Raw genomic sequence first — 165,225 nt, 5'->3', positions numbered from 1 at the left:
AAGTGTCTAGATTATCTGTGGCGATTCAGTATCGAGACAGGAGGTCAGTTTCAGACCACGCTTCGTTCCCTGGTTGACCGGGGGGCTGACCGCCAAAGGCACTTCTTACAGGTCGCAGTTCGTCTTAGAACAGGAAGCTTTTAGGGGTAATGCTATGAGTTGGGGATAGGGTAGATCTGGGGAAGGGGGGAAAGCTGTGGGAAACTGTTTTTGGGAATTGAAGAATTCTAAATTGCAACAAAGTTAATCTTTACAATAGCAGCAAAAATTGTAATGCCAATAATAAATTTAAATTAATATTACTGGCATCAGCTTTTTAAAATCCATTATAACTGCTTTGCTTGTACTTCAACACTTACGCGAGAAACGTCATATTGTGATGTTGAAATTGGGGTTGCTAATGTTGGATCGAATAAAGCTAAGTTTATTCCTTCACTTACAGAGCTCCTGTAAATTACACCATGAAAACCAATTTTCTTAATGAATTCGCATAAATATTGACTGGGGATATAATCAATGGCAGCACTTCGAGGTAACACAGGACGAGTTAATTCCTCTCCTAATTTTTCTAGAAAAGGTATGTCTGCCCGCATTTTTCCTATTTCTTGTGCATCAGATAGAACAAAAGGAGAAACATGTTTTCTCGGCTCTCTTAAATCAACAATAATTAGTTCTTCTGGTATTTCAAACTCAGCTACTGTTGCTATTTCACCTGTATGTGGTCTAATCTCAGAGATCGCTGTATCTGGCATTGATCCTAAATATAAATATGGAATGCCTGTTGGGTTCGCTCGTCCATGACTAGCATACCGACTTGGAGGTGCTCCCATATCTTCAATTTTATATGGAGTATCAGTTTGATTTATCCTTGCTCTAAACCATATTCGCGGGATATTAAATGCTTTTAAATGGTTGAGTAATTCCTGTAATCTTTGAGTGTCAATTTTTTCATCAAGGAAGTATCTGTTTTTGTGAAGAATTTCATCTCGTAATGTATCCCATTGCGCAAGGCCTGTGCTTTTATAATTTTCGGAGGGAGAGAAGTTCTTTCGTACTATATCTCCGTCATCGAGAATTTCTCCCAATAACTCTTTAGCATGAGCATTGTCCATTGTTGGATGGGAAAATAAGCACCAATCTTCTTTTAGCCATTCAACAAGATTTTTCCCTTCAGGATTTATTTCATAGATATTTATCAGCAGTTCAAAATAATCCAACAAGAGTTTAGGATCAATAATATCAACATCTTGACTATTACAAAAAGAACAGTTTCCTTTTTGTGGCATCAATGTAGGGATTATATTATTTCGCAATCCGATATCATTGAAACATTCAGCACAACACATTCTAATCATTTCTAGCCCCTAAAATAATTAGCTAATGTTTCAACATGGTGCCTCATTGAGAGTTTTTTGACGGTTCCCAATCCAGGGAAATGGCCTTTTGCATGCAACGCTCGAAATTCTAAAATAGCTGAGGTCTCCAATACAGGAGAATTATTCTCATTTATTGTTGTAATGAGTTTTTCAAGTGCCTGACCGAATTTCCCCGCAGGGTCTGTTGGTGTATCTCTTGTTGTTGAAACAAAGTGATAAATATACATAACATTTTCTTTTTTAGATTCTAAGAACGTGAGATGTATTGCTACCGCATATGCCGGACCACCACCTTCAGTATAGTCATCCCCAACGATTAAAAAATCGCCAAATCCATCCATTCCTTCTTCCCCGAAGGTTATATGAAGGTCTGAAAACTCTTCAATAGGAGGATAATCAGCATTTTTTCTCTTTTTAAAACCATCGCGAATTAATATTCTTTCGCAGCCGTTAAAATGTTTCCTATAGAGTTTACCGCAGTAAAGTTCTAAGAAGATATGTTTGGATACTCGACCATTTGTTTTTTCTGATAAAGAGCGTGGCTCAGAAAATCCAGAGTGGATGAAACAAGGTTGATGTTCGGCATGTTCATCAAGCAACTCTATTATATCTTCTTCATCCATCCCTTCATTTAATAGTATCCCTGCAAAAATGTTTTCATGTCCATGAAAACTATCTTTCAATAATTGCGAGATATTATGCCCATTTGTTGAATGGTCACCATATGAAGGATTTACTATTACAATAGCTTTACCTTTAGCTTCACAGATAGCTTTTAGTGTTTTTTCTAATCCATTCAGGGTTTCTTTAACTGGTTCAATAATTGGAATGAAACCAGCCTGAGCCATCGTCTCTGCTGTCTCACGAATTGCTATTAACTCAAACTGCTTACCTCTAAAATATGGATAGTACATAAGTTTTTAAACCCATTTAAATGCTTCATTAAGAGGTTTATTCAACGTCTCAACTAAGCGATCTCGATCCTTACTACGTAACTGAACCATTAGGGCTATACTTTGCAATGCACTTGGTAAGTTTGCAATTAAAGTACTTAATGGAGCAAGATTACGCGTCCTTTTTAAAGTTTTTATCATGCAGCTCTGTACATCAATTGGATTTAGTTTGGTAAAAATACCTCTTATTGCATTACGCATCAATGTGTTGGGTAGATCGGGAATGTCAATATTTAACTCATTTAGGATATCAATAGCTTCGCTAAGTCTTAGTGAATCAAAAATAGTTGCAGTGCAAATATAATCAGTATTCTCTTTTGCTTCTCGTACAATACTAATTCTATTCCATCGAACCAAACTCATCACCCCTACGTCTTCTGATGTTTTTTCCAAGATATCTTGGATATGTGCAGTTCCTGCAATGACGTAGATCTTACTGAATGCTTTTCTATAATTCTCAATTTGGCTCTCAAGTCTGGCAAGCGAATCTCTATCTGATTTTATTTCGTATACAGTTCCACAACCGTTAAGAATAACCATGTCTGCTTTGCTAGAGCCAATTCTAAATTCAGTAAGCATACTGGCGGTACGCAAAGAATGACGGCCTAATAATACATTTCGAATTAACGCAGAACGATAGACATACTCGTTTCTCAAACCTGAGCGTCTGAGCAAAGAAAATGCTGTATCAAAGGCATCACCAATAGTTACATTATCTGCGTCATCAAATTCGAAAACAGATGCCTCAGACAGTAACCTTGAAAAAAGAGGTGACTGACCTTTTTTTGCTATCTCGGAAATCACTGACGAAGAAAACATCCTTGATAGCGCTGAGAGTTGCGTAGGATTTAGCACATCTATCCTCACAATGTTTATACTTAATGGTAACTATCTCTCATATTATTAGTTACTTTCAGTGAGTTATATAACAATTATGATGATAACTTATTAGCTAACTTTTGTCACATTATTGTTCCTTTTTATTTGTAACTAACTTATTGTAATTGATTGAATTATATAGTTTATTCAAGTTTTTATGGCTTTATGCAGCTTGTTGAAGTAGCAAATGTAGGGTACTTAACTATTTAAATCAATTTGTAATAATGCCCCATTTTTCTTATTTGACCTCATAAGCCTTCCCAAACTTACCAATAACAACCTTTCGCCCCTCCTCAATCTGCGCATCAACAAAGTCCGCCCAGGACTGAAGCATCTCCCGGCGCTGATTCAGGTACTCCGCACGGTTGTAAACGCCGCGAACGCCGCCAATCTTATGCGCCAGGCATTTCTCTACCCAGTCGGAGTTGTAGCCTTGCTCATGTAGCAATGTGCTGGCAGTACGCCGGAAGTCATGAATAACAAAATCCCTGACGTTCAGATCCAGCGTGCGCACCGCGCAGTTAAGCGTTGTTTTGGAGATCGGGCGTCGGTGGTCGTTTCGGCTGGGGAAGACGTAAGGGGAATCTCCGGCTAGAAATTTTAGCTCTTCGAACATCGCCAGCGCCTGCTTTGACAGCGGAACAATATGCGGGTTATCCATCTTCATTCTTTCGCCGGGGATACGCCATTCCAGCGCGTTGAAGTTAACTTCACTCCATGTCGCTTCAATCATCTCCGATTTACGCACCATGCAGATGATCAGTAGGTGCAGAGCCAGCTTGTGGCGTCGGTTCATGTTAGAGGTGTAGATCCCCCGTAGCAGGATGCCGATCTCTTCTGCGGTTAGCGCCACGTCACGGCTTGTTGCTTGTGCGATATAACGGGCCTCAATAGCGGCTGCCGGGTTGTTGAAGATGATTCCCCTGGAAATCGCATAGGCCAGCATGCGTTTAAGCACGTTTCGCGTCAGCAGCGCGACGTGATCCGAACCTCGTTGTTTGATGCGGTCGAGCACGACCTGAATGTGAGCGGTTGTGAGTTCTTCCAGTTCCAGCTTCCCGATGATGGGAATGATGTCCTTCTCTATAACGCGAGTGATGTTGCGCGGATCGCGGTTACTTTTTTCAACGATATCGGTCAACCAGCGTTTGGCGAACGCTTTTACTGTTGTCGGGTCTTTCTGTTTAAGCTTTTCTTCCTGTTTTTTCTGCGCGGGATTGATGCCATGGGCCACCATTGAGCGACACTTTTCACGCCAAAGCCGCGCTTCTGCAAGTGAGAAAGCCGGGTATTCGCCCAGCGTGATCTTTTGCGATTTGTTGTCAAAGCGGTAGCGGAAACGCCAGATTTTCCGTCCGGTGGGAAGAACTTCAATCACCAGTCCGTCATGATCGGCAAGTTGCCAGGGGCGGTTTCTGGGGGCAAGTGTGCGTAGTTTGGTATCTGAAAGTGCCATATCTCACCTCTACAGTGTGTCCATGAGCATCCTTTCTAATAGATTGTTTAATATTGGATTATTAACACCTTCTTTTTCACTGTGTCCATGAGAAGGCAGGTTTGAGTGTTTTTTATACCGTTTTTTGTGTCCATTTGATGTGATTTTTAGCGCAAAAAATGAACAATGGCACAGCGGTTTTTTGGCTATGGGCACAATTCAGGACACAAAAATCGCGGATGAACCCGCACGACTATGGACGAGTATGGAAAGTAAAAACCCGCATTAACAGGTAGTTAATGCGGGTTAGTGAACGTTCACGGACGAGGATGGACTAAAACTTACTTACCGATACAGAAGCTGGAGAAAATCCGTCCCAGCAGATCGTCGGAGGTAAATTCACCGGTGATCTCACTGAGGTTCTGCTGAGCCAGGCGTAGCTCCTCTGCCAACAATTCTCCGGCCCATGCTCCGAGCAGTTGGGCTTTGCCTTGCTCAAGATGTTCCGCCGCTTCTGCCAGCGCCTGCAGGTGACGACGACGCGCCAGAAAGCCGCCTTCCATACTGGTTTCAAAGCCCATGCTCTGCTTGAGATGATTACGCAGCACGTCAACGCCTTCCCCGGTACGCGCGGAGAGGCGAACCAGTGAGTGGCCATTTACTTCGCTAAGGCCCAGCGTCTCACCAGTAATATCCGCTTTGTTACGCACCACGGTAATCGGCAGTTTAGCTGGCAGACGGGCAATAAAGTCTGGCCAGATGTCAGCCGGGTCTACGGCGTCGGTGGTGGTGCCATCAACCATAAACAGTACGCGGTCGGCCTGTTCGATTTCCTGCCAGGCACGTTCGATACCAATGCGTTCAACTTCATCGTTAGCGTCGCGCAGACCGGCGGTGTCGATGATGTGCAGCGGCATGCCGTCGATATGGATATGCTCACGCAGTACGTCGCGGGTGGTGCCGGCGATGTCGGTGACAATGGCAGCTTCGCGGCCAGCCAGGGCGTTTAGCAGGCTTGATTTCCCGGCGTTCGGGCGACCAGCAATCACCACCTTCATCCCTTCGCGCAGCAGGCTGCCCTGACGCGCTTCGGCACGTACAGCATCAAGATCGCTGATAACGCTGTTGAGCTGCGCTTCAATCTTGCCGTCAGACAGGAAGTCGATTTCTTCATCCGGGAAATCAATCGCCGCTTCTACATAGATGCGCAGGTGAGTGAGTGCTTCCACAAGATGATTTACCCGTGCGGAAAAGGCACCCTGCAACGAGTTCAACGCCGAGCGAGCGGCTTGCTCTGAGCTGGCATCGATCAGGTCGGCAATCGCCTCGGCCTGGGCTAAATCGAGCTTATCATTGAGAAACGCGCGCTCGGAGAATTCACCGGGTCTGGCAATGCGCAGCCCGGGAATGGTCAGAATACGTTTTAACAGCAGATCAAGAATCACCGGACCGCCGTGACCCTGCAGCTCTAAAACGTCTTCACCGGTAAAGGAGTTTTGGCCGGGAAACCACAGGGCAATGCCTTGATCCAGCGTGCTGCCATCCGCGTCTTTAAACGGCAGATAGTCGGCATAACGCGGTTTTGGCAGTTTGCCCAGCACGGTTTCTGCGACCTCGTGCGCTTTCAGGCCGGAGATACGCAGGATACCCACGCCACCACGTCCCGGAGGGGTGGCCTGAGCGACGATGGTGTCGTTATGGCTCATGATATGTCTCTTTGTGATGCAATAAAAAAGGCGGTCTAATGACCGCCCTTTACGTTATGTTCCGTTTGCCGGATGGCGGCTTCGCCTAATCCGGCCTACACCGAATCAGGAGTTTTTCTTCTCGCGGCTATGCAGCCCACGTTTCTCCAGACCACGGTAAATCAGCTGCTGCTGAATAATGGTTACCAGGTTGCTGACGATATAGTACAGCACCAGACCTGACGGGAACCACAGGAAGAACACGGTGAAGATGACCGGCATAAAGGTCATGATCTTCTGCTGCATCGGGTCAGTCACGGTGGTCGGAGACATCTTCTGAATGAAGAACATCGTCACGCCCATCAGGATCGGCAGAATGTAGTACGGGTCCTGTGCAGACAGGTCATGGATCCACAGCGCGAACGGCGCATGGCGCAGTTCAATGGAGCCCATCAGCATGTAGTACAACGCCAGGAAGATTGGCATCTGGATGATCAGCGGGAAGCAGCCGCCCAGCGGGTTAACCTTCTCAGCTTTGTACAGGGCCATCATTTCCTGGCTCTGGCGCTGTTTGTCATCGCCCAGACGCTCACGCATAGCCTGAATCTTCGGCTGCAGCATACGCATCTTCGCCATGGAGGTGTACTGCGCTTTGGTCAGCGGGTACATGATGCCACGAACGATAAAGGTGATAACGATGATGGAGAAGCCCCAGTTACCCAGGAAGCTATGGATCCATTTCAGCAGTTTAAACAGCGGCTGAGAGATGAACCACAACCAGCCGTAATCCACGGTCAGATCCAGGTGCGGTGCAACGGCCGCCATTTTATCCTGAATTTCCGGGCCGACCCACAGGGTGCTGGTCATCGCACCAGTCTGGCCTGGCTGTACCAGTACCGGCTGTGATTTATAGCCGATAGCGGCAATGCCGTTACCCAGGTTAGCGGTATAGAAGTTGTTGGTACCGTCGTTACGCGGAACCCATGCCGTTGCGAAATACTGTTGCAGCATTGCGACCCAACCGTCTTTAGCGTTGACGTTCAGGTTTTCGTTTTCAGCAATGGTGTCGAATTTGTATTTCTCATACTTCTCATCCGGCGTGGAGTAGGCCGCGCCACGGAAGGTGTGCAGCGCAAAGTTGCTGCTACCGGTGTCGCGATGAGATGGCAGATTGATGGATTGCTTCAGCTGACCAAAGGTGGAGATTTCCAGCGGTTTCTCGCCGGCGTTCTGCACGCTGTAGTTAACGTTGACAGCATATTCACCACGCTTGAGGACAAACGTTTTAGTGAACGTGTTACCCGCTGCGTCAGTATAGGTCATCGGGATCTGCAGTTCGTTCTGACCGTCTGCCAGTACAAATGCGTCTTTTTCGACGTTGTACAGCGGACGTGGGCCGTTAGCCGGGTTATCCGGGCCGTCACGACCGGTCAGGCCACTCTGTGCCTGGTAGATGAACTGTGGCGTGGTTTCCAGTAACTGGAACGGTTCGGTAGAACCAAGTTCTTTCGGGTAAGCTGGCAGCGAAGCCTGTTCCACATCACCACCACGGGTGTTGATGGTCAGATCAAGCACGTCAGTCTTAACCGTAATCAGTTTCCCCTGGCCACTGGCCGGTACGCCCTGGTCTGCGGCGCTACCCGCTGCGGTGGTCGTTGTCTGCGTGGTCTGTTGGGCCTGAGGTTGCGGGTTTTTATCCTGCTCCCAGGCTTGCCAGATCATGAAAGACACGAACAGCAAAGCGATGACTAAAAGATTGCGTTGCGAATCCATCGTTAGTGTTCTCTGGTATCAAATGGTCCGGGCGGGACGGGATCGTCACCACCAGGGTGTAAAGGGTGGCATTTTAATACGCGTTTCACCGTCAACCAACTGCCTTTTATCACTCCAAACCTGCGCAATGCCTCAATTCCGTAGCTCGAACAGGTTGGAGTGAAACGGCAATGCGGCCCAAGCAGCGGACTGATCAGGCGTTGATAGACCCGAATGAGGGCTATCAGGACCCGCGAGCCAGGCGACAATGGCGACGCCATAATTTTTCCAACGCTTCCGAGAGAGCACGGTTATCGAGGTCAGCAACCCCTTTTTTCGCCACCACCACGAAATCCATTGCGGGAAGTTCGTGCTGACGTAAACGGAAGCTTTCACGCGTCAGACGTTTAATCCGATTGCGTTCATGCGCACGTTTAACATTTTTCTTGGCGACGGTAAGACCGATACGGGGATGCCCCAGCGAATTCAGGCGGCCGAGGATGGTGATTTGCGGCGTGCCAGCCCGTTGTGGCTGCTGGAAGACGAATGTGAAATGAGTGGGAGTTAACAAACGTAACTCCCTGGGAAATGCGAGCTTAACCACTCAGGGGCTAGCTTTTATTACTTAGAAACGGTCAGACGAGAACGGCCTTTAGCACGACGACGTGCCAGAACCTGACGACCATTTTTATTAGCCATACGAGCACGGAAGCCGTGAGAACGGTTGCGCTTCAGTACAGACGGTTGAAAAGTGCGTTTCATGGCGATTTCTACCTAAACTTGAATAAATTCACTGACTTTTGCGTATACCCGAACGAGTTTCGAACGACTTACGCCACAGTGTGGGTGATTAAAGAGGCCGGATTGTAATAATTGTACACTCCGGAGTCAATTCTCTTTCCTTATTTCCCGCTTTTTTCCACAAGGTTTTGTGTGAAAAACAGGCAGCGTTGACGCCGTAAGGCGACCGTTACTCGCTGGGGGTAAGAATTATACGGGCTGGTGGATAAAGCGCAAGGATCGCACGGGATCTTTATTAGATCGTTTAAGCAGTAAAGCATCTTTACTCATTAATTTTTTCAATATGCGCGCTAAAACCTGCAGCACTTCTCCAGGATCGTTTACACTTAGCCGATTCTGGATCATCCTGTGGATAAATCGGGAAGAATCTGTGAGAAACAGAAGATCTCTTTCTCAGTTTACGCTATGATCCGCGGTCCCGATCGTTTCAATGGATCCTGATCGGGGAAAAATTGCAGATAGCAATTCGCACGTCACCCTTTGCATAGGGTCTTGTCGGTGTGCGTCAACAATCATGAATGTTTCAGCCTTTGTCATTTATCGACTTTTGTTCGAGTGGAGTCCGCCGTGTCACTTTCGCTTTGGCAGCAGTGTCTTGCCCGATTGCAGGATGAGTTACCAGCCACAGAATTCAGTATGTGGATACGCCCGTTGCAGGCGGAACTGAGCGATAACACGCTGGCTTTGTATGCGCCAAACCGTTTTGTGCTCGATTGGGTAAGGGACAAATACCTTAATAATATTAATGGATTACTAAATAACTTCTGTGGAGCGGATGCCCCACAGCTGCGCTTTGAGGTCGGAACTAAACCCGTCACGCAAACGCTGAAGACGCCGGTAAATAACGTTGTCGCGCCTGCCCATGTGGCGCAACAGGTACAACCGCAACGTGCTGCTCCTGCGGCGCGCCTTGGTTGGGACAACGTCCCGGCTCCGGCAGAACCTACCTATCGCTCTAACGTCAACGTTAAACATACGTTTGATAACTTCGTTGAAGGTAAATCTAACCAACTGGCGCGCGCGGCGGCACGTCAGGTGGCGGATAACCCTGGCGGCGCCTACAATCCGTTATTCCTTTATGGTGGTACGGGTCTGGGTAAAACCCACCTGTTGCATGCTGTCGGTAACGGCATTATGGCGCGTAAACCGAACGCGAAAGTGGTGTATATGCACTCCGAGCGTTTTGTGCAGGACATGGTTAAAGCTCTGCAAAACAATGCGATCGAAGAGTTTAAACGCTACTACCGCTCCGTCGACGCGCTGCTGATCGATGACATCCAGTTCTTTGCCAACAAAGAGCGCTCGCAGGAAGAATTCTTCCACACCTTCAACGCCCTGCTGGAAGGTAATCAGCAGATCATCCTGACGTCGGATCGTTATCCGAAGGAGATCAATGGTGTTGAAGATCGACTGAAATCCCGCTTCGGCTGGGGGCTGACTGTTGCGATCGAACCGCCAGAGCTGGAAACACGCGTGGCGATCCTGATGAAAAAAGCCGACGAAAACGACATTCGTCTGCCGGGGGAAGTGGCGTTCTTTATTGCCAAGCGTCTACGCTCTAACGTGCGTGAACTGGAAGGCGCACTGAACCGCGTGATCGCCAACGCCAATTTTACCGGCCGGGCGATTACCATCGATTTCGTGCGCGAAGCGCTGCGCGATCTGTTGGCTTTGCAGGAAAAGCTGGTCACCATCGACAATATTCAGAAGACGGTGGCGGAGTATTACAAAATCAAAATTGCGGATCTGCTGTCAAAGCGTCGATCTCGCTCGGTAGCTCGTCCGCGCCAGATGGCGATGGCGCTGGCAAAAGAGCTCACCAACCACAGTCTGCCGGAAATTGGCGACGCGTTTGGTGGGCGTGACCATACTACCGTGCTTCATGCCTGCCGCAAGATTGAGCAGTTGCGTGAAGAAAGCCATGATATTAAAGAAGATTTCTCCAATTTAATCAGAACATTATCTTCGTGACGCTATGAAATTTACCGTTGAACGTGAACATTTATTAAAACCGCTTCAGCAGGTCAGCGGCCCGCTGGGGGGACGTCCTACACTGCCGATCCTCGGAAACCTGCTGCTGCAGGTCGCTGACGGTGCGCTTTCTCTGACCGGTACCGATCTCGAAATGGAGATGGTGGCGCGCGTGGCGTTGATCCAGCCCCATGAACCTGGTGCGACCACCGTTCCGGCACGTAAATTCTTCGACATTTGCCGCGGGTTGCCGGAAGGCGCGGAAATAGCCGTTCAACTGGAAGGCGACCGCATGCTGGTACGCTCTGGTCGCAGCCGTTTCTCGCTGTCCACGCTTCCTGCCGCCGACTTCCCTAATCTGGATGACTGGCAGAGCGAAGTCGAATTCACCCTGCCGCAGGCCACGATGAAGCGCCTGATTGAAGCCACGCAGTTTTCGATGGCGCATCAGGATGTGCGTTACTACTTAAACGGCATGCTGTTTGAAACCGAAGGTGAAGAGCTGCGTACTGTGGCGACCGACGGTCACCGTCTGGCGGTTTGTTCAATGCCTGTCGGTCAGCCGTTGCCCAGCCATTCGGTGATCGTACCGCGTAAAGGTGTGATTGAACTGATGCGTATGCTTGACGGCGGTGACAACCCGCTGCGCGTGCAGATTGGCAGCAACAATATTCGTGCGCACGTGGGGGATTTCATCTTTACCTCCAAGCTGGTAGACGGTCGTTTCCCGGATTATCGCCGCGTATTGCCGAAAAATCCGGACAAACATCTGGAAGCCGGTTGCGATATCCTCAAGCAGGCGTTTGCCCGTGCGGCGATCCTCTCGAACGAGAAATTCCGCGGCGTGCGTCTGTATGTCAGCGAAAATCAGCTTAAAATCACCGCCAACAACCCGGAGCAGGAAGAAGCAGAAGAAATTCTGGATGTCTCCTATCCTGGTACGGAACTGGAAATCGGTTTTAACGTTAGCTACGTGCTGGACGTTCTGAACGCGCTGAAGTGCGAGAACGTGCGTATTCTGCTGACTGATTCCGTATCGAGCGTACAGATTGAAGATGCCGCATCACAGTCGGCTGCCTATGTTGTTATGCCAATGAGACTGTAATGTCGCTCACCCGCCTGTTGATCCGCGATTTTCGCAATATCGAAAGCGCGGATCTCGCTTTATCCCCTGGCTTTAACTTCCTGGTTGGCGCGAACGGCAGCGGCAAAACCAGTGTGCTGGAAGCCATCTATACGCTCGGCCATGGCCGGGCGTTTCGCAGTTTGCAGATTGGCCGCGTGATTCGCCACGAGCAGGAGTCGTTTGTTTTACACGGACGTTTGCAGGGAGAAGAGCGTGAGACGTCGATTGGTCTGACGAAAGACAAACTGGGCGACAGCAAAGTGCGCATTGATGGCACTGACGGGCACAAGGTCGCTGAACTGGCGCACCTGATGCCGATGCAGTTGATCACGCCAGAGGGGTTTACTTTACTCAACGGCGGCCCCAAATACAGAAGAGCATTTCTTGACTGGGGATGCTTTCACAATGAAGCCGGATTTTTCACCGCCTGGAGCAACCTGAAGCGACTGCTCAAGCAGCGCAATGCGGCACTGCGTCAGGTGAGTCGTTATGAGCAACTGCGCCCGTGGGATAGAGAACTTATCCCGCTGGCGGAACAAATCAGCACCTGGCGCGCGGAGTACAGCGCGGGTATCGCGCAGGATATGGCGGATACCTGCCAGCAGTTTCTTCCCGAGTTTTCTCTCTCGTTCTCTTTCCAGCGTGGTTGGGAGAAGGAGACAGATTATGCCGAGGTGCTGGAACGCAGTTTTGAACGCGATCGCATGTTGACCTACACCGCACACGGCCCGCATAAGGCGGATTTCCGCATTCGTGCCGACGGTGCGCCGGTAGAAGACACGTTGTCGCGTGGGCAGCTAAAACTGCTAATGTGCGCCTTACGTCTGGCGCAAGGGGAGTTCCTGACCCGTGAAAGCGGACGGCGCTGCCTGTACCTGATAGATGATTTTGCCTCTGAACTGGATGATGCGCGTCGCGGGCTGCTGGCCAGCCGCTTAAAAGCCACGCAATCACAGGTCTTTGTCAGCGCAATCAGCGCTGAACACGTTATAGACATGTCCGATGAAAATTCGAAGATGTTTACCGTGGAAAAGGGTAAAATAACGGATTAACCCAAGATAAAATGAGCGAGAAACGTTGATGTCGAATTCTTATGACTCCTCCAGTATCAAAGTCCTGAAAGGGCTGGATGCGGTGCGTAAGCGCCCGGGTATGTATATCGGCGACACGGATGACGGCACCGGTCTGCACCACATGGTATTCGAGGTGGTAGATAACGCTATCGACGAAGCGCTCGCGGGTCACTGTAAAGATATCGTGGTAACGATTCACGCTGATAACTCCGTGTCTGTTACTGACGATGGCCGTGGTATCCCAACCGGTATTCACCCGGAAGAGGGCGTTTCGGCGGCGGAAGTTATCATGACCGTTCTGCACGCAGGCGGTAAATTCGATGATAACTCCTATAAAGTTTCCGGTGGTTTGCACGGCGTAGGTGTCTCCGTGGTTAACGCCCTGTCGCAGAAACTGGAGCTGGTGATTCGTCGTGAAGGCAAAGTGCATCAGCAAACTTATGTGCACGGTGTGCCGCAGGCGCCGCTGGCGGTAACGGGCGAAACAGAAGTTACGGGGACCCAGGTGCGTTTCTGGCCAAGCCATGAAACCTTCACTAACGTGACCGAGTTCGAATACGACATCCTGGCGAAGCGCCTGCGCGAACTGTCGTTCCTGAACTCCGGTGTCTCTATTCGTCTGCGCGACAAGCGTGACGGCAAAGAAGATCATTTCCATTATGAAGGCGGCATCAAGGCGTTTGTTGAATATCTCAACAAAAACAAAACGCCGATCCACCCGAATATCTTCTACTTCTCCACCGAAAAAGACGGTATCGGCGTTGAAGTGGCGCTGCAGTGGAACGACGGTTTCCAGGAAAACATCTACTGCTTCACCAACAACATTCCGCAGCGTGACGGCGGTACTCACCTTGCAGGCTTCCGTGCGGCGATGACCCGTACCCTGAACGCCTACATGGACAAAGAAGGCTACAGCAAAAAAGCGAAAGTCAGCGCCACCGGCGACGATGCCCGTGAAGGCCTGATTGCGGTGGTTTCCGTGAAAGTGCCGGACCCGAAATTCTCCTCCCAGACCAAAGACAAGCTGGTCTCCTCTGAGGTGAAATCAGCGGTTGAACAGCAGATGAACGAACTGCTGAGCGAATATCTGCTGGAAAACCCGTCTGACGCAAAAATCGTCGTCGGCAAAATTATTGACGCTGCCCGTGCCCGTGAAGCTGCCCGTCGTGCGCGTGAAATGACCCGTCGTAAAGGCGCGCTGGACTTAGCCGGTCTGCCGGGCAAGCTGGCGGACTGTCAGGAACGTGACCCGGCGCTGTCTGAACTGTACCTGGTGGAAGGGGACTCCGCGGGCGGCTCTGCGAAGCAGGGGCGTAACCGTAAGAACCAGGCGATTCTGCCGCTGAAGGGTAAAATCCTTAACGTCGAGAAAGCGCGTTTCGACAAAATGCTCTCCTCTCAGGAAGTGGCAACGCTGATCACCGCGCTGGGCTGTGGTATCGGTCGTGACGAGTACAACCCAGACAAACTGCGCTACCACAGCATCATCATCATGACCGATGCTGACGTCGACGGCTCGCACATCCGTACGCTGCTGTTGACCTTCTTCTATCGTCAGATGCCGGAAATTGTTGAACGCGGCCACGTTTACATTGCGCAGCCACCGCTGTACAAAGTGAAGAAAGGCAAGCAGGAACAGTACATTAAAGATGACGAAGCGATGGATCAGTACCAAATTTCTATCGCTCTGGATGGCGCCACGCTGCACACCAATGCCAGTGCGCCTGCCCTTTCAGGTGAGTCGTTAGAAAAACTGGTTTCTGAATACAACGCGACGCAGAAAATGATTGGCCGTATGGAACGTCGTTTCCCGAAAGCGCTGCTGAAAGAGCTGGTTTATCAGCCGACGCTGCCGGAAGCCGATCTGGCTGATGAAGCGAAAGTTACGGCCTGGGTTTCCCAGTTGGTGAACGTGCTTAATGAAAACGAAATGCACGGCAGCACCTGGAACAGCTTCGTGCGTAAAGACGCTGAACTGAACCTGTTCGAACCGGTGATCCGAGTGCGTACCCACGGTGTCGATACCGACTATCCATTGGAGCATGAGTTTGTGACCGGTGGCGAGTACCATCGTATTTGTACGCTCGGTGAGAAGCTGCGCGGGCTGATCGAAGATGATGCGTTTATCGAACGTGGCGAGCGCCGCCAACCGGTGGCCAGCTTTGAGCAGGCGCTGGAATGGCTGCAGAAAGAGTCTCGTCGCGGTCTCGCTATCCAGCGTTATAAAGGTCTGGGCGAGATGAACCCGGAACAGCTGTGGGAAACCACCATGGATCCGGAAAGCCGTCGCATGTTGCGCGTTACTGTGAAGGATGCGATTGCCGCCGACCAGCTGTTCACCACCCTGATGGGCGATGCCGTCGAACCACGCCGCGCGTTTATCGAAGAAAACGCCCTGAAAGCGGCGAACATCGATATTTAACCTACACCAAGGCCTGCTTCTGTAGGCCTTTCCGGCCTACAACCGAACCACAAAAGGGGAATCTTGATTCCCCTTTCTATCCCCCTTTTCGTAGCTGTTTTTTGAGCGGAATCGCGTTAGCATGAGGACGGACTTATTTCATCCGGGGAACTCATGGCTATCAAACTTATTGCTATCGACATGGATGGCACACTTCTGCTGCCCGATCACACCATTTCACCTGCGGTCAAAACGGCAATTGCTGCGGCACGCGCGCGTGGCGTGAACGTAGTGCTGACCACGGGACGCCCGTATGCCGGCGTTCACAGCTATCTGAAAGAACTGCATATGGAACAACCCGGTGACTACTGCATTACCTACAACGGTGCGCTGGTGCAGAAAGCAGGCGATGGCAGTACCGTTGCGCAAACCGCGCTGAGCTATGATGATTATCGCTACCTGGAGCAGCTCTCCCGGGAAGTTGGCTCGCATTTCCACGCGCTCGATCGCAACACGCTGTATACCGCGAACCGTGATATCAGTTATTACACGGTGCATGAATCGTTTGTCGCGACGATTCCGCTGGTGTTCTGTGAAGCCGAAAAAATGGATCCTGCGACCCAGTTCCTGAAAGTGATGATGATTGATGAGCCGGAGATCCTCGACAAGGCCATCTCGCGCATTCCGGCGGAAGTGAAAGAAAAATACACCGTGCTGAAAAGTGCGCCGTACTTCCTCGAAATCCTCGATAAACGCGTCAACAAAGGGACTGGCGTAAAATCGCTGGCCGAGGCGTTGGGAATTAAAGCCGAGGAGGTCATGGCGATTGGCGATCAGGAAAACGACATCGCGATGATTGAATACGCCGGCGTGGGCGTTGCGATGGATAACGCCATTCCAACGGTGAAAGAGATCGCCAACTTCGTGACGAAATCTAATCTGGAAGACGGTGTTGCCTGGGCCATTGAGAAGTACGTCCTCTCCTGATGTGCGTTATGCCTGGCTTCGGCCAGGCATAAAACATTAAGAATGTTATAAAAATCATGTTTGTATTATCAGATGTGAAACAGCACATTAATCCCCCCATTTAGTACACAACTTCTATACTCTCCCACCTTCTTTTATATTCAGGCGGTTCCTGCCTGCAACTATGTTTTCTTATGACTAACACAAGCATTCGCCTGGTGTTGATGACGTCTTCCTGTTTGATTTTTCAAGCCTGGGCTGCGACGGATTCTGGCTCAACGTTAACACCGCTGTATGATTATCAGGACGATGGTCAGGCTACTCCTGTGCCGGTAAAACCGGCGGCTAAACCTGCCGCAAGCCACTCTGTTTTGCCCTTTTTAGGTGACGAGGCGCGTAAACGTGGCTACGACCTGCCTGAGCCGTTTGGTGTGAATATTAACTACATGAATATCAGGCAGAATATTAATGTAGACAGTATTAACTTTAATGGCCTTTCTCTGGGCGGCCATTCGCTGGATAACGCGTTCAAAATCAAGGTCGGCAACACGCGCGAGAGCAGCAAAACCGAAACCCTGAAGCTGGATGCCTGGCTGCTGCCCTTTATGAATATCTACGGGCTGGTGGGCTACACCGACGGTCATTCGATTTCGCAGATTGGCGTCGGGGTTAAGGGCGCGCGTAAATATCATTATCCGGCGAATCTGCAAAACCTGGATTTTAAACTCGATTTCAAAGGCACCACCTACGGTATCGGGACAACGCTGGTCGGCGGTGTCGGGAACTGGTTTACCGCTGTTGATGCCAACTATACCCAGACGCAGTTTGACATTCTTGATGGCAGTATCGATGCCTTCACGGTTTCTCCGCGAGTCGGCTACCGTTTTGCGACGCCGGGCGTGGATACGCTGCATCTGCCCTCCGGGAAACTCAACGTTTGGGTGGGGTCTATGTATCAGGATGTGCAGCAAGAGTTTAAGGGAAGCCTGAACGATCTCTCCATGCCCTCCGCTACGCTGCAGAGAATGGTTGATTTGGCGAATAAGGACGGAAATGGCCGTTTCGACGTTAAACAGCATTTGCAATCCCCATGGAACATCCTGGTCGGCGCGCAGTATGAGCTGACCCGCAACTTTAATATCACCTCTGAAATTGGCTTTGCTGAGCGTAATAGCTTCTTTGTCGCCGGTGAGTATCGCTTTTGAATAGTTTGACTCGTCTGTTTTTGCTCTGTGCATTCAGCCTGTTGGGAACGGCGGCGCAGGCCGCGCTCCCCAGCCGTGAAGAAGTTGACGGCTGGCTGAATACACTGGGCGCCAGCGATAACTTTAACGCCAGCAAAGGTATCGATTGGGGTGTAATGCCGGGGCCTTTCTACACCCCCGAACTGGGACTGGGGATCGGCACGGCGGTGGTGGGGATGTATCGCCCGGACCCAAATGACACGGTGAGTCAGAATTCGACGCTGACCCTCAGCGGTTACTTTAGCTCAACGGGTGCTTTCGGCGTCACAATGCAAAATTACGCCTTTTTTGCCGACGATCGCTGGCGTTTTTTTATCAATGGCGCATTAACCGATACTCCTACTTATTACTGGGGACAGGGTTTTAGCGCAGGAGATAAAGACAGCCAGAAACAGCAATATACGGCTCAGGTGCTGGATGTACGCCCCACCTTGTATCGACGGGTAGCGCCTAATGTCTATCTGGGACTCGGCTGGTCGTTGAACGCACAGCATGCTGCGCAAATGGATGACAATGATCCCCCAAAAATTGAGAATACCGGGCAGGGCGCGTCGGTGTTGAGTTCCGGCAGCAGTGTAGAACTTAGCTGGGATGACCGTGACTTTGTTCCTAACCCGCGCCAGGGACAATATGCCGACGTACGCTATACCCGCTATACGCCCGATGTGGGGAGCGATACCCGATTTGATGAATACCAGTTGCACTACAGCCGCTACTACTCTCTGGACGAGAAGAATGTGCTTGCCTGGGAGGTGGACGGTGCGTTTACTCAGGGTGATGTACCGTGGAGCATGATGCCGTTGCTCGGAAGCAATCAGCGGATGCGTGGCTATTACGAAGGACGCTATCGCGATAAAAACGCCGTCAGCGGGCAGGTAGAGTATCGCCGCAAACTTGACTGGCGGCATGGCGTGGTCGGCTGGCTGGGCGCAGGGACGATGGGGCCATCATTTAGCGCGCTGGATGATGGACGCTGGCTACCCTCGGCGGGGGTGGGGTATCGTTTTGAATTTAAGCCGCGGGTGAATGTGCGTCTGGATTATGGCATTGGCAAAGGGAGCAGCGGTTTTTATTTTCAGGTAGGAGAGGCGTTTTGATCAATAAAGTGCTGCTGATGACGACCTTGTTATTGGCAACGATCGGGGTCCATGCTGCGATACCTGTACCTTTGCAGCTAACGGAAGATGATAAGGCTCAAAGTACCGCCTGGCCGGTAGTTTCGCCGCTCCCCGCGCCTCAAGGGTTACGTCCGTGCTGTGCTTTTGGTTACGACCTGCACGCGCAGGTGCTGGATATGCCGGTACCGTTTTATGAACTTGATAACGTCGTTGCGGCTGACGGTATTGGCGAGCATCGCTATAACGACAGCCTGCTGTTAGGGTTAGTGAATCTGGCCGGTATCGGGCATGAACACAATGGCATTGTGTATACCTCACGCGGCGGTTTTATCGATACCGCGCATGTAAGAGATACCGCAGATATGACGGTCTGGCTTTTTAGCCATCTACTTCCACGGTTAGGCCAGCCATTTACGCTGCGTCTGGAAGATGAGCTCGCGGAGCGGCATATTGTTTTCAATGCCTTTACTCCACCTGAAACGGCAGGCGATCGTTACGCATTAGCTGCCTGGCTGGCAGCGCATCTGGCCTTTCAGCTCGCGGCCTGGCATGAAATTGCACAATGGTACGGTTTTGAGTCAGTTCCTGGATTTTCTGAGGAAGTTTCCGCATTTTCACCGGAAGATCTCTACTCCAACCTGTTGGGGGCAAGAATTGCGGTGTCGCTGATCCTTGATGGGCAACTGGCAACATCAGAAATGTACGATGCAGCAATGAACAAGGCACTGTATCAGGCGTTGACGCAGTTGGGAGCTAAGCCTGAAACAATAACCCGTTTTCAGTTTGATATGTTGGATGGCAAGTGGTGGAACAGCCAGCGTCGGGTGCCGGAGAAATATCTGGTGCTGCACAGAAACTACGATGTGAGTGATTCGCGTTTGCCAACGCCAGTGCCGGGCGAAAAAGCCGTGCCGCTACGCCTGTCGATGCCGCATCTCTGGCGAAATTACTCCCTTGATACGTTGGCACAACTTCAACTCCGACCCGGAAGCCACATGGCGCGGCTACCTTTACCACAATCCTGGTATAGCGAAGCTAATTTCCCTGCGCTGGCTACGCTTGCAGGTGATAGCGATAATCTGTCGAAAGTGGGTGAACATTCATTCCTTTATTAAAAACCTCCACCAGAACTTCATTGGCGGATGTTTTTCTGACCCTGTCAGGGGGATATGCGCAACGCCACTTTGCATTATCCATTTCCGGATACACGCCGCTGTTAATATGCGGCTTTTAAGGATCTTGCCATACAGTTTAAGACGTAGCTTGCGAGTGGCATGCCTGTATGCGAGATTCATATCCTTTCTATCCCGTATTAATACTGATTTGAGGATTTCTGCACTATCAAGCGCGTAACTAATTCCTTCCAGCGAGCTGGCGCTGATAAAACCGGCCGCTTCGCCAATCAAAAACGCATTGTCCTTACCGCAGACGAAGTCTTTCCAGCGTGATGGGAACAGCACCGTACATTTTTCGCTTTTCACCGGTTTGCCGAACTGGAAATGGAACGCTTCCATCTTCTCTTTTAGTTCGTCAAAGCGTGCCTGGCCGTCCTTCATTGGGTAGGCGCCGCCAAAGATAAAATAACCATCCTTGCTGATACTCCATGAATAACAGTCGGTTGCGTCGTTATCAAAAATACAGGAATAGAACGGCACGGGATGTTTTTCCGCAAACCATTGTTGAATTGCCACATATTTACGGATTTGGTGCTGGGGATAGAGATGACGGCGTACCAGTGAATTCGCGCCGTCGGCGCCCACCAGATAACGCGCGGTGATATGCTGCTCCCAACCGTCGGCGCGAAAGATAACATGCCATTTATCGTCTTCGCGCCAGATCTTGCGACACAGACTATCGTGGTACACCTGTACATCCTCCGGAATGAGAGATTTCATCCATAAATCAAAAGCATGGCGATTGATGTTAATGTAGCTGCGCTGGTAGTTACAGGTCAGAGAGGCTGCAACATCAACCGTCTTAACGCTAAAAATCTGTGGGTTGGCGATGATATCAACGGGCAAGGTTATCCCGCCGCGGATAAACGAACGCTGAGCATCCGGGGCCAGCAGCCCGCCGCAGGGTTTCGTGAATCCTTCGTTGCCGCACTGGCGCTTTTTATCCAATGCAATCACGTGCATTTTTCCGCTCAACTGTCGCGCCAGCGCTGCACCTGCCGGGCCTAATCCGATAATCGCTACGTCAAAATGTTCCATCTTTCTGTCCGCAAAAAATGAAGATGGACATACGCTAAAGCCTGAAAGTGAAGTGCTTGTGAAGTATGATTGCTTAAATCGTCTTGTATCAGGGCATCCCATGAAGCAAATCACCTTTACGCCGCGTAATCATCAGCTTACCAATCTCAACACCTGGACCCCGGACAGTAACTGGCTGGTCTTCGACGTGCGTCCTTCCGGTGCCTCTTTTACGGGGGAAACGATTGAACGCGTCAATGTTCATACTGGCGAACTGGAGGTGATTTACCGGGCCACTCAAGGGACACATGTTGGCGTGGTGACCGTTCATCCAAAGTCGGAAAAGTATGTTTTTATTCATGGACCAGAAAATCCTGATGAAACATGGGATTACGACTTTCATCATCGTCGTGGGGTGATTGTTTCGCAGGCAGAGGTAACGAATTTGGATGCGATGGATATCACCGCGCCGTACACGCCTGGTGCGTTACGTGGCGGCAGTCATGTGCATGTCTTTAGCCCGAGCGGTGAGTTTGTCAGTTTCACTTATAACGACCATGTGCTGCATGAACGCTCTCCGGCGCTGAATTTACGTAACGTCGGCGTGGCTGCGCCGTATGGTCCGGTGAACGTATCCGCGCAGCATCCGCGTGAATATAGCGGGAGCCGCTGGTGCGTGCTGGTGAGTCAAACGACGCCTGCGCCAAAACCGGGGAGCGATGAGATAAACCGAGCCTATGAAGAAGGTTGGGTGGGTGATAGCACACTGGCGTTTATCGGCGATACGTTGTCAGTTACCGGTGAGAAAGTGCCGGAGCTGTTTATCGTTGATTTGCCACAGAATGAAAGCGGCTGGAAACAGCCGGGTGACGCACCGCTGGAGGGCACAGAGGCGACAATGCCTGCGCCGCCATCCGGCATTCACCAACGCCGTCTGACGTTTACTCATGAGCGCGCCTTTCCGGGGCTGGTGAATCAGCCGCGCCACTGGGTGCGCAGTAATCCACAGGCGTCTGAAATTGCGTTTTTAATGCGCGACAACCATGGCGTTGTGCAGCTGTGGTTAATTTCACCACAAGGTGGTGAGCCGCGTCAGCTTACCCGCTGCGCCACGGGTATTCAGTCAGCATTCAACTGGCATCCGTCGGGGAAATGGCTGGGGTTTGTGCTGGAAAACAGAATCGCCTGTTGTGATGCTCAGACGGGAGAGATTGATTTTTTAACGGATCGTCACGGCAACCCGCCCTCGGCCGATGCGGTCGTCTTCTCTCCTGATGGGCGACGGGTTGCGTGGATGGAAGACGTCGAAGGTTTCCGCCAATTGTGGATGACTGAAACAGGGCGTTAATTAAGGAGCAGGCATTTTCGCCGGGGGGAGAACGGCGTTCGTGGCCTGGGTTCTCTCCTCGCTCTTTTCTACGCGGGATCTCACCGAGTTATCTTTACGAAAGAGATCCCATGGAAGCAATACGGTATCAAGCACCGCCGTAAAAGGCATATCCAGAATCGCCAGCGACTTCGTTCCCCAATTCGTATCACTTTCGCTTATCATGGTGGCGCTGGCGCGTGTGCCAGGATACGTCCCTTCCTTGCCTCCGGTATGTGACATTATGCTGGAACAGCCGCTCAAAAACGCCATCCCGCTGCACATTGTCAGTGTTACCAACATTTTTTTTATCATCATTTATTCATCTGTTTTCATCGTGTTTGCATGATGAGTTAAAGCGATCCGTTGCGAAAATAACATCACCATTTCGTCGCACTGTGGCGGCTATCGCGATTTATCGATAACAACTGCTCTCCCCAGTGTATGCAATAGACAACAAACTGCAAAAAAAGTCAGATGAATACGCTTGAAAAGTTTGTTTTAAGACCCATTTTTAGGATGTAGACGACAGAAGGGCATGCCTGATGGGTGTCCTGGCTACCTGACCTGTCCATGATGGAAGGTCTCACATTCTCGCTGATTTCAGGAGCTATTGATTATGCGTAACTTTGATTTATCCCCGCTGTACCGTTCTGCTATTGGTTTTGACCGTCTGTTTAACCTGCTGGAAAGCAACCAGAGCCAGAGTAATGGCGGCTACCCTCCGTACAACGTTGAGCTGGTAGACGAAAACCATTACCGCATTGCGATTGCTGTTGCCGGTTTCGCTGAAAGCGAGCTGGAAATTACCGCTCAGGACAATCTGCTGGTGGTAAAAGGCGCTCATGCGGATGAGCAAAAAGAACGTACTTACCTGTATCAGGGTATTGCCGAGCGCAACTTCGAACGTAAGTTCCAGTTAGCGGAGAACATTCATGTTCGCGGCGCAAACCTGGTGAATGGTCTGCTGTATATCGATCTTGAGCGCGTTATTCCCGAAGCGAACAAACCGCGCCGCATCGAAATCAACTAATTCTGTGGGCCGCTTCAGGCGGCCCTGCTAAGCAATCGGCTTGCCGTCAGGGAGCCGAAAGGTACCTACTCGCTTCTTAGAAGGAGATTATTATGCGTAACTACGATTTATCCCCACTGCTGCGTCAATGGATCGGTTTTGACAAACTGGCCAATGCCTTACAAAACGCCGGTGAAAGCCAGAGCTTCCCACCCTATAACATCGAAAAGAGCGATGATAACCACTACCGCATTACCCTTGCGTTAGCCGGTTTCCGCCAGGAAGATCTGGATATTCAACTGGAAGGCACACGCCTGACGGTGAAAGGTACACCGCAGCAGCCGGAAAAAGAGACAAAATGGTTGCACCAGGGGCTGATTACTCAGCCGTTCAGTCTGAGCTTTACGCTGGCTGAAAATATGGAGGTCTCCGGCGCAAGCTTTACTAACGGCTTGCTGCATATCGATTTGACCCGTAATGAACCTGAAACCATTGCTCCACAACGTATCGCCATCAGCGAACGTCCCGCATTAAATAGCTAAATAGCTCCATGCCTTTGCCCTGCCAGAAATGACGGGGCTTTTTTGTGCTTTACCACCCATACATTGCGACTGTACTCTGCGAGAATCCATTTACTTAATGATGTTATTCACAGGGAACAGGATAATGAGTGATATAGCATTGACGGTCAGCGTTCTGGCGTTGGTGGCGGTTGTCGGATTATGGATCGGCAACATAAAAATACGTGGCGTTGGTTTTGGCATTGGAGGGGTGCTGTTCGGCGGTATTATCGTCGGACATTTTGTCGATCAGGCAGGGATGACCCTGAGCGGCGACATGCTGCATTTTATTCAGGAGTTTGGCCTGATTCTTTTCGTCTACACCATCGGTATTCAGGTGGGGCCGGGCTTTTTTGCGTCACTGCGCGTTTCCGGGCTGCGGCTGAATCTGTTTGCCGTACTGATTGTCATCATGGGGGGACTGGTCACCGCGATCCTGCATAAGATTTTTGCCATTCCCCTTCCGGTGGTGCTGGGGATATTCTCCGGCGCGGTCACCAATACGCCGGCGCTGGGGGCGGGGCAGCAAATTCTGCGCGATCTGGGGACGCCAGCAGATATTGTAGACCAGATGGGGATGAGCTATGCCATGGCTTATCCTTTTGGTATCTGCGGTATTTTGCTCACGATGTGGCTGATGCGCCTTATTTTCCGCGTTAACGTCGATGCTGAAGCTCAGCAGCATGAATCCACGTTGACCAATGGACACGCGCTGATTCAGACGATGAACATCCGCGTGGAAAACCCGAACCTCAACAATATGGCGATTCAGGATGTCCCAATTCTGAACAGCGATAAAATCATCTGCTCGCGTCTGAAGCGTGAAGAGACATTGATGGTGCCGTCGCCAGGGACGATTATCCAGATGGGCGACCTGTTACACCTGGTCGGTCAGCCTGGCGATCTGCACAACGCGCAGGTAGTGATTGGGCAGGAGGTGGACACATCGCTGTCGACGCGAGGTACCGATTTACGCGTTGAACGCGTGGTGGTGACTAATGAACAGGTGTTGGGTAAACGTATCCGCGACCTGCATTTTAAAGAACGTTATGACGTGGTTATCTCCCGTCTGAACCGTGCGGGCGTTGAGCTGGTGGCCAGCAGCGATGCCAGCCTGCAATTCGGGGATATCCTCAATCTGGTGGGGCGTCCCGCGTCCATTGATGCCGTCGCCAATGTTGTCGGCAACGCGCAGCAAAAACTGCAACAGGTGCAGATGCTGCCGGTATTTATCGGTATCGGACTGGGGGTCCTATTGGGTTCCATCCCGCTTTTCATCCCGGGTTTCCCGGTAGCGTTAAAACTGGGTCTGGCCGGTGGGCCGCTGATTATGGCCTTGATCCTGGGGCGTATTGGCAGCATTGGTAAGCTGTACTGGTTTATGCCTCCCAGCGCTAACCTGGCGTTGCGAGAATTGGGTATTGTGCTGTTTCTCGCGGTAGTTGGTCTGAAGTCAGGCGGTGATTTTGTCGATACCCTGACGCAGGGCGATGGCCTGAGCTGGGTGGGCTACGGTATTTTTATTACCGCCATTCCGCTGATTACCGTGGGACTGCTGGCGCGTATCTTCGCCAAAATGAACTATCTGACGCTGTGCGGTATGCTGGCGGGTTCGATGACCGATCCCCCCGCGCTGGCGTTTGCTAACAACCTGCATGCCACCAGCGGGGCGGCGGCGCTCTCCTATGCTACCGTTTATCCGCTGGTGATGTTCCTGAGGATTATCACCCCACAGCTGCTGGCGGTGATCTTCTGGGGGCTGGGTTAGACCGTTAAACCCAGCCGAACAAATTGCTCTGCCGGGGCGTCGCTTTCATGCAACAGGCGCACCAGCAGGGCAATCATCCGCGCCTCCACCTCTTTATCATCGATTGGCGTAAGCTGTTGCGGATCGGTATGTAAATCGAACAACAAATTACCCGTGCGATTGATTCCTGGGTATTTCTCACGGGACGGAATACGTAGTGTTTTGACTCCTTTAGTGAAGCTAAAAGGAGGGGCCAGCGTTAACGACTGCAATTCCTTCACATCAAAGCGAGTGTTCATCTTGATGGGCATCAGGGTGTAGTTAGCGATGTCATTCTCACGTCCGGGTAGCGCGGCGCGCATATAGACATAGCGACCATCAGTGACATTGACATGCCCGCTGAATACGCCAAACAGGGCTGCATCACGCACAGGAGTGTCATCCTCAAGAATTTTCGCCAGTGGGTGTCCTTGCACATCGGCAGGGATCGGTTGATTAAAGAACTCCAACAGTGTGGGGGCCCAGTCAATCATCTGTACCAGCGCGTTGCGTTGAACTCCCCGCTGACCACTACGTGGATCCCAGATAAACAACGGATTGTTTGCCACTTCGTTATAGTACGGCATCTGGTTTTTGGCCCACCACCCATGCTCTCCGAGCAGGAAACCATGGTCGGTACCGACAATGAGCATCGTGTCGTGCCACATGTCAAAACGGTCCATCATGTCGAGAATACGTCCCAGGTTGTGGTCGCACATCGACACCAATGCACGGTAGCGGCAGCGAATATGCTCTACAGCCTCCTCGCTCTCTTCTACTTTACCGCGTGGCCAGTCGTAATGTGGGCCCTCCCAGCTATCCTGATACAATGAGAGATAGGCTTCAGTGGTATAAAACGGTTCATGGGGATCGAACGTTTCGACCTGTAGTAACCAATTATCCTGTTGATGGTTTTTTTCGACAAACTCACACCCCGCGGTAAAAACACAAGATTGCGGAAAGTCCGCTTCTTGTTGGATATAGTCACGGTTAACCCAATCTTGCCGCCATAACCCGGACTGACCGCCCCCAGTCTGTTTCTGTGGGACACGTAGTACCTCTGGAATTGTTGGATCCGCAATGCTGGCTTTCCAGTGATCGCCTTCCTGACCACGAATGATTTCCCACGTGTTATAGCGGTTATGATAGTTACCGCCACCGTCCTCCCAATAGTGCAGATGGTCGCTAATAAGATGTGTATAGATCCCCGCCTTTTTCAGCAACTCCGGCATTGAGTCGTCAAATGGCTCCAGTGGTCCCCATTCACGGTGCAAAAAGTTATGTCGGCCGGTGTGCAACTCACGGCGGGCTGGCATACAGGGCATGCTGCCAACATAACTGTTATTGAACGTCGTACAATGTGCGGCCAGACGCTGGAAGTTGGGGGCCTGGGTGATCATATCGCCATACGGTGGCAGATAATGTTTATTCAGGCTGTCGAACAACAGGATAATCGCTTTCATCTGCGCTCCTTAACGGGGAGATAACAGGTGCGGAAAATGCGCCTCAATCACCGCGTAGATCTGCTTACCGATAGTCTCTCCATCCATGATATTTTCGATAGGAATGAGATACTGACCATGACGCGGATCCAGACTGACGACATCAATCAGTTTTTTAGAAATAGCATAGATATCTGCCCATTCAGTAAAACCACCCACTTCGCCAGCGGCGGTATGTTCCATCGCAAATTCAAACTGAAAATCATATTTAGCCAGTGCTTTTTTTACGACCGTTTGCAACATTACGCTACTACCGACACCATAGCCGCAAACAAACAGAAGATTAATTTTGTCTTTCATGACGATATCCTTTTTATGCGAAGTTAGTTAGCCCGCGTAAGGGCCCAGATTGAATACAGAGGCGATCAGTTTCAGTAATTCGCAAATGGCCGGCCATAATGTTGCCCAGTCAAATATGCCGGTCCAGCCAACCCCTTCTGCTGCCAGACCTGTTAAGGGGATTGCCCATACTGTGCCGAAGGTTTGAATAATTCCCAGCAGGAATGTACAAATGATAACGGAGCGATAACCCCCCATCCGGTTGGCTAAAACGCCAATGGGACCACCGGAGAAGAAAAGGGGCACAAAACCAGGTAATACCATAATAGGGCTTTTGGTAATAAGCAGGATCCCCATCGAAAATATGGTGCCGAAGGTACAGAAGATGAATCCAAGAGTGGCTGCATTTGGTGAAAAAGGTAATAGTGCGGCAACATCTACAGCCGGAATTGCATCGGGGATTAAGCGATCTTGCCAGCCTTTAAAGGAGGCATTTATTTCCCCAACCATCATTCTCACGCCCTGCAGGAGAATGACCATATACATGGAGAACTGCAGTCCGAGGTTGATAACATAGATATACCAGGGTTTGCCTTTTGCCATCAATTGAACATTTTCAATGCCGGTCGACAGTAAAAAACCGCCGACGAACAGCGTCATCACAATGGCAATAGCGGTGACGTTATGGTTAAAAATCGCCAGCCAGCCGGGGAGCTTCATGTTTTCGGCATCCTGCTTTTCAGCATCGCCAAACAAGTGGGCGAATTTTGAAAAAAACCAGATCCCGAGCATCTGATTATGAGCGATAGTAAAACCGGCATTATTGGTGATTTTAGCAACGGGTTTAGCAATTAACGTTGTGGCAAAAGCCCAGAAAAAACCCGTTAAAACACCGGCAATGATGATTGACTGTACCCAACCAAAGCCCAACCAGAAGACGATCAACCAGAGTACGGCCTGCGAGTGGGAAACCCCTGTGTTACCGGTTAAGAAAATCCCTTTTACTCGTGTATAGCGACCAAAAAGCACTAATAAAAGGTTGGTAAAAAATGCCAGTACGAAGACGTAACCGACGTAGCCAAAGTTATCTCCGAGGGCAATTTGGGTAGCCGCTTTCATGGCATACGAATCCATCAAATAACCATGAATACCGTAGGACTTACTGACGGCATCTGCGACAGGTTTAAAGGTGGCAGAAAATTGGAATCCGCCGAATAACACCATCATCAACCCGACCATCGCGCTAACCATACCCGTAATAATTTTAATTAGCGGCTTTTTATCAAGGGCATAACCTAAACCCACTAGCAAACCAATTAAGATAGCGGGCTCTGTTAAGAAAGATTGTATTACATCGATAAATTCAGAAAACATGACTCAGTCAACCTCCGTGATATTCGCTTCCAGATCAAAGTTGTTGGTGCTCATTCAATAACGGACGACTATTTATTTCTGCGACAGATTTTTATGAAAACAAAGCCACCTTAATAATCAAAATTGCTCAATAAAAGATTGGTTGTGATTTTTTGTGATTTAATTTGCAAAAAAAACATCTTTTATAATTCCGGTATATCAGTGGAGTTTATACATGGGTGCTGTTGATTTGAGGTTGTTTTTAAATAAACACACTGTAATTTATTTGTTTTGTTTATATTTTAATTTCGCATGTTAAGTTTTTTGGTATTCCTTGAATTTATAGTTCATCGTTTTGATAAAATGGTTTATATCAATATATCGTTTTGTGCGCTCATCCACATAATATGATTAATATGAGGAGTAGTTTACTTTCGAAAACCATTACATTTTTATTTTTAATAAAAAGGAATAAAATATGAGTGAAAATTATACAGTGACAATTAATCCTTATAATCAGAATAAACTTAGCGCATTAATTCAGTTGGGAAATATAGAGGAAGTAAGATTTGATTATACTGTTCATGGTAAAACATCAAATGCCGATTTTTATTACAGTACTGATGAATACACCACGAATACTCAGATTATCGTTGTGGGCCTGTATGCTGATTATCTTAATATGATCACATTGAATATTTATACGGCGGATAATGAAACAACCACTTTCTCGGTAACAATCTCAACACAGGGTCAGGACTATGGCGATGTTCCTCTGGAGCTGACAATCAATATTGAAGACAGCGCGATGGCGGAAAAGACCTTAGGGCTTGGGTGGTTTGTCACCAGCGCATGGAACGGTTATGACATTAATGGCGATCTACGTATTACCGGCCTTTTTCCATGGATGTACGGTAATTTAAAGATCATCGACAATGCGTTGTGGTCAGCGTTGGCCAGTGAAACGTATGATCCCGATAAGCATGCATTTGCACCTGCTTTATATCGTTTTAACCTGGCGGGAGACGTTTCACAAACCTATACCGCACCTGCAGGCTATGGCTTTCATCACGACATCACCACGGATGGGAAAGGTAATCTCTGGCTATTGGGTTCGTTGCTGGATAACTGGAGCGATGAGCAAAAACTGGAGTGCATAATTTATAAATATGACATCGCCAGCGGGACGTTACTCTGGCAACGTGATTACTCTCAGGAGTTTTTGGGTGCCACGGTGCTGGATAATACTGATACCAATGATGTGCATTTTAATAGCCTTGAGTATGTAAAAGAAACTAACCAGTTAATAGTCAACTCACGTTCGAGTTGTACAATTATTGGCCTGAATGTTGACTCCGGCGATGTTGAGTGGATTATTGATAATCCGGATTTCCCGGTGCTGGCTAGCCCAATCAATTTGAGTGTGGTGAATACCGACGATTTTCATTATCCCAATGGGGAACATGCGGTCTTTATTACTCAAAATAGCAAGTACCAGGCCTGGCGGGGTGACAATAAGTTCGTCCTTTCTCTGTTTAACAATAATTCCTGCGCGGATGAGAGTGGGAATGAGTTAGTGCGTATCATTGAATCTGATCCTGTCGCTTATAGTTCAGCTGAGCTTGATTCCCTGCCTACAATTTTGGCTATCGATTTAACCGCATCAACAGTGGAGAGATTGGATCAGTTTAGCTTTCCTGGTCAACGCAGTGAACTTACATCGTCGGTATTTGATGTAGGCAACGACTATTACAATGTTTATTTTGGCGCAGAGCAATCTTTCTTTGTCTTTGATACTGATAATAATATTGGCCTCTCTATTTACAATATTGATATGGGATTAGGCTATCGCGGTCGTATCTTTACTTATGAAGAATTACGTTTACTGATCTAACGTTGTCATCTTTTCCTACATTATTCTGCTACTTTCAGGTGGACGTACCAAAAATAGTTGTCCACCTGGTATCTACAAATGACGCCGGGATTGCCATTTCACTTCTCATGTTTAAGCACTGCCGAGGGCGCATAGCCAAATTTGTGTTTAAACGCTTTGCTGAAATGAAATGAGTCAAAAAAGTTAAGCATATCTGCCACCTGTCCGACCGTATTCCCTTCCTGCTTTAACAGTGACAGCGCCAGTTCCAGCCGGGCATCGAGATAATATTCCTTTGGTGTTTTACCGGTGTAACGTAAAAAAAGACGACGTAGCCAGGCTTCGCTACAGGGGATGGTGGCCGCCATATCCGCCACGCTCCAGCGCCTTTGCAGGCTGGCATGCAGAGTGGCAATTAGTTTTTCAATTTGTATCCGCTGTGGGTCTTTTTTTCCTTCGGCGTAAATAAGACAAATCCATTGATAAATTATTTTTGTGAGAAAAGCGACGGCCAGATTATTTTTCATTGAGTCTTGTGACGTAATTAGTCGCGAGACCTCGGCCAGCTCCTGATTATAAATATCACCATTATAAATAATACTTTGCTGGCGTAACGGAATATCCATTACGCTGGTTGGCGTGAATTCCATCCAGTATTGTTCCCATACTAATCCTTCACAATGATAAGACTGTATATCTGTTGGTTTTAAAAAGATTATACAATTCCCGGTGAGGGTAATGTGTTCGCCGTCTTTTAGCAGGATTTTCCCACAGCCCTGGACGGTATAGACAGCAACCCATGAATTAGCTATCAGTGGCTTTTTCTTATCGCGTGGCCAAATAACCCTGTAATGTTCGTCGGCATAGGTGTGCCACAGCGAGATCAATGAAATTCCGCTTGAGATCACATTTTCGTTAATCAATAGGGGAATATTGTACGTAGTTTCGTTTTTTACATGCGAACTTTGCATCTTTCCATTCATTTTAATTACCCGCCGGAGAATTATGCCCACAACCTGAACTTAACAGAAAAAATCTGTTCAGGGATATGACGTTTTTATTTTAAGAAATCTGACTGCCTGACCCGGTGCACAATACCTCGCATTCTCCCTACAGCTGCCGGGACATAATGAAAAACAAGGGCTATGAGATGAATACGCTACAAATTCTAAGCTTTGTGGGTTTTACGCTGCTGGTGGCGGTAATCACCTGGTGGAAGTTACGGAAAGCGGATACCGGATCGCAACAAGGATATTTTCTGGCGGGGCGATCGCTAAAAGCGCCGGTTATTGCCGCATCGCTGATGCTAACGAATCTCTCGACGGAGCAACTGGTAGGGTTAACCGGCCAGGCTTACCGCAGTGGGATGTCGGTAATGGCATGGGAAGTTATCTCAGCGATCCCGCTCATTTTTCTGGCGCTGATTTTTTTGCCGCGCTATCTGCAGCGCGGCATTGCCACTATTCCGGACTTTATTGAGGAGCGTTATGACAAAACGACCCGCATTATCATCGACTGCTGTTTTTTAATTGCCACGGGGATTTGTTTTCTGCCGATCATTTTGTATTCCGGCGCACTTGCCTTTAACAGTATGTTTCATGTTACTGAAACCTTTGGTATTTCCCAGCATACGGCAATTTGGTTGATGGCGGTGGTATTGGGGATTAGTGGTATTTTGTACGCCGTGGTCGGTGGGATGCGTGCCATTGCTATTGCTGATGTGATCAACGGAATCGGTTTGGTTATTGGCGGTCTGATGGTGCCACTATTTGGCCTGATAGCAATGGGTAAAGGCAGCCTGAGCGAAGGAATTACGCGCTTAACGCAGGATCACAGCCAGATGTTGAATTCGATTGGCGGGAGCAACGACCCGGTACCGATCGGCGCGGCGCTGACCGGGCTTATTCTGGTGAATACCTTCTACTGGTGTACGAACCAGGGAATTGTTCAACGTACGCTGGCGTCCAAAAGTTTATCGGAGGGACAGAAAGGGGCCTTATTGACGGCGGTGTTGAAGATGCTGGATCCGCTGATTCTGGTATTGCCTGGCGTTATCGCCTTTCACCTTTTCCAGGATCTCCCAAAAGCGGATATGGCTTACCCGGCGCTGGTAAACAAAGTCATGCCATTGCCGCTGATTGGCTTTTTCAGCGCCGTATTGTTCGGCGCGATCATCAGCGCGTTTTGCGGTTTTCTCAACAGCGCCTCGACACTATTCAGCCTCGGTATTTATCGTCGTCTGATTAACGAGCAGGCCAGCCCCGATAAACTGGTCAGCGTGGGGCGTCGTTTTGGTTTTATCGTCGCGGTTATTTCTGTGCTGGTTGCGCCGTGGATTGCGTATGCGCCACAGGGGCTATACAGCTGGATGAAACAACTCAATGGCATTTACAACGTACCGTTGGTGACCATCGTTATTATGGGCTTCTTTTTCCCCCGCATCCCGGCATTGGCGGCGAAGGTCGCGATGGGGCTGGGTATCGTCAGCTACATCACCATTAACTATCTGGTTAAGTTTGACTTTCACTTCCTTTACGTTTTGGCCTGTACCTTCTGCATTAACGTGGTGGTCATGTTGGTTATCGGTGTTATCAAGCCGCGTGCCACGCCGTTTAAATTCCATAATGCTTTCGCGGTAGATATGAAGCCGTGGAAAAACGCGAAGATCGCCTCTGTTGGCGTCCTGTTTGCGATGATTGGCGTCTATTCAGGTCTGGCGCAGTTTGGTGGCTACAACTCTCGTTGGCTGACAATCTTCAGCTACGCCATCACGGCAGCAGTAGTGATATACCTGATTTTCAGCAGTTGGCAGTCGCGACGTATCTCTACGGCACACAGAGTCTCTGACACTAAGGATAAAGCATGAACCGCCCTAATTTTCTGTTCATCATGACCGATACTCAGGCCACCAATATGGTCGGCTGCTACAGTGGTAAGCCGCTGAATACCAATAATATCGATAGCCTGGCGGCAGAAGGTATTCGCTTTAATTCCGCTTATACCTGCTCACCGGTGTGCACCCCGGCCCGCGCGGGGCTGTTTACCGGTATTTATGCCAACCAGTCCGGTCCGTGGACCAATAACGTCGCACCGGGGAAAAATATTTCCACCATGGGGCGCTACTTCAAGGATGCGGGCTATCACACCTGCTACATCGGCAAGTGGCATCTCGACGGGCATGATTACTTTGGTACCGGCGAGTGTCCCCCCGAGTGGGATGCCGACTACTGGTATGACGGTGCCAATTACCTTGCAGAACTGACGGAAAAAGAGATTGGTTTGTGGCGTAATGGCCTGAACAGCGTGGAGGATTTGCTGGCCAACAATATCGATGAAACCTTCACCTGGGCGCATCGTATCAGCAACCGGGCGGTTGATTTCCTCCACCAGCCTGCTCGTGATGACGAACCCTTCCTGATGGTGGTTTCCTACGATGAGCCGCATCACCCGTTTACCTGTCCGGTGGATTATCTGCAAAAATATCAGGACTTTTACTACGATCTGGGCGCGAAAGCGCAGGATACTCTGTGCGATAAGCCTGAGCATCATCGCCTGTGGTCGCAGGCGATGCCATCTCCAGTGGGTGAAGACGGACGTTATCACCATCCACTCTATTTTGCCTGTAACGACTTTGTTGATGATCAGATTGGCCGGGTGATTGATGCCTTAACGCCAGAACAGCGGGAGAATACCTGGGTTATTTATACCTCCGATCACGGTGAGATGATGGGGGCGCATAAGCTCATCAGTAAGGGGGCGGCGATGTATGACGACATCACGCGAATTCCGCTGATTATGCGCCCGCCGCAGGGAGAACCTATGCAGGTAGACACGCCGGTCAGTCATATCGATCTGCTGCCGACGATGATGGCGCTGGCGGGCATTGAGAAGCCACAAATCCTGCCGGGTGAAAACGTCCTTAACATTGAAAAGCCACGCGGCGTGATGGTGGAGTTCAACCGTTATGAGATTGAACATGACAGTTTTGGCGGATTTATTCCGGTACGCTGCTGGGTGACAGACGACTGGAAGCTGGTGCTGAACCTGTTTACCAGCGATGAGCTTTACGACAGACGAAACGATCCCGATGAGCTACATAACCTGATAGATTCGCCACAATTAGCCGACGTTCGCTCCAAGATGCACGACGCTCTGCTGGACTATATGGATAAAATCCGCGACCCGTTCCGTACCTACCAATGGAGTTTGCGTCCGTGGCGTTCAGATGCCGTACCACGCTGGATGGGCGCTTTCCGCCCACGCCCGCAAGACGGTTATTCGCCGGTGGTTCGCGATTACGACACCGGTTTACCAACCCAGGGCGTAAAAGTGGAGGAGAAAAAGCAGAAGTTCTGACTACAATGCCACCTGATGCAAATACCCACATTTGCACTTACTTGTAGGCCGGATAAGGCGCTAGCCGCCATCCGGCAATGACAGCCAGAGGAGTTTAGATGAAGATTTCCCGCCTTGGAGAAGCCCCGGATTATCGCTTCTCGCTGGCAAATGAGCGTACCTTTCTGGCATGGATCCGCACCGCGTTGGGATTTTTGGCGGCGGGCGTGGGGCTCGACCAGCTGGCTCCGGATTTTGCCACTCCGGTCATTCGTGAGCTTTTGGCGCTGTTACTGTGTCTGTTTGCCGGTGGCCTGGCGATTTATGGTTACCTGCGCTGGCTGCGTAATGAGAGGGCAATGCGTCTGAAAGAGGATTTGCCGTATACCCATAGTCTGTTAATCATCAGCCTGATTTTGATGATCGTCGCGGTGATTGTCATGGGACTGGTACTGTATGCCGGATAGCCGTAAGTCGCGACGTATCGCCGATCCGGGGTTACAACCGGAGCGAACATCGCTGGCCTGGTTTCGTACGCTGCTGGGCTATGGCGCGCTAATGGCGCTGGCGCTGAAGCATAACTGGCATCAGGCGGGTTTTCTGTTTTGGGTTTCAATTGTGGTGCTGGCGATGGCGGCTATCGTACTTTGGCGCTATACCCGTAGTCGTACCCTGATGGACGTTACGCATAGTGATTTTTCTGAATCTCGCGCGGTGCGTGACAAATTTATGATCTCCCTCGCGGTGTTATCCCTCGCAATACTGTTTGCTGTAACGCATGTTCGCCAACTTATTGCATTTATCGGGAATTTAGCATGACAGGATGTCAGGTCATGGCCAAGCCGGCCAGCTCTCGTTGTAACCTTGATTGTCGTTACTGTTTTTACATTGATAAACCCACTCAACCCGAAATGGATGATGCCACCTTAGAGACGTTTATTCGCCAGCACATTGCCGCGCAGCCAGGGTCTGAAGTGATGTTCGCCTGGCAGGGCGGGGAGCCAACCCTTTGTGGTATCGACTTTTTTCGCCGCGTAGTGACCTTACAAAAACAGTACGGGCAAGGGAAGCAAATCCATAATGCTTTCCAGACCAACGGGATTTTGCTCAGCGACGAATGGTGTCAGTTTTTACGTGAAAACGGCTGGCTGGTTGGGATTTCCCTGGATGGCCCTGCCGAGTTGCACGATGCGTATCGCGTTAACCGCAGTGGAAAGCCGACTCACCATAAGGTGGTGGACGCCATTGCCAGGCTGCGTGAGCATCAGGTGGAGTTCAATCTGCTGGTGGTGGTTAATTCTCTGAACAGTCAGCGGCCCGGGCAGATGTATCGCTACCTTCGCCAGCTTGGCACGCCGTTTTTGCAGTTCATTCCGCTGGTTGAATATGATGAAAAAGGCGAGCTTACCGCCGAATCCGTCCCGCCGCAGGCTTGGGGCACTTTCCTGAATTCCATCTTTGATATCTGGGTCAGAGAAGATATTGGTCGCGTATTCGTCCAGTTATTTGATTCAACTCTGGGCGTATGGTGCGGGCATCCGTCGCAGATGTGTTCGCTTAGCTCAACCTGCGGACATGCGTTTGCCCTGGAGGCGAATGGCGATCTGTATCAATGCGATCACTATGTCTACCCTGATTTTCGTCTGGGAAATATTCATCACACGTCGCTGAGTGAGTTCAACGCCAGCCCGCGGGCAGTGGAGTTTGGTCAGTCCAAGAAGACCACGCTGAGTGCGGAATGCCAGGCGTGTTCGCTGTTACGCTTTTGCCATGGCGATTGTCCAAAGCATCGCGACAGCCGTGGAAAGAGTGCGATTTGCAGCGGGTACAGCGCTTTCTTCAACCATACCGCCCCGCATATGCGCGTGATGCGCGATCTGCTTAAGCAGCATCGCTCACCGATGGAACTGATGGCGATGCTGCGTTAAGCTCAGCGGCGTTAGCGCCCTTTGGCCAGATACTGCGCCATTTCGGCTTCTGGTACCATGCCGCCGCCGGTCGCCCACACCAGATGAGTGGCGTTATTGAGCTGCTCTGCGCTGAAGCCGTGCATCTGTTGATAGTCAACTGAGGCGCAAACGTGTTGTGGACCAGCCATCCCCGCCAGCGCCGAAGGCTCAAGGCGAATTCCTTCCTCCTGCGCCAGCCAGCCCAACATGTCGTACATCGTCTGATCGTCCAGGGTGTACAGACCGTCGAGCAGACGCTCCATCGCCCGGCCAACAAAGCCGGACGCGCGGCCCACCGCCAGCCCATCCGCCGCCGTCAGATTATCGATGCCGATGTCCTGCACGGAAATGGTATCGTGCAGCCCGGTATAAATCCCCAGCAGCATGCAGGGGGAATGGGTTGGCTCGGCGAAGAAGCAGTGTACGTTATCGCCGAAAGCCAGCTTCAGGCCAAACGCCACGCCGCCAGGACCGCCGCCGACGCCGCACGGCAGGTAAACAAACAGCGGATGGTCAGCATCGACTACGCGCCCCTGCTGGGCAAACTGCGCCTTCAGACGCTGGCCGGCGACCGCATAGCCTAAAAACAGCGTGCGGGAGTTTTCATCATCGATAAAGAAGCAGTTCGGATCGGACTCTGCCGCTTTGCGGCCCTGTTCAACCGCCACGCCGTAATCCTCTTCATACTCGACGACCGTCACGCCGTGGCTGCGCAGTTTGGCTTTTTTCCATGCGCGCGCGTCGGCAGACATATGCACCGTCACCTTAAAGCCGATGCGGGCGCTCATGATGCCGATAGACATCCCGAGGTTGCCGGTGGAACCTACCGCGATGCTGTACTGGCTGAAAAACTGTTTAAATTCAGGTGAAAGCAGAATGCTGTAATCATCTTCTGTCGTCAGCATTCCGGCTTCCAGCGCCAGTTTTTCCGCGTGGGTCAGGACTTCATAAATGCCGCCACGCGCTTTAATTGAGCCGGAAATCGGCAGGTGGCTGTCTTTCTTCAGCAACAGTTCGCCGCAGATGTGCTGTCCGAACGCTTTTTCCAGTCGTTTTTGCATCGCCGGGATTGCGGCCAGCTCGGATTCGATAATGCCGCCGGTGGCTGCGGTTTCCGGGAATGCCTGCGCCAGGTACGGCGCGAAGCGCGTCAGCCGGGCATGGGCATCCTGAACATCGTGTTCGGTCAGGCCAACATAGGGTAAACCTTCCGCAAGAGAGGTGGTGCCAGGGTTAAACCAGGCCGTCTCTTTGAGAGCCACCAGATCTTCCACTAAAGGATACTGGGCGATAAGTGTTTGAATGTTTTCCATAGTCAGTCTCTTCGCGCTTAGATAATAAAGGAAAGCAGGAATGTGCAAGCCAGTGCAATAACGGACGCGATAAATGTCGCGGTCGTATAGTATTTAAACGTCTCATTCAGGGTAGCGCCGCAGTATTGCTTGACCAGCCAGAAGAGGGAATCTGTGACGATCGTGCAGCCAATGGCGCCGGAACCAATCGCAATGGCGATGATCTCCGGGCTAACGTCAGGGTAGAGCGGCAACATCGGCGCTACGATTGCCGTGGCGCCCATCATCGCGACCGTGGCGGAACCCACTGCAGCATGCAGAATTAACGCCACCAGCCACGCCAGCAGAATTGGGTGCATATGCATGTTTGAAAGGAGCAGCGCAAGGGTATCCGCCAGCCCGCTGCTCTTGAGGATAGCGTTGAACGCGCCGCCTGCGCCGATAATCAGCAGAATGTTAGCAATGGAGCCAAAACCGTTTTCGGTGTGGGTCAGTAGCGCCCCCATACTGATATGCTGACGCAGACCGAGAATGTAGTAGGCCACGAAGACGGCAATAAACATCGCGGTGATCGGGTTACCAATAAACTCCAGTAGCGTATAGACCGTACTGCCTTTCGCCATGTTCAGCTCCGCGACGGTTTTCACCAGCATCAGGCCAATCGGCAGCAGAACGGTAAACAGCGTCGCGCCCAGCGACGGCAGCGTACTTTCATCGCGCACTTTCAGGTCGGAAAACTCAGCCGGTACCGGCTTAAACGGCAGACGGTTGCCGAGGAATTTCAGGTACAGCGGCCCGCCGATCAGTGAGGCCATTAATCCTACCAGTAAACCGTAGACAATCACGGTGCCAAGATCCGCCCCCAACTTGTTAGCCACGAACAGCGCTGCCGGATGCGGCGGCACGACGCAGTGCACCGCCATCAGCGCCGTACACAGCGGAATCGCCAGCTTCAGCAGTGAAGTATTGGTCTTTTTGGCAATTGAAAAAGCCAGTGGAATCAACAGCACCACGCCGACTTCCACAAACAGCGTGATCCCGCAAATCAGCCCGACCAGCACCATAATGACGTCGGCGGAAAGCCAGCGACAGCGCTGTAGCGTCAGGCCGATGCGTTCGGCCGCGCCGGACACTTCCATCATTTTGCCCAGAATGGTCCCAAGGCCGATAACCGCGGCGAGGAAGCCCAGCGTACCGCCGATGCCGCTCTCAATGGCATTGACCATATCCAGCGGCCCCATACCCATCATCGTACCCACGAAGAAACTGGCCAGCAGCAGCGCCAGAAACGGGTGGAATTTGAACTTCACGATGGTCAAAACGATTAACACGATGCTTATCAGCAGCGTGCTCACAACCCAGATTTGAGAGTGCATAGCTCACCTTGCCCTGTGATTAACCTGGGGTTATTGGACAAAAATAAGGCAGGGTCTGACAAACGATATAAATCCTCTTTCACATGAGCTAAATTGCATCAATTAAGTGATTTACGTCTAATTACGCGTCATTAATGCGATATGGTTCACTCTGATTCACCTTTGTGCTGATTTTTACAGCGGTTTTTTTTACACTTCGACCCATAATTCAGGATGACAGAGATGAATATGGATCCCCTACGCGAAGTCAGAAACCGACTGCTCAACGGCTGGCAGCTGTCAAAGCTGTATACCTTTGAAGTGGCGGCTCGCCATCAGTCATTTGCTTTGGCGGCAGACGAGCTGTCATTAAGCCCCAGCGCCGTCAGCCACCGCATTAATCAGTTGGAAGATGAACTGGGTATTCAGCTGTTTGTCCGTTCTCACCGCAAAGTGGAACTGACCCACGAGGGTAAACGGGTGTTCTGGGCGCTGAAATCGTCGCTGGACACGCTCAACCAGGAAATTCTTGATATCAAGAATCAGGAGCTCTCGGGGACGCTCACCGTCTACTCGCGGCCCTCTATCGCCCAGTGCTGGCTGGTTCCGGCGCTCGGCGACTTTACCCGCCGCTACCCCTCCATTTCACTGACCATCCTGACCGGGAACGACAACGTCAATTTACAGCGTGCCGGGGTCGATCTGGCGCTCTATTTTGATGATGCGCCGTCCGCGCAGCTCACGCATCATTTCCTGATGGACGAAGAGATTTTGCCGGTATGCAGCCCGGAATACGCTCGTCGCCATGACCTGATGGGATCACTGCTGAATTTGCCGCACTGTACGTTGCTGCATGACAGACAGGCATGGAGCAACGATTCCGGGACCGATGAATGGCACAGCTGGGCGCAGCATTTTGCGGTAAATTTGCCGACATCGTCGGGCATTGGTTTCGATCGTTCTGATTTAGCGGTGATTGCGGCAATGAATCACATCGGCGTAGCGATGGGCCGTAAAAGGCTGGTGCAAAAACGCCTCGATAGCGGAGAGCTGGTCGCGCCTTTTGGCGATATGGCGCTGAAATGCCATCAGCATTACTACATCACCACGCTGCCCGGCAGGCAGTGGCCGAAAATCGAGGCATTTATTGGCTGGCTACAGGAGCAGGTTAAATAAGCGGGTCATGCATATTTTTTACGCTTTCTCTCTACACGGAAAGTGAAAAAGCATGCTAAATACGTGATATCACTCCTGATGATTTGCGTAAGGACGAGCGTGTTAAAGTCGATTGTTTCCCTGTTACTCTTCGCCAGCGCCACCGTGTGTGCAGTACCACCAGCGCTGACGGCGGCGTCGTATGCGCAGCAGCTTGGGGTCGGGATGGACGTAGATTGGGCGCGAACCGAGCGCGGCATCCGTGAGTTCGATCCGCTGGTGGTGCGGGATTTCAGGGCGAAAGGCATTTCTCATGTGCGTATCCGCGTGGCGGGAGAACCGACAGAAGCCAGACTAATTCATCTGCGCAAGCTGGTCGAAGCCTGCGAGCAGTATGGCGTAATCCCGATTATTGCTTACCAGGCGGATGAATATAAACAAGACCCCAGCGCCGGTAATGAAAAAGAGGTGGTTAACTGGTGGGTGGCGGTGGCGCATTACTTTGGTCAACGTTCGCCGCTACTGGGTTTTGACCTGATTTATGAACCTGCGGATAAGCTCAACCATAATCAGGCATCGCTCAACCGGGTGTATGACAAAACGATTCGCACCATCCACACTATTGACCCGCAACGGATGATCTTCATCGCGCCGCGACTGCGTGCCGCGCCGGAAGAGCTGCCGAACCTGAAGTTACCGCCGCAAAGCCAGAATACCGTGCTGGCCGAATGGCACATCTTCCCGTGGGGGCCGCTGAAAAATAACGGCAAATACCCATGGACGTCCGGGACTGCGGCTGAAAAGACGGCTATTCGCGCCCGTATCAATACCGCCATTCGCTGGCAGCAGAAAACCGGTCACGTGAGTTGGGTAGGCGGCTGGTCGCCAGGAGAAACCATTAAAAATGGGCCATCTGCTGCGCAAATGGCCTTCGCCCGTTTTATGGCGTGTGAGCTGAAGAAAGCGAAGATTCCCTATGCTATCAATGCGGATACGCAGTTCTATGATGGCGAGGAGGGAGCCTGGCGTCCGGCACTGGAGCCGTTGCTGACGACGATGATTGCGCCTGAATGTGACAAGCCCGGCGATAAACCGGGCCATCATGCGCTTAAACCGCCTGCCCCTGATGCGACACGCGTGACGCCAGCGGAAGCCAGCACACAAAAATCAGCAGCCCCATAAGGGTCATCAACAGGCCCAGACTGGCTTGTCCGGTCTGCGGCAGCATCGCAGAGAACCATGCCAGCACGCCGGAACCAATGTTTTGTAATCCTCCGACCAGCGCGCCGGCAGTGCCCGCCAGGAACGGGAAAGGCTCCATTGCGCCGCTGGTTGCCAGCGGAAACAACATCCCGGCGCCGAAGAAAAACAGCGCGGCGGGAACCAGCAGCGTCCAGACGTTCATCACGTCGAACAGGCCAGGGATCCACATCATCAAACCGGCGACCAGACAGCAGATAACCGACTGCCACATCAGCGTTGAGAAACGCTTGTTCGGGCGACCGGCGAACCAGGCACCGAAAAACGCCGCCGGAATAGGCAGAATAAACAGGATACTGACCACCATGCTGCTTAAACCCAGCCTTGCGCCCAATAATACCCCAGAGCAGGCTTCGAAGACCGCAACGCCCGCCAGACCGCCGATCAGCATTAGCACGTAACAGGTGAAAGAGCTGTTGCCAAACAGTGTCTTGTAACTGGCGATAAGCCGTGGACGCGGCGCGCCTGCCGGGCGCGTTTCCGGCATCCAGCGCGCCATGCTAAACGTGACGCCCGCGCACAGAATCAGCAGAAAAATATAGCAAGCGCGCCAGTTCCACACGGTATCCAGCATACCGCCAATCAGCGGTGCCAGCAGCGGACTGACGAGGATCCCCATATTCAGCAAACTGTTGGCGTGACGAAGCTGTGTACCTTCATACAGGTCTCGTGGCAAGGTTCGCGCCATCACACCACCGACGCCCGTCCCCATCCCCTGAATCGCGCTAGCGATAATCAGTACCGTCAGGCTATGGGTGGTAATGGCAACCAGCGTGGCCAGCATAAAAATAGACATCCCGGCGAGGATCACCGGACGGCGGCCAACACGATCGGAAAGTGGGCCGTAAAACAGTTGTGACAGGCCGTAGGTCAGCAGATAGGCGGCCATCACGCTCTGCACTGCCCCTTCGCGAACGTTCAGTTCACGCGCCATATCAGCAATCGCGGGGATATAAATGGTTTGTGCCATCTGTCCAACCGCCACCAGTAATACCAACATCAACAACAAATTGACGCTTCTATGCCTTTTCATTTCGCTGATAACTTTTAAAAAAGTGAAAAAAGAAGAATAAGGTGCTGCACTTTCCCGTAAATGCGCGTGGAATCTACCACAACAGAAAAAGAAGGCCAGATAGTAGGCTGGAATGTTTAAGCGATGAACGGCAGGAAATGTAAACAAAAAACGGCAACAAATGTTGCCGGATTGCATCAGGTCGACCAACAAATCATGACAAGCGTAGCAAAACCGCGCCTATGGCAATACCTGCGGCCGCGACAAGACGCACTCCGGCAACCTTTTCTTTCAGCAACAGCCAGGCGAGCAGCGCGCCAAACAGGATGGAAGTTTCACGCAGCGCAGCGACCACCGCCAACGGTGCCTGGGTCATGGCCCACAGCGCCAGTCCGTAGGAACCCATTGTGCCAATCCCGCCAAGAATGCCTTTCTTCCACTGCTGTACCAGATAGCGTGACGCTTCCCGGCGTCTGGCGATCATCGCCCAGGTGAGCAGGCAAGAACCGTTCAGAAAGAAGGTCCACAGCGTATAACCCAGCGCGGTTTCAGATAAGCGTACCCCGGTGCCGTCGACCAGCGTGTAACCGGCAATAAAGCAGGCGTTAATGAGTGCCAGTACGATCCCGCGTTGCGAGCTGCTGCGCCCGTTAAATGCCATGCCGAGAATAGCCAGGCAGATGGTGGCAATCCCCACCCAGGCAAGCGTAGAGAGACTATCGCCAAGGAACAGGACGCTGATAATCGCAACCAGCAATGGTGCGGTGCCGCGCATCAAAGGGTAGGTCTGACTCATATCCGAAACCTGATAGGTTTTGGCGACAAGAACCGTGTACACCACTTGTAAGGCCGTAGAGACAGCCAAAAACGGCAGGCTGGCGGCAGAAGGTTGAGGCGCAAAGGGTAAGCAGATTAAAGCCATAATCGCAGCTGAGCCGCTGACGCCGATCGCCGAGTACAGTTTATCGTTTCCAGCCTTAACAATGGCATTCCAGCTGGCATGCAGCAGCGCGGCGAACAGCAAAATGCAGAAAACAGAAAGCGTCATGGCGGAATTCTTCCCTGAGAATGTCATAAAAACGTAACATATTGACGCGTGACAAGCACCTGGGAAAAGGTGAAAGGGGAGCGGAGTGTTACCCGCTCCCCTTAGGTGCGACTTGAATCTGAATTACTTAACGTATTTCAGAACGGCATCAAGTAGTTGCAGTGCTGCAACAATGAGTTTGAGGATAAGAATAGCGATATCCACGAGGCTCATACGCTCTCCTTTTGGTACAAGGAGCACGGTGCTGGCGTACCTCGCCGCTGCCTGTTGCCAGCACCTTTGTTGACATAACACAGTGTGCTCGCACGGGGGTTAAGGCGCTGACGGCACCACCCGTTTCAGCCAGGACTTTGATGCGCCGGTTTACGATGCGGCCCCCGCATAACACATTGCGTACAGAAATATTATAGATAAATACTGTATAAATTAACAGTATTTTGTGGACGTAACGTCAACATTAGGCCATACTCAATATCATCAAAATTCGTGCCGAAATTGCGTGTTCTTCGCGGAGCGCGTATACTTTTCTCGTTGACATAACACAGTGTGCTCGGCGGCTACCAACCGCACAACGCTGAAAAGAACCTCGCTCCGGCGGGGTTTTTTGTTTTTCAACACCGTATAGTGAAATGTGATCGTTGACGCATTTTTGTGCAGATGAAAATTTTTCCATTGTCACGCTGAAAAACCTGTGTTTGTATAAATCCAGTTAATCAACAAACAGACAGGTCCCTAATGAACCCTTCCATGCTGACTGCGACCCTACTAAAAACTGCGCCATCTCGCGCAGCGGTCGTCGTGCGTGTGGTGGTCGTCGTCGGCAATGCGCCGTAGGGTCCGGATCAACACACGATTCCAAAACCCCGCCGGCGCAAACCGGGCGGGGTTTTTCGTTTAAGAGACCTGCCCGGAGCAAAGGCCCAGAATAAAAGGACTGGAGCATGGCAAGTTCGGGCATAACATCCAAGCGTACGCGTTTTACGGGCGCAGAATTCATCGTTCATTTCCTGGAACGTCAGGGAATCCAGGTAGTCACCGGTATCCCTGGCGGATCGATCCTTCCCGTCTATGACGCGTTAAGCCAAAGCACGAAAATCCGTCATATCCTGGCGCGCCACGAGCAGGGTGCGGGGTTTATCGCGCAAGGCATGGCACGAACCGATGGTAAACCCGCCGTGTGTATGGCTTGTAGCGGGCCGGGAGCCACCAACCTGGTTACCGCGATTGCCGATGCTCGTCTGGATTCCATCCCGCTGGTGTGTATCACCGGGCAGGTTCCGGCCTCGATGATCGGTACCGATGCCTTCCAGGAAGTCGATACCTACGGTATTTCTATCCCCATCACCAAACACAACTATCTGGTCCGCCATATCAATGAATTACCTCAGGTCATGAGCGATGCATTCCGCATTGCGCAGTCCGGACGTCCAGGCCCGGTGTGGATAGACATTCCTAAGGATATTCAAACCGCCGTATTTGAAATTGAAGAGATGCCGGAACCCGCGCAGAAAATGGCGGCGCCGGCGTTCAGTCAGGACAGCATTCGCGATGCCGCAGCCATGATTAACGCCGCACAGCGTCCGGTACTGTACCTCGGCGGCGGCGTGATTAACGCGCCCGCACGCGTGCGTGAACTGGCCGAAAAAGCCATGCTGCCTACCACCATGACCTTGATGGCGCTGGGCATGCTGCCAAAGACGCATCCGCTGTCTTTAGGCATGCTGGGTATGCACGGCGCGCGCAGCACCAACTTTATTCTGCAAGAAGCTGATTTACTGATTGTTCTGGGCGCACGTTTTGATGACCGGGCGATTGGTAAAACCGAACAGTTCTGCCCGAACGCTAAAATCATCCACGTGGATATCGACCGTGCGGAGCTGGGTAAAATCAAACAGCCGCATGTAGCGATTCAGGCGGATGTCGATGAGGTACTGGCACAGCTGATCCCATTGGTTGAGGCCCAGCCGCGAGAGGCATGGCATCAGATGGTGGCCGATTTACAACGTGAATTTCCTTGCGCCATTCCGCAGGAAAGCGACCCGCTCAGTCACTATGGGCTGATCAATGCGGTGGCGGCATGCGTGGATGACAGCGCCATTATCACCACCGATGTCGGGCAGCATCAGATGTGGGCGGCGCAGGCCTACCCGCTGAACCGTCCGCGTCAGTGGCTGACCTCTGGCGGTCTTGGTACCATGGGATTTGGTCTGCCGGCGGCCATTGGCGCGGCGCTGGCGAACCCGGATAAAAAAGTGCTGTGCTTCTCCGGCGACGGTAGCCTGATGATGAATATTCAGGAAATGGCGACAGCCAGCGAAAATCAGCTGGATATTAAAATCATCCTGATGAATAACGAAGCGTTGGGTCTGGTATATCAGCAGCAGAGCCTGTTCTATAAGCAGGGTGTTTTTGCTGCGACCTATCCGGGGATGATTAACTTTATGCAGATCGCAGCTGGTTTTGGTCTGGAAACTTGTGATTTGAATAACGAAGCAGACCCACAGGCAGCGTTGCAGGAAATGATTAATCGGCCTGGACCTGCGCTGATCCACGTGCGTATCGACGCCGAAGAAAAAGTGTACCCGATGGTGCCGCCGGGTGCGGCAAACACTGAAATGGTGGGGGAATAAGCCATGCAACAGCAGACTCATGACAACGTAATCCTGGAACTCACCGTGCGCAACCATCCGGGCGTAATGACCCACGTCTGCGGGCTGTTTGCCCGCCGCGCGTTCAACGTGGAAGGCATTCTCTGTCTACCGATTCAGGACAGCGATAAGAGCCGCATCTGGCTACTGGTCAACGACGATCAGCGTCTGGAGCAGATGATAAGCCAGATCGACAAACTGGAAGATGTGGTGAAAGTCGCCCGCAACCAATCCGACCCGTCGATGTTTAACAAAATCACCGTCTTCTTTGAGTGAGTTAGTTGCCGTCTGAATCCGGGGTGATCACTTTGACAGAGCCGTTCCGGCAGTGGGTTGCATAATCTGCCGGTAACGGACGGTCGCTTATCAGTACGTCAAAGGTGGAGAGTGGACCAATGCTGGCGGGGGCGACCTCATCGAACAGGGCGTGGCGCGTCAGCAGAATTTTGCGTAATCCGCGTTCCATCGCTTTGCGTTTTGTGGCCAGATCGTCCGGATTGAACCAGCTAACGCCGAAATGCTCATGGACTCCGCTGGCGGAGATAAAGACTTTTCGTGGGTTGAGTGCATCCAGTGGGGAGGGATTACTGGTGTCGTAAAAGGCGTCACTTTTCGCCCGGTAGGTCCCCCCGCAAAGAATCGCTGTGGCGTTGGGCTTTTCATTTAGCGCTACGAACACCCGGTGCGAGTAGCAAATCCCGGTAAAGGAAATATCGTCCGGGATCATGCTGACCACCAACGGCATTTCCGCACCATTATCAAAAAAGACCAGATCATTTTCACTTACCAGTCCCGCAGCCAGAATGGCAACCGGTAAATCGTCGCGGTGATACTGTTTTTGCACGGGGAGTGGCGCGTTAACGATGGTAGCAGGTTTGTTCACCATCACAATGTAACCACCGAGCAGCGTGAGGGGTAACGGCTCGTCATCCTGACTGAGATCCCGACGAATAGTCATCACAGAAACTTCCAGCATTCGTGCCGCCTCTTTCAGATGGATTCGGTCGGTCTTCTTCAACAATTCCATCAGACGTCGAATACGTTCTTTTTGCTTAGTTTCCATGTGCTTCTCCACGAATCATGTTTCCATGTTCCTTCAGTAACATTTTTGTGTTTCTTAGAACATGGCATTGCCGCATTACTATACGTCTGACTATTCGGAAATAAAAGCGTGTTTTTTCACGTTTTATTGATTATATACAGTTAACTTTCAGTCAATTGTAAGCAACTTCATCATTTGTAGTGTGATGGGGTAGCAACATTTAGCGTAATAAATAAACAACAAAATGATCTTCCAATCGCGATCCTAGTCACAAATGGTACGAAAGTAACATGATAATGTTATTTTAATATCATTGTTGTGTGATTGTTTCTGAGAGGTAGTAAAATGGATATCGCGGTTATTGGCTCCAACATGGTGGATCTCATCACCTACATCAACCAGATGCCCAAAGAAGGGGAAACGCTGGAAGCGCCGGCGTTCAAAATTGGCTGTGGGGGCAAAGGCGCAAATCAGGCCGTTGCGGCCGCTAAGCTCAATTCCAAAGTGCTGATGCTGACAAAAGTCGGTGATGATATTTTTGCGGATAACACTATTCGCAATCTCGAATCCTGGGGAATTAATACCACCTATGTCGAAAAGGTACCCTGCACCAGCAGCGGTGTCGCACCGATCTTTGTTAATGCCAACTCCAGCAACAGCATCCTGATTATTAAAGGAGCGAACAAATTTCTCTCCCCGGAAGATATCGATCGTGCGGCGGAAGATCTGAAAAAATGTCAGCTTATTGTCCTGCAACTGGAAGTGCAGCTGGAAACCGTTTATCACGCGATTGAATTTGGCAAAAAACACGGTATTGAAGTGTTACTAAATCCCGCCCCTGCATTACGGGAATTAGATATGTCTTATGCCTGTAAATGTGATTTTTTCGTGCCGAACGAAACCGAGCTGGAAATATTAACCGGTATGTCAGTAGATACCTATGACCATATTCGCGCAGCGGCTCGTTCTCTGGTTGATAAAGGTCTGAACAATATTATTGTCACCATGGGTGAGAAAGGTGCGCTGTGGATGACGCGTGACCAGGAAGTCCATGTTCCGGCGTTTAAAGTGAACGCTATCGATACCAGTGGCGCAGGCGACGCTTTCATCGGTTGTTTTGCTCACTATTACGTTCAAAGCGGTGATGTGGAAGCCGCCATGAAAAAAGCCGCTCTCTTCGCTGCTTTCAGCGTTACCGGGAAAGGCACTCAATCATCTTATCCAAGCATCGAACAATTTAATGAGTTTCTTACCTTAAACGAATAATACTCCTGCACTGTAAAAGGTAGCACTATGAACGATAAAAACATCATTCAGATGGCTGACGGCTATTTGAATAAGACCCCTCTGTTCCAGTTTATTTTGTTATCCTGTTTATTCCCGTTATGGGGATGCGCAGCCGCATTAAATGATATTCTGATTACGCAATTCAAAAGCGTATTTTCACTCAGCAACTTTGCCTCGGCATTAGTTCAGAGTGCCTTTTATGGCGGTTATTTTTTAATTGCAATTCCGGCATCTCTGGTGATTAAAAAGACCAGTTATAAAGTCGCCATTTTAATGGGGCTGACCCTTTATATCGTTGGGTGTACGCTCTTTTTCCCGGCATCGCACATGGCCACCTACACCATGTTCCTTGCGGCGATTTTCGCGATTGCGATTGGTCTGAGCTTCCTGGAAACAGCGGCCAACACCTACAGCTCAATGATCGGCCCAAAAGCGTATGCCACTTTACGCCTGAACATCAGTCAAACTTTTTATCCTATTGGCGCGGCGGCTGGTATTCTGCTGGGTAAATATCTGGTCTTCTCTGAAGGCGAAAGCCTGGAAAAACAGATGGCCGGGATGAACGCCGAGCAGATCCATAACTTTAAAGTGTTGATGCTGGAAAATACTCTTGAGCCATATAAGTACATGATTATGGTGCTGGTTGTGGTGATGGTGTTATTCCTGCTGACCCGCTTCCCGACCTGTAAAGTTGCGCAAACCACGAGTCGTAAACGCCCGTCCGCGATGGATACACTGCGTTATCTGGCCAGCAATGCCCGTTTCCGTCGTGGAATTGTGGCGCAATTTCTTTATGTGGGGATGCAGGTCGCGGTGTGGTCATTTACCATCCGTCTGGCACTGGAATTAGGTGATATCAACGAGCGCGACGCCTCAACCTTCATGGTCTATAGCTTCGCCTGCTTCTTTATCGGCAAGTTTATCGCCAACATTTTGATGACGCGCTTCAATCCGGAAAAAGTGCTGATTCTCTATTCCATCATTGGTGCCCTGTTCCTCGTCTATGTTGCACTGGCGCCAAGCTTCAGCGCTGTGTATGTCGCAGTGCTGGTGAGTGTCCTGTTTGGACCCTGCTGGGCGACAATCTATGCTGGTACGCTTGATACCGTGGATAACGAACATACCGAAATGGCAGGTGCCGTCATTGTTATGGCGATTGTCGGCGCGGCGGTGGTTCCGGCGATTCAGGGCTATGTGGCTGATATGTTCCATTCATTACAACTTTCGTTCCTGGTTTCCATGCTCTGTTTCGTGTACGTCGGCATCTACTTCTGGCGTGAAAGCAAAGTGCGCAACAACCTGGCTGAAGCGACAGTTTCCTGAGGAGAGCGATCATGACAACACGTATAACGCTGTGGCGAGAACTCTTTGCAGAGCATCCGCGAATCTTACTGAAGAATAGCGATTTCACGGTTACCGCATTTCGTTACGCCAGCGGAGTGGAAGGGCTGAAGGTAGAAAACAGTCGTGGACATCTGGTTATTCTGCCCTGGATGGGGCAGATGATCTGGGATGCTCAGTTTGATGGCCATGACCTGACCATGCGCAACATGTTCAGTCAGCCGAAACCGGCGGCGGAAGTGGTGGCGACCTACGGTTGTTTTGCCTTCCACTCAGGTCTGTTGGCTAATGGCTGCCCATCACCAGAAGATTCACATCCTTTGCATGGTGAAATGGCTTGTGCCGCGATGGATGAAGCCTGGCTGGAGCTGGAGGGTGAGAATTTGCGCGTGGGCGGACGCTATGAGTATGTGATGGGGTTCGGCCATCATTATCAGGCGCATCCTGCGGTGGTAATGCACAAAGCGAGCGCGCTGTTTGATATTCAGATGGCGGTTACCAACCTCGCTTCAGTGGCAATGCCGTTGCAGTACATGTGCCATATGAACTATGCCTACGTACCGGAAGCCTCCTTCAGCCAGAATATTCCGGATGAGGCCATGAAGCTGCGTGAGTCGATACCCGCGCATGTTAAGCCGACTGAGCAATGGCTGGCGTTTAATCAGCGGATTGTGCAGGGCGAGGCTTCTCTGGCGCGGCTCAATGAACCCCATTTTTACGATCCGGAAATTGTCTTCTTTGCTGACCAACTGGACAGGTACACAGATAATCCAGAATTTAGCATGATCGCTCCAGATGGCACCACGTTCGTTACACGCTTCTCCAGCGCGGAGCTGAATTATGTGACGCGATGGATCCTGTATAACGGCGATCAACAGGTTGCGGCATTCGCGTTGCCTGCAACCTGTCGACCCGAAGGATTCCTGGCGGCACAACGCAATGGCACCTTGATTGAAATAGAACCGCAGCACACCCGGATATTTACCGTCACGACAGGCATAGCCTGATCGCTCAAGGCTTGAACACCAAAGCGCTTATCGTTAAGGTAAGCGCTTTTGCCGGATGGCGCTACGCTTATCAGGCATGCCTTAGCGCCAGGACAAACCCATGATCACCATCGCCCTTATCGACGACCACACTATCGTCCGCTCCGGCTTTGCCCAACTGCTGGGACTGGAAGCTGATTTGCAGGTTGTGGCGGAATTTGGCTCCGGGCGCGAGGCGCTGGCCGGTTTACCGGGGCGCGGCGTGCAGGTGTGTATTTGCGATATCTCTATGCCCGATATCTCGGGCCTGGAGTTACTAAGCCAACTGCCAAAAGGGATGGCGATTATCATGCTCTCCGTCCACGACAGCCCGGCACTGGTCGAGCAGGCGCTCAACGCAGGCGCGCGTGGCTTTCTTTCAAAACGCTGTAGCCCGGATGAACTGATTGCGGCGGTGCATACCGTGGCGACCGGCGGTTGCTATTTGACGCCGGACATCGCCGTCAAGCTGGCGGCCGGGCGTCAGGATCCGTTGACAAAACGCGAGCGTCAGGTGGCGGAGAAGCTGGCACAGGGGATGGCGGTGAAAGAGATTGCCGCCGAGCTGGGGTTGTCGCCGAAAACGGTGCACGTTCATCGCGCCAACCTGATGGAAAAGCTGAACGTCAGCAACGATGTTGAGCTGGCGCGCCGGATGTTTGACGGCTGGCAATGAACGCACTTTTCTCCCGGTTGATTACCGTTGTTGCCTGTTTCTTTATCTTTTCCACCGCGTGGTTTTGCCTGTGGAGCATCAGCCTGCACCTGGTTGAGCGCCCGGAACTGGCGGTACTGCTGTTTCCGTTTGGCCTGCGTCTGGGATTAATGCTGCAATGCCCGCGCAGCTACTGGCCGGTGCTGCTGGGCGCGGAGTGGCTGCTGATGTACTGGCTGGCGCAGGAGGTGGCGCTGGCCCATTTGCCACTTTTGATGATCGGAAGCACCCTCACGCTACTCCCGGTGATGCTGATTTCGCGATACCGCAATCAACGCGACTGGCGCACGTTGCTGTTGCAGGGCGCAGCGCTGACGGCGGCGGCGCTGCTGCAATCGCTGCCGTGGCTGGGGCAGGGCGAGGAAGCGTGGAATGCGCTGCTACTGACCCTGACCGGCGGATTAACGCTGGCGCCGATCTGCCTGGTGTTTTGGCACTATCTGACCAGCACCACCTGGCTGCCGCTCGGCCCGGCGCTGGTGTCGCAGCCGGTGAACTGGCGCGGGCGACATCTGGTCTGGTACCTGCTGCTGTTCACCGTCAGCCTGTGGCTACAGCTCGGTTTGCCCGCCGAACTTTCGCGCTTTACCCCATTTTGCCTCGCTTTACCGATTATCGCGCTCGCCTGGCACTACGGCTGGCAGGGGGCGCTGATCGCCACGCTGATGAACGCCATCGCGCTGATTGCCAGCCAGACATGGCACGATCACCCGGTCGATTTACTGCTCTCGCTGCTGGCGCAAAGCCTGACCGGGCTGCTGCTCGGTGCGGGTATTCAGCGGCTGCGTGAGCTTAACCAGTCGCTGCAAAACGAGCTGGCGCGCAATCATCGGCTGGCGGAACGTCTGCTTGAAACCGAAGAGAGCGTGCGCCGCGACGTCGCGCGCGAGCTGCACGACGATATCGGCCAGACCATCACCGCCATTCGCACTCAGGCGGGTATCGTACAGCGCCTGGCTCCAGAGAACCCGGGCGTTAAGCAAAGCGGGGCGCACATTGAACAGCTTTCGCTGGGCGTGTATGACGCCGTACGCCGTCTGCTGGGGCGTTTACGTCCGCGCCAGTTGGACGATCTCACCCTGGAGCAAGCCATTCGTTCGCTGATGCGTGAAATGGAGCTGGAAAGCCGCGGTATCGTCAGCCACCTTGACTGGCGAATTGATGAGTCATTGCTGAGCGAAAGCCAGCGCGTGACGCTGTTTCGCGTCTGTCAGGAAGGGCTGAACAACATTGTGAAGCACGCCAATGCCAGCGCGGTGACACTCCAGGGCTGGCAGCAGGATGAGCGGCTGATGCTGGTCATTGAGGACGACGGCAGCGGCTTGCCGCCAGGGTCGAACCCACAAGGTTTTGGTCTCACCGGGATGCGCGAGCGGGTGACGGCGCTCGGTGGTTCACTCACGATATCCTGCATGCACGGCACGCGCGTCAGCGTGTCGCTGCCCCAGCGCTATGCCTAAGGAACGGCCATGTTTCAGTTTTTAAAAGCTCCGGCCAGCGCGCCGCTTATCACCGACAAGCAGGAAGTGGACGCCCGCTACCGTTACTGGCGGCGGCATATTTTGCTGACTATCTGGCTCGGCTACGCGCTGTTTTATTTCACACGCAAAAGCTTTAACGCCGCGGTGCCGGAAATTATCACCAGCGGTGTGCTGACCCGCAGCGATATTGGCCTGCTGGCGACGCTGTTTTACATCACCTACGGGCTGTCGAAATTTGTCTCCGGTATTGTTAGCGATCGCTCCAACGCCCGCTATTTTATGGGTATCGGGCTTATCGCCACCGGCGTGGTTAACATCCTGTTCGGCTTCTCAACCTCGGTCTGGGCCTTCGCCGTACTGTGGGCGCTGAACGCCTTCTTCCAGGGCTGGGGCGCGCCGGTGTGCGCCCGCCTGCTCACCGCCTGGTATTCGCGCAATGAGCGCGGCGGCTGGTGGGCTATCTGGAACACCGCGCACAACGTCGGCGGCGCGCTGATTCCGATCGTCATGGCGGCGCGGCGCTGCATTACGGCTGGCGCGCCGGGATGATGATTGCCGGTACGCTGGCGATCGTGGTGGGCGTTTTTCTGTGCTGGCGGCTGCGCGACAGGCCGCAGGCGATTGGTCTGCCGCCGATTGGCGACTGGCGGCACGATGAATTGGAAATTGCCCAGCAGCAGGAGGGCGCGGGGTTAACTCGTAAAGAGATCCTCACCAAATATGTGTTGCTTAATCCATATATTTGGCTGTTGTCGCTGTGCTATGTGCTGGTGTACGTGGTGCGCGCGGCGATCAACGACTGGGGCAATCTGTATATGTCGGAGACGCTCGGCGTCGATTTGGTCACTGCCAATACCGCCGTGACCATGTTCGAGCTGGGCGGCTTCATCGGCGCGCTGGTTGCAGGTTGGGGCTCGGACAAGCTATTCAACGGCAATCGTGGGCCGATGAACCTGATTTTCGCCGCCGGAATTTTGCTCTCCGTGGGCTCGCTATGGTTGATGCCATTCGCCAGCTACGTGATGCAGGCGGCGTGCTTTTTCACCACCGGCTTCTTCGTCTTTGGCCCGCAGATGTTGATTGGCATGGCGGCGGCGGAGTGCTCGCACAAGGAGGCGGCGGGCGCAGCGACCGGCTTTGTCGGCCTGTTTGCTTATCTGGGGGCATCGCTCTCCGGCTGGCCGCTGGCGAAGGTGATGGAAGTCTGGCACTGGAGCGGATTCTTTGTGGTGATCGCCATCGCGGCCGGCATCTCAGCACTGCTGTTGCTGCCGTTCTTAAACGCCCAGGCACCGCGCGATCTCAACGAAGCGTGATGCACCTCACCTTTTTGCCCCGAGTGGCGTAAAACTAAGAAATTTTCCCGGTTTCACCTGGACGCTGTCTCAGGCGTGTCCCCTGGCTGATTTTTACAATGCCTGCCATTCGCAGGTAAAAAAATCAGCTCGGGAGTGTCAAATGCTGGCCTTTCTCAACCAGGTGCGTAAGCCGACCCTGGATCTGCCGCTCGATGTGCGGCGCAAAATGTGGTTCAAACCGTTCATGCAGTCCTATCTGGTGGTCTTCATCGGCTACCTGACCATGTACTTGATCCGCAAAAACTTCAACATCGCGCAGAACGACATGATCTCCACCTACGGGCTGAGCATGACGCAGCTGGGGATGATTGGCCTGGGATTCTCCATCACCTACGGTGTGGGTAAAACCGTGGTTTCCTACTACGCGGACGGCAAAAATACCAAGCAGTTCCTGCCGTTTATGCTGATCCTCTCCGCCATCTGTATGCTTGGCTTCAGCGCCAGCATGGGCGCGGGGTCAACCAGCCTGTTCCTGATGATCGCTTTCTACGCGCTGAGCGGCTTCTTCCAGAGCACCGGCGGCTCGTGCAGCTATTCCACCATCACCAAGTGGACGCCGCGCCGTAAGCGCGGTTCCTACCTCGGCATGTGGAATATCTCCCACAACCTCGGCGGCGCGGGGGCGGCGGGCGTAGCGCTGTTCGGCGCGAATTACCTGTTCGACGGCCACGTCATCGGCATGTTTATCTTCCCGTCAATTATTGCCCTGATTGTCGGCTTTATCGGCCTGCGCTACGGCAGCGACTCCCCGGAATCTTATGGCCTCGGTAAAGCCGAAGAGCTGTTCGGCGAGGAGATCAGCGAAGAGGACAAAGAGACCGAAGAAAATGAGATGACCAAATGGCAGATCTTTGTTGAGTACGTGCTGAAAAACAAAGTGATCTGGCTGCTATGTTTCTCGAACATCTTCCTGTACGTGGTGCGTATCGGTATCGACCAGTGGTCCACCGTCTACGCCTTCCAGGAGCTGAAGCTCTCCAAAGAAGTGGCGATTCAGGGTTTTACCCTGTTTGAAGTGGGCGCGCTGGTCGGCACGCTGCTGTGGGGCTGGCTCTCCGATCTCGCTAACGGTCGTCGCGCGCTGGTGGCTTGCGTGGCGCTGGCACTCATCATCGCCACGCTCGGCGTATACCAGCACGCCAGCAACCAGTACGTCTATCTGGCGTCGCTGTTTGCCCTCGGCTTCCTGGTGTTCGGTCCGCAGCTGTTAATCGGCGTGGCCGCCGTCGGATTTGTACCGAAAAAAGCGATCGGCGCGGCCGATGGCATTAAAGGCACCTTCGCCTACCTGATTGGCGACAGCTTTGCCAAGCTGGGTCTCGGGATGATCGCCGACGGCACACCGATTTTCGGCCTCACCGGCTGGGCAGGCACCTTTGCCGCGCTGGATACCGCCGCCATTGGCTGTATCTGCCTGATGGCCATCGTGGCCGTGTTTGAAGAACGTAAAATTCGCCGCGAGAAAAAGATTCAACAATTGAAAGTTGCTTGAGTTAAGTGTGCATTGGTAACTTTTGCCCGCCATAATGGCGGGCTTTTTTATGCCTGAGACTGACAGAAGGTATTATAAGCCTCGATAAATGCCTTCGCATTTGCGGCTGTTTGGTGGATAGATTGTCCGGCACGATACAGATCGCTGCCTAAGCCGGCACCGAAACAACCTGCCTTCAGGTAATGGGACAAATTGTCTGGCCTAATTCCGCCCACGGCATACAAAGGGACTTGAGGAGGCAAAACGGCTTTTAATGCCCGGATGTAATCCGGTCCCAGTTCCCCCGCAGGGAAAATTTTCAATCCGTCCGCGCCATGCCGGAATGCAACAAATGCTTCGCTGACTGTTTGGCAGCCGATGCAGGTCGTCATTTTGGCCGCTCGCGCAGTATCAATTACTTCCGGATCGGTGTTGGGCGTAAGGATAAATGCACATCCCAGCGAAGAGAGTGTGCTGACATCACTGACATTGGTGACCGTTCCGGCACCGATTTTTACCGTATGACCATAATGTTCCACGGCAAGAGCAATACTACGTTGCCAGTCTGGTGAATTCAGCGGTATTTCTATTGTGCTGAATCCGGCTGTAATAAGTGCATCAATATGGGCCAGCACTTCATCGGGCTTCACCCCACGTAAAATAGCGACCAAAGGGTTACGACTATTCATTTAAAAGTCTCCTGATACCATTAACAAATGCGTTTTCACCATTACAGAGCCGACAGCGATAACCGAAATGATGAAACAGGCGTTGATAGCGGCTGAGCAAATCGTCATTGCCCACCAGAATGACTTCTTCTTCAGTGTTAATGGCATAATGCTGTAGCATTTGTGCTATTTCATGGCCAATCAATAACCCTGACAGAGATTCGTAAAGCGAATCAGGTAACAACGCATGGGTGAGTATTCGGGCTCTCAGATCAAATAGGCTGCGGGATAAACATGTTTCCTGCCAGCCGCGTTCGGCTCCTGCTAAAAAAGCCTGTTCGTTCGTGTTTTGTTCCCCGGCGTTTTTTCCAACGATGGAGTAACGTGAAAGTAAGTGGAAAAACTCGCCAGTCATGATGGTTTGAAAATCGCAGACGTTACTCTCTTGTACCTGCACCCATTTGCTGTGTGTTCCAGGGAATACGTACCAGTTCTCATCAGCTAAGGCGCCAAAAAGCTGAGTTTCCTCTCCACGCATGACGTTGTAGTTTTCTGGCCCGGTAATTTGCAGGCCTGGAACGATGAAAGTGGGAAAAGGGCCGGCATCTTCAACCTTTGTTAGATGCTGTGATAATGCACTTAACGGGGTTGGACAATGTAAATAGTGGCTATCTACCCACCCGATATTACTGCCCACCATTCCGCTCATTATGACGGTTGTATCTTTGCTTAATGGCCGGGGACACAAACTGAGCAGTGTTAGCCAGGTGTCTTTGAATACACCTGGTTGATGTTTGAGTACCCCATTCTGACTGGCGTGTTGCCAGACACATTCATTCTGTTGATAGACCCAAATGCGCAGGTTAGTTGAGCCCCAGTCTACGGCAATGAAATTCTCTGAATTGAACATACATCGTTCCTGATGTTGAAAGATGGCCCGTAAACGGGCCAGATTCAGGTGGACTATTCGTCGGTAATGACCATTTTTTTATCAAAGTTGATCAGCAACGAGCAGATGAGATAACCCACCGCAGCCAGCGCAAAGAACATCATCGCTGCGTAATAGTTCCCCGTGGATTGCACCAGGAAACCGATAAAAATAGGCAGGATGGCTGCGAACAAGTTACTGGTGAAGTTCATAGTTCCACAAATGGTGCCTGCAACTGATTGTGCGCCCAGCAGTCCGGGTATTGACCAGTAAACGCTGGCCCATCGCAGGGGAAAAAGGGCAATAGTGAGCAAGGTAATTGCGACGGCTGGCGTCGAGCTTTGTGCGCAAAGGAAAATACCTACACCAGCGGTGGTAGCCGAAATCGCCAACATCGTATGCATAACGCGGCTTGTTTTTGCCCCTTTGCTGCGCCATTTATCCATAATGTAGCCGCCAGTCAGTTGGCCGACAAAACACAGCAGGAAGATCAGCGCCATTGCTCCGCCCATCGATTTGATATCAAAACCGTAGGTGGCCTGGAAATAGAGCGGTAGCCATGTCATCAGGCCATAGAACACGAAGCTATAGCAGACCCAGCCACAGATAAGTGCAATCACATTACGTTGTTTCAGGTAAGGTTTGATATCGGCCAGACGGTATTTCTTGCTACTGGTTTCAGCACCGTTTGCCGCAACAATATGGTCTAGTTCAGCTTTATTGATGCTGGGGTGTTCTGATGGATAAGTGCGGATGTACCACCAGGCCAGTAAACCGACAATCATTGTTCCCACACCAGCCACTACGAATGCCATACGCCATGAGTCGAAAAAGGCAATAAGTCCGGCGATGATCACCGCACCCAGCGCCGTACCCAATGGCGCGCCGCCATCAAGTAGCATCGAACCACGTCCACGTTCGGTTGGCGTTAACCATGTGCCCATTAACTTCGCGCCGGCGGGCATGATTGGAGATTCAGTGACGCCTAACCCCAGACGAGAAAGTGAAAGGGTGAAAATAGAGTGACACAGAGCCGCTATGGCTTGAAATGCTCCCCATAAGATAGTGGCCAGAGCAATGATATTTCTGGCTTTGAATTTATCAGCAATGACCCCACTAGGAATTTGCATTAATGCATAAGCCCAGAAAAAGGCACTATGAATCACACCAACAACGCGAGTATCGGTAATACCAAATTCATCTGTAATATAAGGCATGGCAATAGAAAGAGAGGTGCGGTCAATATAGTTAATAGCACCTAATAAGAGCATAATAATAAATATGCGCCACCTTACTGTTGTTGCCTTTAATTTTTCTTCTTCAGTATTTACGTTAACAATAGACATAAGGGCTCCTTGCCATACTCATAATGAGTATGGCGGTACGAGGTATTATTATATTGTGGAGTGTTACATTATGGAGCCAACAGTCCAGGGGACGAATTCTTGACTGCCATAGCCAAATTCCTCACTCTTCGTTTTTTTACCTGATGCCATCTCAAGGATCATCTGGTAGATACGTTCACCGACTTCTGCAATGGATTCTTCCCCCTCGACAATGGTTCCGCAATTAATATCCATATCCTCCTGTTGGCGTTGCCAAAGCGCATTATTGGTAGCCAGCTTCAGGCTTGGGGTTGGCTTGGAACCAAAGGCAGAACCTCGGCCTGTGGTGAAACACAGAAGATTTGCTCCTCCGGCGATTTGCCCCGTAACGGCAATAGGGTCATATCCAGGGGTATCCATAAAGACAAAACCTTTCGCGGTTACCGGTTCTGCATACTCATACACTTCTGTCAGATTGGTTGTACCCGCTTTAGCAATACCACCAAGTGATTTTTCCAGAATGGTCGTCAGTCCGCCGACTTTGTTACCCGCCGAGGGGTTATTGCTCATTTCACTTCCGGTGCGGCGACAATACTCTTCCCACCAGTGAATGCGGGCAATGAGTTTTTCACCTATCTCGCGAGAAATAGCGCGGCGGGTAAGAAGATGCTCTGCACCATAAATTTCGGAGGTTTCAGATAAAATCGCTGTTCCGCCTTGTTGCACCAGTTTATCTACCGCATAGCCCAGAGCTGGATTGGCTGAGATCCCGGAATAGCTGTCGGAACCGCCACACTCCAGCGCGAGTATGATTTCTGATGCCGGGATAGGTTGGCGTGTTACCTGGTTAGCAACGGGCAACATTTGGTTAACCAGGGAAATTCCTTTCTCAATGGCGTGACGTGTACCGCCCACATCCTGAATGGTATAACTGTGCATCATTGGGCCATCGGCCAGTCCATGGGCGTTCATCATGTCTTTAATTTGACTGGATTCGCATCCCAGTCCAACGATGATTACTCCGGCAAAGTTGGCATGGGTGGCATAACCGGCCATCGTACGTCTCATAACGTCCATTGATTCACTTTTAGAGCCAATAGCACAGCCAAAACTTTGTGGTAATGACACCACGCCATCAACATTCGGGTAATCTGCAAGACCCTGCAGACGGAAGTGATCCTCAATAGCTCTTACGACCGTGGCACTACAGTTTACGGAGCTTAAAATACCGATGTAATTACGTGTAGCTGCACGACCATCGGCGCGTCGGATACCCATAAAGGTATCCTGTTGAGGGGCTGGGGAGGGTGAATGGCAATCTTCGCCCCAGGCATAGTCGCGTTCGAAGTCACCCATTCCCAAATTATGCATGTGGATGTGTTCGCCAGGCTTAATGGGCTGAGTTGCGAAGCCAATAATTTGCCCATAACGTCTGACCGCATCGCCAACCCTCAGTGCATGCAGGGCGATTTTATGCCCTGCGGGAATATCACTGAGTACCGTAATGTGCTCTTCTTCAAGCCGGGTGCCTGCGGGGACAGCCTGCCTTGCGATAACCACATCATCTTTGGGATTCAATTTTAATACAGGGTTGATGTTCATTATCTTTGCTCTCATGCTGGTTTATACCGCAATACGGGATAAAATATTTTTAACCTGTTCTCTTTTTTCTTCATTTAACGGTAATGCTGGCGGGACAACTGCAGTTGATATATCCACGCCACTTAATTTAATGGCGGTCTTGATAACGGCAAAGAACGGTTGTTCTAAGGCATATAAAGGTGATAATCCGGCAAGTTGTTGTTGAAGTGCTTTGGCGGTAGCAAGATCGTTCTGCTGAACAGCCTGATAAATTCCGCGTGTAATATGAGGCGCAAAGTTAAATGTTGCCGGAATGCCGCCATGTCCACCGAGTAATAATGTATCAAGCAAATATTCGTCATAACCGCTAAAAATGATAAAGTCTGGGCGGAAACAGTGAACCTGATTGATAACTTCCCTGGTGTGGCTAATGTTATCAATTGTATCTTTAATGCCAACGATATTTGGTACTTCACGGGCAAGGCGAGTGATAACGTTTAAACCAATATCCTGGCCAGTTAGTTCTGGAAAATTATATAAGAAGACGGGAATGCTTAGCGCTTCAGCGATTCGTTTGTAATGCGTAAAGCGGGCCTCATCGCTGAGTTTTGCATAATAAGGATTGACTACCAGTACTCCTTTTGCGCCCGCGTTTTCAGCATGCTTTCCAAGTTCGATAGTTTCCGCTGTGCTGGCGCAGGCGATACCAATAAGAACAGGAACTCTACCAGCAACATGCTGCAGGCTAAACTCTGCAATTTGCTTTCTTTGTTCGGACGAGAAATGGGAAAATTCGCCACCACTGCCCAGAATGAGCATTCCGTCGGCACCATTGCTAATCACATGGTCAATCATTACTGCCATTCCTGCGCGATCCAATTCACCGCTTTCGTCAACGATAGTCGGCACTGGTGGGAAGATGCCCTTAAAAATGTTCAACATTGCCACTCCTTTAGTTCTGTATATGGAACTTATGTTCTGTATATTGAAGTTAGTACAGCAAATATCCAAATCGTTCGTCAACGTTTTTTGCAGAACAAATGAACAACTGTGAGATGGATCGGGTTTGTGGGTATAAAATTTAGGTAATAGAGCCCAGTTTGCGTATGTGCAAAAAAGCCGCATTCCTGAGAAAAGTGATTGCGGTATACTGTGCAGAGTCTATGAATAAAAAAGATTAATATCGCATGAACCAAGACATTACGACCTCTGTTCCCGCATTGGATAAGACAGTAAAAATCTGTAATTATCTTTTTAACTCCCCAGGAGCGACGTTCAGTCAGATTCAGCAGGATCTGGCATTACCAAAAAGCAGCACGTCTTCCCTGCTAAATGCACTGGTTGCGCATCATCTTTTGCGCCTGGAAAAGGGACGTTTCTTTTTGGGCTTGAAGCTGTACGAATGGGGAAATCGTTCGTTGGAACAATTTGATATTCGTAATGCAGCACTTCCTGTTTTGGAAAAACTGCGTCAGCAAACGGATCTGACCTGTCACTTAGGTATATTGGATGAAGTCGCGCCAATTTATCTTATGAAGTTGGAGAATACCCAGCCGATTGGCATTCGGACCTGGGTTGGTAAAAAATTACCGATGCACAGCTCCGGTGTGGGGAAAGCGCTTTGTGCCTGGTTGCCGCAGGACAAAATCGATGAACTGTTGCCTGAGGAAGTGTTGCCACGGTATACCGAAACCACCATTACCAGCAAAAAAGCATTAATGAAGGAATTTGCCAGAATCCGCGAGCAAGGCTGGGTCTTTGATAACGCCGAAGACTCTCCTGGCATCTATTGCATTGCCGCACCGGTTTTTAACCGTAATAAAGACGTGATTGCGGCAATAAGTATCAGCGGCGTTGAATTACAAATGCCAAAAAATTGTATTCCACAATATTCGCAATGGGTGCGCGAAGCCTGTCAGTCCCTTTCGGAAAAATTAGTTTAAGCGGCGGTATCGTCATTAATGATTTGGATAATGCTGGCCACGTTGGTGGTTGTTTTTGTAGTGGGTTTTCGGGTGCTGACGTCTGGATCACGACGGGCCATTCGCCGTCTGAGCGAGCGACTGAATATTGATGTGGTACCGGTAGAATCGATGATTGATCAGATGGGAAAAATACAGGGTGAGGCGTTTTTACAGTACCTGCACCGCCCTGAGGAATCGCATCTGCAAAATGCCGCCCAGGTATTGTTAATCTGGCAAATCGTCATTGTCGACGGTAGTGAGCAGAACCTGCTGCAGTGGCACCGCCTGCTACAAAAATCTCGCCTGGCCGCCCCGATCACCGACGCGCAGGTGCGCCTGGCGCTCGGGTTTCTACGTGAAATGGAGCCGGATATGCAGGAACTTAACGCGTTCCAGATGCGCTATAACGCCTTTTTCCAACCTGAAGATGGCGTGCACTGGCTGCACTGATAGTGATGCCTGATGGCACTACGCTTATCAGTCCTACAAAGAGGCTCAGCCGTAGGCCGGATAAGGCGACGTCGCCATCCGGCGGTGAGAGTTGTCAAAACGTTAAATACGTCACACTTTTAATGTTACAATGCGTAACTTTTCTACAATAACCCCACGCAGGTAACAAAATGAGTGACGCTGTTGAACAAAAATCCCGCGCTGAGGTAAATACCCGGCCAAACTGGTCGGCGGTATTCGCCGTGGCGTTCTGTGTTGCCTGCCTGATAACCGTTGAGTTTCTGCCCGTTAGCCTGCTGACGCCAATGGCGCAGGATCTGGGCATTTCAGAAGGCGTTGCCGGACAATCAGTGACCGTGACGGCGTTTGTCGCCATGTTCGCCAGCCTGTTTGTGACGCAAATTATCCAGGCGACCGATCGTCGCTATGTGGTGATCCTGTTTTCGGTTCTGCTGACGCTTTCCTGCCTGCTGGTTTCATTTGCTAACTCTTTTACGCTACTGCTGATCGGTCGTGCCTGTCTGGGGCTGGCGCTCGGCGGGTTCTGGGCGATGTCAGCGTCGCTGACTATGCGTCTGGTTCCCGCGCGTACGGTGCCGAAAGCGCTGTCGGTGATCTTTGGCGCGGTGTCCATCGCGCTGGTGATTGCCGCGCCGTTGGGAAGCTTTTTGGGCGGCATCATCGGCTGGCGCAACGTGTTTAACGCGGCGGCGATAATGGGGGTGTTGTGTACCATCTGGGTGGTGAGAGCGCTGCCTTCGCTGCCGGGCGAACCTTCGCATCAGAAGCAAAACATGTTCAGCCTGCTGCAGCGCCCCGGAGTAATGGCCGGGATGATTGCCATCTTCATGTCCTTTGCCGGGCAGTTCGCCTTCTTTACCTATATTCGCCCTGTCTATATGAATCTGGCGGGCTTTGATGTTGATGGCCTGACGCTGGTGCTGTTGAGTTTTGGTATCGCCAGCTTTGTCGGGACGTCGTTCTCTTCGGTGATTCTGAAGCGCTCGGTCAAACTGGCCCTGGCCGGTGCGCCGCTGGTGCTGGCGCTCAGCGCGCTGGTCCTGATTTTGTGGGGTAGCGATAAAGTGGTTGCCGCGGGCATTGCAATAATCTGGGCGCTGGCGTTTGCGTTGGTACCGGTCGGTTGGTCGACGTGGATCACCCGCTCACTTGCCGATCAGGCAGAAAAAGCCGGATCCGTTCAGGTCGCCGTGATCCAGCTTGCCAATACCTGCGGGGCTGCGGTGGGAGGCTACGCGCTTGATAACCTCGGACTGCTGTCGCCCCTGATGCTCTCGGGCAGCCTGATGCTGCTGACAGCGCTTCTGGTTACGATGAAGGTCAGGATTCAGTGAAAACAGTTGCCGGATGGCGCATCGTTTTCAGTCAACACTGTCATCCGGCAACTTAATCAATCAAAACCATTATTTTCGGCGGTATGGGCAAACCATTCGCCGCTCTTTTTCACCGTGCGTTTTTGCGTTTCTAAATCCAGCTGGACAAAACCGTAGCGGTTTTTATAGCCGTTGAGCCATGACCAGTTATCAATAAAGGTCCACATATGGTAGCCAAGGCAATGACAGCCTTCGCTAATGCCTTTATGTAGCCATTTCAGATGCTCAGCAACAAATTCGATACGGTAGCTGTCGTTAACTTGTCCTTCCTGAATAAAGCGCTGTTCGTTTTCTACACCCATACCGTTTTCTGAAATAAAGCAGCGTGGGTTACCGTAATTATCGCGAAGATTGGTAATAATATCGTAAATACCCGGCTCATAAATTTCCCAGCCGCGGTAAGGGTTCATTTTACGCCCCGGCATTTCGTAGTAATCAAACAGCCACTCCGGCATAAACGGCGCATTCGGATTGACTGCCGTATCGCGACATTTCACACGACGCGGCTGATAATAGTTAATCCCCAGCAGGTCGATTTTGCCGTCGGCGATCAACTGCGCATCGCCTGGCTGGCAGGCCGGAAGCTGATCGTACTCTTTCAGCAATGCCACCAGGTCAGCTGGATATTCCCCTTTCAGCACCGGGTCGAGGAAGCTGCGGTTAAACAGCAGGTCCGCATGGTGCGCGGCTTTGACATCTGCCGGATGCTGCGAGCGCGGATACGAAGGCGTCAGGTTTAATACCACGCCAATTTCACCGTCATGGTTTGCATCACGATACGCCCGCACCGCCGTCGCATGCGCCAGCACGGTATGGTACGCCACGGTGGCCGCACGTTTGAAATCCACCACGTTAGGGTAATGGAAGTCATACAAATAACCACCTTCTACCGGAACAATCGGTTCGTTGAAGGTGAACCAGTGCTTAACGCGGTTGCCGAACAATTTGAAACACGTCTGTGCGTAGTGGCCAAACGCCTCGACCACTTCACGGTTTTCCCAGCCGCCTTTTTCCTGCATCCCCATCGGCATGTCGAAGTGGAACAGGGTGATAAATGGCGTTATGCCTTGCGCCAGCAGCTCGTCGATGACGTTATTATAGAAATCGACGGCCTCAGGATTAACCTCACCGGTGCCGTCCGGGATCAGGCGTGACCAGCTCAGAGATGTACGGAAGCTGTTGTGTTTCAGCTGCTTGAGCAGTGCGATGTCCTGTTTCCAGTGCTGATAAAAGCCTGAGGTGTTCGCCGGGCCAACCCCCTGATGGAAACGACCTGGCTGACGGTCGAACCACACATCCCACGTGGTCTGGCTTTTACCGCCGTTCAGGCTATCTCCTTCGGTTTGTAGCGCCGAGCAGGCACTGCCCCACCAGAAGTTTTCAGGAAAACGGTATCGCATATTGTTGCTCCATTGCTATTTATCTGTTCTGGCAACAATACGTGTTTTTACGATACAGAAACCGGTTACAGTGCTCATTTTACAACATAATGGCTATAAATCCGGGCATTCCACTTTGCCAAGTGCTTCCCAGTAGTTGTTCTGATTGTTTCTTTGTATTGCCAGAATGGCTTCGCGAATGTGCTGTTGATTGCGCGTATCAGCCATAATTGTTTTTTCCCATATCTCATCTGACGGCGACCCTTGCGGGGTGCAAATCTTACGTAAGTCATTCAGCACGGTATTTTTTTCGTGTACAGCCTGCAGACCGCCATACGCTGAGTCGGCTTGCGCCAGAGCGGGTAGCGTTAAAAGGACGGCAATAATCGGAAAAATGGCTCGTTTCATGATAATAATCCTTGTTGTCTATGCGCATCATCTCAAGAGTAAGTGTAGACGGCATACGACTCACTCATCAGCCTGTGTTAATGCTTAAAACTAAATCAGCCAGACGTTGTAGTTTTTCAGGAGGATAGGATGCAAATACAGATTACCGATACGATTACCGAAGACGATCAAAACGCGCTGCTGAGCGGATTGCGTGCGTACAATCGCCAGTTTCTCAGAACCACCAATTTTGGCGACCTGGCAGTGTACTGGCGCGATGAGCACAATGAAATTCTGGGCGGGTTGATCGGCAAAATTAAAGGCGAATGGCTGTGCATTGAGTTTTTATGGATGCATGATTCGCTGCGTAAAGGCGGTTACGGCACAAAATTGATGCAGGCGGCGGAACAAACCGCGCGTGAGAGAGGGTGTCTGCATGCGCTGGTGGATACGATGAGTTTCCAGGCGCTGCCGTTTTATCAGAAAAACGGCTATCAGCTGCAAATGACCCTCGATAACTTCCCGGAAACCGGTGCCGCGCGCCATTATTTGTCGAAAACGTTTTGATGACCGGAAGGTCTGGATGCCGCCTCACTTTCTTGCGCAGCAGAATAGTGTATGTTCTGAACAATCATTTATTTCTTAAGCGGTAAAGAGATGAGACGGATTGAGATAATACTGGGAGAGCTGGAACGGCTGACGCGAGGACTGAATCTTGCCCAACTGGCGCAGGAAACGGCGTTCACCGCGGAGGCCATCGGCTTTAATCTTGGGCTGGCGCGAAACTCGGTCAGTAAAGATCTCAATCAACTCTGGAATGACGGTCTGGCGATTAAAAGTCGCGGACGCCCGGTATTCTTTCTGCATCGTCAGGCGATTGAAACGCTGCTGGGACGCAAACTGGATGAGTCCGAGCGCGAAGTGCAAACCGTGGCCGATCTGTTGCCTGTTCAGGAAGCTAAGGCGACAGATGATCCCTTTTTCGGCCTGATTGGTTACGATCGTAGCCTGCGTGATGCGGTGGAAAAAGGTCGCGCGGCGGTGCTTTATCCCCACGGGCTGCACGTTCTGCTGACCGGTCCTTCCGGTGTGGGCAAAACCTTTTTTGCCGAACTGATGCACCGTTTTGCCTGCGAACGCGCAACGGGAACACCGCCACCGCTGGTCTATTTTAACTGCGCGGAATACGCCCATAACCCGGAGCTGCTCTCGTCCCATTTATTTGGCCATCGACAGGGGGCCTTTACCGGCGCAAATGAGAATAAACCGGGTCTGGTCGAGCAGGCTGACGGCGGTTATCTGCTGCTTGATGAAGTGCATCGCCTGCCGTATGAAGGTCAGGAAAAGCTGTTCTCAATTCTCGACAAAGGCGAATACCGACCGCTCGGCTCAAGCGCCGTGGCGCGTTCTATTTCGGTCCGTCTGATTTGTGCAACCACCGAACCGGTCAGCTCGGCGCTGCTGCGCACCTTCCAGCGACGTATTCAGGTGTGTATCGACTTACCCGGCATCCGCCAGCGCTCGGTGGAAGAGCAGGTTGAGCTGATCGTCGGCTTTTTACAGCGTGAGAGCCGCAAAATCGAGCGCACGATAAGCATCGATCGTACCCTGCTGCTCTGGCTGCTGAACAAGCCGCTGGAAGGCAATATTGGTCAGCTCAAGAGCGACATTCAGTTTCTCTGCGCCCAGGCCTGGGCCTCGGGGATGACGGAACACAGCGATACGCTACAGCTGGATAAACGTCTGGCAGAAATGCCGTTTAACGCCACGCCGGAACAACGTCTGCTGGTGGGAGCGCTGTTCGAAGGTAAAGAGCATCTGAGCATCGATGCCCGTACGCTGCCCGCACTGAAAAATTCGCTGGCGACCGGAGCTGAAATAGAAGAGAGCGATCTCTTTTACAGCTTCCTGACCCGGGAATATATCAACCTGCGTAACAGCAACGTACCGCCAGCCGAAACTCTGGCGATCCTAAAAAATAAACTCAGCTCGATTTTTGAATACGGTCTCTACAGCCGCGACAGCGTGGCGCATCCCCCGCGCTATGGCGATCAGATTGAAGAGCGCGTGACGCTGCTGATCGGCTGTGTTGAGCAAGTGCTTGGTTTCACGCTGCCGGAGAATCTGGTTAACCCGTTGCGCAAACACTTTCTGGCGCTGATTGGCTACGTGCAGCGCGGGCTTATTCCCCAGCTTTATTCTTCCAGCCTGATCCTCGATCGCTGTAAAGATGAATACGAAAACGCCACGCTGTTATGCCGAAAAATCAATGAACTGCTGCATATTCAGTGTCCGGCGACGGAGGTGGTCTGGCTGTGCCTGTTCCTCAAAGAGTGTCGGCATTACCGCCAACGAATTGATGCCAGCCCGGATTGTGGCGTGATTTTGATCGCCCATGGCGCGACGACGGCCACCAGCCAGGCGCAGTATGTGAACCGCGTGCTGGAGCGCGAGGTGTTCAGCGCTATTGATATGCCTTTCGAGCAGTCGGTGCATGATACGCTGGAAGCCCTGACGCAGATGATCCAGGTGCGGCAATATCGCCGACTGATTCTGATGGTGGATATTGGCTCGTTGGTCCATTTTGGCAGCACTATCAGCAAATTATTCCAGATAGATGTTCTGCTGATGCCGAACATTACGCTCACCAGCTTGTTGGAAATAGGACTGGATTTAAGTTATGAAACCAGTGACTTACCGCAGCTGGCGGCATTAATGCAGAGCAAAAATATTCCCTGTCAGCTCTGTACGCCGCAGCAGGAAAACAGCGGTAAAGTGCTGGTCATCTCCTGTATTACCGGTATGGGTACGGCGGAAAAAATCAAAAAGGTGCTGGAGGAGAGCTTCGGCGAGCTAATGTCGCAGGACACGCGGATGGTGATCCTCGACTACAACGAAGTCCGCAGCCTGGAGCGCGTTCAGCAGGCGATTAACGCCAGCGAGCGTCTGGCGGGGATCGTTGGCACTTTCCAGCCGGGACTGCCGGATATTCCGTTTATCTCGCTTGAGGAGTTGTTCTCAGAGCAGGGACCTGAACTGGTGCTCAGCCTGCTGACGCCAGATCTCTCCAGCAGTGAACGCCGTCTGGAGATGGAACGCAGCGCGATGCGTTTCATCAGCGCGTTGACCATGGAAAGCATCATTAACCATATTTCGGTGCTCAACCCGCAGCGCATTCTGAAAGAGATGGAAGGGGTGCTGAATCATCTGACCACCGCGCTTTCGCTGAAACCGAGCCGTCAGGTGACACTGCGCTTCCTGATCCACTGCTGCTGTATGGTTGAGCGTATCGTGATTAACCGCAAACCGTTACAGATGGCGTTAGAGAACAAGCCGGATCTGGATATCCGCGCGTTTAGTGTCATTAAATCTGCTTTCCTGCCGATCGAAGAGGCCTATGCCATTCGCTTATCGGACGCGGAATATTTTTATATCTACGAACTGCTGTATAGCTAATCTCTTGTCTGGTGGGGCTTTGCGCCCCGCCTGCATCCACTACTCCCCCGCGTGACACAAATTCTGGCACAGCCTTTGCTCTGTTTACCTATGTCTATGTAATCGAGCCAGGAGGCCATTTTGACTACCACTGAATCCTTGCCCCAGATCCTGCTGCTGACCCATGGCGGCTGGGGGCAACAGCTTTGCAACAGCCTGCGCATGGTGATGGGCGAAATCAAAGGCGTGACCGAAATTGCGCTGATGCCGGTTGATACGCTCGGCGAGTTTTATCAGCGCGTTGAAGCCGTGGTGAAAACCATGCCGGAAGGTTCACTGATCCTGACCGATTTTATTGGCGGCACCACTTCTAACGTAGCGGCGCGGCTGAGCGCTGATTACCCGGTGGCAGTGATTTCCGGGCTGAACGCCTCTTTGTTACTGGAGGCGCTGGACAAACGCGAGCAGGGCCAACTGACCACCTGTGTGGCCGAACTGGTTGAGGCCGGGCGTAGCAGCTGCCTGGACGTTGTAGCTCACGTACGTCAATTACAACAATCACAATAAGGATTAAACATCATGGCAAACATCGTCTTATGTCGTATCGATAGCCGTCTGATTCATGGACAGGTTGTGACTAAGTGGGTTGGACAATCTCAGGCAAACCGGATTGCGGTGGTTAGCGATGAGCTGGACGCCGACCCATTTATGAAAAATATCTACCTGATGGCAGCGCCGCCAAATATCAAAGTGGATTGCTTCGGTAACCAGAGTTTTGCCGCCGCATGGAAAGAAAATCAGCTTGGTGACGGCAAGGTTCTGGTGCTGTTCCCCTCTCTGGCGGCGGTTCAGGAAGCGGTCCAGTTGGGGTTTGATGTCACCACCATTCAGGTCGGTGGACTGGGCGGTGGGCCAAACCGCAAAGCGGTATTCCAGAACATCACGCTGGATGAAAAAGACGTCGGCATTCTGAGCGACCTGAAAAATCGTGGGATTCAGGTGTTCTTCCAGACTATCCCGGAAGATAAGCCGCAGTCGCTGGACGATATCCTGAAAAAATTCTAATCCTTTGATAACAGGGTACTTAACTATGGATACTTTAGTCTTTGCAAGCCTGATGGGGTTGTATTACTGGTTTGCCCGATTACGCCTTGGCTACACCTTTTCCGCCATGCTGCTACAGCCAGTGGTGATTGCCGTATTCGTTGGCCTGCTGTTAGGCAATATGGAAACGGCGATGATCATTGGCGCAGGTATGCAGCTGGTTTACCTCGGCGTGACCTCTACGCCGGGCGGCAACGTCCCGTCGGATCCGGCGCTGGCTGCCTGTATTTCAATTCCTATCGCCGTGAAGGCCGGAATGGACCCGAACCTGGCCATCGCACTGGCGATCCCGTTTGGTGTTATCGGTGTGTTCCTCGACCAGTTGCGCCGCACGTTAAACGCCGCGTGGGTACATATGGCCGACAAGCACGCGGAAACGGCCAATATGGCGGGCATTATGCGCTGTGCGTTCCTCTACCCGGCATTACTCGGGCTGGTGTTGCGTTTCCCGGTCGTCTTCGCCGCTAACTATTTTGGTCAGGACGTGGTGGAAAGCTTCCTGAAGCTGATGCCGCACTGGCTCACCCACTCTTTTGAAATTATGGGCGGCATTCTGCCGGCGCTGGGCTTCGCCATCACCATTATGGTGATCGGTAAAAAGAGCCTGCTGCCGTGGTTTATCGGCGGATTCTTTGCGGTGCTGTACCTGAAGGTGGACATCATGGCGATGGCGATCTTTGGTACCTGCGTGGCCTTCCTGATTAAAGGTCTGGCGAAAAATGAAGGAGCAGCATGATGAGCAGCAACGTAATGCAGCATGAACTGGTCGAACGCGCACGGGAAAGCGGCGCGCTGACCAAAGCAGACATCACTAAAGCCTGGTTTATCTACTGGCTGGGCGCGGAAGTTTCCAGCTCCTATGAGCGTTTGCAAAGCCTGATTTTCTGCGCCTCGATGACGCCGATCATCAAAAAGCTTTACCCGCAAAAAGAGGAGCAAGTGGAAGCGCTAAAACGCCATCTGAACTTCTTCAACTCTGAACAGACGTTCGGGGCGGTGATTCAGGGGATCTCCATTGCGATGGAGGAGCAGAAAACGCGCGGCGAGCCGATTAGCGACGCTTCGATCACTGGGATTAAAACTGGCTTAATGGGGCCACTGGCCGGGATGGGCGACTCCATCATCTGGGCCGCCGTTATGCCGCTATTAATCGCTATTTTCATCCCATTCGCGGCCAATGGCAGCGCGATGGGCGGAATTGTACCGTTAATTCTCTATCCGGCTATTACGCTGGCAATCAGCTACGGCATGGTGCACAAAGGCTATACGCTGGGGCGTGACTCGATTATCGGTCTGCTGCAGGGAGGGCGGATTAAGGAGCTTATCTACGGTGCGAACGTGCTGGGTCTGATCATGATGGGCGCGCTTTCCGCGAGCTACGTTAAGATCACCACCCCGCTAAAACTCAGCGCCCTGAAAGGCTCTGAAGTGGTGGTCCAGCAAATTCTCGACTCTATTGCCCCCGGCCTGTTGCCGCTGGCGGCGGTGTTCGCCATCTATTTTTATCTGGTGAAGAAAGGACCGCGTTACACCACGATTCTGCTGTCGATTGTGGCGCTCAGCGTGGTTTGTTCGCTGTTGGGAGTGCTGTAAGCCATGACACAGAATATTTATCAACAACTGGGGCTAAAACAGGTCATTAACGCCTGCGGCAAGATGACGATTCTGGGTGTTTCCAGCGTAGCGCCGGAGGTGATGCAGGCCACCGCGCGGGCGGCCTCGGCCTTTGTTGAAATTGATCGGCTGGTGGACCGTACCGGTGAGCTGGTTTCCCGCTATACCGGCGCGGAGGACAGCTATATCACCTCTTGTGCGTCGGCGGGCATTGCTATCTCTGTCGCCGCAGCCATTACCCGCGGCGACCCGGCGCGAGTCTCGCTAATGCCCGATAGCACAGGTATGGCGAATGAAGTGGTCATGCTGCGCGGGCATAACGTTGACTACGGGGCGCCAATCACCAGCGCGATTCGCCTGGGTGGTGGTCGCGTGGTGGAAGTCGGCTCAAGTAATCTGGCGGCCCGCTGGCAGCTGGAGAGCGCGATTACCGATAACACTGCCGCGCTGTTGTACGTGAAATCGCACCACTGCGTGCAGAAGGGCATGTTGAGCATTGCAGATTTTGTGCAGGTCGCGCAGGTTCACAACCTGCCGTTGATTGTCGATGCCGCTGCCGAGGAGGATTTACACGCCTGGGTGGCGAGCGGGGCGGATATGGTGGTCTACAGCGGGGCAAAAGCCTTTAACGCGCCAACCTCCGGGTTTATCACCGGGAAGAAACAGTGGATTGCCGCGTGTAAAGCGCAGCACCACGGGATTGCCCGGGCGATGAAAATCGGCAAAGAGAATATGGTTGGGCTGGTGTATGCCCTGGAAAACTATCATCAGGAACAAACCGTGGTTACCGCTGAAGAGCTCCGCCCCGTGGCGCAGGCGATATCAGCGATTCCCGGACTGGACGCCGATATCGAGCAGGACGAAGCCGGACGCGCCATCTGGCGGATTCGGATTCGGGTGAACGCGCAGGCGCTGGGGCTGGATGCTTATGCTGTAGAAGCGCAACTTCGCGGGGGCGATATCGCGATTTACGCTCGTCGTTACAACCTTCATCAGGGCGTTTTTAGTCTTGATCCGCGTACGGTCGCAGAAGGGGAAATGGCGTTGATCGTAGCGCGATTAAAGGAGATTGCAGACCATGCAGCACATTAATTTTTATCGGAATAAAGTGGCCATTAACGTACTGGCGAAGGATATCGCCAATGCGCGGGAAATCTATGATGCTGCCGAAGGCCATGCGGTGATCGGCGTGCTTTCCGCGCAGTTTACGTCAGTTGATGAGGGCGTTCGGGAAGTTAAACGCTGGATGACGGAGGTGCCGTCAATCTCCGTCGGGCTGGGGGCTGGCGACCCGGCACAGTATTACAAAGCGGCGATGATAGCTTCAACGGTTCACCCGGCGCACGTCAACCAGACCTTTACCGGCTGCGGGTTTGCGGCAGGGGCGCTGGCGGCAACAGGCGGCGAACAAACCCATATCAATGCGCTGGTCAGCCCGACGGGTACACCCGGAGAGGTGCTGATCTCGACGGGCGTCAGCAGTAGCCAGGGCACGCCAGCCCGCGTTTCCTGCGATGCAGCGGTACGGATGATGTTGGATTCAGGGGCTCACGCGGCGAAGTTCTTCCCGATGGGGGGAGAGCGGTCGCTGCCTGAGTTGTACGCGCTGGCGACGACCGCTGCGCGCAACGGCATGACGCTGATTGAACCGACGGGCGGGCTCGATCTCAATAACTTCGGCATTATCCTGAAAACCTGTCTGGAGGCGGGAGTGCCCCGCGTGATGCCGCATGTTTACAGCTCGATTATCGATCCACAAACGGGTAATACCCGGCCTGAAGATGTCGCCAGGTTAATGGAGATAGTGAAAGAGATGGTGTGATGTTGCTATCGCCGGATGGCACTTCGCTTATTCGGCCTACAGATAACCTCATGTCACCAGCCCGGTCAGCGTAAGCGCTACCGGGCATTTTTGTCCATATGTCTGCTTTATGCTTTTTTCTTCTTGCTGATGCTTTTTCGTTTTTTAAACCGCAGCGGCCTTCCCGCTATAGTCATTTCATTACTCATCAGGCGGTTATTTCAAAAGGATAAAAACGTGAAACTGAAAATACCTCATTTTGCAGCCGGGACGGTGGTATTACTGGCGGGATTATTGCTGGCAGGGTGCGATCAGCAGAGCAATGACGCGAAACATATCAAAGTGGGCGTCATTAACGGCGCAGAGCAGGACGTGGCGGAGGTCGCGAAGAAAGTAGCCAAAGAGAAATACGGGCTGGACGTTGAGCTGGTGGGCTTCAGTGGCTCATTATTACCCAACGATGCCACTAATCATGGCGAACTGGATGCCAACGTCTTCCAGCATCGTCCGTTCCTCGAACAGGATAATAAAGCGCATAACTACAAGCTGGTGGCGGTGGGCAATACCTTTGTTTTTCCGATGGCCGGTTATTCTAAGAAAATCAAAACTATAGCGGAACTGAAAGACGGCGCAACGATTGCAATACCTAACGATCCGACCAACCTTGGGCGGGCGCTGTTGTTGCTGCAAAAAGAAAAGTTAATCACCCTGAAAGCGGGGACAGGTCTGTTGCCTACGGCGCTGGATATTACTGATAATCCACGGCATCTGAATATCATGGAGCTGGAAGGCGCACAGCTACCACGCGTACTGGACGATCAGAAAGTAGATGTGGCGATTATCAGTACCACTTATATCCAGCAAACCGGACTTTCTCCGGTGCATGACAGCGTATTTATCGAAGATAAGAACTCACCGTATGTGAATATCCTGGTGGCACGGGAAGACAACAAAGATGCCGAAAATGTGAAAGAATTCCTGCAATCTTATCAATCACCGGAAGTAGCAAAAGCGGCGGAAACCATCTTCAACGGCGGCGCGGTTCCGGGCTGGTAATTAACCCGTTGCCGCGCCGGTTGGGATTAAACCGCTCTGGCGCGGCGACGTGAGTCCATTGAGATCAGCACTACCGATGAGAGGATCAGCATCGTGCCCAGCCAGTCAGGCAGGGTGAACGTAATGCCTAACAGCAGCAGAGACAGCAACGCGCTGCTCAGTGGTTCCGCGCAGCTCAAAATGCTCGCTTTCGGGCCGCCAATCATCTGCGCACCTTTCAGGTACAGGCTAAACGTGAGTGACGTACCGATGACCACGAGATAGAAAAACGCCAGAATCAAACTGCCATTGACGACAAAGTTGGTTCCCTGCCCGGCATAAAACGGCAGCAGGATCATCCCGCCAATTAACATACTCCAGCCAACAACCGGCAGCGTACCGTAGCGCGCGATAAGCGTTGAAGGGTAGGTGGTATAAAACGCGGCGGCAAATGCGGAGGCAATTCCCCAGAACAGCGCGGCAGGTGAAATAGACAGCGACGTCGGATTACCGTGGGTGACCAACAGGAACGTGCCAATGAGCGAGGTCAGGATCGCGGTTAGCACCAAAATACCCGGTCGCGCTTTACGTACAACGGAAAACCACGCCACGATAATGGTCGGTGATAAAAATTGCAGTACCGTCGCGGTGGCGGCATTAGATTTTTCGATGGTTAACAGAAAGGTCAACTGTACGGTAAGCGCGCCAACCACGGAGAAAATCAGCAGGCTAATCGCGTCTTTGCGGTTTTTGATAATGGAGAATACTTTGTCGCCGTGAACGAAAGAGAGCATCAGCAGAATAAGTCCGGCGAAAATCAGACGCGTCATGGTCAGGAACTGAGATGACATCTGACTTTGCTCCATGATGTACTGTGCACAAACGCCCGAACTTCCCCACAATACGGCGGCAATCAGGACGTTCATCATCCCTCTTCTGGTGGAACCCATCTTTCCCTCGGCATGTTGTTTTGTTTTATTTGTGTGCAGGCATCATAGCAGAGTTAGCCGCGATTTCTGCCAGCACATCCGCAATCAGCCAGTCATTAAAGACTTTCACCTCCGGACGCATTACCGCGTGTTGCGGCGTGACGATGTAGTATGACCACGTCAGCGGCCAACGGGTGTCGGGGTGAAGTTGCACCAGTTGTCCGTCGGTAAGTAACTGCTGAACCAGCGCCCGGCGAACGATAGCCACGCCCTGACCGCTGATTGCCGCCAGGATCACCGCAGCAGTGGAGTTGATGTGCAGTCCACTGTCGCGGACGGTCGGGGCATGGGTAGCGTTCAAGACATCATCCCAGGCAGGAAAATGAGCACCGGGGTGGGGAGTGTCATCGTGGATCAGCTTTTGCGCGGCCAGCCATTCCCCGCAGGCGATTTTATCTACCGGTACCATTCGTGGGCTGCAGACCAGAACGGCTTCTTCATCCATTAACCAGGTTTTGTTGACGCCGGGCCAGTCACCTTTGCCGCAGCGTACACCCAGATCGGCTTCGCCGTGGGCGACATCCATCAGCTTTTCCGTCACATTCAAACGTAATTCGATGTTTTCATGCGTTTGTGAGAAACGATTGAGACGACTCATCAACCAGTTCATGACCAGGACCTGCGACGCGGTAATAATTACCACTGAGCGTGCCCGACGGCCGCGCAGCTTGTTGAGTCCTGATTCCAGGTTATCCAGTCCCAGAGTGATATCGCGCAATGCGTCCTGTGCTTCGCTGACCAGCGTGAGGCGTTCTTTGCCCGTGCGGGTGCGATGTAACAGTGGATGGCCTACCCAATCTTCCAGCGCACGCACCAGTTGTCCAACGGCTGCAGGCGTCACGCCCAGTTCCTGCGCCGCGCCGGTGAAGCTGCCATGACGGGCGGTGGCTTCAAAAGCGTGTAACCATTTTAGCCGATTGAGTGAACGCATCTGCTTTTTTCCATTCTTGTTAACTGTTTTCAGTATATGCCAGCGAGATAGATTTTCTTTCTTGAGGCGCTATTTCTTCTCAGTCGTCAACCTCTGAAACGAGTGGCATCTTTAGCGCATCAACGGATTCTTTAAACGAGGTTAACGATGAGCGCATTATTTGCCGGAAAGAAATTGTTAGTTGTGGGTGGGACCAGTGGGATGGGATTCGAAACGGCGAAACTGATCCTCCAGGGCGGCGGTAGCGTGGTGCTGGTAGGCAACCGCGCCGACAAAGCAGAGCAAGCGCGTCAAACTCTGGCGACGTTGGGTGATGTCGCGGTGATTGTTGCGGATTTGATGTCGGAAGCCGGAGCGCAGCAGGTGATGGCCAGGTTGAATGCCGGACATAAAGATATCAGCCTGCTGGTCAATGCGGCTGGCGTGTTTTTCCCGAAACCGTTTATTGAACATGAGGTTGAGGATTATGAGCAATATATGAGCCTCAATCGGGCGACGTTTTTCATTACCCGCGACGTGGTGCGTAATATGTTGGCAGACAATATTAACGGCGCCATCGTGAATATTGGTTCAATGTGGGCGCAACAAGCGGTGGGCGCGACACCTTCATCGGCCTATTCGATGGCCAAAGCGGGTCTGCATGCTTTAACCAAAAATCTGGCTATCGAGCTGGGTGCGCATGGGATTCGCGTGAACGCCGTTTCGCCAGCGGTCGTGCATACACCCATCTATGAAGGATTTATCCCGAAAGAAGATGTACAAGGTATGATGAGCAGCTTTGATAGCTTCCATCCGATTGGCCGGGTCGGTACGCCGCGTGATGTGGCAGAAACCGTCGCGTTCCTGTTGTCAGACAAGGCGGGTTGGGTAACTGGTGCTGTCTGGGATGTCGATGGGGGGGTTATGGCCGGACGTAATGGCTGACAGGGACTGATGCTGCGCATGACAAAACGCCTGCTTATATTAAACAGGCGTTTGCGGAAGATCGGAAAAGTTAAGTGCGCTGAGAGTCCAGCAGCTCGTTATTTTTCACAACATCCTGGGCTTTGGTATAGCTTTCAATCAGTAACTGATAAGCCGGGAAGATTTTGGTATAGACTTCGGCCCATTCCGCTGCGTCTTCCCGATTCCAGGTTTTCTGCAGTTCGGACGCAACCGCGGCAGTATCCATCGGCACGACGCCAGCCTGTACGACGCGGGCCATGGTGATCTCCTGCGCCATTTTGCTGTAAGTACCGGAAGCATCGATGACGGCAAAGACTTTATAGCCTTCTGCTACCGCGCTGATGGCCGGGAATGCCATGCATACACTGGTGATGGTACCAGCAATAATCAGCGTCTTACGGCCTGTCGCTTTTACCGCCGCAACAAACTCTTTGTTGTCCCAGGCGTTAATTTCACCTTTGCGTGCGACATAATGTGCGTGAGGTGCGTTCTCATGAATTTCCGGAATAAGCGGACCGTTTGGCCCCTGCGGCACAGAGGCGGTGGTAATCACCGGCATTTTGCATAAGGTGGCGATTTTTGCCAGAGCCGTTGCTCTTGCACGCAGTTCAGTCATTGGCATATCGCCAATGGTCTGGAACAGGCCGCTTTGATGATCGATAAGCAACATAACTGCGTCATTGACATCAATCACTGGGCGTTGGCCATTAAAATTAGCGGGTGTAGACATGATCCATTCCTTGTTGTTGCTTTTTGCAGGTTATCTAACCTGCAGTAAAGTCTATAATCGCCTGGGCGATATCCATTTTTGCTCTACAGCTAATTAACCATTATTGACATCATCATGGTTAATTTCAGGGGGAGGCTAAAGCTATCTTTATCAGAATAGCCTTAGTGAACTAATTTCCTCCGACCCTATGAAAATAACAATGCCTGTTATTATGAAATTATATTTCTGCATTCATATTATTTTATGGTGTGTGTTGGAAGTAAGAGGGGTAGATATCGGTGGGTATTTCTGACTGATTTGTTTTTATACGGTTATTATTATTGTGAAATAAAATGAATATTAACGATATATCTTCAATGTCAATTTTGTGACTAATGCCACGGTTTTCTTGAGAGTAATGATCATGTCTATTTTATTTACTAAGTCATTATTGAATTAAGTAAATTCTCAGATTGATATTTATTGTGCTCCTCCGAACAGCAGAGGAGCACGGTATTAATATTACGGCTCAATCGGCGTCAGATAATCCAGTCGTAGCGGCTCGGCCAGTAGATCGTTCATTTGCAATACAAACGACTGGAAATGCGGCAGGGCGATATGTTCGTCCAGGCCAGCCTGACCGCGCCAGGATTCACGCACATAAAATACATCTGGCGTGTCGCGTAACTGGAACAGCGCATACTCAATATTGCCCTCCTCCCGGCGCGTGGGCAGTAAGAGAGCCTGTAGCGCCTGTTTCAGGGCATCTATTTTCCCTGGTTTGGCTTTCAGTACTGCAATAATTGAAATCGCTTCTGCATCAGACATGTTAAAACCCCTCCAGCACAATCTTGCCGACCGAGCGACCCGTTTCAATTTGCGCGTGAGCTTTTTGCAGATTCGCCGCAGTGATCGCGCCAAAATGTTCACCCAGCGTGGTATGGATAGTGTGGTCGTCGATCAACTGCGCCACGCGGGTCAATAGCTGATGCTGGGCAATGATGTCGTGGGTGGTAAACATCGAACGGGTGAACATAAATTCCCAGTGCAGGGAAATACTTTTGGCCTTCAGCGGGCGGGCATCAAGGGTTTGCGGATCGTCAATCAGCGCCAGCTTTCCTTGCGGAGCGAGTGCGGCAATAATTTGTTGATAGTGCTGCTCGGTATTGTTCAGGCTGGCAACGTGCGTCACTTCCTTGATCCCTATCCGCGCCAGTTCTTCCGTCAACGGTTTGCTGTGGTCAATCACATGATGAGCGCCCGCTTCACGTACCCATTTTTGGCTTTCCGCACGCGATGCGGTACCGATGACGGTCATTTTGGTCAGCTTACTGGCCAGTTGCGTCAGAATAGAACCGACGCCGCCAGCCGCGCCAACAATCAATAACACATCATCTTCATTGCCATTTTCCTCAACGCCCAGACGGTCGAACAGCATTTCCCAGGCGGTGATGGCGGTCAGCGGCAGCGCCGCAGCAGAGGCATTATCCAGGGTTTTTGGCTTCAGTGCGGTAATACGTTCATCAACCAGCTGAAATTCACTGTTACTGCCAGCTCGGCCCAGCGCTCCGGCGTACCAGACTTCATCGCCAGGTGCGAACAGGGTGACGGCTTCACCCACGGACTGCACCACACCAACGGCATCCCAGCCCAGTACGCGCGGCACATCGGCGTTAAAACCTTCGCGGACCTTGGTATCAACGGGGTTGACGGAAATGGCTTTCACTTCAACCAGCAGATCATGTCCGCTGGCGACCGGCATGGGCAGGTCAATCTCTTGTAAAAATTCAATGTTATTGCCGTCGGTCGCGGCGCGGGTAATGGCGATGGCTTTCATATTCTCTCCGGTCACAGGAATCAGTTGAATAATTCGATGGTAAACCGGTAGCAGAACGGGAAAAATAGCCCAACGGCGACAGGACTTATACTCGGGGAGTGAAAATGTTCCGGCTTGAAGATCTCACGTTGTTTGTCCGCGCCGCGGCGCTGAATAGTTTTAGTGATGCGGCACGCGAAGCCGGCGTTCAGCCTGCTCAGGTCAGTTCTGCTATCAAGCGCCTGGAGTCTACGTTGACTATCCGCCTGTTCGCTCGCTCCACGCGCAGCCTGCGCCTGACGCCGGAAGGCGAGATTTGGTTGCCCTATGCCCGCCAGATGCTGGACGTGATGCATGCCGGACTGCAAAAAATTCAGACCCCGGAAGATGAAGTTTCTGGCACGCTGCAAATCGCCGTTCCGTCCGATCTTGGGAGAAATTTGCTGCTGCCGGTCTTTCAATCTTTTCGACGCCGCTATCCTGCGCTGCGTTTGCGGATCTTTTTCTCCGATCAGGTGACGGATGTTTTTAAAGATCCTGTCGATGTCGCATTTCGTTATGGCAATACCGAAGATGCGTCATACATTGCGCTGCCCGTTGCGCCGGGTAATCGACGCGTGCTGGTGGCGTCACCGGATTGGGTTATACAAAATGGTGCGCCGCAGACCCCGGAAGATTTAGCGCAGCTGAACGCCATGACCTTTGTCTTACGTGGACGCCTGCACGACCGCTGGACCTTTATACACGGCGGCGAGGTCAGCAGCGTGCAGGTTAACGGCACGATTATGAGCGATGATGCCGAAGTGATCCGGCGGCTGGCGATTGCTGGTGAGGGGATTGCCTACAAGTCGTGGCTGGATGTTAGCGAGGATGTACGCGAAGGGCGATTGCAGCTGCTGATGACGGATTATCAGGGGGAGAAAGTCCCGCTGAATATGATTTGCCCGCATCGTAAGCAGCTTTCTACGGCAGTACGCTTGCTGCATGACGCCGTGAAGGCGCGATGTGAGATGCTGGCGCAGAGCTAAGATACGCTTTGCGCCAGTACATTACTGTGGTGTGACTTAGTCTTTTTTCGCTGCGTTAGCAAAGAAAATATCAGACTGAATGTCTTTGGTGCGGATGGTAAACAGCTGATTAGTGAGATCTTCCGTTAACTTCTCGGCATCGGCCATGATGCGCAGGTTGAAGTCATTCAGCATTTTATCTGCGGCAGGTTTATTGGTTTTCGCCATATTCAGATATTCTGCTTCGACCTCTTTTTGCTCCTTCGCCACTTTATCTTCCCACGCTTTGTAGGCCTTTTTGACGATTGGCGCGAGCTTCGGATAATCGGTCATCGTCAGCGTCTGCAATTTACGATATTTCCAGTAGATGGATTGATCGTCAGCCTTATCTGTACCCATTGTATAGTTGGCCGGATATGCTTTCAGGCCGCTGTAATACGGAACAAAGGCGGTGAGATCGGCCATACCCAGACCAATGTAGGTGGTTTCACCGATCTCTTTTGGCAACCACGGACGTACCTGCATGACATGCGCCTCATAGGTGCGGAAGACGCTGACCGGACGCCATGGCTCTTTACCGTTCAGGCCATTGGTGTACGGGTCATGACTGGTGCCTTCATAGTGGCTACGCAGCACGGCTTTCACATCGTCCAGCGTCATTTTCTTCTCTGGCTTCATGAAGACCGGGAATTCACGTCCTTTGGCCATATCCTGATTTACGGAAGGATTGAACGTTTTCTGGATGGTCCATACGCGAGGATCGTTATACGTACGGTCACGCTCGTCATCACGGGTATAGGCTTTGGCGAAGTTGAATTTGCCATCTTTCGCCGGTTCGTACAGGCCTTTTTCCGTTGCGAATTGAATCAGATTTTTTGACGCCATCATATCCGGGTTTTTAGGATCGTAATCCTGTAGGCGGCCCTGATTACCGGTGGCGAAATATTGGTTATCAGGCAGGCGCTGCGCCATCCACTGGTGGCCGCTGCCGGTTTCCAGGTACCAAATCTCGTTATCGTCGACCACGGCAACGCCAAATCCTTCTCCAGCACCGACGGTTTCAACAATATGTCCCAGCAGCGCAACGGCCTCACGTGCGGTTTTGCTCTGCGACAGCAGAACATCCGGGATATCGTCTTCAGTGATCCCTTTATCCTCAACGTATGGGTCGGCGGCCAGCGCTTTTGGTGAAGCAAAAATAGACTCTGTCCCACTCACGCCGACGCCCAGTTCGTTAAATCCGGTTGCGCCGTGCAGTTGAGTTTTCCAGTTTGGGACGGTGGTATAACGCAGAGAGTTTTTCGGCAGTGGCCAGGTAAAATCATTCGCGCCATTATGTGCTTTGGTGCTGTATACCCCGGTCTGATTCTGTTTTGCCGGATGAATGACAAAATGCTGTGCTTTCAGGGCATCGCTGTCTGCGCTACGGGCGACCAACATGGAGCCGTCCGCTGATGCTTCATTGCCGACCAGCAGGGTCGTACAAGCAAAACCTGATGAAACAACCGCCAAATTTATTGAAAGTGCAATCAGGCACTTTTTAAAAGTAAACATTACGTATCCCTCATATGTACGCCAAAAATACACCGGAAACATACCGTTTCCTGAAATGCGATAACGCCTGAACGCTCAGACATTACTCGCGAGAGAGATAAACGCCCCTGCCCACGTCTTCTCCAAATATTCATTCGTAGATTGAAGTCTTCTGGACAAAATAACATGTCCATTTCGCTTAATTATTACGCAACGAATATCCTGATATTCAGGATGTTTCCTGATTCGCGGTGAAGAATAGAATGGCTTATTAGTGGATTCAGTGACCTGTGTCGCGTAAGTTAATGATGACAAATGTGAATCCTGTGGCAGCACCGTGCTTTTTGTTTCCGGATATGACGTTACCTTTTGCGGCAATACAGCGAGGGAACATTGGAACTGGCGAAAATCCATGCGCCCTTATACTCCTCCATAACCAGGCTCAGGCTGCGTCCGGTCTGCCGATAAAACCCGGGCAACGTATTGTTGATATCCGCTTCATCGGCCGTGTCGGCGAAGGTTTTGACAACTTGCATGGCCTGTAACACCCGTGCATCACGCTGTTGGGTGTAGCTGAAATAGATGTTCCTGCTGATGTCTGAGATATTACGCCCATACAGCTTACCGGTAATTGTCGATAATCCTTCCTGGTTGTACATCCGAAATGAAACCGTTCCAGCAAAGCGGTTGCTGCCAATATTCCATTCAACGTTTCCAACGCAATTTAGCGGCTTTTCGGCATAACGTGAATACCATAGCCAACTACCTGAACCGAGTAGGGTAACCAGGCCAATAGTGAGCAAGATTATTTGGCGTGTTTTTTTCATTGCCCGCGCATCCAGTAATAATGGGTAGTACAAAATGCGTGGGCATCAATCCGCGCATCTTTATCGCATACAAATGCTACCATCCTCTCTGCTTTGAGGTAGCCGGATAGAAATACGTGTTTGTTGTTTTCACAGAGTAAAGGATGAAGCTGCATCAGATTGAAATAGCCATGCTGGTCGTACTCATTTGGAGAGTAATAAATTTTGCAGTTTTGCCGCGAAGGGGTCTGCATGGAAACAGAGACAAACTTACTAAATGGCATAACCGGGCGAGTCTGATACCACACCAGCCAGATAACCAGAGTGGCGATAACAACACTAACGCTAAATAAAATGTTCCACCAGGAGATCTGCGTCGTTTGTTGTGGTGCGGTAAGAATTACCTTTGCAGGCGCGCGCTCCTCAATAACCGGTGACTGGGAAACGTCACTCTGAGGATCCGGTATCACTTCGACCTGAGCGTTTTCATTCAATCTTAGCCCACGGCGGGAAATAGTTTTCACCGTATCGCGCGGTAGTCCCACTTCCGCCAGCGCATTACGTAACGTCAGAATTGCCTGGTAGAACGTGTTGGTGGTGGTGACATTATTTCTCTCTCCCCAACCCACTATCATCAACGTGTTCTGGGAAACAATGTCACTTGCGTGAGTAATTAAATAGAGAAAACAGAGCGAAGCAGGGAGCTGGAGTTGTATTGCGCGCCCGGTCTGACGATTGACCAGACTTTTGCTATCAGGATTAAATTCGACCAACTGATTGATAAGATACAATTGCCCAGCCCTCAGTAACCAAAACGTATCACAGCGTGTCCTTGCACACCCCTTAAATTTTACATCCAAATCGATAAGACGCCTCTATCTTTGTACATGATCGAAGATAAGAATTTCACTTAGGGGATAAAAACCCTTCAAATACAACAAGTTATTAACCTAATTTCTTAGGTTGGAATTAGCTAATGTTAAATAATGAGAATTCATTACAGTTTTATCTGGGTTATCATTATATTTATCCACAGAGCGACTAGGGTGATTAAGTTATCTGAATTGTGTAATTAACAAGTAACCTTTACATCGGTTATTTTTTAGCAAATAGTGCTTTTTTAAGATTTATCCTAGGATTTTAATTTATGCATAAAATTCCTAATGCCCAGATTGTTATTCTGAGATAAAACATAAAAAAACTTAGCGGTATGGCATTGCTTACCGTATGTACATATTAGCGCATCAAGAGTTTATTACATTTTTTTAGGGTTGCTGTTATTAACTGACAAGGAATGTCATGCGTGTCGGATTGACACATTTATTTACCGATGAAATATTTATGGAAAAATAACAGGAGTCATTTTTTATGAACAGATCCCCATCACAGAGTATTCGTTGCATAAGCTGTGAATTATCCTGTCAATTATTTCCGGATACTGCGGTACGCGCCAGGTACTGTCACCGTGCTGCTTTTGCGATCTGGCCGGAGGGAAATGGCTTTCTGCAAAGAGGCGTTATTGAAAAACTTCTACTTAATAATCAAAATCATTTGTCGCGCGGGTTTATTTTTGTGGATTTCTCCTTCCCGAACCTGCGCCTGTTCGCCGACCCGCAATGGGTTGACCGTCTGGCGTATAGCGGCATGCATATTGTTTTGATAGCGGACCGGAACCTGGCGCCGTTAGCCAACTACTGGCTGTCGAAAAGCAATAAAATACAAGGCATTATATATTCTGATGATGATGATGACGTACAGCATCAGAAAATGAGACGATTATTTACGGGTCATCTCGCTAACAGTAAACGTGGACGCTCACTCAACTATACAGAAATGATATTACTGAAGCGATTTGTCTCAGGAAAAAGTATTCAGCAAATTACCCAAATAGATAATATTGATATTAAGAAAATATATGTCTATAAGCTCCGGCTTGAAGATAAGTTGGGCCATAGTATTCATCAAATACTATCGAATATTTTATAACGCATTTCTGATTTTTATTATTTCACATCCTTGAGATGTGGTGGACGCTCTACGCCTGATAGCAGGAGGCTAATATGCCAAATCCCAAATCTTACTCTCGTATTGCCATCGCGGTTTCAGCCGCATTAACGTCTATGGTATTTTCAGCCCATGCAGCCTGGGTTGATGTTGATAGTCTTCCTTCCAGCGGTCTGGTTAGCAGTCTGCCCCCGGAATTGCAGGCAATAATCCCAGCGCAGGCAAATGCCAATTTTGCTAAAACCAGCGCCATGCCAAATTATGTTTATCAGTGGAGTGCTGGCACCATTCCCGTTTATGGTAATGGATTAACGTTGAATGGACCCGGTGCAGAAGCTTTTGAGCACTCTGTTACTGTTATTCAGAACAGCGCGACGGGTAGCCCGGGCGTTATTTTCGGTGACGATCTGACGATCCGCACCCAGTCGAAAAATGCCGCCAATAATGGAAAAGATGTTGACGGTATTCGCACGCACGGGGCCAATACGCCGGATAACCCGGTCTTTATCATCACCGGAGATCGCACCAGTATTTATGTGGATGGTCAGGATGGTGATGGTATTAACGCCGGTTATAACGCGATAGGCCAGGGCTGGATAGGCTCGGCTAAAATCTACGTCGGTGACGATCTGTACATCAAAACGACGGGTAACCAGGGGCGTGGTATCACCGCCAATGCCATGCGAGATGCGACGCTTGCCAAAAATACGATTGTTGTTGGCGATCGTGCGCACATTGTGACGACCGGCGACGGCTCTGAAGGCATTCGCTCCGGGCAGAGCGGTTCCTCGATCCTGCTTGGCAATGACGCCACCATTGAGACATCGGGTACCTCTTCCACGGGCATTTATGCCGCCTCATCTTCCAAAACGGAACTGGGCAATAACGCCACTATTACGGTTAACGGCGCGAGTGCGCATGCGGTCTATTCCACCAACGCGACCGTGAACCTGGGCGATAACGCGACGATTAGCGTGAACAGTTCTGGAAAAGCGGCTTCATACAGCAAAGCACCACGCGGACTGTTTGCGATCTCACGCGGGGCGATAAATCTGGCCGGTGGTGCCGCCATTACTATGGTGGGCGACCACAGTACTGAAAGCTATGCCATCAGCACCGAAACGGGCGGTACCGTAGACGGATCCAGCGGTGGACGCTTTCTTATCGACGGCGATCTTCATGCTGCCGGAGCGATAGCCGCGACCAGTAGTTTGCCCCAGCAAAACAGTACGATTAAGCTCAACATGACCGATAATTCGTTATGGAACGGGGCGTCTTATATCACCAGCGCGACCGCCGGGACGGGGGTAATCTCTCTGCAAATGAGCGATGCGACCTGGAATATGACCAACAGCTCAACGCTGACCGACCTGACGTTGAACAGCGGGGCAGTGGTTAACTTTGGCCATGTTGACGGCGAACCGTGGCAGACGCTTACGATTAATGAAGATTTTACCGGGAATGGCGGCAAACTGGTTTTCAATACCGTCCTGAATGACGATGCCTCCGAAACCAATAAATTGACAGTGCTCGGTAACACGACGGGTAATGCCTTTGTGGCGGTGAACAACATTGGCGGTACCGGGGCGCAGACTGTTGAAGGTATTGAGATAATTGAGGTTGCTGGCAATTCTGACGGCACATTTGAAAAAGCGAGCCGTATTGTTGCCGGGGCGTACGACTATAACGTTGTGCAGAAGGGCAACAACTGGTATCTGACCAGCTTTATTCCTGCTCCGCCCGATCCGGTGGACCCTGTTGACCCTGATCCCGTAGACCCGGACCCGGTTGATCCCATCGACCCCGACCCCGTAGACCCGGACCCGGTGGATCCGATTATCCCTGATCCGGTTAACCCGGACCCGACCGATCCTGTGGACCCGGTTATTCCTGGACCGGAAGAGCCTCATGTTCCGCCGGTCACAGAGCAACAGTATCGTCCGGAAGCCGGCAGCTATCTGGCGAACAATTATGCCGCTAACACGCTGTTCATGACCCGACTGCATGATCGCCTGGGGGAAACCCAGTACGTTGACATGCTGACCGGTGAGAAAAAAGTTACCAGCCTGTGGATGCGTAACGTTGGCGCGCATACCCGCTTCAAAGACGGTAGTGGGCAGTTGAAAACCCAAAGTAACAGCTACGTCTTACAGTTAGGCGGCGATCTGGCGCAGTGGAGTAGCGACGGCCTCGACCGCTGGCATATTGGCGCGATGGCAGGTTATGCCAACAGCCAGAACCGCACGCAGTCCAGCCTGACCGGCTACCACTCTCGTGGTCAGGTCACCGGTTACAGTGTGGGACTGTACGGCACCTGGTATGCCAATGACGCAGACAAGACCGGTACCTACGTGGATACCTGGGCGCTGTACAACTGGTTTGATAACAAAGTGATGGGCCAGGAGCAGGCAACGGAGAAATACAAATCCAGCGGTATCACCGCCTCGGTCGAAGCCGGTTATAGCTTTAAACTTGGCGAAAGCGAGCGCAACAGCTACTGGCTGCAACCGAAAGCGCAAGTGGTGTGGATGGACGTGCAGGCCGACAGCCATCGCGAAGCGAACGGGACCCGCGTGAAGGATGACACCGATGGCAACCTGATGACTCGTCTGGGCGTGAAAGCCTTTATCAACGGCCACAACGCCATCGACGACGGCAAATCTCGCGAGTTCCAGCCGTTTGTCGAAGCCAACTGGATCCATAACACGCAGTCTGCCAGCGTGAAGATGGACGATGTGAGAAACGACATGCGCGGCACGAAGAATATCGGCGAGCTGAAAGTGGGTGTTGAAGGTCAAATCACTCCGCGCCTCAACGTATGGAGCAACGTGGCCCAACAGGTCGGCGACAAAGGCTACAGCGATACCCGCGGTATGCTCGGCATAAAATATAATTTCTGATGTAAGTGAGTAATGGAAAAGCCGCTGATTCACCGATCGGCGGCTTTATTTTTTGGAATCGTAGTCCGGGATAAGCGTTAGCGCCATCCGACATCAGGTTAACATGTAAGCGCTACTTACATGTTAACTCGCAATTCAATGGAGAGTCGCCAGCGTGCTCTCAATTCTTTTTAACTTCTGATTTGCTTCTTGCAGCTCATCCTGCAGCCGTTGTTCCTGTTCGCCGTAGACCATCAGGACGATACAACCATTCATCACTGGCAAACATAATAAATTCGCCTGTCGGGGATTGTGGTAGGTGTTTATTTGAAATGTCGCCGCCGTTTCAATCTGACTAATCGCGCAGCAGTCAACGTAGTATGCCAGAGATCAACACAGGATAAAGAAAGCTAAAAAGAGATGTGATTTAAGAAGAACTTACTTGAGGAACTTTGGCGGAAGATCACAGGAGTCGAACCTGCCCGGGAACGCTGGCGTCCCCAACTGGATTTGAAGTCCAGCCACCTCACCGGAGATGACGATCTTCCGCGCCTCGATTGCTACATGGAGGCGGGGCGCATTATAGCTACTTCCTCGGGTTTCCACACCCCCTCACTCACTTTTTTAACTTCCGTTTCTCCTTACCATGACCCCTTTCAAATAAATCTCTACAAAATCCATCACTTACAATTAGACATATTTTTAGACGCTACTCCGATCACAGAAAACAAGAATCGTAATTTGATAACGAGATATCGGAATACCCGCGCTCACAGGGATGGTTTACAAGAACTGTAACCGGTACCAGTGCGTGTGAAAGTGCCAACAAGGATGCGTAATGAAAAGTGAGATTCTGTCTGTTAAGGAGAAGATTGGTTACGGCATGGGCGATGCCGCCAGCCACATCATCTTCGATAACGTCATGTTATATATGATGTTCTTTTATACCGATATCTTTGGTATCCCGGCCGGATTTGTCGGCACGATGTTCTTACTGGCCCGCGCGCTGGATGCCATCTCAGACCCCTGCATGGGGCTGCTTGCTGACCGTACCCGTTCACGTTGGGGGAAGTTTCGTCCGTGGGTGCTGTTTGGCGCGCTGCCGTTTGGTCTGGTTTGTGTTCTCGCCTACAGCACGCCCGACTTCAGCCTGCACGGCAAAATGATTTATGCCGTCATCACCTATACGCTGTTAACCCTGCTTTATACCGTGGTGAATATCCCTTATTGCGCTCTGGGCGGCGTGATCACCAATGACCCGACGCAACGTATCTCCCTGCAATCGTGGCGCTTTGTGCTGGCGACGGCGGGCGGCATGATCTCCACCGTCCTGATGATGCCGCTGGTAAAGCTGATTGGCGGCGAAAACAAGGCCCTGGGCTTCCAGGGAGGAATCGCAGTGCTCTCGGTTGTGGCGTTCCTGATGCTCGCATTCTGCTTCTTCACCACCAAAGAACGTGTTGAAGCGCCGCCAACCAACAATTCAATGCGTGAAGACCTGCGCGACATCTGGCAAAACGACCAGTGGCGCATCGTCGGCCTGCTGACCATTCTCAACATTATGGCGGTCTGCGTTCGCGGCGGCGCGATGATGTATTACGTTACCTGGATTTTGGGCACACCGGAAGTATTTGTCGCCTTCCTCACCACCTATTGTGTCGGCAACCTGATTGGCTCTGCGCTGGCAAAACCACTGACCGACTGGAAATGCAAAGTTAGCGTCTTCTGGTGGACGAACGCCCTGCTGGCCGTCATCAGCGTGGCGATGTTCTTCGTACCGATGCACGCCAACATCACCATGTTTGTCTTTATCTTCGTGATTGGCGTCCTGCATCAGCTCGTGACGCCAATCCAGTGGGTCATGATGTCCGACACCGTCGATTACGGGGAGTGGTGTAACGGCAAACGTCTGACGGGGATCAGCTTTGCGGGAACGTTGTTCGTGCTCAAACTGGGTCTGGCGCTTGGCGGGGCGATGATCGGCTGGATGCTGGCAGGCGGTGGCTACGATGCCGCGGCGAAAACGCAAAACAGCGCCACCATCACCATCATCATTGCATTGTTCACCCTTATTCCGGCTATTTGTTACCTGCTGAGTGCTGTGATCGCCAAACGCTTCTACACCCTGAAAACCCCGTATCTGACTGAAATTATGCGTCAACTGGCACAGGGGGCACACCGTAATCAGCAGGATTTTACGACGAAAGAATTACAGAACTAAGGAACCGATTATGAAAATTAGCGACGGAAACTGGCTGATTCAGCCTGGTCTGAATGTGATTAATCCAATCCAGGTGTTCGAGGTTGAACAGCAAGGTAATGAGATGCTGGTCTACGTTGCGCCGCGTGACGTGCGTGAACGGACCTGGCAACTCGATACCCCGTTGTTCACGCTGCGCCTTTTCTCGCCGCAGGAAGGCGTGGTAGGTGTCCGGATGGAGCACTTCCAGGGTGCGCTGGATACCGGTCCGCATTACCCGCTGAACGTGCAGCAGGACGTAAAGGTTGAGATGCAGAACACCGCTGAGTTCGCTGAGCTGAAGAGCGGTAATTTGAGCGTTCGCGTCACCAAAGGCGAGCTCTGGTCGCTGGATTTCCTGCGCAACGGTGAACGTATTACCGGCAGCCAGTTGAAAAACAACGGCTATGTACAGGACGTCAACAGCGGACGCAATTACATGTTCGAGCGCCTGGATCTGGGCGTCGGTGAAACGGTGTACGGGCTGGGCGAGCGCTTTACCGCGCTGGTACGTAATGGGCAGACGGTAGAGACCTGGAACCGCGATGGCGGCACCAGTACCGAGCAGTCTTACAAGAATATCCCGTTCTATATCACCAACCGTGGCTACGGCGTGCTGGTGAACCATCCGCAGTGCGTGTCGTTTGAAATCGGTTCTGAGAAAGTGTCGAAAGTGCAGTTCAGCGTCGAAAGCGAGTATCTGGAATATTTCGTCATCGACGGCCCGACGCCGAAAGCGGTGCTGGATCGCTATACCCGCTTTACCGGTCGTCCGGCGCTGCCGCCAGCCTGGTCATTTGGCCTGTGGCTCACCACCTCGTTCACTACCAACTACGACGAAGCGACGGTAAACAGCTTTATCGACGGCATGGCGGAGCGCAACCTGCCGCTGCACGTTTTCCACTTCGACTGCTTCTGGATGAAGGCTTTCCAGTGGTGCGACTTTGAGTGGGACCCGCAGACCTTCCCGGACCCGGAAGGCATGATCCGCCGCCTGAAAGAAAAAGGCCTGAAGGTCTGCGTATGGATCAACCCGTACATCGGCCAGAAATCACCTGTTTTCAAGGAGCTGAAAGAGAAAGGTTATCTGCTCAAGCGCCCGGACGGTTCCGTCTGGCAGTGGGATAAATGGCAGCCGGGGCTGGCGATTTATGACTTCACCAACCCGGAAGCTTGCGAATGGTATGCCGATAAGCTGAAAGGCCTGGTAGAGATGGGCGTGGACTGCTTCAAAACTGATTTCGGCGAGCGTATTCCGACCGACGTGCGCTGGTTCAACGAGGCTGACCCGCAGAAAATGCACAACCACTACGCCTATATTTACAATGAGCTGGTGTGGAACGTGCTGAAAGAGACCGTCGGTGAAGAAGAGGCGGTGCTGTTCGCCCGTTCAGCCTCCGTGGGCGCACAACAGTTCCCGGTGCACTGGGGTGGCGACTGCTACGCCAACTATGAATCGATGGCCGAAAGCCTGCGCGGCGGCCTGTCCATTGGTCTCTCCGGCTTTGGCTTCTGGAGTCATGACATCGGCGGCTTCGAAAACACCGCCCCTGCGGACGTCTATAAGCGCTGGTGTGCATTCGGGCTGCTCTCCAGCCACAGCCGTCTGCATGGCAGCAAATCCTACCGTGTGCCATGGGCGTACGACGAAGAGTCCTGCGACGTGGTGCGCTACTTCACCGAAATGAAGTGCCGCATGATGCCGTACCTGTATCGCGAAGCAGCGCGCGCCAATGAGCTCGGAACGCCGATGATGCGCGCAATGATGCTGGAGTTCCCGGACGATCCTGCATGCGATTATCTCGACCGCCAGTATATGCTGGGTGACTCGGTAATGGTGGCGCCAGTGTTTTCCGAAGTCGGTGATGTGCAGTTCTACCTGCCGGAAGGGCGTTGGACGCATCTGTGGCACAACGACGAAATTCGGGGCAGCCGTTGGCATAAACAGCAGCACGATTTCCTGAGCCTGCCGGTGTACGTGCGCGACAATACCTTACTGGCGCTGGGCAGTAATAACCAGAAGCCGGACTACGCGTGGCATGAAGAGACCGCATTCCAGTTGTTCCATCTGCAAGAAGGTAGGGAAGCGGTCTGTGAAGTACCATCGATGGACGGCTCGGTTATCTTCACGCTGAAAGCGATACGCACGGGTAACAGCATTACCGTACAAGGTCGCGGTGAAGCGCATAACTGGACGTTGTGCCTGCGTAATATCCCGCAAGTTAGCAGCGTGAAGGGCGGTTCACATGCCAGCAACGAGTGGGGCGTAGTGGTGACCCCTGAAGGTGACGGGCTGACGATTACCCTGTAAATGTAGCCGACGTGGTGCCGGATGCATTTTATCCGGCCCACGATGCGAGCAGCGTTCCAGATCTGAAAATCAAAAATATTCTGACTTAAAAAATTACCTACCCATATTTGCGAGCGCTATCACTCTAATTCCCGTAAAAAATGTGATCTGCGCCGTAAATATCTCACTATTTCCCCGTTTTGTCTTATTTCTGTCCGGAATACAGGACACGATTTAGTATTGTTGGCGCATCGTAGTCCTCTTATATTTATCATCACGGATTACACGTGGAGCATAAACGCTTCTTTAGATATTTAATCTGGTGTGTGATAAGGGTAAATAATGCAAATGATTACCTCGCGACAAAACAGATTATTAAAATTCCTCCTGTCTCGGAAGGAATATGTCACGCTGCTGAAAATTGCCGAATATTTATCGGTTTCAGAGAAAACAGTCCAGCGCGATCTGCGATTGCTGGAACCATGGTTAGCGGAATGGAAAATAGCCATCGATAAACGTACTGGCGCAGGCGTAATATTAAGCGCCGATAATATTACTGATCTGTTGTATCTGGATCAGTTATTAGGGAGCGAGGGTGATGATACTGACGGCATGATGAATAATTCGCGGCGCGTCAAAATAGCATCGCAATTATTAAGCGAAACGCCGCATGAAACGTCGATCAGTAAATTATCTGAGCGTTATTTTATTAGTAGCGCATCGATTGTTAACGATCTGAAAGTGATTGAATCCTGGATAACGCCATTGGGGTTATCGCTTATCCGCAGTCAAAGCGGCACGCACATTGAAGGTAGTGAGAGCAGCGTGCGCCAGGCGATGGCATCGCTGATTAACGGTGTGATTAACCATAATGAACCCGGCAGCATGGTGTATTCGCGTCTTGATCCCGGCAGCTATAAAGCGTTAGTGCATTACTTCGGCGAGGAAGACGTTTTATTTGTCCAGACGCTGCTGCAGGAAATGGAGAACGACCTGTGTTGGTCATTGGGGGAGCCTTATTACGTCAATATCTTCACCCATATTTTGATCATGATGTACCGCATCACGCGCGGAAATGCGCTGCCGAGAAAAGATGAAAACATCACCTCATGCGACGAGAATATTTTTTCTATTGCCAGTCGTATGATTCAGCATATCGAAAAACGCATCGCTCACCCACTGCCGGAAGACGAAGTCTGGTTTATCTATCAATACATTATCTCGTCCGGCGTGGTGATTGAAGAACATAATGATGTGAGCGTAATTGGTCATATGCACTCCAGCGACGAAGCGCGCTTGATTACCCATCGACTGATTGCCATCTTCGCCGAGATGGTCGACAGCGATCTCAGCCAGGATACTGCGCTGTATGACGGATTGCTAATCCATATTAAGCCGCTGATTAACCGCCTGAACTACCAGATCCGCATTCGTAATCCGCTGCTGGAGGATATTAAAGGCGAGTTGCAGGACGTCTGGCGTCTGACCCAATGTGCAGTGAATAGGGTATTTAGCGGTTGGGGAGAGCGGGCCGTTTCGGAAGATGAAGTGGGATACTTAACCGTCCATTTTCAGGCCGCAATGGAGCGCCAGATAGCGCGTAAGCGGGTGTTGTTAGTCTGCTCAACCGGGATTGGCACCTCGCATTTACTTAAAAGCCGCATTCTGCGCGCCTTTCCGGACTGGACGATTGTCGGCGTGGTGTCAGCTGGCAGTTTGCCCTCCGTACTGACGGACGATATTGAGCTGGTGGTATCGACCATTAATTTGCCCGCCATTGCTATGCCGGTCGTGTATGTCACCGCCTTTTTCAATGATGCGGATATTAAGCGGGTAACGGAAACGGTTATTACGGAAAAATTACATCGGGCGACGTCGCTGGTCGTTGAAAATTAATGTCTGAACTCCATGAGGTATGATTGATGGACATCACGAAAATTCTCAATACAAATCGCGTTATTTTGGATATGAAGGCTACGAACAAAACGGAGGCTATTGAGGAACTTACTGATATTCTGCAAAAGGATGGGGCAATTAGCTGCCGGGAAACATTTATCCAGGATGTCTGGCAGCGCGAGTCCGAAGGCTCGACCGGATTCGAAAATCATATTGCGATCCCCCACGGGAAATCCTCGGCGGTAGTTAATACCACCCTGGCAATTGGTCGTACCCGCCAGGATATTCCCTGGGAAACCCTGGACGGCAGCAATGTGCGCTGCATCATTCTGTTTGCCGTACGTCTTGAAGATCAAAACACGACCCATATTCGTCTGCTCTCGCAGGTTGCCGGCGCGCTAGCGGATGATGACATTATTGAACAACTCTTAGTTGAAAGTAGTCCACAAAAAATTATTGAGCTGTTTAGTCAATATGCTGAATCCAATGTCTGCTAAATAAAATGTGGAGCATGTTATGAATATTGTTTGTGTTGCCGCCTGTACGGCGGGTATTGCGCACACCTATATTGCCCGCGAAAAATTAATTAAAGGCGCTAAAGCGCTTGGGCATAATATAAAAGTTGAAACCCAGGGCACCATCGGAACGGAAAACGAACTGCTGGCAGATGATATTTCTGCCGCGGATGTCGTGATTCTTGCCGTCGATGTCAAAATAAAAGGGGAGGAACGATTCTCAAATAAACGTATTGTGCGAGTAAAAACCGAAATCGTCATAAAATCGCCCATTCAGTTTCTTGAAAAGGTCGAAAAATCATTAGTTAATACTAACCAGTAGCGATCCTCATTCTGGAGGGATTTCACATGAGTGAAAATAAAATTCCGCTATCTCAGGAAATAAAAAAACATTTATTAACGGGGATTTCGTGGATGATCCCGTTAATTGTAGCCGCCGGGATCTGTATTGCTCTCGGGCAAATACTTGGTGGCACTAACGTAGGCGAAAAAACAGGAACTATACCCTGGATGCTCAACCAGATTGGCGGCTGGGGGATGGGGTTAATCGTGCCGCTGATTAGCGCGGCGATTGCGTACTCCATTGCCGATCGCCCCGGATTCGCGCCGGGTCTGATTGTCGGCTTTGTCTGCGGCGAAATTCATACCGGTTTTATTGGTGGGATGCTGGGCGGCTTTCTGGTTGGCTATACCGTCCTGCTGCTTAAACGCTATATCCGTTTACCGCAGTCGATGCAGGGTCTGATGCCCATCATGGTGCTGCCCGTATTGAGCACCGTCATCGGCGGGTTGCTGATGATGACGCTGATTGGCAAGCCGATAGCCTGGCTGCAGGACGCGCTAATTCATCTGCTGGAGTCCATGCAAGGCGGGTCACGCTTCCTGATGGGCGCCATTCTCGGCGCAATGGCGACGTTCGACTTCGGGGGGCCGGTGAATAAAACCATGTCGCTGTTCGCTGACGGCATGTTGGTCAGCGGCGTGTATGGCCCCGAAGCGGTGAAGTTTGTCGGTTCGATAATCCCTCCGTTCGGTATTACGCTCTCCTTCCTGCTCACGCGCCACAAGTATACCCGTGCGGAACGTGAGGCGCTGAAAGCGGCATTCCCGATGGGGATCTGCATGATAACCGAAGGCGTTATTCCGATTGCGGCGCGTGATCTGCTGCGCGTAGTGGGCTCCTGTGTGGTGGCCTCGGCGATAGCGGGTGGCCTGATTATGGTATGGGGTGTCGAAAGCCCGGTACCGCACGGCGGCATGTTTGTGGTTCCACTCTTTACGCATCCACTGCTGTTTTGCCTGGCGCTGGGGATCGGGACAGTGATTTGCGGCGTTATGCTCTCGCTGTGGAAGAAACCGGTAACCGAGCGTGACGAAGAGTTTGATGAGCTCAGCGATCAAAAGCTGAAAGACGAAGAGATCACCTTCACCCTGGAATAACCGGAGGTCGTATGTTTGCCGATATGAAAAGCATGGTGACGAAAGCCTGGCGCGGGCAGTATGCGCTGTTGGCTATCAACTGTATGAACCTGGAAAGCGCCCGTGCGGCGGTGCGGGTAGCAGAGAAACACCGTGCGCCCATCATTCTGAATCTGTATCAGGGGCACCTGGACCATTTTCCGGCACCGATAGCGGCGGCGGTGGTTAAAACGCTGGCAGAGGAAGCTTCGGTACCGATCGCGCTGGCGTTAGATCATGGAAAGGATCCTGTACGCATCCGCCAGGCTTTTCGCGCCGGATTCAGTGGGTTAATGATCGACGCCTCCGCCTTTGCCCTGGAAGAAAACATTCGCCAGACCCGGGCGGTGGTCGAGCTCGCAGCCAGCGTTTCTCTGTGCGTGGAAGGCGAGTTGGGCCACCTGGCTGACGCCCCGCGTTATGACCATGCCGCTAACGCTGATTTGATGACTCAGGCCGCTGATGTGGAGCCATTTATCCAACAGACCGGGATTGATTTACTGGCGGTGTCGGTCGGTACGGCGCACGGTATGTACGCGCCGGGCGTAACGCCAGCCATTGATTTCCAACGGCTGGAGGAAATCGCCCGTTTATCAACGGTGCCGCTGGCGCTGCATGGCGGTAGCGGGACGCCGTTTGACCAGCTACAGCGCTGCCCGACGTTCGGCGTTGCCAAGATTAACGTTGGCGCGGCGGTTTTCGAAGCCGGAAAGGCCGCGCTATTGCATACCCTATGCCGCGACACATCCTGCGAACTTGTTGATGCCCTGGCTCTGATGGAGCAGGCCTGCGAGGAAGCCATTATTCCGTATCTACAGGCCAGCGGCGCTATCGACCAGGCCTGATTCATTTTCTGTAACGCCTTTTATGCCTCTGCGATGACGCACTGGCAGGGCTTTCTACACCCTGAAACTGGAGAATTAACATGTTAGTTTCGATGAAAGAATTACTGCAACCGACCCGTCAGCACGGTTTTGCCATCGGCGCATTCAACGTGGCGGATAGCTGCTTTGTACGTGCGGTGGTGGAAGAAGCAGAAGCGACCAACACCCCGGCGATTATCTCCATTCACCCCAGCGAACATGATTTCCTCGGCGATGCGTTCTTTAGCTATGTGCGAGATATCACCCTGCGTAGCCCGGTCCCGTTCACTTTGCATTTGGATCACGGCGCTTCGGTAGAGCATGTTCTGCGGGCGATTCAATGTGGATTTACCTCGGTGATGATTGATGGCTCGCTGCTGCCGTATGAAGAAAACGTGGCGTTAACCCGTGAAGTGGTCAAGCTGGCGCATGCGGTGGGCGTTTCGGTTGAAGGCGAGCTGGGAACGATTGGCCAGACCGGAACGTCCGTGGAAGGCGGTGTGTCGAAGGTTACTTACACCGATCCCGCTCAGGCGCAGGATTTTATCGCCCGTACCGGGGCCGATACGCTGGCAGTGGCGATTGGCACCGCGCACGGCATCTACCCGAAAGGGATGCAGCCAGAGCTGCAAATGAACATCCTGCGCGACATCGCCGGGCGGGTGGACATTCCACTGGTGCTGCATGGCGGTTCAGCGAACCCGGATGCGGAAATCGCTGAATCCGTCACGCTCGGCGTGGGCAAAATCAACATTTCCAGCGATATGAAATACGCCTATTTCCAGAAAGTCCGCGAAATCCTGGCAAAAGAGACCTGGTGGGACCCGAACGTCATCTACCCGGAAGCCATCAGCGCTGCGCGGGACGTGATTCGCCACAAAATGAAACTGTTTGGCTCAACTGGCAAAGCGTCACTTTACTAACGGCATGCAGGCGGGGAGACCCGCCTCTTTCGCAACAAGGAAAAGTGCAATGAAGCGTTCACACATTAATTATGTCATCGATAAAGCGCATGCCATCGCCGAGACTTTTCGGGTCTGTCTGCCAGATTTTGCGTATTTTACGGCCGACGTCTGGCGGCAACAGGATCAAACTCTGTGGCGTGAAGTGCGCGATCTTCAGCTGGGCTGGGACATTACTGACTTTGGGCGCGGAGATTTTGCGCAAACGGGGCTGACGTTACTGACGTTGCGCAATGGTCTGATGGGTTCAGCGGGTTACCCCAAACCGTATGCCGAAAAGATGCTGCAAATTCAGCAGGATCAACAAACACCGTGGCATTTTCATCGCCATAAGATGGAAGATATCGTTAACCGCGGCGGCGGTGATTTGTGTATGCAGCTGGCGTGGTCCACGCCCGATGACGAATATGATACCCGGCGCATTGTTGAGATTAGCGTCGATGGCCAGCGGCGTACCGTTAAATCCGGTGATACGTTGGTGCTAAAACCGGGGCAGGGCGTGTGTCTGCCGCCGCGGTTGTATCATCGTTTCTGGGCTGAGAAAGCTTTTGTGCTGGGCTGGGAAATCTCGATGGTCAATGACGACCAGCATGACAATCACTTCCTTGAACCGGGCGGTCGTTTCCCGACGATAGAAGAAGACGAGCCGGTGAAATGGTTATTATGCAGTGAATATATGCGTTTATGAGCGGTAGGCCCGGTAAGCGAAGCGCCACCGGACAATAATCACTGCGCAACGGGTGGGGCGATAACGTTACTACCTGATACCACACCCGCCTGCATGGTCTGCGTGACCTGCTGTTTCTCTGCATTCACCGCATGTAACTGGCCGTTGACTGTGGGCTTGAGCGACGTATCGGCCTGAATGTTGCCGCTGGCGGTGAGCTGAATGTTACCGTCACCGGAAAGCGGCAGTGCGGGCCAGCCCCACTGTTGCAGGATAGTCATTGGCACGCCGCGCCCGTTCAGGCTGACCTGTGCCTGACGCTGAGGCAGTTGCGAAATGCTGGCGGTGGCCTCCAGCAGCCCTTTTTCTGTATAGGCGCTTAGTTCGCTGATATTGATAGTACTGTTGTTCGCCGTTAGCGCCAGCGAAGGACGGCGCACGTCGGTGCGATTAAAGGTGGCAGCTGCAGCGTTGAGCGTGGCGTTACCGCTCCAGATCCCCCACTGATTATTCTGTACCAGTCCGAGGTTAGCGCCGTAACCGTCCAGTGCGGTGAGTTGCCACGGGAAGGCCGGGTCGATGTCGATCACCAGATTACGGCTGGCGCTGAATTTCTTCAGCGTCAGGCTGTTTAGCCAGACTGGCAGAGGCTTCATCCATAGCTGTTTCCAGTTTTCCGGTAGCGTATATTCCAGACCGGCAATTGCGGCATCGTCGAGAACCAGCGCTTTGTTGTTACGCATCCAGTTTCCGGATGTTCTGAGCATTCCCCCTTCCCAGCGGGTGGTGAACTGGCGCAGCGCAATGCCCTGCGGCGAGAACTCGGCGTTCAGAATCGGATCGAAGAAATGCAGTGAACCGTAGATAAACTCGCTGGCGTTCATCGACAGTTTTCCTTCCTGTGTTTGCCAGTCATCTTTGCTAAACGTCATGTTGCGCAAACTCAGATCAAGGTCCGTGACCGCCCAGTCAGGACCTTGCAGACGGGCATCCGTCACTTCCAGACGACCAATTTGCAAGGATGGAATAGTGGTTAGCGGCGCAAAAAAGTCGGCCAGCGATTTATCACTTTGCAGCCGGATATCGTTCAGGTGCAGATTCTCTACCACCCAGCTACCGTCGGTATTGCGCTGCGCCACGCTGGTTAATGCGCCCCGCGCGACGTCTGCGCCAATATTACTTAGCATCACCCGACCATGGTCAATGCTACCTTCAATCAATACGTTGGTGGTTGGGACATCGTTCAGCGTCAATGAGCTGGCGCTGAGCTGAATTTGTACTTTGCTCCCGAGAATTTTACCTGCCTCAGGGCTCCAGGGGATCACGCCGCCGTTCACGCGCTGGGCGCTCAGGTTCCACTCGCTGCCGGGGCTGTTGAGCGCCATATCCTGTAACTGCAGGCGATCGGCCTGGAACGGCAGCGGTGCGGTTTGCTGGGAAAGATTCAGCGTGCCGTTTTGCAAGAGGATAGTGTCTACGTGCCGCGGGTCGGTGATTTGGCGACTGCTCAGCCCAATATCGACCGTTTTAGCGACCAGGGTTGCGGGCTGACCATCGCGACCAAAGGTGACGTTTTCCAGCAGAATATGGGAAGGGGAAGAAAACCGGTGATCGATAGCATCAAATGCCAGATGATAGCTGCTGTTCTCTGAGACCCAGGCGCTGACGTGCTCTGCGCCCCAACGGGTTTGCAGTAGAAAATAAAGGCCGAGAATCGCCACTGCACAGGCGATCAGCACGTAAAGAAGCAGCTTTCCAATAAATTTCATGGTCTTCCATCCCGCGAAGTGCACATAGTCAAGTTATGCACGATTTAGAGGCAATGCTCAAGGCGGGAATGGTGAAAGAGCGTTACAGCGGCGTTGATTCAGAACCAACGCCGCATTTTGCTTATTGCTTCTCTGGTGGGAACACCAGATTCAGAACGATAGCGGTGATACCGCCTGCGGCAATGCCGGAAGAGAGTAGATTTTTCACCCAATCCGGGGCAAATTGCAGAATCAGCGGCTGCTGGGAGACACCCAGGCCGACGGCCAGCGACAGGGCGATAATCAGAATCGCGCGGCGGTTCAGCGGCTCGCGAGACACAATACGCACACCAGATGCGGCGATAGTACCGAACATTACCAGGGTTGCGCCGCCCAGTACCGGTTCAGGAATATGCTGTACAAAACCGCTGACTGCCGGGAACAGGCCCAGTGCGATCAGCATCAGCGCCACCACAAAACCGACGTAACGACTGGCTACGCCTGTTAACTGAATGACCCCATTGTTCTGTCCAAAACAAGAGTTCGGGAAGGTATTGAACACAGCGGAAACAAACGAGTTCAGACCGTTCGCCAGCACGCCACCTTTCAGGCGTTTCATGTACAGCGGACCAGAAACGGGCTGTTCGGAAACATCGGAGGTGGCCGTAATATCACCAATGGTTTCCAACGACGTAATCATAAAGACCAGCATCAGCGGCAGCAGTAAGCTCCAGTCGATGCCGAGGCCGTAGTACAACGGCGTTGGCACCATGATCAGGTCCTGGCTTACCGGTGCGGTATTTTGCGGCAGCATGTCCATAAACCAGGCCAGCAGGTAGCCTGCCGCCATCGCAATCACCAGGGACGCAACGCGCAGGTACGGGTTGCGTTGGCGGTTAAGCAGGATGATCAGCGCCAGCACGACGCCAGCCAGCAGTAAATTCTTCGGTGCGCCAAAGGTGTTATCACTCATTGCGGCATAACCACCGCCAATCGACGTCAGACCCACCTGAATCAGCGACAGGCCGATAATCATCACCACCACGCCTGAGACCAGCGGGGTAATAATCCGCCGCGCCAGATGCAGTACACGCGAGATTACCATTTCAGTACAGCTCGCCAACATCAGCGTACCGAACAGGGCCGCCATCATGGTTGGGACATCTGCGCCACCGGTTTTTAGCGCCGTGCCACCCATAATCAGCGGCGCAACAAAATTAAAGCTGGTGCCCTGAATAGATAACAGTCCGGAACCAACCGGCCCCCAGGCTTTGATCTGAATGATAGAAGCTACGCCGGAAGCGAACAGCGACATACTGATAATGTGTTGAGTATCCTGAGCCGGTAAACCGAGCGCCTGGCAAATTAACAGCGCCGGGGTGATCACCGCAACGAACATGGCCAGCAGGTGCTGACAGGCGGCAAACAGGGTCTGGGCTAACGGGGGGCGATCTTCAAGACGGTAAATCAGTTCACTGTTGTGAGTCTGCGCAACCGGTTGCGCATTTGTTGACTCTACGGCGTTAACGGACATCAGAGGCAATCCCATGGTGGAAAAGCGGTGATTTTATCTGACCAGGGCGGAAAAGCAAACGTTTGCCAGCAGTTATTCTTAATATTTAAAACGGATAAACAAACTTTTTTATATAACTTTTCATCATTTTCTGCTTAAAATCCACCCCGAAAACTCAATAAGAGCTAAAAATCGGTCTGGAATGCATCGTGCGTGATTGTGCTAAACGCACTAATGGAGCTGTAAATGTTTTATCTCGATACGTTATCTACTCTGGTTGCGGCAACCCTTGTATTGCTGCTGGGACGTAAGCTCGTCCAGTCTGTCTCCTTCCTGAAAAAATACACCATTCCCGAACCTGTAGCCGGTGGATTGCTGGTGGCGATTGCGTTGCTGGTGCTGAAAAAAAGCATGGGCTGGGAAGTAAACTTCGATATGACCCTGCGCGATCCGCTGATGCTGGCGTTCTTCGCTACTATCGGCCTGAACGCCAATATCGCCAGCCTGCGCGCCGGTGGCCGCGTGGTGGGTATTTTTCTGATTGTCGTTGTGGGACTGCTGTTGATGCAGAACGCCATCGGTATCGGTATGGCGAGCCTGCTGGGCCTGGATCCGTTGATGGGCCTGATTGCAGGTTCGATAACGCTTTCTGGCGGACACGGAACCGGGGCTGCGTGGAGTAAGTTGTTTATTGAGCGCTACGGTTTTGCCAATGCGACTGAAGTCGCAATGGCTTGCGCAACGTTTGGTCTGGTGTTGGGGGGACTGATTGGTGGCCCGGTGGCACGCTATCTGGTTAAACACTCCACCACGCCTGACGGTATGCCGGACGATCAGGCTGTGCCGACCGCGTTTGAAAAGCCGGATGTGGGACGCATAATCACTTCGCTGGTGCTGATTGAAACTATCGCGCTGATCGCTATCTGTCTGACGGTGGGTAAAATCGTTGCGCAAATGCTGGTCGGAACGGTGCTCGAACTGCCGACTTTCGTCTGCGTGCTGTTTGTTGGTGTGATCCTCAGTAATGGCCTGGCGCTCATGGGCTTTTATCGAGTGTTTGAACGGGCGGTTTCAGTGCTGGGCAACGTGAGCCTGTCGCTGTTCCTGGCGATGGCGCTGATGAGCCTGAAACTGTGGGAGCTGGCATCTCTGGCGTTGCCGATGCTGGCGATACTGGTCGTGCAGACGATTTTTATGGCGTTGTACGCGGTATTTGTTACCTGGCGCATGATGGGCAAAAACTACGATGCCGCTGTACTGGCAGCCGGCCACTGCGGTTTTGGGCTTGGCGCAACGCCAACGGCGATTGCTAACATGCAGGCAATTACCGAACGCTTTGGGCCATCCCATATGGCGTTCCTGGTGGTGCCGATGGTGGGGGCGTTCTTTATCGATATCGTCAACGCGTTAGTGATTAAACTGTATCTGCTGCTGCCGATTTTTGCGCAATAACGGCTGTGCGGCGGAGTAACATCCGCCGCGATAAGTCGATTATGCGTTGGAGTAACGTTCGGTTTCCGGCATCCAGCGCTCTATCAGCGCGGCAGCCTGTTGCGGATAACGTTCGTGAATATGGCGGGCTATACGCTGAACTTCCGGAATAATAGCCTGATCGCGCAATAAATCCGCTACTTTGAATTCTGCCGTTCCGGTCTGGCGCGTACCTAACAGCTCGCCGGGTCCGCGGATCTCTAAATCTTTTTGTGCAATCACGAACCCGTCATTGCTGTCCCGCAGAACCTGCAGGCGTTTCTGCGCCGTTTTTGACAGCGGCGATTTGTAGAGCAGGACGCAGTGGGAAGCCACGGCGCCGCGGCCTACGCGGCCACGCAACTGGTGCAGCTGCGCCAGGCCTAATCGCTCCGGGTTTTCAATGATCATCAGGCTGGCGTTTGGCACGTCCACACCCACTTCAATCACCGTGGTGGCGACCAGCAGATGTAATTCACCCTGCTTAAAGGCGGCCATCACCGACTGCTTCTCGGCGGGCTTCATGCGCCCATGCACCAGACCAATATTCAACTCTGGTAAGGCAAGCTTAAGTTCTTCCCACGTGGCTTCTGCCGCCTGAGCTTCTAATAAATCAGACTCCTCGATTAACGTACAAACCCAGTACGCCTGACGCCCTTCGTGGGTACAGGCGTTGCGCACACGGTCAATGATGTCGCTACGGCGGGTGTCGGGGATAGCCACCGTGGTGACCGGCGTACGCCCTGGCGGCAGTTCGTCAATGACAGACGTGTCGAGATCGGCATAGGCGGTCATGGCCAGCGTACGCGGGATCGGGGTGGCGGTCATAATGAGCTGGTGTGGGTGGAAACCCTGCAGCTGGCCTTTCTCCCACAGCGCCAGACGCTGATGCACGCCAAAACGGTGCTGTTCGTCGATAATCACCAGCGCCAGCCCGTTGAACTGAACTTGTTCCTGGAAAATTGCGTGCGTGCCGACAATCATCTGTACCTGACCGCTGGCGATGGCTTCCTGCTGTGCCTGGCGTGCTTTACCTTTTTGCTTACCCGCCAGCCAACCCACTTCAACGCCCAAAGGTTCGAACCAGTTGCGGAAATTATTTGCGTGCTGTTCAGCCAGCAATTCAGTGGGGGCCATCAGCGCCACCTGCTTACCATGCGCAATCGCACGCAGGGCGGCAAGTGCTGCCACCAGCGTTTTACCGGAACCGACATCGCCCTGCACCAGGCGCATCATTGGGACATCCAGCGCCATATCGCGTTCAATTTCGGCAGTGACCCGAGCCTGTGCGCCGGTTGGCTTAAAGGGGAGCGCCGCCAGCAGTTGATCTTTCAGCCGATTGTCAGGACTCAGCGGTTGGGCGTGAAAACGTTGCGCTCCGGCGCGAAGCGCCAGCATGCTGAGATTGTGCGCCAGGAGTTCTTCCAGAATCAGGCGCCGCTGTGCCGGATGTTGCCCGGTTTCAAGATCGCTAAGCTGTAACGTCGGCGGCGGGCGGTGCAATGTGCGCAACGCTTCCGGCAGGCTCATCATGCCTTGCAATAACTCAGGAGGTAAAAGCTCGGCAATGGCGCAGGTATCGAGTAGATCCAGCGCCTGATCGGTCAGTTTGCGCAGCGTTGCCTGCTTAACGCCTTCCGTGGTCGGATACACCGGCGTGAGCGTTTCCTGCAGTTCCGGCGTGTTGAGATCGCCCTGTACGCGGTATTCCGGATGGATCATTTCTGCGCCGTACTTGCCACGTTTAGCCTCGCCATAGGCCAGTACCCGACGCCCGGTGGCGAGGCTGTTTTTCATTGCTGCGCTGAAGTTGAAGAAGCGCATAGTGAGAATGCCGGAGCCATCGCTTATCTGGCAGGTCATCATCCGGCGGCCACCGAAAGTGATATTGCAGTTCAGCACTTCGCCTTCAACGGTGGCATAGACGCCCGGCAGCAGTTCACCAATGGGGTACAGATGAGTACGGTCTTCGTAGCGCAGAGGGAGGTGGAGCAGGAGGTCCTGCACGGTGTGCAAGCCAATTTTCGCCAGTTTACTGCTTTGTGCTGCGCCAACGCCCGTCAGAGAGTTGAGCGGGATGGCATCCAGTAAACGGCCTTTCATCGCGTTTATTTCGCAGACTGCATAGTGGCCCACCACGTTGCATCGGCTTCAATTTCGCCCTGCGTGTTTACGTGAGGGTAGGGAAGTCCTTTGCGCTTAGCGACATTCGCCAGCACCGGATAACCGCCTTCAAACAGCAAGCGCTGCTGCTCATCTTCCGGCAACATGCTGTTTTCGCGTCGGTACATGCCAGCATTTTGTCGCTGGCGCTGTGCTTCGTACAGAATCAGCGCAGAGGCAACCGAAACGTTTAGCGATTGCACCATGCCAATCATCGGAATGATGATGTCCTGGTCCGCCAGAGCGAGTGCTTCCTGAGTGATACCGGTTTTTTCCTGGCCCATCAGGATGCAAGTCGGTCGCGTGTAATCAATCTCGCGGAAATCGACGGCTTTATCAGAGAGGTGGGTCGCCAGAACCTGCATGCCCTGGCTTTTTAACTGCGTGACCGCATCGCTAATGGTGGGGTGGGTCTTAACCTGCACCCAACTGTTACTGCCCGCGGCAGAAGAGGCCATGGTACGCATACGACTACCCGGCCAGACGGCGTGGACTTCATGTACGCCGACAGCGTCTGCGGTACGAATGATCGCAGAAACGTTATGAGGTTTATGGACCTGCTCCATGCAGACGGTCAGATCGGGCTGACGCCTGGCAAGCATTTCGCAAATGCGCTCATAGCGTTTTGAGTTCATATCTCTAGTTTCGGTTGCGGGTGACTTTAATCACATCCGGCATAACGCGGATTTTGCGCATAATATTCGCCAGATGCACGCGATCGCGAGCGGTCAGGCGAATAAAGGCGCTATAAACACGACCGTCTTTCTCTTCAGTATTCAGACTTTGAATATTGGAGGTCGTCGTGTTGATTGCCGCCGTCAGGTTCGCCAGAGCACCCTGGTGGTTAAACATATCCACCTTAATTTCGGTGATGAACTCCTGCTCTGTCTCTTTATCCCATTCCACCGCCATAAATTTCTCTGGCTCTTTCTGGTAGCCACGAATGTTACGGCAGGACTCATGGTGAATCACCAGACCTTTACCCGGACTGACGTGGGCAATGATCGGATCGCCAGGAATTGGACGACAGCATTTGGCAAAGGTGATCAGTACGCCGTCTGCGCCTTTGATCGGCAGATGACCATGACCAGATTGCGCAGGAACGTTCGCCGATGCTTCGCCCTGCTGAAGGTTTTTCGCAACCACCACGCTCATGGCGTTGCCCAGACCGATTTCCGCTAACAGATCGTCAAGCGTGGCGAGCTTCATACGCTCAAGCTCACGCTGGATACTTTCCTGCGGGATTTCAGCCAGTTTACGGCTACCACCCAGGGCATGGTTAAGCAGTCGACGCCCCAGACTGACGGAATCATCACGCTTAAGGTTTTTCAGCAGTTGGCGAATTTTTGCTCGCGCTTTCGAGCTGACGACGAAGTTGAGCCATGCCGCATTCGGCCGGGCGCCTGGTGTAGTAATGATTTCAACGGTCTGACCGCTAAACAGCGGTTGGGAAAGTGGATAAGGCTGTCTGTCGACACGTGCGCCAACGCAGGCATGACCGATATCGGTATGTACGGCGTAGGCGAAGTCGACAGGCGTCGCACCGGCAGGCAACTCGACAATGCGCCCTTCCGGTGTGAAAACATAAATCTCATCCGGGAAGAGATCAGATTTAACGCTTTCAATAAATTCAAACGAGCTACCGGCGCTTTGCTGCAGTTCCAGCAGGCTTTGCATCCAGCGTTGGGCGCGGATTTGTGCCGTGGTGCTGGTTTCGCCATGCTCTTTGTACGCCCAGTGTGCCGCGACCCCCATCTCCGCCATCTGGTCCATGTCTTCGGTACGAATTTGTACTTCAACAGGCACGCCGTGCGGGCCGATCATTGAGGTATGCAAAGACTGGTATCCGTTCGCTTTGGGAATGGCGATATAGTCTTTCACGCGGCCTGGACGCGGTTTGTACAGGCTGTGCATCTGACCGAGTACGCGATAGCAGGTATCGGAGTCATGAACGATGACGCGGAAAGCGTAAATGTCCATGATCGAGTGAAAACGCTGCTCTTTGAGTACCATTTTGCAGTAGATCGAGTACAGGTGTTTCTCGCGACCGCTTACGCGACACGGAATGCCTGCTTCCTGCAAACGCCCCTCGATCTCCGAGAGGATTTTTTGAATCATCTCTTTGCGGTTGCCGCGGGCGGCTTTTACCACTTCTTTAATCACGCGATAGCGGTTCGGGTACAGCGCTTCAAAACCCAGTTCTTCCAGCTCGGTTTTAATGTGATGAATACCTAAACGATGTGCCAGCGGACTGTAGATTTCGAGGGTTTCACGGGCGATGCGGCGGCGCTTATCGGGGCGTAATGAGCCCAGCGTGCGCATATTGTGGGTACGGTCGGCAAGTTTGATGAGAATGACGCGGATATCCTGCACCATCGCCATAATCATCTTGCGAAAGTTTTCAGCTTGCGCCTCTTTCTTATCGCGAAACTTAAGCTTATCAAGCTTAGATACCCCTTCTACCAGCTCTGCAACGCTTTTACCAAAAAGCTGTTCCATGTCCTGGTAGGTGGCTGGGGTATCTTCAATCACGTCATGTAGCAGCGCAGCCATCAGCGTTTCGTAGTCGAGTTTCATCTCGGCCAGAATGCAGGCTACCGCTACGGGGTGCGTGATATAAGGTTCACCGCTTGAACGTGTCTGGCCCTCGTGAGCGTCACGTGCAACGAGATACGCCTGCCGAAGACGCTTAATCTGGTCTTCCGGCAGGTAGTTTTGAATCAGCTGATTCAGGCTTTCAAACAGATACAAGGGCGACCCGCTTTGTGATTAACGACGACCTTCAGCAATAGCGGTAACGGCTTGTAATTCAGCGGCTTCCTGCTCTTGCTGTTCCTGGCGCTCACGCACGTCGAGGATCTGGTTGTTGATCAGACCCTCTTCGATTTCGCGCAGCGCGATAACGGTAGTTTTATCGTTTTCTTCCGGTACGAGCGGATCCTTTCCGCCTACCTGCATCTGACGAGCGCGACGCGCGGCGACCAGTACCAGGTCAAAACGGTTACCAATTTTCTCTACAGCGTCCTGAACAGTTACGCGTGCCATACTTAAAATGCTCCACAGGTGAAGAAATGACTGGGCATGATACTGAATGTGGGTTCAGTCTGCCAACAGTTTGCTGATTAAAGCGTCATGACGCTGCTTTTGGCGGCTCATGCGCAGACGTTCGGCGCGAATGATGGTTTTCAAATCGCCCAGGGCGGTATCGAAATCATCGTTCACAATAAGATAATCATATTCGGCGTAATGGCTCATTTCTGCAACAGCTTGCGCCATACGTTTTGCGATCACGTCTTCGCTATCCTGACCTCGACCACGAAGACGGCGGTCCAGCTCAATCTTAGATGGCGGCAAAATAAAAATACTGCGCGCATGCGGCATTTTTTGACGAATTTGCTGCGCACCTTGCCAATCGATATCTAAAAAGACGTCTACGCCGGATGCTAATACTTGCTCAATGGTCTCACGCGAGGTGCCGTAGTAATTACCGAAAACCTCTGCGTGTTCCAGGAACGCGTCTCTGCCAATCATGGCTCTGAATTCGTCATGGTTCACAAAGAAATAGTGTTCACCGTGCACTTCCCCCGGGCGCGGTGCGCGCGTGGTGTGCGAAACAGAAACCTGGGTGTCATACAACGGTTGGGTCTTTAATAAAGCCTGAATCAGGCTGGATTTACCCGCGCCACTGGGGGCAGAAACAATATAAAGCGTGCCTTGAGCCATGAGTATCTTAATGTATGTGATTGTCGAAAGAGAGCCTACATACGGGCTTATTATACACGTAGCCGCTATGTGACGTAGCCTTTGTCACACTTTTTGCGCATGTTTATTGCGTTTTGCGTACCCGTTTCCCGTTTTACCGGCAATTTGCAGCAATACGTCAAAATGTCAGGAAGGCTGCTCGCAGGATGAATTTTTGTCGCTCTGTTTCGGTTGCACTCCGCGCTATACCTGCCGGGAAGCACATTGGTTAACGGAGGCAATATGGGGCGATGGAAATGCCTTGGCATAGTTTTACTGGTCTGGAATTTGCCGGTCTGGGCGGTATGCCCGGTCTGGTCTCCAGCCCGGGCAGGCGAGGAAATTTCACGATTACAGCAGCAGATAACACGGTGGAATGACAGTTACTGGAAACAGGGTGTCAGCGCCGTTGATGACGGCGTTTATGACCAGCTCAGTGCGCAACTCATCCAATGGCAGCGCTGTTTTGGCGATGATGCTCCACCAGATCTGTCTGCGCCTCCAATAAGTGGCACAGTCCCGCATCCAGTGCCTCACACGGGGGTCCGTAAGCTGGCAGATAAGCAAGCGTTACAGCAATGGATGCGTGTGCGCAGCGATCTCTGGGTACAACCAAAGGTCGACGGCGTGGCGCTAACGCTGGTCTATCGCAATGGCAATCTGGTAAGAGCGATTAGCCGAGGTAATGGCCTGAAAGGTGAAGACTGGACGCAAAAGATTCTTCAGATCCCTTCCGTACCACACACAACCAAAGGTCTGCTGGCGAACAGTACGTTGCAGGGCGAGATTTTTTTACAGCAGGAAGGGCATATCCAGCAACAGAGCGGGGGAATGAACGCACGTTCAAAGGTCGCTGGAATGATGATGCGCCAGAGCAACCCGGAATTGTTACGCTCATTGGCTATTTTTATCTGGGCCTGGCCTGATGGTCCGGCGGTCATGTCGGAAAGGCTGGAACAACTCACTTCTGCCGGGTTCAGTTTCACGCAACGCTATACCCAGCCCGTGAAAAATGCGGACGATGTCGAGCATGCCCGTGCCCGATGGTGGACTTCGGCACTCCCTTTTGTGACGGATGGCGTCGTGGTGCGATCGGGGAAAGAACCGCAAGCGCGATACTGGTTACCCGGGCAGGGAGACTGGCTGGCGGCGTGGAAATATCCGCCCGTGGCTCAGGTATCCGAGGTCACAGATATTCAGTTTTCAGTCGGTAAAAGTGGGAAAATTGCCGTAGTCGCGCTGCTGGCACCCGTCATGCTGGATGATAAGCGCGTGCAACGCGTGAATATTGGCTCTGTACGTCGCTGGAATGAATGGGATATCGCGCCTGGAGATCGGATCCTGATAAGCCTTGCCGGACAGGGGATCCCTCGTATCGACGAAGTGGTCTGGCGCAGCACTCAACGCACTAAGCCAGCGCCGCCTGAGGGGCGCTTCAATTCAATGACCTGCTTTTATGCCACGCCGGCGTGTTATGAGCAGTTTATTGCCAGACTGGTTTGGCTGGGCGCGAAAGAAGTGCTGGAATTAGAAGGTATTGGTGAAGCAGGATGGCGTGACCTTCATCAGGCGTATCACTTTGAACATATCTTTTCCTGGCTCGGATTAACTCAGGAGCAGCTCCAGTCCACATTAGGCGTAAGCAAAGGGGAGAAGATGTGGCATCAGTTCAACCTGTCGCGCCATCTTCCATTCACACGTTGGGTTATTGCCATGGGAATACCGTTAACACAGGCAACCCTGAATGCCAGTCGGGATGCTTCGTGGCAACAATTGCAGGACCGTGATGAGCAAAGCTGGCGGCAGCTCCCTTTAATGGGGGAACGCCGGGCACGACAGATCATTCAGTGGCTGGAGACCAGGGAGGTCATAGCGCTGAGCAACTGGCTGGCTGCTCAGCGTATTACGGGCTTTATGCCTAATGGCCTTCATGCCGATAATAAAATACTGGCAGGCCCAACTTCAGGCGCAGCGCCAGTAACCGGGCGGTAAAGCCGAAGAGTAGGGTAGAGATAACCACCACATCGTGGCTGGAGACGTAATGTTGCAGCACGATGTAAAGCACGGCAGCGGCAAAAGAAACTCCAGCATACAGTTCTTTCTGGAACACTAATGGAATGCGTTTGCAGAACATGTCGCGTAACACGCCACCGAAGACGCCGGTAGTGACCGCAGCGACCACGGCGATAATCGGCCCGTGGCCCATATCCAGTGCCACCTGTGCGCCAATAATAGAAAAGACCACCAGGCCCAGCGCATCCAGTACAAGGAATATTTTACGCAGGTAGGGCATGACAGGAGCAATAATGGTGGTGAGTACCGCAGCGGCCGCCACGATAATGACGTATTCAGGATGCTTTACCCAGCCAAGCGGATAGTGGCCGAGAAGAATGTCGCGTACCGAACCACCGCCGATGGCGGTCGCAGTGGCAATAATAATAACGCCAAATGTATCCATACGGCGACGCCCCGCCGCAAGCGCGCCTGTCATGGCTTCGGCAGTAATACCAATTAAATATAAAACGTGTAACAGCATGTATTCCCCCTGATGTGCTGGGGGCTAAGGTTATCGATTTGTGCGCATTGTCACGATTGAGATTTTCTAAGGTGAAACGATTTTAATAACTACAGCTAATGTGAATATGTCAGAAATGCGTTATGGCATGCTGTTTAAAATGTGGTGGATGATAATAAACGATGAGAAAATGTAATTCGAAGTAAAGGAGCGGAAGCGAAACGCCGGGAAAAATACGTAGTCCCGCCGTTTACTGGCGGGCTACGTTGAGTAATGGCTTACTCGATGTTCTGAATCTGCTCGCGCATTTGCTCGATCAAAACTTTCAGTTCAATTGCGGAGTTAGTCACCTCAGCATTGATAGACTTGGATGCCAGGGTGTTCGACTCACGGTTGAATTCCTGCATCATGAAGTCCAGACGACGGCCAACCGCCTCTTTTTTCTTCAGAATGTTGTAGGTTTCTTTGACGTGAGCTTCCAGGCGATCCAGTTCTTCAGCCACATCGATACGCTGTGCCATCAGCACCAGCTCTTGCTCAAGACGGTTATTTTCCAGTTGCACCTGTGCGTCTTCCAGTTTGGCTACCAGACGCTCGCGCTGCCATTGCAGAATTTCCGGCATGTGCGCACGTACCTTCGTCACTTCAGCGCTGACGCCTTCCAGACGCTGCTCGATCAACGCTTTCAGCGCCTGACCTTCGGTTTCACGCGCAACGATAAAGTCATCCAGCGTACCGTCAAGCGCGGCGAGGATTTCGGCGGCGATGGCATCCAGGTCTTGCTCCTGCGCTGCCATTACCCCTGGCCAACGCAGGATATCAACCGGATTAATTTCACCTTCATCACTCTGCATTTTGACCCAGTTAGCAGCACTCACGAGCTGTTTAGCGAGCTTTTCATTCAGGATCAGCTCGCCTTGCGCGCTGGCATCCGGCTCAAAACGCAGTGTACATTCGATTTTACCGCGCGTCAGACGCGAGCGAATGCGTTCGCGAACCACGGGTTCGAGACTACGGAACTGTTCCGGCAGGCGAAAATAAGTTTCCAGATAACGCTGGTTTACCGAGCGCATTTCCCAGGTTGCGCTACCCCATTCACCCTTGATTTCACGCCGGGCGTAGGCGGTCATGCTGCGGATCATAGACGTTCCTGTTTTTAAAGATGAGATGGGAGGATTATAGCCATCCACGTCTTGTCAGGATAGGAATAACCGTCGGAAGTCCGTATAATGCGCAGCCACATTCGTTTCAAGCCGGAGATTTTATCATGCGTCCAGCAGGTCGTAGTGCCAATCAGGTGCGTCCCGTTACCCTGACCCGTAATTATACAAAACACGCTGAAGGCTCCGTGCTGGTCGAATTTGGTGATACCAAAGTGCTGTGTACCGCTTCTATTGATGAAGGCGTCCCACGTTTTTTGAAAGGTCAGGGCCAGGGCTGGATCACCGCAGAATATGGCATGCTGCCACGCGCCACGCACACCCGTAACGCCCGTGAAGCGGCGAAAGGTAAGCAGGGCGGCCGTACCATGGAAATCCAGCGCCTGATCGCTCGTGCGCTGCGCGCCGCCGTTGACCTGAAGACGCTCGGTGAATTCACTATTACGCTGGACTGTGATGTTATTCAGGCAGATGGCGGTACGCGTACTGCATCGATTACTGGCGCATGCGTTGCGTTGGCGGATGCGCTGAACAAGCTGGTGGCGAGTGGTAAGCTGAAAACTAACCCGATGAAAGGGATGGTTGCCGCGGTTTCCGTGGGGATTGTCAATGGTGAAGCGCTCTGTGATCTCGAGTACGTTGAGGATTCAGCGGCAGAAACTGACATGAACGTGGTGATGACTGAAGACGGTCGAATTATTGAAGTGCAGGGCACGGCGGAAGGTGAGCCGTTCAGCCATGAAGAACTTCTCACCCTACTGGCCTTGGCCCGAGGGGGAATCGAATCCATTGTAGCGACGCAGAAGGCGGCGTTAGAAAATTGATTTTAAAGGCGACTGAAGAGTCGCCTTTTTTTTGTCTGTAATAAAGTGAGATAAGGAGCGAATCCATGAAACCGTATCAGCGCCAGTTTATTGAGTTTGCGCTTAGCAAGCAGGTACTAAAGTTTGGCGAATTTACGCTGAAATCCGGGCGCAAAAGCCCCTATTTCTTCAACGCCGGGCTGTTTAATACCGGGCGCGATCTGGCACTGCTAGGCCGTTTTTATGCTGAAGCGCTGGTGGATTCCGGCATCGAGTTCGATCTGCTGTTTGGTCCTGCGTACAAAGGTATTCCGATTGCGACTACTACGGCTGTAGCACTTGCGGAACATCACGATAAAGATATGCCGTACTGCTTTAACCGTAAAGAGGCGAAGACCCATGGCGAAGGCGGTAATCTGGTAGGTAGCGCACTTGAGGGGCGTGTCATGCTGGTAGATGATGTTATCACCGCAGGTACGGCTATTCGTGAGTCGATGGAGATTATTCAGGCTAATGGCGCTACGCTTGCTGGGGTATTGATTTCTCTCGATCGTCAGGAGCGTGGTCGGGGCGAGATTTCGGCGATTCAGGAAGTAGAGCGTGATTATGGTTGCAAGGTGATTTCTATCATTACCCTGAAAGACCTGATTGCGTATCTGGAAGAGAAGCCTGAAATGGCAGAACACCTGGTAGCCGTGCGGGCGTATCGCGAAGCATACGGCGTATAAAAACGGTAGATGCCACTGCGCGTATCCGGCCTACGGGTTACGTAGGCCGGACAAAACGAAGCCGCTACTGCAATTGAGCAGCAACCAGCGGCCAGCGGGTGTCAAAATCATCCGTTGGACGATATTTAAATTCGCTACGTACAAACCGGGACAACATACCTTCGCAGAAAGCCAGTAACTGGCTGGCCAGCAGCGTTTCATCCACGGTGTAACCTTCACCTTCACGCATTCTTTTTTCGCGCAGAACCTGGCGCAGCTGGGCCTCAATACGTTCGAAAAGCTGGTTAATGCGGCCTTGCAGACGATCCTGTTCAAACATGAGCGCATGCCCGGTCAGAATGCGCGTCAGACCGGGGTTACGTTCACCGAAGCCTAAAATCAGCAGAACGATCAGACGCAGACGTGCGCTGGTGTCTTTTTCGTCTTTTAAGATCAGATTGATACGGGTAATCAGACTATCTTCGATAAACTCAATTAGACTATCGAACATGCGGGTCTTGCTGGGAAAATGGCGATACAAGGCCGCTTCGGAAACGCCTACAGAGGCTGCCAGTTTCGCTGTCGTGATGCGTTGGCTTCCATCGCTGGACTCAAGCATCAGTGCCAGAGACTGAAGTATTTCTTCGCGACGATTCCTTTTCGCAGTTTGCTTTTCTACCATGTTACAAAATACCCCTGAAAATAAGCTCTTGCCAGGCAGGCATCCACACAGCGACCGCAAACGGCTGTTTGCGGTGTGTTATTGCGTTATTACGCTGTGGGATACTTTTCTGCGGGTTACTTGCGCCCGGAATGGCCGAAGCCACCTTCGCCACGATCGGTGGCTTCAAACTCTTCCACCAGATTAAATTCAGCCTGCACGACCGGTACAAATACCATCTGTGCGATACGTTCGCCCGGTTCAATCGTGAAGCTGTCCTGACCACGGTTCCAGATAGACACCATCAATTGTCCTTGATAGTCGGAATCAATCAGACCGACCAGGTTGCCCAGTACGATGCCGTGCTTATGACCCAGCCCGGAACGTGGCAACATCACTGCCGCCAGAGAGGGATCGGCAATATGGATGGCTAACCCGGTTGGCACCAGCGTGGTTGCACCCGGCGCCAGCTCTACGGCGTCATCAAGACAAGCACGCAGGTCAAGTCCGGCAGAGCCAGAAGTGGCGTACGTTGGGAGCGGAAATTGTTGCCCTACGCGCGGGTCCAGAATCTTAACGTCGATTTTTTTCATCATAACGGGTCACGATCTCGTCGAGTAATAATTGGCCCAGGAGTTCTTTACGCTCAAGCGGTAAGACTTTATCTCCATCCTGCCAAAAAAGGTGTAATGCGTTGCTGTCGCTGTTAAATCCTTGATTTGATAACGAAACGTCGTTCGCACAGATCACATCAAGGTTTTTGCGGATGCGTTTTTGCCGGGCATATTCTTCCACATTATTTGTTTCGGCGGCAAACCCAACGACAAAAGGACGATTAGCATCCAGTGCGGCAACACCGGCGATAATATCCGGGTTTTTGACCATTTTTACTGTTAATTCATCACCCTGCGTCGCCTGTTTTTTGATTTTTTCGGGGGCGACGGTCTCGGCGCGATAATCAGCGACTGCGGCGCAGCCGATAAAGATATGCTGTTGTTGCACCGCAGATTGCACGGCGGCTTCCATCTCCAGTGCGGTCATCACATCAATGCGCTGCACAAATGGCGGTGTGGGTAACGAAACAGGTCCCGACACCAGCGTGACGTTTGCCCCGCGTTTTGCGGCAGCGGCTGCGATCGCAAACCCCATCTTCCCGGAACTGTGATTGGAAATGTAACGCACGGGATCCAGCGGTTCACGCGTCGGGCCCGCCGTAATCATGATGTTGAGATGTTGCAGATCGTTGACAGGCGAGAAATGTTCTGCGGCCATATCGACAATCGTCAACGGATCCAGCATGCGGCCAGGACCGACATCGCCACATGCCTGGCTACCGCTGTCAGGGCCCCAAATGAGCAAACCTCGCGAGGCAAGAATGCCCAGATTGTGCTGGGTCGCGGCAGCACGGTACATCTGCTGGTTCATGGCTGGCAGCACAGCAACAGGAGCAGGCGTTGCCAGACAGATCGTTGAAACCAAATCGTTAGCCATACCTGCGGCGACGCGGGCTATCAGGTCTGCCGTAGCAGGGGCCAGGATAACCAGGTCGGCCCATTTCCCCAGCTCAATGTGGCCCATCGCGGCTTCGGCCGCGGGGTCAAGCAGGCTGTCGGAAACGGGATAACCCGAAACCGCTTGTAAGCTCAGGGGAGTAATAAACGCTTTTGCCGCTTCGGTCATCGCCACGCGGACGTCAGCGCCGCGTTCCCGCAAACGACGCACCAGTTCAGGGGTTTTGTACGCAGCAATGCCGCCACTGACGCCAAGTACGATTTTTTTACCGGCCAGGCTCATCATGATCTTTCCTGTTGGGTTTCACCAGAAGGCGGATATTTTATCACAATCCGCAATGAGTCGTGCTTTTGCCCGCGCTTCAGTTTGCGAGCCGCTACGAAGAAGTGATAACAGAGCGTCGATTCGCGACAGGCGTTATGCCACTATGCGGACGAGAAAGGAGGGGGAGGCATGGAAAATACAGGACGTATGATGCCCCGGGAAAAGCTATTGGCGCAGGGGCCAGGTTCACTTAGCGATGTTGAGCTACTGGCGCTTTTTTTACGCACCGGGATTCTGGGTAAAGATGTGCTGACGCTGGCAAAAGAGTTGATCCAGCATTTTGGTTCGCTGTATGGCCTGTTATCAGCAGACTATATGGCGTTTAGCCACGTTCACGGTATTGGCCTGGCGAAGTATGCGCAGCTTAAAGGGATTGCCGAACTGGCAAGGCGCTACCATAACGTGCGAGTGATGGAAGAGCGCGCGTTACTTAGCCCGGAAATGGCGCGAGAATTTCTGCAAAGTCAGCTCGCGCAAGAGGAGCGCGAGATCTTTCTGGTGATCTTTATGGATTCTCAACATCGCGTGATTAAACACAGCAAACTTTTTTCCGGTACGCTTAGCCATGTTGAGGTGCATCCGCGAGAAATTGTGCGTGAAGCGATAAAATTGAATGCGTCAGCGGTGATCCTTGCGCATAATCACCCTTCGGGTTGTGCAGAGCCGAGTAAAGCAGATAAACTTATCACCGAGCGTGTTGTGAAATGCTGTCAGTTCATGGATATCCGGGTGCTTGATCATCTGGTCATTGGGCGCGGAGAGTACGTTTCTTTTGCGGAACGCGGTTGGATTTAACGCACTTTACGCGATCCATCGGGATCTTTGTCTGTTCGGGACTTGAGCATAACGCCGGGTCAGCGTATACTACGCCACCTTTGAGAATCTCGGGTTTGGCATTTGGGCCTGGCAATCGAGAGTTCACTTAGAACTATGCGATGACCGGGCTGTAAAGCCTGACGAGGCGCCGATACCCCATACGAAGCTCGAGCTAATTTGATTTTTGGAGAATAGACATGTCCCGAGTCTGCCAAGTTACTGGCAAGCGTCCGGTGACCGGTAACAACCGTTCCCACGCACTGAACGCGACTAAACGCCGTTTCCTGCCTAACCTGCACTCTCACCGTTTCTGGGTTGAGAGCGAAAAGCGTTTTGTCACCCTGCGTGTATCTGCTAAAGGTATGCGTGTTATTGATAAGAAAGGCATCGAAACAGTTCTGTCTGAACTGCGTGCCCGTGGCGAAAAGTACTAAGTACTAAGAGGAAATAAATCATGGCTAAAGGTATTCGTGAGAAAATCAAGCTGGTTTCTTCTGCTGGTACTGGTCACTTCTATACCACTACGAAGAACAAACGTACTAAGCCGGAAAAACTGGAACTGAAAAAATTCGATCCAGTTGTCCGTCAGCACGTTCTCTACAAAGAAGCGAAAATCAAATAATTCTCGCTTTGATGTAATAAAAAACCTCGCTTCGGCGGGGTTTTTTGTTTTCTGGTCGTCCCCATATTAATGTGACCTGATACATCGCCGGAGATACTATGCCTGAATTACCTGAAGTCGAAACCAGCCGCCGCGGTATTGAGCCGCATCTGGTTGGGGCAACGATTATGCACGCGACTGTGCGTAACGGTCGTTTGCGTTGGCCGGTATCAGAGGAAATCTATCGTCTGAGTGATAAACCTGTCCTCAGCGTACAGCGGCGCGCTAAATACCTGCTGCTGGAGCTGCCGGATGGTTGGGTAATCATTCATCTGGGGATGTCGGGGAGTTTGCGTATCCTTCCTGAAGAGCTTCCTGCAGAAAAGCATGACCACGTTGACTTAGTGATGAGTAACGGCAAAGTCCTGCGCTATACCGATCCTCGCCGTTTTGGCGCCTGGTTGTGGACGACAGAATTGGATGGACACAATGTTCTCGCTCATCTTGGCCCTGAGCCACTGAGCGACGATTTCAACGCCAGTTATTTGCAGCAGAAATGCGCGAAGAAGAAAACCGCGATTAAACCCTGGCTGATGGATAACAAGCTGGTGGTGGGGGTCGGTAATATCTATGCCAGCGAGTCGCTGTTTGCCGCTGGCATCCATCCTGACCGCCTGGCGTCATCTTTGTCGCAGGATGAGTGCGAACTGCTGGTGCGCGTCATCAAGGCGGTTTTACTGCGTTCGATTGAACAGGGTGGAACGACGCTGAAGGACTTCCTGCAAAGCGACGGTAAGCCGGGCTATTTTGCCCAGGAGTTGCAGGTCTATGGGAGAGAAGGTGAACCCTGTCGCGTATGCGGCGCGCCAATCATTGCGACAAAACACGCCCAGCGCACAACGTTCTACTGCCGTCGCTGTCAGAAATAACATTCGTTGCTGGCCGGGTACACTTTATGTCTTATCCGGCCAGACGCATTACTTTAGTTTACTCATTAACGCCTGATGGACGTTTTCCGGCAGAAAGTGCGTCACATCACCCTGATGGCGGGCGACTTCTTTCACCAGTGACGATGAAATAAATGACCACTCTTTAGACGGCATCAGAAAGACGCTTTCCAGTTGCGGCATCAGGTGGCGGTTCATGTGCGCCAGCTGCATTTCATACTCAAAATCTGCTACCGCGCGCAGGCCTCGGATCAGAATGTTAGCCTGATTATCGCGGGCAAAGTTTGCCATTAAGTCGCTGAATCCCAGAACTTCCACATTGCCGAGATGCGCCGTTGCCTGTTGCGCCAGCTCGACGCGCTCTTCAAGGGTAAACATCGGTTTTTTACTGGGACTTGCGGCAATCGCCAGGATCACGTGATCGAACATGCTGGTTGCACGGGTCACGATATCAAGATGGCCGTTAGTTATGGGATCAAAGGTTCCTGGATAAATCGCCCGTTTTTGCATGATTTGCCTCAATGCGTTTTGGGTGGCAGATAAGGTTCCAGCAGCTGCAGCAGGCGCTGTAGCGCGCCCTGATTTTGATACAGGACTTCAACTGCATGACGGCCATAAAAATTACGATAATCGGCATCGGTCAGTAAAGAAGAGACCTCTTTCACCAGCGTGGTTGCGTCGGTGACGGTGATCAATCCGCTTGCCTGCTCGAGACGAGCACAAATATCTTTAAAATTAAAGGTATGTGGCCCCATCAGTACCGGAATGGCGTGTGCTGCGGCTTCCAGTGGGTTGTGTCCCCCACGTTCAACCAGTGAACCACCGACAAAAGCAAGGTCGGCAATGCCGTACAGCAACATCAGCTCGCCCATGGTGTCGCCGATAACGACCTGAGTATCTGAGGATGGAACTTCGCCAGAAGAACGTGTGGTATAGCTTAGCCCAGCCTGACGTACGAGGTTAATGGCATCCGGGAAGCGTTCCGGATGTCTGGGAACCAGGATCAATAAAAGATTAGGAAACTGATTTAATAACGCTCGATGGGCAGCAATGATAATGCTTTCTTCACCATCGTGCGTGCTGGTTGCAATCCACACCGGGCGATGAGGTGCCCATTGACGACGCAAGGTAATCGCTTTTGCGGCCAGCTGTGGCGTGACGGAAATATCAAACTTCAGGCTGCCGGTGACGGTGACCTGGTTGCTTCTGGCGCCAAGCGTAATAAAACGAGCGCCATCTTCTTCGTTCTGTGCGGCAATCAACGTAATTCGACGCAGTAGCTTACCAACAAATTTGCCTAATTTTGCGTAGCCAGCAGCTGAACGCGCAGAAAGCCGTGCGTTGGCGATGACCAGAGGAATACCGCGCTTATGGAGTGCCGCGATCAGATTTGGCCACAGCTCGGTTTCCATGATTAACACCAGCTTGGGGTCAACTTTATTCAGGAAACGGTTCAGTGCATCCGGTAAATCGTATGGCAAATAAATGTGCTGAACGTCAGTACCAAAAGCGGATTGTACGCGCTCAGAGCCGGTTGGCGTCATGGTGGTTACCGTGATCGGTAAGTCGGGATAGCGATGTCGCAGAGCGCGGACTAATGGAATAGCTGCCAGCGTTTCGCCCACAGAAACTGAGTGAAGCATGATGCCGCCTGGTTTTAGCGGACGGCGGTAAAAACCGTAGCGTTCACCCCAGCGTTTACGGTAGGCCGGAGCCTTACGTCCGCGCACCCAAAGCCGTATCCAGATCAAAGGCTGAATAAGGTAGAAAAGGGCGGTGTAAAGCAATTCGAGCATAATGGTAGCTAACTTATGAATGTGCTGGGGATTCTATGTATTTAACTATGGCTTTACCATCATTTTTATCCAGGTTGCAGCAAAACGATGGAATCGTCGGGCACCGTTTTAGCCTACGGCTATTTTAAAAATGCTTATGATCGTACTGACGTGGCTTAACGTCTTGTGCGGCGTGTGTTTTAAGGTGAAAGCACTAATTTTATATCTTTTTGTTTTTAAAGGTTTATTTGTTTGTTCTGTTCAAAAAATATTCGTTTCGGAATGCGTGATAATAAATGATATACTACTGCGCAATTTCAGGTAGCTAGCCGGCAGAAACATTTCGAAAACATGGGCGGTAAACTTTGGATGTATCAGACCTGCTATGCCTGGCGACGCGATGCGGATATTAATGCATGAATATTGCTTTTTGTTTGTACAAGTATTTTCCCTATGGTGGGTTACAGCGTGATTTTCTGCGAGTAGCGCTCACGGTTGCTGCACGAGGTCATCATGTCCAGGTGTTTACCCAGTCATGGCAGGGCGAACGTCCGGAAGGACTCGAAATTATACTCGTACCCGTCACAGCCAGAACTAATCATGGGAAAAACGAGCAATATTATCAGTGGGTTCAAAATCATTTAAGCCAGCATCCCGTCGATCGTATCGTTGGTTTTAATAAAATGCCTGGGCTGGATGTGTATTACGCTGCCGACGTTTGTTATGCGGAAAAGGTCGCTCGCGAGAAGGGCTTCTTCTATAAGTTGACGCGTCGGTATCGGCACTACTCTGCATTTGAAAAAGCGACGTTTCAACAAGGTTCTGGTACCACGCTTTTGATGTTAACCGATAAGCAAATCGGTGATTTCAAACAGCATTATCATACCGAGAGCCAGCGTTTTCGTATTCTGCCGCCAGGTATCTACCCAGACAGAAAATACAGCCTGCAACCTGAAAACAGCAGGCAGATTGTCAGAGAAAAGAATGGTATTGCTCTTGATCAGTTCCTGCTTCTGCAGGTCGGCTCCGATTTCAAACGCAAAGGTGTGCCAAGAAGCTTACAGGCGTTGGCTTCTTTACCTGAGACTATACGTCACCGTACTCAGTTGATGGTTGTTGGTCAGGATAAGGCCGATCGTTATCGTGCTCAGGCCCGCCAATTGGGAATTGAAGAGCAAGTGCAATTCTTCTCGGGGCGAGATGATGTCGCTGAATTGATGTCCGCTGCCGATTTATTGCTTCACCCGGCAGTTCAGGAAGCCGCTGGTATCGTTTTGCTAGAAGCCGTAGTTGCCGGGCTGCCAGTATTAACCACTGAGGTATGCGGCTACGCAGGTTATATCACTGCCGCCCAATGCGGTGTGGTGATTCCTGAACCTTTTGCGCAGGAAAATTTGAATACAGCACTTTTCGATGCGCTGCAAAATAATGAGCAGAGAAGTCGTTGGGCTGGAAATGCGCGACATTTTGCTGATACAGAGGATCTCTACAGCCTGGCAGATAAAGCTGCAGATATCATTTTAGGTTTCGAAAATGATTGAATTAAAAGAGCCATTTGCCACGCAATGGCAAGGAAAAGACCCGTTCACAGAAGTCACTAAGCTGGATGGCGAGGTTTTTCGCGCTCTGGAAACACGGCGTACCCTGCGTTTTGAGATGATGGGAAAAGGTTACTTTCTTAAATATCATCATGGGACCACGCTTAAAGAAGTGTTGAAGAACCTTATTTCTCTGCGCATGCCTGTGCTTGGCGCGGACCGGGAGTGGCTGGCGATTCACCGTTTGCAAGCATTGAATGTGGATACAATGACGGGTGTTGCTTTTGGACAGAAAGGGCTGAATCCGTTAGAGCGAACCTCATTTATTATCACTGAGGATCTTTCTCCTGCTATCAGTCTTGAAGATTTTTGCGCCGATTGGGGAGTTGAACGGCCCGATTTTGTATTAAAACGGACCATTATTACCCGCGTGGCGGAAATGGTGGGTAAAATGCATCGAGGTGGGGTAAATCATCGGGATTGTTATATTTGCCATTTCCTGCTCCAACAGCCGATGCCAGCAGATGTTGCGGAGATCAAACTCTCTGTGATTGATCTGCATCGTGCGCAAATACGTCAGCGGGTACCACGCCGCTGGCGGGATAAGGATTTGATCGGGCTCTATTTCTCCTCACTGGAGATTGGGCTAACGTCCAGAGATATCTACCGTTTTTTACGTGCCTATTTTTCGATGCCATTACGTGAAATCTTTCGTCAGGAAGTCAGGTTGTTTGAACAGGCTGTCACAAAAGCGCAAAAAATAAGACAAAGAACAATAAGAAAAGCGCTATAAATTACACATGAAGTTTGAGGCTATTTTATTATGAACATCGATTTCCAGAAGTTGATCATTCAAAAACATATCATCGACAGCTCGACGCATGACAAGAGTAAAAAACTAAGCGTTGCGTATGGTGTCGATCGTAATTTTTTGTTTGGATCCGGCATTTCTATGACCTCAGTATTAGTGAATAATCCTGATATTGATATCCATTTTTATATCGCCACTGACTATATCGATGACGACTATCTGGAAAGCATAAAACGCCTAACGCAAATGTACAGTACAACAGTGACTGTCCTTGTTTTCGATAATGCAGGCTTTCGTGAACTGCCGAGCACGAAAGCCTGGACTTATGCAATGTACTATCGTTACTTTGCATTTGAATATTTAAGCACCGAATTAAGCTCGGTACTGTATCTGGATGCCGATGTCATTTGTAAAGGTTCTCTACGGGAACTTACTGAGATTAATTTCTGTGGGGAATATGCAGCTGTCATTAATGATGTTGATGAAGTGCGAATTAAATCCGGTACCAGACTCGGTATCCCTGAACTGAGTCATGGGTATTTTAATTCGGGTGTTGTATTTGCGAATCTCGAAGTATGGCGTGAGCAGCAGTTGTTAACCAAAGCATTTTCTATATTAGACAAACGCCAAAAGGAATTGCTTTATTTCGACCAGGACGTGCTCAATATTTTGTTTGTCGGCAATGTTATTTTCCTGAGAAGAGACTTTAACTGTATCTATGGGGTTGATCAGGAACTCAAAAATAAAAACGATAAGATTTATCAGGATTTCATTACCGACGATACGGTATTAATTCACTATGTGGGCGTCACTAAACCATGGCATTCATGGGCTAAATACCCGGTGGCTAAGTTTTTTATTGAAGCATATCAGAAATCCGCATGGGCAGAAAAGTCTCTGTTAAATGCAAATACAGCCAAGTTGTATAAACGTAAGTCACGACATGAAAGAGTGCAGCGAAAATATATCCGTTCTGTGCTAAGTCATGTTATGTATATAAAAAATAAACTACATAATGCACGGTCGCACTAGTTTGTTGTGCAGATAATTTTCAGATAGCATAAAAAAGGTGTAGTACATGAATTTTGATTGTCATCAGTCTATCAAGGATACCATCGAGATCTTTGGTGCTCCAACAGATCATACCCCTCAGCTGAATATTGCATGGGGGGTTGATCAGAATTTTATGTTCGGAGCGGCAGTTTCGATGTCATCCGTTTTACTACATAATCAAGATATCAGCATTCATTTCCACCTTTTTACTGATTATATTGATTTAGATTATCGGCAACGGCTTGAAAAACTAGCAAAGCAATTTGCTACTAATATAACTGTCTATGTAATGAATGCTGAAGGACTAAAGGTCTTGCCATGCGGAAATGCCTGGTCTCATGCTACTTATTTTAGATTCATTGCATTTGAATATCTTAGCGAAAAAATCGATAGTTTGCTCTATATTGATGCCGATGTGGTATGTAAGGGGTCGTTGATTGATTTAACAAATATCAAATTTGAGCATCATGTAGCTGCAGTTATCCAGGATGTTGATGATAGTCGTTCATATGCAGCTACTCGTCTTAATGTTCCAGAGTTTAATGAGCAGTATTTTAATGCTGGGGTTATTTTTGCTAATTTAAAGGAATGGAAGGAGCAACAATTTTTCTCTAAAGCATTTTCTACTCTGTTAGATAAAACTAAGAAATTTGCGTTTCTTGACCAGGATGTTTTAAATATCCTGTTTTTGGGAAAAACTATTTTCTTACCACGAATTTATGATGCAATATATGGTATTAAACAAGAACTTAAGAGCAAAGATCTTTCAAAGTATAAAGAGTATATAACGCCTGAAACTATTCTGATCCACTATATAGGCGTGACCAAACCATGGAATTCATGGGCTAACTATCCTTCAGCACAGTTTTTTGTTGAAGCGTGGAAGTCTTCTCCATGGGCTGATGTTCCTTTGTTACCAGCCAGAACACCAAAGCAATATAAAAAGAAATCACGGCATGAAAGGCTACAAGGAAAATATTTAGCTTCAGTAATTAGCTATATCGGCTATTTGCGTGCAAAGTTACAAAGTAATTAAAAAAAACTCCCGAAAGGGAGTTTTTTATTTAGCGCAATTTCGTTTTGAGATATTTTAGATACCATTTGATAGAAGCGCAGTAATTTCCCCTTTTGGCTTCCTGACGTGAGTAAACCCGATAATCAGTAGGCCTCATTCGTGGGGCATAAGAGCGCATTTCTGTGGTCTGCCAGGGTGTGAAATGATGGTAGAAAAGATACAGTTGCTGTGAAAGCCCAGTGTGCTCTTTATACCATGGCTTTCGTCCACCGGTGAAATGGATAATACGTGGCAGGATATCTTTTTGATAGAAGAAGCTATCTTTTTGTTGGTCGTTAAACCAGTTAAACAAAAAATTCCATCGATTATCAATAAATTTAACATTGCCATCCATTGCGATATTCAGAGCATCTTGATCAAAGTAAGGTAGACTTTTTCCCTGTTCAAATAGTACAGTGTTTGCTTTGTTTTCGATGTCGAACTTAATCCAATTTGCGATATTAATATACAAAAAACCGGCATTGAAGTAATGACCTGTACTGAGACCCAGGCGTTTAGCATTTTTTGTATCATGGATATCGAGCGAGTCGTGGCTGACTGCGCAAATGACGTTACTGATATCAATACTATTAATATCATTGAGTTTATCAAAACATAGAGTATCGGCATCTAAATAGATAAAGTACTCAACTTTATCTTTTAGTAAGCGCGGAACGGCAAGGCGCATATAGGTCGAACGGTTCAGATGTTTGATTGCAAAGTCATTGTTATACTTTTCAATCTCCTCTTTATCAATATTGATAACCTGAATTTTATCACTGGTTGAGCGCAGTTTATTGATTTCGTCGTCCGAGACGTCATAGACAAAAACGAAAAATGACAGGTCTTGTCCTGGGTTGTTCATTATGACAGACATAATGGACACTGCTACATATTCCAGATAATTAGCATCTGTGCAGTAAGCAATATTAATAACGTTATTTTTGTTGTCCATTTATGCTTTCTCATTACCTTTATCATTGCCACTATCATGAAGTACCCTATCGATAGCGTCAATCACGGCTTGCTCCGGTATCCATGTTAAATATTTTTTTGACCTGTCGAGTTCATCTCTGGAGGGCATTGGATGGTAATCACCAGCCCAAATCAACACGGCGTTATCTGACCATGGTCTCCATTGCTGATAATTGGTCGCGCCAAACAGACAGACCTGAGGTGTTCCTAATGCTGCCGCCATATGCATAGGCGCAGAATCGACCCCGATGTAAAGAACGGCATGGTCGATTAACGCGGCCAACTGCAGGAAGGTTGTTTTGCCTGCCAGTGCCAGGTCAGGGGCAGATTGACACAGTTCAGCAATGCGCTGGACTTGCTGTTGCTCACTTTGTGCTGGCCCACAGGTGAGGTAAACATGCAGACCACGCTGATGCAGATGGTCAATCACATGGGCGAATTTATCATCATCCCAACATTTAAATTCTTGTCTGGCAGTAGGTTGAATAACGACATATTTTTGTGAAGATAATGCCGGAAGTTGGTAAACCAAATGGTGGTAATCATCCTGGCGATAGTGCAGTGACATCTCTTTTTTCAGATCTGCTTCGCTAAACCCGATACCCTTTAAAATGGATAGATTTTGTTCAACTATGTGCGTGCCAGTCATCGGTGTAACACGTGCAAAAAGATTGTTCCATTGTTTCTTATCACGCTCAAATGCAATTGAGGGGCGACGTAAGGAGGCAACAAGAGCGCCAATCGGCCATTGCTCGGTTAGGTTAACGATCAGGTCATAGTGATTTTTTTTCAGCTGTTGACGCACTGAAAGATAATTTTTTACTGTATCTAAAAGGCCTTTCTTTTTCTCAATGAGATAAAAATCATTGATACTTTCATTTGCTGCCAAAATTGATTTTGTATCTTTATAAAGAAGCAGATCGATTTTAGCATGAGGATAACGAGCCTGAATGCTGGCAATAACAGGTGTTGTTAACAGAACATCACCATAAAATTTGAGCTTGCAAATAAGAACACGGTCGACTTTATCAAACATGTTAAAATCCCTTTCGAAAAAATAAACTTTTGCAAGCGGATAGTATCTTATATCTAATTTCAGAAATTGAACGATCAATATGCGGGTATTTCATCTTAAGGATTATTTTATTCTTAACGATTTTTGTATCGCAGCACGCAAGCGCATTCTGAATGTCATTCAACATACTTTCGTTATAACGATAGTAGCCTTTTTTCTTGCGTAAAAGTTTGCGGCCTTCCAGAAAACAATTGATGATCATTAATGTGGCGACGGTACGTTTCTCGTTATTTTCATTCACATAGTTATACATTTTTCGCATAGCAAAGAAGATGCTGTCCGCATCGCTATCAATAATATTTTCGGTAATGCTTTTTTCATTTACCCGATAGTAATATAATTTATTCTCTATCTTTAATATGTTATGACACTTAAAGTATTGGAAGGGACAAAAAATCATGTCTTCATATCGACGATGTTCTTCGAATCGATCGTTGCCAATAATGTCGCGGTGAAAAATTTTTGTCATGAGATGCCATTGCCCGGCACGAAAAGTTGGCAACAGGGGAGCATAGTTATCATCAGCCAAAATAATTTCGTGTTGAGCCAGGGTATTCTTTGCGCCAGGTTTATTCTGATACAGATTGTTTATATTTCGAGTTAAATTGAATTCCACAATATCATATTTTCCCTCCCTAAGTTTAGGGAGAAGGATAGTGAAATAATCAGCACAGACAATGTCATCGCTGTCGACAAAACCAATATACTTTCCCGTTGCCTGGGTCAATCCGACGTTGCGGGTGATTGCAACACCTTGATTTTTCTGGCTTATATATTTTACATTGTTGCAGTTATGCTCATGATAAAATGCCTTGATGCGCTCTTCCGTTAAATCTGTTGAACCATCATTAACAATTATTATCTCCACCTCGTCAGTGATGCTCTGATGGACCGATGTCAACGTAGCTGTGATGAGTTCAGCATTGTTATAAGTAGGTATAATTATGCTCAGCAAATAACCTGAAGCGTTAATCATGGCATTGTTCTCTCGTTGAATTTCGAGCTCAGCATTGCTGCTACACATAACGCCAGCACACTGCTCAAGGCTTCACCTTTGGCATACAATAATAAATCACTCAAGCCATAGATAGCGATAGCGCCTGAGATGACGAACAACAGAGGACTGCGTTGCCAGTAAGCTGTTAAAAACATGGCAGTATAGAGCAAGAGTAGCACAATCACACCAGGGATGCCCTTCAGCGAAAAGGTATCAACGATTTCGTTATGCAGATGGACGTCAAGGAACTTAATTGCCCCTTGCAGCGAGTTATCTTCTACAGCAAGTCGCTGAATTTCTGCACTACGTTGTTCAAGTGACTGCCCTCCGAGATGTACTTTCCCTGCCTCAATACCTGCTCGTTGCATCGCAAGTCGCGCACCAATAGAGGTATTGCTATTGTTCTGGCTGTAAGAGTGCACATCCAGCATAAAATTCTGGTAGCGATGTTCAAGTACTGGCTTTAAAGGGATGGCCGCCAGACCTACCAGTATCATGAAGCCCAATAATGCTTTAAACAACATGGCACGGTTGTGGCGATGGTGTATGAGAAACAGGCCGATGCTCAGGATCGGGTATACCAAAATCGCCGCCCGAGTTTGCGTGGTAATGATAACCGCCAGCGAGATCAAAAAATGTAACAGATACAGTGAAACGGTATGTTTCATACGCAGGTTGATAATGGCCTGAGACGCCAATAAGCCGATCAGTGTCAGCGCATACGCTGTGCCGGTTTGGTGTTCAAAACCAAGTGCTACGCGGTAGTTTAAAGGTTCGGCTGCTCCGGCAAGTTGATATCCCGCAAAAAGGTACAAACCGATTGCTGTAACAATCACCCAGATACTGGTGATGCGGGCTTTATTGGCACACGGCGCTCGCGATGTTAGCGCGGCCATCACCAGTGCGGCAAATAGCATCACTTTGCCACCGTTCTGGTATGAGCGGTAGGCTCCGGTAAAAGCTGAGCCTGGTTGTTTAAATATTTCTACCCAAATAATCTGCAGCAAACCGAAGAGTAGCAACATAAAAGGCAAAACCAGATTCTTTTTGTTACTGCATACATGCTTTAAGTTTTTACCTATAAGAGGCAGAGACAGAACAGTGGAGAAAATAAATATCTTCAGTGCTTCATCCGGATTGACCAGTACCATCCCTAAAGTAGCAAGTATCCCGACATAAAATAAGAAGTATATAAAATCGAATGGATTGTTTTTTATACTATATATAAAGCGAGAAAGCATGTGTTGGTGAAGCATGGTTCATCTCTTAAAGTTAAAGCAAATTATTATCAACCAGCGATGCGTTGACTAAACTAGCATCCAGATCCTGCAATTTTCCGGAATGGCTCTGTTGTGTATATTGGTTTTTCCCATATCCCCCAATCAATCCCGGATCCGTTGGGCCATACAGCGTTATATTGGGGCGATCCAATGCGGCGGTTAAATGGCTCAGGCCTGTATCAACCGACACGACAAATTTAGCCCCCGCCAGAACGCGGGCGACCTCCTCCAGACTCATCCGTGGCAGGACATCAACATAAGTAAACCCTTCCGCCAGTCGCTTGGCACGCGCTTCTTCATGCGCGGCTCCCCAGGGCAGTTTAATGCGTATGCCTGTATTGTTTAACAGGCCAATCAGCTCCCGCCAGTTGGCTTCCGGCCAGTGCTTATCATCACGGGTCGTGGCATGAAGAAACACCGCATACTGCGCTGTATCAGCATTTACTTCCGTCAAAAAATGCTGAGCGATAGCGTAATCACCCTGCGATTGCGGTTTGGTATATCCCAGACTTTTTGCGAACAATTCACGCGTACGTTCTACGGCGTGCTGTTGTCTGGCAATATGGTGCTTGCGATTATAAAACAGGCTCGCCAGCGGTTCACGGGCGGTGCTCCAGTCCATACCATGCTTGACCCCGTGTGCCAGACGGGTAACCAGTGCTGCGCTTTTTACCAGCCCCTGGGCATCAATTATCGCGTCATACTGCTGTAAACGGACGGCATCACGAAACGCTTTACGCTCGGCTTTAATCGGCGCGGAAAACCACGCTTTACGCCAGCGGCGGATCGCCACCGGTATCACGCGGTCAACGGCCGAATGCCAGGAGGGGATCTGAGCGAACCCTTCTTCCACCACCCAGTCAAAGTGAATATCCGGTATGGCCTGCTGCGCATCGGTTAATGCGGGCAACGTATGCAGCACATCGCCCATAGACGATGTTTTAACGATCAGAACCCGCATCCGTCAGGCTTCCTCTTGTAACAACAGGTCATTCAGTTCTTCCAGTACGCGCTGAGGAGTGATGTCGATCAGGCTCTGGTGATAACCTTCTGCTGCATCGCCCTTACGCACCTTGTGGTAGCCCGTAATCAGGCGGATGACTCGCGCTTTGTGCGACAACGGCGGGGTAAAGTCCGGACTACTTGGACCATACAATGCTACCAGAGGTCGATTCAACGCGGCGGCAACGTGCATTAATCCAGAATCATTGGTAACAACCGCTTTGCAGGCGGCGAGCAGAATGACCGCTTGCTCCAGCTGCGTTTCGCCCGCCAGATTACGGCACCAGGCCTGCTGTTCAACACTCAGCGTAGCGAGGATCTCATTTCCTGCTTCGTGGTCTTTTGCCGAGCCAAACAGCACAATCTGATGACCTTCATCGATCAATTGTTTCGCCAGTTCCGCATAGTGATAATGTGGCCAGCGTTTCGCCGGACCAAATTCCGCACCTGGGCAAAAACCGATGATCGGACGTTCGGCAGAAAGAGAAAACTGACTACAGGTCAGTGATTTTTCACCTTCGCTGACCTGCAACTGCGGCCATAGCAGAGGCTGCGGCAAATCTTTGGCCGTCAGCATCACGCCTTTATCATAGGCCAGAGCCACATAGCGCTCGACCATCAACGGCCATGCTTCTTTATCCAACACGCGCGCATCGTTTAGCAGGCCGTAGCGCATCTCGCCACGCCAGCCGGTACGATGGGGAATGCCAGCAAAAAATGGCACCAGAGCGGATTTAAACGAATTAGGCAGCACCCAGGCGCGATCATAGCGTTTCTCACGCAGGCTATGACCAAGCTTACGGCGCTCGCCGATCTCCAGCGCGCCATGTCCCAGCGGCATGGCGATGGCTTCGTTGACTTCAGGCATACGCGACAGCAGCGGACGGCACCACGCCGGTGCCATCACGTCGATTATCGCCTGGGGATAGCGCGCCTTGAGCGTGCGATAGAGACTTTGCGACATCATCATGTCGCCCACCCATGACGGGCCGATCACCAGTATTTTCATGCTAACTTCTTACGCGTCGCGGTTCAGCCAGGCCATATATTCCGTTACGCCTTCGGCAACGGTCTTAAACGGCTTGTCATAGCCCGCTGCGCGCAGGTTAGTCAGATCTGCCTGGGTAAATGCCTGGTAGCGGCCTTTCAGTTTTTCCGGGAATGGAATGTACTCAATGCTGCCTTTTTTATGGTACGCCAGCGTTGCATCGGCAACGGCCTGGAAAGATTCCGCGCGCCCGGTACCGAGGTTAAAGATGCCGGAAACCCCGTTTTCGAGGAACCACAGATTTACCGCCGCCACATCGCCAACATAAACGAAATCACGTTTGAAGTTTTCACTGCCTTCGAACAGTTTTGGTGTTTCGCCATTGTTAAGCTGGGTGTTGAGGTGGAAAGCGACGCTTGCCATGCTGCCTTTGTGGCCTTCACGCGGTCCGTAGACGTTGAAATAGCGGAAGCCAACAATCTGAGAGTTGGCTTCTGGCAGGATCTGGCGCACGTATTCGTCGAACAGGAATTTTGAGTAGCCATAGACATTCAGTGGTTTCTCATATTCACGGGATTCGATGAAATCAGATGTACGACCGCCGTAAGTCGCGGCGGAAGAGGCGTACAGGAACGGAATTTCACGCTCCAGGCAGTAGTGCAGCAGCTCTTTGGAGTATTGATAATTGTTATCCATCATATACTTGCCATCCCACTCGGTGGTGGAGGAGCATGCGCCTTCGTGGAAAATCGCTTCGATATCGCCGAAATCTTCGCCAGCCATAATCTGGATCAGGAAGTCTTCCTTATCCATGTAGTCAGCAATATTCAGGTCCACCAGGTTAACAAATTTAGTGCCGTCTTTCAGGTTGTCCACCACCAGAATATCGGTGATGCCTTTATCATTCAGGGACTTAACGATGTTGCTGCCGATAAAGCCCGCGCCGCCGGTAACGATGATCATAAATGTAACCTTCGAATTATGGAGTCAGAGACAATCTCAGACACGAATACTTCTATCATATCACTACATGGTCCAGGCTTCAGCCATTCACCGATAAGCTGTGCGGGTACGCGTGATTTATGCTTCATTTTGAAGAAGTGATGATGCGTCATCTCGTATCAATGTATAGCTTTGGGTAATATGTGCTGAAATTTGCCCAGTCTGGAGAATTGAAATGCGTGGGGATTTTTACAAACAGTTAACCAACGATCTCGAAACCGCACGTGCGGAAGGATTGTTTAAAGAAGAGCGCATTATTACATCTGCCCAGCAGGCGGATATCACCGTGGCAGACGGAAGCCACGTCATTAACTTTTGTGCGAACAATTATTTGGGGCTGGCTAACCACCCGGAACTGATTGCAGCGGCAAAAGCGGGTATGGATTCTCACGGGTTTGGTATGGCTTCGGTACGCTTTATTTGCGGGACCCAGGACAGCCATAAGCAACTGGAGCAAAAACTGGCGGATTTCCTCGGTATGGAAGATGCCATCCTTTACTCTTCCTGCTTTGACGCCAACGGCGGCCTGTTTGAAACGCTGTTGGGCGCAGAAGACGCGATCATCTCCGATGCCCTGAACCATGCTTCAATCATTGACGGCGTTCGTCTGTGTAAAGCAAAGCGTTTCCGTTACGCCAACAACGACATGGTCGAGCTGGAAGCGCGTCTGAAAGAAGCGCGTGAAGCGGGGGCCCGTCATGTCCTGATCGCCACCGATGGCGTGTTCTCTATGGATGGCGTGATCGCGAACCTGAAAGGCGTCTGCGATCTGGCGGATAAGTACGATGCGCTGGTGATGGTCGATGATTCCCATGCGGTTGGCTTCGTCGGCGAAAATGGCCGTGGTTCGCATGAATACTGTGATGTGATGGGCCGTGTCGACATCATCACCGGCACGCTGGGCAAAGCGCTTGGCGGCGCATCCGGCGGCTATACCGCAGCCCGTAAGGAAGTGGTGGAGTGGCTGCGCCAGCGTTCACGTCCGTATCTGTTCTCCAACTCACTGGCTCCGGCGATTGTGGCTGCTTCCATTAAAGTGCTGGAAATGGTCGAGGAAGGTAGCGAACTGCGCGATCGCCTGTGGGCGAACGCGCGGCAGTTCCGCGAGCAAATGTCTGCCGCAGGCTTTACGTTAGCCGGTGCGGACCACGCGATTATCCCGGTTATGCTGGGTGATGCGGTGGTGGCGCAAGAGTTTGCCCGTGAACTGCAAAAAGAGGGGATTTACGTTACTGGATTCTTCTATCCAGTGGTTCCAAAAGGCCAGGCGCGTATCCGTACTCAGATGTCTGCAGCGCATACCCCTGAGCAGATTACGCGTGCTGTTGAGGCGTTCACACGCATTGGTAAACAACTGGGCGTTATTGCCTGAGGATGTGAAATGAAAGCGTTATCCAAACTGAAAGCGGAAGAGGGCATTTGGATGACCGACGTTCCTGAACCGGAAGTCGGCCATAACGATTTGCTGATTAAAATCCGTAAAACAGCCATCTGCGGGACTGACGTTCACATTTATAACTGGGATGACTGGTCGCAAAAAACCATCCCGGTGCCGATGGTCGTGGGGCATGAATATGTCGGCGAAGTTGTTGGCATCGGTCAGGAAGTCAAAGGCTTTAAAATCGGCGATCGCGTTTCTGGCGAAGGCCATATCACCTGTGGCCATTGCCGTAACTGCCGTGGTGGGCGTACTCACCTGTGCCGCAATACGACCGGTGTCGGTGTAAACCGTCCTGGTTGTTTTGCACAATACCTGGTGATCCCTGCATTTAACGCGTTTAAAATTCCGGACAATATCTCCGACGATCTGGCGTCTATCTTCGATCCATTCGGTAATGCGGTGCACACGGCGCTGTCGTTCGATCTGGTGGGTGAAGATGTGCTGGTATCCGGCGCGGGTCCAATCGGTATTATGGCGGCGGCGGTCGCGAAGCACGTTGGCGCACGCCACGTGGTGATCACCGACGTGAATGAGTATCGTCTTGAGCTGGCACGCAAAATGGGCATCACCCGCGCGGTCAACGTATCGAAAGAAAATCTGACCGACGTGATGGCTGAGCTGGGCATGACCGAAGGGTTTGATGTAGGCCTGGAGATGTCCGGTGCGCCGCCAGCGTTTCGCACTATGCTGGACACCATGAACCACGGTGGGCGTATTGCTATGCTGGGGATCCCTCCGTCAGATATGTCTATCGACTGGACAAAGGTTATCTTTAAGGGGCTGTTTATTAAAGGTATCTACGGTCGCGAGATGTTTGAAACCTGGTACAAAATGGCTGCACTGATTCAGTCTGGTCTGGATTTGTCGCCAATCATCACCCATCGATTCTCGATCGATGAATTCCAGCAAGGCTTTGACGCGATGCGTTCAGGCCAGTCAGGGAAAGTGATCCTGAGCTGGGATTAACCGTATCCACGTAGTGGATTCTGTATGTAATCCCCGGATGTTGACTATCGTTAACTCTCCGGGGATTTTTTTGTTTGCTGCACTCACTCATCCGGCGCATTTTCCGCTAAAGTTTTGAGAAATTTTCTCTGAAGATTTACCGCTAAATATGTTAGAAATTGCCGTTAATTATACTGTTTGGCAGGATTTGACATGACCTATACCCCCGGCCTATTGAGCGTCATTATGCCGCTCTACAATACGGGTGAACCATTCATTGCGTGTATGGATTCGCTGATTGCGCAAACGTGGAAAAATCTGGAGATCATCATTGTTAATGATGGCTCTACGGATAACTCTGCGCAGCTCGCACAGGCATATGCGGATCGTTATCCGCACGTTCATCTACTGCATCGGCGGAACGGGGGAGTCTCAGCGGCGCGTAATACCGGGATGGAAGTCGCCAGGGGTGAGTACATCGCTTATGTTGACGGCGATGATATTGCTTATCCGGAAATGTATGAAACGTTGATGAATATGGCGCTGCAGGACAATCTGGATGTGGCGCAGTGCAATGCCGATTGGTGTATTGCGGAGACGGGGCATACATGGGCATCCATTCCTACCGATCGTATACGTTCTACTGACGTGATGACCGGACCGGACTGGTTAAGAAAAGCGTTAGCCAGCCGCCGCTGGCGGCATGTTGTCTGGATGGGCGTATATCGTCATCAGACGATCCGCGACGCGGGGCTGACCTTCCTGTCTGGCCTGCACCACCAGGATATCATCTGGACCACGGAATTTATGTTTAACGCCAAACGCGCGCGCTACACGGAAGTTCCATTGTACAAATACTTTCTGCACGGCGCGTCCGTCAGCCGTCTGCCGCGTACCGGGCTGAAGAACCTCGCCTATCAGCGCCACTACATCAAAATTACCCGCCTGCTCGACAAGATGAATCACGAGTACGCCGGGCGCATTCCCATTTACCCGGAATTCAAACAGCAGGTGATTTACGAAGCGCTACGCGTTTGTCATTGCATACGTAAAGAGCCGGACGAAAAAATCCGCCAGCGTATGATTGCTGAAGTATTTGTGTCGGGTATGTTCAAACGGATGGTAAGTAATATCTGCAGCGTTAAGCTGGGTTATCAGGTGCTGCTGTGGGCCATCCGTTTTAGCCAGTGGCGCGATAAATCACTGACGCCGCGCCGCCTGGCCCATTTAACGCTGGAACTTAACGACTGATTATTGCCAGCCCTGCCACTGCAGGCGCATATACTGCACCAGCGTACTTTGGGTGATGCTTTCACCGAGTACGGTGAAGAATCGACTGGCGTAAATGGGTTCTAACGGCTGTTTCGGTTTGCACAATTTCACACCACGGAAAGGATTACGTGGTGCGCTGTTATTCGGCGGCGTGAGGTTGGGTCTGGAGGTATCGACCTGCGGTTCATTGAGCAGACTGCTCGGGCGAACCAGCGTAATATCGGCTGGCAGATTATAAAGCATCTGCTGTAATACTCGCACCGTGGAAGGGTGAGGGTGACCAATGGCGATTGCTGAGCCGTTGCGGCGTGCAAGATCGACGGCGCGAGTAAACTGACGACGAATGTCAGCTTCATTTTGTGTGTCATCCAGGAAGACTTTGCGTTTGATGACCTTCACACCGGTTCCTGACGCTGCGCGCATGGCCTGGCTGTTGCCGATAGTCATGCTGTCCAGAAAGTAGAGATCGTAACGCTCCAGCGCCTGCATCACCTTCTGCATGCCAAACAGGCTGGAAGTCATCGCGCTACCCATATGGTTGTTCAGCCCCACGGCATTCGGCACTTTACTTACCGCGTCGCGAATAATGCGCTCAATCTCTTCGCTGCTCATTTCCGGGCGCAAAGTATCTTTCTCTAACGGTTGTTTGCTCAGCGGCGCCATCGGCAGATGGATTAACACTTCATGCCCGCTGTTATGCGCTTTAATCGCCATTTCACGCGCGTGTGGGGCATTAGGGAGAACGGCAACCGAGATGGTGGAAGGCATCGCCAGTACTTGATTTTCAGTTTGTGGACGATAGCCGAAATCATCAATAACGATGGCGAGTTTGCCAGCAAAAACAGGTGTTACGAAGGCCAGCACGCTGGCAAGAGAGAGTAATTGACGACGAAATTGAGGCAAAACTTATCTTCCCAACCACGGCTGTGGATTGACCGCCTGACCCTGGCGACGAATTTCGAAATAGAGTGCCGGCCTGCCCTGACCGCCGCTGCTACCCACAAGTGCAATAGGCTGCCCGGCGCGAACCTGCGTACCGACGCTGACCAGCGCGCTCTGGTTATAACCGTACAGGCTCATATCGCCTTTACCGTGCTCAACCACCACCACCAGGCCATAGCCCTGCAGCCAGTCCGCCAGAATGACGCGACCATCGGCAATGGCTTTAACTTCGGTGCCTTCGGATGCGCCAATAACCATACCCTTCCAACGTAGCTCACCCTGCAGTTGTTCGCCATAACGATGCAGCGTTGGGCCACGAACGGGCCAGAATGCCTGGCCGCGCGGCGAACCCAGGCCACCGGTACGGGACATCAGTGATTTTTCGCTTTCGGTCGGCTTGTAGGTCGAGCCTTTTCGTGACGCATCCTTCTGCTTATCACGTACGGCCTGCGCCTCGCGCGCTTCACGTTCCGCGCGCGCTTTGGCCGCGGCTTCGGCGCGAGCAATGCTGTTGCGCAGACGGGATTCGTTAGCGCGCATTTCGCCCAGTTGCTGCTGGCCCTGTTGAATTGATGATTCCAGACCCGACAGTGTTTTCTGGCGTTCGTTACGCGCCTGCTCCAGCTTAGCCTGCTGAGCGCGTTGTTCGTACAGCAGGGTCTGCTGTTCGCTCTGCTTATCTTCCAGCTCGGCTTTTTGCGAGTCGACCTCTTCGCGGGTTTGTTTCAGCTGCGCGATAGTTTCTTGCCGCGCCTGGTTCAGGTAGCCGAAATAGGCCTGCAGGCGCTGTCCGCGCTGGCTTTCTTCGCCGCTGAGGATGAGCTGAATACCGGTGTGTTCACCCTGGCGAAACGCGGCGTCTAACTGTGCTGCCAGGCTGCGCTCTTGCGCTGCCCGCTGCTTTTCCAGCTTCGCGAGCGCGGCGTTCATCTCAGCGATTTGTGCATTCAGCTGTGCCAATGAGTTTTGTGTTTCGCGCAGTTGCCTTGCGGCGACGGCAATAGCCTGTTCCTGAGCTTTAAGCTGAGCGAGGAGAGTGGAACGTTGTTGTTGCTGTTGGCGTACCGCGCGTTCTTTTGCCGCGATATCGGCCTGAATAGATTTGAGCTGATCGCGTTCGTCCGCGTGGGCGGAAAAGGCGCACAGCAATACGCCAGCGCTAAGCGCGCTGGCGTAGAACAAGGGCCTGACTGAAAACTTTGGCAGTTTCACGGCCCGAGTGATGGTATTAATCGCCTTTCCCCTCATGGGGAGGGATTATTCCACGATGAACAGCGGCTTACCAGTCATCTCTTGCGGGATTTCCATACCCATCAGTGTCAGCATCGTCGGGGCGATATCCGAAAGTTTACCGCCTTCGACCGCTTTTACGTTTTTACCACCGACATAAATCAGCGGAACCGGCAGGTTGGTATGCGCGGTATGCGCCTGGCCAGTAGACGGATCGCGCATTTGCTCTGCGTTACCGTGGTCTGCGGTGATCAGCAGCTGTCCACCAACGGATTCAACGGCTTTCGCTACCTGCTCAACGCAATGGTCCAGCGCTTCAACCGCTTTAACCGCTGCTTCCATCACCCCGGTGTGGCCAACCATGTCGCCGTTCGGGTAGTTACAAATGATGGTGTCGTATTTACCACTCTCAATCGCTGCAACCAGCTTCTCGGTCAGTTCAGCAGAACTCATTTCCGGCTGCAGATCGTAGGTAGCGACTTTCGGAGAGTTGATTAGAATACGGTCTTCGCCTTTGAACGGCTCTTCTACACCGCCGTTGAAGAAGAAGGTTACGTGCGCATATTTTTCAGTTTCGGAAATACGCAGCTGCGTTTTTTCGTTCTTCGCCATCCACTCGCCAAAGGTGTTGGCCAGAGATGCTGGTGGGTAAGCAACCGCAGTTTTGATGTCTGCCGCGTATTCGGTCAGCATCACAAAGTTGAGGTTAACGACTTTCTTACGGGCGAAGCCGTCGAAATCAGCGTTAACAAATGCGCGAGTGATTTCACGCGCACGGTCAGCACGGAAGTTCATGAAAATCAGCGTATCGCCGTCTTCCATAGCTGCATCTGCCTGACCTTCGGCACGGATCACGGTCGCTTTGACGAATTCGTCGTTTTCGTCGCGGGCATAAGCAGCCTGCAGGCCTTCAACCGCCGTAGCGAACTGGAACTCGCCCTTTGCCAGCGTCATCAGATCGTAAGCCTGTTCTACGCGATCCCAACGGTTGTCGCGGTCCATGGCGTAGTAACGACCGATGATGGACGCTACGCGACCTTTGCCCAGGGCGGCAAATTTCTCTTCGAATTTCTGCAGGGAATGTTCAGCGCTGCGCGGCGGGGTATCACGACCATCAAGGAAAGCGTGCAGATAGATTTTTTCCGCACCGCGTTCAGCGGCCAGTTCTACCATCGCCATGATGTGATCTTCATGGCTGTGAACGCCGCCAGCAGAGAGCAGACCCATGATGTGTACCGCTTTTCCGGCATTTTTTGCCTGGTCGACCGCGTGGGTCAGCACCGGGTTAGCGAAGAAAGTACGTTCTTTGATTTCGACATCCAGACGGGTAAGGTCCTGATACACGATACGGCCCGCGCCCAGGTTGACGTGACCCACTTCGGAGTTGCCCATCTGGCGATCGGGCAGGCCGACTTCCAGACCAGACGCATCAATCAGGGTATGCGGACGTTTTGCCCACAGTGCATCCATTACCGGGGTTTTAGCACTAAAAATGGCGTTATCCTGGCTGTCTTCGCGATAGCCGTAGCCATCCAGAATCACCAGTACCATAGGTTTTTCAGAAACCGACATTGCGACAACCTCACACTCAATAGATAAAAAATAATTGCGTAATTTTACTACAGCTGAATCGATAAAGTAGCCCCCGAAGATCAAATAATGGGGGATCGCGTGCCAGGGGGAACACCGATTTACATTTTTTTTTCCGTAGCGCCCCGCAAAAATGCAATCCAATGCACGCTCTGGCTGTATTTGCGCCAACGCGCAGGTATACTCCTTTCCTGGTTTTTTTAATCACTGAGTCGGGAGTTGTTACCCCCCATGCAAGAAATTATGCAATTTGTTAGTCGCCACCCTGTCTTGAGTATCGCCTGGATTGCGTTACTGGCGGCTGTATTATTTACCACGTTTAAGAGCCTGACCTCAAAAGTGAAGGTGATTACTCGCGGCGAAGCTACACGTCTCATCAACAAAGAAGACGCCGTTGTTGTGGATTTACGCCAGCGCGACGACTTCCGCAAAGGCCATATCGCAGGCTCCACTAACCTGCTGCCGAGCGAAATCAAAGCCAACAATTTTGGCGAACTTGAAAAACACAAAAACAAACCTGTGATTGTGGTTGATGGTTCAGGCATGCAGTGCCAGGATTCAGCAACTGCGCTGATTAAAGCCGGTTTTGAGCAGGTATCCGTACTGAAAGACGGCGTAGCGGGCTGGAGTGGTGAGAATCTGCCACTGGTTCGCGGCAAGTAATTTACCCGTCTTCTTTCATGCCGCTGGGTAAAAAGAACACTGGAGATAAGTCATGGCCAATATTGAGATCTATACCAAAGCAACCTGCCCGTTTTGCCATCGCGCAAAAGCGCTGTTGAACAGCAAGGGTGTGAGTTTCCAGGAACTTCCGATTGACGGCGATGCCGTAAAGCGTGAAGAGATGATCAAACGCAGTGGCCGTACGACGGTTCCGCAGATTTTTATTGATGCACAGCACATTGGCGGTTGTGACGACTTGTATGCGTTGGATGCGCGTGGTGGACTGGATCCCCTGCTGCGATAAGGCGTACTGAAAGTATTTATTTAAAGGACAACACTAAGGGTTTTCTAAACATGTCAGAACAAAATAACACTGAAATGGCTTTCCAGATCCAACGTATCTATACCAAGGATGTATCTTTCGAAGCGCCAAATGCACCGCATGTTTTCCAGAAAGATTGGCAGCCAGAGGTTAAACTTGATCTTGATACCGCATCTACCCAACTGGCAGATGACGTGTATGAAGTAGTGCTGCGTGTCACCGTAACGGCTTCTCTTGGCGAAGAAACGGCGTTCCTGTGTGAAGTTCAGCAGGGCGGTATTTTCTCCATCAGTGGTATCGAAGGGACTCAGATGGCGCATTGCCTCGGCGCATACTGCCCGAACATTCTGTTCCCGTATGCCCGCGAATGCATCACTAGCCTGGTTTCACGCGGTACGTTCCCGCAACTGAACCTTGCGCCGGTCAACTTTGATGCGCTGTTCATGAACTATTTACAGCAGCAGGCTGGCGAAGGTACTGAAGAACATCAGGATGCCTGATGAACCAAAGTAATGCTTCAATGACTGTGATTGGTGCCGGCTCGTACGGCACCGCTCTTGCCATTACCCTGGCAAGAAATGGCCATCAGGTTGTGCTGTGGGGCCATGATCCAAAACATATCGCGACCCTTGAGCACGATCGCTGCAACGTCGCGTTCCTCCCTGATGTGCCTTTTCCCGACACGCTGCGCCTGGAAAGTGATTTAGCCACTGCGCTGGCCGCCAGCCGTAATATTCTGGTGGTGGTGCCGAGCCACGTCTTTGGCGAAGTGCTGCGTAACATCAAACCGCTAATGCGTCCTGATGCGCGTCTGGTCTGGGCGACAAAAGGTCTGGAAGCGGAAACAGGGCGTCTGCTGCAGGATGTGGCGCGTGAAGCGCTGGGGGATTCTATTCCGCTGGCGGTCATCTCCGGCCCGACGTTCGCCAAAGAGCTGGCGGCGGGTATGCCGACGGCGATTTCTCTGGCCTCAACGGACGATACTTTCGCTGACGATCTCCAGCAGTTGCTGCACTGCGGCAAAAGCTTCCGCGTTTATAGCAACCCGGATTTCATTGGCGTGCAGCTTGGCGGCGCGGTGAAAAACGTCATTGCGATTGGTGCGGGGATGTCCGACGGCATCGGTTTTGGCGCAAATGCGCGAACCGCATTGATCACCCGTGGACTGACCGAAATGTCGCGTCTTGGCGCGGCGCTGGGTGCCGATCCTGCCACCTTTATGGGGATGGCGGGTTTAGGCGATCTGGTGCTGACCTGTACCGACAACCAGTCGCGCAACCGTCGATTTGGCATGATGCTCGGCCAGGGGATGGACGTGCAGGGTGCGCAGGACAAGATTGGTCAGGTGGTGGAAGGCTACCGCAATACGAAAGAAGTTCGTGAATTGGCGCACCGTTTTGGTGTTGAGATGCCAATAACCGAGGAAATTTATCAAGTATTGTATTGCGGAAAAAACGCGCGCGAGGCAGCATTAACGTTATTAGGCCGTGCACGCAAGGATGAGCTGAGCCGCCACTAGCTGTAAGGAACTGTTGAATATAACGACCCGACCCGCGAAGAACGGGTCGGTCGTTTTGCTACCTTCTGGAGTACGCAATGCCGTGTGAAGAACTGGATATCGTCTGGAAAAACATTAAAGCGGAAGCCCGGGCACTGGCGGAATGTGAGCCTATGCTGGCCAGTTTTTACCACGCAACGCTGCTCAAGCATGAAAACCTCGGCAGCGCGCTGAGCTATATGCTGGCGAATAAGCTCGCGTCTCCAATCATGCCTGCCATTGCGATTCGCGAAGTCGTGGAAGAGGCCTACGCGGCCGATCCTGAAATGATTGCTTCGGCGGCTTGTGATATCCAGGCGGTACGCACGCGCGACCCGGCCGTCGACAAATATTCCACCCCACTTCTGTATCTGAAGGGCTTTCATGCGCTTCAGGCCTACCGCATCGGCCACTGGCTATGGCATCAGGGGCGTCAGGCGCTGGCAATCTTCCTGCAAAATCAGGTATCTGTTTCTTTCCAGGTAGATATTCATCCGGCGGCAAAAATTGGCCGTGGGATTATGCTCGATCACGCCACCGGTATTGTGGTGGGTGAAACCGCTGTAATTGAAAACGATGTCTCTATTTTGCAATCCGTTACGCTTGGCGGGACCGGTAAAGCGGGCGGCGATCGTCATCCAAAAATTCGTGAAGGGGTGATGATTGGCGCGGGCGCGAAAATTCTCGGCAACATTGAAGTCGGACGCGGCGCAAAGATTGGCGCGGGTTCCGTCGTTTTACAACCCGTACCGCCACACACTACCGCCGCAGGCGTTCCGGCACGCATTGTCGGCAAACCTGACAGCGATAAGCCGTCCATGGATATGGATCAGCATTTCAACGGGATACATCATACGTTCGAGTACGGCGACGGCATCTGATTTCGAGCCATGCACGGTGGCGCTGCGTTTACTGGGCCTACGTGGTATTTGTAGGTCGGATAAGGCGTCAGCCGTCAGCCGCCATCCGACAAATCAACTACGCAATACCGCGCCAGGATATCCCAACTGGCGCCAGGCCTCATACACCACCACCGACACCGCATTTGACAGGTTCATGCTACGACTGTCCGGCATCATCGGAATACGAATTTTTTGTTCGGCCGGCAGAGCGTCGAGGATACTGGCTGGCAGACCGCGTGTTTCCGGGCCAAACATAAGATAATCCCCATCCTGATAACTTACCGCGCTGTGCGCTGGCGTACCTTTGGTGGTCAGGGCAAACAGACGCTGCGGGTTTTCTGCGGCGACGAAGGCGGCGTAATCAGGGTGGCGCAGCACGGCGGTAAATTCATGATAATCCAGCCCCGCACGACGCAGGCGCTTGTCGTCCCAGGTAAAGCCCATCGGCTCAATAATATGCAGACGAAAGCCGGTATTGGCGCAAAGACGGATAATATTGCCGGTATTTGGCGGGATTTCTGGTTCGAATAAAACGATGTTAAGCATACTGCCCCCTTAATAACGGGGGGCAGAATAGCAGAAAGAGCGGGTACTATGCGACGGTCAGCGCGTGCGGTTTATAGCGTTGCAGTTTGTAAATTGTCGCCGCAGCAGCGAGCAGCGCGGGAAGGCTAAGGAACATTAAGATACTATCAGCCTGCCATTGCAGGGAAAGCAGCTGGGCGCTCATCATCGTTCCGGCCACGCCGCCGAATCGGCCCACTCCCTGCATCCACGCAATACCCGTCGCGCGGCAGTGGGTAGGATAGAACGTCGCAGCCAGCGTCTGTAGCCCGGACTGCGCACCGTTCATGGTAATCCCCATCAGGAAGATCAGGGCGCCGAACAGGATGATATGGTTATGCTCAAAACCGAGGGCGAGGGCAAACAGCATCGTCAGGATAAAGCCGAGTGACACCACTTTATGTGCTTCCCAGCGATCCATTAACCAACCGGCCAGCAGGATCCCCGCCGTACCGCCGAAGGTAAACAGTGAGGTTAACCAGGCCGATTCCGCCAGTGGATAGCCCATGCCCAACATCAGGGTTGGCATCCAGCTCAGCAGTACGTAATAGATAACCAGCCCCATAAAGTAGGTCAGCCACAGCATCAGCGTGCCCGGCAGCCAGGGCATACTGAACAATTGCGCCACGCTGCCTTTTTTGACCGTAACCTTGTCTTCATCCAGATAAAACTGGGTGACCTGTTCCAGACTGCCCGACATAAAGCGTTGGGCAATACGTTTCACCTGCGCAACGCTTTTACCACGGTGCACCAAATACTTAACCGACTCCGGTAGGAACAGCACTAACAGCACAGTGAGCGTCAGCGGGGCGATTGCGCCAGCGAGCAGCACGCTGTGCCAGCCGTAGTTGGGGATCAGCCAGGAGGAGATGACGCCACCGCCCGCAGCCCCTAACGGAAAGCCGCAATACATGGTGTTTATTGCCATCGAACGGCAGCGTTTGGGCGCAAATTCTGACACCAGGGTAATGGCATTAGGCATTGCCGCGCCGAGTCCAAGCCCGGTGAGAAAGCGCCAGAAGGTCAACATATTCAGCGTCTGTGCATAGGCGGTGCCGAGACTGGCGAGACCAAAGAACAAACAGGAAAAGACCAGAACGCGCTTACGGCCCATCCGATCGGAAATCGGTCCGGCTAATAATGCGCCAAATGAGAGACCCAATAATGCGGCGCTTAAAACAGGCCCGAGATCCTGCTTCTGGATGCCCCAGTCGGCAGAGAGCGTGGGCGCAATATAACCCATCGCCGCGGTATCGAAGCCGTCAATGGCTAACACCAGAAAGCCCAGGACAATAATCACCCAATGAAAGCGTGAAAAAGGACTATCGTCTATCGCCTGCTGGATATTCACTTTACCGGAATAAGCCATGTCACCCTCGCCAGTTATGATGGTTGTTATCTACCCGTCATACTTCAAGCTGCATGTGCGTTGGCTTTCCTCGCTCACCCCAGTCACGTACTTATGTACGCTCCTGAGATTCGCTGCGTTGCCGCCTTCCTGCAGCTCGAATTATTTGGGTATCTGTATAAAATGCCCTTGCATTAGCTTGTATATACATTTGGCGGTTGGATAAAAAGTTGTCAAATATATTGGTTGTAAATGTTAACTGGTCGTTATTTTTTCGCATAAAAAATGGCCGGACTGAGAACAGGCCGACCATGCAGAAAACGCGATTTTACGGGGGGAGAGTGTTACGCAGCGCTACCTTGGGCCAGAGGCGCTAATGCAGCAGGAAGGTTCTGACCCAGCTCCTGTACCAGCGAATCGCGGCTGATTTCGTTAATCGATTTCGCACCGGTCAGGGTCATCGCCACTTTCATCTCTTTCTCAATTAGGTTCAGCAGGTTCGCCACCCCGGCCTGACCGTGGGTTGCAAGTGCGTACAGATAAGCACGCCCCAGCAGCACGCTATCCGCACCCAGTGCAATCATGCGCACAACGTCCAGACCGTTACGGATACCGCTGTCTGCCAGAATGGTGATATCGCCTTTCACCGCATCGGCAATGGCGGGCAGCGCGCGAGCAGAAGACAGCACGCCATCTAACTGGCGGCCACCGTGGTTAGAAACGACAATACCATCCGCGCCGAAACGGACGGCATCGCGGGCATCTTCCGGATCGAGGATCCCTTTGATCACCATCGGGCCGTCCCAGAATTCACGGATCCACTCGAGGTCTTTCCAGGAAATCGACGGATCGAAGTTATTCGCCAGCCAGCCAATGTAATCCTCAAGGCCGGTAGGTTTGCCAAGATAGGTTGAGATATTACCTAAGTCATGTGGGCGACCGTTCAGGCCCACGTCCCATGCCCACTGCGGATGGGTAACCGCTTGCCAGTAACGGCGCAGCGCGGCGTTGGGACCGCTCATCCCGGAATGGGCGTCACGGTAGCGTGCGCCAGGCGTAGGCATATCGACGGTAAAGACCAACGTAGAGCAGCCAGCCGCTTTGGCGCGTTCCAGGGCGTTACGCATAAAGCCACGATCGCGCAGAACATATAACTGAAACCACATCGGACGCTTGATGGTCGGAGCGACTTCTTCAATTGGACATACGGAAACCGTGGAAAGCGTAAACGGAATGCCTTTGGCGTCAGCGGCAGCGGCGGCTTGCACTTCGCCCCGGCGCGCATACATTCCGCACAGGCCGACAGGCGCGAGGGCCACGGGCATGGAGAGCGTTTCGTTGAACAGCTTTGTCTCGAGGCTCAGATCGGACATATTCTTCAGCACACGCTGGCGCAGCGCCACTTCCGACAGGTCTTCGACGTTGCGGCGCAGAGTGCGCTCTGCATACGCGCCGCCGTCAATGTAGTGGAACAAGAAAGGGGGCAAAATACGTTGGGCTGCGGCGCGATAGTCGCTGGCTGCTGAAATAATCATGTGTTGTTCTCCCTGCTATTCTCACCAGGGTCACCGGGCAGGCGGGTTATACGCGCCTGACGGGCCTGATCTTCGTCAAATTGTTTAATCGTGGTGTGGACAAAGCTGAGGTGCGCCATCATGGCCTTACGCGCGCCATCAGCATCACCGGCGACAATGGCGTCCAGCACGGCCTGATGTTGTTCTGTAAGCTGTGAAAATACGGGCGGCACAAGATACATACGTTGGCGGCTCTGTTTTACCGAAGACTGCAATACGTCGAAGAAACCGCGCATGGTCTGTAACAGCACCACGTTATGCGAGGCTTCCGCAATGGCGAGATGAAAGCGCACGTCCGCCTGTGAGGCGAGATCTGGATCTTCGCTTTGCGTAGCCTCGAAACAGAGTCTGATCTTCTCTTTGTCGGCGCTGGTGGCCCGCATGGCTGCGTGCCAGGCGGTACTGGCTTCAATGGCGTGGCGGGCTTCCAGAATATCGAAGCTGTAATCAGGATCGTCCGCCAGCAGGGTTTTCAGCGGCTGAACGATGTTTTGTTCAGACCAGGCTTCATGCTGCCAGCGAACAAACGTCCCGCCGCCGCGACGGCTGATCAACACGCCTTCACTCACCAGCTTTGCTAACGCCTCGCGCAGCGAGTTGCGCGACACGCCGAGCTGTACGGCCAACTGGCGCTCAGCGGGCAACTTCATGCCCGCCTCCAGCTGTTGTTCTTCAATCAGCGCCCGCACACGAGATGCGACCTCGTCTGACAGGCGTCTGGGCATCACAATCATGGAATCATCCAGGTTAAGACATAAGCCTGCAGGGTGGTAATCACCCCCACCATACAGGTGAAAATCAGGCTATGTTTCACGGTAAAGCGGAACAGATCAGACTCTTTCCCCACTAATCCCACTGCCGCACAGGCGATAGCGATAGACTGTGGAGAGATCATCTTGCCGGTCACGCCGCCGGTGGTATTTGCCGCCACCATCAGCACATCCGAAACGCCGATTTGCTGAGCCGCGGTGGCCTGCAGGGCGGCAAACAGGGCGTTAGATGAGGTGTCGGACCCGGTCAGGAATACCCCCAGCCAACCGAGGAACGGCGAGAAGAAAGTAAACGCGCTGCCAGTGTGCGCCAGGGCCAACGCCAGGGTTGATGAAAGCCCGGAGTAGTTAGAGATAAATGCGAATGCCAGCACCATCCCGATGGAATAGATCGGTAGCGCCAGATCTTTCAGCGTGTTGCCAAAGGTCTGCAGCGCAGCGGACGGCTTCATCTTCAACCAGACGATAGACAGCAGGGCGGCAAACAGAATCGCGGTACCGGTCGCGGAGAACCAGTCAAATTTGTACACCGCCGCGTAGGCTGTGGCTTCGTGTACGACCGGTGGCATACGGGCTACCAGCTTGTCGAGGAACGGAACCGGAATATTGACCACCCAATGGTACATCGCGCCACCCGGCGCAAACAGCGCTTTAAACGGCGGTATGCTCCACAGCGTGACGGTGGCGGTCAGGAACAGGAACGGGGACCAGGCGCGGATGATTTGCCCCGCAGTGTAGCGGGTGCGCGACAGGTCCATATCGACCTGCGAAGCGCCCATATCGCCGAAGCGGAAGATACGTACCGGCTGCCAGCGTTTCAGGAACAGCGTCAGACACACCAGTGAGACCAGCGAAGAGATGATGTCCGGCAGTTCCGGCCCGATAAAGTTCGAGCTGAGGTATTGGGCGATAGCAAACGAGCCGCCAGCGACCATTACCGCAGGCCAGGTTTCTTTCACGCCGCGCCAGCCATCCATAATCGCCATAATCCAGAACAGCACGATAATCGTCAGGAACGGCAGCTGGCGACCGACCATCTGGCCAATCTCGAAGCTGTCCAGTCCGGTAACCTGACCAGCCACCAGAATCGGAATACCCATCGCGCCAAAGGCGACTGGCGCGGTATTCACGATCAAGCACAGCCCGGCCGCGTACAGCGGGTTAAAGCCCAGACCCACCAGCAGCGCGGCGGTAATGGCGACCGGTGCGCCAAAGCCTGCCGCCCCCTCAAGGAATGCTCCAAAGGAGAAACCGACGATCAGCATTTGCAGACGCTGGTCTGGGGTAATGGAGAGTATTGATGAACGGATGATGTCGAACTGCCCGGTTTTTACCGAGATTTTATAAACGAATACTGCTGCGATGATTATCCAGGCAATCGGCCACAAACCATAAAAGAAGCCGTATACCACCGAGGCCAGAGCGTGATCGACCGGCATTTTGTAGAACAGTAGGGCGACAGCCAGAGCGATCACCACCGTCCATGACGCCGCAACATAGCCTTTCAGCTTGAGCTTAATCAGGGCGAAGAAAAAGAACAGGATTGGGAGCGATGCGATCAGACTGGAAAGCCAGATGTTACCGGCTGGATCGTAGTTCTGTTGCCAGAGATTCATTGCAGGTCTCCTGGGGGCCTCAGACATAATGAAATGAGTCTTTGCTCATCTCTTCGTCACATTATGTGTAAAAGTGGCCCTGCCAATATTGTTGTGTAGGGGTAATGACAATGAATGGTTAATCAGATGTTATTTATTGGCAACGGTATTGTACGCGAATTTTAATGAAATGTGAGGTGATGGTAGGATCTGGTTATAATTGGTAGGGCCAATTGGCGGGGCAGGAAAGACCGGGCAAACGGATGTTGCCCGGCAGGAGATCAGAACTCGGTTTTTGCAAAGCCTGTCATCTCTTTCAGGCCCATTTCACGGCCAAGTTCGGTCATCGGGTGGACGACAATCAGGCCACGCACGCTTTTCTTCAGCTTACCCATGTCGGCCTGTTCTTTTTTGCTAATGGCACGGCGGAAGGGAAGTTTCGTTAGCTTTTGCGCTTCTTTGCTCAGCTTCTGGCCGTGGACTTCACGCAGGCGTGCGATCTCGGTTTCCAGGGTTTCTTTCTCTTTTTCCAGCTCGGCATATTTGTCTGCTGCTTCAACCAGCGACAGGTCAGCCTGCTGGTGGCGGATAGCGTCCAGACGATCGCTCAGGCGTTTAATTTCGTTTTTTTCGACTTCTTTCATAGGATAGCTTCTGATAAAAATAGAATGTATATCCTATAGTATGCGCGCAGAGCGGGATTCTTCACAACAAATCGAAGATAAATAATCAAATGCCGCAAGTATTAATCAGCTAATGATAATATTACTCTTTTGATTGATAAGGAATTTTAAGCAATAAGATCGGCCATGGCGCTTTCTGTTGGCGGGTTGATAGCGAAGCACGTTTTCCTCAATATAATCGCCCAACCGATCCTAAACTTAAATGATCAACCGCGCAGGCTAAGCGTGGTTAATACATGGAGGAGGGAAGATTATGGCGAAAATAGGTGAGAATGTTTCGGTTCTTATTGATAAGACTGTTGATTTCATGGCCTCAAGCCAGGCTTTTCGCGAGTATCTGAATAAAACACCGCCGCGCAACGTTGTCCCTTCTGAAATACCGCAGGAGAATGCGCAGCTGTATCTGCAACGTCTGGCGTACTATCGACAGCTGTATCGACCGCAGCAGGAAGAGAAATAAGCCTGCATGGACTTATTTTTGAAAGGCTTTTTTTAAGCTGATTTTAGAAATCAGCTCGGTCAGGGAAAGTACCATCGTGGAGCGTACCATTTGCTGGTAGCGCTGGATCTGCATGGCGTGCAAACCTGAGTCTGAGGTATCAAACTGTGGCGGCGGCGGGAGTGCCGTCACGCAGTGAAGCTCGCCAAACGGCCCGAGAATCTCGTCGTCGGTAAACGCATATTCATTGCCGTCGTGATTCAGCTCTTCCCGCAGCGCCATCAGAAGCTCCGCATCTTCATACTCCGGGCGACTGAGTACGCCCAGACCATAGATTAGCTTCAAACGAACCGAAAGATCGCCTAATGGCCCGTCGCCGTCGAGCAATGGTTCTACGGCATATTTCACCGCATAGTCATCTTTGCGAAATACCTGAAGCACAAGGATATTCACCGCCTCAGTGAGCAGTTCTACGGCGGTGATGAGGAAGCTGCGTACGGTTTTGCCAGCATTCAGACGCTCAAGCACACGATTTTCAAAGGCCTGCGTTTGTTCCATTATTGCCTGCATATCTGACAATCTGTCATTCGGGCGCAGGCTGACCTGCGCCACATTCTCTATCATTTGGTTGCGTTATATGCGTTAACCGCCTCCGCCACCACATCACTGTTGGCATCCAGACCGGATACCTGCGCCAGCGCGGCCTGTGGACCTTTTTCGTCAATCAGCGCGGCCAGTTCCTGTGCCTGCGGATCTTCTTCACTGCGATAGTGCATTGCAGCAGCAATACCGCTAACCAGATTAACGTGCGGCAGACCATACTCCAGCGTGCCCAGCAGCGGTTTAATCAGACGGTCGCCTGCGCTCAGTTTACGCAGCGGCTGACGTCCTACGCGCTCAACATCATCTTTCAGATACGGGTTTTCAAAACGACCGAGGATTTTCTGAATGTATGCTGCATGTTTAGCTGCATCAAAGCCATAGCGTTTGATCAGTACCGCGCCGCTCTCTTCCATCGCACCTTTGACCACTGCGCGGATTTTCTCGTCGAGAATCGCGTCACGGATGGTCTGATGACCGGTCAATTTTCCGAGGTACGCGGTTATAGCATGCCCGGTGTTCAGCGTGAAGAGTTTACGTTCGACAAATGCCATCAGGTTATCAGTTAATTCCATTCCCGGGATGTTTGGCAGCTCGCCTTTGAACTGCGTTTGGTCGACAATCCACTCGCTGAATGTTTCAACGGTAACTTCCAGCGGATCGTTGGTCGCAGAAGCAGATGGCGGCACGATGCGATCCACGGCGGAATCGACAAAGCCAACATGTTCTTCAACCCAGCCTTTGTCTTCATCTGCCAGCGCGTTCATGACGTGGCCTTTCAGCTGTGTGGTTCCGCGCACCATGTTTTCACAGGCAATGATATTCAACGGGGTAGAGATGCCCTGCGCTTTGCGTTTTACCAGCCCTTTAGCGATGGCCGGAGCGATACGCTCAAGCACAACCGGACCCACGGCAGTGGTGATTAAATCAACGTGGGCAATCAGGTCGACGACATCATCGCCGATGCTGCTGACGGCGTTGACGCCGGAAACGGTATCAACCTGCTCGTTTTCACCTACAACATGAACCTGATAGCTATGACGGGCATTCAGGGCATCGAGCACGACCTGGTTTACATCCGCAAACGTCAGCTGTATCCCCGCGTCCGCCAGCAGTTTGCCGATAAAGCCACGACCGATATTACCTGCGCCAAAATGTAATGCTTTCATAGTATTAACCTTCATTAATGTTTTTACCCAAGAGGGCTGGGGTGAGGCTTTTCCCTCAACCTAACCCTCTCCACAAGGGAGAGGATATCGCCTTCATATTTCGAACTGCAGATGCGTTGGCTCTCCTCGCTCACCCCAGTCACGTACTTATGTACGCTCCTGGGGATTCACTGTGTTGCCGCCTTCCTGCAGCTCGAACTATTTTGGGGATACTTAACTGTTAAGCTTTTTTACCTGCCAGCAGTTCCAGAACTTCATCCACGCTGGTGGTATGGGCCAGACGTTCGATCACGGATTCATCATCCAGCGCGTTGGTCAGGCTGGTGATGACCTGGATGTGCTCATTGTTACGTGCGGCGATACCAATGACCAGACGGGCAATATCGTCTTCTTCTTCACCGAAGCGTACGCCTTCCGGGTACTGGCAGAACACCACGCCGGTTTTCAGCACGCGATCTTTGGCTTCTACCGTACCGTGCGGTACTGCGATGGATTCACCGAGGTAAGTCGGCGTCAGTTTTTCGCGGTCCAGCATGGCATCGACGTATTCCGGCTCAACATAGCCGCCTTTCACCAGTTGTTCACCGGCAAAGCGAATCGCTTCTTCTTTGTTAGAGGCTTTCCGGCCAAGGAAGATATTTTCCGCACCCAGTTTGAACAGGTGGGTATCACCCTCATCAAAGCTGTCTTTCAGATGATCGCGGACTTTCTCTTCGTTCACGTTGTGGCGCTGTGCAGCGACCAGACGTTCGGTCAGGCTGGTATACAGACCGCTGTCGAGGAAGTTAGTCAGCGAGATGTGCTGTGCCTGAGGCACCTGACGCATCGCACGTTCGGTCAGGTCACGGTGGGTAATGACCAGATCCACATCCGGCGGCAGATTGTTAATCGCGCTGTTGGTGACGGAAATCTGAGACAGACCCGCATCCTGCACTTTCTTACGCAATACGCCTGCGCCCATGGCGCTGGAACCCATACCGGCATCGCAAGCCACGATGATTTTACGTACATGGCTCAGGTCGTTGGTTACGTCGCCAGCCGCCAGCGGAGATGCGCCTTTAGATTCCGCTTTCATGTCCTGCATACGACGGGTCGCCGCATCAATATCGTCTTCTTCTTTCACTTTGCTGGTTTTCAGCAGAATGGCTGAGACCACAAAGGAGACCGCCATGGCGGCACAGATAGCAGCGATGTTGGCGAAGTAAGCGCCTTTTGGCGTCATCGCCAGTACGGCCAGAATCGAGCCAGGAGAAGCCGGAGAAACCAGACCGCCGTTCAGGATGGTCAGGGTGAATACGCCAGTCATACCGCCAAGGATAACGGCCAGGATCAGACGTGGGTTCATCAGCACGTACGGGAAGTAAATTTCGTGGATACCGCCCAGGAAGTGGATGATAGCCGCGCCGCCCGCAGACTGCTTAGCGCTGCCGCGACCAAAGAACATGTACGCCAGCAGGACGCCCATACCCGGACCTGGGTTAGCTTCAATCAGGAAGAAGATGGATTTGCCCATCTCATGGGACTGCTGAATACCCAGCGGTGAGAAAATACCGTGGTTGATGGCGTTGTTGAGGAACAGGATTTTTGCCGGTTCAACGAAGATAGACGCCAGCGGCAGCATGTCATGGACAACCATGAAGTTAACGCCTGCCGCCAGAATTTTGGACAGACCTTCAACCAATGGGCCAATGCCGAGGAAAGCCAGGATGGCGAGGATCATACCGATGATGCCTGCGGAGAAGTTATTCACCAGCATCTCAAAACCGGATTTGATCTTACCGTCTACCCAGTTATCGAATTTCTTGATGCAGTAGCCGCCCAGCGGGCCTGCGATCATGGAGCCAAGGAACATCGGCATATCCGCACCGACGATAACGCCCATGGTGGTGATAGCACCAACCACGCCGCCACGCTCACCGCCTACCAACTTACCACCGGTATAACCGATCAGCAGCGGCAGCAGATAGGTGATCATCGGACCGACCAGCTTCGCCAGCGTTTCGTTCGGCAACCACCCTGTCGGAATAAATAATGCGGTGATAATACCCCACGCGATAAACGCGCCGATATTTGGCATCACCATATTGCTGAGGAATCGACCAAAGCTTTGCACCTTGATCTTAATATCGGATGACATAAAAACACCCCTTCTTATGTTTGCTATCGCGCAGGCTGAAAGCCCGAGGTTTGTTAATGTAGCGGCAGGAGGTAGCCGGACCCTGTAGATACTGCGAAATCTGGCACTGAATCGTTCAACTGTCCAGTCGATGGACTTTTATGTGATGCTTGTCACGTAAATGTAGGGTGTATGGCGTTATTTAATGTGACATCCATCACAAAGTAACGGTACAAAAAAACATCACAGTGCAAGGAATCGCTAAAATTGGCGGTTAAATGTGAACTTCTTCACGTTTTTGTATTTGCTGTTTGTTGGATTTTTGTGATGTGACTCACAAAGTATTTTTGTCTCGGTTTAACCAAATGTGATCTGCGACGGGTTCTGGAACTCACATTTTTCTTGCCAGATAAAGCAACTTAAAACCAGAAAAAATATTTTTTTTATGGTATGGCGAAAACCGCAAACTGCAGTTATGTTCAAAGCATCAGCCAGGATGCATACGGCTGCCGGCATAAAAAAACTCTAATTAGCGTGAATTCGAGGCAGGTATGTTTCTAAATTATTTCGCGTTAGGCGTGCTGATCTTCGTTTTTCTGGTTCTGTTTTACGGAATCATCGCCATCCATGACATTCCCTATAACATCGCTAAAAAGCGCAACCATCCTCATGCCGACGCTATCCATACGGCAGGGTGGGTAAGTCTTTTTACGTTACATGTTATTTGGCCGTTCCTGTGGATTTGGGCCACGCTCTACCAGCCCGAAAAGGGGTGGGGAATGCAGTCGCACATCACGCCGACCGGAAAGGAACCTGACCCTGAGATAGCCGTGCTGGCAGCGCGCATCGCCCAGTTGGAAAAAAAGCTGGATGGGGATAAAAAAATCGATAACTCCACCTTTCCGGAGATTTAATCATGGATTTGTTAATTGTCCTGACTTATGTGGCATTCGCCTGGGCCATCTTTAAAATATTCCGTATTCCGGTAAACCAGTGGACGCTTGCCACCGCAGCATTAGGTGGGGTGTTTATTGTGGCGGGACTCATCTTATTAATGAACTATAACCATCCATATACCTTTACGGCGCAAAAAGCGGTTATTTCAATTCCCGTTACCCCGCAGGTCACAGGAATTGTTAGTGAGGTGACGGATAAAAATAATCAGCTGATTAAAAAAGGCGAAGTGTTATTTAAACTCGATCCTGTGCGTTATCAGGCGCGAGTTGACCGGCTACAGGCTGACCTGGTCACCGCCACCCACAATATCGACAATTTGAAAGCGCAACTGTTGGAAGCGGTCGCGAATACCACTCGCGTGTCTGCGGAACGTGACCGTCTGTATAAAGATTATCAGCGTTATTTGAAGGGTAGCCAGGCGAAGGTTAACCCGTTTTCCGAAAGTGATATCGACAACGCCCGCCAGAACTATCTGGCTCAGGATGCGCTGGTGAAAGGCTCAGTAGCGGAACAGACGCAGATTCAGAGCCAGTTAGACAGTATGGTCAACGGTGAGCAATCCCAGGTCGCCTCCCTGCGCGCCCAGCTTGCCGAAGCCAAATATAATCTTGAGCAGACCGTTGTGCGTGCGCCCAGCAACGGTTACGTGACGCAGGTGCTTATTCGCCCGGGGACTTACGCCGCCGCGTTGCCTCTGCGACCAGTTATGGTATTTATTCCTGAACAAAAACGGCTAATCGTGGCGCAATTTCGCCAGAACTCACTGCTGCGTCTTGAGCCGGGCGATGAGGCAGAAGTGGTATTCAACGCGCTGCCAGGCCAGGTGTTCAGCGGCAAACTAACCAGTATCCTTCCCGTTGTGCCGGGAGGTTCTTATCAGGCGCAGGGGGCATTACAGTCCTTAACGGTGGTGCCGGGGACCGATGGCGTACTGGCAACCATTGAACTGGATCCGAATGCCGATGTGGAGGCGCTACCGGACGGTATCTATGCCCAGGTAGCGATCTATTCCGACCATTTCGCCCACGTGTCGGTGATGCGTAAAGTGCTGCTGCGCATGACCAGTTGGATGCATTACCTTTATTTGGATCATTGAGTTGATATTGGATTACACGGATAGAAATTTAACCAAGGTTAAGTGAATTGTTCATGTGTTGTAAATAGCAATTCATTTACCTTGGATGTTGAATATGTTTAATTAAGGTTATTCTTTTTTTCCCTCCACCATTCAATCTGACTCATATCCTCGGATATTTATTGACTTACAATAGTCACACTGATCATTTTCGTAAGGCATAGAGGAAGTATCGATTGCTTAATAAATTATCTATCAGAGTCTGTTTAAACAGCATCTTATTTTTTCTTAAACCTTTCTACCCAGTCAGGGAGAGTACAGCCCAGTCTCTTTATCCCGCAGCTACCCTGGCAACCGGATTAACTATTGCAGATTATTTGGACTATCCTCTCGCAGGATAGTCCCTCATTCGTCATACTCCGTACGCCACATGATGGTTCCACCATACTGATACTATCTCTGTTACAGTGGCTCGCTGATACGGACAAGCTGTCTGCCGTCGATATAAGTGTATTACCGGCGGCAGATTATCCGGCTTAAACCGGTTTGCCTGTCCCTGCTCGCTGTATGCCTGTAACGTCTCATGCTGCCATAACAGCGCCCCCTCCGGGTTCAGAATCCGCTGTTGCTCTGCTATCACCTCACCGGCCCGGTTGTATTGATAATGCACGCTGATTTGATGTCCGTGGCTGATGTGCGAAATTCTGTAGAGGATCACTGCAATCCTTCCAGTGACAAAAAGCTCCTGGTATACAATGTAGATCTGTTCATAGATTGGACCTTAAGGAAAAAATCCATTATTTCAATATATAGGTACAGTGAATTAAACATAAATTGCTTAAAAAACGGCCAAAGAAGCTTGAAATAGATCATCTTTTTCCTTTTTTTTCCCGCTGCAACTCTATAAACATACAAGTGTGCGTTTGAGGCATCATATCTACCGTCTTCGGTATTCAGACTGATTACTCTATATTTATTAACTTCCCATTATCAAACTGAAAGTGAAAACTATCAAATTCTATCCCTTTTCCGTCATCATTTTTTTTCAGGATAATTATATCCTCAGGATGTTTCTCAACTTCAATCATCAGTTTTCGATATATATCACCTTCGTATTTCCCATACCATTCACGTTCAATAATGTTTGTAATAATAGTTCTGGCTCTCATCTCTGAATCTAAACTTGCATTGACATATGCAAGCGTAATTGTCCGATCTATCCACAAATATGCAAAAAAAAGCATAAAAAAGAAGTTAATATTAATAGCATTGAAAGTATTATTGTTGACGTCCTCATTATTTACCTTCCTTAAATGCATTTTCGGAAAAGGTTCTGCAATGATTAGACGAAAATGGATTCCAGCTATATTTATCTCTGTCCTTGTTGCTAGCTATTTTGTTAATGTAATCATAGGTAGCTTGCTGATCAGCATTCTTATCACAAGTCAACTCTACACGATTATTATGTCCTACTACAGAAGACAGAGATTCTTTTAATTTATTCCAGGACTCATCTGTAGGATTTCCGTCATTTCCCATGGTTAAATTAGGTATGCTAATTTTTCGAACATTTCCATCATCTGTTGGTAATTTTACACCTGTAACTCCTTTAGTCGATGGCGCATATCTACCATATTCATAATAACCAGTCACTCCTTTATTATCATAATCCAGAATCCCTCCATGTCCACTTAACCATGTGCTGGTCTTTCCTGGTGAATATTCAATAGGGTAGTCGGGGAATAAAACTTTACATACGGCAAGTCCCAGCGGATCAACAAACTGCACCGGATTAAGCGGATAAGTATAAGGATTTAACCCCCCTTTCAGCCCTATCGGGTCCTGCGTGATATATCGTCCCTGCTGCGAGTCATAGTAACGATACCGATTGTAGTACAGGTCGCACTCATCGTCATATTCCTCGCTCCATGTAATGCTGTTGTCAGGATTAATCAGTGTCAGCTGCAGCCCACGGTGTATCATTGTAAATCAACAGCTATTACTTTGCCGCCGGAGTAAGTGAAAAGTACAGTACCAACATAAGTACCCTCGCCAGATTTCTTGATCACCTCTAGGTCTGCTTGCTTTGCCGCAAGTAATACCTGCTCCTGTGAGGTTGACTTCAGTAATAAGGGTAGTAATTTTTTCAGATCGGAGGCCTGCTGATTCCGGTAATGAATTTCATCCATCCCGTAAGTTGTCATCACTCCCAAATCAAATACTCTATAAAGCAAAACAGCATTTATCAAGATCGAGCACAACAGCGCAAGTCTAATTATTTTCTCCATCACATAGTCCCCTACGAAATTATTTTTCACCCGCTGTTGCAGCATCATGTGCAAATGTCTTGCAATTATTCCCTATCAGGCTATAACAGTCATGTTTTTTACTAAAATCTTCGGCGTATTTATTCGCGTTGTTGTAATTTGTATCAGAGTAATAAGTTGGCGTTACGGTCGAATCATGTCCATATTTTTCCGAGGTGAATTTATACAGTGCATCTAGCGACTCTTTGGTTGGTTGCCCATCTTTACCCATGCTTAAGTCTGGAACAGGCCTCCGTCTTACATTCCCGCACTCTTTGTCTGTGTAGCGACCAAATTCATAATACTGAGTTTTTCCTGTTTTAGGATCAACAGTAACAACCGCACCATGACCGAGAGGCAAATTGAACCCCATTCCGGTATTAACTGGGTAATAATCGTAGTTAATTTGTATCGCATCCAACCCCAAGGGATCAATCCCCTGTATCGGATTTAAAGGATACTGGTACAGATTCCACCCACCTTCCAACCCTATCGGATCCTGGGTGATATACCTCCCTAATAACGGATCATAGTAACGATGACGATTATAGTACAGCCCCGTCTCCTCATCATACTGCTGTCCCGGCAGGCGAATGAGCTGTTTCAGATTGTGCGGGTTATTCTCACTGAGCATATTACCCCATGCATCATATTCTGCTGACCAGTCGATTTTTCCGTCGCTGTTTATCAGCGCCAGCGGCAGTCCCCGGTGTTCGCAGTGGTACAGGTGGATTTTACGCAGCGGCGTGTATTCCGGCTCCATCTGGTTTTTCATCTGCTCCGGTGTTAACCCGCACTGCGCCAGCCACTGCTGATTCGCTGTGCTGATTTCGCCACGCCGCAGTTCGGCTTCCAGCCCGTCCAGCATCGCCACCAGTTCCGGCACAAACGTCATTCCCGCATCCTGCTGGAGCTTTTCCGCCAGCGTGCGGTGCGCTGCTTTTGCCAGCTCAGCCATGTCCGTTTCAATACGGATTAACGGCGTAAAGCTGTCCGGCGTGTAAATCGTCTGGATACGGCTGTGGTTCGTCTGCGTGGTTGTCAGCCTGTCGCCGTCCCAGCCGTACCACGTCACCTCCGGGGTGGGGTTCAGCCAGAGAGAGTCCTTCCCGGTGAGGCTTTCCCGTTCAGTCTGGCTTTTCCATATCCGTTTACCGACGCGGCGGCCCAGCGGGTCGTACAGGTAACGGCTTTCCAGCAGTGGCTGTCCCTGCTGCGCACGGACGTAATGCGCCAGCCGGTGCCGGTTATCGTAGTGATAATGGTGGCTGTGGCTGCCGCCGTCGCGGATGCGGCGCTCGTCTTTTTCTGTCAGCCTGCCGTGTTCGTCATGGTGGTAAAACCCGCGCACATCCTCGCTGATACGGTTATCCGGGAATCGGGCAGGCAGCGCCGGGTTCTGTTGCCGGTCTGCAATCCGGTTACCCGCCGGGTCGGTGAAGTACTCTGTGGTTGCCCCGCCGGGGGTAAGCTGTACCTGGCTCAGTCGGCCCGCGTCGTCATACTGATACTGTCGTTGTTGCAGTGGCCCGCTGATACGGACAAGCTGTCCGCCGTCGTTATATGTGTATTCCCGGTTCAGCTCCGTCATATTCAGCGTGTGGCGCTGCAACTGCCCGCCAGCGTTGTATGCGCTGGCACGTTCATATGTCCCGAAGCTGCGCAGCGTCTCCCGGTGCAGGCGGTCGCGGGTGAAGTCGATAAGCGGTGTGTCGCCGAGCTTCATCCCCGCCAGATAACCGCTGCCGTAAGTCAGCCACTCCACCGGGGGAAGGTGGTCGGGCGTGGTTTTATTCGCCAGTCCGTTCGGATAATCGTGCTGTGTGAGGTGCTCCCACAGCAGTTCATTCGTCTGCGGGGCGTGGACGGTCTGCCGCTCGCGGCTCATCCGGCCTTTATCATCATAGCCGTAGTGCACGGCGACGCGGTGACCGTCGCTGAGATGGCTGATTTCCGTCAGCCAGCCGCGCTCGTCGTACTGCCACTGTTCCGCCGGTTCGCCGTTCACCGTGCGGTGCGTCAGGCGGTCGGCTTCATCGTAATGCCAGAGCGTGACCAGGCTTTCGTCTTCGCTGCGGATAAGCTGCCCGCTGAGGCTGTAGCCATAACGCTGCGTTCTGCCGTCAAACCCCGATTCCTGCGTCAGCCTGTCCATCACATCATAAGCAAACGTCGTGGTGGCGCGGTTCTCGTTAATCAGCGAGGTGACGCGTCCGGCAGCATCGTATGTTATCTGCCGCGTCAGGCCGCCTTCGGTTATGCCGACCGGTCTGCCGGATGTGTCATACTGCGTTTCGCTGCGGCTGCCGTCAGGAGAGATGACTGCCGTCAGGTCGCCCGCCAGGCTGTATTCATAGCGCGTTTCCCGGCCTTGTGCATCCTTCCGGCTGATGAGTCTGCCCCGGTCATCGTAAGCAGAATAAACGCTCAGCCCTTCCTCGTGGTGAACCGCCGTTATCTGTCCGAAACGGTTATATTCATAACGGGTTTCGTAGCCTGAACAGTCGGTGAAGGTGAGCAACTGCCCGTAACGGCTCCATGTCATCTGTTTCCTGCTGCCGGTGGCGTCTTCAGTGGCTGCTGGCAATGCACTGTGTGGGCTATCATAAAAATAGCGGGTAGTGCTGCCGTCGCGTCGGATGTCGGTGGTGAGCCTGCCCTGTGCGTCATATTCCTGCTGGCTCTGGAGGCAGTCCGGGTACACGGTATCCGTTAACTGGCGCTGGCTGTTGTAGTAAAATTCTGTCTGCCTGCCGTCCGGCATGATGATTTCTTTCAACTGACCGGAGCCAGGACTCAGGCGATACTCTGTCTTGCGACCTGCCGCATCGGTCTGTGTGATAAGTCTGCCTGCCGGATCGTACTCGCTGTGAATGGCGCTGCCGTCTGCGCGCTCCTGTTTCACCACCCGCTTCAGGCCGCCTTCGCCTGTTGTATGCAACACCTCCTGGCGGTTGAGGCTGTCGGTGAGGGTGATGCGGTTCTGTTCATACGCGTAGGTATAGCTTAAGCCCTGTGGATTTCGCTGTTCCGTCACCCGCCCGGACGCATCATAGCGGTACTGTATCTCCGGCCTGCCCGCATAGCGGTGTGCCACCATTTGCCCCGGATGCGACGGGTCATACGTAAACCCGCGTACTGCTGTGCCGCTGCGATCATATACCGTTTTCAGCTCCCCACGCGGGGAATAGTCATAACGCGCCAGCGGGGCGGCAGGCAGGTTGTCCGGGTATTCCGGGTCGTGCGTCAGCCACACTTCCGTCAGACGGAGGCCGTGGTCTGCACCGTAGGCTGTGGAGGGCAGGACGTCCGGAAAGGGAAGGGGGGTTGCACCGTTGGCGACTGACTGTTTTCGGTGCTGGTCCGCCCGCTGCGCCTGCGTGGTCAGCACCAGCCGGAAGCGGCGTCCTGCGCCATCCGTCACGGCGGTGATTTCCCCGCTGAATTCACCGGATGTCGCACGATGGAAGTTCTGGGCGCGCCCAAAACTGTCGGCAAGCCCGGTCAGTACCCGGTATGGCGGTAGTGGCGCGGGTAGTGCCTCTTCCGGGGTGGGAGTGCGCTCAGACCAGCCCAGAATCCACCACGGACCCTGAACACTGTTGGTCGCCAGATACACGTGTGGACTGGTGCGGATGTCTTCCGGCAACGACTGCCAGAGTGTGTGCAGCGGGTTACTGTCATGCAGCGCTGGCACACCACCCCGCACCAGCCAGAGCGATTCGCTGCGGCTGAAGGCGGATTCACCGGGAAACAGCGGGTTGAAATGAATGCTTCTGCCGCCGTTGTCGTTAAGTATCAGTTCGTCATCACGTATCTGTAAGCGAATAGCAAAGGGCGCTTTCCAGCCGGGACCCAAAATGCCCACGGGCGCGGGCGTTTTCGTCCGGTAGCTGCTGTAAGTTCTTGAAAGTACAAATGGCAGCGGGCCGGGCAGGGAAAAATCGGTTTCACCGGGCTGTACCTTGGCACCCAGTAACGGGTTAACCGGATTTCCGGAGGTCATGCCGCCCGGGCAGACCGAACAGGCCACGCCGGTCGGTGCGCCAATCATTACGCCCGGAGATCCCTGAACAATCGGCCCCCCGATTGCAGTCATGTCGCCCATCCGGGCGGCGGGTTTTCCGCTCATAGCCAAATCCTTCTGAATTTCCGGGTTTAATTTTTATTGCGTTACACAGCAGGTAACCGGGTTTTCACTGACTCAGCACTGCCAGATATCCGGCGGCAAGTTCGCTAATTTATTTCGGTGCTTTCGGCGGGTCTTCTGCTGCGCCGCAGTTCCAGTTAATCATCAGCGCGTCGCCGCTGAGCGTCTGCATACCCTGGAGGTTAATCGCCGTACCGTTCAGGAAGATTTTGCCGTCCTGCGTCAGTACCAGTCGCGCCTGTCCACAGCGCAGTTCCAGATGTTCTCCTGCGGAGTACACAGCCACTTTGCCGGTGCTCTCGGTTTTGCTTTTACCCACAGTGAAGGTGACATTCTCTCCGATGCTGACGTCATAACCCTTCCCGACCAGCAGCGATTTCTGAATCCCGACCTGTGAAGACTGCATCATCGCCACCGAGGTGTTCATTACGCCTCCCACGGTAGTCTGGTACGCGACACCTACCGTCAACGCCCGCGCCATACCCACCGTTTCGGCCTGGTTCAGGCCGACGGTAATACTCTGGTTTTGCCCCACCGTTTCCTGCTGGTTCTGCACCACCGTCTGTACCTGATTCTGCTTTACGGTGATAACCTGGTTGCCGCCGATGGTCTCACGATGGTTGGCGGTGACATCAGTGGTACGGTTGTTCAGCACTTCCGTATCCATGTTCTTCTGCGCATGGATATAAACCTGCTCCTGGCCCGTCGCATCCTCAAAACGCAGCTCGTTAAATCCACCGCCTTTGTAGGTTT

149 protein-coding genes, 1 tRNA gene, 4 pseudogenes and 1 other annotated feature are annotated in these 165,225 nt (G+C 51.6%); of the genes and pseudogenes, 78 read left to right on the top strand and 76 right to left on the bottom strand.

All coding sequences use genetic code 11. From position 1 onward, the window contains the following. Positions 1-326: 326 nt before the first annotated feature. The 9 genes from FDX11_RS02905 to rpmH all read right to left on the bottom strand — a co-directional run bounded on the left by FDX11_RS02905 (position 327) and on the right by rpmH (position 8,842). The gene (locus FDX11_RS02905; RefSeq protein ID WP_074188783.1) at positions 327-1,355 is read right to left on the bottom strand and encodes an RES family NAD+ phosphorylase; all 1,029 of its coding nucleotides are present in this window, start codon (positions 1,353-1,355) and stop codon (positions 327-329) included. Between the two features lie 2 nt (positions 1,356-1,357). Next, complete coding sequence (locus FDX11_RS02900; RefSeq protein ID WP_047050320.1) at positions 1,358-2,290, bottom strand: sce7725 family protein; 933 nt, start codon at positions 2,288-2,290, stop codon at positions 1,358-1,360. Positions 2,291-2,296: 6 nt separating this feature from the next. Then, positions 2,297-3,184 (bottom strand): sce7726 family protein, encoded by an 888-nt coding sequence (locus FDX11_RS02895; RefSeq protein ID WP_137397457.1) that lies wholly within the window; start codon positions 3,182-3,184, stop codon positions 2,297-2,299. A 262-nt stretch (positions 3,185-3,446) separates the two neighbouring features. Next, a complete protein-coding gene (locus FDX11_RS02890; RefSeq protein WP_137397456.1) occupies positions 3,447-4,664 on the bottom strand; it encodes an integrase arm-type DNA-binding domain-containing protein in 1,218 nt (405 codons plus the stop codon). A gap of 320 nt (positions 4,665-4,984) precedes the next feature. After that, positions 4,985-6,349, bottom strand: a complete 1,365-nt coding sequence (gene mnmE, locus FDX11_RS02885) for a tRNA uridine-5-carboxymethylaminomethyl(34) synthesis GTPase MnmE (protein ID WP_137397455.1) — start codon at positions 6,347-6,349, stop codon at positions 4,985-4,987. A gap of 105 nt (positions 6,350-6,454) precedes the next feature. Then, complete coding sequence (gene yidC, locus FDX11_RS02880; RefSeq protein WP_006687746.1) at positions 6,455-8,101, bottom strand: membrane protein insertase YidC; 1,647 nt, start codon at positions 8,099-8,101, stop codon at positions 6,455-6,457. 2 nt (positions 8,102-8,103) lie between these two features. Continuing rightward, a complete protein-coding gene (gene yidD / locus FDX11_RS02875; protein WP_003023846.1) occupies positions 8,104-8,361 on the bottom strand; it encodes a membrane protein insertion efficiency factor YidD in 258 nt (85 codons plus the stop codon). Next, complete coding sequence (rnpA, locus tag FDX11_RS02870) at positions 8,325-8,684, bottom strand: ribonuclease P protein component (RefSeq protein WP_003844432.1); 360 nt, start codon at positions 8,682-8,684, stop codon at positions 8,325-8,327. Before rnpA ends, yidD begins: the two co-directional genes overlap by 37 nt. A gap of 17 nt (positions 8,685-8,701) precedes the next feature. Next, positions 8,702-8,842, bottom strand: coding sequence for a 50S ribosomal protein L34 (rpmH, locus tag FDX11_RS02865; protein WP_003023858.1), 141 nt, complete (start codon positions 8,840-8,842; stop codon positions 8,702-8,704). 606 nt (positions 8,843-9,448) lie between these two features. Here rpmH and dnaA point away from each other — a divergent pair. From dnaA to FDX11_RS02825, 8 genes are all read left to right on the top strand, one after another. Then, positions 9,449-10,852: a chromosomal replication initiator protein DnaA gene (gene dnaA, locus FDX11_RS02860; protein WP_137397454.1), complete on the top strand. Its 1,404-nt coding sequence runs from the start codon at positions 9,449-9,451 to the stop codon at positions 10,850-10,852. Between the two features lie 4 nt (positions 10,853-10,856). Next, positions 10,857-11,957, top strand: a complete 1,101-nt coding sequence (dnaN, locus tag FDX11_RS02855; protein WP_005121477.1) for a DNA polymerase III subunit beta — start codon at positions 10,857-10,859, stop codon at positions 11,955-11,957. Beyond that, on the top strand, positions 11,957-13,030 hold the full coding sequence (recF, locus tag FDX11_RS02850) for a DNA replication/repair protein RecF (RefSeq protein WP_038635725.1): 1,074 nt from the start codon (positions 11,957-11,959) through the stop codon (positions 13,028-13,030). Before dnaN ends, recF begins: the two co-directional genes overlap by 1 nt. Positions 13,031-13,058: 28 nt before the next feature. Beyond that, positions 13,059-15,473: a DNA topoisomerase (ATP-hydrolyzing) subunit B gene (gyrB, locus tag FDX11_RS02845; protein ID WP_137397453.1), complete on the top strand. Its 2,415-nt coding sequence runs from the start codon at positions 13,059-13,061 to the stop codon at positions 15,471-15,473. A gap of 153 nt (positions 15,474-15,626) precedes the next feature. Then, positions 15,627-16,439: a sugar-phosphatase gene (gene yidA, locus FDX11_RS02840; RefSeq protein WP_042311439.1), complete on the top strand. Its 813-nt coding sequence runs from the start codon at positions 15,627-15,629 to the stop codon at positions 16,437-16,439. 173 nt (positions 16,440-16,612) lie between these two features. Further along, positions 16,613-17,623 (top strand): hypothetical protein, encoded by a 1,011-nt coding sequence (locus FDX11_RS02835; protein ID WP_371414793.1) that lies wholly within the window; start codon positions 16,613-16,615, stop codon positions 17,621-17,623. 5 nt (positions 17,624-17,628) lie between these two features. Continuing rightward, positions 17,629-18,759: a BamA/TamA family outer membrane protein gene (locus FDX11_RS02830; RefSeq protein WP_170975589.1), complete on the top strand. Its 1,131-nt coding sequence runs from the start codon at positions 17,629-17,631 to the stop codon at positions 18,757-18,759. A gap of 17 nt (positions 18,760-18,776) precedes the next feature. Further along, the gene (locus FDX11_RS02825; RefSeq protein ID WP_170975590.1) at positions 18,777-19,895 is read left to right on the top strand and encodes a DUF4056 domain-containing protein; all 1,119 of its coding nucleotides are present in this window, start codon (positions 18,777-18,779) and stop codon (positions 19,893-19,895) included. Here the strand turns inward: FDX11_RS02825 and cbrA are convergent. Beyond that, a complete protein-coding gene (gene cbrA, locus FDX11_RS02820; RefSeq protein ID WP_137397450.1) occupies positions 19,881-20,993 on the bottom strand; it encodes a colicin M resistance lipid reductase CbrA in 1,113 nt (370 codons plus the stop codon). The two genes, FDX11_RS02825 and cbrA, sit on opposite strands and share 15 nt — an antisense overlap. A 100-nt stretch (positions 20,994-21,093) precedes the next feature. Between cbrA and FDX11_RS02815 the strand changes: the two genes are divergently transcribed. Continuing rightward, positions 21,094-22,320 (top strand): DUF3748 domain-containing protein, encoded by a 1,227-nt coding sequence (locus tag FDX11_RS02815; protein WP_137397449.1) that lies wholly within the window; start codon positions 21,094-21,096, stop codon positions 22,318-22,320. Here the strand turns inward: FDX11_RS02815 and FDX11_RS02810 are convergent, their stop codons facing one another. After that, positions 22,321-22,656 carry a YceK/YidQ family lipoprotein gene (locus FDX11_RS02810; protein ID WP_042311449.1) on the bottom strand — a complete coding sequence of 112 codons (336 nt, stop codon included), beginning with the start codon at positions 22,654-22,656 and terminating at the stop codon, positions 22,321-22,323. It lies immediately after the preceding gene. 235 nt (positions 22,657-22,891) lie between these two features. Beyond that, positions 22,892-22,964 (top strand) — a sequence feature (ROSE (Repression Of Heat Shock gene Expression) occurs in the 5'-region of heat shock genes and acts as an RNA thermometer to modulate expression.). Here FDX11_RS02810 and ibpA point away from each other — a divergent pair. The 3 genes from ibpA to FDX11_RS02795 all read left to right on the top strand — a co-directional run bounded on the left by ibpA (position 22,958) and on the right by FDX11_RS02795 (position 25,678). Continuing rightward, positions 22,958-23,371, top strand: coding sequence for a small heat shock chaperone IbpA (gene ibpA, locus FDX11_RS02805; RefSeq protein ID WP_042998723.1), 414 nt, complete (start codon positions 22,958-22,960; stop codon positions 23,369-23,371). Its footprint overlaps the feature before it by 7 nt. Before the next feature lie 92 nt (positions 23,372-23,463). Beyond that, on the top strand, positions 23,464-23,892 hold the full coding sequence (gene ibpB, locus FDX11_RS02800) for a small heat shock chaperone IbpB (RefSeq protein ID WP_137397448.1): 429 nt from the start codon (positions 23,464-23,466) through the stop codon (positions 23,890-23,892). Positions 23,893-24,016: 124 nt separating this feature from the next. After that, entirely contained in the window at positions 24,017-25,678 is a 1,662-nt protein-coding gene (locus FDX11_RS02795) for a putative transporter (protein ID WP_137397447.1), read from the top strand. Here FDX11_RS02795 and FDX11_RS02790 read toward each other — a convergent pair. Genes FDX11_RS02790 through FDX11_RS02780 form a run of 3 tightly spaced genes read right to left on the bottom strand, consistent with a single transcriptional unit; the run spans position 25,675 to position 28,851 of the window. Then, entirely contained in the window at positions 25,675-27,159 is a 1,485-nt protein-coding gene (locus FDX11_RS02790) for a sulfatase (RefSeq protein ID WP_137397446.1), read from the bottom strand. The genes FDX11_RS02795 and FDX11_RS02790 overlap by 4 nt on opposite strands. A 9-nt stretch (positions 27,160-27,168) precedes the next feature. After that, positions 27,169-27,498 (bottom strand): PTS sugar transporter subunit IIB, encoded by a 330-nt coding sequence (locus FDX11_RS02785; RefSeq protein ID WP_087052859.1) that lies wholly within the window; start codon positions 27,496-27,498, stop codon positions 27,169-27,171. A gap of 27 nt (positions 27,499-27,525) precedes the next feature. After that, positions 27,526-28,851 carry a PTS sugar transporter subunit IIC gene (locus FDX11_RS02780; RefSeq protein ID WP_137397445.1) on the bottom strand — a complete coding sequence of 442 codons (1,326 nt, stop codon included), beginning with the start codon at positions 28,849-28,851 and terminating at the stop codon, positions 27,526-27,528. Positions 28,852-29,308: 457 nt separating this feature from the next. Between FDX11_RS02780 and FDX11_RS02775 the strand changes: the two genes are divergently transcribed. Next, positions 29,309-30,724: an aryl-sulfate sulfotransferase gene (locus FDX11_RS02775; RefSeq protein ID WP_137397444.1), complete on the top strand. Its 1,416-nt coding sequence runs from the start codon at positions 29,309-29,311 to the stop codon at positions 30,722-30,724. Between the two features lie 98 nt (positions 30,725-30,822). Here FDX11_RS02775 and FDX11_RS02770 read toward each other — a convergent pair whose 3' ends face one another. After that, positions 30,823-31,686, bottom strand: a complete 864-nt coding sequence (locus FDX11_RS02770) for an AraC family transcriptional regulator (RefSeq protein WP_079225776.1) — start codon at positions 31,684-31,686, stop codon at positions 30,823-30,825. A 167-nt stretch (positions 31,687-31,853) separates the two neighbouring features. Here FDX11_RS02770 and FDX11_RS02765 point away from each other — a divergent pair, with 167 nt between their 5' ends. The 5 genes from FDX11_RS02765 (at position 31,854) to FDX11_RS02745 (ending at position 36,966) form a co-directional block, all read left to right on the top strand. Continuing rightward, positions 31,854-33,569 carry a solute:sodium symporter family transporter gene (locus FDX11_RS02765; RefSeq protein WP_137397443.1) on the top strand — a complete coding sequence of 572 codons (1,716 nt, stop codon included), beginning with the start codon at positions 31,854-31,856 and terminating at the stop codon, positions 33,567-33,569. After that, the gene (locus FDX11_RS02760; protein ID WP_042311459.1) at positions 33,566-35,059 is read left to right on the top strand and encodes a sulfatase-like hydrolase/transferase; all 1,494 of its coding nucleotides are present in this window, start codon (positions 33,566-33,568) and stop codon (positions 35,057-35,059) included. The genes FDX11_RS02765 and FDX11_RS02760 overlap by 4 nt, the downstream gene beginning before the upstream one ends. A gap of 98 nt (positions 35,060-35,157) precedes the next feature. Further along, positions 35,158-35,505: a YidH family protein gene (locus FDX11_RS02755; RefSeq protein WP_042311462.1), complete on the top strand. Its 348-nt coding sequence runs from the start codon at positions 35,158-35,160 to the stop codon at positions 35,503-35,505. Next, positions 35,495-35,857, top strand: a complete 363-nt coding sequence (locus FDX11_RS02750) for a DUF202 domain-containing protein (protein WP_042311464.1) — start codon at positions 35,495-35,497, stop codon at positions 35,855-35,857. Before FDX11_RS02755 ends, FDX11_RS02750 begins: the two co-directional genes overlap by 11 nt. Further along, entirely contained in the window at positions 35,854-36,966 is a 1,113-nt protein-coding gene (locus FDX11_RS02745) for an anaerobic sulfatase maturase (RefSeq protein ID WP_170975588.1), read from the top strand. Before FDX11_RS02750 ends, FDX11_RS02745 begins: the two co-directional genes overlap by 4 nt. An 11-nt stretch (positions 36,967-36,977) precedes the next feature. Here FDX11_RS02745 and dsdA read toward each other — a convergent pair whose 3' ends face one another. Together dsdA and dsdX are read right to left on the bottom strand one after the other, a co-directional pair. Then, entirely contained in the window at positions 36,978-38,300 is a 1,323-nt protein-coding gene (gene dsdA / locus FDX11_RS02740) for a D-serine ammonia-lyase (RefSeq protein WP_061380866.1), read from the bottom strand. A 17-nt stretch (positions 38,301-38,317) separates the two neighbouring features. Next, on the bottom strand, positions 38,318-39,655 hold the full coding sequence (gene dsdX, locus FDX11_RS02735) for a D-serine transporter DsdX (RefSeq protein WP_137397441.1): 1,338 nt from the start codon (positions 39,653-39,655) through the stop codon (positions 38,318-38,320). Between the two features lie 228 nt (positions 39,656-39,883). On the opposite strand from dsdX, the gene dsdC reads away from it, so the two are divergent. Together dsdC and FDX11_RS02725 are read left to right on the top strand one after the other, a co-directional pair. Beyond that, positions 39,884-40,810 (top strand): DNA-binding transcriptional regulator DsdC, encoded by a 927-nt coding sequence (dsdC, locus tag FDX11_RS02730; RefSeq protein ID WP_137397461.1) that lies wholly within the window; start codon positions 39,884-39,886, stop codon positions 40,808-40,810. Between the two features lie 78 nt (positions 40,811-40,888). Continuing rightward, on the top strand, positions 40,889-41,971 hold the full coding sequence (locus FDX11_RS02725) for a cellulase family glycosylhydrolase (protein ID WP_137397460.1): 1,083 nt from the start codon (positions 40,889-40,891) through the stop codon (positions 41,969-41,971). Here FDX11_RS02725 and emrD read toward each other — a convergent pair. The 3 genes from emrD to tisB all read right to left on the bottom strand — a co-directional run bounded on the left by emrD (position 41,898) and on the right by tisB (position 44,322). Then, complete coding sequence (emrD, locus tag FDX11_RS02720; RefSeq protein ID WP_038635685.1) at positions 41,898-43,082, bottom strand: multidrug efflux MFS transporter EmrD; 1,185 nt, start codon at positions 43,080-43,082, stop codon at positions 41,898-41,900. The two genes, FDX11_RS02725 and emrD, sit on opposite strands and share 74 nt — an antisense overlap. Before the next feature lie 193 nt (positions 43,083-43,275). Continuing rightward, positions 43,276-44,109: a DMT family transporter gene (locus FDX11_RS02715; RefSeq protein ID WP_042311473.1), complete on the bottom strand. Its 834-nt coding sequence runs from the start codon at positions 44,107-44,109 to the stop codon at positions 43,276-43,278. A 123-nt stretch (positions 44,110-44,232) separates the two neighbouring features. Then, the gene (tisB, locus tag FDX11_RS02710) at positions 44,233-44,322 is read right to left on the bottom strand and encodes a type I toxin-antitoxin system toxin TisB (protein ID WP_003023909.1); all 90 of its coding nucleotides are present in this window, start codon (positions 44,320-44,322) and stop codon (positions 44,233-44,235) included. Positions 44,323-44,844: 522 nt separating this feature from the next. Between tisB and ivbL the strand changes: the two genes are divergently transcribed. The 3 genes from ivbL to ilvN all read left to right on the top strand — a co-directional run bounded on the left by ivbL (position 44,845) and on the right by ilvN (position 47,033). Next, positions 44,845-44,943 (top strand): ilvB operon leader peptide IvbL, encoded by a 99-nt coding sequence (gene ivbL / locus FDX11_RS02700; RefSeq protein WP_003827118.1) that lies wholly within the window; start codon positions 44,845-44,847, stop codon positions 44,941-44,943. A 107-nt stretch (positions 44,944-45,050) separates the two neighbouring features. Continuing rightward, entirely contained in the window at positions 45,051-46,739 is a 1,689-nt protein-coding gene (ilvB, locus tag FDX11_RS02695) for an acetolactate synthase large subunit (RefSeq protein ID WP_137397440.1), read from the top strand. A 3-nt stretch (positions 46,740-46,742) separates the two neighbouring features. Then, complete coding sequence (gene ilvN, locus FDX11_RS02690; protein ID WP_003023914.1) at positions 46,743-47,033, top strand: acetolactate synthase small subunit; 291 nt, start codon at positions 46,743-46,745, stop codon at positions 47,031-47,033. A 1-nt stretch (position 47,034) separates the two neighbouring features. On the opposite strand, the gene FDX11_RS02685 is transcribed toward ilvN, so the two are convergent. Next, entirely contained in the window at positions 47,035-47,820 is a 786-nt protein-coding gene (locus tag FDX11_RS02685) for a DeoR family transcriptional regulator (protein WP_137397439.1), read from the bottom strand. A 324-nt stretch (positions 47,821-48,144) separates the two neighbouring features. Between FDX11_RS02685 and rbsK the strand changes: the two genes are divergently transcribed. The 7 genes and pseudogenes from rbsK to uhpT all read left to right on the top strand — a co-directional run bounded on the left by rbsK (position 48,145) and on the right by uhpT (position 56,498). Next, positions 48,145-49,065, top strand: coding sequence for a ribokinase (gene rbsK / locus FDX11_RS02680; protein ID WP_042311479.1), 921 nt, complete (start codon positions 48,145-48,147; stop codon positions 49,063-49,065). Between the two features lie 27 nt (positions 49,066-49,092). Next, a complete protein-coding gene (gene fucP, locus FDX11_RS02675) occupies positions 49,093-50,409 on the top strand; it encodes an L-fucose:H+ symporter permease (protein ID WP_042311481.1) in 1,317 nt (438 codons plus the stop codon). Between the two features lie 11 nt (positions 50,410-50,420). Further along, complete coding sequence (locus FDX11_RS02670; protein WP_079225785.1) at positions 50,421-51,434, top strand: aldose 1-epimerase family protein; 1,014 nt, start codon at positions 50,421-50,423, stop codon at positions 51,432-51,434. A 100-nt stretch (positions 51,435-51,534) separates the two neighbouring features. Beyond that, positions 51,535-52,128, top strand: coding sequence for a transcriptional regulator UhpA (gene uhpA, locus FDX11_RS02665; protein WP_038635664.1), 594 nt, complete (start codon positions 51,535-51,537; stop codon positions 52,126-52,128). Next, a complete protein-coding gene (uhpB, locus tag FDX11_RS02660; RefSeq protein ID WP_137397438.1) occupies positions 52,125-53,627 on the top strand; it encodes a signal transduction histidine-protein kinase/phosphatase UhpB in 1,503 nt (500 codons plus the stop codon). The genes uhpA and uhpB overlap by 4 nt, the downstream gene beginning before the upstream one ends. Before the next feature lie 9 nt (positions 53,628-53,636). Beyond that, positions 53,637-54,964, top strand: a pseudogene (locus FDX11_RS02655) (MFS transporter). Between the two features lie 142 nt (positions 54,965-55,106). Continuing rightward, positions 55,107-56,498, top strand: coding sequence for a hexose-6-phosphate:phosphate antiporter (uhpT, locus tag FDX11_RS02650; RefSeq protein ID WP_038635654.1), 1,392 nt, complete (start codon positions 55,107-55,109; stop codon positions 56,496-56,498). A gap of 47 nt (positions 56,499-56,545) precedes the next feature. Here the strand turns inward: uhpT and FDX11_RS02645 are convergent, their stop codons facing one another. The 5 genes from FDX11_RS02645 to FDX11_RS02625 all read right to left on the bottom strand — a co-directional run bounded on the left by FDX11_RS02645 (position 56,546) and on the right by FDX11_RS02625 (position 61,921). After that, complete coding sequence (locus FDX11_RS02645) at positions 56,546-57,166, bottom strand: 2-dehydro-3-deoxy-6-phosphogalactonate aldolase (RefSeq protein WP_042311490.1); 621 nt, start codon at positions 57,164-57,166, stop codon at positions 56,546-56,548. Continuing rightward, positions 57,159-58,055 carry a 2-dehydro-3-deoxygalactonokinase gene (locus FDX11_RS02640; RefSeq protein ID WP_079225788.1) on the bottom strand — a complete coding sequence of 299 codons (897 nt, stop codon included), beginning with the start codon at positions 58,053-58,055 and terminating at the stop codon, positions 57,159-57,161. The genes FDX11_RS02645 and FDX11_RS02640 overlap by 8 nt, the downstream gene beginning before the upstream one ends. Before the next feature lie 53 nt (positions 58,056-58,108). After that, on the bottom strand, positions 58,109-59,419 hold the full coding sequence (locus tag FDX11_RS02635) for an MFS transporter (protein ID WP_042311494.1): 1,311 nt from the start codon (positions 59,417-59,419) through the stop codon (positions 58,109-58,111). A 63-nt stretch (positions 59,420-59,482) separates the two neighbouring features. Continuing rightward, the gene (locus FDX11_RS02630) at positions 59,483-61,000 is read right to left on the bottom strand and encodes a UxaA family hydrolase (protein ID WP_170975587.1); all 1,518 of its coding nucleotides are present in this window, start codon (positions 60,998-61,000) and stop codon (positions 59,483-59,485) included. A gap of 21 nt (positions 61,001-61,021) precedes the next feature. Then, positions 61,022-61,921, bottom strand: a complete 900-nt coding sequence (locus FDX11_RS02625) for a dihydrodipicolinate synthase family protein (RefSeq protein WP_042311498.1) — start codon at positions 61,919-61,921, stop codon at positions 61,022-61,024. A gap of 245 nt (positions 61,922-62,166) precedes the next feature. On the opposite strand from FDX11_RS02625, the gene FDX11_RS02620 reads away from it, so the two are divergent. The 3 genes from FDX11_RS02620 (at position 62,167) to nepI (ending at position 64,748) form a co-directional block, all read left to right on the top strand. Beyond that, positions 62,167-62,922, top strand: a complete 756-nt coding sequence (locus FDX11_RS02620) for an IclR family transcriptional regulator (protein WP_042311500.1) — start codon at positions 62,167-62,169, stop codon at positions 62,920-62,922. Positions 62,923-62,940: 18 nt separating this feature from the next. After that, positions 62,941-63,393 carry a DUF1198 family protein gene (locus tag FDX11_RS02615; protein ID WP_137397437.1) on the top strand — a complete coding sequence of 151 codons (453 nt, stop codon included), beginning with the start codon at positions 62,941-62,943 and terminating at the stop codon, positions 63,391-63,393. 170 nt (positions 63,394-63,563) lie between these two features. Continuing rightward, complete coding sequence (gene nepI / locus FDX11_RS02610) at positions 63,564-64,748, top strand: purine ribonucleoside efflux pump NepI (protein WP_137397436.1); 1,185 nt, start codon at positions 63,564-63,566, stop codon at positions 64,746-64,748. Between the two features lie 56 nt (positions 64,749-64,804). Here the strand turns inward: nepI and FDX11_RS02605 are convergent, their stop codons facing one another. Both FDX11_RS02605 and FDX11_RS02600 read right to left on the bottom strand, forming a co-directional pair. Further along, positions 64,805-66,187, bottom strand: coding sequence for a glycoside hydrolase family 1 protein (locus FDX11_RS02605; RefSeq protein ID WP_137397435.1), 1,383 nt, complete (start codon positions 66,185-66,187; stop codon positions 64,805-64,807). A gap of 93 nt (positions 66,188-66,280) precedes the next feature. Continuing rightward, on the bottom strand, positions 66,281-66,574 hold the full coding sequence (locus tag FDX11_RS02600; RefSeq protein ID WP_137365877.1) for a YicS family protein: 294 nt from the start codon (positions 66,572-66,574) through the stop codon (positions 66,281-66,283). A gap of 129 nt (positions 66,575-66,703) precedes the next feature. Here FDX11_RS02600 and FDX11_RS02595 point away from each other — a divergent pair, with 129 nt between their 5' ends. The 9 genes from FDX11_RS02595 to nlpA all read left to right on the top strand — a co-directional run bounded on the left by FDX11_RS02595 (position 66,704) and on the right by nlpA (position 75,563). Beyond that, a complete protein-coding gene (locus FDX11_RS02595; RefSeq protein ID WP_061380876.1) occupies positions 66,704-67,120 on the top strand; it encodes a GNAT family N-acetyltransferase in 417 nt (138 codons plus the stop codon). A 90-nt stretch (positions 67,121-67,210) separates the two neighbouring features. Then, complete coding sequence (gene dagR, locus FDX11_RS02590; RefSeq protein ID WP_137397434.1) at positions 67,211-70,009, top strand: transcriptional regulator DagR; 2,799 nt, start codon at positions 67,211-67,213, stop codon at positions 70,007-70,009. Positions 70,010-70,129: 120 nt separating this feature from the next. After that, a complete protein-coding gene (locus FDX11_RS02585; protein WP_061380878.1) occupies positions 70,130-70,555 on the top strand; it encodes a PTS sugar transporter subunit IIA in 426 nt (141 codons plus the stop codon). Between the two features lie 12 nt (positions 70,556-70,567). After that, on the top strand, positions 70,568-71,053 hold the full coding sequence (locus FDX11_RS02580) for a PTS system mannose/fructose/N-acetylgalactosamine-transporter subunit IIB (protein ID WP_003023959.1): 486 nt from the start codon (positions 70,568-70,570) through the stop codon (positions 71,051-71,053). A 25-nt stretch (positions 71,054-71,078) separates the two neighbouring features. Next, positions 71,079-71,828 (top strand): PTS sugar transporter subunit IIC, encoded by a 750-nt coding sequence (locus FDX11_RS02575; protein WP_003023960.1) that lies wholly within the window; start codon positions 71,079-71,081, stop codon positions 71,826-71,828. Further along, a complete protein-coding gene (locus FDX11_RS02570; protein WP_170975586.1) occupies positions 71,825-72,685 on the top strand; it encodes a PTS system mannose/fructose/sorbose family transporter subunit IID in 861 nt (286 codons plus the stop codon). The genes FDX11_RS02575 and FDX11_RS02570 overlap by 4 nt, the downstream gene beginning before the upstream one ends. A gap of 3 nt (positions 72,686-72,688) precedes the next feature. Continuing rightward, a complete protein-coding gene (dgaE, locus tag FDX11_RS02565) occupies positions 72,689-73,798 on the top strand; it encodes a D-glucosaminate-6-phosphate ammonia lyase (RefSeq protein ID WP_137365875.1) in 1,110 nt (369 codons plus the stop codon). After that, positions 73,785-74,528: a 2-dehydro-3-deoxy-phosphogluconate aldolase gene (locus tag FDX11_RS02560; RefSeq protein WP_137397433.1), complete on the top strand. Its 744-nt coding sequence runs from the start codon at positions 73,785-73,787 to the stop codon at positions 74,526-74,528. Before dgaE ends, FDX11_RS02560 begins: the two co-directional genes overlap by 14 nt. 216 nt (positions 74,529-74,744) lie before the next feature. Beyond that, the gene (nlpA, locus tag FDX11_RS02555) at positions 74,745-75,563 is read left to right on the top strand and encodes a lipoprotein NlpA (protein ID WP_042311515.1); all 819 of its coding nucleotides are present in this window, start codon (positions 74,745-74,747) and stop codon (positions 75,561-75,563) included. A 26-nt stretch (positions 75,564-75,589) separates the two neighbouring features. On the opposite strand, the gene FDX11_RS02550 is transcribed toward nlpA, so the two are convergent. Both FDX11_RS02550 and FDX11_RS02545 read right to left on the bottom strand, forming a co-directional pair. Next, entirely contained in the window at positions 75,590-76,492 is a 903-nt protein-coding gene (locus tag FDX11_RS02550) for a carboxylate/amino acid/amine transporter (RefSeq protein WP_038635581.1), read from the bottom strand. 25 nt (positions 76,493-76,517) lie between these two features. Further along, positions 76,518-77,462 (bottom strand): LysR substrate-binding domain-containing protein, encoded by a 945-nt coding sequence (locus FDX11_RS02545; RefSeq protein ID WP_042311518.1) that lies wholly within the window; start codon positions 77,460-77,462, stop codon positions 76,518-76,520. Between the two features lie 147 nt (positions 77,463-77,609). Here FDX11_RS02545 and FDX11_RS02540 point away from each other — a divergent pair, with 147 nt between their 5' ends. Next, positions 77,610-78,386 carry an SDR family NAD(P)-dependent oxidoreductase gene (locus FDX11_RS02540; protein WP_137397432.1) on the top strand — a complete coding sequence of 259 codons (777 nt, stop codon included), beginning with the start codon at positions 77,610-77,612 and terminating at the stop codon, positions 78,384-78,386. A gap of 70 nt (positions 78,387-78,456) precedes the next feature. Here the strand turns inward: FDX11_RS02540 and FDX11_RS02535 are convergent, their stop codons facing one another. The 3 genes from FDX11_RS02535 to FDX11_RS02525 form a co-directional block, all read right to left on the bottom strand. Further along, positions 78,457-79,137, bottom strand: a complete 681-nt coding sequence (locus FDX11_RS02535; protein ID WP_137397431.1) for a hydrolase — start codon at positions 79,135-79,137, stop codon at positions 78,457-78,459. A gap of 501 nt (positions 79,138-79,638) precedes the next feature. Continuing rightward, entirely contained in the window at positions 79,639-79,944 is a 306-nt protein-coding gene (locus FDX11_RS02530; RefSeq protein WP_137397430.1) for a putative quinol monooxygenase, read from the bottom strand. 1 nt (position 79,945) lies between these two features. Next, entirely contained in the window at positions 79,946-80,953 is a 1,008-nt protein-coding gene (locus FDX11_RS02525; protein ID WP_137397429.1) for a zinc-binding alcohol dehydrogenase family protein, read from the bottom strand. A 104-nt stretch (positions 80,954-81,057) separates the two neighbouring features. Here FDX11_RS02525 and FDX11_RS02520 point away from each other — a divergent pair, with 104 nt between their 5' ends. Further along, the gene (locus tag FDX11_RS02520) at positions 81,058-81,960 is read left to right on the top strand and encodes a LysR family transcriptional regulator (protein ID WP_137397428.1); all 903 of its coding nucleotides are present in this window, start codon (positions 81,058-81,060) and stop codon (positions 81,958-81,960) included. A gap of 36 nt (positions 81,961-81,996) precedes the next feature. Here FDX11_RS02520 and FDX11_RS02515 read toward each other — a convergent pair whose 3' ends face one another. From FDX11_RS02515 to FDX11_RS02505, 3 genes are all read right to left on the bottom strand, one after another. Next, positions 81,997-83,493, bottom strand: coding sequence for a C69 family dipeptidase (locus FDX11_RS02515; protein WP_137397427.1), 1,497 nt, complete (start codon positions 83,491-83,493; stop codon positions 81,997-81,999). A gap of 341 nt (positions 83,494-83,834) precedes the next feature. After that, the gene (locus tag FDX11_RS02510; RefSeq protein WP_042311533.1) at positions 83,835-84,299 is read right to left on the bottom strand and encodes a hypothetical protein; all 465 of its coding nucleotides are present in this window, start codon (positions 84,297-84,299) and stop codon (positions 83,835-83,837) included. Then, a complete protein-coding gene (locus FDX11_RS02505; RefSeq protein WP_137397426.1) occupies positions 84,296-85,069 on the bottom strand; it encodes a transcriptional regulator in 774 nt (257 codons plus the stop codon). Before FDX11_RS02505 ends, FDX11_RS02510 begins: the two co-directional genes overlap by 4 nt. 577 nt (positions 85,070-85,646) lie before the next feature. Here FDX11_RS02505 and FDX11_RS02500 point away from each other — a divergent pair. Beyond that, positions 85,647-86,264, top strand: coding sequence for a helix-turn-helix transcriptional regulator (locus FDX11_RS02500; protein WP_137349155.1), 618 nt, complete (start codon positions 85,647-85,649; stop codon positions 86,262-86,264). A gap of 74 nt (positions 86,265-86,338) precedes the next feature. Beyond that, on the top strand, positions 86,339-89,182 hold the full coding sequence (gene misL, locus FDX11_RS02495; protein ID WP_137397425.1) for an intestinal colonization autotransporter adhesin MisL: 2,844 nt from the start codon (positions 86,339-86,341) through the stop codon (positions 89,180-89,182). A 135-nt stretch (positions 89,183-89,317) separates the two neighbouring features. Here the strand turns inward: misL and FDX11_RS25620 are convergent, their stop codons facing one another. Further along, on the bottom strand, positions 89,318-89,446 hold the full coding sequence (locus FDX11_RS25620) for a hypothetical protein (RefSeq protein ID WP_256372614.1): 129 nt from the start codon (positions 89,444-89,446) through the stop codon (positions 89,318-89,320). 168 nt (positions 89,447-89,614) lie between these two features. Next, positions 89,615-89,709 (bottom strand) — tRNA-Sec (locus tag FDX11_RS02490). Positions 89,710-89,999: 290 nt separating this feature from the next. On the opposite strand from FDX11_RS02490, the gene FDX11_RS02485 reads away from it, so the two are divergent. The 9 genes from FDX11_RS02485 (at position 90,000) to FDX11_RS02445 (ending at position 100,072) form a co-directional block, all read left to right on the top strand. Continuing rightward, a complete protein-coding gene (locus tag FDX11_RS02485) occupies positions 90,000-91,382 on the top strand; it encodes a glycoside-pentoside-hexuronide family transporter (protein ID WP_061380888.1) in 1,383 nt (460 codons plus the stop codon). Between the two features lie 10 nt (positions 91,383-91,392). After that, positions 91,393-93,711, top strand: coding sequence for an alpha-xylosidase (gene yicI, locus FDX11_RS02480; RefSeq protein ID WP_137397424.1), 2,319 nt, complete (start codon positions 91,393-91,395; stop codon positions 93,709-93,711). Between the two features lie 321 nt (positions 93,712-94,032). Next, positions 94,033-95,586, top strand: coding sequence for a transcription antiterminator (locus tag FDX11_RS02475; protein WP_061380890.1), 1,554 nt, complete (start codon positions 94,033-94,035; stop codon positions 95,584-95,586). 26 nt (positions 95,587-95,612) lie between these two features. After that, the gene (locus tag FDX11_RS02470) at positions 95,613-96,083 is read left to right on the top strand and encodes a PTS sugar transporter subunit IIA (RefSeq protein ID WP_003024008.1); all 471 of its coding nucleotides are present in this window, start codon (positions 95,613-95,615) and stop codon (positions 96,081-96,083) included. 19 nt (positions 96,084-96,102) lie between these two features. Then, on the top strand, positions 96,103-96,423 hold the full coding sequence (locus FDX11_RS02465) for a PTS fructose transporter subunit IIB (protein ID WP_042311542.1): 321 nt from the start codon (positions 96,103-96,105) through the stop codon (positions 96,421-96,423). Positions 96,424-96,449: 26 nt separating this feature from the next. Beyond that, positions 96,450-97,541 carry a PTS fructose transporter subunit IIC gene (locus FDX11_RS02460; protein WP_042311543.1) on the top strand — a complete coding sequence of 364 codons (1,092 nt, stop codon included), beginning with the start codon at positions 96,450-96,452 and terminating at the stop codon, positions 97,539-97,541. Positions 97,542-97,552: 11 nt separating this feature from the next. Then, positions 97,553-98,404: a class II fructose-bisphosphate aldolase gene (locus FDX11_RS02455; RefSeq protein WP_137397423.1), complete on the top strand. Its 852-nt coding sequence runs from the start codon at positions 97,553-97,555 to the stop codon at positions 98,402-98,404. Between the two features lie 80 nt (positions 98,405-98,484). Continuing rightward, the gene (locus tag FDX11_RS02450; RefSeq protein WP_006687642.1) at positions 98,485-99,345 is read left to right on the top strand and encodes a ketose-bisphosphate aldolase; all 861 of its coding nucleotides are present in this window, start codon (positions 98,485-98,487) and stop codon (positions 99,343-99,345) included. A 49-nt stretch (positions 99,346-99,394) separates the two neighbouring features. Then, positions 99,395-100,072 carry a D-lyxose/D-mannose family sugar isomerase gene (locus FDX11_RS02445; RefSeq protein ID WP_137397422.1) on the top strand — a complete coding sequence of 226 codons (678 nt, stop codon included), beginning with the start codon at positions 99,395-99,397 and terminating at the stop codon, positions 100,070-100,072. 38 nt (positions 100,073-100,110) lie between these two features. Here the strand turns inward: FDX11_RS02445 and FDX11_RS02440 are convergent, their stop codons facing one another. Both FDX11_RS02440 and xanP read right to left on the bottom strand, forming a co-directional pair. Continuing rightward, entirely contained in the window at positions 100,111-101,820 is a 1,710-nt protein-coding gene (locus FDX11_RS02440; protein WP_137397421.1) for an AsmA family protein, read from the bottom strand. Between the two features lie 121 nt (positions 101,821-101,941). Beyond that, entirely contained in the window at positions 101,942-103,333 is a 1,392-nt protein-coding gene (xanP, locus tag FDX11_RS02435) for a xanthine/proton symporter XanP (RefSeq protein WP_038635433.1), read from the bottom strand. Positions 103,334-103,558: 225 nt separating this feature from the next. Here xanP and gltS point away from each other — a divergent pair, with 225 nt between their 5' ends. Then, the gene (gene gltS, locus FDX11_RS02430; RefSeq protein WP_042311549.1) at positions 103,559-104,764 is read left to right on the top strand and encodes a sodium/glutamate symporter; all 1,206 of its coding nucleotides are present in this window, start codon (positions 103,559-103,561) and stop codon (positions 104,762-104,764) included. Between the two features lie 39 nt (positions 104,765-104,803). Here the strand turns inward: gltS and recG are convergent, their stop codons facing one another. From recG to gmk, 5 genes are read right to left on the bottom strand one after another with little or no spacing between them, the layout of a single operon-like run. After that, positions 104,804-106,885 carry an ATP-dependent DNA helicase RecG gene (recG, locus tag FDX11_RS02425; RefSeq protein WP_079225807.1) on the bottom strand — a complete coding sequence of 694 codons (2,082 nt, stop codon included), beginning with the start codon at positions 106,883-106,885 and terminating at the stop codon, positions 104,804-104,806. 5 nt (positions 106,886-106,890) lie between these two features. Then, complete coding sequence (gene trmH, locus FDX11_RS02420; protein ID WP_042311553.1) at positions 106,891-107,580, bottom strand: tRNA (guanosine(18)-2'-O)-methyltransferase TrmH; 690 nt, start codon at positions 107,578-107,580, stop codon at positions 106,891-106,893. A gap of 4 nt (positions 107,581-107,584) precedes the next feature. Further along, positions 107,585-109,696, bottom strand: a complete 2,112-nt coding sequence (gene spoT / locus FDX11_RS02415; RefSeq protein ID WP_137397420.1) for a bifunctional GTP diphosphokinase/guanosine-3',5'-bis pyrophosphate 3'-pyrophosphohydrolase — start codon at positions 109,694-109,696, stop codon at positions 107,585-107,587. 18 nt (positions 109,697-109,714) lie between these two features. After that, complete coding sequence (gene rpoZ / locus FDX11_RS02410) at positions 109,715-109,990, bottom strand: DNA-directed RNA polymerase subunit omega (protein ID WP_000135058.1); 276 nt, start codon at positions 109,988-109,990, stop codon at positions 109,715-109,717. 54 nt (positions 109,991-110,044) lie between these two features. Beyond that, positions 110,045-110,668: a guanylate kinase gene (gene gmk / locus FDX11_RS02405; protein WP_042311556.1), complete on the bottom strand. Its 624-nt coding sequence runs from the start codon at positions 110,666-110,668 to the stop codon at positions 110,045-110,047. Positions 110,669-110,929: 261 nt separating this feature from the next. Between gmk and ligB the strand changes: the two are divergent. Then, positions 110,930-112,606: pseudogene (gene ligB, locus FDX11_RS02400) on the top strand (NAD-dependent DNA ligase LigB); the annotation flags it as partial. On the opposite strand, the gene FDX11_RS02395 reads toward ligB, so the two are convergent. Both FDX11_RS02395 and FDX11_RS02390 read right to left on the bottom strand, forming a co-directional pair. Next, positions 112,605-113,222 (bottom strand): trimeric intracellular cation channel family protein, encoded by a 618-nt coding sequence (locus FDX11_RS02395; protein WP_038635410.1) that lies wholly within the window; start codon positions 113,220-113,222, stop codon positions 112,605-112,607. The pseudogene ligB and the gene FDX11_RS02395 sit on opposite strands and share 2 nt — an antisense overlap. A 257-nt stretch (positions 113,223-113,479) precedes the next feature. Beyond that, complete coding sequence (locus FDX11_RS02390; RefSeq protein ID WP_042311560.1) at positions 113,480-114,343, bottom strand: YicC/YloC family endoribonuclease; 864 nt, start codon at positions 114,341-114,343, stop codon at positions 113,480-113,482. Positions 114,344-114,468: 125 nt separating this feature from the next. Between FDX11_RS02390 and rph the strand changes: the two genes are divergently transcribed. Both rph and pyrE read left to right on the top strand, forming a co-directional pair. Continuing rightward, the gene (gene rph, locus FDX11_RS02385) at positions 114,469-115,185 is read left to right on the top strand and encodes a ribonuclease PH (RefSeq protein WP_003024054.1); all 717 of its coding nucleotides are present in this window, start codon (positions 114,469-114,471) and stop codon (positions 115,183-115,185) included. A gap of 65 nt (positions 115,186-115,250) precedes the next feature. Continuing rightward, entirely contained in the window at positions 115,251-115,892 is a 642-nt protein-coding gene (pyrE, locus tag FDX11_RS02380) for an orotate phosphoribosyltransferase (RefSeq protein ID WP_020996052.1), read from the top strand. Between the two features lie 64 nt (positions 115,893-115,956). Here pyrE and slmA read toward each other — a convergent pair whose 3' ends face one another. The 3 genes from slmA to coaBC all read right to left on the bottom strand — a co-directional run bounded on the left by slmA (position 115,957) and on the right by coaBC (position 118,326). Next, positions 115,957-116,553 carry a nucleoid occlusion factor SlmA gene (slmA, locus tag FDX11_RS02375; protein ID WP_003024060.1) on the bottom strand — a complete coding sequence of 199 codons (597 nt, stop codon included), beginning with the start codon at positions 116,551-116,553 and terminating at the stop codon, positions 115,957-115,959. A gap of 116 nt (positions 116,554-116,669) precedes the next feature. Next, on the bottom strand, positions 116,670-117,128 hold the full coding sequence (gene dut / locus FDX11_RS02370; RefSeq protein ID WP_006687626.1) for a dUTP diphosphatase: 459 nt from the start codon (positions 117,126-117,128) through the stop codon (positions 116,670-116,672). After that, positions 117,106-118,326, bottom strand: coding sequence for a bifunctional phosphopantothenoylcysteine decarboxylase/phosphopantothenate--cysteine ligase CoaBC (gene coaBC, locus FDX11_RS02365; protein ID WP_094300993.1), 1,221 nt, complete (start codon positions 118,324-118,326; stop codon positions 117,106-117,108). The genes dut and coaBC overlap by 23 nt, the downstream gene beginning before the upstream one ends. 171 nt (positions 118,327-118,497) lie before the next feature. Here coaBC and radC point away from each other — a divergent pair, with 171 nt between their 5' ends. The 4 genes from radC (at position 118,498) to mutM (ending at position 120,714) form a co-directional block, all read left to right on the top strand. Then, on the top strand, positions 118,498-119,163 hold the full coding sequence (radC, locus tag FDX11_RS02360) for a DNA repair protein RadC (protein ID WP_079225809.1): 666 nt from the start codon (positions 118,498-118,500) through the stop codon (positions 119,161-119,163). A 218-nt stretch (positions 119,164-119,381) separates the two neighbouring features. Then, entirely contained in the window at positions 119,382-119,618 is a 237-nt protein-coding gene (rpmB, locus tag FDX11_RS02355; protein ID WP_003024071.1) for a 50S ribosomal protein L28, read from the top strand. A gap of 20 nt (positions 119,619-119,638) precedes the next feature. Next, complete coding sequence (gene rpmG, locus FDX11_RS02350; protein ID WP_003024094.1) at positions 119,639-119,806, top strand: 50S ribosomal protein L33; 168 nt, start codon at positions 119,639-119,641, stop codon at positions 119,804-119,806. A 98-nt stretch (positions 119,807-119,904) separates the two neighbouring features. Then, positions 119,905-120,714, top strand: coding sequence for a bifunctional DNA-formamidopyrimidine glycosylase/DNA-(apurinic or apyrimidinic site) lyase (gene mutM / locus FDX11_RS02345; protein ID WP_061380900.1), 810 nt, complete (start codon positions 119,905-119,907; stop codon positions 120,712-120,714). 48 nt (positions 120,715-120,762) lie between these two features. Here mutM and coaD read toward each other — a convergent pair whose 3' ends face one another. Next, positions 120,763-121,242, bottom strand: a complete 480-nt coding sequence (gene coaD, locus FDX11_RS02340) for a pantetheine-phosphate adenylyltransferase (protein ID WP_003024099.1) — start codon at positions 121,240-121,242, stop codon at positions 120,763-120,765. A gap of 8 nt (positions 121,243-121,250) precedes the next feature. Next, on the bottom strand, positions 121,251-122,528 hold the full coding sequence (gene waaA, locus FDX11_RS02335) for a lipid IV(A) 3-deoxy-D-manno-octulosonic acid transferase (RefSeq protein WP_061380901.1): 1,278 nt from the start codon (positions 122,526-122,528) through the stop codon (positions 121,251-121,253). 395 nt (positions 122,529-122,923) lie between these two features. Between waaA and FDX11_RS02330 the strand changes: the two genes are divergently transcribed. The 4 genes from FDX11_RS02330 to FDX11_RS02315 are packed head-to-tail and all read left to right on the top strand — an operon-like array spanning position 122,924 to position 126,945. Beyond that, positions 122,924-124,048, top strand: coding sequence for a glycosyltransferase family 4 protein (locus FDX11_RS02330; protein ID WP_137397419.1), 1,125 nt, complete (start codon positions 122,924-122,926; stop codon positions 124,046-124,048). After that, positions 124,041-124,838: a lipopolysaccharide core heptose(I) kinase RfaP gene (gene rfaP, locus FDX11_RS02325; RefSeq protein ID WP_137397418.1), complete on the top strand. Its 798-nt coding sequence runs from the start codon at positions 124,041-124,043 to the stop codon at positions 124,836-124,838. Before FDX11_RS02330 ends, rfaP begins: the two co-directional genes overlap by 8 nt. 30 nt (positions 124,839-124,868) lie before the next feature. Further along, a complete protein-coding gene (locus FDX11_RS02320) occupies positions 124,869-125,888 on the top strand; it encodes a glycosyltransferase (protein ID WP_137397417.1) in 1,020 nt (339 codons plus the stop codon). A 46-nt stretch (positions 125,889-125,934) separates the two neighbouring features. Continuing rightward, positions 125,935-126,945 (top strand): glycosyltransferase, encoded by a 1,011-nt coding sequence (locus FDX11_RS02315; RefSeq protein WP_137397416.1) that lies wholly within the window; start codon positions 125,935-125,937, stop codon positions 126,943-126,945. Positions 126,946-126,973: 28 nt separating this feature from the next. On the opposite strand, the gene FDX11_RS02310 is transcribed toward FDX11_RS02315, so the two are convergent. From FDX11_RS02310 to rfaD, 7 genes are read right to left on the bottom strand one after another with little or no spacing between them, the layout of a single operon-like run. Beyond that, positions 126,974-127,918 (bottom strand): glycosyltransferase family 8 protein, encoded by a 945-nt coding sequence (locus tag FDX11_RS02310; RefSeq protein WP_042311579.1) that lies wholly within the window; start codon positions 127,916-127,918, stop codon positions 126,974-126,976. Then, a complete protein-coding gene (gene rfaQ, locus FDX11_RS02305) occupies positions 127,919-128,974 on the bottom strand; it encodes a lipopolysaccharide core heptosyltransferase RfaQ (RefSeq protein WP_137397415.1) in 1,056 nt (351 codons plus the stop codon). 1 nt (position 128,975) lies between these two features. Continuing rightward, entirely contained in the window at positions 128,976-129,989 is a 1,014-nt protein-coding gene (locus tag FDX11_RS02300) for a glycosyltransferase family 2 protein (protein ID WP_042311583.1), read from the bottom strand. Next, positions 129,986-131,266, bottom strand: a complete 1,281-nt coding sequence (locus FDX11_RS02295) for an O-antigen ligase (RefSeq protein ID WP_137397414.1) — start codon at positions 131,264-131,266, stop codon at positions 129,986-129,988. Before FDX11_RS02295 ends, FDX11_RS02300 begins: the two co-directional genes overlap by 4 nt. A gap of 16 nt (positions 131,267-131,282) precedes the next feature. Beyond that, complete coding sequence (gene rfaC, locus FDX11_RS02290; protein ID WP_137397413.1) at positions 131,283-132,251, bottom strand: lipopolysaccharide heptosyltransferase RfaC; 969 nt, start codon at positions 132,249-132,251, stop codon at positions 131,283-131,285. Between the two features lie 3 nt (positions 132,252-132,254). After that, positions 132,255-133,301 carry an ADP-heptose--LPS heptosyltransferase RfaF gene (gene rfaF / locus FDX11_RS02285; RefSeq protein WP_137397412.1) on the bottom strand — a complete coding sequence of 349 codons (1,047 nt, stop codon included), beginning with the start codon at positions 133,299-133,301 and terminating at the stop codon, positions 132,255-132,257. 9 nt (positions 133,302-133,310) lie between these two features. Next, positions 133,311-134,243 (bottom strand): ADP-glyceromanno-heptose 6-epimerase, encoded by a 933-nt coding sequence (rfaD, locus tag FDX11_RS02280; RefSeq protein WP_003827312.1) that lies wholly within the window; start codon positions 134,241-134,243, stop codon positions 133,311-133,313. A gap of 214 nt (positions 134,244-134,457) precedes the next feature. Between rfaD and kbl the strand changes: the two genes are divergently transcribed. The 3 genes from kbl to FDX11_RS02265 all read left to right on the top strand — a co-directional run bounded on the left by kbl (position 134,458) and on the right by FDX11_RS02265 (position 137,919). After that, positions 134,458-135,654, top strand: a complete 1,197-nt coding sequence (gene kbl, locus FDX11_RS02275; protein WP_042311589.1) for a glycine C-acetyltransferase — start codon at positions 134,458-134,460, stop codon at positions 135,652-135,654. Positions 135,655-135,663: 9 nt separating this feature from the next. Beyond that, positions 135,664-136,689, top strand: coding sequence for an L-threonine 3-dehydrogenase (tdh, locus tag FDX11_RS02270; protein WP_137349133.1), 1,026 nt, complete (start codon positions 135,664-135,666; stop codon positions 136,687-136,689). Positions 136,690-136,881: 192 nt separating this feature from the next. Continuing rightward, positions 136,882-137,919: a glycosyltransferase gene (locus tag FDX11_RS02265; protein ID WP_061380911.1), complete on the top strand. Its 1,038-nt coding sequence runs from the start codon at positions 136,882-136,884 to the stop codon at positions 137,917-137,919. On the opposite strand, the gene FDX11_RS02260 is transcribed toward FDX11_RS02265, so the two are convergent. Genes FDX11_RS02260 through gpmM form a run of 3 tightly spaced genes read right to left on the bottom strand, consistent with a single transcriptional unit; the run spans position 137,920 to position 141,684 of the window. Next, the gene (locus FDX11_RS02260) at positions 137,920-138,843 is read right to left on the bottom strand and encodes a divergent polysaccharide deacetylase family protein (protein ID WP_061380912.1); all 924 of its coding nucleotides are present in this window, start codon (positions 138,841-138,843) and stop codon (positions 137,920-137,922) included. It lies immediately after the preceding gene. 3 nt (positions 138,844-138,846) lie between these two features. Then, positions 138,847-140,106, bottom strand: a complete 1,260-nt coding sequence (gene envC / locus FDX11_RS02255) for a murein hydrolase activator EnvC (protein ID WP_233639320.1) — start codon at positions 140,104-140,106, stop codon at positions 138,847-138,849. Positions 140,107-140,139: 33 nt separating this feature from the next. Then, positions 140,140-141,684, bottom strand: coding sequence for a 2,3-bisphosphoglycerate-independent phosphoglycerate mutase (gene gpmM / locus FDX11_RS02250; protein ID WP_137397411.1), 1,545 nt, complete (start codon positions 141,682-141,684; stop codon positions 140,140-140,142). 249 nt (positions 141,685-141,933) lie between these two features. On the opposite strand from gpmM, the gene FDX11_RS02245 reads away from it, so the two are divergent. The 5 genes from FDX11_RS02245 (at position 141,934) to cysE (ending at position 145,105) form a co-directional block, all read left to right on the top strand. After that, positions 141,934-142,365, top strand: coding sequence for a rhodanese-like domain-containing protein (locus FDX11_RS02245; RefSeq protein ID WP_003024148.1), 432 nt, complete (start codon positions 141,934-141,936; stop codon positions 142,363-142,365). Positions 142,366-142,417: 52 nt separating this feature from the next. Further along, the gene (gene grxC, locus FDX11_RS02240; protein WP_003024152.1) at positions 142,418-142,669 is read left to right on the top strand and encodes a glutaredoxin 3; all 252 of its coding nucleotides are present in this window, start codon (positions 142,418-142,420) and stop codon (positions 142,667-142,669) included. A 50-nt stretch (positions 142,670-142,719) separates the two neighbouring features. Then, entirely contained in the window at positions 142,720-143,187 is a 468-nt protein-coding gene (gene secB / locus FDX11_RS02235) for a protein-export chaperone SecB (RefSeq protein ID WP_003024155.1), read from the top strand. Then, the gene (gene gpsA, locus FDX11_RS02230; protein WP_008786462.1) at positions 143,187-144,206 is read left to right on the top strand and encodes an NAD(P)H-dependent glycerol-3-phosphate dehydrogenase; all 1,020 of its coding nucleotides are present in this window, start codon (positions 143,187-143,189) and stop codon (positions 144,204-144,206) included. Before secB ends, gpsA begins: the two co-directional genes overlap by 1 nt. A 77-nt stretch (positions 144,207-144,283) precedes the next feature. After that, complete coding sequence (gene cysE, locus FDX11_RS02225) at positions 144,284-145,105, top strand: serine O-acetyltransferase (protein ID WP_016154965.1); 822 nt, start codon at positions 144,284-144,286, stop codon at positions 145,103-145,105. 93 nt (positions 145,106-145,198) lie between these two features. On the opposite strand, the gene trmL is transcribed toward cysE, so the two are convergent. The 6 genes from trmL to FDX11_RS02190 all read right to left on the bottom strand — a co-directional run bounded on the left by trmL (position 145,199) and on the right by FDX11_RS02190 (position 151,621). Beyond that, the gene (trmL, locus tag FDX11_RS02220; RefSeq protein ID WP_003827329.1) at positions 145,199-145,672 is read right to left on the bottom strand and encodes a tRNA (uridine(34)/cytosine(34)/5-carboxymethylaminomethyluridine(34)-2'-O)-methyltransferase TrmL; all 474 of its coding nucleotides are present in this window, start codon (positions 145,670-145,672) and stop codon (positions 145,199-145,201) included. 46 nt (positions 145,673-145,718) lie between these two features. Continuing rightward, complete coding sequence (locus FDX11_RS02215; RefSeq protein ID WP_042311600.1) at positions 145,719-147,059, bottom strand: aromatic acid/H+ symport family MFS transporter; 1,341 nt, start codon at positions 147,057-147,059, stop codon at positions 145,719-145,721. 323 nt (positions 147,060-147,382) lie between these two features. Continuing rightward, positions 147,383-148,573 (bottom strand): FMN-dependent L-lactate dehydrogenase LldD, encoded by a 1,191-nt coding sequence (gene lldD / locus FDX11_RS02205; RefSeq protein ID WP_061380913.1) that lies wholly within the window; start codon positions 148,571-148,573, stop codon positions 147,383-147,385. After that, the gene (gene lldR, locus FDX11_RS02200; RefSeq protein ID WP_042311604.1) at positions 148,570-149,346 is read right to left on the bottom strand and encodes a transcriptional regulator LldR; all 777 of its coding nucleotides are present in this window, start codon (positions 149,344-149,346) and stop codon (positions 148,570-148,572) included. Before lldR ends, lldD begins: the two co-directional genes overlap by 4 nt. Next, complete coding sequence (gene lldP / locus FDX11_RS02195; RefSeq protein ID WP_042311606.1) at positions 149,343-150,998, bottom strand: L-lactate permease; 1,656 nt, start codon at positions 150,996-150,998, stop codon at positions 149,343-149,345. Before lldP ends, lldR begins: the two co-directional genes overlap by 4 nt. A gap of 260 nt (positions 150,999-151,258) precedes the next feature. Next, positions 151,259-151,621 carry a YibL family ribosome-associated protein gene (locus tag FDX11_RS02190; protein ID WP_042311608.1) on the bottom strand — a complete coding sequence of 121 codons (363 nt, stop codon included), beginning with the start codon at positions 151,619-151,621 and terminating at the stop codon, positions 151,259-151,261. A 292-nt stretch (positions 151,622-151,913) separates the two neighbouring features. Between FDX11_RS02190 and FDX11_RS02185 the strand changes: the two genes are divergently transcribed. Next, positions 151,914-152,120: a hypothetical protein gene (locus FDX11_RS02185; RefSeq protein WP_003827334.1), complete on the top strand. Its 207-nt coding sequence runs from the start codon at positions 151,914-151,916 to the stop codon at positions 152,118-152,120. A 12-nt stretch (positions 152,121-152,132) separates the two neighbouring features. Here FDX11_RS02185 and mtlR read toward each other — a convergent pair whose 3' ends face one another. The 3 genes from mtlR to mtlA form a co-directional block, all read right to left on the bottom strand. Beyond that, positions 152,133-152,723, bottom strand: coding sequence for a mannitol operon repressor MtlR (mtlR, locus tag FDX11_RS02180; RefSeq protein WP_005120486.1), 591 nt, complete (start codon positions 152,721-152,723; stop codon positions 152,133-152,135). After that, positions 152,720-153,868, bottom strand: coding sequence for a mannitol-1-phosphate 5-dehydrogenase (gene mtlD, locus FDX11_RS02175; RefSeq protein WP_137397410.1), 1,149 nt, complete (start codon positions 153,866-153,868; stop codon positions 152,720-152,722). Before mtlD ends, mtlR begins: the two co-directional genes overlap by 4 nt. A gap of 220 nt (positions 153,869-154,088) precedes the next feature. Continuing rightward, positions 154,089-156,005, bottom strand: coding sequence for a PTS mannitol transporter subunit IICBA (gene mtlA / locus FDX11_RS02170; RefSeq protein WP_038635284.1), 1,917 nt, complete (start codon positions 156,003-156,005; stop codon positions 154,089-154,091). Between the two features lie 530 nt (positions 156,006-156,535). On the opposite strand from mtlA, the gene FDX11_RS02160 reads away from it, so the two are divergent. Together FDX11_RS02160 and FDX11_RS02155 are read left to right on the top strand one after the other, a co-directional pair. Next, positions 156,536-156,898: a DUF3302 domain-containing protein gene (locus FDX11_RS02160; RefSeq protein WP_069323722.1), complete on the top strand. Its 363-nt coding sequence runs from the start codon at positions 156,536-156,538 to the stop codon at positions 156,896-156,898. A 2-nt stretch (positions 156,899-156,900) separates the two neighbouring features. Then, positions 156,901-158,037 carry an HlyD family secretion protein gene (locus tag FDX11_RS02155; protein WP_137397409.1) on the top strand — a complete coding sequence of 379 codons (1,137 nt, stop codon included), beginning with the start codon at positions 156,901-156,903 and terminating at the stop codon, positions 158,035-158,037. A 941-nt stretch (positions 158,038-158,978) separates the two neighbouring features. Here FDX11_RS02155 and FDX11_RS02150 read toward each other — a convergent pair. From FDX11_RS02150 to FDX11_RS02130, 5 genes and pseudogenes are all read right to left on the bottom strand, one after another. Continuing rightward, on the bottom strand, positions 158,979-159,335 hold the full coding sequence (locus tag FDX11_RS02150) for an Imm58 family immunity protein (RefSeq protein ID WP_137397408.1): 357 nt from the start codon (positions 159,333-159,335) through the stop codon (positions 158,979-158,981). Positions 159,336-159,770: 435 nt separating this feature from the next. After that, positions 159,771-159,933 (bottom strand): annotated as a pseudogene (locus FDX11_RS25705) (RHS repeat-associated core domain-containing protein); the annotation flags it as partial. 62 nt (positions 159,934-159,995) lie between these two features. Further along, positions 159,996-160,352 carry a hypothetical protein gene (locus FDX11_RS02140; RefSeq protein WP_137397406.1) on the bottom strand — a complete coding sequence of 119 codons (357 nt, stop codon included), beginning with the start codon at positions 160,350-160,352 and terminating at the stop codon, positions 159,996-159,998. Continuing rightward, complete coding sequence (locus tag FDX11_RS02135; protein ID WP_137397405.1) at positions 160,324-164,454, bottom strand: RHS element core protein; 4,131 nt, start codon at positions 164,452-164,454, stop codon at positions 160,324-160,326. Before FDX11_RS02135 ends, FDX11_RS02140 begins: the two co-directional genes overlap by 29 nt. Before the next feature lie 109 nt (positions 164,455-164,563). Then, a pseudogene (locus tag FDX11_RS02130) lies at positions 164,564-165,225 on the bottom strand (type VI secretion system tip protein VgrG); the annotation flags it as partial.

The sequence above is a fragment of the Citrobacter sp. wls714 genome, assembly GCF_005281025.1.
Taxonomy (GTDB): Bacteria; Pseudomonadota; Gammaproteobacteria; order Enterobacterales; family Enterobacteriaceae; genus Citrobacter; species Citrobacter werkmanii.
Note: the sequence above shows the minus strand (reverse complement) of the source record. Positions and strands in the feature narration are given on the sequence as shown.

Coding starts and splice junctions, on each gene's coding strand:
- misL (WP_137397425.1), top strand. CDS start 86,339: ATGCCAAATCCCAAATCTTACTCTCGTATTGCCATCGCGGTTTCAGCC.
- FDX11_RS02520 (WP_137397428.1), top strand. CDS start 81,058: ATGTTCCGGCTTGAAGATCTCACGTTGTTTGTCCGCGCCGCGGCGCTG.
- fucP (WP_042311481.1), top strand. CDS start 49,093: ATGAACGATAAAAACATCATTCAGATGGCTGACGGCTATTTGAATAAG.
- FDX11_RS02160 (WP_069323722.1), top strand. CDS start 156,536: ATGTTTCTAAATTATTTCGCGTTAGGCGTGCTGATCTTCGTTTTTCTG.
- ilvB (WP_137397440.1), top strand. CDS start 45,051: ATGGCAAGTTCGGGCATAACATCCAAGCGTACGCGTTTTACGGGCGCA.
- rpoZ (WP_000135058.1), bottom strand. CDS start 109,990: ATGGCACGCGTAACTGTTCAGGACGCTGTAGAGAAAATTGGTAACCGT.
- coaD (WP_003024099.1), bottom strand. CDS start 121,242: ATGCAAAAACGGGCGATTTATCCAGGAACCTTTGATCCCATAACTAAC.
- rfaC (WP_137397413.1), bottom strand. CDS start 132,251: ATGCGGGTTCTGATCGTTAAAACATCGTCTATGGGCGATGTGCTGCAT.
- FDX11_RS02645 (WP_042311490.1), bottom strand. CDS start 57,166: ATGAATAGTCGTAACCCTTTGGTCGCTATTTTACGTGGGGTGAAGCCC.
- FDX11_RS02570 (WP_170975586.1), top strand. CDS start 71,825: ATGATGAGCAGCAACGTAATGCAGCATGAACTGGTCGAACGCGCACGG.
- FDX11_RS02330 (WP_137397419.1), top strand. CDS start 122,924: ATGAATATTGCTTTTTGTTTGTACAAGTATTTTCCCTATGGTGGGTTA.
- FDX11_RS02600 (WP_137365877.1), bottom strand. CDS start 66,574: ATGAAACGAGCCATTTTTCCGATTATTGCCGTCCTTTTAACGCTACCC.
- FDX11_RS02155 (WP_137397409.1), top strand. CDS start 156,901: ATGGATTTGTTAATTGTCCTGACTTATGTGGCATTCGCCTGGGCCATC.
- dnaN (WP_005121477.1), top strand. CDS start 10,857: ATGAAATTTACCGTTGAACGTGAACATTTATTAAAACCGCTTCAGCAG.
- rpmG (WP_003024094.1), top strand. CDS start 119,639: ATGGCTAAAGGTATTCGTGAGAAAATCAAGCTGGTTTCTTCTGCTGGT.
- rph (WP_003024054.1), top strand. CDS start 114,469: ATGCGTCCAGCAGGTCGTAGTGCCAATCAGGTGCGTCCCGTTACCCTG.
- uhpB (WP_137397438.1), top strand. CDS start 52,125: ATGAACGCACTTTTCTCCCGGTTGATTACCGTTGTTGCCTGTTTCTTT.
- yidC (WP_006687746.1), bottom strand. CDS start 8,101: ATGGATTCGCAACGCAATCTTTTAGTCATCGCTTTGCTGTTCGTGTCT.
- dsdA (WP_061380866.1), bottom strand. CDS start 38,300: ATGGAAAACATTCAAACACTTATCGCCCAGTATCCTTTAGTGGAAGAT.
- FDX11_RS02775 (WP_137397444.1), top strand. CDS start 29,309: ATGAGTGAAAATTATACAGTGACAATTAATCCTTATAATCAGAATAAA.
- tisB (WP_003023909.1), bottom strand. CDS start 44,322: ATGAGCCTCGTGGATATCGCTATTCTTATCCTCAAACTCATTGTTGCA.
- FDX11_RS02465 (WP_042311542.1), top strand. CDS start 96,103: ATGAATATTGTTTGTGTTGCCGCCTGTACGGCGGGTATTGCGCACACC.
- rpmB (WP_003024071.1), top strand. CDS start 119,382: ATGTCCCGAGTCTGCCAAGTTACTGGCAAGCGTCCGGTGACCGGTAAC.
- FDX11_RS02215 (WP_042311600.1), bottom strand. CDS start 147,059: ATGGCTTATTCCGGTAAAGTGAATATCCAGCAGGCGATAGACGATAGT.
- kbl (WP_042311589.1), top strand. CDS start 134,458: ATGCGTGGGGATTTTTACAAACAGTTAACCAACGATCTCGAAACCGCA.
- lldR (WP_042311604.1), bottom strand. CDS start 149,346: ATGATTGTGATGCCCAGACGCCTGTCAGACGAGGTCGCATCTCGTGTG.
- mtlR (WP_005120486.1), bottom strand. CDS start 152,723: ATGATAGAGAATGTGGCGCAGGTCAGCCTGCGCCCGAATGACAGATTG.
- FDX11_RS02685 (WP_137397439.1), bottom strand. CDS start 47,820: ATGGAAACTAAGCAAAAAGAACGTATTCGACGTCTGATGGAATTGTTG.
- FDX11_RS02190 (WP_042311608.1), bottom strand. CDS start 151,621: ATGAAAGAAGTCGAAAAAAACGAAATTAAACGCCTGAGCGATCGTCTG.
- FDX11_RS02630 (WP_170975587.1), bottom strand. CDS start 61,000: ATGAACATCAACCCTGTATTAAAATTGAATCCCAAAGATGATGTGGTT.
- FDX11_RS02550 (WP_038635581.1), bottom strand. CDS start 76,492: ATGGGTTCCACCAGAAGAGGGATGATGAACGTCCTGATTGCCGCCGTA.
- slmA (WP_003024060.1), bottom strand. CDS start 116,553: ATGGTAGAAAAGCAAACTGCGAAAAGGAATCGTCGCGAAGAAATACTT.
- rbsK (WP_042311479.1), top strand. CDS start 48,145: ATGGATATCGCGGTTATTGGCTCCAACATGGTGGATCTCATCACCTAC.
- FDX11_RS02670 (WP_079225785.1), top strand. CDS start 50,421: ATGACAACACGTATAACGCTGTGGCGAGAACTCTTTGCAGAGCATCCG.
- FDX11_RS02750 (WP_042311464.1), top strand. CDS start 35,495: ATGCCGGATAGCCGTAAGTCGCGACGTATCGCCGATCCGGGGTTACAA.
- FDX11_RS02535 (WP_137397431.1), bottom strand. CDS start 79,137: ATGTCTACACCCGCTAATTTTAATGGCCAACGCCCAGTGATTGATGTC.
- ibpB (WP_137397448.1), top strand. CDS start 23,464: ATGCGTAACTACGATTTATCCCCACTGCTGCGTCAATGGATCGGTTTT.
- mtlA (WP_038635284.1), bottom strand. CDS start 156,005: ATGTCATCCGATATTAAGATCAAGGTGCAAAGCTTTGGTCGATTCCTC.
- FDX11_RS02460 (WP_042311543.1), top strand. CDS start 96,450: ATGAGTGAAAATAAAATTCCGCTATCTCAGGAAATAAAAAAACATTTA.
- FDX11_RS02450 (WP_006687642.1), top strand. CDS start 98,485: ATGTTAGTTTCGATGAAAGAATTACTGCAACCGACCCGTCAGCACGGT.
- dsdX (WP_137397441.1), bottom strand. CDS start 39,655: ATGCACTCTCAAATCTGGGTTGTGAGCACGCTGCTGATAAGCATCGTG.
- pyrE (WP_020996052.1), top strand. CDS start 115,251: ATGAAACCGTATCAGCGCCAGTTTATTGAGTTTGCGCTTAGCAAGCAG.
- dagR (WP_137397434.1), top strand. CDS start 67,211: ATGAGACGGATTGAGATAATACTGGGAGAGCTGGAACGGCTGACGCGA.
- FDX11_RS02515 (WP_137397427.1), bottom strand. CDS start 83,493: ATGTTTACTTTTAAAAAGTGCCTGATTGCACTTTCAATAAATTTGGCG.
- secB (WP_003024155.1), top strand. CDS start 142,720: ATGTCAGAACAAAATAACACTGAAATGGCTTTCCAGATCCAACGTATC.
- FDX11_RS02135 (WP_137397405.1), bottom strand. CDS start 164,454: ATGAGCGGAAAACCCGCCGCCCGGATGGGCGACATGACTGCAATCGGG.
- ivbL (WP_003827118.1), top strand. CDS start 44,845: ATGAACCCTTCCATGCTGACTGCGACCCTACTAAAAACTGCGCCATCT.
- FDX11_RS02530 (WP_137397430.1), bottom strand. CDS start 79,944: ATGTCTGATGCAGAAGCGATTTCAATTATTGCAGTACTGAAAGCCAAA.
- gltS (WP_042311549.1), top strand. CDS start 103,559: ATGTTTTATCTCGATACGTTATCTACTCTGGTTGCGGCAACCCTTGTA.
- yidA (WP_042311439.1), top strand. CDS start 15,627: ATGGCTATCAAACTTATTGCTATCGACATGGATGGCACACTTCTGCTG.
- FDX11_RS02755 (WP_042311462.1), top strand. CDS start 35,158: ATGAAGATTTCCCGCCTTGGAGAAGCCCCGGATTATCGCTTCTCGCTG.
- rfaQ (WP_137397415.1), bottom strand. CDS start 128,974: ATGTTTGATAAAGTCGACCGTGTTCTTATTTGCAAGCTCAAATTTTAT.
- mtlD (WP_137397410.1), bottom strand. CDS start 153,868: ATGAAAGCATTACATTTTGGCGCAGGTAATATCGGTCGTGGCTTTATC.
- gpsA (WP_008786462.1), top strand. CDS start 143,187: ATGAACCAAAGTAATGCTTCAATGACTGTGATTGGTGCCGGCTCGTAC.
- FDX11_RS02150 (WP_137397408.1), bottom strand. CDS start 159,335: ATGCATTTAAGGAAGGTAAATAATGAGGACGTCAACAATAATACTTTC.
- cbrA (WP_137397450.1), bottom strand. CDS start 20,993: ATGGAACATTTTGACGTAGCGATTATCGGATTAGGCCCGGCAGGTGCA.
- gyrB (WP_137397453.1), top strand. CDS start 13,059: ATGTCGAATTCTTATGACTCCTCCAGTATCAAAGTCCTGAAAGGGCTG.
- FDX11_RS02575 (WP_003023960.1), top strand. CDS start 71,079: ATGGATACTTTAGTCTTTGCAAGCCTGATGGGGTTGTATTACTGGTTT.
- FDX11_RS02185 (WP_003827334.1), top strand. CDS start 151,914: ATGGCGAAAATAGGTGAGAATGTTTCGGTTCTTATTGATAAGACTGTT.
- FDX11_RS02500 (WP_137349155.1), top strand. CDS start 85,647: ATGAACAGATCCCCATCACAGAGTATTCGTTGCATAAGCTGTGAATTA.
- uhpT (WP_038635654.1), top strand. CDS start 55,107: ATGCTGGCCTTTCTCAACCAGGTGCGTAAGCCGACCCTGGATCTGCCG.
- FDX11_RS02640 (WP_079225788.1), bottom strand. CDS start 58,055: ATGTTCAATTCAGAGAATTTCATTGCCGTAGACTGGGGCTCAACTAAC.
- FDX11_RS02790 (WP_137397446.1), bottom strand. CDS start 27,159: ATGAAAGCGATTATCCTGTTGTTCGACAGCCTGAATAAACATTATCTG.
- lldD (WP_061380913.1), bottom strand. CDS start 148,573: ATGATTATTTCAGCAGCCAGCGACTATCGCGCCGCAGCCCAACGTATT.
- FDX11_RS02395 (WP_038635410.1), bottom strand. CDS start 113,222: ATGCTGTTACACGTTTTATATTTAATTGGTATTACTGCCGAAGCCATG.
- mutM (WP_061380900.1), top strand. CDS start 119,905: ATGCCTGAATTACCTGAAGTCGAAACCAGCCGCCGCGGTATTGAGCCG.
- recF (WP_038635725.1), top strand. CDS start 11,957: ATGTCGCTCACCCGCCTGTTGATCCGCGATTTTCGCAATATCGAAAGC.
- FDX11_RS02525 (WP_137397429.1), bottom strand. CDS start 80,953: ATGAAAGCCATCGCCATTACCCGCGCCGCGACCGACGGCAATAACATT.
- gpmM (WP_137397411.1), bottom strand. CDS start 141,684: ATGTCGGTTTCTGAAAAACCTATGGTACTGGTGATTCTGGATGGCTAC.
- FDX11_RS02900 (WP_047050320.1), bottom strand. CDS start 2,290: ATGTACTATCCATATTTTAGAGGTAAGCAGTTTGAGTTAATAGCAATT.
- radC (WP_079225809.1), top strand. CDS start 118,498: ATGGAAAATACAGGACGTATGATGCCCCGGGAAAAGCTATTGGCGCAG.
- ibpA (WP_042998723.1), top strand. CDS start 22,958: ATGCGTAACTTTGATTTATCCCCGCTGTACCGTTCTGCTATTGGTTTT.
- FDX11_RS02595 (WP_061380876.1), top strand. CDS start 66,704: ATGCAAATACAGATTACCGATACGATTACCGAAGACGATCAAAACGCG.
- FDX11_RS02795 (WP_137397447.1), top strand. CDS start 24,017: ATGAGTGATATAGCATTGACGGTCAGCGTTCTGGCGTTGGTGGCGGTT.
- FDX11_RS02265 (WP_061380911.1), top strand. CDS start 136,882: ATGACCTATACCCCCGGCCTATTGAGCGTCATTATGCCGCTCTACAAT.
- FDX11_RS02140 (WP_137397406.1), bottom strand. CDS start 160,352: ATGATGCTGCAACAGCGGGTGAAAAATAATTTCGTAGGGGACTATGTG.
- FDX11_RS02485 (WP_061380888.1), top strand. CDS start 90,000: ATGAAAAGTGAGATTCTGTCTGTTAAGGAGAAGATTGGTTACGGCATG.
- rpmH (WP_003023858.1), bottom strand. CDS start 8,842: ATGAAACGCACTTTTCAACCGTCTGTACTGAAGCGCAACCGTTCTCAC.
- FDX11_RS02785 (WP_087052859.1), bottom strand. CDS start 27,498: ATGAAAGACAAAATTAATCTTCTGTTTGTTTGCGGCTATGGTGTCGGT.
- FDX11_RS02715 (WP_042311473.1), bottom strand. CDS start 44,109: ATGACGCTTTCTGTTTTCTGCATTTTGCTGTTCGCCGCGCTGCTGCAT.
- coaBC (WP_094300993.1), bottom strand. CDS start 118,326: ATGAGCCTGGCCGGTAAAAAAATCGTACTTGGCGTCAGTGGCGGCATT.
- FDX11_RS02455 (WP_137397423.1), top strand. CDS start 97,553: ATGTTTGCCGATATGAAAAGCATGGTGACGAAAGCCTGGCGCGGGCAG.
- trmH (WP_042311553.1), bottom strand. CDS start 107,580: ATGAACTCAAAACGCTATGAGCGCATTTGCGAAATGCTTGCCAGGCGT.
- FDX11_RS02475 (WP_061380890.1), top strand. CDS start 94,033: ATGCAAATGATTACCTCGCGACAAAACAGATTATTAAAATTCCTCCTG.
- FDX11_RS02445 (WP_137397422.1), top strand. CDS start 99,395: ATGAAGCGTTCACACATTAATTATGTCATCGATAAAGCGCATGCCATC.
- FDX11_RS02510 (WP_042311533.1), bottom strand. CDS start 84,299: ATGAAAAAAACACGCCAAATAATCTTGCTCACTATTGGCCTGGTTACC.
- FDX11_RS02770 (WP_079225776.1), bottom strand. CDS start 31,686: ATGAATGGAAAGATGCAAAGTTCGCATGTAAAAAACGAAACTACGTAC.
- trmL (WP_003827329.1), bottom strand. CDS start 145,672: ATGCTTAACATCGTTTTATTCGAACCAGAAATCCCGCCAAATACCGGC.
- gmk (WP_042311556.1), bottom strand. CDS start 110,668: ATGGCTCAAGGCACGCTTTATATTGTTTCTGCCCCCAGTGGCGCGGGT.
- recG (WP_079225807.1), bottom strand. CDS start 106,885: ATGAAAGGCCGTTTACTGGATGCCATCCCGCTCAACTCTCTGACGGGC.
- FDX11_RS02300 (WP_042311583.1), bottom strand. CDS start 129,989: ATGATTAACGCTTCAGGTTATTTGCTGAGCATAATTATACCTACTTAT.
- FDX11_RS02545 (WP_042311518.1), bottom strand. CDS start 77,462: ATGCGTTCACTCAATCGGCTAAAATGGTTACACGCTTTTGAAGCCACC.
- FDX11_RS02615 (WP_137397437.1), top strand. CDS start 62,941: ATGATTTGGATAATGCTGGCCACGTTGGTGGTTGTTTTTGTAGTGGGT.
- cysE (WP_016154965.1), top strand. CDS start 144,284: ATGCCGTGTGAAGAACTGGATATCGTCTGGAAAAACATTAAAGCGGAA.
- rfaP (WP_137397418.1), top strand. CDS start 124,041: ATGATTGAATTAAAAGAGCCATTTGCCACGCAATGGCAAGGAAAAGAC.
- FDX11_RS02760 (WP_042311459.1), top strand. CDS start 33,566: ATGAACCGCCCTAATTTTCTGTTCATCATGACCGATACTCAGGCCACC.
- mnmE (WP_137397455.1), bottom strand. CDS start 6,349: ATGAGCCATAACGACACCATCGTCGCTCAGGCCACCCCTCCGGGACGT.
- waaA (WP_061380901.1), bottom strand. CDS start 122,528: ATGCTCGAATTGCTTTACACCGCCCTTTTCTACCTTATTCAGCCTTTG.
- FDX11_RS02635 (WP_042311494.1), bottom strand. CDS start 59,419: ATGTCTATTGTTAACGTAAATACTGAAGAAGAAAAATTAAAGGCAACA.
- dsdC (WP_137397461.1), top strand. CDS start 39,884: ATGGATCCCCTACGCGAAGTCAGAAACCGACTGCTCAACGGCTGGCAG.
- FDX11_RS02605 (WP_137397435.1), bottom strand. CDS start 66,187: ATGCGATACCGTTTTCCTGAAAACTTCTGGTGGGGCAGTGCCTGCTCG.
- FDX11_RS02725 (WP_137397460.1), top strand. CDS start 40,889: ATGATTTGCGTAAGGACGAGCGTGTTAAAGTCGATTGTTTCCCTGTTA.
- dut (WP_006687626.1), bottom strand. CDS start 117,128: ATGATGAAAAAAATCGACGTTAAGATTCTGGACCCGCGCGTAGGGCAA.
- FDX11_RS02905 (WP_074188783.1), bottom strand. CDS start 1,355: ATGATTAGAATGTGTTGTGCTGAATGTTTCAATGATATCGGATTGCGA.
- FDX11_RS02780 (WP_137397445.1), bottom strand. CDS start 28,851: ATGTTTTCTGAATTTATCGATGTAATACAATCTTTCTTAACAGAGCCC.
- FDX11_RS02620 (WP_042311500.1), top strand. CDS start 62,167: ATGAACCAAGACATTACGACCTCTGTTCCCGCATTGGATAAGACAGTA.
- FDX11_RS02470 (WP_003024008.1), top strand. CDS start 95,613: ATGGACATCACGAAAATTCTCAATACAAATCGCGTTATTTTGGATATG.
- FDX11_RS02815 (WP_137397449.1), top strand. CDS start 21,094: ATGAAGCAAATCACCTTTACGCCGCGTAATCATCAGCTTACCAATCTC.
- FDX11_RS02310 (WP_042311579.1), bottom strand. CDS start 127,918: ATGGACAACAAAAATAACGTTATTAATATTGCTTACTGCACAGATGCT.
- FDX11_RS02390 (WP_042311560.1), bottom strand. CDS start 114,343: ATGATCCGCAGCATGACCGCCTACGCCCGGCGTGAAATCAAGGGTGAA.
- dgaE (WP_137365875.1), top strand. CDS start 72,689: ATGACACAGAATATTTATCAACAACTGGGGCTAAAACAGGTCATTAAC.
- FDX11_RS02765 (WP_137397443.1), top strand. CDS start 31,854: ATGAATACGCTACAAATTCTAAGCTTTGTGGGTTTTACGCTGCTGGTG.
- nepI (WP_137397436.1), top strand. CDS start 63,564: ATGAGTGACGCTGTTGAACAAAAATCCCGCGCTGAGGTAAATACCCGG.
- tdh (WP_137349133.1), top strand. CDS start 135,664: ATGAAAGCGTTATCCAAACTGAAAGCGGAAGAGGGCATTTGGATGACC.
- ilvN (WP_003023914.1), top strand. CDS start 46,743: ATGCAACAGCAGACTCATGACAACGTAATCCTGGAACTCACCGTGCGC.
- yicI (WP_137397424.1), top strand. CDS start 91,393: ATGAAAATTAGCGACGGAAACTGGCTGATTCAGCCTGGTCTGAATGTG.
- FDX11_RS02560 (WP_137397433.1), top strand. CDS start 73,785: ATGCAGCACATTAATTTTTATCGGAATAAAGTGGCCATTAACGTACTG.
- grxC (WP_003024152.1), top strand. CDS start 142,418: ATGGCCAATATTGAGATCTATACCAAAGCAACCTGCCCGTTTTGCCAT.
- FDX11_RS02625 (WP_042311498.1), bottom strand. CDS start 61,921: ATGTTGAACATTTTTAAGGGCATCTTCCCACCAGTGCCGACTATCGTT.
- FDX11_RS02440 (WP_137397421.1), bottom strand. CDS start 101,820: ATGAAATTTATTGGAAAGCTGCTTCTTTACGTGCTGATCGCCTGTGCA.
- FDX11_RS02890 (WP_137397456.1), bottom strand. CDS start 4,664: ATGGCACTTTCAGATACCAAACTACGCACACTTGCCCCCAGAAACCGC.
- FDX11_RS02245 (WP_003024148.1), top strand. CDS start 141,934: ATGCAAGAAATTATGCAATTTGTTAGTCGCCACCCTGTCTTGAGTATC.
- FDX11_RS02835 (WP_371414793.1), top strand. CDS start 16,613: ATGACTAACACAAGCATTCGCCTGGTGTTGATGACGTCTTCCTGTTTG.
- FDX11_RS02745 (WP_170975588.1), top strand. CDS start 35,854: ATGACAGGATGTCAGGTCATGGCCAAGCCGGCCAGCTCTCGTTGTAAC.
- FDX11_RS02580 (WP_003023959.1), top strand. CDS start 70,568: ATGGCAAACATCGTCTTATGTCGTATCGATAGCCGTCTGATTCATGGA.
- emrD (WP_038635685.1), bottom strand. CDS start 43,082: ATGAAAAGGCATAGAAGCGTCAATTTGTTGTTGATGTTGGTATTACTG.
- FDX11_RS02320 (WP_137397417.1), top strand. CDS start 124,869: ATGAACATCGATTTCCAGAAGTTGATCATTCAAAAACATATCATCGAC.
- FDX11_RS02825 (WP_170975590.1), top strand. CDS start 18,777: ATGACGACCTTGTTATTGGCAACGATCGGGGTCCATGCTGCGATACCT.
- uhpA (WP_038635664.1), top strand. CDS start 51,535: ATGATCACCATCGCCCTTATCGACGACCACACTATCGTCCGCTCCGGC.
- FDX11_RS02295 (WP_137397414.1), bottom strand. CDS start 131,266: ATGCTTCACCAACACATGCTTTCTCGCTTTATATATAGTATAAAAAAC.
- FDX11_RS02315 (WP_137397416.1), top strand. CDS start 125,935: ATGAATTTTGATTGTCATCAGTCTATCAAGGATACCATCGAGATCTTT.
- xanP (WP_038635433.1), bottom strand. CDS start 103,333: ATGTCCGTTAACGCCGTAGAGTCAACAAATGCGCAACCGGTTGCGCAG.
- rfaF (WP_137397412.1), bottom strand. CDS start 133,301: ATGAAAATACTGGTGATCGGCCCGTCATGGGTGGGCGACATGATGATG.
- lldP (WP_042311606.1), bottom strand. CDS start 150,998: ATGAATCTCTGGCAACAGAACTACGATCCAGCCGGTAACATCTGGCTT.
- yidD (WP_003023846.1), bottom strand. CDS start 8,361: ATGGCGTCGCCATTGTCGCCTGGCTCGCGGGTCCTGATAGCCCTCATT.
- FDX11_RS02540 (WP_137397432.1), top strand. CDS start 77,610: ATGAGCGCATTATTTGCCGGAAAGAAATTGTTAGTTGTGGGTGGGACC.
- rfaD (WP_003827312.1), bottom strand. CDS start 134,243: ATGATCATCGTTACCGGCGGCGCGGGCTTTATCGGCAGCAACATCGTT.
- FDX11_RS02810 (WP_042311449.1), bottom strand. CDS start 22,656: ATGATGATAAAAAAAATGTTGGTAACACTGACAATGTGCAGCGGGATG.